At 59.5% G+C, this 224,818-nt stretch carries 212 protein-coding genes, 4 pseudogenes and 1 riboswitch (1 of these 217 cut by a window edge); of the genes and pseudogenes, 85 read left to right on the top strand and 131 right to left on the bottom strand.

The window, feature by feature from the left end:
- The 3 genes from ileS to murJ form a co-directional block, all read right to left on the bottom strand.
- Positions 1–1,697, bottom strand: the 5' portion of a protein-coding gene (gene ileS, locus AACQ95_RS15500) for an isoleucine--tRNA ligase (protein WP_241278969.1). It extends 1,165 nt beyond the left edge of the window; only the first 1,697 of its 2,862 coding nucleotides appear in the window; it begins with the start codon at positions 1,695–1,697; its stop codon lies beyond the left edge, outside the window.
- On the bottom strand, positions 1,697–2,671 hold the full coding sequence (gene ribF, locus AACQ95_RS15495) for a bifunctional riboflavin kinase/FAD synthetase (protein ID WP_241279020.1): 975 nt from the start codon (positions 2,669–2,671) through the stop codon (positions 1,697–1,699). The genes ileS and ribF overlap by 1 nt, the downstream gene beginning before the upstream one ends.
- 171 nt (positions 2,672–2,842) lie before the next feature.
- Positions 2,843–4,402, bottom strand: a complete 1,560-nt coding sequence (murJ, locus tag AACQ95_RS15490) for a murein biosynthesis integral membrane protein MurJ (RefSeq protein WP_241278968.1) — start codon at positions 4,400–4,402, stop codon at positions 2,843–2,845.
- A gap of 191 nt (positions 4,403–4,593) precedes the next feature.
- Here murJ and rpsT point away from each other — a divergent pair, with 191 nt between their 5' ends.
- Positions 4,594–4,857 carry a 30S ribosomal protein S20 gene (gene rpsT / locus AACQ95_RS15485; protein ID WP_005892298.1) on the top strand — a complete coding sequence of 88 codons (264 nt, stop codon included), beginning with the start codon at positions 4,594–4,596 and terminating at the stop codon, positions 4,855–4,857.
- A gap of 48 nt (positions 4,858–4,905) precedes the next feature.
- On the opposite strand, the gene AACQ95_RS15480 is transcribed toward rpsT, so the two are convergent.
- From AACQ95_RS15480 to thyA (AACQ95_RS15460), 5 genes and pseudogenes are all read right to left on the bottom strand, one after another.
- Positions 4,906–5,208 carry an ArsR/SmtB family transcription factor gene (locus AACQ95_RS15480; protein ID WP_042869139.1) on the bottom strand — a complete coding sequence of 101 codons (303 nt, stop codon included), beginning with the start codon at positions 5,206–5,208 and terminating at the stop codon, positions 4,906–4,908.
- A 49-nt stretch (positions 5,209–5,257) separates the two neighbouring features.
- Positions 5,258–6,190: a transcriptional activator NhaR gene (nhaR, locus tag AACQ95_RS15475; protein WP_241278967.1), complete on the bottom strand. Its 933-nt coding sequence runs from the start codon at positions 6,188–6,190 to the stop codon at positions 5,258–5,260.
- Positions 6,177–6,557 (bottom strand): hypothetical protein, encoded by a 381-nt coding sequence (locus AACQ95_RS15470; protein ID WP_172955414.1) that lies wholly within the window; start codon positions 6,555–6,557, stop codon positions 6,177–6,179. Before AACQ95_RS15470 ends, nhaR begins: the two co-directional genes overlap by 14 nt.
- Before the next feature lie 20 nt (positions 6,558–6,577).
- Positions 6,578–7,768, bottom strand: a complete 1,191-nt coding sequence (gene nhaA, locus AACQ95_RS15465) for a Na+/H+ antiporter NhaA (protein ID WP_241278966.1) — start codon at positions 7,766–7,768, stop codon at positions 6,578–6,580.
- Positions 7,769–7,993: 225 nt separating this feature from the next.
- A pseudogene (gene thyA / locus AACQ95_RS15460) lies at positions 7,994–8,287 on the bottom strand (thymidylate synthase); the annotation flags it as partial.
- Between the two features lie 682 nt (positions 8,288–8,969).
- On the opposite strand from thyA (AACQ95_RS15460), the pseudogene AACQ95_RS22620 reads away from it, so the two are divergent.
- Positions 8,970–9,137, top strand: a pseudogene (locus AACQ95_RS22620) (IS66 family transposase); the annotation flags it as partial.
- Between the two features lie 15 nt (positions 9,138–9,152).
- On the opposite strand, the gene AACQ95_RS15450 reads toward AACQ95_RS22620, so the two are convergent.
- Positions 9,153–9,725, bottom strand: coding sequence for a hypothetical protein (locus tag AACQ95_RS15450; RefSeq protein ID WP_223937816.1), 573 nt, complete (start codon positions 9,723–9,725; stop codon positions 9,153–9,155).
- A 118-nt stretch (positions 9,726–9,843) separates the two neighbouring features.
- Between AACQ95_RS15450 and AACQ95_RS15445 the strand changes: the two genes are divergently transcribed.
- From AACQ95_RS15445 to AACQ95_RS15435, 3 genes and pseudogenes are all read left to right on the top strand, one after another.
- Positions 9,844–10,050: a helix-turn-helix domain-containing protein gene (locus AACQ95_RS15445; protein WP_005895552.1), complete on the top strand. Its 207-nt coding sequence runs from the start codon at positions 9,844–9,846 to the stop codon at positions 10,048–10,050.
- A 401-nt stretch (positions 10,051–10,451) separates the two neighbouring features.
- Positions 10,452–10,685 (top strand): annotated as a pseudogene (locus tag AACQ95_RS15440) (DUF4172 domain-containing protein); the annotation flags it as partial.
- A gap of 66 nt (positions 10,686–10,751) precedes the next feature.
- Positions 10,752–11,579: a Fic family protein gene (locus AACQ95_RS15435; RefSeq protein WP_241279019.1), complete on the top strand. Its 828-nt coding sequence runs from the start codon at positions 10,752–10,754 to the stop codon at positions 11,577–11,579.
- A gap of 75 nt (positions 11,580–11,654) precedes the next feature.
- Here the strand turns inward: AACQ95_RS15435 and AACQ95_RS15430 are convergent, their stop codons facing one another.
- The 5 genes from AACQ95_RS15430 to AACQ95_RS15410 form a co-directional block, all read right to left on the bottom strand.
- Positions 11,655–11,915 (bottom strand): hypothetical protein, encoded by a 261-nt coding sequence (locus AACQ95_RS15430; RefSeq protein ID WP_241278965.1) that lies wholly within the window; start codon positions 11,913–11,915, stop codon positions 11,655–11,657.
- 49 nt (positions 11,916–11,964) lie between these two features.
- Positions 11,965–13,845: a hypothetical protein gene (locus tag AACQ95_RS15425; protein WP_241278964.1), complete on the bottom strand. Its 1,881-nt coding sequence runs from the start codon at positions 13,843–13,845 to the stop codon at positions 11,965–11,967.
- Positions 13,846–13,913: 68 nt separating this feature from the next.
- The gene (locus AACQ95_RS15420; RefSeq protein ID WP_241278963.1) at positions 13,914–14,324 is read right to left on the bottom strand and encodes an H-NS family histone-like protein; all 411 of its coding nucleotides are present in this window, start codon (positions 14,322–14,324) and stop codon (positions 13,914–13,916) included.
- Between the two features lie 353 nt (positions 14,325–14,677).
- Positions 14,678–14,977 carry a hypothetical protein gene (locus AACQ95_RS15415; RefSeq protein ID WP_241278962.1) on the bottom strand — a complete coding sequence of 100 codons (300 nt, stop codon included), beginning with the start codon at positions 14,975–14,977 and terminating at the stop codon, positions 14,678–14,680.
- A 113-nt stretch (positions 14,978–15,090) separates the two neighbouring features.
- Complete coding sequence (locus tag AACQ95_RS15410; protein ID WP_042010605.1) at positions 15,091–15,282, bottom strand: hypothetical protein; 192 nt, start codon at positions 15,280–15,282, stop codon at positions 15,091–15,093.
- 454 nt (positions 15,283–15,736) lie between these two features.
- Between AACQ95_RS15410 and AACQ95_RS15405 the strand changes: the two genes are divergently transcribed.
- A complete protein-coding gene (locus tag AACQ95_RS15405) occupies positions 15,737–16,201 on the top strand; it encodes an antitoxin Xre/MbcA/ParS toxin-binding domain-containing protein (protein ID WP_241278961.1) in 465 nt (154 codons plus the stop codon).
- 843 nt (positions 16,202–17,044) lie between these two features.
- On the opposite strand, the gene AACQ95_RS15400 is transcribed toward AACQ95_RS15405, so the two are convergent.
- The 3 genes from AACQ95_RS15400 to AACQ95_RS15390 all read right to left on the bottom strand — a co-directional run bounded on the left by AACQ95_RS15400 (position 17,045) and on the right by AACQ95_RS15390 (position 19,842).
- Positions 17,045–17,275 (bottom strand): thioredoxin family protein, encoded by a 231-nt coding sequence (locus tag AACQ95_RS15400; protein ID WP_052816441.1) that lies wholly within the window; start codon positions 17,273–17,275, stop codon positions 17,045–17,047.
- Positions 17,276–17,288: 13 nt separating this feature from the next.
- Entirely contained in the window at positions 17,289–18,290 is a 1,002-nt protein-coding gene (locus AACQ95_RS15395) for a permease (RefSeq protein ID WP_241278960.1), read from the bottom strand.
- A 115-nt stretch (positions 18,291–18,405) separates the two neighbouring features.
- On the bottom strand, positions 18,406–19,842 hold the full coding sequence (locus tag AACQ95_RS15390; RefSeq protein ID WP_241278959.1) for a glutathione synthetase: 1,437 nt from the start codon (positions 19,840–19,842) through the stop codon (positions 18,406–18,408).
- A 243-nt stretch (positions 19,843–20,085) separates the two neighbouring features.
- Here AACQ95_RS15390 and AACQ95_RS15385 point away from each other — a divergent pair, with 243 nt between their 5' ends.
- Positions 20,086–20,364 (top strand): hypothetical protein, encoded by a 279-nt coding sequence (locus AACQ95_RS15385; RefSeq protein ID WP_052816438.1) that lies wholly within the window; start codon positions 20,086–20,088, stop codon positions 20,362–20,364.
- 52 nt (positions 20,365–20,416) lie between these two features.
- Here AACQ95_RS15385 and AACQ95_RS15380 read toward each other — a convergent pair whose 3' ends face one another.
- The 12 genes from AACQ95_RS15380 to AACQ95_RS15325 all read right to left on the bottom strand — a co-directional run bounded on the left by AACQ95_RS15380 (position 20,417) and on the right by AACQ95_RS15325 (position 29,360).
- Positions 20,417–20,932 carry a sigma-70 family RNA polymerase sigma factor gene (locus tag AACQ95_RS15380; RefSeq protein WP_241278958.1) on the bottom strand — a complete coding sequence of 172 codons (516 nt, stop codon included), beginning with the start codon at positions 20,930–20,932 and terminating at the stop codon, positions 20,417–20,419.
- A 29-nt stretch (positions 20,933–20,961) separates the two neighbouring features.
- Positions 20,962–21,387, bottom strand: a complete 426-nt coding sequence (arsC, locus tag AACQ95_RS15375) for a glutaredoxin-dependent arsenate reductase (RefSeq protein WP_241278957.1) — start codon at positions 21,385–21,387, stop codon at positions 20,962–20,964.
- 33 nt (positions 21,388–21,420) lie between these two features.
- On the bottom strand, positions 21,421–22,482 hold the full coding sequence (arsB, locus tag AACQ95_RS15370; RefSeq protein ID WP_017788462.1) for an ACR3 family arsenite efflux transporter: 1,062 nt from the start codon (positions 22,480–22,482) through the stop codon (positions 21,421–21,423).
- 41 nt (positions 22,483–22,523) lie between these two features.
- Positions 22,524–23,756: an organoarsenical effux MFS transporter ArsJ gene (arsJ, locus tag AACQ95_RS15365; protein WP_241278956.1), complete on the bottom strand. Its 1,233-nt coding sequence runs from the start codon at positions 23,754–23,756 to the stop codon at positions 22,524–22,526.
- Positions 23,757–23,763: 7 nt separating this feature from the next.
- Positions 23,764–24,780 carry an ArsJ-associated glyceraldehyde-3-phosphate dehydrogenase gene (locus AACQ95_RS15360; RefSeq protein WP_241278955.1) on the bottom strand — a complete coding sequence of 339 codons (1,017 nt, stop codon included), beginning with the start codon at positions 24,778–24,780 and terminating at the stop codon, positions 23,764–23,766.
- A gap of 10 nt (positions 24,781–24,790) precedes the next feature.
- Complete coding sequence (locus AACQ95_RS15355; protein ID WP_241278954.1) at positions 24,791–25,288, bottom strand: phosphatase domain-containing protein; 498 nt, start codon at positions 25,286–25,288, stop codon at positions 24,791–24,793.
- 33 nt (positions 25,289–25,321) lie between these two features.
- Positions 25,322–25,822 (bottom strand): arsenate reductase ArsC, encoded by a 501-nt coding sequence (locus AACQ95_RS15350; RefSeq protein ID WP_043163174.1) that lies wholly within the window; start codon positions 25,820–25,822, stop codon positions 25,322–25,324.
- 1 nt (position 25,823) lies between these two features.
- Entirely contained in the window at positions 25,824–27,611 is a 1,788-nt protein-coding gene (gene arsA, locus AACQ95_RS15345) for an arsenical pump-driving ATPase (RefSeq protein WP_241278953.1), read from the bottom strand.
- A 68-nt stretch (positions 27,612–27,679) separates the two neighbouring features.
- The gene (gene arsD, locus AACQ95_RS15340) at positions 27,680–28,108 is read right to left on the bottom strand and encodes an arsenite efflux transporter metallochaperone ArsD (RefSeq protein WP_241278952.1); all 429 of its coding nucleotides are present in this window, start codon (positions 28,106–28,108) and stop codon (positions 27,680–27,682) included.
- A 10-nt stretch (positions 28,109–28,118) separates the two neighbouring features.
- Positions 28,119–28,598, bottom strand: a complete 480-nt coding sequence (locus AACQ95_RS15335; RefSeq protein WP_172729658.1) for an arsenate reductase ArsC — start codon at positions 28,596–28,598, stop codon at positions 28,119–28,121.
- Positions 28,595–28,978, bottom strand: a complete 384-nt coding sequence (locus AACQ95_RS15330) for an ArsR/SmtB family transcription factor (RefSeq protein ID WP_241278951.1) — start codon at positions 28,976–28,978, stop codon at positions 28,595–28,597. Before AACQ95_RS15330 ends, AACQ95_RS15335 begins: the two co-directional genes overlap by 4 nt.
- Before the next feature lie 85 nt (positions 28,979–29,063).
- On the bottom strand, positions 29,064–29,360 hold the full coding sequence (locus tag AACQ95_RS15325; RefSeq protein ID WP_241278950.1) for an ArsR/SmtB family transcription factor: 297 nt from the start codon (positions 29,358–29,360) through the stop codon (positions 29,064–29,066).
- 106 nt (positions 29,361–29,466) lie between these two features.
- Between AACQ95_RS15325 and AACQ95_RS15320 the strand changes: the two genes are divergently transcribed.
- Entirely contained in the window at positions 29,467–30,543 is a 1,077-nt protein-coding gene (locus AACQ95_RS15320) for a permease (protein WP_163154522.1), read from the top strand.
- A 48-nt stretch (positions 30,544–30,591) separates the two neighbouring features.
- Here AACQ95_RS15320 and AACQ95_RS15315 read toward each other — a convergent pair whose 3' ends face one another.
- The 14 genes and pseudogenes from AACQ95_RS15315 to rppH all read right to left on the bottom strand — a co-directional run bounded on the left by AACQ95_RS15315 (position 30,592) and on the right by rppH (position 48,998).
- A complete protein-coding gene (locus AACQ95_RS15315) occupies positions 30,592–31,620 on the bottom strand; it encodes a polysulfide reductase NrfD (RefSeq protein WP_087756500.1) in 1,029 nt (342 codons plus the stop codon).
- Positions 31,621–31,629: 9 nt separating this feature from the next.
- Positions 31,630–32,334, bottom strand: a complete 705-nt coding sequence (locus AACQ95_RS15310; RefSeq protein WP_005303823.1) for a 4Fe-4S dicluster domain-containing protein — start codon at positions 32,332–32,334, stop codon at positions 31,630–31,632.
- A 16-nt stretch (positions 32,335–32,350) separates the two neighbouring features.
- A complete protein-coding gene (locus AACQ95_RS15305) occupies positions 32,351–34,909 on the bottom strand; it encodes a molybdopterin-dependent oxidoreductase (protein WP_241278949.1) in 2,559 nt (852 codons plus the stop codon).
- 288 nt (positions 34,910–35,197) lie between these two features.
- Positions 35,198–36,157, bottom strand: a complete 960-nt coding sequence (locus AACQ95_RS15300; RefSeq protein WP_041999622.1) for a bacteriophage abortive infection AbiH family protein — start codon at positions 36,155–36,157, stop codon at positions 35,198–35,200.
- Between the two features lies 1 nt (position 36,158).
- The gene (locus tag AACQ95_RS15295; RefSeq protein ID WP_041999625.1) at positions 36,159–37,259 is read right to left on the bottom strand and encodes a PIN domain-containing protein; all 1,101 of its coding nucleotides are present in this window, start codon (positions 37,257–37,259) and stop codon (positions 36,159–36,161) included.
- A gap of 373 nt (positions 37,260–37,632) precedes the next feature.
- Positions 37,633–38,466, bottom strand: a complete 834-nt coding sequence (locus AACQ95_RS15290) for a thymidylate synthase (protein ID WP_241278948.1) — start codon at positions 38,464–38,466, stop codon at positions 37,633–37,635.
- Positions 38,463–38,945 carry a hypothetical protein gene (locus AACQ95_RS15285; RefSeq protein WP_241278947.1) on the bottom strand — a complete coding sequence of 161 codons (483 nt, stop codon included), beginning with the start codon at positions 38,943–38,945 and terminating at the stop codon, positions 38,463–38,465. The genes AACQ95_RS15290 and AACQ95_RS15285 overlap by 4 nt, the downstream gene beginning before the upstream one ends.
- Positions 38,942–40,957 (bottom strand): site-specific integrase, encoded by a 2,016-nt coding sequence (locus AACQ95_RS15280; protein WP_241278946.1) that lies wholly within the window; start codon positions 40,955–40,957, stop codon positions 38,942–38,944. The genes AACQ95_RS15285 and AACQ95_RS15280 overlap by 4 nt, the downstream gene beginning before the upstream one ends.
- Positions 40,954–43,422: a site-specific integrase gene (locus AACQ95_RS15275; protein WP_148611190.1), complete on the bottom strand. Its 2,469-nt coding sequence runs from the start codon at positions 43,420–43,422 to the stop codon at positions 40,954–40,956. The genes AACQ95_RS15280 and AACQ95_RS15275 overlap by 4 nt, the downstream gene beginning before the upstream one ends.
- Entirely contained in the window at positions 43,419–44,633 is a 1,215-nt protein-coding gene (locus AACQ95_RS15270; RefSeq protein WP_099368902.1) for a tyrosine-type recombinase/integrase, read from the bottom strand. Before AACQ95_RS15270 ends, AACQ95_RS15275 begins: the two co-directional genes overlap by 4 nt.
- A gap of 101 nt (positions 44,634–44,734) precedes the next feature.
- Positions 44,735–45,286: pseudogene (thyA, locus tag AACQ95_RS15265) on the bottom strand (thymidylate synthase); the annotation flags it as partial.
- The gene (lgt, locus tag AACQ95_RS15260) at positions 45,283–46,110 is read right to left on the bottom strand and encodes a prolipoprotein diacylglyceryl transferase (protein WP_043141870.1); all 828 of its coding nucleotides are present in this window, start codon (positions 46,108–46,110) and stop codon (positions 45,283–45,285) included. The pseudogene thyA (AACQ95_RS15265) and the gene lgt, both read right to left, overlap by 4 nt.
- Positions 46,111–46,177: 67 nt before the next feature.
- On the bottom strand, positions 46,178–48,457 hold the full coding sequence (ptsP, locus tag AACQ95_RS15255) for a phosphoenolpyruvate--protein phosphotransferase (RefSeq protein ID WP_241278945.1): 2,280 nt from the start codon (positions 48,455–48,457) through the stop codon (positions 46,178–46,180).
- Positions 48,458–48,470: 13 nt separating this feature from the next.
- On the bottom strand, positions 48,471–48,998 hold the full coding sequence (gene rppH, locus AACQ95_RS15250; RefSeq protein WP_043141866.1) for an RNA pyrophosphohydrolase: 528 nt from the start codon (positions 48,996–48,998) through the stop codon (positions 48,471–48,473).
- A 733-nt stretch (positions 48,999–49,731) separates the two neighbouring features.
- Between rppH and mutH the strand changes: the two genes are divergently transcribed.
- Together mutH and AACQ95_RS15240 are read left to right on the top strand one after the other, a co-directional pair.
- Positions 49,732–50,406, top strand: coding sequence for a DNA mismatch repair endonuclease MutH (gene mutH, locus AACQ95_RS15245; RefSeq protein ID WP_241278944.1), 675 nt, complete (start codon positions 49,732–49,734; stop codon positions 50,404–50,406).
- A gap of 83 nt (positions 50,407–50,489) precedes the next feature.
- On the top strand, positions 50,490–50,813 hold the full coding sequence (locus AACQ95_RS15240) for an isoamylase early set domain-containing protein (protein ID WP_043141863.1): 324 nt from the start codon (positions 50,490–50,492) through the stop codon (positions 50,811–50,813).
- Positions 50,814–50,942: 129 nt separating this feature from the next.
- Here AACQ95_RS15240 and rplS read toward each other — a convergent pair whose 3' ends face one another.
- The 5 genes from rplS to ffh all read right to left on the bottom strand — a co-directional run bounded on the left by rplS (position 50,943) and on the right by ffh (position 54,460).
- Positions 50,943–51,290 carry a 50S ribosomal protein L19 gene (rplS, locus tag AACQ95_RS15235; RefSeq protein WP_005313505.1) on the bottom strand — a complete coding sequence of 116 codons (348 nt, stop codon included), beginning with the start codon at positions 51,288–51,290 and terminating at the stop codon, positions 50,943–50,945.
- Between the two features lie 32 nt (positions 51,291–51,322).
- Entirely contained in the window at positions 51,323–52,072 is a 750-nt protein-coding gene (gene trmD, locus AACQ95_RS15230) for a tRNA (guanosine(37)-N1)-methyltransferase TrmD (RefSeq protein ID WP_042652118.1), read from the bottom strand.
- 34 nt (positions 52,073–52,106) lie between these two features.
- Positions 52,107–52,628, bottom strand: coding sequence for a ribosome maturation factor RimM (gene rimM / locus AACQ95_RS15225; RefSeq protein WP_043141859.1), 522 nt, complete (start codon positions 52,626–52,628; stop codon positions 52,107–52,109).
- A gap of 24 nt (positions 52,629–52,652) precedes the next feature.
- On the bottom strand, positions 52,653–52,901 hold the full coding sequence (gene rpsP / locus AACQ95_RS15220) for a 30S ribosomal protein S16 (protein WP_021141082.1): 249 nt from the start codon (positions 52,899–52,901) through the stop codon (positions 52,653–52,655).
- A gap of 182 nt (positions 52,902–53,083) precedes the next feature.
- A complete protein-coding gene (gene ffh, locus AACQ95_RS15215) occupies positions 53,084–54,460 on the bottom strand; it encodes a signal recognition particle protein (RefSeq protein WP_042038808.1) in 1,377 nt (458 codons plus the stop codon).
- A gap of 202 nt (positions 54,461–54,662) precedes the next feature.
- Between ffh and AACQ95_RS15210 the strand changes: the two genes are divergently transcribed.
- Together AACQ95_RS15210 and AACQ95_RS15205 are read left to right on the top strand one after the other, a co-directional pair.
- Positions 54,663–55,454: a cytochrome C assembly family protein gene (locus AACQ95_RS15210; RefSeq protein ID WP_065402074.1), complete on the top strand. Its 792-nt coding sequence runs from the start codon at positions 54,663–54,665 to the stop codon at positions 55,452–55,454.
- Positions 55,455–55,497: 43 nt separating this feature from the next.
- Positions 55,498–56,778 carry an HlyC/CorC family transporter gene (locus AACQ95_RS15205; protein ID WP_043140623.1) on the top strand — a complete coding sequence of 427 codons (1,281 nt, stop codon included), beginning with the start codon at positions 55,498–55,500 and terminating at the stop codon, positions 56,776–56,778.
- A 31-nt stretch (positions 56,779–56,809) separates the two neighbouring features.
- On the opposite strand, the gene AACQ95_RS15200 is transcribed toward AACQ95_RS15205, so the two are convergent.
- The gene (locus AACQ95_RS15200; RefSeq protein WP_042869116.1) at positions 56,810–57,277 is read right to left on the bottom strand and encodes an Rrf2 family transcriptional regulator; all 468 of its coding nucleotides are present in this window, start codon (positions 57,275–57,277) and stop codon (positions 56,810–56,812) included.
- A gap of 111 nt (positions 57,278–57,388) precedes the next feature.
- On the opposite strand from AACQ95_RS15200, the gene hmpA reads away from it, so the two are divergent.
- Positions 57,389–58,582: an NO-inducible flavohemoprotein gene (gene hmpA, locus AACQ95_RS15195; RefSeq protein ID WP_098980790.1), complete on the top strand. Its 1,194-nt coding sequence runs from the start codon at positions 57,389–57,391 to the stop codon at positions 58,580–58,582.
- 97 nt (positions 58,583–58,679) lie between these two features.
- Here hmpA and AACQ95_RS15190 read toward each other — a convergent pair whose 3' ends face one another.
- From AACQ95_RS15190 to AACQ95_RS15165, 6 genes are all read right to left on the bottom strand, one after another.
- The gene (locus AACQ95_RS15190; protein WP_043140619.1) at positions 58,680–59,279 is read right to left on the bottom strand and encodes a tetratricopeptide repeat protein; all 600 of its coding nucleotides are present in this window, start codon (positions 59,277–59,279) and stop codon (positions 58,680–58,682) included.
- Positions 59,280–59,809: 530 nt separating this feature from the next.
- Positions 59,810–60,745, bottom strand: coding sequence for a malate dehydrogenase (gene mdh / locus AACQ95_RS15185; protein ID WP_043140614.1), 936 nt, complete (start codon positions 60,743–60,745; stop codon positions 59,810–59,812).
- A 221-nt stretch (positions 60,746–60,966) separates the two neighbouring features.
- Positions 60,967–61,629 carry an arginine ABC transporter permease ArtM gene (gene artM, locus AACQ95_RS15180; RefSeq protein WP_043140611.1) on the bottom strand — a complete coding sequence of 221 codons (663 nt, stop codon included), beginning with the start codon at positions 61,627–61,629 and terminating at the stop codon, positions 60,967–60,969.
- Positions 61,630–61,735: 106 nt separating this feature from the next.
- Positions 61,736–62,386 carry an arginine ABC transporter permease ArtQ gene (gene artQ, locus AACQ95_RS15175; RefSeq protein WP_043140609.1) on the bottom strand — a complete coding sequence of 217 codons (651 nt, stop codon included), beginning with the start codon at positions 62,384–62,386 and terminating at the stop codon, positions 61,736–61,738.
- 3 nt (positions 62,387–62,389) lie between these two features.
- Positions 62,390–63,127 carry a transporter substrate-binding domain-containing protein gene (locus tag AACQ95_RS15170; protein ID WP_043140605.1) on the bottom strand — a complete coding sequence of 246 codons (738 nt, stop codon included), beginning with the start codon at positions 63,125–63,127 and terminating at the stop codon, positions 62,390–62,392.
- A gap of 25 nt (positions 63,128–63,152) precedes the next feature.
- The gene (locus AACQ95_RS15165) at positions 63,153–63,893 is read right to left on the bottom strand and encodes an ATP-binding cassette domain-containing protein (protein WP_241278943.1); all 741 of its coding nucleotides are present in this window, start codon (positions 63,891–63,893) and stop codon (positions 63,153–63,155) included.
- Positions 63,894–64,094: 201 nt separating this feature from the next.
- On the opposite strand from AACQ95_RS15165, the gene argR reads away from it, so the two are divergent.
- Entirely contained in the window at positions 64,095–64,565 is a 471-nt protein-coding gene (gene argR, locus AACQ95_RS15160; RefSeq protein ID WP_005308670.1) for a transcriptional regulator ArgR, read from the top strand.
- A gap of 88 nt (positions 64,566–64,653) precedes the next feature.
- On the opposite strand, the gene AACQ95_RS15155 is transcribed toward argR, so the two are convergent.
- From AACQ95_RS15155 to glnK, 5 genes are all read right to left on the bottom strand, one after another.
- Positions 64,654–65,559, bottom strand: coding sequence for a Dyp-type peroxidase (locus AACQ95_RS15155; RefSeq protein WP_241278942.1), 906 nt, complete (start codon positions 65,557–65,559; stop codon positions 64,654–64,656).
- 102 nt (positions 65,560–65,661) lie between these two features.
- The gene (locus tag AACQ95_RS15150; protein ID WP_241278941.1) at positions 65,662–66,696 is read right to left on the bottom strand and encodes an ABC transporter ATP-binding protein; all 1,035 of its coding nucleotides are present in this window, start codon (positions 66,694–66,696) and stop codon (positions 65,662–65,664) included.
- A 74-nt stretch (positions 66,697–66,770) separates the two neighbouring features.
- A complete protein-coding gene (locus AACQ95_RS15145) occupies positions 66,771–68,396 on the bottom strand; it encodes an ABC transporter permease (RefSeq protein WP_241278940.1) in 1,626 nt (541 codons plus the stop codon).
- Positions 68,397–68,435: 39 nt separating this feature from the next.
- A complete protein-coding gene (locus tag AACQ95_RS15140; RefSeq protein ID WP_241278939.1) occupies positions 68,436–69,443 on the bottom strand; it encodes a Fe(3+) ABC transporter substrate-binding protein in 1,008 nt (335 codons plus the stop codon).
- A 251-nt stretch (positions 69,444–69,694) separates the two neighbouring features.
- Positions 69,695–70,033 carry a P-II family nitrogen regulator gene (gene glnK / locus AACQ95_RS15135; protein WP_042869091.1) on the bottom strand — a complete coding sequence of 113 codons (339 nt, stop codon included), beginning with the start codon at positions 70,031–70,033 and terminating at the stop codon, positions 69,695–69,697.
- Positions 70,034–70,234: 201 nt separating this feature from the next.
- Between glnK and arfB the strand changes: the two genes are divergently transcribed.
- Both arfB and AACQ95_RS15125 read left to right on the top strand, forming a co-directional pair.
- The gene (arfB, locus tag AACQ95_RS15130) at positions 70,235–70,651 is read left to right on the top strand and encodes an alternative ribosome rescue aminoacyl-tRNA hydrolase ArfB (RefSeq protein ID WP_042038790.1); all 417 of its coding nucleotides are present in this window, start codon (positions 70,235–70,237) and stop codon (positions 70,649–70,651) included.
- Positions 70,652–70,694: 43 nt separating this feature from the next.
- The gene (locus AACQ95_RS15125) at positions 70,695–71,189 is read left to right on the top strand and encodes a methylated-DNA--[protein]-cysteine S-methyltransferase (RefSeq protein ID WP_241278938.1); all 495 of its coding nucleotides are present in this window, start codon (positions 70,695–70,697) and stop codon (positions 71,187–71,189) included.
- A 534-nt stretch (positions 71,190–71,723) separates the two neighbouring features.
- Here AACQ95_RS15125 and AACQ95_RS15120 read toward each other — a convergent pair.
- The 7 genes from AACQ95_RS15120 to AACQ95_RS15090 form a co-directional block, all read right to left on the bottom strand.
- On the bottom strand, positions 71,724–72,920 hold the full coding sequence (locus AACQ95_RS15120) for a NupC/NupG family nucleoside CNT transporter (protein ID WP_042869087.1): 1,197 nt from the start codon (positions 72,918–72,920) through the stop codon (positions 71,724–71,726).
- A gap of 182 nt (positions 72,921–73,102) precedes the next feature.
- Positions 73,103–74,038 (bottom strand): LysR family transcriptional regulator, encoded by a 936-nt coding sequence (locus tag AACQ95_RS15115; protein ID WP_181003630.1) that lies wholly within the window; start codon positions 74,036–74,038, stop codon positions 73,103–73,105.
- Between the two features lie 82 nt (positions 74,039–74,120).
- On the bottom strand, positions 74,121–74,654 hold the full coding sequence (locus AACQ95_RS15110) for a glutathione peroxidase (protein WP_098980798.1): 534 nt from the start codon (positions 74,652–74,654) through the stop codon (positions 74,121–74,123).
- Positions 74,655–74,719: 65 nt separating this feature from the next.
- Positions 74,720–75,283, bottom strand: coding sequence for an NnrU family protein (locus tag AACQ95_RS15105; protein ID WP_241278937.1), 564 nt, complete (start codon positions 75,281–75,283; stop codon positions 74,720–74,722).
- Positions 75,284–75,495: 212 nt separating this feature from the next.
- Positions 75,496–76,629: a glycerate kinase gene (locus AACQ95_RS15100; RefSeq protein WP_241278936.1), complete on the bottom strand. Its 1,134-nt coding sequence runs from the start codon at positions 76,627–76,629 to the stop codon at positions 75,496–75,498.
- Between the two features lie 9 nt (positions 76,630–76,638).
- Positions 76,639–77,901 (bottom strand): GntP family permease, encoded by a 1,263-nt coding sequence (locus AACQ95_RS15095; RefSeq protein WP_043557498.1) that lies wholly within the window; start codon positions 77,899–77,901, stop codon positions 76,639–76,641.
- A 119-nt stretch (positions 77,902–78,020) separates the two neighbouring features.
- Positions 78,021–79,136, bottom strand: coding sequence for a sugar diacid recognition domain-containing protein (locus AACQ95_RS15090; RefSeq protein ID WP_241278935.1), 1,116 nt, complete (start codon positions 79,134–79,136; stop codon positions 78,021–78,023).
- Between the two features lie 208 nt (positions 79,137–79,344).
- Here AACQ95_RS15090 and AACQ95_RS15085 point away from each other — a divergent pair, with 208 nt between their 5' ends.
- The 6 genes from AACQ95_RS15085 to AACQ95_RS15060 all read left to right on the top strand — a co-directional run bounded on the left by AACQ95_RS15085 (position 79,345) and on the right by AACQ95_RS15060 (position 85,214).
- Positions 79,345–79,719: a YacL family protein gene (locus AACQ95_RS15085; protein ID WP_043140571.1), complete on the top strand. Its 375-nt coding sequence runs from the start codon at positions 79,345–79,347 to the stop codon at positions 79,717–79,719.
- A 50-nt stretch (positions 79,720–79,769) separates the two neighbouring features.
- Complete coding sequence (locus tag AACQ95_RS15080; protein WP_005313598.1) at positions 79,770–80,069, top strand: hypothetical protein; 300 nt, start codon at positions 79,770–79,772, stop codon at positions 80,067–80,069.
- Positions 80,070–80,276: 207 nt separating this feature from the next.
- Complete coding sequence (locus AACQ95_RS15075; protein ID WP_241278934.1) at positions 80,277–81,107, top strand: CPBP family intramembrane glutamic endopeptidase; 831 nt, start codon at positions 80,277–80,279, stop codon at positions 81,105–81,107.
- Between the two features lie 226 nt (positions 81,108–81,333).
- Positions 81,334–82,893, top strand: coding sequence for a methyl-accepting chemotaxis protein (locus tag AACQ95_RS15070; RefSeq protein ID WP_241278933.1), 1,560 nt, complete (start codon positions 81,334–81,336; stop codon positions 82,891–82,893).
- Between the two features lie 216 nt (positions 82,894–83,109).
- Positions 83,110–84,426 carry a sphingomyelin phosphodiesterase gene (locus AACQ95_RS15065; RefSeq protein ID WP_241278932.1) on the top strand — a complete coding sequence of 439 codons (1,317 nt, stop codon included), beginning with the start codon at positions 83,110–83,112 and terminating at the stop codon, positions 84,424–84,426.
- On the top strand, positions 84,423–85,214 hold the full coding sequence (locus AACQ95_RS15060; RefSeq protein ID WP_241278931.1) for a hypothetical protein: 792 nt from the start codon (positions 84,423–84,425) through the stop codon (positions 85,212–85,214). Before AACQ95_RS15065 ends, AACQ95_RS15060 begins: the two co-directional genes overlap by 4 nt.
- 74 nt (positions 85,215–85,288) lie before the next feature.
- Here the strand turns inward: AACQ95_RS15060 and AACQ95_RS15055 are convergent, their stop codons facing one another.
- Complete coding sequence (locus tag AACQ95_RS15055; RefSeq protein WP_241278930.1) at positions 85,289–86,761, bottom strand: alkaline phosphatase D family protein; 1,473 nt, start codon at positions 86,759–86,761, stop codon at positions 85,289–85,291.
- Between the two features lie 85 nt (positions 86,762–86,846).
- Positions 86,847–88,067, bottom strand: a complete 1,221-nt coding sequence (locus AACQ95_RS15050) for a DEAD/DEAH box helicase (RefSeq protein WP_241278929.1) — start codon at positions 88,065–88,067, stop codon at positions 86,847–86,849.
- 171 nt (positions 88,068–88,238) lie between these two features.
- Here AACQ95_RS15050 and AACQ95_RS15045 point away from each other — a divergent pair, with 171 nt between their 5' ends.
- Positions 88,239–89,057, top strand: coding sequence for a transporter substrate-binding domain-containing protein (locus tag AACQ95_RS15045; protein ID WP_241278928.1), 819 nt, complete (start codon positions 88,239–88,241; stop codon positions 89,055–89,057).
- A gap of 67 nt (positions 89,058–89,124) precedes the next feature.
- Here the strand turns inward: AACQ95_RS15045 and tpx are convergent, their stop codons facing one another.
- The gene (gene tpx, locus AACQ95_RS15040; protein ID WP_043140547.1) at positions 89,125–89,625 is read right to left on the bottom strand and encodes a thiol peroxidase; all 501 of its coding nucleotides are present in this window, start codon (positions 89,623–89,625) and stop codon (positions 89,125–89,127) included.
- Between the two features lie 238 nt (positions 89,626–89,863).
- On the opposite strand from tpx, the gene AACQ95_RS15035 reads away from it, so the two are divergent.
- On the top strand, positions 89,864–92,287 hold the full coding sequence (locus AACQ95_RS15035; protein WP_241278927.1) for a zinc/cadmium/mercury/lead-transporting ATPase: 2,424 nt from the start codon (positions 89,864–89,866) through the stop codon (positions 92,285–92,287).
- Between the two features lie 195 nt (positions 92,288–92,482).
- Here the strand turns inward: AACQ95_RS15035 and pulA are convergent, their stop codons facing one another.
- Complete coding sequence (gene pulA / locus AACQ95_RS15030; RefSeq protein ID WP_241278926.1) at positions 92,483–96,136, bottom strand: pullulanase-type alpha-1,6-glucosidase; 3,654 nt, start codon at positions 96,134–96,136, stop codon at positions 92,483–92,485.
- Between the two features lie 265 nt (positions 96,137–96,401).
- Between pulA and AACQ95_RS15025 the strand changes: the two genes are divergently transcribed.
- Positions 96,402–96,812, top strand: a complete 411-nt coding sequence (locus AACQ95_RS15025) for a hypothetical protein (protein WP_043140700.1) — start codon at positions 96,402–96,404, stop codon at positions 96,810–96,812.
- Between the two features lie 62 nt (positions 96,813–96,874).
- On the opposite strand, the gene dmeF is transcribed toward AACQ95_RS15025, so the two are convergent.
- Positions 96,875–97,831, bottom strand: a complete 957-nt coding sequence (gene dmeF, locus AACQ95_RS15020) for a CDF family Co(II)/Ni(II) efflux transporter DmeF (protein WP_043140698.1) — start codon at positions 97,829–97,831, stop codon at positions 96,875–96,877.
- A gap of 71 nt (positions 97,832–97,902) precedes the next feature.
- Here dmeF and AACQ95_RS15015 point away from each other — a divergent pair, with 71 nt between their 5' ends.
- From AACQ95_RS15015 to AACQ95_RS15005, 3 genes are all read left to right on the top strand, one after another.
- The gene (locus AACQ95_RS15015; RefSeq protein WP_241278925.1) at positions 97,903–98,178 is read left to right on the top strand and encodes a metal/formaldehyde-sensitive transcriptional repressor; all 276 of its coding nucleotides are present in this window, start codon (positions 97,903–97,905) and stop codon (positions 98,176–98,178) included.
- Positions 98,179–98,378: 200 nt separating this feature from the next.
- Positions 98,379–99,575: an amino acid aminotransferase gene (locus tag AACQ95_RS15010; protein WP_241278924.1), complete on the top strand. Its 1,197-nt coding sequence runs from the start codon at positions 98,379–98,381 to the stop codon at positions 99,573–99,575.
- Between the two features lie 153 nt (positions 99,576–99,728).
- Positions 99,729–100,652 (top strand): LysR family transcriptional regulator, encoded by a 924-nt coding sequence (locus AACQ95_RS15005; protein ID WP_241278923.1) that lies wholly within the window; start codon positions 99,729–99,731, stop codon positions 100,650–100,652.
- A gap of 111 nt (positions 100,653–100,763) precedes the next feature.
- Here the strand turns inward: AACQ95_RS15005 and AACQ95_RS15000 are convergent, their stop codons facing one another.
- The 6 genes from AACQ95_RS15000 to AACQ95_RS14975 all read right to left on the bottom strand — a co-directional run bounded on the left by AACQ95_RS15000 (position 100,764) and on the right by AACQ95_RS14975 (position 105,517).
- Positions 100,764–101,087 carry a DUF1820 family protein gene (locus AACQ95_RS15000; protein ID WP_043140690.1) on the bottom strand — a complete coding sequence of 108 codons (324 nt, stop codon included), beginning with the start codon at positions 101,085–101,087 and terminating at the stop codon, positions 100,764–100,766.
- Positions 101,088–101,294: 207 nt separating this feature from the next.
- Complete coding sequence (locus AACQ95_RS14995; protein WP_241279018.1) at positions 101,295–102,146, bottom strand: YjjW family glycine radical enzyme activase; 852 nt, start codon at positions 102,144–102,146, stop codon at positions 101,295–101,297.
- 37 nt (positions 102,147–102,183) lie between these two features.
- The gene (locus AACQ95_RS14990) at positions 102,184–103,710 is read right to left on the bottom strand and encodes a YjjI family glycine radical enzyme (RefSeq protein WP_241278922.1); all 1,527 of its coding nucleotides are present in this window, start codon (positions 103,708–103,710) and stop codon (positions 102,184–102,186) included.
- Positions 103,711–103,826: 116 nt separating this feature from the next.
- Positions 103,827–104,168: an AzlD domain-containing protein gene (locus AACQ95_RS14985; RefSeq protein ID WP_043140686.1), complete on the bottom strand. Its 342-nt coding sequence runs from the start codon at positions 104,166–104,168 to the stop codon at positions 103,827–103,829.
- 2 nt (positions 104,169–104,170) lie between these two features.
- Positions 104,171–104,890 carry an AzlC family ABC transporter permease gene (locus tag AACQ95_RS14980; protein ID WP_241278921.1) on the bottom strand — a complete coding sequence of 240 codons (720 nt, stop codon included), beginning with the start codon at positions 104,888–104,890 and terminating at the stop codon, positions 104,171–104,173.
- Between the two features lie 150 nt (positions 104,891–105,040).
- Positions 105,041–105,517: a L,D-transpeptidase family protein gene (locus AACQ95_RS14975; RefSeq protein WP_042869032.1), complete on the bottom strand. Its 477-nt coding sequence runs from the start codon at positions 105,515–105,517 to the stop codon at positions 105,041–105,043.
- Between the two features lie 262 nt (positions 105,518–105,779).
- Here AACQ95_RS14975 and AACQ95_RS14970 point away from each other — a divergent pair, with 262 nt between their 5' ends.
- Positions 105,780–108,929, top strand: coding sequence for a S41 family peptidase (locus AACQ95_RS14970; protein WP_241278920.1), 3,150 nt, complete (start codon positions 105,780–105,782; stop codon positions 108,927–108,929).
- A gap of 125 nt (positions 108,930–109,054) precedes the next feature.
- On the opposite strand, the gene AACQ95_RS14965 is transcribed toward AACQ95_RS14970, so the two are convergent.
- Together AACQ95_RS14965 and AACQ95_RS14960 are read right to left on the bottom strand one after the other, a co-directional pair.
- On the bottom strand, positions 109,055–110,398 hold the full coding sequence (locus AACQ95_RS14965) for a M12 family metallo-peptidase (protein ID WP_241278919.1): 1,344 nt from the start codon (positions 110,396–110,398) through the stop codon (positions 109,055–109,057).
- 21 nt (positions 110,399–110,419) lie between these two features.
- Positions 110,420–111,082, bottom strand: coding sequence for a hypothetical protein (locus AACQ95_RS14960; protein ID WP_241278918.1), 663 nt, complete (start codon positions 111,080–111,082; stop codon positions 110,420–110,422).
- A gap of 331 nt (positions 111,083–111,413) precedes the next feature.
- On the opposite strand from AACQ95_RS14960, the gene AACQ95_RS14955 reads away from it, so the two are divergent.
- A complete protein-coding gene (locus tag AACQ95_RS14955; protein ID WP_241278917.1) occupies positions 111,414–113,603 on the top strand; it encodes a glycoside hydrolase in 2,190 nt (729 codons plus the stop codon).
- A gap of 67 nt (positions 113,604–113,670) precedes the next feature.
- Here the strand turns inward: AACQ95_RS14955 and AACQ95_RS14950 are convergent, their stop codons facing one another.
- Positions 113,671–115,521, bottom strand: a complete 1,851-nt coding sequence (locus AACQ95_RS14950; protein WP_241278916.1) for a M3 family metallopeptidase — start codon at positions 115,519–115,521, stop codon at positions 113,671–113,673.
- Between the two features lie 293 nt (positions 115,522–115,814).
- Between AACQ95_RS14950 and AACQ95_RS14945 the strand changes: the two genes are divergently transcribed.
- The 3 genes from AACQ95_RS14945 (at position 115,815) to AACQ95_RS14935 (ending at position 119,985) form a co-directional block, all read left to right on the top strand.
- On the top strand, positions 115,815–117,509 hold the full coding sequence (locus AACQ95_RS14945; protein ID WP_241278915.1) for a methyl-accepting chemotaxis protein: 1,695 nt from the start codon (positions 115,815–115,817) through the stop codon (positions 117,507–117,509).
- Positions 117,510–117,773: 264 nt separating this feature from the next.
- A riboswitch (cyclic di-GMP riboswitch) is annotated at positions 117,774–117,859 on the top strand.
- 66 nt (positions 117,860–117,925) lie between these two features.
- Positions 117,926–119,347, top strand: a complete 1,422-nt coding sequence (gbpA, locus tag AACQ95_RS14940; RefSeq protein WP_241278914.1) for an N-acetylglucosamine-binding protein GbpA — start codon at positions 117,926–117,928, stop codon at positions 119,345–119,347.
- Positions 119,348–119,454: 107 nt separating this feature from the next.
- On the top strand, positions 119,455–119,985 hold the full coding sequence (locus tag AACQ95_RS14935) for a cytochrome b (RefSeq protein WP_241278913.1): 531 nt from the start codon (positions 119,455–119,457) through the stop codon (positions 119,983–119,985).
- Between the two features lie 79 nt (positions 119,986–120,064).
- On the opposite strand, the gene cbl is transcribed toward AACQ95_RS14935, so the two are convergent.
- The 6 genes from cbl to AACQ95_RS14905 form a co-directional block, all read right to left on the bottom strand.
- Entirely contained in the window at positions 120,065–121,012 is a 948-nt protein-coding gene (cbl, locus tag AACQ95_RS14930; protein WP_043557468.1) for an HTH-type transcriptional regulator Cbl, read from the bottom strand.
- Positions 121,013–121,178: 166 nt separating this feature from the next.
- Entirely contained in the window at positions 121,179–122,249 is a 1,071-nt protein-coding gene (locus tag AACQ95_RS14925; RefSeq protein ID WP_043141048.1) for a sulfate/molybdate ABC transporter ATP-binding protein, read from the bottom strand.
- Between the two features lie 152 nt (positions 122,250–122,401).
- Complete coding sequence (gene cysW / locus AACQ95_RS14920) at positions 122,402–123,295, bottom strand: sulfate ABC transporter permease subunit CysW (protein WP_241278912.1); 894 nt, start codon at positions 123,293–123,295, stop codon at positions 122,402–122,404.
- 157 nt (positions 123,296–123,452) lie between these two features.
- On the bottom strand, positions 123,453–124,292 hold the full coding sequence (gene cysT, locus AACQ95_RS14915) for a sulfate ABC transporter permease subunit CysT (RefSeq protein ID WP_172955206.1): 840 nt from the start codon (positions 124,290–124,292) through the stop codon (positions 123,453–123,455).
- A gap of 278 nt (positions 124,293–124,570) precedes the next feature.
- On the bottom strand, positions 124,571–125,146 hold the full coding sequence (locus AACQ95_RS14910) for an RBBP9/YdeN family alpha/beta hydrolase (RefSeq protein ID WP_241278911.1): 576 nt from the start codon (positions 125,144–125,146) through the stop codon (positions 124,571–124,573).
- 68 nt (positions 125,147–125,214) lie between these two features.
- Positions 125,215–126,216 carry a sulfate ABC transporter substrate-binding protein gene (locus AACQ95_RS14905; protein WP_241278910.1) on the bottom strand — a complete coding sequence of 334 codons (1,002 nt, stop codon included), beginning with the start codon at positions 126,214–126,216 and terminating at the stop codon, positions 125,215–125,217.
- Between the two features lie 210 nt (positions 126,217–126,426).
- Between AACQ95_RS14905 and AACQ95_RS14900 the strand changes: the two genes are divergently transcribed.
- The 5 genes from AACQ95_RS14900 to AACQ95_RS14880 all read left to right on the top strand — a co-directional run bounded on the left by AACQ95_RS14900 (position 126,427) and on the right by AACQ95_RS14880 (position 129,758).
- Entirely contained in the window at positions 126,427–127,689 is a 1,263-nt protein-coding gene (locus AACQ95_RS14900) for an MgtC/SapB family protein (RefSeq protein WP_043557462.1), read from the top strand.
- Positions 127,690–127,768: 79 nt separating this feature from the next.
- Positions 127,769–128,359 (top strand): sugar O-acetyltransferase, encoded by a 591-nt coding sequence (locus AACQ95_RS14895; protein WP_241278909.1) that lies wholly within the window; start codon positions 127,769–127,771, stop codon positions 128,357–128,359.
- Complete coding sequence (locus AACQ95_RS14890; RefSeq protein ID WP_043142303.1) at positions 128,356–128,697, top strand: DUF1294 domain-containing protein; 342 nt, start codon at positions 128,356–128,358, stop codon at positions 128,695–128,697. The genes AACQ95_RS14895 and AACQ95_RS14890 overlap by 4 nt, the downstream gene beginning before the upstream one ends.
- 184 nt (positions 128,698–128,881) lie before the next feature.
- The gene (locus AACQ95_RS14885; RefSeq protein WP_098980830.1) at positions 128,882–129,094 is read left to right on the top strand and encodes a hypothetical protein; all 213 of its coding nucleotides are present in this window, start codon (positions 128,882–128,884) and stop codon (positions 129,092–129,094) included.
- A gap of 202 nt (positions 129,095–129,296) precedes the next feature.
- Entirely contained in the window at positions 129,297–129,758 is a 462-nt protein-coding gene (locus tag AACQ95_RS14880; protein WP_241278908.1) for a hypothetical protein, read from the top strand.
- Positions 129,759–129,831: 73 nt separating this feature from the next.
- On the opposite strand, the gene AACQ95_RS14875 is transcribed toward AACQ95_RS14880, so the two are convergent.
- Entirely contained in the window at positions 129,832–130,467 is a 636-nt protein-coding gene (locus AACQ95_RS14875; protein WP_241278907.1) for an FMN-binding negative transcriptional regulator, read from the bottom strand.
- 428 nt (positions 130,468–130,895) lie between these two features.
- Between AACQ95_RS14875 and AACQ95_RS14870 the strand changes: the two genes are divergently transcribed.
- From AACQ95_RS14870 to AACQ95_RS14860, 4 genes are all read left to right on the top strand, one after another.
- Positions 130,896–131,171, top strand: coding sequence for a tetratricopeptide repeat protein (locus tag AACQ95_RS14870; protein WP_241278906.1), 276 nt, complete (start codon positions 130,896–130,898; stop codon positions 131,169–131,171).
- Between the two features lies 1 nt (position 131,172).
- The gene (locus AACQ95_RS22615; protein WP_445290536.1) at positions 131,173–131,274 is read left to right on the top strand and encodes an SEL1-like repeat protein; all 102 of its coding nucleotides are present in this window, start codon (positions 131,173–131,175) and stop codon (positions 131,272–131,274) included.
- 575 nt (positions 131,275–131,849) lie between these two features.
- Positions 131,850–132,281: a hypothetical protein gene (locus AACQ95_RS14865; RefSeq protein ID WP_241278905.1), complete on the top strand. Its 432-nt coding sequence runs from the start codon at positions 131,850–131,852 to the stop codon at positions 132,279–132,281.
- Between the two features lie 18 nt (positions 132,282–132,299).
- Positions 132,300–133,022, top strand: coding sequence for a hypothetical protein (locus AACQ95_RS14860; RefSeq protein ID WP_241278904.1), 723 nt, complete (start codon positions 132,300–132,302; stop codon positions 133,020–133,022).
- Between the two features lie 117 nt (positions 133,023–133,139).
- Here AACQ95_RS14860 and argH read toward each other — a convergent pair whose 3' ends face one another.
- The 5 genes from argH to argC form a co-directional block, all read right to left on the bottom strand.
- The gene (gene argH / locus AACQ95_RS14855) at positions 133,140–134,525 is read right to left on the bottom strand and encodes an argininosuccinate lyase (RefSeq protein ID WP_241279017.1); all 1,386 of its coding nucleotides are present in this window, start codon (positions 134,523–134,525) and stop codon (positions 133,140–133,142) included.
- 441 nt (positions 134,526–134,966) lie between these two features.
- Positions 134,967–136,202 carry an argininosuccinate synthase gene (locus tag AACQ95_RS14850; RefSeq protein ID WP_042643720.1) on the bottom strand — a complete coding sequence of 412 codons (1,236 nt, stop codon included), beginning with the start codon at positions 136,200–136,202 and terminating at the stop codon, positions 134,967–134,969.
- A gap of 57 nt (positions 136,203–136,259) precedes the next feature.
- On the bottom strand, positions 136,260–137,177 hold the full coding sequence (locus tag AACQ95_RS14845; RefSeq protein ID WP_241278903.1) for an ornithine carbamoyltransferase: 918 nt from the start codon (positions 137,175–137,177) through the stop codon (positions 136,260–136,262).
- 25 nt (positions 137,178–137,202) lie between these two features.
- Entirely contained in the window at positions 137,203–137,982 is a 780-nt protein-coding gene (argB, locus tag AACQ95_RS14840; protein WP_043142293.1) for an acetylglutamate kinase, read from the bottom strand.
- A 23-nt stretch (positions 137,983–138,005) separates the two neighbouring features.
- Positions 138,006–139,013 carry an N-acetyl-gamma-glutamyl-phosphate reductase gene (gene argC, locus AACQ95_RS14835; protein ID WP_241278902.1) on the bottom strand — a complete coding sequence of 336 codons (1,008 nt, stop codon included), beginning with the start codon at positions 139,011–139,013 and terminating at the stop codon, positions 138,006–138,008.
- Positions 139,014–139,291: 278 nt separating this feature from the next.
- Here argC and argE point away from each other — a divergent pair, with 278 nt between their 5' ends.
- Both argE and ppc read left to right on the top strand, forming a co-directional pair.
- Entirely contained in the window at positions 139,292–140,437 is a 1,146-nt protein-coding gene (argE, locus tag AACQ95_RS14830; RefSeq protein ID WP_043557453.1) for an acetylornithine deacetylase, read from the top strand.
- A 214-nt stretch (positions 140,438–140,651) separates the two neighbouring features.
- Entirely contained in the window at positions 140,652–143,285 is a 2,634-nt protein-coding gene (gene ppc / locus AACQ95_RS14825; RefSeq protein WP_241278901.1) for a phosphoenolpyruvate carboxylase, read from the top strand.
- 119 nt (positions 143,286–143,404) lie between these two features.
- Here ppc and AACQ95_RS14820 read toward each other — a convergent pair whose 3' ends face one another.
- Positions 143,405–144,082 carry an ArsR/SmtB family transcription factor gene (locus tag AACQ95_RS14820; protein ID WP_241278900.1) on the bottom strand — a complete coding sequence of 226 codons (678 nt, stop codon included), beginning with the start codon at positions 144,080–144,082 and terminating at the stop codon, positions 143,405–143,407.
- 93 nt (positions 144,083–144,175) lie between these two features.
- Here AACQ95_RS14820 and AACQ95_RS14815 point away from each other — a divergent pair, with 93 nt between their 5' ends.
- Genes AACQ95_RS14815 through AACQ95_RS14805 form a run of 3 tightly spaced genes read left to right on the top strand, consistent with a single transcriptional unit; the run spans position 144,176 to position 145,484 of the window.
- Complete coding sequence (locus AACQ95_RS14815; protein WP_010635210.1) at positions 144,176–144,511, top strand: NIPSNAP family protein; 336 nt, start codon at positions 144,176–144,178, stop codon at positions 144,509–144,511.
- A complete protein-coding gene (locus AACQ95_RS14810; RefSeq protein ID WP_241278899.1) occupies positions 144,511–144,864 on the top strand; it encodes an antibiotic biosynthesis monooxygenase family protein in 354 nt (117 codons plus the stop codon). The genes AACQ95_RS14815 and AACQ95_RS14810 overlap by 1 nt, the downstream gene beginning before the upstream one ends.
- On the top strand, positions 144,861–145,484 hold the full coding sequence (locus AACQ95_RS14805; protein WP_241278898.1) for a LysE family translocator: 624 nt from the start codon (positions 144,861–144,863) through the stop codon (positions 145,482–145,484). Before AACQ95_RS14810 ends, AACQ95_RS14805 begins: the two co-directional genes overlap by 4 nt.
- Before the next feature lie 152 nt (positions 145,485–145,636).
- Here AACQ95_RS14805 and AACQ95_RS14800 read toward each other — a convergent pair whose 3' ends face one another.
- From AACQ95_RS14800 to metB, 3 genes are all read right to left on the bottom strand, one after another.
- Positions 145,637–146,230: a hypothetical protein gene (locus AACQ95_RS14800; RefSeq protein ID WP_241278897.1), complete on the bottom strand. Its 594-nt coding sequence runs from the start codon at positions 146,228–146,230 to the stop codon at positions 145,637–145,639.
- A 134-nt stretch (positions 146,231–146,364) separates the two neighbouring features.
- Positions 146,365–148,821, bottom strand: a complete 2,457-nt coding sequence (locus AACQ95_RS14795) for a bifunctional aspartate kinase/homoserine dehydrogenase II (RefSeq protein WP_241278896.1) — start codon at positions 148,819–148,821, stop codon at positions 146,365–146,367.
- The gene (gene metB, locus AACQ95_RS14790) at positions 148,821–149,993 is read right to left on the bottom strand and encodes a cystathionine gamma-synthase (RefSeq protein ID WP_098980839.1); all 1,173 of its coding nucleotides are present in this window, start codon (positions 149,991–149,993) and stop codon (positions 148,821–148,823) included. Before metB ends, AACQ95_RS14795 begins: the two co-directional genes overlap by 1 nt.
- 210 nt (positions 149,994–150,203) lie before the next feature.
- Between metB and metJ the strand changes: the two genes are divergently transcribed.
- From metJ to AACQ95_RS14775, 3 genes are all read left to right on the top strand, one after another.
- Positions 150,204–150,527, top strand: a complete 324-nt coding sequence (gene metJ / locus AACQ95_RS14785; protein WP_005315809.1) for a met regulon transcriptional regulator MetJ — start codon at positions 150,204–150,206, stop codon at positions 150,525–150,527.
- Positions 150,528–150,566: 39 nt separating this feature from the next.
- Positions 150,567–151,325, top strand: coding sequence for an AraC family transcriptional regulator (locus AACQ95_RS14780; protein WP_241279016.1), 759 nt, complete (start codon positions 150,567–150,569; stop codon positions 151,323–151,325).
- 84 nt (positions 151,326–151,409) lie between these two features.
- Positions 151,410–151,748 carry a tRNA-binding protein gene (locus tag AACQ95_RS14775; RefSeq protein WP_043140821.1) on the top strand — a complete coding sequence of 113 codons (339 nt, stop codon included), beginning with the start codon at positions 151,410–151,412 and terminating at the stop codon, positions 151,746–151,748.
- A 70-nt stretch (positions 151,749–151,818) separates the two neighbouring features.
- Here the strand turns inward: AACQ95_RS14775 and AACQ95_RS14770 are convergent, their stop codons facing one another.
- The 3 genes from AACQ95_RS14770 to nudE form a co-directional block, all read right to left on the bottom strand.
- A complete protein-coding gene (locus tag AACQ95_RS14770; RefSeq protein WP_241278895.1) occupies positions 151,819–153,090 on the bottom strand; it encodes an aromatic amino acid transport family protein in 1,272 nt (423 codons plus the stop codon).
- A gap of 496 nt (positions 153,091–153,586) precedes the next feature.
- Positions 153,587–154,408, bottom strand: coding sequence for a 3'(2'),5'-bisphosphate nucleotidase CysQ (gene cysQ / locus AACQ95_RS14765; protein WP_042868960.1), 822 nt, complete (start codon positions 154,406–154,408; stop codon positions 153,587–153,589).
- A 45-nt stretch (positions 154,409–154,453) separates the two neighbouring features.
- Positions 154,454–155,062 carry an ADP compounds hydrolase NudE gene (nudE, locus tag AACQ95_RS14760; protein WP_241278894.1) on the bottom strand — a complete coding sequence of 203 codons (609 nt, stop codon included), beginning with the start codon at positions 155,060–155,062 and terminating at the stop codon, positions 154,454–154,456.
- A gap of 148 nt (positions 155,063–155,210) precedes the next feature.
- On the opposite strand from nudE, the gene yrfG reads away from it, so the two are divergent.
- Positions 155,211–155,879 carry a GMP/IMP nucleotidase gene (gene yrfG, locus AACQ95_RS14755; protein WP_241278893.1) on the top strand — a complete coding sequence of 223 codons (669 nt, stop codon included), beginning with the start codon at positions 155,211–155,213 and terminating at the stop codon, positions 155,877–155,879.
- 118 nt (positions 155,880–155,997) lie between these two features.
- Here the strand turns inward: yrfG and tyrS are convergent, their stop codons facing one another.
- Positions 155,998–157,266: a tyrosine--tRNA ligase gene (gene tyrS / locus AACQ95_RS14750; RefSeq protein ID WP_241278892.1), complete on the bottom strand. Its 1,269-nt coding sequence runs from the start codon at positions 157,264–157,266 to the stop codon at positions 155,998–156,000.
- Between the two features lie 159 nt (positions 157,267–157,425).
- On the opposite strand from tyrS, the gene AACQ95_RS14745 reads away from it, so the two are divergent.
- Positions 157,426–158,247 carry a helix-turn-helix domain-containing protein gene (locus tag AACQ95_RS14745; protein WP_241278891.1) on the top strand — a complete coding sequence of 274 codons (822 nt, stop codon included), beginning with the start codon at positions 157,426–157,428 and terminating at the stop codon, positions 158,245–158,247.
- Positions 158,248–158,309: 62 nt separating this feature from the next.
- Here AACQ95_RS14745 and exeN read toward each other — a convergent pair whose 3' ends face one another.
- The 12 genes from exeN to exeC form a co-directional block, all read right to left on the bottom strand.
- Positions 158,310–159,068: a GspN family type II secretion system protein ExeN gene (exeN, locus tag AACQ95_RS14740; protein ID WP_043140799.1), complete on the bottom strand. Its 759-nt coding sequence runs from the start codon at positions 159,066–159,068 to the stop codon at positions 158,310–158,312.
- Between the two features lie 97 nt (positions 159,069–159,165).
- Positions 159,166–159,657, bottom strand: a complete 492-nt coding sequence (gene exeM, locus AACQ95_RS14735) for a GspM family type II secretion system protein ExeM (protein WP_043557439.1) — start codon at positions 159,655–159,657, stop codon at positions 159,166–159,168.
- A complete protein-coding gene (exeL, locus tag AACQ95_RS14730) occupies positions 159,654–160,838 on the bottom strand; it encodes a GspL family type II secretion system protein ExeL (RefSeq protein WP_241278890.1) in 1,185 nt (394 codons plus the stop codon). The genes exeM and exeL overlap by 4 nt, the downstream gene beginning before the upstream one ends.
- Positions 160,839–160,959: 121 nt before the next feature.
- Positions 160,960–161,985, bottom strand: a complete 1,026-nt coding sequence (gene exeK, locus AACQ95_RS14725) for a GspK family T2SS minor pseudopilin variant ExeK (RefSeq protein ID WP_241278889.1) — start codon at positions 161,983–161,985, stop codon at positions 160,960–160,962.
- A gap of 89 nt (positions 161,986–162,074) precedes the next feature.
- Positions 162,075–162,698, bottom strand: a complete 624-nt coding sequence (exeJ, locus tag AACQ95_RS14715; protein ID WP_241278888.1) for a GspJ family T2SS minor pseudopilin variant ExeJ — start codon at positions 162,696–162,698, stop codon at positions 162,075–162,077.
- A 20-nt stretch (positions 162,699–162,718) separates the two neighbouring features.
- On the bottom strand, positions 162,719–163,078 hold the full coding sequence (exeI, locus tag AACQ95_RS14710) for a GspI family T2SS minor pseudopilin variant ExeI (RefSeq protein ID WP_043140785.1): 360 nt from the start codon (positions 163,076–163,078) through the stop codon (positions 162,719–162,721).
- On the bottom strand, positions 163,075–163,626 hold the full coding sequence (gene exeH, locus AACQ95_RS14705) for a GspH family T2SS minor pseudopilin variant ExeH (protein WP_241278887.1): 552 nt from the start codon (positions 163,624–163,626) through the stop codon (positions 163,075–163,077). The genes exeI and exeH overlap by 4 nt, the downstream gene beginning before the upstream one ends.
- 163 nt (positions 163,627–163,789) lie before the next feature.
- Positions 163,790–164,221 (bottom strand): GspG family T2SS major pseudopilin variant ExeG, encoded by a 432-nt coding sequence (gene exeG / locus AACQ95_RS14700; RefSeq protein ID WP_042868940.1) that lies wholly within the window; start codon positions 164,219–164,221, stop codon positions 163,790–163,792.
- A gap of 151 nt (positions 164,222–164,372) precedes the next feature.
- On the bottom strand, positions 164,373–165,593 hold the full coding sequence (exeF, locus tag AACQ95_RS14695) for a GspF family T2SS innner membrane protein variant ExeF (protein WP_043140779.1): 1,221 nt from the start codon (positions 165,591–165,593) through the stop codon (positions 164,373–164,375).
- 71 nt (positions 165,594–165,664) lie between these two features.
- Positions 165,665–167,170 carry a GspE family T2SS ATPase variant ExeE gene (exeE, locus tag AACQ95_RS14690; protein ID WP_043557433.1) on the bottom strand — a complete coding sequence of 502 codons (1,506 nt, stop codon included), beginning with the start codon at positions 167,168–167,170 and terminating at the stop codon, positions 165,665–165,667.
- Positions 167,170–169,206: a GspD family T2SS secretin variant ExeD gene (exeD, locus tag AACQ95_RS14685; RefSeq protein ID WP_241278886.1), complete on the bottom strand. Its 2,037-nt coding sequence runs from the start codon at positions 169,204–169,206 to the stop codon at positions 167,170–167,172. Before exeD ends, exeE begins: the two co-directional genes overlap by 1 nt.
- Positions 169,207–169,227: 21 nt before the next feature.
- Positions 169,228–170,076, bottom strand: coding sequence for a GspC family type II secretion system variant ExeC (gene exeC, locus AACQ95_RS14680; protein WP_277604369.1), 849 nt, complete (start codon positions 170,074–170,076; stop codon positions 169,228–169,230).
- Between the two features lie 214 nt (positions 170,077–170,290).
- Between exeC and hslR the strand changes: the two genes are divergently transcribed.
- The 8 genes from hslR (at position 170,291) to AACQ95_RS14640 (ending at position 177,837) form a co-directional block, all read left to right on the top strand.
- Positions 170,291–170,689 carry a ribosome-associated heat shock protein Hsp15 gene (gene hslR / locus AACQ95_RS14675; RefSeq protein ID WP_043140769.1) on the top strand — a complete coding sequence of 133 codons (399 nt, stop codon included), beginning with the start codon at positions 170,291–170,293 and terminating at the stop codon, positions 170,687–170,689.
- A gap of 108 nt (positions 170,690–170,797) precedes the next feature.
- Positions 170,798–171,682 (top strand): Hsp33 family molecular chaperone HslO, encoded by an 885-nt coding sequence (gene hslO, locus AACQ95_RS14670; RefSeq protein ID WP_043140765.1) that lies wholly within the window; start codon positions 170,798–170,800, stop codon positions 171,680–171,682.
- A 149-nt stretch (positions 171,683–171,831) separates the two neighbouring features.
- Positions 171,832–173,457 carry a phosphoenolpyruvate carboxykinase (ATP) gene (gene pckA, locus AACQ95_RS14665; protein WP_241278885.1) on the top strand — a complete coding sequence of 542 codons (1,626 nt, stop codon included), beginning with the start codon at positions 171,832–171,834 and terminating at the stop codon, positions 173,455–173,457.
- Between the two features lie 178 nt (positions 173,458–173,635).
- Complete coding sequence (locus AACQ95_RS14660) at positions 173,636–174,301, top strand: GntR family transcriptional regulator (protein ID WP_043140759.1); 666 nt, start codon at positions 173,636–173,638, stop codon at positions 174,299–174,301.
- A gap of 33 nt (positions 174,302–174,334) precedes the next feature.
- Positions 174,335–176,137, top strand: a complete 1,803-nt coding sequence (locus tag AACQ95_RS14655) for an aminopeptidase P family protein (RefSeq protein WP_241278884.1) — start codon at positions 174,335–174,337, stop codon at positions 176,135–176,137.
- Positions 176,138–176,249: 112 nt separating this feature from the next.
- On the top strand, positions 176,250–176,645 hold the full coding sequence (locus AACQ95_RS14650) for a nitrous oxide-stimulated promoter family protein (RefSeq protein WP_172955208.1): 396 nt from the start codon (positions 176,250–176,252) through the stop codon (positions 176,643–176,645).
- Between the two features lie 124 nt (positions 176,646–176,769).
- Entirely contained in the window at positions 176,770–177,222 is a 453-nt protein-coding gene (locus AACQ95_RS14645) for a GNAT family N-acetyltransferase (protein WP_241278883.1), read from the top strand.
- Between the two features lie 138 nt (positions 177,223–177,360).
- Positions 177,361–177,837, top strand: coding sequence for an outer membrane lipoprotein (locus AACQ95_RS14640; protein WP_043140749.1), 477 nt, complete (start codon positions 177,361–177,363; stop codon positions 177,835–177,837).
- Between the two features lie 75 nt (positions 177,838–177,912).
- Here the strand turns inward: AACQ95_RS14640 and AACQ95_RS14635 are convergent, their stop codons facing one another.
- From AACQ95_RS14635 to AACQ95_RS14625, 3 genes are all read right to left on the bottom strand, one after another.
- Entirely contained in the window at positions 177,913–179,892 is a 1,980-nt protein-coding gene (locus AACQ95_RS14635) for a bifunctional 2',3'-cyclic-nucleotide 2'-phosphodiesterase/3'-nucleotidase (RefSeq protein WP_241279015.1), read from the bottom strand.
- Between the two features lie 127 nt (positions 179,893–180,019).
- Entirely contained in the window at positions 180,020–180,640 is a 621-nt protein-coding gene (gene lysE, locus AACQ95_RS14630; RefSeq protein ID WP_241278882.1) for an L-lysine exporter, read from the bottom strand.
- Between the two features lie 202 nt (positions 180,641–180,842).
- Positions 180,843–181,625: a LuxR family transcriptional regulator gene (locus tag AACQ95_RS14625; RefSeq protein ID WP_042868909.1), complete on the bottom strand. Its 783-nt coding sequence runs from the start codon at positions 181,623–181,625 to the stop codon at positions 180,843–180,845.
- Between the two features lie 62 nt (positions 181,626–181,687).
- Here AACQ95_RS14625 and AACQ95_RS14620 point away from each other — a divergent pair, with 62 nt between their 5' ends.
- From AACQ95_RS14620 to AACQ95_RS14570, 11 genes are all read left to right on the top strand, one after another.
- Positions 181,688–182,311: an acyl-homoserine-lactone synthase gene (locus tag AACQ95_RS14620; RefSeq protein WP_043557422.1), complete on the top strand. Its 624-nt coding sequence runs from the start codon at positions 181,688–181,690 to the stop codon at positions 182,309–182,311.
- A 266-nt stretch (positions 182,312–182,577) separates the two neighbouring features.
- Positions 182,578–183,477: a LysR family transcriptional regulator ArgP gene (locus AACQ95_RS14615; protein WP_241278881.1), complete on the top strand. Its 900-nt coding sequence runs from the start codon at positions 182,578–182,580 to the stop codon at positions 183,475–183,477.
- Between the two features lie 100 nt (positions 183,478–183,577).
- Positions 183,578–185,629, top strand: coding sequence for an exoribonuclease II (locus AACQ95_RS14610; protein ID WP_043140738.1), 2,052 nt, complete (start codon positions 183,578–183,580; stop codon positions 185,627–185,629).
- A 384-nt stretch (positions 185,630–186,013) separates the two neighbouring features.
- Positions 186,014–186,607, top strand: a complete 594-nt coding sequence (locus AACQ95_RS14605) for a TetR/AcrR family transcriptional regulator (RefSeq protein ID WP_241278880.1) — start codon at positions 186,014–186,016, stop codon at positions 186,605–186,607.
- 21 nt (positions 186,608–186,628) lie between these two features.
- Positions 186,629–187,675: a heparan-alpha-glucosaminide N-acetyltransferase domain-containing protein gene (locus tag AACQ95_RS14600; protein ID WP_241278879.1), complete on the top strand. Its 1,047-nt coding sequence runs from the start codon at positions 186,629–186,631 to the stop codon at positions 187,673–187,675.
- A 455-nt stretch (positions 187,676–188,130) separates the two neighbouring features.
- Positions 188,131–190,053 (top strand): PTS mannitol transporter subunit IICBA, encoded by a 1,923-nt coding sequence (locus tag AACQ95_RS14595; RefSeq protein ID WP_241278878.1) that lies wholly within the window; start codon positions 188,131–188,133, stop codon positions 190,051–190,053.
- 37 nt (positions 190,054–190,090) lie between these two features.
- Complete coding sequence (locus AACQ95_RS14590; protein WP_241278877.1) at positions 190,091–191,236, top strand: mannitol-1-phosphate 5-dehydrogenase; 1,146 nt, start codon at positions 190,091–190,093, stop codon at positions 191,234–191,236.
- Positions 191,237–191,363: 127 nt separating this feature from the next.
- On the top strand, positions 191,364–191,885 hold the full coding sequence (locus AACQ95_RS14585; protein ID WP_042868891.1) for an MltR family transcriptional regulator: 522 nt from the start codon (positions 191,364–191,366) through the stop codon (positions 191,883–191,885).
- A 176-nt stretch (positions 191,886–192,061) separates the two neighbouring features.
- Complete coding sequence (locus tag AACQ95_RS14580; RefSeq protein ID WP_241278876.1) at positions 192,062–193,849, top strand: cation:proton antiporter; 1,788 nt, start codon at positions 192,062–192,064, stop codon at positions 193,847–193,849.
- Positions 193,846–194,430: a DNA-J related domain-containing protein gene (locus AACQ95_RS14575; RefSeq protein ID WP_241278875.1), complete on the top strand. Its 585-nt coding sequence runs from the start codon at positions 193,846–193,848 to the stop codon at positions 194,428–194,430. The genes AACQ95_RS14580 and AACQ95_RS14575 overlap by 4 nt, the downstream gene beginning before the upstream one ends.
- Before the next feature lie 64 nt (positions 194,431–194,494).
- A complete protein-coding gene (locus AACQ95_RS14570) occupies positions 194,495–194,743 on the top strand; it encodes a hypothetical protein (RefSeq protein ID WP_241278874.1) in 249 nt (82 codons plus the stop codon).
- 42 nt (positions 194,744–194,785) lie between these two features.
- Here AACQ95_RS14570 and AACQ95_RS14565 read toward each other — a convergent pair whose 3' ends face one another.
- On the bottom strand, positions 194,786–195,304 hold the full coding sequence (locus tag AACQ95_RS14565) for a mechanosensitive ion channel domain-containing protein (RefSeq protein WP_042868883.1): 519 nt from the start codon (positions 195,302–195,304) through the stop codon (positions 194,786–194,788).
- A gap of 9 nt (positions 195,305–195,313) precedes the next feature.
- A complete protein-coding gene (gene zntB / locus AACQ95_RS14560) occupies positions 195,314–196,306 on the bottom strand; it encodes a zinc transporter ZntB (protein WP_241278873.1) in 993 nt (330 codons plus the stop codon).
- A gap of 104 nt (positions 196,307–196,410) precedes the next feature.
- Here zntB and AACQ95_RS14555 point away from each other — a divergent pair, with 104 nt between their 5' ends.
- The 4 genes from AACQ95_RS14555 to AACQ95_RS14540 all read left to right on the top strand — a co-directional run bounded on the left by AACQ95_RS14555 (position 196,411) and on the right by AACQ95_RS14540 (position 198,451).
- A complete protein-coding gene (locus AACQ95_RS14555) occupies positions 196,411–196,863 on the top strand; it encodes a YaiI/YqxD family protein (protein ID WP_042868879.1) in 453 nt (150 codons plus the stop codon).
- Between the two features lie 119 nt (positions 196,864–196,982).
- Positions 196,983–197,252 carry a PepSY domain-containing protein gene (locus AACQ95_RS14550; protein ID WP_241278872.1) on the top strand — a complete coding sequence of 90 codons (270 nt, stop codon included), beginning with the start codon at positions 196,983–196,985 and terminating at the stop codon, positions 197,250–197,252.
- 48 nt (positions 197,253–197,300) lie between these two features.
- Entirely contained in the window at positions 197,301–197,858 is a 558-nt protein-coding gene (locus AACQ95_RS14545; RefSeq protein WP_241278871.1) for a cytochrome b/b6 domain-containing protein, read from the top strand.
- A 92-nt stretch (positions 197,859–197,950) separates the two neighbouring features.
- Complete coding sequence (locus AACQ95_RS14540) at positions 197,951–198,451, top strand: metal-dependent hydrolase (RefSeq protein ID WP_241278870.1); 501 nt, start codon at positions 197,951–197,953, stop codon at positions 198,449–198,451.
- A gap of 114 nt (positions 198,452–198,565) precedes the next feature.
- On the opposite strand, the gene AACQ95_RS14535 is transcribed toward AACQ95_RS14540, so the two are convergent.
- Positions 198,566–199,771, bottom strand: coding sequence for a NupC/NupG family nucleoside CNT transporter (locus AACQ95_RS14535; protein WP_241278869.1), 1,206 nt, complete (start codon positions 199,769–199,771; stop codon positions 198,566–198,568).
- Between the two features lie 563 nt (positions 199,772–200,334).
- Here AACQ95_RS14535 and dbpA point away from each other — a divergent pair.
- Together dbpA and AACQ95_RS14525 are read left to right on the top strand one after the other, a co-directional pair.
- Positions 200,335–201,714 carry an ATP-dependent RNA helicase DbpA gene (gene dbpA, locus AACQ95_RS14530; RefSeq protein WP_042868868.1) on the top strand — a complete coding sequence of 460 codons (1,380 nt, stop codon included), beginning with the start codon at positions 200,335–200,337 and terminating at the stop codon, positions 201,712–201,714.
- Between the two features lie 114 nt (positions 201,715–201,828).
- A complete protein-coding gene (locus AACQ95_RS14525) occupies positions 201,829–202,119 on the top strand; it encodes a YkgJ family cysteine cluster protein (protein ID WP_139708554.1) in 291 nt (96 codons plus the stop codon).
- Here AACQ95_RS14525 and AACQ95_RS14520 read toward each other — a convergent pair.
- Positions 202,106–202,519 (bottom strand): hypothetical protein, encoded by a 414-nt coding sequence (locus AACQ95_RS14520; protein ID WP_042868865.1) that lies wholly within the window; start codon positions 202,517–202,519, stop codon positions 202,106–202,108. The genes AACQ95_RS14525 and AACQ95_RS14520 overlap by 14 nt on opposite strands.
- A 277-nt stretch (positions 202,520–202,796) precedes the next feature.
- On the opposite strand from AACQ95_RS14520, the gene AACQ95_RS14515 reads away from it, so the two are divergent.
- On the top strand, positions 202,797–204,242 hold the full coding sequence (locus tag AACQ95_RS14515) for a PepSY-associated TM helix domain-containing protein (protein ID WP_241278868.1): 1,446 nt from the start codon (positions 202,797–202,799) through the stop codon (positions 204,240–204,242).
- Between the two features lie 72 nt (positions 204,243–204,314).
- Here AACQ95_RS14515 and AACQ95_RS14510 read toward each other — a convergent pair whose 3' ends face one another.
- From AACQ95_RS14510 to AACQ95_RS14490, 5 genes are all read right to left on the bottom strand, one after another.
- On the bottom strand, positions 204,315–204,533 hold the full coding sequence (locus AACQ95_RS14510) for a DUF6500 family protein (protein WP_042868861.1): 219 nt from the start codon (positions 204,531–204,533) through the stop codon (positions 204,315–204,317).
- 13 nt (positions 204,534–204,546) lie between these two features.
- Complete coding sequence (locus AACQ95_RS14505) at positions 204,547–205,560, bottom strand: CobW family GTP-binding protein (protein ID WP_241278867.1); 1,014 nt, start codon at positions 205,558–205,560, stop codon at positions 204,547–204,549.
- Between the two features lie 126 nt (positions 205,561–205,686).
- Complete coding sequence (locus AACQ95_RS14500; RefSeq protein ID WP_025325546.1) at positions 205,687–205,884, bottom strand: YbdD/YjiX family protein; 198 nt, start codon at positions 205,882–205,884, stop codon at positions 205,687–205,689.
- Positions 205,885–205,943: 59 nt separating this feature from the next.
- Positions 205,944–208,079 (bottom strand): pyruvate/proton symporter CstA, encoded by a 2,136-nt coding sequence (gene cstA / locus AACQ95_RS14495; protein ID WP_241278866.1) that lies wholly within the window; start codon positions 208,077–208,079, stop codon positions 205,944–205,946.
- A gap of 251 nt (positions 208,080–208,330) precedes the next feature.
- A complete protein-coding gene (locus AACQ95_RS14490; protein WP_043557061.1) occupies positions 208,331–209,236 on the bottom strand; it encodes a 1,4-dihydroxy-2-naphthoate polyprenyltransferase in 906 nt (301 codons plus the stop codon).
- Between the two features lie 207 nt (positions 209,237–209,443).
- Here AACQ95_RS14490 and AACQ95_RS14485 point away from each other — a divergent pair, with 207 nt between their 5' ends.
- The 7 genes from AACQ95_RS14485 (at position 209,444) to AACQ95_RS14455 (ending at position 218,179) form a co-directional block, all read left to right on the top strand.
- Positions 209,444–210,763: an isochorismate synthase gene (locus tag AACQ95_RS14485; protein ID WP_241278865.1), complete on the top strand. Its 1,320-nt coding sequence runs from the start codon at positions 209,444–209,446 to the stop codon at positions 210,761–210,763.
- A 50-nt stretch (positions 210,764–210,813) separates the two neighbouring features.
- A complete protein-coding gene (gene menD / locus AACQ95_RS14480) occupies positions 210,814–212,532 on the top strand; it encodes a 2-succinyl-5-enolpyruvyl-6-hydroxy-3-cyclohexene-1-carboxylic-acid synthase (RefSeq protein ID WP_241279014.1) in 1,719 nt (572 codons plus the stop codon).
- Positions 212,522–213,289, top strand: a complete 768-nt coding sequence (menH, locus tag AACQ95_RS14475) for a 2-succinyl-6-hydroxy-2,4-cyclohexadiene-1-carboxylate synthase (RefSeq protein ID WP_241278864.1) — start codon at positions 212,522–212,524, stop codon at positions 213,287–213,289. The genes menD and menH overlap by 11 nt, the downstream gene beginning before the upstream one ends.
- Before the next feature lie 158 nt (positions 213,290–213,447).
- Positions 213,448–214,308 carry a 1,4-dihydroxy-2-naphthoyl-CoA synthase gene (gene menB / locus AACQ95_RS14470; RefSeq protein WP_043140492.1) on the top strand — a complete coding sequence of 287 codons (861 nt, stop codon included), beginning with the start codon at positions 213,448–213,450 and terminating at the stop codon, positions 214,306–214,308.
- Positions 214,308–215,237, top strand: coding sequence for an o-succinylbenzoate synthase (gene menC, locus AACQ95_RS14465; RefSeq protein WP_241278863.1), 930 nt, complete (start codon positions 214,308–214,310; stop codon positions 215,235–215,237). Before menB ends, menC begins: the two co-directional genes overlap by 1 nt.
- A gap of 10 nt (positions 215,238–215,247) precedes the next feature.
- Positions 215,248–216,654, top strand: a complete 1,407-nt coding sequence (locus AACQ95_RS14460; protein ID WP_241278862.1) for an AMP-binding protein — start codon at positions 215,248–215,250, stop codon at positions 216,652–216,654.
- A gap of 301 nt (positions 216,655–216,955) precedes the next feature.
- Positions 216,956–218,179, top strand: a complete 1,224-nt coding sequence (locus AACQ95_RS14455; RefSeq protein WP_241278861.1) for a winged helix-turn-helix domain-containing protein — start codon at positions 216,956–216,958, stop codon at positions 218,177–218,179.
- A 2-nt stretch (positions 218,180–218,181) separates the two neighbouring features.
- Here the strand turns inward: AACQ95_RS14455 and AACQ95_RS14450 are convergent, their stop codons facing one another.
- The 6 genes from AACQ95_RS14450 to AACQ95_RS14425 all read right to left on the bottom strand — a co-directional run bounded on the left by AACQ95_RS14450 (position 218,182) and on the right by AACQ95_RS14425 (position 224,139).
- On the bottom strand, positions 218,182–218,733 hold the full coding sequence (locus AACQ95_RS14450; RefSeq protein ID WP_241278860.1) for a fimbrial protein: 552 nt from the start codon (positions 218,731–218,733) through the stop codon (positions 218,182–218,184).
- A gap of 11 nt (positions 218,734–218,744) precedes the next feature.
- A complete protein-coding gene (locus tag AACQ95_RS14445) occupies positions 218,745–219,773 on the bottom strand; it encodes a fimbrial protein (protein ID WP_241278859.1) in 1,029 nt (342 codons plus the stop codon).
- 4 nt (positions 219,774–219,777) lie between these two features.
- Positions 219,778–220,509 carry a fimbrial biogenesis chaperone gene (locus AACQ95_RS14440; protein WP_241278858.1) on the bottom strand — a complete coding sequence of 244 codons (732 nt, stop codon included), beginning with the start codon at positions 220,507–220,509 and terminating at the stop codon, positions 219,778–219,780.
- 10 nt (positions 220,510–220,519) lie between these two features.
- Positions 220,520–223,054: a fimbria/pilus outer membrane usher protein gene (locus tag AACQ95_RS14435; protein ID WP_339357905.1), complete on the bottom strand. Its 2,535-nt coding sequence runs from the start codon at positions 223,052–223,054 to the stop codon at positions 220,520–220,522.
- A gap of 68 nt (positions 223,055–223,122) precedes the next feature.
- Entirely contained in the window at positions 223,123–223,503 is a 381-nt protein-coding gene (locus tag AACQ95_RS14430; RefSeq protein ID WP_339357906.1) for a hypothetical protein, read from the bottom strand.
- Positions 223,504–223,602: 99 nt separating this feature from the next.
- The gene (locus tag AACQ95_RS14425) at positions 223,603–224,139 is read right to left on the bottom strand and encodes a fimbrial protein (protein ID WP_065401982.1); all 537 of its coding nucleotides are present in this window, start codon (positions 224,137–224,139) and stop codon (positions 223,603–223,605) included.
- Positions 224,140–224,818: the final 679 nt, after the last annotated feature.

Raw genomic sequence — 224,818 nt, 5'->3', positions numbered from 1 at the left:
TCGGGACGGGCATCGACCACTGAGGAGTGAGTCGAGCCTGAGTCAAACCAGACGTCCAGGGTGTCGGGCACCTTGTCGTACATGTCGGCGTCGCTGCCCAGCAGCTCGGCCTTGTCCAGATCCCACCAGGCCTGGATGCCGGCCTGCTCGACCCGCTTGGCCACTTCATGCATCAGGCGCACGGATTCCGGGTGCAGTTGCTGAGTCTCCTTGTGAACGAACAGGGAGATGGGCACGCCCCAGGTACGCTGACGGGAGATGCACCAGTCAGGACGGTTCTCGACCATGGCCTGGATGCGGTTCTTGCCCCAGGCCGGTACCCAGCCGCTCTGGCCGTGCTGGGTGATCCCGTCTTTCTCGATGCGCTCGATCTCTTCCAGCGCGCGCTGCCGAAGGCCCTTCTGTTCCATGCTGATGAACCACTGGGGGGTGGCACGGAAGATGATCGGGGTCTTGTGACGCCAGCAGTGCGGGTAGGAGTGGTTGAACACCATGTGGTGCAGCAGGGCGCCACGCTCGTTCAGCACCTCGACCACGGCCGCATTGGCCTTGAACACGTGCTGGCCGGCAAACAGTTCGGTATCCGGCAGGTAAACGCCGTTGCTGCCAACCGGGTTGGCCACTTCCAGACCGTACTTCTGACCGACCACAAAGTCTTCCTGACCGTGGCCAGGGGCGGTGTGAACGGCGCCGGTACCGGCATCCAGGGTGACGTGATCACCCAGCACCACAGGCACATCGAAGCTGTAGAAGGGGTGGTTGAAGCGCAGCAGCTCGAGCGCCGCACCCTTGGCATAACCCAGGTTGTGGAACTGCTCGATGCCGGCGCGGTCCATCACGTCCTTGACCAGGTCGGCTGCCAGGATCAGGCGCTCCGGATGCTCGCCATCCACCTGCACCAGGGCATAGTCCAGATCGGCGTGCATGGCGACGCCACGGTTGGCCGGCAGGGTCCAGGGGGTGGTGGTCCAGATCACAACGGAGAGCGGGCCCTTGCCGGTGTGGCCTTCGGCGCAATCAAACTTGGCGGCGACGGCAGCCTCGTCGACGGCCTTGAAACGCACGTCGATGGAGGGGGAGTTCTTGTCGTAGTACTCAACCTCGGCTTCAGCCAGGGCGGAGCCACAGTCGGTACACCAGTGCACCGGCTTGGAACCTTTGTGCAGGTGGCCGTTTTCGACGATCTTGGCCATGGAGCGGATGATGTTGGCTTCGGTGCCAAAATCCATGGTCAGGTAGGGATGTTCCCAGTCACCCAGCACGCCCAGACGGATGAAGTCGGTCTTCTGCGCTTCGATCTGGGTCTTGGCATATTTGCGGCACTCGGCGCGGAACTCTGCGGCGGAAACCTTCTCGCCCGGCTTGCCGACCATGCCTTCCACTTTCAGCTCTATGGGCAGACCGTGGCAATCCCAGCCGGGCACATAGGGAGAATCGAAGCCGGAGAGGCCCTTGGACTTGATGATGACATCTTTCAGGATCTTGTTGACCGAGTGACCGATGTGAATGCTGCCGTTCGCGTAGGGAGGGCCATCATGCAGAATGAAGGAGGGCTTGCCCGCTTTGGCGCGGCGAATGGCGCCGTAAAGATCCTGATCGTACCAACGTTTCAGCATGTTGGGTTCGCGCTTGGCCAGATCGCCACGCATCGGAAACTCGGTTTCCGGAAGATTCAGGGTATGTTTATAGTCGCTCATCAGTCCTGGGTTCCCTTCTTTTCTAAAAGAGTGCTGGGTAAATTGAATGGTGGCAGCCCGAACCAGGCTCGGGCCGCCAGGGCATCTCGTTCGATCTGCTCTTTCAAGGCGGTGAAAGAGGCAAACTTCTGCTCTTCGCGCAGCTTGTGGCGAAGCAGCACCTTGACCTGTTGACCATATAGATCGCCAGAAAAATCAAATAGATGTACTTCCAATCTGGCTTGTGTACCGCTCAAGGTCGGCCGTACACCCACATTGGCGACACCGGGGAAGGTCTTGCCGGAACATACCACTTCCACCGCGAACACGCCACCGACCGGGATCACCTGGCGTTTGAGCGCCAGATTGGCGGTGGGAAAACCTATGGTGCGGCCCAGCTTGTCACCGTGGGCCACCCGGCCGCTGATGGTATAAGGGCGGCCGAGCATCAGCTCCACCTCCGCCATCCGGCCGGCTTTGAGGGCCTCGCGCACCAGCGTGCTGCTGACCCGCTGGCGTTCGAGCTGGAAGCTCTGGGTGCTGATCACCTCGAAACCGAAGCGCTGCCCCGCCGCCTCCAGCAGCTGGAAGTCCCCTTCCCGCCCCTTGCCGAAGCGAAAATCATCGCCGACCACCAGATAGTGCACGCCGAGCTTATTCACCAGCAGCTGCTCGATGAAGGTGGCGGCGGACTGTTCGGCGAAGCGATGGTTGAAGCGCACGCAGAGCATGCGATCGAGCTGCATGCCCCTGAGCGCCTCGTACTTCTCCCGCAGCCGACTGAGGCGGGCAGGCGCTTCGCTACCTGCAAACAGCTCAAGGGGCTGGGGTTCGAACAGCATGACGCAGGCGGGCAGGCCGAGTTGGACGGCTTTTTCCTGCAGGCGTGCCAGCACGGCATGGTGACCCTGATGGATCCCATCAAAGTTGCCTATGGTCAATACACACCCCCGGTGACGGGGCTTGATATTGTGAATACCGCGAATAAGCTCCATCAGTGCCTTGTGCGTTGCTGCCATGGAAATCGGCGGATTATATATCAGCCAGCAGGCAGGGTCAGCCCTCATGGCCCGATTTCAGGCATCCTGGTCAAATTCCGAATGCCGAGCGCCATCAGAGCCACCCCTTGCAAGTTTCACCCGCCCATGGCGGCAGTGTCACTGCGGCTACTGACCCGATCTCAGGTGTCTTGGCCGAATGCCCAGCGCCAGCAGTATGACGCCATACACGGCCCCGCCCAGACAGAGCAACATGGTCAGCTGCATGCTGGCCTTGCCCATGCCCCAGGCGCCCCATTGCGCGAGATCCGGCGACAGGTAGCCAAGCAGCCCCCCCATCAGCACGGTCGCCACCAGCAGCTTGAGGCAGAAGATCCCGGTATGGCGGGACGGACGGTAGACCGACTGCTGATACAAGCCCTTGAACAGCAAGGCCGCATTCAGGGTGCCCGAGCAGGCGGTCGACAGCGCCAGCCCCACATAGCCGAGCGGGAAGATGAAGATGAGGTTGCACACCATGTTGGCAACCATGGACATCACCCCGATCCGCACCGGGGTCTTGGTATCCTGGCGGGCGTAGTAGCCCGGCGCCAGCACCTTGATCAGCATCAGGGAGAGCAGGCCCGTGGTAGAAGCCAGCAGGCTGGCACTGGACATGCTCACCTCGTGCATGCCGAACTCGCCGCGCATGAAGAGCACTCGCAGTATGGGCTCGCGCAACACGGCTATGCCCACCATGGCCGGCAGGCCGAGCAGCATCACCATGCGTACCCCCCAGTCCATAGTGCGGGCGAAGTCGGCCGGATCCTCATCCACGTGCTTCTTGGCCAGCGCAGGCAGGATCACGGTACTGATGGCCACCGCAAACAGGCCGAGGGGAAACTCCAGCAGGCGATCCGAGTAATAGAGATAGCTGATGGCGCCGGTGGCGAGGAAAGAGGCAAGCATGGTGTTGATCAGCAAGTTGATCTGGCTGACCGAGACGCCAAACAGCGCCGGGATCATCAGGGTGCGGATCTTGATCACCCCGGGATGATGCCAACCCCACTTGGGCCACACCAGCATGTTGATCTGGCGCAGGAAGGGGTACTGGAACAGGAACTGCACCAGACCGCCGAGAAAGACACCGATGGCGAGGGCTATCTCTGGCCGCTCCATCAAGGGCGCTATCCACCAGGCCGCCGCTATCATGGTGAGGTTGAGAAACACGGGCGTAAACGAGGAGACGGCAAAGCGGCCAAAGGTGTTGAGTATGGCCCCCGCCATGGCGGTGAAGGTGATGAACCAGAGGTAGGGGAAGGTGATTTTGAGCATCAGGCTGGCCAGCTCGAACTTCTCGGCCGCCGGTCCGCCATGCAGCCAGTCCCAGAACCAGCCCCAACCGAACAGGGCCGTCAGCACGCCCGAGCCCAGCACCCCGAGCAGGGTAACGACGGTGACTATGCCACCGAGCGTACCCGCCACGGCGGCCAGCAATTCGCGCACCTCGCGCTCGTCGCCTTTCTTCTTGTACTCCGTCATCACGGGAACAAACGCCTGGTTGAAGGCTCCTTCGGCGAACAGCCGGCGCAGGAAGTTGGGAATGCGGTTGGCAAAGAAGAAGACGTCTGCGGCCACCCCGGCGCCGAGCAGATTGGCGATGACCACATCGCGAACCAAGCCCATCACACGGGACGCCAGCGTCATTGCGGACACTATCATGCCGGATTTGATCAATTTCTTACTCAAGACGAAGCCTCTGGAACTGTCAGAATGGAAAGAATGCTGGTAGAATCGGCCGACAGTTTAACCGCCTCCCAACAGACACACCACCGGGGGGCGGTGTTTATTTGCACAAATCATTTGACAATATGTGGTTGAGAAGGCATATTTCCGGGCCTTTTCAATACACTCGCTAAGACAGTTTTAGGAGTTTTACCTTGGCTAATATCAAATCTGCTAAGAAGCGCGCGATTCAGTCAGAGAAACGTCGTCAACACAACGCCAGCCGTCGTTCAATGACCCGTACCTATCTGAAGAAAGTAATTGCTGCCATCGCTTCTGGCGACAAAGCTGCTGCCGTTGCTGCTTTTGCTACCGCTCAGCCGATCATGGATCGCATGGCTACCAAAGGCCTGATCCACAAGAACAAAGCTGCTCGTCACAAGAGCCGCCTGTCTGCCCAGATCAAAGCTATGGCTTAATCAGCTTCGGCTGTATAAAGCTAAAAAAACCGGCCTCAGTGCCGGTTTTTATTTATCTGCGCTGCAGTAAAGCTTGTGCAGCAGGGCAATCATTTCGCGCACCTCGTGGCTGCGCAGCGAATAGTAGACCGTCTGGGCCTCTTTTCGCGTCTCCACCAACTCATCCCGCCGAAGCACGGCCAGGTGCTGCGACAGGGCTGACTGGCTAAGCCCTAGCACCTCGTTGAGTTCCCCCACCGACAGTTCCCGATCCTGCAGCTGGCACAGAATAAACAGTCGTCGTTCGTTGGCCAGTGCCTTGAGCAGCGCCACAGCCCGGCTCGCATTCGCCTCCATCTCTTCCAGTTGCATCTCATCCCCTCTCGTCCGAGGCAAGAATCATACTCTGTGACCCGCCGATTTAAAATGCCAGGGTTGCCGGTTGAATCGTGGTGAAGTCCTCCTGCCCCGCGAACAGGAAGGAGAAATCACTCTCGCATACCCGTTTTACCGCCGGATGCTGGATCATCCGCTCGGCGAAGATGACGTAATACTCCTCCATCAGATCCTGGGTCTCCCCGATCAGCATCACCTCCTCTCCTTCCAGGATCTCCTCCCGATAGATGGTGGGGGCCATGAAGATGCCCTGATTGAAGAAACCGAAGGCCTTCATCAGGGCCGCATCGTCGAACTCCCCGAGGATGCTGGGGGAGATGCCCTGCTGCTCGAACCACTGGGTCAGCTGGCGGCCCATGGCGGTACGACGTCCCGGGATCAGCAGCTTGCGCTCCTCCAGACAGGCGGGAAAGGGCTTCTCGGGCAGCGGCGCCTTGCAGAAGAAGCTGACGCCACAACCGCCGAGCCGCTTGGAGAGCAGGCCCGCATGCTGGCTGGAGTCCACCGGGCAGTCGGAGAGGATCATGTCGAGCTTGTGCTCGCTCAGCTGCTCCAGCAGCAGCTCGTGGGTCGATTCGAAGCAGCGCAGGTGGATGGAGCCATCGTTGGGAATGACCGAGAGCAGTACCCGGCTGGCGAGGCGTTTGGAGAGTGCATCGGCGATGCCGACGTCGAACAGTATCTGGCTCTCCTTGCGGTAGTTGACGATATCCAGCATCTCGTAGGAGAGGCTGAACATCTTGTCGGCATAGCGGAATACCAGCTGGCCCAGCTCGGTGGCCTCGAGGGAGCGTCCCTTGCGCATCAGCAGCTTGCCGCCCAGGCGCTGCTCCAGCAGCTTGATCTGGCCGGTGACTGTCTGCGGGGTCAAGAAGAGGGCTTCCGCCGCCTGGGTGACGGAGCCCTTCTTCTGAGTCATCCAAAAATAGTAGAGGTGATTGTAATTAAGGTGTGACATCCGATGGGGTTCCCGCGGTACGCGGACTCCGGTAGCAGCTGAGTTCAGCCGCCAGAATGTCATACATGTCGCTGATCGAGTCAACCTTGTTTGCGGTGAACTGCGCCTGCAAGTTGGCCTTGAGGCGCACCTTGTCAGGCATCCGCTCGCCGCAGTAGCGCTTGTTGGACTGCTTGACCCGCTCACCGGCCCGACTGCTCAGGGCCCGCTCGGCGAAGGTCTCACCGAATTGGGCCTTGGCCTGCTTGTCCCCCAGCATGACGGCGCTGTCGACCACCCCGTTGAGATAGGCGGAGCAGCTGCTTGATGCCGCATCCTGCTGACAATCTTCCAGACTGGCCGCCCAGAGCCCCGGGCTCGCCAGCATGACCAACCCTATCACTCTTCTCATAACCCCTCCGTGCTTTGATCCGCCTCCCGGTTGGGGAGCGACATCCGCAGGGCGAGATAACCGATCACTGCCGCCAGGGTGGATCCCACCAGGATCCCGAGGCGCGAATAGCTGCCGTAATCCAATCCGCCGTGCTCGAACGCCAGCGATGCGATGAACATCGACATGGTAAAGCCGATGCCACACAGTATGCTGACCGCAAAAATCTGCTTGAAGTTGACCCCGCCCGGCAACTGGGCGATGCCCAGCTTGACCGCCAGCCAGCTGATGGTGAACACCCCGAGCGGCTTGCCCACGAACAACCCCAGCATGATGCCAAGAGGGACAGGGCTCAGCAGGGACGACAGGCCTATCCCGTCCAGCGAAACCCCCGCATTGGCAAAGGCGAACAGCGGCAGTATCAGGTAGGCGCTCCAGGGGTGCAGCGAGTGCTCCAGATGCTTGAGCGGCGAGGCATAACGCTTGCCGTTGAGCGGTATCATGAAGCCCACTATGACGCCAGCCAGGGTCGCATGGACGCCGGACTTGAGCACAGCGACCCAGAGCACCAGGCCCACCAGCATGTAGAGGCCGATCCTGTCCTCTCCACGGCGATTCATCCACAGCAGGGTCAGGGTCGCCAGTATGCCGACCGCCAGCGCCGTCAGCGACAGCTGCTGGGTATAGAAGAGCGCTATGATGATGATGACACCCAGGTCGTCCATGATGGCCAGCGCCAGCAGGAACACCTTGAGGCTGACCGGTACCCGCTTGCCCAGCAGCGCCATCACCCCGAGGGCAAAGGCGATGTCGGTCGCGGCGGGGATAGCCCAGCCGGCGCGCGCCACTTCATCCGAGTAGTTGAAGAAGGCGTAGATGAGCGCGGGGGCCAGCATGCCGCCGACCGCGGCTATGGCCGGGAAGGTCGCCTGCACCCGAGAAGAGAGGGCCCCTTCCAGCATCTCGCGCTTGACCTCAAGCCCGACCAGCAGGAAGAAGATCGCCATGAAACCGTCGTTGATCCAGAGCAGCAGCGGCTTGTTGATGTCGAGCGCGGCGATGCGCACCTGCACCGGCGTATCGAGGAATGCCTGATAGCCATCGGCCAGACCCGTGTTGGCCAATACCATCGCCAGTATGGCTGCCATGATCAGAATTATTCCGGAGGCGGCCTCCAGCTGCAGAAACTTCTTTATTACGTTGCTCATGGTTAAATTATCCACAGTATTACTTTGATTTGAGTCTATATCCCATAACAATTAATGGAAAATCGTTTCTTACTGCTGAATACAACGAGAAAACCGAAGGCAAAACAGAAGGTGCCTGCTATAAGCAGGTTTTACTGCACTCAGGCCCCCTTGATGACGCAATCAATAAAATGAATTTTCAGTTGTTTTTATGCATAAAAAAGGCGCCTCAAGGCGCCTTTTACATTAGATGGCGACGGGCGCCTTGATGCCGGGATGGGGGTCGTACCTCAGGATCTCGAAATCCTCGAACCTGTAGTCGAAGAGGGAGTCCGGCTTGCGCTTGATCGCCAGCTGCGGCAAGGGCCGTGGCTCGCGGGAGAGCTGCAGCGCGGTCTGCTCCATGTGATTGGAGTAGAGGTGTACATCACCACCGGTCCAGACAAAATCGCCCACTTCCAGATCGCACTGCTGGGCCATCATGTGGGTCAGCAGGGCATAGCTGGCGATGTTGAACGGCAGGCCGAGGAAGTTTATGCAACACAAAAACTGCACAAAACATCACTAACACTGAACCTAGCACCACAAAACCTCTTGTGCAAAACAAAAACTGCACACTTCGGGGGCTATGATCCCCTTTTAAGAGGGGGTCATTGTGCAAAATCAGCTGGCACAGCTCCCAAGAGAAGGAAGGATAGAAGTCACGCACCTATACTGCGCGACCTGGAAACTATATGACCTGCAAATGCTGGACATCTGGGGTCATGTTGTTGAAATCGACTTATATAGAAGGGATGACATTAGCGGACTGACGCGGAACTCCCCAACGCCCTCATTACCTCCTCTACGGCTGCCAACCGTCCTCGTAAACTCCGAAACTCCTTACAGGTGTGCCTAAGCACATTATCAATGGTCGCCTCTAACGCGGGGAAATCTGTTCGTAGCTCACAATATTCGGCGAACGTAGCCTGGTATCCCTGGAGCTCAAACCGATAAGAGCGTGCTCTAGCCTCTAGCACCTTGCTCCCTTCATTCCTGACTTCCACGACAGGCTTTTGCTCGACCTGAGTCACTGGAACCTGTGGGCCAAGTAGATCCTCCCGAATGCCTGCTGGAGTAGGAGTTGGCTGGCGTATTGGTGGCGGGCCTGTATGCTGGCTACCGGTTTGTCTGCACGAGTCTGCGCCTGCTTTGCTGGGCCCATGTACTGCGCAACGTGGCTGTTATCGCCCAGAGTGGGGAGCGGTTTCGTCAACGCTTACTTTCGTTGGTTGAGACGACCAAACGCTTGGGACGTTGCCCCCAAGAGTGACTGCATACCATTGTCCGAGCCCGCATCGAGAAAACGGATTACCCCATTCCCTCCGAACTGTGTGCATCAAGCCCCTGACGCTGAACGGTTACATCAAGAGGCGCTTCTGAACGCAATCAACCCCCTCAAAAGCCTCTCCACGGCCTCCAGCCTGCCCCGCAAATCGCGTTTCTCTGCAACGGTATTGTTGATGGCCCTTTCAATCGCTGGATCCAATATGGAGAAGTCCACTCTTAATTGCTGGTACTCAGCGAGCATTGAATCATATTCCTGCAACCCCTTACGGTAGTGCTGTGCTCTCGCGATCAGTCCTTCCAGGACGGATTCATACGTTTCCGACTTACGCTCCTTACCCGATTCCGTTACAAGCGCGCAAGGCCCAATAAATTCCTCTTTGAAATGCACTTCATCGAACTTGGGAGTCCTGATGAAATGAGAACAGCGCTTCCCATCATCAACATGCTTCCTTTTTAGAAGTCCCTGATTTACGAGCTTGATCAGATGCCGATAAATGAAGGTATAACGATAACGCCGCTGACGTATCTGCGATTCTGCTTTGTCACCAAAAATGGCATTTACAAATCCTATCGCAGTGAAGTCATCCATCTGCCATCGAATGAGTGCGGTGTAGAGCGCGGTTGGTAACCACACGGTCTGGGAGCTCATAAGTAATCCTGGGCCTCGAACGAAAACATTTAGTGGAAATCTAAACTCGGTTGCGGATTATAATCCGTGGTCGTTAGCCAGACAACCAGAGATAGTGCTCGCCAGCGAGAGGCGAGACATGCAAGAGCTAGCAAAAAAATTTGGTGATGCTGTACGTGATAGACGGCTTCAATTGGGCGTATCGCAAGATGCACTCGCATATGCGGCCGAAATTGATAGAAGCTACGTAGGACGAATTGAGCGTGGTGAGGTCAATGTCACCCTGGAAAAGGCTTATCGTCTTGCCAGGGTTATGGGGTGTGACATTCGCGATCTGCTGCCATAGATATATTTGCCAAATAATTATCTCTTCACCCAGATAAAACTAAATTTCCCTATAATTATTCACAGTGATGGCATAGCGAGTACCATCAGGCATATGAATGAGCAGACCTAAGGGCATCTGCGTGTGCGTGGCTTCATGCAGCGCAAGCTGCAAGCTCCCAAAACGCATTCGAAACGAAAACGAGCTCCCGCCTTGTCTATCTACTGGTTGCTGTAGCGCCACACAGCATCAATAAATCCAGTTTTTCATTAGCTCCGGTCTGAGATTTTCAACCTAGATCTCCATCCTCATTACCAGCTCTGCTGGTCTGCTGCATGTGTTATATTCGGCTCAAACATTGAGCTGAATGATGGGCTGGGTCGGCTCATTATTGAGACCCTAGCACGTTGGATGAGGAAATAATGGAACCATTTTGGATTTGGCAACAAGCTGATTGGCCCCATTTTCGTTGGCGGGATAGCGAGATATTGCCCAGATTACGGCAGGTGCAACGCAGGTTGGGAATTCTAATCGGTAGTCATTCCAGGTTGGGGAACCCCGACCAAACGTTGGACACGTTATTGGCTAACATCATCGCCTCGTCCGCTATCGAAGGCGAACGTCTCAATGCCCAATCCGTGCGTTCTTCCCTGGCTAGGCGGTTAGGGGGATCAGAAACTCAGTCCTATCCCGTGTCAGATCGCTCAGAGGGGCTCGCGGCAATGATGCTGGATGCCATCGACAACCATGAACAACCACTGACAATTGAACGACTTTACCAATGGCATCGTTGGCTGTTCCCCGCCAACGAATGGTCGGTGCAGCGACTGAACGTAGGGCAGTTGCGAGGAGATGAGCCGATGCTGGTTGTCTCTGGGCGTGTTGATCGCCCTACCGTGCATTTTGAGGCTCCACCCAGAGCAGCTCTGGACGATCAACTGGCCGAGTTCATCCCATGGTTTAACCAGACTCAGCATGACCCCACGATGGATCCACTGCTTCGTGCGGCGATCTGTCATTTCTGGTTCGTGACCCTGCATCCCGTTGATGATGGCAATGGGCGGCTCACGCGGGCATTGACCGATCTCGCGCTGTCACAGGCTGACAGCCAGGGCATCCGTTTGTATGCCATGTCAGTCGCTATTCTAGAATGGCGGGCTGACTACTATCGGGCACTGGAGTCAACACAGAAGGGCACGCTGGATATTACCTCCTGGATTTGTTGGTTCCTCGACACACTGGATTACTCCATAGAGCTGGCATTACAGGTTATTGCTCGTTCTCTTGCCAAGGCTCATTTTTGGTTGCGGCACTGTCATGACAGTCTGAGTCCAGAGCAAACCAAAGTGCTGAATCGTTTACTGGATGGCGGCGAACAGGGTTTTGAAAATGGCATCAGTGCCAGTCAATATCAAAAAGTCGCCGGAGTCAGTAAGCCCACGGCCACACGCCATCTGGCTGCATTGGTGGAAAAGGGATGTATTGAGAAATTACCTGGTGGCGGACGCAATACACGCTATCAGATCCGCTTACACACCGAGGGAGTTTGAAAAAGCATCGCCATGGGGCGTTGATTTCATTTGGTAGATAAAATCTGCGATTAACGTACCAATGACGATCTTTAGTTAAATATTGACACCATGATGAGTGCCGTCAGGCATATGAACAAATAAACTCAACCGGCAGTCATGGCTCTCAACTGATTTTTTGAGCGACAACAAACTATCGAGAACATCGGGATCAATTTCAGGAACATCACCTGCACCGAGATTTGAAAGCAATTTGGTCAGAGCGATACGAACTCTCAGCACTTCGGCAAGCTCCTTTGTGCTCTGGGCTACCTCAAATGGTTGTGATTCGATTAAATCTTCCAATTTTTTACTCATAGGCATCAGATACCTTATAATAAATGGCTAGGCAATTTGGCAGAAAATGCTATCCATTAACAGTAGAAAAAGCATCTCTTGTACGTTTCACTATCACTGCATCTTGAGATACATGATGATTTATACTAGATAATTTAATATATACTGGATTGTTTATAAAGTGAGAATCTCGCACATATACTTCAAGTGCTTTGAGTGCCCATCCTCCCAGCGATACATAACCAGCACCAGAAATGTTAGAATATTCCATTACAGTACCAGCAACGGCAGGAATAGCTGCACTTGCAAAGTCCACTGATGCCACTCTTGCTTGATTCTTTTCAATTTGCCGTATCTCCTTGTTCAAATGATAGAGTTTTTCCGCTCTTTGTTCTTCACTAAGGTTAGCAAATTCACCTATTATCTTTGGTAGAGTTCTAATAAGACTTCTTGATAATGCGTCATCTAGCTCTAGTACGCCCATGTCATTATTAACTGCAAATACCTTATTCAATATTGTTGATATCTCAGACTCTCTTATTGTATTCGAGGTACTTACAACACCGTTGTATAAACCACTGATTACTCGGCACGCATTAACTTCGGAGTAACCGCTGGAGTCAAATGGAAAGTGATGAGCTCTTAACCCTTGGGCAAACTCATAGCTAGAACTAGCACTAGCTAATTCTATAGTATAGTCTCTACCCTTTTCTTTAAACCCATTAATGGCTATCTCAGATAACCCCAAAAAATGAGCACTCACTGCCCCCTCTTTATTTACAATATACTCTCCAAATTGCCACTGTCTCGAAAGCATATTTGCTAACCGTTGCAAGCCTATATTTCCAGAACGAGAACACTGATGAACGAATTCATATTGTTCATCGCTCGAAAAAGTAGTGCCTACAACACCACTTTTTTCTTGAATACCTTGAATGGTTGCTGCGGCTAAACGTCTAGAGAAGATAATGGCATTAGGGTCAACCGAAATAATGTCATGCAACAGTGACTGAGAGTATCTAGCGAGATTTTGGGGGGCGACGAATAATACACGCCCACGGCGAATTAACTCCTGCAACTCAAATTTATATATTTTGAACATCTCATAAAAATATTCAGATGGTTGTTCTAGCGGTAGTGCTATAATTAACTGTTCATATAAGGTTAAATACACCCTAATATTTAGACGCGAGAAAGCTGATGCATCAACAAAACAACGAGTTCCAATTTTATCAAAGCTAGGGGGTAAATAACTTGCTACTGAACTTGGATCAGCTCCACTGAAAATAAAATGCCGATTCTCAAGCCAAAAGTCTTCATCCTCTTCATAACATGCAAGTAATTCTTTTGAGAATTGTTTCTGGATTAATCCACTAGCCACCAATAGTAAGTTACCTTGTTCATTCGGTGTATAGTGAACCTCGCCAAGATAGTCAGGTATATTATCATTTTGTATAAATATGTAATCATATCCTTGATATCCGAGAGACTCGCATATCAACTGAATTTCTTCCGTATCACTTTCTGTGAAAGTACATTTTAAGGTAATCTGAAACTTGTTTGTTCCATATTTAAAATCAACATGAAATGGATGATATTTTTTTGGTATGTGCAAGTTCAGTTCATTAATTGTTTCATGCATATTCATGGGATGACCATGAAGATGACTTTTCTCAATTGAATTTCGCAGTGCTATAGGCTTATAGCTATCTAAGATCTCCCCAACAATTTTTGCAGCTGGAATTCCAGCTGTTTTAAAATGATGATACTGCTGACCTAGCTCCTCTAGAAGCTCCTTGTTACTGTTTACTTCTAGTATCACAGCAAATAATAAATTACCATCTGTAAACAATCCTTTATGTGTATATTTATGAGTGTCAAACCTAAATCTCTCATAGTCATGACGGATCACATCCATTATTGGAAGACTATAAGGAAAGCTATCGCTCATAATTAACCTCTACACATATCTATGGTAGCTAGAAAGAGCCCATGCCACACAGGCATAGGCTCTCAGCACTAGATCAAGAACTCTTCCAATGCTCGACCACTCGCAACAGCTTCTGCGATGGCCTTGGGCATACGACCTTGGCCAGTCCAGGTTTTCTCCTGACCGTCCTCGTTATACTTGTATTTGGCAGGACGAGGAGCGCGTTTGGCTTTGTTGGCTGAACCATCAGCTTTCGCTGGAGCCGCAGTGCCAACCAGCTCGCTCGGATCGATGCCTGCTTCTTTCAACATCTCGGTGAACTCAGCCAATTTTTGCAGGCGCTCGGCAGATTCCTCTCTCAATTTGGTTTCTTGCTGCTCACGCTCAGCAAAAACCTCATCCAATTTTTCTTTAACTTCGACCAGTTGCTCAAATGACAACTCACGCAATGCAGCTCGCAGACTACGGATATTCAACAAAGTTTTCAAAAAATCGTTCATTTTTATCCTCATGTATCACACTTTTATATCAGTGAAATTATCTCTCAACCCCAGCATTAGCACCACTGTTTTTGGCACCAAGACGATTGTAGAAGTAGCATTATTCAAAAAGACGTGAGCGAAATCGCGTTCGGATCTGTTTAGTGGCCTAGCTCCAACCTGCAATGAAACTATGTAACCAAAAATTAAATCTAGGTGGTAGTGAGCGTTGAGACCACCTCACCAGATGAGCCGATGAACGATCTTGATCGGCTCACGAAATGAGCCGATTGGAGAATATCATTGGCTCACAGAATGAGTCGATGATAAGAAACATTTCTCTCCACACAAACTAGAGTATGGGAGCATATCATTCATATTATTTCCCTATTAGAATAATCACGCCCAAATGTGTCTGGGTTTGCAGCCTCATAGTCATCGTCGAACATATGATCCCCACGATGCATCTCCCTCACTGTTGCAAGTATACCGAAAAAGCACATTTCACACAGATGCACCTGATAACGCTCACCATCGTGACAGGAACCATAGCCAAAATCCGCCGATAACGAGCCGTATTGATTGGTTCCAAAAGTTGTTTTTGTACTACGACCACAGACATCACAGAGGACATCGACAACTTGCTCTGTTGGCACAATTTCTTTTACGAGCATGCTGAACTCCTTATTTAAGGCTTTATGAAAACTATAATTTTTCTGCTTTTGATGTGGGAGTAACCTGGGCTGGCTATTTATCACTGGCATAACCAGCATTGAACTCTCATTTGTTATTTTTGGATGTCTTTGCACTCAAATTTTGGAGGTGTTTTCCAACCTGTAACGCGCCCGCTGCGTTTGTTGACCCTTCGGTATTCATTACCCAACAGGATTTCCCATTCAGAGCCGTTCTCCGATAGAACCTGAAAAGTAGTCCCAAGCTCAATACCTATGCCAGGCTCAGTACAGATCAGCTCAGTCATCGACTCTCCTCGGTGCTAGGACATATCACCATTTTTTTCCGATTGTTCAAGAACGGAAGCCATCGCGTCTAGTGACCGAGCAAGGGCACGACACTCATCTGCGGACATTAAAGCGGATGTGAATGCGGCAGCATTCTCATTATGAACATCCATTTCACTAACTCTGATGTAGCCACCATACGGACTGGAATAGACGCTCACCTCTACTGGATGGGGTGGTGTTCCAATTGGTTTATCCAACTTTAAAACACTTGTATAAATAGGCATAGCCCCTATTCCTAATCGAACTCTTCGAAACTATAGAATATTGCTCGGGTTGCTCATGATGTCCATCAATAAATCAAGACACCAACCTAGTTGGTTGGAAACCAAGTGTCGGCCCTGCAACATGTGCAAACTTTGTTGAGCACTGGGCACGACAGTGTGGGGTGAGATAGGGCATGATAAAGAGCACATGCAGACAGAGGTATGTAACATGACACCCGATGCAGTCCATAATCCGAACCTTAGAACGACACTCCTTGACCCCTTGGGTGTTCCTCGTGAAGCACTGAGTGCTCACCTGTGGATTGTGGCAGGGGTTCCGGCGGACATCATCCATAAGCTAGCTGCGCTGGTTGAAACTGATGTTGGTGTGATATGTAAGCTTGCTGGTATTAGCCATAGCACGGTGACTCGCAGGCTCAGAGCAGATACCCCTTTATCAATATCACAAGGTGTCAGGGTGTATGGAGTAGTGCTCGCCCTTTATGCCGCTCTGTCCCTTCAGGAAAACGATGTCGTCATGGCATTGTCGTGGTTACACCGTCCTGCATGGGGCCTTGGTGGCATAGCACCTGCCGATCTATTGACTACACCGATGGGTGTTCAGGCTGTTATCGATCTTGTGGGACGGATTGAGCATGGGGTTTTCCAATAATCAATAAATCGGGGGGCTGAGAGGATAAAACCATCTCAATTGGTTAAACTTCAACCAAACAGAATGATTTTTAAAATTTTTTCACATCCCCCACTTGAAAAATTCGGAAAACTGTCCATTTACTAATTATGAAAGCTATAAATAAATTTTTCCGTTTCAACATTCCGCTGCTGCGCAGCGAAGAGAAACCAGGTTTTACTTTCCCACCTTGTTTTCTCTTCCAAATTAAATATAAACATGGAATGTAGAAATTAAATCCATCTTCATAAAAATCAATACTCCTTGAGAAGACCATCAAGCAATGAATACACTCTAGAAAAGTAGAAATAGTACACGCTTGATGGAAACAATAAATGTCTGGTTGCATTCTCCGCCAAGGGCGGAATTATAAACATGCATTTTCAGAAATAAACTTTCTACCAAGAGCGGTTAGTTATACCTGACAGAACGATAATTATCGAGAACGCCATGCACACCCATAAGAATTCCATTGTGGTGGTACTGTTGGGCTTTCATGCACTATGCCGCCCGAAACTCAAGGGGCTGGAATGTGACTGGGTGATGGTCAGCAAGTGACGAGCCCAAACACCCGCAGGCACAAGCCAAACAGGTCTTGAGATGGTATCAGGGTTGAAGCAATACTGCTGCAAGGGGATGTGGTGCCGGTGATTTGCCAGTATGCCAGCGAGACAGTAAGCGACCTGATCATGATGGGGGCCTAGGGTCACTCACGGATCAAGTTGTTTATCGTGTGCAGCTCCACAACGGGAATACTGAAAACGACCCAAGCCTCTCTGTTGTTGCTGAGATAGTCAGGGGCGGGATAACCCGCCCCTGCGTGTATCAGAACCAGCTTTGCACCGCCTCTCTAGCCGGGATCCCGCCCGCATGAACTACCTTGTCATCAATGACGACTGCCGGTGTAGACATCACCTTGTACTTCATTATCTCGGGCAATGACTCCACCTTCTCAAGCTGAATTGAAACACCAAGTTCATCCACCACCTGCTGGATAAGTTGGACGGTGTTCTTGCAGTTGGCGCAGCCCATGCCCAGCACTTTTACATGTTTCATCTCATACTCCTCATCAAGAAATTAACGGCGATACGAAGTTAAACACCCACCCAACCAGCGTGAAGGAAACCAGTAGCACCAGCAGCAAGGTGCCCAGTAACTGCCACTGCATCACTTGTTTGAGCAGAATAAATTCAGGAAAACTGGCCGCCACGGTGCTCATACAAAATGCCAGTGTTGTCCCAATCGGCAGCCCATTGACAATCAAGCTCTCCATCACCGGGATCACTGCGGTGGCATTGGAGTAGAGGGGAATGCCGATGAGAACCGCCACAGGCACTGACCACCATTGACCGGCACCAAGGTGTGAGGCAATCCAGCCATCAGGCACAAAGCCATGAAGCGCGGCACCAAGCCCCACACCGACAATGACCCAGAGCCATACCCGTTTGAAAATGGTGATTGTTTCATCTTTAGCAAAGGCATGACGCTTGGCCAGCGAGAGGCTCGGGGCATCGGTATGCTGCTGGACGATATCACCTTGCTGATGCTGCCCCTGCTTGAGGGCCTCGGCGGCAAAATCGGCCAGCCAGCGCTCTGCCTTGATCTTGTCCAGAAACGCCCCACCCAGCATGCCAACCGCCATGCCGACCGCCACGTAAATCAGGGTAAACTTCCAGCCCAACAGACTGACCAGCAACAGGACGGCCACTTCGTTGATAAGCGGTGAGGTAATGAGAAAGGCCATGGTGATCCCGAGCGGGATACCGGCCGAGGTAAAGCCGAGGAACACAGGGATACTCGAACAGGAGCAGAAGGGAGTAATGGCACCAAAGCCGGAGCCAAGAAGATAGCCCAACCCTCTGTGCTTGCCCGCCAAATAGTCCCTCACCCGTTCAACATTCAGGGAGGCCCGCAACATGGCCACGATGTAAATCATGACCAGCAGCAGGGCAAAGATCTTGCTCACATCCTCCACGAAGAAATGCAGCGCATCCCCCAGCTTGGTTTGCGGGCTCAGGCCCAATTGCTCGTAGACCAGCCAGCTGGCTAGGTCGGTGAAAATCTGAAACATAATGACTCCATCAACATCGGTGTTATCCAGAAGACGTGGCATGTCCGCAAAAGATGCTCATATTTTTTGTTTTTTGCTAACGCCGCGATCTCATGGTTCGCCCCCAGCCCCTTCATCAATCACTGAATACCAATGAATCAAGGACGCCTTGCCCGCTATGAACGCCTCCTTCTGTCGATCCGGCTGATTTGCTACGAAGCAGGTATCCAGCAAAGCTCGGCTCGGCGCAACCAGGATTGCCATCTATCTGAACGGTGAACATGCCTAGTTCACTGATCAAGTCCGTCACCCGATGCAGCTCTCCTTTGCGTACTATCCAGGCTGCCATCGGTCTAGGAACAGGATGTAATCGGCCCATCAGTGACCAAGCCTGATATTGCCGGGGCTCCAGTGTTTCTAATTTTGCCAGGATGTCTGCCCCAAACAGACAATGCCCACCCCCTTCACCCTGATTTTTAAGCACCCAACTATCGGCGGGCGCAGCTTCTATAAAGTGTGCGCTGTCAGGGGTAACAGGGTGCATCTCCCCCAGAACACCTTTCACTGTGTCAGCCTCTTGCAGGGTCAAGCCAAATGCAGCGAATCCCTCTTCTCCCAAACGCGACAGCAGCATTTGTACTCGTTTGCTGGTCGCCAATTGCTGGGCAACCGTGGCATTGACGGCGACTCTGTGTTGCTCAATCAACACACGGGTCGCCATCAGCGACTGGCAACATCTCTGCTCTTTGAGATCAGCAGCCTCATAATCCGAATATTGGTATCCGGCCCGCAGGTAGACGGTATCGAGGGAGCCGACACCATCGAGGAGCAGCCTGTTGTTAGCGCCCGTGCTCAGTTGATTATGAAGTTCACGAAAGGTTCTGCGCTGTGTCTCAATCCCTTTCTGCTGGAGTGCCAGCTCAAGCAGGTGTTGATCAAACACATTGTTTTCATGCTCCTGCACAATCATCAGAAACCTTGCCGGGCTGGGGTCGCCAAACTCACGCTTGATCTTGAAGGTGGCCTCGGCAATACCTGCTGACAATCCTTCAATGGCATGATTACTGACAAGTTCACCCATTGCCTGATGCGGCTCTTGCATGTACGCAGCAGGCCATTGCCGTTGCAGATAGTGGTGCAGTTCATGTATTCGCTGACCAAATGGCCCCATACCAGCGGCGATGCCATTGAACTCGACCAGCTTGTGGCCATCTTGTTTGTCGTCCATAAAGTCGCTGCGCATGATGAGCAATGGCAGCCGGGGTGGCTTGGTGGCTGATGAGTGTATCTGTTGGTGCATGCTGAGCAGGGCTGAAAAGAAGGGATCGCCCGCCGTAATGGGATGAATGGCATCATGTAAAAAGCCATGATCCTCTGAGACGGCATAAATCAGTTTGCTTAAGGTCTGTGCCGCACTTTTCAAATGCTGGTAGTCCCGTTGGCTGATCGGTGTCGGCGCCAGGGTAAATGGGGTATGCACAGCAGAATACAGCGACTCTTTAAAGGCTACACCGTGGGTTAATGCCCACTCGACTGCATCATCTTTGGCTTTCTGGATGTCGAAAGAACTCATCATACGATCCTGATTATTGACTCACGAACCTCAAGGCGTGGTTGCCCAGCCCTCATATCGAACAGCGATCTTCATATCCTCATCAGACGAGCGCAGCACGTCACGAGGAAGACGCGCAAGCAGCGAAAAGGATGCACTTCAATTTTCTGAACCACGTCAACCTGACCCAGGCATTGTCATATTCTCGTCATACTCCCCGGCGATGATTAATAAGAATTAATCGATCAACATGGATAGATGAACATGAAAAAAATCGTCGCTTCCGCCGCTCTGCTGGGCTTTAGTCTGCTTAGCACCGCCGCCTTTGCGAGCGAATTCAACCTGCCCGGTTTTGTGACCGAAGTGGAAGATGGGCGGCTATGGGTCTTTAAAGAAGGTTCGCCAGAGCTGGAAGAGTTCAAGCAACATGGCGAACCGGCAAAACAGTTCAGTAATATCGGGGCGGGCCCCAATGGCATGACCATTAAAGCAGCCAACCAAGAAACCTTGGATGAGTACCTGGCCGAAGCCAAGAAAAAATAAAGAAAAGGCCAAGGTGAAAACCTTGGCCTTTTTGCTGAGTATGGGTCATAGCTTACTTTGCAGCCGGGGTGAAGCAACACACCCGACCCGTCTCATCCAGCCTGACCTGACAGTCCAGAGAGAGCTGCTGACGCAAGCGTTGCCTAGCTCGCAATAAACGCGACTTGGTGGCGGTGAGGGTCAGACCGTATTGGGCGGCATAATCCGCCTGCTTCATGCCATCCAAATCACAGTGTCTGAGAATATCCCGGTCAGCTTGAGCTAGCTTCTCCAGCACTCTGGGCAAACAGCCCGCCAAGGAGTCGACCGCATCGAGCTCACCCTGCTGCATGGCCAACTCGTCAGATAGTGGCAGCAACGGGCGTTGCCTGCGGCTTTTATCAATCACCAGATGTCTGGCGACTTCAAACAGCCAAGCCCTGGTATTCTCAATGGCACAGAACTTACCCTGCTGACGGATCGCCCGTAAGAAGGTCTCTTGTAGCAGATCATCTGCATCCATCGGGTTGCCAGACTGCTTGATTAGCCACCCATAGACCTCATGTTCATGCTGCTGCCATGCAGTCATCAAGCAAGGTGGCGCCCCCGTGGATTCGGTCACTTGATGCGTTTTCCTTGTGCATCCACCACATGTTCCCCATCTTCCTTGGTGAAGGCGCCTTGCTGAGGATCCGGCAGAATATCCAACACCACTTCTGACGGACGGCACAGCTTGGTGCCAAGCGGGGTTACCACGATGGGACGGTTGATCAGGATGGGATGAGCCAGCATGGCGTCAATCAACTCATCATCGCTGAATCTATCCTCGGCCAGCCCAAGATCCTCAAAAGGCGGCACGTTTTTACGCAGCAAGTCACGTACCGGCATCGCCATAGCCTCAATCAAGGCAACGAGAGTTTCGCGGCTCGGCGGTGTCTCCAGATAGTGGATAACGGTAGGCTCAACGCCTGAGTTACGGATAAGCTCCAGCGTATTGCGGGAAGTGCCACAGGCCGGGTTGTGGTAAATGGTTATTACGGTCATATCGTTACCTTTATTGCCTATGTAGTCCAAGGATTACGCGGATTTACCTTCGTACCATGGCTTGGTGGCGTTCACGACTTTCACGACCAGCAGCATGATAGGCACCTCGATCAATACCCCGACCACGGTTGCCAGTGCAGCACCGGAATGGAAACCGAACAAGCTGATGGCGGCTGCAACGGCGAGTTCAAAGAAGTTGGATGCACCGATAAGGGCTGACGGACAGGCCACCGAATGCTTTTCTCCCACTTTTTTGTTGAGCCAGTAGGCCAGGCTAGAATTGAAGATAACCTGGATCAGGATGGGCACGGCCAGCAGGGCAATCACCAAGGGTTGCTCAATGATGGCATTGCCCTGGAAGGCAAACAGCAGTACCAGTGTCAGCAGCAGCGCCGCAACAGACCAAGGCTGGATCTTGTGCATTGCCTCATCAAAACTGGCTTGACCGTGGCGCAACAAGGCTTTGCGGATGAGCTGAGCAATGATGACCGGAATAACGATGTAGAGCACCACAGAGATAAGCAGGGTGTCCCACGGTACGGTAATACTGGAAACACCCAGCAAGAGACCGACTACGGGGGCAAACGCAAACACCATGATGAGGTCGTTTAAGGCCACCTGAGACAGCGTGAAGTAGGGGTCTCCATTCGTCAGTCTGCTCCAGACAAACACCATGGCGGTACAAGGTGCGGCAGCAAGCAAAATGAGTCCGGCGATATAGCTATCAAGCTGATCGCTAGGAAGCATGTCGGCGAACAACACACGAATGAACAACCACCCAAGGAAGGCCATGGAGAAGGGCTTGACCAACCAGTTTATAAACAGGGTCACACCAATCCCTTTTACATGCCCCTTCACTTGATGTAGCGCTGAGAAGTCGATTTTGAGCAGCATGGGGATGATCATGACCCAGATCAGCAGACCAACCGGCAAGTTGACCTGAGCAATCTCCATTGCTCCAATCGCTTTAAAAATGCTAGGGAATACCTGCCCCAAGGTAATCCCGACCAGAATGCAGATTGCCACCCATGCGGTCAGATAACGTTCAAAAAAACCGATAGCAGGCGCTTCGGCTGCATTGCATTGTGCTGACATAAAAACTCCAAAGGGTCACAGACCCATCAAAAAGACGAGGATCAGCGACCCTCGTTACCAACATTCAACTGATGGCGTGGCAAACCGACAGAGATCAACGCCGCCAACAGAATAAAGAGGGTGGAGATCCAGAGGCAGGCCTCCAGACCATAGAGCTGGAAAACCAGCCCGGAGAGCAGGGTGCCGAGCAGGCGGCCCAAGGCATTGGCCATGTAGTAAAAGCCCACATCGAGCGACACGCCATCAGCTCCTGCATAACTGACGATGAGGTAGCTGTGCAGAGAAGAGTTGATGGCAAACAGGGCGCCAAACACCATCAGACCGCCCACCAGGCTGATGGCCGGATGCACCTCATAGTGGAGTGCAAGGGCAATCAGGGCCGGGGTCAGTGCCAACACTAGCGCCCAGCGCATCGCAGCCTTGCCATCGGGTACACGACCCTCTCGCTTGCCGGTAAAGCGGGGCGCCTGGGTCTGAACCACGCCATAAGCAATGATCCAGAGCGCTAGGAAGCCCCCCACATACCAGTGATCCCAGCCAAAGCTGGAGGCGAGGTAGACAGGCAACGCCACCACAAACCAGACATCACGGGCACCAAACAGGAACAGACGGGCCGCCGACAGGTAATTGATGGCGCGGCTCTTGGAGAAGATTTCGCTGAACTTGGGCTTGTTCTTGGCTTTGCCGAGATCCCGTTTCAGGGTCAGCATGCTGACGCACCACACCAGCGCCAACGCCAGGGCCATAACCAGCACGGCCCCCTGAAACCCGAGCAGGGTCAACAGGGCGCCACCGAGGAAAAAGCCCATCCCTTTCAGGGCATTCTTCGAGCCGGTGAGGAGTGCCACCCACTTGTAGAGCTGACCCTGCGCCTCTCCCGGCACCAGCAACTTGATGGAGCTTTTGGCGCTCATCTTGTTGAGGTCTTTGGCTATCCCCGAAAGCGCCTGCGCCCCCATCACCCAGGGCACCGTCAGCCAGAGCGGCGGCACCAGCAGCATGCCCAATGCCAGCACCTGGAGGGCCAGCCCTATGTTCATGGTGCGGTTGAGCCCAAGGCGAGCCCCGAGCCAGCCCCCCACCAGATTGGTCACCACCCCGAAGATCTCGTAGAAGAGAAACAGGGAGGCGATGGCCAGCGGGCTGTAACCGAGCCCATGGAAGTAGAGCACCACCAACATGCGCAACGCGCCATCGGTCAGGGTAAAAGCCCAGTAGTTACCGGTTACCAGTAGATACTGGCGGATCTCGGGGGAGAGGCGGGTCAGTTCCATGGCGGGGTTATCCTTGCGCCTTGTCCATTTGACCGACCATGCGCATCAGCTCGGCGGTGCGGTTGGCATAGCCCCACTCGTTGTCATACCAAGCGTAAATCTTCACCTGGGTGTCGTTGACCACTATGGTGGAGAGTGCATCTATGGTGCAGGAGCGCGGATCCGTCTTGTAATCCACCGACACCAAGGGGCGCTCTTCATAGCCCATGATCCCCTTGAGCTCACTCATAGCGGCAGCCTTGAGCAAGTCATTGACTTCGGCTTCGGTAGTAGGGCGGTTCACCTCGAACACGCAGTCGGTGAGGGAGGCGTTGGCGAGCGGCACCCGCACCGCATGACCGTTCAGCTTGCCCTTGAGCTCGGGGAAGATATGGGTGATGGCGGTGGCAGAACCCGTGGTGGTGGGGATCAGGCTCAGGCCGCAGGCGCGGGCACGGCGCAGGTCAGCATGGGGGGCATCCAGAATGGTCTGGGTGTTGGTGATGTCATGAATGGTGGTCATGGAACCGTGCTTGATGCCCAGTTGTTCGTGGATCACCTTCACCACTGGCGCCAGACAGTTGGTGGTACAGGAGGCCGCCGTCACGATAGGGTGCTGCGCCTTGTCGTAGAGGTGGTGGTTGACCCCCATCACGACGTTCAGGACACCTTCTTCCTTGACCGGAGCGGTCACCACAACACGCTTCACCCCTTGCGTCAGATAGGCACCCAGCAGGGCCTTGGTTTTCATCTTGCCAGAGGCCTCGATCACCACATCACAACCAGACCAGTCTGTCTGACCGATCTCTTTGTTGCGAGTGCAGAGGATGCGATGGTTACCGATCACCATCTCGTCTCCCTCGGCGCTGGCTTCATGATGCCAGCGGCCATGGACTGAATCGAAGGTGATGAGGTGTGCCAGAGAGGCGGCATCGCCAGCCGGGTCATTGATGCGCACAAACTCCACATCCGCCCAGTCGAAGGCGGCGCGAAATGAGAGACGGCCCATGCGGCCAAAACCGTTGATACCAACTTTGATAGTCATGCTGTCTTCCTTAACCGGCGAATGAGTAGTGGGTATTGAGGTAGTCAACGTGGGGCGCTAGGGTCAGCGCCTTGGGGCGCAGCCCTTGCACAAGCGACTTGACCTGTGTGGGGGCGTAGCCCGCCTCCAGGAGCAAGATGGCTGCCATCAGTCCGGTACGACCCGAGCCGCCACGGCAATGAATGGCCAGGGTCTGACCCGCCGCCAGACGCGCCAGCAGATCTGCCTTGTGGTTGGCAAAGGCAGCGGCAAAGGGCGCTTCGGGGGCACAATCGTCCTCTACCGGCAGCTGGAACCAGGCCAGCCCCAACGCGGCGCACTCTGCGGGCAAGCTATCGGCCTTGAATTCGCTAAGCTCGGCATCGGGCATCATGGTGACCACCGCATCTGCCCCTGCGGCTTGCAGGGTCTTGAGGGAGGCTTGCAAGGAAGCCTCCTTGGTGCCAGGGCAGGGGGTGAAGATAAGGCGGGCGCCATTATCCAGGTTCAGGATGTCAAACGGGTGCATGATAAACAGCGACTCCATGTCTCATTGAGAACGTTAGGTGGGTGAAGATAGGTTGATGGTACGCATCGCTTGTTGCAGCGAGATGCGATCCAGTTTGTTCAGTGGCAGGCTCAGAAAGATCCGCAGCCGGTTGCCGATTTCGTGATAAGCCTTGTTGAACGCCGCCCATTGCGCCGCATCACTCTCTGTCACGGCAGCCGGGTCACTAAAGCCCCAATGGCCGGTGATGGGCTGCCCCGGCCATGCCGGGCACTGCTCGCCTGCCGCCTGGTCACATACCGTCAGGATAAAATCCATCTTGGGGGCATCTGGGTGGGCAAATTCTTCCCAGCCTTTACTGCGCAGGGTGCTGGTGTCCAGATTGTGTTGCGCCAGCAATTCAAGGGTCAGTGGGTGTATCTCCCCTTTCGGGGAGACGCCAGCACTAAACGCCTTGAAGTTGCCCTGACCGAGCCGGTTGAGTAGCGCCTCCGCCATGATGCTGCGGGCCGAATTGCCGGTGCAAAGGAAGAGCACATTGAACGGACGTTGCATCTCACATCTCCTTGTAGATGGGGTGACATAAATCTTGCAGCGCTTTCACGCCCACCGGTTCGACAGCTTGCAAGGGCACCACGGCATAACGCTTGGCATGCTCCTGCTTGACCGCTTCGATATGGGGCTGCTGGCGATACGCTCGCTGGGCCAGCAGCGGTGAGGTGACGCTGGCCGGGGCCAACATGTGATTGACTACCCAGGCCCAGGGCTCGATACCGGCGCGGCGCAGGTCGGCTTGCAGGTTGGCCGCCTCCTGTACCGGAGTGGGCTCGGGCAGGGTGACGATCATTACCTTGGTCTGTTTCGGGTCTTGCAGCTGCATCATGGGGGTGGTGAAGTGCAGCCCTTTGCCACCCATCTGACGGGCGATCTCTCGGTGATAGGCACCAGTCGCATCGAGCAGCAGCAGGGTATGACCAGTGGGCGCCGTATCCATCACCACGAAGCGCTTGCCCGCCTCGCGAATGATCCTTGAGAAGGCCTGAAACACGGCGATCTCTTCGGTACAGGGGGAGCGTAAATCTTCCTCCAGCAGGGCGCGGCCCTGGGCATCCAGACTCGCCCCCTTGGTAGCCAGCACCTGAGCACGGTAACGCTCGGTCTCGGCGTGGGGATCGATACGGCTGACCTCCAGGCTGGGCAGTGCCCCTGCCAGTGTCTCCCCCAAATGGGCGGCGGGATCTGAGGTGGTCAGGTGAACCGGCAGGCCTCGACTAGCAAGCTCCACCGCCACTGCCGCAGCCAGGGTAGTTTTACCCACACCGCCCTTGCCCATCAGCATGATGAGCCCGTGGCCATCGCTGGCCAGCTCATCGACCAGTTGTTTCAATCCGGGGTGTGGTTCAGTGGTTGCGCTCTCAACCTCATCAGTCCCAGTGACCGATGCTGCACCCAGTAACTGGCGCAGGCTGTCCACGCCCACCAGATTGGTCGCTAACAGCGGCACTCTGTCTTGTGGCAAACTTGCCAGCAGCGCTGGCATATCAGCCATAGCCCGCTGCTCACGTTGCCATACGGCTGTTGCCAAGGGATCATCAACCAGCTCGCTTTGCGGGAAGATGCCATTGATAACCAGTTGCTGATTGGCAAGACCGATGGTCGCCAGTTCGTCATGGGTACGTGCCACTTCCCGCAGGGTCGAGGCTTGCGCACGGGCGACCAGGATCAGCCGTGTTTTCCCGGCATCAGAGAGTGCTGCAACGGCCTCAGCATATTGGCTGCGCTGCTTTTCCAGTCCAGCCAATGGCCCCAGACAGGAAGCATCGCCTTTGCCCTGCTCCAGAAACTCGCTCCATGCCCCCGGCAATTGCAACAGACGGATGGTGTGACCGGTCGGTGCCGTATCGAACACGATGTGGTCGTATTCCCCCACCAGGCTGCTGTCGGTCAAGAGCGCAGTGAACTCGTCAAAGGCGGCGATCTCTGTGGTGCAGGCACCGGAGAGCTGTTCTTCAATACTGCGTACCACGCTTTCGGGCAGCTTGCCGCGCACTGGGCCAACGATACGTTTGCGATAGGCTTGCGCGGCGGCTTGCGGGTCAATCTCCAGTGCTGATAACCCATCGACTTGCGGGATCCTGGTGATCTGGTTCCCTATCTGGGTGTCGAACACTTGGCCTACGTTTGAAGCCGGATCTGTGCTGACCAGCAGTACCCGTTTGCCACTGTCACACAAGGCAACCGCACTGGCACAGGCCAGCGATGTTTTACCCACTCCACCTTTACCGGTGAAGAAGAGAAATGGGGGCGCATCATTGAGAAACGAGTAGTTCAGAAACGGGGACATGAGAGACTCCTATCAGGAAGAACGAGGCAATAAAGCAAACAGAGATCTTTCCAACCACACGATGGTGCTTAGCAGCAACCACTGCTACCGGAGCAGCATCCACTCTTGACGATCCCTTTGATGGCACCGGCTTTATTGGACTCAGCTTCTGGCTGTTCAACTTCGGCACCATCGCTTTCTGGTGCTTTCGGCAACTCCAGTCCTGCATAGCGGATCAGTTCAGCGCGGCTGGGATAGCGACCGGTGAGTACCACCTGACCATCAACCAGCGTCACCGGTAATCCTTCTTCCCCAGTCAGTTCCAGGAAGGAAGCTACTGCCGGGGTTTCAGCGAAGACCAGGGGCTGTTGTGCCAGGTTGAATCGGTATAGAGAGCCGCCCTGTTGCTTGAGCCACTCGGCATCACCAGCAAAGATCACCAGATTTTGGTCAACATCTGCGCCACATACACCGCTGGAGCAGCACAGGGCCGGGTCGAATACCTGTATCAGTCTCATGATTTCTTCCTCACTTAATCTCGGTGGCAATCGCATCCAGAGCTGCTTTTAGCCCCTCGCGATCATTGGAAAAACGGGATACATCCTGCGACAAGAGGGCTTCGATACGCTTTCTCAGCGTCGAGTATGCACAGTGGAAGGCGAGCGCTATCTGCTCCTCGCTGCCGGTCACATGGGCGGGATCATCTACGCCCCAGTGGGCTCGCAACACAGGCCCCAAATAGACAGGACAGGTTTCATTGGCCGCGTTACCACACACACTGATCACAACATCGGGCGTCACCGGCAGCTCATGCCAGGATTTGCTGTGCAATCCGCTGATGTCGATACCTTCGCGGGTCAATAACGCCAGTGAACGGGGATGCACCTCACCGGTTGGCTGACTACCGGCACTCATGGCATGCCAACCGGCTGGAGCCAGGTGGTTAAAGGTCGCCTCTGCCAGAATGGAACGGCAAGAGTTGCCTGTGCATAGGAACAAGATATTCATGATGAGCAACTTTCCTTGTTGGTGCAGGTATGAACGGGGGGGAGCACCTCAGGGGTACAATTGGCCGCGCTGCGCATATCCGAGCACTGCTCTGGATTGCCATAGCAGCACTCTTCGGTGAGGTAACCGATCAAGTTCAGCATCAGGGGAATATTGGCGCGGTAACGCAAAAAACGCCCCTCTTGCTCCACCGAGACAAGGCCTGCATACAGCATGGCTTTCAGATGGAATGAAAGAGTGTTCGGGGCGATATCCAGTTCACTGGCAAGCTGGCCAGCAACCATTCCCTCCAGTCCTGCCTTGACCAGCAGACGCCATACATCGAGGCGGATCCCGGATGCGAGAGACTCGAAGACTTTAGTGGCTGTATCTTTGTTCATTTGAACCTCTTCATTCACTTCATGAGTACAACTATACAAGGATAGTTGAAATGATCAACCCACCCAAACCTTGTTATTGATTTATTTAGGTACAGTTACTGTTTACACAACACTCTTCGCGGAAAAACGCGATGATCTCTTCCAGCACTTCGTATTGAGAGACGCACAGCAGGGTACGGCTCTCCCGGTTCTGCGTGACCAAGCCAACCGAGACCAGCGCGGCAATGTGGTGGCTCAGGGTCGATGCGGGAATGGCGAGCTGTTTTTGCAAATCCCCAACAGGAAGGCCTTGCTCTCCCGCTTTGACCAAATGCTTGAAAATGAACAAACGAGTCGGGTGACCCAGCTCTTTCAATGCCTTGGCAACTTCTTCCAATTGCATAGCTCACTCTCCTTGATGGAACATATTTCGATAATACCAGAAATATCTTGACCACCTCAATGATTCCATTATTTTAGAAATATAGTAAACCAAAGAGGACATGAAGATGAATGACTGGTTAACCATGTTGACAGATGCATCTCAGATGTTTTTGTTCCTGGCTTTCGAGCTTTCTGTGCTGTTTCTGGTGATCAGTGCTGGGGTCAGCTTGATCCGCCAGAAGATCCCCGATGCCAAAATCCAAGCCATGCTGGGAGCACGAAAAGGCAGAGGCTATTTGATTTCTGCCGTACTGGGGGCATTGACCCCATTTTGCAGTTGCTCAACCATCCCCATGCTGCGCGGACTCTTGTCTGCCAAAGCTGGTTTTGGGCCAACCCTGACTTTCCTGTTTGTCTCGCCGCTGCTCAACCCGATCATCGTCGGCCTGATGTGGGCCACCTTCGGCTGGAAGGTGACGATGTTGTATGCCGTGATTGCAGCGGGAGTTTCTGTACTGGCGAGTATGTTGCTGGACATGCTGGGGTTTGAGCGTCATGTCATTGACCCCAAAGAGGCCAAGCAAAGCAGCTGTGGCACCGGTTGTGGCACCACTACACAAGAACCTGCAAGTGTGAGTGCAACAGCCTGCTGCTCAAGCAATGCTATCAAGTCCGTCAAACCGCTAAAAGCTCAGGCATCTTGCTGTACTGCGCAACCCGATGAGGCCGCGCCAACTGTCTCTTGCTGCGCAGATGGCACTGCGGCACTGACCCAGGCCCCAGTCATTCCCACTGCCTTCGCCAAAGCGCGTATCGATGCCTGGCAACAATTCAAAGAAGTGCTGCCTTACTTGTTGCTGGGGGTGCTGATAGGGTCATTTATCTATGGTTTCATCCCCGCCGAGTGGATAGCGGCCCACGCCGGGGTAGACAACCCGCTGGCGATCCCATTCAGCGCAGTTGTGGGTATTCCACTCTATATCCGGGCAGAAGCCGTTATCCCTCTGGCATCGGTATTGCTGGGCAAAGGAATGGGTATGGGGGCGGTGATGGCACTGATTATCGGTAGTGCGGGGGCCAGCCTGACCGAGGTGATCCTGCTCAAGTCGATGTTCAGAACACCTATGATTGTGGCGTTCCTGACCGTAATACTGGGGATGGCCGTCATGATGGGCTACCTGACCCAACTGCTGTTTGCATAAATGACAAAGGGCCCTCTGAAACAGAAGGCCCTTTTTTACACGGGAAAATTACTTGGCTATTGATGAGCGGGTGTTGATGAACAACCCCATCAGCTGGAACAACAACGCAGCCATTGAAATCCCCAAGACCAGAATACCGATCTCGGCCAGGTTAGGAACATAGTGTTGTACAGCACCAAACCAGGTCGATTTTGGCCCAAGAGACACCAACTGTCCGCTGGTCACAAAGGCAACCTCAGCCAGGAAAGACCAGAGCAAGGTCACCAGCATGGCCACTTTCACATTCATGAATGACAGCGCCAAGGCAATGATAAAACCGAGTGGCAGCCAGCCCTGTACCCACATACCGTTTCCCACTCCGCTGTTTCTGATGCTGTAAACCCAGAGTACAGAGAGCAGGATAATCTGGGCTATCACTGCTAGCCGCCAAATACCCCATAAGCGTGGATTGAATGCGCGGGTTACTTGCAGCAAGCCGATAATGGAGACCCCACTGACCATGGCGCAGACAAGGGTAAACAGCGCTGACTGTGCCCCTGAAAAAGCCGCTCTAGCAACGACAGTACCAAATACCGATCCCAATGTGAGGGAGGCCAGACAAGCAATGATCAAGGTGCTCCAAGCCAGCACACTACCTTTTGCAAGGTGTATCCCCTTCCATTCAGCCAAGAACTTGAGCAACAACAACACCAGCTCAATGGAATAGAGTGTTCCCATCCACCAGATCGGGGACATCACGTTCGGGGACAAGACCAACCAGATAATGCTAAAGGGTGACCCCATCTCCGTCGCCAGTGCGGTGAAGGCTCCCAGCAACAGTGCTATGGCGGTGAGCAGCAACTGCCTCTTGTTCTGTTTCAGCCAGTCATCATCCAATATCTCAGCCAACGCGAGCAAGATGGATGCCCCCGTGCTCATCAATGCCAGAAAAATGTAGGTGATCAGCGGCAGCGTCCAGATCATGCTGTCGTTGGTTTTGAATGAAGAGTGGAAAAACCACTCTTCAATAGCGAAAAAACCACCGAAAAGACAGCCAGCCACCGCCAGTAACAGGGTCATCCTGGATGTATTAGTCATAGCGCCTCCCTATACCCGGCGGGTTGGTGTGTATTGTCTGATATAGAAAACCTTGGCCTGAGTGCCTAACTCAGCTCTCAACGGTTTGCCATCAAATTGGCGGATCAGGACAGATACCTCACTGTTAGGGTCATCCAAATCGCCCACAACCCGAGCATGTGACGGACAGGCATCGACACAAGCAGGATTGAGCCCCACTTTCAAACGGTGGTCACAGAAGGTGCATTTCTCCACCTTGCCGCGATGCCGCAATACTGGATAGGTGTTGCCACGCTCGGGGTTACTGTTGGGGCATCCCTCACCTCCAGATGCTTCCAGCATGGTCTTGGGGGTGTAGGTGCCAGCAGGCAACACCCCATCTAGCCGCTGCCACTCTTCGTGGGGCTTGTTCCAGTTGAAGCTGATGACACCGTATGGGCAATTCACCATACAGGCCTTGCAGCCAATACACTTGTCGGGGTCGTGGAGTGTCAGTCCCCCTTCGCCCTTATGCATGGCTTTGGTAGGGCAGCCGTTGACGCAGGGCGCATTGTCACAGTGGTTGCACATGGTGGAGATGTACTCAAATCTCACATCAGGGAAGACCCCTTCGGACTTGATGATCTTGTCGCACCAGTTAATATCGGGTGTGGTGTTGTTTTCCGCTTTGCAAGCGAAGACACAGCCACTGCAACCAACACATTTCTGTTGGTCAATTACCATTCCATAACGCATTGACTTGTCTCCTTACCTACACCTTCTCAACCCGGACACCAATCGCCCCGTAGTATGCAGCAGACCCCGACAAATGCTCGTGAGCTGGCGGTAGGATGTCGTTGTTATTGCCACCTCGTGGCAGCTTGCCAAATTCCAATGCGGCAGTTCGTCCATAGGCCCAGTGCCCTTGACCAAAGGCCTTGGCAACCGTGCCTGGCCGGACACCCTCAAACAATGTCGCTTCACAGGTAATGCTGCCCTGTACGGTGGTGAGTTTGACGAGATCTCCCTCGCTCAGCCCCAATGACTTGGCATCAAGCGGGTTGATCTTCACTACGTCTTTATTTTTCTTCTCCCCTGGATCCAAATCCCGGTTGCGCTGATACCAGGTGGTATTTGCCGAACGGCCTTCCCGGTTCAGGCGCGACTTGTGATCGACAAACAACATGGGATAGGTCTCGACATCGCCGAATCGGAATGGCGGCTCGTAGTGGGGAACATAGGCAAGTTCACCTTCGGCGGTGTAGTGACACGCATTCATCACGTCATTGACCGACTTGCCATGCTTACTGGCATGAGCTTCCAGTGCGACTTTTAGGGTTTCGCTGTAGAACTCGAACTTGTGAGTTGCTGTTTTCATCTTGCCCCAGCGAGACTCGAAAGAGTATGGCGATGAGTTCCAGACACCGATCTTCTTGAAGTGCTCCCAGCCGTCAAAGCGATCACCATTGGTATATTGCGCAGGATCCCACAGCGGTTGCGTCATCAACTTGGTGGCAAACAACCCCAGCTCTGCGTGATTGGCGGGGCTCTTTCCGGTTTCAGGGTCTTTGAATTGCTCTTGGAAATAGCGCAGCGGGGCATCATAGCCACGCTTGGCCAGAGCCTCTGCTAACAGCCAGGGGAGGCCAGTCTCATCCCCAATGTCATTGCCGAGCGAAGTAACTAGCGGTGTTGTGATTGAAACCTGAGAGTGGCGGTTACCCGAGGTGCTCTGAATGCCCCATCGTTCAAACATGAAATGGGGAGCGGGTAACAGCAGGTCGGAGAACCAGCTGAATTCGCTGACGTGGGTCGAAACGTGAGCCACAAAGGGGACTTTCGCCAGCGCCTTTTCCCAACGACCGGCACCGGGGGCCGAGAAGGCAAAGTTATTGAAATAGCCCAGTAATACCTTGGGAAGGTAGGGGTCTTCTTCTAGAATGCTGTCTGCCACCACGTTGGTCATGACACCGGCACCACTCTCCCCTTTTTTCAATGCGGGCCATTCCAAGCGACCCACTCTGTCGATCTTCTCCTTCTTGAGGCCATGCTTGGCGATCTCATCCGCATACTCTTTGCCAGACGCAAAATCAGTCAGGAAGGTCTTGTTGTATTGCAGGACTCCGCCTTTGCTATCAACGGCGCCGAGCAAGCCATTCAATGCGTGGCAGGCAAGCCCAATGTAAGCACCGCGTTGTTGCATCTGGATGCCTCTGGAGCGCCAAATCTGGACTCTGGGAGCCGCATCCCCAAGCTTGTGCGCCAACCGCCGAATCTTCTCAACGGGGATACCGCATATGGGGGCAGCCCACTCGGGAGTCCGATCTTTAAGTTCCAGATTCCACCATTGCACCAGACCATGGGTATGACGCTCGGCGAAGAGCTCTGCGCTCACCGGCTGCCCGGTGACAAAGCGCTGCTCAGGGTCAGTGAAGTCACCGACGAATGGCTTATGCCAGAGGCCTTCGGTCAAGATCACATGGGCCAGTGCCAATGCAAGGGCGCCATCTTGTCCTGGAATAACGGGCAGCCACTCATCCGCTTTGGCAGCAGAGGATGAATAGCGAGGGTCTACAATGGCAACCTGAGCCTTGTCCAACATGTCTCCCCAGGCAGAGCTGTAGTATGAGACCTGACGATTGGCGCTGAGCGGATCGACACCGAAGGAAAGGATATAGCGGGTGTCTTGGATGTCGTATTGGCGATATCCCCAGTCCCCTTCGGTAAAGAAACTGGAGAACTTGTCGGCTTCTGCGCAGAGGGAGCTATGGGTGATCGCGTTGGGTGATCCCAGCACTGCGGTAAAGTTCTTGATCAAGACATCGCTCAATTCCGAGTATCGGCCCCGCAATGCAACATAGCGATGGGTTTCATCATTGGCCCTTAACTCCATCAACTTGTCAGCGATGAGGTTGATCGCCTCTGGCCAAGAGATGGGCTTGAAGCCAGGGTCTATGCCCCGACCTTTCTGGGGGTTAGTACGTAGTAGCGGAGTCTTGAGCCTGTCGGCATCATAGAGTTCTTGCAGGGCGAGGTATTGTCTTGGGCAGCTGGATTTACCATGCACCTTGGAGTGCTCGTTGCCCCTGATATGCAGTGCTCTGCCATCGAGCATATAAACCTGCTTGGCACAAAATGAGGTGCAGCCATTACAGGTTGACGGCAGCCATTCCCCCTCACCGGGTCGATACACCATGCCAGCCTTGGCCATCGCCATGGTAATGGCATTGGGAGTGAAAATTGACGAAGCAGCTAAAGCGCTAGCGCCGAGCAAAAAGCCCCGTCTGGAAATTAAAAATTCATGTTTGTGAGCCGACATAGCATCAACCATCCATTGTGTCCCTAGATGATTAGCTTTGCAGGCATTCAAGAAATACGCATTTGACCAATATCAAGCAATGTTAACAATCCTTTATTCGTTGTTTAATTCTTGCTGCGTATCAAATAAATCCAGTTAGGGCTGTGATCTACATCACCTTCAACACTAACGAAAAGGCACTGGGATCACAAAAGTAAGTAAATAAGAACCATTTCTAGTTATATGGCTGACTTTATGTCAACGATCTCTGTATGGTGATGGAATTCACCGCAATCGTTAATAATTTTACAGGTTTTTTTCTTATATCTGTTCCATTCTGACAACTACAACGTTAGCTATCCCAAATCCTTTTAGAGTGTCACCGTGTTTTTTCTCATCATCAGGATCATAAAAAGTCACAACCCATTTAGCATCAGGTCTGACTGATTGAACCAACTTCTTGAAGTAAGGTAAATCTACGTCAGCTAATGAGTGACCGAGAACATATACTTCATCAATGTTGCCGAGTTTTGCAAAGAAGTCTTCATTGTTTTTTATGACCTGACCTGTGCCCTTGAAAGTGGCTGAGAAATACTGATTAATAGCATTTTTACCAAGATCGAATGAGTAGTCATATTGATCAGATTGATAATCCATCCAACGTTCTAAGTCTTCATCACTCAATCCTGATGGTGGTTCAGCAGGTTTCTCTTTGAAATTATCAGGGTTAACACCATGACCGAGAAATAACTCATCAACATGTGTATTGGCTTTTCCGTGAATAAATAATATGTTCTCATCGGGGACAGCGTAGTATTGAGAAAGTGTATCTGTGTAGTTGAATGTGAGGTAGACAGCGTCCCTATCAATATTTACTGAACGGCCATTATCAAACATAGGAAACTGCACAGCCAAAATGAACTCTTTGAATGCTTTATACAATTCAGTGGTTAGAAGGCCAAGTATTCTCTCCATTTCAATTAAAAGTGTGTATCTGTCTCGGTCTCTAAAGTCATCTGAGGAATAGTTTGGCATTGCATCCATGTTTGCTTCCAAAACAGAATCTTTATCAAGTAGTGACATACTTGTTTCAAATTCAGACCATAAAGGGTCTGACATTATTGTTGGATAATCTGGGTCTAAGTCAGCAAACCCGTAATAGTCGAGAAGTAGTTCATAAGTTTCCCTGTAGTTTTTTTTGAGATAAAGTCCAAAAGATGTATACCTAGTATCAAGGCCATGATGAACATCAAATCCATTACCTATTACATATAGCTTCATGTTATTCACCATTAATATCTAGTTCTTTGAAGCTAATGACTTTCGAGTCACCATCAGTCAGCTCAAAATATGTGTCTTGGAAGTAAAGCTCTTCAATGTGCGCGTTGGCTTTCAATCCATCTGGATAGGCAAGTGTTAGGTGAGCAGTATATGTTTCTTTGTGTTTTACGATTGACTCATTACTCAAGATTAATACATATTTCTTGTCTTCAGGATCCCAAGGCGAACGGTCATAATCTGAAAATTGGTACTCTGCCGTAACAACCACCTCAAACTCTACTTCGTATTCAGCACGCTCGGCATCGACATTCTGCAAGTTTTTCTTTTCAACATTCAGTGAGTTGATTTCTATAGAATTAATAATATCATCGAAAGGGTCTGCATGTTCATAGTTGAACTCGCCATCTTTTATAGCTTGCAGGGCATCCGCTTTGATTTTTTCTAGGAGTTGTTCGAAAACTTCGTCAGCAAATTCGGCTGGCTCTTTGTACGCTTTGTCGCTTCGAACAATTAAGTCAATTAGGTCATCTACTTTTTCAAGATGAATGAAGTTATCCTCTTTCTCACAGAAGGATTTCATATCGCCGTCGTCACTAACGATATAGACTGCATTCCCTCTAGCCAAGCTCACCTGTTTAATAGCCTCTAGCGCAAATGCATCAGGAAACTCGTGTTTTTTTGACTCTTTACCAAAAGGTGGGCGGTTGTTGAAGTAAGCATCAAATACAAGTTGAGGGTTAACAATGCTTACATTTATTGTTTCAACGTAGCCACTTTCAACAAAATCATCAAATTTCTTACTGACAACAGTATAAATATCCTCGCCTTTAACCTTGGTAAAGATTCCATGACAGTCAAGGTTGGGAGTGTTTCTTAGGAACATCCCATCTCTTTGCATCTTACTTATCATAGAAGCTGCTTCTTCAGATTTTCGTTTAAGATGAGAGTCGATCTCTTTCCTTGTCACATCAGTAATGAGCAAGTGAATTTTCTCATCCTCAATTAGTTCTTGAAGACGACCAAGGGCATATTGCCCAAATTGATAGTTTTTCTTTTCAAAAGCACTTGTATCTATAAAAGCTAGCCTTGTCTGTAATTCCATAGTCAATACCTTGAATACATGCTGTAAATTGCCAAAAAATAAATTAACAAAACAATCAATTTACTAAAAACCAAATGCATATTAATTCATTGCCAAATTTTGGACAAGTAACAAATTAGCAAGGTGTGATGAGGAATTACTTTAAATTATTATGGTTATTTCCGATGTTGCAAACGGCTTCAACTTGATACCAAAGGAAGGGCGCACAAAAGTAATCTAAACAACAAGACACCGGTTTGAGGCCGGTGTCTAGTGATAACTAGCTCTGTACATATAAACTTACTCATCGTTACTTGGCGCTCTACTGAAAAGCATAAAAAACAGCCCGTATATTGCAGGCTGTCCTTTAATTAATATTGGTATAGAAGCCCTGTTATATTGCTACAGGAGCCTTAATATGAGGATGCGGGTCATACCCAACAATCTCAAAGTCCTCAAACTTATAGTCGTATATTGAATCGGGTTTACGCAGAATTTTCAGCTCCGGCAACCCTCTCGGCTCACGAGACAGCTGTTCTTTAATCTGCTCAAAATGATTCGAGTAAGCATGAACATCACCGAAAGAGATAATTATTTCATGTGGTGTAAGATCACACTGCTGTGCCAGCATATGTGTTAATAATGCGAGGGAGCTTTGGTTGTAGGCATACCCCAAAAATATATCGCTACTGCGTAAAAATAATTGTGCAGACAATTTTCCATCGGCTACATAGAATTGATATAGCAGGTGGCAAGGAGGTAAAGCCATTTTACCATTACGAACGTTATCTTGCGGGCTTACTGACTCGTCTGGCAGATACTCAACATTCCAGCCATGGAATAGGATCCGCCTGCTATTAGGATTGTTTTTGAGGGCATTAACGACATAATCGATTTGGTTAATTACACCACCATCTTTAGTCGGCCAAGCAGTCCATTGATTTCCATAAATTGGCCCCAGATCACCAGTTTCTGTTGCCCATTCATCCCAAATTTTTACGCCATTCTCTTTTAGCCAACGAGTATTGGTGTCGCCACTTAAGAACCAAATTAACTCATTGGCAATGCTCTTAAAATGGAGCTTTTTGGTTGTCAGCAGAGGGAAACCATCAGCAAGGTTATGCCGAATTTGACGCCCAAATACCGATTTTACACCTGTACCAGTCCGGTCACCTTTAACCGTCCCGCTATCCATAATATCTTGCAAAAGCTCCAAATATGCTTTCATTTCTCATTCACCATATTTAATAAGTCTGTAATTCTTGCAATTTCAGCATTGGCTTTTTCTAGCTCGACTTGCAATTTATCAGCTTGATTCATATAGAAATCCCTTGATTTCGACATGGTAACAAACTGAACAGTCATAGACTCATATAACGACTTGAAATCGTTAGATTTACCATACCAATACTGAATTTCTTTTAAACACTTGCTAATATTTTCCTTGAGTTCAACCGTTGGGTCAACCTCTATGATATTGTTTCTTTTTTCCTCAAGCTCAGCCTTCCTAGCAGCTTTGATTGCAGCCACTCGCTCAAGAGGCCAGACCCGATTACGGATGGTGTTTCTGTGAACTGATGCAAGGATTGCAAGGGATGATATTGAACATTTTATAGAGCGGTCGTTCTGCATCTTGATTAGCGCTTCATTGATGCTCTCAGTTACATCATTGAACTCTTTATTATTCCTCTCATCATAGGCGGTCATTTAAACACCCCGAGATATTCCAGAACACCTTTAGCTTCATTAGCAGCTTCTACAGCCTGGCGATAATTAGTCTCTGACTCTCCAAGATTGACTACTTTCATATTCTGCTCATAAACCTCACGCCACTTGGGGATATGTGCTTTTGTAATCACAGCTTGATGACATCGATTAGGGTTACAGCGCAGGCTACCAATGCATGGGAGGCTTTGATCAAACTCTTCTACACGACCTCCATAGCACATACCAGTGCCTACATTTATAACTGCCATTCCCTGTTGGGCCATCGCCTCAAAGACCTCATCATTTGAATAGCCAGCAGCTTGATAGCCTTCAAAAAGCTTCTTTAGTCGTTTCTTATGAGCCTCTGCATTCACACCCGCAAACGTACCATTGGGGTCGTACATTTCTTTTACGAGATGCACTTCTGCCTGGTGCCGAAGGTTGTTTTTTTCTGCTTTAATACCAGATAACATATCTCCGATATCACCATAACACATTGTGTCACTAGAAAAGCCCTTATTAGAGGCGGCACCGACTGACTGAACAAGATTTCCGAAATGCTTCAGTTGATGCGAAATAAATGGGAGTCCTAGTTCCACTTTGTACATTTGATATGCCAAAGTGTGGCGCATCATATATGGGAAGAAATCAATGGAATTTAGTTCATCGCTAGTTAGAATTTCAGAAAAATAATTCTTAATTACGATGCACACACCGTTCTTGAGTGTTTTGGGTTCCTGACTAAATTTTAGCGTTTCACTTTTACTAAAAACAAACGGGTTATTTCTAATTCTAGTCAATATAACTAGAGTTGCCATTGCATCTTCTACAGCAGGAATTGCAACCCAAAGGTCATCAAACAGCCTTCGTGAAGTTGAACGATGTTTATGAACAGTAGAGCAAATGCATGGAATATCAAATGAACTTGTAAGTGGTTTATCTACACGAATTTCTGTGAATTCACTTGGACGCATACCAGTGAACTGGGCAATAATGTAAATTGCTGCATCATGTACAAGCTTAGTGTAATTAAATATGTCTTCTGTGCCCCGCTCTGGACGCTGAAGATCTGCGGCCCTGACATCACCAACCAGCTCCGTATTGAGCCTGCTTCTAACAAGAGCTATGTCTGGATTTTTTTTGTAAAGACGCACACCAATATAATACTCGACATCTGAATCACTTATATCCATTACTGATGGTGGCAAGTCATTTCGAAATAATTCAAGCTTTTTTTCAGCAGTTTTATCTTTTATTGGCAACCCCATCTTATGGAGGAAATCGCTGATGAGGCAGCTTGATATTGTCACAACTTTATCAAAGATTTCGTCAGGGATTATCTTTTCCCTATCATCTTCTTTTTTCTCAATTTGTGTAATGGATAGATGTTCTATTTTAGGTAAGAATGGGGGGTGAAAGTAAAGAGTATTTACAATTCGGTCGAGTGAAAACCACTCAAAAACCAGCTCAATGTGACTGACCGTTGACTCTGCTTTTTGATAGCCAACACTGAACATTTTATAGTCTTGGTAGGTAATATCAATTAAAGAGCTATACTTCTCTCTACAGAATGCATTACCATATTCCTCACCTGCTTTATTATAAAAGTAATCCATAAAATCTAACCATGACTTTACCATTGGTGTTATCGATTGCGTGGAGAGTGTTCGCCCACTTTTACCGCGTCTATTTTGAGACCGTTTAGGGATAATACCAATATATACTATAGCAATCTTGAGCTCTGCCACTATGGATTTTGGAATGTTCTCATATGCTGAAAAGTCGATTATTAGCCTATTTCTCCCCATTGTTTTGGCTATTTCAACATCTTCTGTGTAGTCCCAAACGTCATCTCTGAATAGGGATTTTGAGGTCACAGGAAAAGCCAGTAAGTTGAGAATGTTTATATCGTCATTTTTACTGGCTTCATTTTTATTGTCTGTGTATATTTTAGCAAGTAGCTGCTGCAAGTTACTTTTAAAAAAAACATTATCAACATGCTCAATATTCATAGAGATACACCATCAATCAAGATTGTAGATTCAATATTTAATGATAGCCGTTTAGCAACCTCTAATTCTTTAGCTGAAAATTCAGATCGCTCACCTAATATAGATTCAAGGATATCTATATTATCCTGAATAACTTTTCCATGAGGTGTCAGCATCAACCTTGTATTACGGGCAACCTGAGTATAATCTCGATACAATGCAAATAAATCAGGAAGATGAGATCTTGTAATAATTACATTATTACAAGATAAGCACTTGTTGAAGTTCGCACAAGCACTTCCACTCTTGTAGCTATTTAGGGACTTAATGAAATCAGGCGGATCAAAAATATTCTTGCACCCACCTAATGGGGTTTTGTAAATCACTTCTTGTAAATTTTTTACGCTAACATCATCACCATTAGGTCTATTTTTTAATTCGTAGCTGTTTTCATATATTTTGGTAAGTGCCGCATAAATTTTACTCCGAGACTGCTTATTAAAATCCATTCTGTCTAAATAAGCGAGAGTAACACCAATATTAGCATGACCCATAATCATTTGTATTTCACGAAGCGGCACACCATTATCAATCAGCTCAGAAATAAATGAGGAACGAAAGCGAGTAGCGATGACCTCTACCTCCTCTCCATTTTCATTTATCAAATCATTGGAAAAATCCTTTAAACAATTCCACATTTGCCCCATTGTTGGAACTATAGGAGCATGCCACTCAGCATCATTGGATTTATTTCTAGCTGTACTGTTACAAATAAAAAGCTTGTTCTTAACGTCATCGCCAGCATTAACTCTAACGTGTTTAGTTATTGCTATAATCGTCTCAAAAATATCTTCAACAACTTTAGCTTGCCCCATGGACAACCAAGTAATATCACAATTGAATATATCAAGGTGATATTCTTTCGCTCCCGTACTACGTTCTTTCCAATATCTAAGACACGGACGGTTTGTTGCATCATGTGAAACCACAAAATCATCAATTTCGAGGTCTATAATTGATGATGGGTTCATACCTGTCACTTGAATCAGCTTAAGATAGAGAGGGATAAGTGCCTTCGCAGTTACTATACGCCCAGGCACATTCCATAGATCCCATAATTCACTAATGTTTCCATCAAATATATTACGATTCTTTAGGCAAGTAAGAGCTCGTTTAAAAATACTTCTTGGATCATCACCATGTGCATCCTTATAGCCATCAAAATAAAATGGTATTGAGTCACACTCATGATCGAACCAACTTTTTAATGATTCTAAAGTAATATTAGCACTGACAATAATACTCCTTTTTCCGCTAGCATTGATAAAATCATGACACTTGAATGATTTCACATACGGTGTAAGCCAAGAGTTTTTTAACTCTACAATCTGTCTATCTAATTTCACTTGGATTAAATTACGTTCTTCTGGAGTATATGGCGTATAAGCCATTGCTTTATTTGAAGATGAGCCAATATCAAAGCCAGATGCATATATAAAAGACCGCCCTTTAAACTCTTCAAAGGCTACGAGCCGCTGCAAAGTCAAGTTTAAACAGCTGATGTATGTGTTTGCTTGTGCAGGAGATAGCGTCTTTCCAAGTAAAATATCTTCAATATACGATTTATAACGTAATGATATATAATCATTGACGCATTCAGCCAGTGATGATGCATGATTTATATTATTCGCTTCCAGATACTTAACAAAACTAGAATAAGTTGCCAAATAATTATTTATGGATGACTTTGCCGTTACTCGTTTAGATGCCAAAGCAAAAAGAGCCATCAGCGGGTTCGTGTTCGCTATGTGACTTAAGGAATAGATACTCTCTGTAAATCCTTCATATTTTCTAGCAACATTGAATATAGCCCAAGCACTTTCATCCTTAACAACCTTTTTCCTTTGCTTGGCTTTATCTGTATATGAGACGAATGATTCTTTATCAAAAAAGCCCTCAACGCTCATTTTTTCAAGAATCCAATCTAAAAAATCACTATATGCATTTGCTATTTCAGGATGCATATTAAGCTTTACTGCTAATGCTTTTGAACCATTTATTCTAAACTGTCTGGCTAGACTAGAACGTTCGAATGCAGAAACTGATATCCTGCCATTAATTATAGGGACTTGCTGTATCACATCAATATTCGATGATATGTATCGCCTTGCTTGTTCTAATCGTATTAAGAAATTACAAGCCAGCCCACTAAAACCATCTTTAATCACGCCAAGCTTTTCATACTCTTCATATATAGGTTTAAAATAACCCAAGGAATCCAATTTCCGGATATTTGTTGAATGGATTCCTGTTAACTTAGATAGCACAGTATCTGATAGGTTAAGAATGCTTCCTTTATTAACAAAGGAGATACTCAAAAGATAATCAATATCTGACGTAGCTCTTAATACCACAGGTTGTAAATGTGCGACTTGCTCGTCTAAGCTCATCCTTTTTTTTACATTCGTCTCAACTGATGAATTCATTTCTTATCTGCCAGTTTTATTTTTAATTTTGTCATATCCACAAGCAACTGCATTTTTTCAATGCGAGATTGTATTTCCCCATCCTTGTTAACAATAGAGTCATAAATATCATGTGGAATATTGGTATAACGCTCTGTGGTTTTAATAGATGTATGACCTAGAGATTTCTGGACGAATACAAGGCGATCTAAGAAGTCATGACCACGACCAGTATCCTGTAGAGTCAGATAGGCAAAGCTATGACGGAAAAGATGCGCATGGGCCTTTTTGGATAATGTTCCATTTTTTTCTGCACGTTTAGATATGCGAGTAATGAGAGCGGCGATGGACGCCTTAGTAAATGGGCGGCCTTCCGTGTTAAAGAAAATTGGAGCAGTGTTTTGATCTGCGTATAGACGCTGGTATCGCTTGTATAAGGGGCTTGAGTGATAGGCTTTCAGGCGATCAAGTGTTGGTTTGGTGATGACTGTGTGACGCTCCTTAACAGAGTCCTGCCGACCCTTCGAGCCATGTATGAGTAATGCTGCATAGCCTGCTTCTACAGCAGGTTTGTCAATGCCGTCAGTGATGTAAGAGCCACTCACAAAGTTCTGGGCCTCTTGTACATCGCCATACGTCACGCGAGGGAGTTCACTGATCCGGACACCAGAATCCAGAAGGAATTGCAGGAGGGTGCGTTCACGCTCGTATGGCGTACAGAACATGAGGTTCTGTACATCACGTACAGATACGGCCTGGACTTGCTTGTTGTTGGGCTTGCTAGTGATGGGGTCACTGGGGAAGGGGTTGTTTTCTATAGGATTCTTATGACGCGTCTTGTCTGTGAAGTAGTCATAAAACGCCCTAATCGTCATCTCTCGATTGGTTACTGTCGATGCCTCCAATTTAAGATCATCAATTTGGTAACGAACCCAGCTTTCAAGTAATGAGAGATGAACATTGAGTAACTTTTCATCTAACGACCACTCATCACTCATGCGGTCATCAATGTACTCAAGAAAGTACCTCATGTTACGGGAGTACGTAACAACGGTTTGCTCGGAGATGCGGCGGTGATTGGCTTCGTGAGACAACCACTCACTTGGATACTCAACCACTTTGAACTGCTTATCCAAGAACAAAACGCCATCAGCCTTCTGACCAGCCTCAATCTCTATTGAGTCGATCTGAGAGCTAACTATCGGTTCATTCTTCTGTATGACCACATGCATGACTCTGCTCCTAACATCGCTAGGAGCAGTCTAGACCTGCATTGTGCAAACAGCAAATGTTGACAATAAAATGTCTTTGTATTGACTCTTTACTATGCTGCTAGTTCGTATTGTGCAGAATTTGCTGTGTTGTCTAAAAGGAACACATCACAGCTGCGCTGGTAGAGCTGGCAGGAAAGCTTGCCGTCCGCCACATAGAACTGGAAGAAGGCGTGGCAGGGAGCCAGCGCCATCTTGTCCAGTTCGCCCACGTTCCAGGCGGAAACTATGATGCGGCGAGAATCCGGATTGTGCTTGATGTCATCCACAGCCCGCTGGATCTGATCGATGACGGTGCCATCGGCCGCCGGCCAGGAGCGCCACTGGGCGCCATAGACAGGCCCCAGATCGCCGTGCTCGTCGGCCCACTCATCCCAGATGCTGACGCCGTGCTCTTTCAGATAGGCGGTGTTGGTATCGCCGTTGAGGAACCACAGCAGCTCATGAATGATGGAGCGCAGGTGGCACTTCTTGGTGGTGACCAGCGGAAAGCCGTCCGCCAAGTTGAAGCGCATCTGGTGGCCGAACAGGGAGACGGTACCTGTGCCGGTGCGGTCGGATTTGACCGTGCCCTCATCCAGGATCTTCTGCATCAGGTCAAGATAGGCTCTCATTGCTTTGCCTCCTTTGCGGCGTTGCCGAACAGCTGAGGACGCTTGTAGGCGACCCAGATCATGATGGCACCGACGATGATCATCGGCATGGAGAGGATCTGGCCCATGCTGATCTCCTGGAAGTAGAGACCCAGCTGGCTGTCCGGCTGGCGCACAAACTCCACCAGGAAGCGGAACAGACCGTAGAACAACAGGAACATGCCTGAGATGGCGCCACGGGGCGGGTTCTTGCGCCAGAACAGATTGAGGATGATGAACAGCACCACACCTTCCAGCGCGAACTGATAGAGCTGGGAAGGGTGACGCGGCTCAGGGCCAGCCTCGGGGAATATGATGGCCCAGGGCACATCGGTGACCCGGCCCCACAGCTCGCCGTTCAGGAAGTTGCCGATGCGACCCACGCCGAGGCCAAACGGGATCAGCGGTGCCACGAAGTCGGCCACGGTGAAGAAGTGGCGCTTGGTCTTGTGAGCGAACCAGATCATGGCGGTGATGACGCCGATCAGGCCACCGTGGAACGACATGCCGCCGGTCCAGATCTTGAACAGGTAGAGGGGATCGGCCAGGAACATGTCGAAGTTGTAGAACAGCACGTAACCGACCCGACCACCCAGGATCACCCCGAGGAAGCCGTAAAACAGCAGATCGGAGACCTCGTTGCGGGTCCAGCCGCTGTTCGGTGTATCGGCGCGACGCCCCGCCAGCCACATGGCGAAGGCGAAACCAAACAGATACATGAGACCGTACCAGCGTACCGATAGTGGCCCCAAACTGAATGCTACAGGATCAACCTGCGAGAAAACCCAATATCCATCGTGCTGCATATGCGGCCCCAGTCATAAGAAAAGCCGCATTTTCCGATCATTCGTCAGCAGGGACAAGGCATGATTATCAATCAGTCTGTTTCGTTTTGTGACCGGCCCGCAGCAAACCGCCCAGACCGTGCTCTTCCAGGTAACGGGCGAACAGGCCGCGCAGCACGTGAGGATTGTCGTGCTTGAGGCCGTCGGCCATCAGCGCGGTCAGCTCGCTCAGGGTGGATTGACGCAGCACGTATTTGATCCTGGCAATGTTGTGGGTGTTCATGCTGAAGCGCCGATAGCCCATGGCCAGCAGCAAGAGCACGCCGACCGGATCACCGGCCAGCTCGCCGCACACGGAGACAGGTTTCTGGTAGCGATGGGAGGCATCGACCAGCAGTTGCAGGGCGCGGATCACCGCGGGATGGAAGGCATCGTAGATGTTGGCGACGCGGGCATTGTTGCGATCCACCGCCAGCAGGTATTGCGTCAGGTCATTGCTGCCCACCGACCAGAAGTCGATGAGCGGCGCCATCTCGGGCAGTATATAGAGAGCGGACGGCACCTCTATCATCACTCCCAGGCTGGGGTAGCGGATCACCGCATCGCGGCTGGCCGCCTCTTCCGACACCTCTCGCCAGGCCTGGTCCAGCAGCCGGCGGGAGGCCCTGATTTCGCTGACGCTGCTGATCATCGGCAGCATGATGGCCAGGTTGTCCAGCCCCTCGCTGGCCCGCAGCATGGCCTTGAGCTGGACCAGGAACAGTTCGGGGTGATCCAGGGTGAGCCGGATCCCCCGCCAGCCAAGGAAGGGATTTTCCTCGACGATGGGGAAATAGGGCAGCTGCTTGTCGCCCCCCACGTCCAGCGTGCGCATGCAGACAGGACGATTGCGATAGGTTTCCAGGATGCCGCGATAGCGCGCCGTCTGCTCCCACTCTGAGGGGAAGCTGTCCTGCAGCATGAAGGGGATCTCGGTGCGATAGAGCCCGACCCCGTCCGCCAGATGATTGAGGGAGATCTCGGTGTCGGCGCTCAGGCCCGCGTTGAGCAGCAAGGAGACAGGAGTGCCGTCGGCGGTTTCCGATGGCTGGTTGTCGACGCTGCGCACCAGGGTATCGAGCGCCCGCTCCTCGTTGAGCAGTTGCCGATACTCGGTCAGGATCACCTGATTGGGCTCGATGAAGAGATCGCCGCTGTAGCCGTCGACGACCAGCATGCGACCACCTATGTCGCCGAGTGGCAGATCCACCCCCATGATGGCCGCCACCCCCATGGCACGGGCCAAAATGGCGGCGTGGGAGTTGGTGCCCCCCTTGAGGGAGACAACCCCGGTCAGGAATTCCCGCGGCACCTCGGCGAGTATGGTGGCCGTCACCTCGTCGGCGACCAGCACCACGGGCTCGCCGACCGTGATGTGCTCCGGTTCATTCTGCACCAGCCGGCTGATGAGCCGCTGGGCTATGTCCTTCACATCGGTGGAGCGCTCCTGCAGGTAGGGATCCTTCATCCCCTTGAACTGCTCGATCAGCCGGTCGCTGATGAGCTTGACCGCCGACACGGCCGTCCAGTGCTCCTTGCTCACCTTGTTGCGGATGGGCTTGATGTAACCGGGATCGTTCAGCAGATGCAGATAGATGTCGAAGATGGCGACCGAATCCTGGCTGTAGCTCTCGCGAAACCGCAGCGCCAGACTCTCCAGATCGTGGCGTACCTCTTCCACCGCCACATTCAGCCGCTCCAGCTGCTTGGCGTGCTCCTCGTCCTTGCGCGGTGTGATGGAGCTGAGCTCCTTGCGGGGCCGCCACACCCAGGCCTTGGCCATGGCAATGCCGCTGGCCCCGGCGATGCCGCGCAGCGGCTTGCTCCAGTCGGTCTTCTGCAACCAGCCCTTGGCCTGCGCCTGGGCGATGCGGGCCGCCAGCTGGGCCGCCAGCGTGACCATGAAGGACTCCTCCCCCTCATCGAAGAGGCGACTGTCCTTCTGCTGCACCACCAGAATGCCCACCACCTGGCGCTGATGCATGATGGGAGCGCCGAGGAAGGAGCGAAACGCCTCTTCGGCCACATCGGGCAGGAATTTGAAACTGGGATGGGAGGGGGCATCGGCCAGGTTGATCAGCTCTTCGCGCTGACCCACCAGACCGACTATGCCCTGCTCGAATGGCAGGGTCGCCTTGCCCACCGCCGACTCGGCCAGACCATCGGTCGCGGCAAGCCGGTAGCGGCGCATGTCAGGTTCAGAAACATAGACGGAACAACAGTCCACCATCATGGCCAGCCGGGTCTGGCTGACCAATGCCTGCAGGGCCAGCTCCAGGGTGTTGGCTTCGGCCATGCTTTCGACGATGCGTCTGAGTTCCGTCAGCAACTAGGTGTGCTCCTTAGCGAGAGCGGTTGCGCCGCCCATCTTTCCGATTAACTTGCACCACAGGCACTGGCATCGCCAGCGGAGCAAACTCCTTCATCACCCGTCGATAGACTTCTCGTTTGAAGGAGACAACCTGGCGTACCGGATACCAGAAGCTGACCCAACGCCAATCATCAAACTCGGGGTGACCATGACAGCCGAACTGGATCCTGGACTCCCTGCCCGGATCCAGCTGTAGCAAGAACCATTTTTGTTTTTGGCCAATACAGACCGGTGAACTGTCCCAACGAACAAGGCGTTTTGGCAAGCGGTACTTCAGCCAGTTGCGACTGGTGGCCATGATGGTCACATCCTCGGGCTTGAGGCCTATCTCCTCATACAGCTCACGATACATGGCCTGCTCAGGCGTCTCACCGTCATCAACCCCCCCCTGCGGAAACTGCCAGGAGTGCTGCCCATAGCGCTTAGCCCACAATACTTGCCCGTCACGGTTACAGATCACGATTCCGACATTGGGACGAAACCCGTCGCCATCTATCACGTGATCACCTTATAAAGGCTGAATCTATAAGGAGATTGTTCCACATTCACCCCGTGGCAGCAAACAAGGACTGCAATCCCCCACTCATGAATAACTTTCAATTTCAAGCCGACTTATAAACAAACCCGAGGATCAAGCCCCGCAAGTTGCCCACCCAGACTGTGCATAAGCCTGTGAGCAAGCGGGTATATACAGTAGTTTTATTTATCTGCTCTACCCCGGGCATCAGCATACAGCATGGCAATAAAAACTAAATATGTATTTAAATACATAGCGTTAAATGCAGAGTGCTGGATCAAGATCCATGTCTTTCCCGGCCGGAGATCCGGGATCCCGATTGTGAACAAGTTCGGCTGCTCAAAGATCCACCACGGCTAATTTATCCACAGGAGTGGCACACTATCTGCCCTGTCATCACAGCAAAAATCGGTGCAGTTTCACATTTTTTTGTAACAACACCCCGACTATCACCACTTTGAGCCAGTTATCCAAGATTTCTGTGGATAACTGTGTGCAACAGCATGAGCAAACCCTTGGACAACTATTTCAAGTCGGGATCCTGCGTGGAAAAGATCGGCGCAACAAAGACAAATCCGTTAAAAATCATTATGATAAGTGCTTACACACAAAACCGCCCCCCCTGTGCAACCCCTCGGCAGGATCGGTTATAAAAACAGCGATCCTCACCAGGGATCAGACTTGCTAGAATAATCCCCCTTTGCAGGAGTCATTCATGCCTACCCAGCCCCAGTCCGAGCAGGAGTTATTGAGCCGAGCCCATGCCATGGCGGGCTTCACGCTGGCACAGCTGGCGGCCGATGCCGGCCTCGCCGTCCCGCGGGATCTGAGGCGGGACAAGGGCTGGGTCGGCCAGCTGATCGAATGGCAACTGGGCGCCAGCGCCGGCAGCAAGCCGGAGCAGGACTTTCCCGAACTCGGCATAGAGCTCAAGACGATCCCCATAGATCCTCAGGGCAAACCGCTGGAGACCACCTTCGTCTGCGTGGCACCGCTGATCGGCGTCAGCGGCCAGCGCTGGGAGCAGTCGAACGTGCGCAACAAGCTCTCCCGGGTGCTCTGGATCCCGGTGGAGGGCAGCCGCGACATTCCCATAGGCGAGCGCCGGATCGGCATGCCGCTGATGTGGAGTCCGAGTGAGGAGGAGGATCGGCTGCTGCGCCAGGACTGGGAGGAGCTGATGGACATGATAGTGCTGGGCGAGGTGGAGCAGATCAGCGCTCGCCACGGCCAGGTGATGCAACTGCGTCCCAAGGCCGCCAACAACCAGGCGCTGACCCGTGCCATCGGTCGCAATGGCCAGCCGATCCTGACCCTGCCACGGGGCTTTTACCTCAAGACAGGTTTCACCCACGGCCTGCTGCAACGCCACTTTGCCCTGCCCCTTTGATCTCCGTTATAAACATCCTTGTCATAAAGTGATATAAAAATAGCCAGAAACCATTTCTTCGCAATCAATGACAAGGAGGCGTCATGCCGATCAACAAGCAATTCCTCAAGTCCCGTCCCGAGGTCAAGGTGACCTTCGCAGTGGAAAAAGTGGCCGCAGGTGAGGCTGAACAGGTACTGCTGCTGGGGGAATTCAGCCAGTGGCAACCCATAGAGCTCAAACGGATGAAGAGCGGGGAGTTCAGAACCACCCTCAACCTGCCCACCGATGGCCCCAGCCATTTCGAATACTGCTACCAGCTGGTGCAACCGAACGGGGAGACTCACTATGACAACGACTGGGAGGCGGACGACTATGTGCCCGGCCCCTTCGGACGTGACAACTCAGTGGTGCGGGTCAGTCAGTAGGCGACGAGCAGAACACTGGCGCGTCTGGCCGGCATCCGAATTGCAGACACAAAAAAGGCTCGCCATTGGCGAGCCTTTTCACTACCTGTCGAGCTTTTCGCCGACATACCGACACCAATTCGAATCGAATTAGTTGAGCTTCTCTTTGATACGAGCAGCTTTGCCGGACAGGTTGCGCAGGTAGTACAGTTTGGCGCGGCGAACATCACCACGACGCTTCAGTTCTACACTGTGGATCAGCGGAGAGTGAGTCTGGAATACACGCTCAACACCTTCGCCGTTGGAGATCTTGCGAACGGTGAAAGCAGAGTGCAGACCGCGGTTACGCTTGGCAATAACAATGCCTTCGAAAGCCTGCAGACGCTCTTTACCACCTTCTTTAACACGAACTTGAACACGTACGGTGTCGCCCTGGGCAAATGCCGGGATGTCGGTACGCAGTTGCTCTTGTTCAAGCTGCTGAATAATCTTGCTCATTGTCTTTCCTTACCTAGGATAAACTGAAAACTCTACTTAACGCTGTCACGCACTTCGCGGACATACTCGGCAAGAAGTGATTCTTGCTCGTCAGTCAGAGCTAGGTTGTTAATAAGTTCCGGCCTTCTTTGCCAGGTTCGTCCGAGCGACTGTTTGAGACGCCAGCGTCGAATCACTTCGTGATTGCCGCTTGTCAGCGCCTCTGGCACCGCCAATCCATCCAACAACTCCGGCCGAGTGTAGTGGGGATGATCCAGCAAGCCATCCGTGAAGGAGTCCTGCTCGGCACTGGCCTGATCACCCAAAACCCCTGGGACCAGACGCGAAACCGCATCGATCAGGGTCATGGCAGGCAACTCGCCACCACTTAACACGTAATCCCCGATAGACCACTCTTCGTCGACTTCGGTTTGTATCACGCGTTCATCGATACCTTCGTATCGACCGGCTACCAGAATCAGTTTCTGACTCGTCGCCAACTCGGTTACGCCAGCTTGAGTCAGCTTGCGTCCCTGAGGAGAGAGATAGATGACTTTCGCCCCGTCTCCCGCCGCTTGCTTGGCTGCATGAATCGCGTCACGCAGCGGCTGAACCATCATCAACATGCCGGGCCCACCACCATAAGGACGATCGTCGACCGTACGGTGTTTGTCGTGGGTAAAGTCCCGGGGGTTCCAGCACTCAATCTGCAGCAGGCCACTCTTGACGGCCCGACCCGTTACCCCGTGCTCGGTAATGGCTCGGAACATTTCCGGGAAGAGGCTAATCACCCCAATCCACATAAGAAACCTCCGGCACTCGTGTTACCGCGGGAAACTAGAAACCAGGATCCCAATCAACTTCGATTGTTCGAGCAGTCAGATCAATATGCTTGATCACCTGCTCTTCCAGGAACGGAATCAACCGCTCCTTTGCACCAAAGGCATCTTTTACATTGGCCTCAACCACCAACACATCGTTGGAGCCGGTTTCCATCAATTCGGTCACCTTGCCCAGGTCGTATCCCTTGGTGGTCGATACCGAGCAACCAATCAGGTCACGCCAGTAGAACTCACCTTCAGGCAACGCAGGCAACAGATCGGCGGGAACGCCAATCTCGACATTGGTCAATGCCAGGGCATCTTCACGCAGATCGATACCATCGATCTTGCAAATCAGACCCTTGTTGTGACGCTTCCAGGCCGAAACCTTGAGTTCACGCCACGCCCCGTTCTGATTGATCAGCCAGGGGTTGTAATCGAAAATCGCTTCGGCAACATCGGTGAAGGAGTTCACTTTAAGCCAGCCCTTGATGCCATAAACGGTACCCAGGGTGCCCAGAACTATAGGTTTTTCCACCTTAACTCCTTACCGTTTGGCTGATTAAGCAGCTTTGGCAGCGTCTTTGATCAGCTTGGCAACGCGGTCAGAAACAGCGGCACCAGTAGCAACCCAATGCTCGATACGAGCCAGGTCCAGGTTCAGCTTTTCGGCAGAACCAGAAGCAACCGGGTTGAAGAAACCAACGCGCTCGATGAAGCGACCGTCACGGGCGCAACGGCTGTCAGAAACTACTACCTGGTAAAACGGACGCTTTTTCGCGCCACCACGTTGTAAACGAATGGTTACCATATCGTCCTCATTAACATCTAATGAACAAGGCCCGCAAACACGCGGACCCTAGCTTAAAATAAGCCGCGTAATTCTACTTGGATTCGTAATAATTGCAACCAAGCCAGCCATTTTTTGCACAAGGCTCACAATGAAAAGGGCCCACCTCTGGTGAGCCCCTGGCCTGGCTGAAACGGTCGGGATCAGAAGGGACCGCGACCGCCACCGAATCCTGGCGGCAACATGTTCTTCATCTGCCCCATCATCTTGCGCATGCCGCCCTTGCCGGACATCTTCTTCATCATGCGCTGCATCTCGGTGAACTGCTTGAGCAGCTTGTTCACGTCCTGCACCTGCATGCCGGACCCGGCGGCGATACGGCGCTTGCGAGATCCCTTGATGAGATCGGGATGGGCACGCTCCCTGGGCGTCATGGAGCTGATGATGGCCTCCATCCGCACGGTCAGCTTGTCATCCATCTGATCCTTGACGTTGTCCGGCAGACCGGACATGCCCGGCAGCTTGTCGAGCATGCCCATCATGCCGCCCATGTTGCGCATCTGGGCCAGCTGTTCGCGGAAATCTTCCAGATCGAAGCCCTTGCCACTCTTGACCTTGTTGGCCAGCTTGGCGGCTTTTTCCTTGTCGACATTGCGCTCCACTTCCTCGATAAGCGACAGCACGTCGCCCATGCCGAGGATGCGGGAGGCGAGACGATCCGGATGGAACGGCTCCAGCGCATCTGTCTTCTCGCCCATACCGATGAACTTGACCGGCTTGCCGGTGATGTGGCGCACGGAAAGGGCGGCACCACCGCGAGCGTCACCGTCCGCCTTGGTGAGGATCACGCCGGTGAGCGGCAGCGCCTCGTTGAACGCCTTGGCGGTGTTGGCGGCATCCTGGCCCGTCATGGCGTCCACCACGAACAGGGTCTCGATCGGCTTGATGGTGGCGTGGAGATGGATGATCTCGTCCATCATGTCGCTGTCGACGTGCAGACGACCGGCGGTATCCACTATCACAACGTCATAGAACTTCTTGCGCGCCTGATCGATGGCGGCTGTGGCGATGTCGACCGGTTTCTGGCTGGCATCGCTCGGGAAGAAATCGACGCCTATGTCGCTCGCCAGCGTCTCCAGCTGTTTGATCGCCGCGGGGCGATAGACGTCGGCACTGACCACCAGCACCTTCTTCTTGCTGCGCTCTTTGAGCAGCTTGGCCAGTTTGCCTACGGTCGTGGTCTTACCGGCACCCTGCAGACCCGCCATCAGTATGATGGCCGGCGGCTGGGCGGCCAGGTTGAGCTGCTCGTTGGCCTCGCCCATCACCGAGACCAGTTCACCGTGCACTATCTTGATGAAGGCCTGGCCCGGACTCAGGGACTTGGCCACTTCCTGGCCGACCGCCCGCTCCTTGACGCGAGCGACGAAGTCACGCACCACCGGCAGGGCGACGTCCGCCTCGAGCAGCGCCATGCGCACTTCGCGCAAGGTATCCTTGATGTTCTCTTCGGTCAGGCGACCGCGCCCACTGACATTGCGCAAGGTGCGCGAGAGTCGTTCAGTCAAATTCTCAAACATGACGGATTCCGGTTCTTGGCGTAATAAATTGGGGGCATTATAACCCAGAGCGGACGCGAGGACGATTATTCACCGCACGGCAGCAATGGGGACCTGCTCCCTATATATGGGCAGATCGGCGGTAGCACAACTGGCGAGCACATCTTGTGCAAGGTATACTGCCTCTCCTATTCCCAACTGCCTGTTCAACAACGACCTGGTTATGATCGTGATCTCTGTTCTGGCCCTGGCGTTCTATCTGCTGGCCATCATCGCCTCGCTGCACCTGCTGCTCAGTGCCAAACCTGTGGGGCAAGCTCCCCTGTTTGCCTGTATCGGACTGGCCCTGATCGGGCACGGCGCCGCCGTGGCCGGCGAAGTGCTGGTGACCCATTCAGGCCAGAATCTGAGCATGCTCAACGTCGCGTCCCTGGTCAGCCTCATCATCAGCTGCTTCATGACCTGCGTCACCCGCCGCTTCAACGGCTGGATCCTGCTGCCCGTGGTCTACAGTTTCTCCGCCCTGCTGCTGGCCGCCAGCGCCCTGATCCCGGGTCGCTATATCACCCATCTGGAGGCCCATCCCCAGTTGCTGCTGCACATAGGGCTCGCGCTGATGGCCTATTCGGTGCTGATGATCGCCTGCCTGTTCGCACTGCAGCTCGCCTGTCTGGACAGACAGCTGAAGTCCCGCAAGATCAGCCAGCTGCCAGCCATGCCGCCCTTGATGACGGTGGAGAAACGGCTGTTCCAGCTCATTTCGGCGGGCCTGTTCCTGTTGACCCTCTCCATCGCCTCCGGCCTCTTCTTCCTGGAAGACATGTTCGCCCAGGGCAAATCCCACAAGGCGATCCTCTCGATCCTGGCCTGGTGCGTCTACGTGCTGCTGCTGTGGGGTCATCACACCCGTGGCTGGCGCGGTCGCAAGGTCATCACCCTGAGCCTGATCGGCAGCTTCATCCTGACCCTGGCCTACTTTGGCAGCCGCTTCGTCAAAGAAGTCCTGCTGAGCTGATACTCACCCCCCCTTACTCATCCAGCCCCCACAGGAGCCCTTCTTGGACAGCATATCAACGAGCACATTATTGATTGTTCTCGTTATTTTGATCCTCTTGTCTGCTTTTTTCTCAAGTTCTGAAACCGGCATGATGTCGCTCAACCGCTACAAGCTGCGGCATCTGGCTCAAACCAAGCACAAGGCTGCCCGTCGGGTAGAGAAGCTGCTGTCCCGCCCGGATCGTCTGCTGGGGCTGATCCTGATCGGCAACAACCTGGTCAACATCCTCGCCTCGGCCATCGCCACCATAGTCTGCATCAGGCTGTTTGGCGCCTTCGGGGTGGCCATCGCCACCTTCGGCCTGACCCTGATAGTGCTGGTGTTTGGCGAGGTGACTCCCAAGACGCTGGCGGCCATGTACCCGGAGAAGATCGCCTATCCCGCCTCCTGGATCCTCAAGGGGCTGATGGTGCCGCTCTACCCCTTTGTCTGGCTGATCAACGGCATCACCAGCGGTCTGCTCAAGCTGCTCAGGCTCCATCCCAACAAGGATGACTCCCTCAACACCGAGGAGCTGCGCACCATAGTCAACGAGGCGGGCAGCCTGATCCCCCAGCGCCATCAGGAGATGCTGCTCAGCATTCTGGATCTGGACAAGATGACGGTGGAACACATCATGGTGCCGCGCAGCGATATCTACGCCATCGACATCAACGATGACTGGAAGACCATACTGCGTCAGCTGGCCCACTGTGCCCACACCAAGATCCTGCTCTACCGCGACAACATCGACGATGTGGTGGGCTTCCTGCACGCGCGCGATGCGCTGCGGCTGATGGCCAGGGATCAGTTCAACAAGTCGAGCCTGCTGCGGGAAGTGGACGAGATCTACTTCATCCCGGAAGGCACGCCGCTCAACGTGCAACTGGCCAAATTCCAGCGCAACAAGGAGCGGATCGGCCTCATAGTGGATGAGTACGGGGATATTCAGGGGTTGATCACCCTGGATGACATACTGGAAGAGATAGTGGGCGACTTCACCACCTCCATGACACCGGCGCCCAGCGACGAGATCCACCCCCAGCCGGATGGCTCGTTTCTGGTGGAGGGCTCGGCCAGCATTCGCGAGTTGAACAAGGAGATGAGCTGGCGGTTGCCCATCGACGGGCCCAGAACCCTGAACGGTGTCATCCTGGAATACCTGGAGGAGATCCCCCAGCCCAACATCAGCCTGCGGCTGGCCGGCTATCCCATCGAGATCCTGGAAGTGGAGAACAACATGGTGAAGATGGCGCGGATCATGCCTGATTTATACCGCAACGAGTCGGGATTCGAAGATTGAAAAAAGGCTGCCGATGGCAGCCTTTTTTATCTCACTCGCTCTCCTCGTCCGGCTCCAGCACCAGGGTCGGGATCAAGTCGCCGAACACCTTCTGCAGCTCCTCGCGATTGGCCAGCAGGTCTTGCAGCGTGTAGCTGTCCATCACCGCCAAAAAGGCGTTCATCGCCTCCTTCAGGGCATTCTTCAGCAAGCAGACAGAGACTATGTGGCAGGCGGGCGAGTTGCAGTCGATGCCGTCCAGATTGCCCTCCAGCGCCCGGATCACCTGGCCGATATTGACTGTCTCCGGCGCGCAGGCCATGCGGATCCCGCCATTCTTGCCGCGCTGGGATTGCAGATAGCCCAGCTTCACCAGTTGATTTACCACCTTGACCATGTGGTTGCGGGAGACGCCATACAAGGCGGAGACCTTGGCCACGCTCGACAGTTCGCCCTGTGGCAGGGTCGCCAGATAGAGCAGGGCTCTCAATCCAAAATCGGTATAGCTAGTTAGTCTCATAGTGCCTGTGTCGCATAACGCGGAAAATTGATTATTGATTCAGATCAAATAAACATCTAGGATGCAGCTTATTAAGTGACATTTTAGATGTTCAATTAGCAAGGACCTCCTATGTTAGACCAAGCCACCATCGCCGTCATCAAAAGCACCATCCCTTTGCTCGAATCGGCGGGGCCTGCCCTCACCCAGCATTTCTACCAGCGCATGTTCAGTCACAACCCGGAACTGAAGGATATTTTCAACCTGGCGCACCAGCGCAGCGGCGGTCAACCGCTGGCGCTGTTCAATGCGGTGGCGGCTTACGCCAGGAATATCGACAACCTGGGAGCCCTGGCCGGCGCGGTGGAACGCATCGCCCACAAACACACGGGTTTCATGATCCAGCCGGAACAATATCACATTGTAGGTAGTCATCTCTTGGCCACGCTCAAAGAATTGGGTGGAAGTGCGGTCACCGAAGAGGTGCTGGATGCCTGGGGCAAGGCTTACGGTGTACTGGCCAGCATCTTCATCGGCCGGGAGAGCGAGATCTATCAGGAGAAGGCGAGCGAGATCGGTGGCTGGCAGGGTCCCCGCCCCTTCATCATCAAGGAGAAACGGGTCGAGAGCGAGCTCATCACCTCCTTCGTACTGGCGCCGCTCGATGGCAAACCCGTGCTGCACTTCAAGCCGGGCCAGTACCTCAGCATCAAGCTGGCCCACCCCGAGCTCGAATATCAGGAGATCCGCCAATACTCCCTCTCCGATGCGCCGAACGGTCGCGATTACCGCATCAGCGTCAAGCGCGAGCCCCAGGGCCAGGTCTCCAACCTGCTGCACGACCATCTGCATGCTGGCGATCAGGTGGAACTGATGCCACCGACCGGCGACTTCTTCCTGCAGGCCGATGCCAGCACTCCCGTGGTACTGCTCTCTGCCGGCGTGGGCCTCACCCCCATGCTGAGCATGCTCAACCAGCTGCTGGCCAAGGGCCATGCGGCCGACATCTGCTGGCTGCATGCCTGTGAACAGGGTGCACTGCACGCCTTCAAGGAGGATATCCGGCACAAGCACGAGCAGCACGACCAGCTGCAGAGCCGGGTCTGGTATCGGGAGCCGGAGGCTCAGGATGAGCAAGGGAAGGACTACGACTTCCACGGCACCATGGACTTGAGCCAGGTGGCCGAGTTGCTGGCGCCGCAGGCCCACTACTACTTCTGCGGTCCGCTTGGCTTCATGCAGGCGATCAAGGCGCAGTTGAGCGCGGCGGGCATACCGGCCGATCAGCTGCACTACGAAGTTTTTGGTCCCCATCAGGATCTTTAAACGAGGCTGCCCCCTATAAAGCAAGGAGGATCCAGCCTGTCATGGCACGGCGGCCGGATCCGGACCCACAGATGCAGATCTGTGGGTCATTTTTTATTCAGTGCATCGCCTTGGCACGGGCGATGGCATTGGCCGGCATGCGGTTGGCCAGGCGGCTCAGCAGGCTGGTCGCCTTCTGATGCAGCGCCTTGTCACCGATCACAGTGCTGTGCAGCCAGTGGTAGGCCTCTTCATAATCCAGCGGGCTGCCCATCCCCTGCAGCAGCATCTCGACCCACTCGACCTGTGCCCGTTGAAACCCCAGACTGGCGGCTTCACGCATCAGGGTCTCGGCCTTGACCAGATCCTTCTGCACCAGAGTGCCCTTCCAGTAGTAGCGGCCCAGCTGTTCCAGCGCCGGCGCCAGCCCCTGATTGGCAGCCTCCCACATGAATTTGACCCCGAGCTCGGCATCGGGCTTGATGCAGACCCCCCAGGCCAGCATGTCGCCCCACAGGAACTGATAGGCCGGCACCTTCATCACCTCGGCCCGCACCTCTATGTCCTGAGTGAGCTGGCACCTGTCCTGCTTCACCTGCTGCAAGTGACGACCCTGTTCAATCCAGTTGAGCAGCTCGTCCTGGCGATAGAGGGGGACCGCCTGCAAATTGCTGCTGTCGATACCCAGACCGCCGCCACCCGATGGCGTGCTGGTCATGGGCCGGCTGGTCGGAGAGAGTCCGCTCTCCGCTGTGGCGGCGGGGGATGGGGTCGCGGGCGCAGATCCCGTCGCGACGGGAGCGGGCTCAGCTGCGGGTGTCGACTCGGACGCCACAGGCAAGGGTGCGGCAGCGGGAACAGCGCCGGATCCGGCAGGCTGGGGAGCGGCGGCAGACTCAGCGCTCTGGACTGCAACCGCTGGCGACTCGGCGGCAGACACTGCGCTCTGGACTGCAACCGCTGGCGACTCGGCGGCAGACACTGCGCTCTGGGATGCCATCGCCTGCTCGGCAGCGGAAACCGCACTGCTCGCTGTGGGGGTGGCGGCGGATGCCTGAGGCTCAGCGCCCTGTACCTGGGTGGTCAGCAAACAGACAAGGCCGACAAGGGTAAATGGTTTCATCATAAGGTTCTCCTGCTGCTCTCTGTTATCGGCAGCCGGCCCCATCCCCTTAGCCCGTCGCCATCTGCATCTGTCACCCATGACAAAGGGGAGCCTAAGCTCCCCTTGTTTGCCAGCCATACGGCTTACTTGACGAAGTCGACACCCAGCTGAATATCGGCTTTCAGGGTGGCCAGCATGCCATCCATAGCCGCTTGCTCGAAGGCACTCAGCTTGCCGTAGTCCAGTACGGTTTCGACGCCGTTCTTGCCCAGCAGTATGGGTTGCGCGAAGAAGGTCGCATGTTTGCCGTCGCCTTCCACATAGGCGCACTCGATGACGTTGGCTTCGCCCTGCAGACCCTTGATCAGCGACAGACCGAAACGGCAGGCCGCCTGGCCCATGGAGAGGGTGGCAGATCCGCCACCGGCCTTGGCTTCCACCACTTCGGTACCGGCGTTCTGGATACGCTTGGTCATGGCAGCCACTTCTTCAGCAGTGAAGGAAGCGCCTTCGATCTGGGACAGCAGCGGCAAAATGGTCACGCCACTGTGGCCACCGATCACGTTGACACGCACCTTGTCGACGTTCAGACCCTTGGCCTCGGCCACGAAGGTCTCGGCACGGATCACGTCCAGGGTGGTGACACCGAACAGGCGGCGCTTGTCATAGACACCGGCTTTCTTCAACACTTCGGCGGCGATGGCGACCGTGGTGTTGACCGGGTTGGTAATGATGCCGATCAGCGCTTTCGGGCAGGTAGCGGCACATTTTTCCACCAGATTCTTGACGATACCGGCGTTGATATTGAACAGATCGGAACGATCCATGCCGGGCTTGCGTGCCACACCGGCGGAGATCAGCACCACATCGGCGCCGACCAGAGCCGGGCTCGGATCTTCACCGCAGAAACCTTTTACTTTCACGTCAGTCGGGATATGGCTCAGATCGACCGCCACACCCGGAGTAACCGGGGCTATGTCATACAGGCTCAGTTCGGAACCAGCAGGAAGGCGATTTTTCAACAGCAGAGCGAGGGCTTGGCCTATGCCACCGGCGGCACCCAGAACGGCAACTTTCATGATCAACTCCATGTTTAAGCGTAGGTTTAAGGTTGTTTCTTGTTGTGGGCCCAACCTTAATGGATCCCCCCCTAAAAAACAATCTGATAACAGTTGCAATCACGGGTTCTGTGAGCCAAGAAACAGGCGGCGAATAAAAATGGGGGGAAATGCAGAAAATCAGAGGGGAAGCACAGATTTCCTGCACTTCCCCTTACCATAAATAGGTAGATCTACCGAGCTCAGGCCTGGAATGCCAGGGCTCGCCGTTCACACCAGCGAAACCCAATTGTTAACAATCCGTTCATGGTCAGATAGAGGCCACCGGCCACGGTGAACACCGCCAGAGTGTCATAAGTCTGGGCGTTGAGGCGCTGGGCCAGACCCATCACATCCATGATGGTGATGGTGCTGGCGAGCGAACTCCCCTTGAGCACCAGGATCACCTCGTTGGAATAGGCGGGTACCAGCCGCCGTGCGGCGTGGCGCACCTTCATCCACAGGGTCTGCCCGGCCGAGAAGCCGAGTGCACGGCACGCCTCCACCTCGCCGGAGGGGATGGCATCCAGCGCCCCCTTGAACAACCGGGTGGAGTAAGCCGCCGTGTTGAAGCCAAGGGCCAGCACGGCGCAGAACCAGGGCTGCTTGAGCAGCGGCCAGAGCGGCCCGGACTTGAGCCACTCGAACTGGCCTGGCCCGTAGTAGATGAGGAAGATCTGGATGAGCAGCGGCGTGCCGGTGAAGATCAGCACCCACAGCTGTACCAGCTGGGTCGCCACCGGAATCCGTCGTTCCAGCACCCAGGTCATGGCGGCGGCCAGCAGCACGCCGAGCAGCAAGCTCAGTGCCGTCAGTTGAAGGGTGATCGCCAGACCACCCAGCAGCGTCATAAGATAGTCCTGCATGATCAGCCTCCATAACGACGGGTGTAACGGGCCGCCAGTGTGAGATTGAGGCCAAACTCGCTCACCAAGTTCACCAACGAGGTCATGAGATAGTTCTTCATTGTCCTTAACCTCCGTAGCGACGGGTATAGCGGGCTGCCTGCTTGAGCCCGAACTCGCTCACCAGACTGATGGCCAGATAGATGAGGGCCGCGGCGGCATACCAGGTAAAGGGTTCATAGGTGCTGGCCGAGGCCATCTGGGCCTGACGCATCATCTCGTTCACCCCTATGAGGGAGACCAGCGCCGTGTCCTTGAGCAGCACCAGCCACTGGTTGCCGAGCCCCGGCAGGGCATGACGCCAGGCCTGGGGCAGCACGATGCGAAAGAAGATGTGTCCCTTGCCGAGACCGAGCGCCAGCGCCGCCAGCCTCTGCCCGGCGGGCACCGCATTGAGCGCGGCCCGCAGGGTCTGGGTGGCATAGCTGGCAAACAGCAGGGAGAGCGCCAGCACGCCGCAGGCGAACGGGCTGAACTCCACATACTCGCCAGTGATGAGGAACAGCACCTGGGTCGAGCCGAAGTAGATGAACAGCACCACCAGCAACTCGGGCAGGCCACGAATGAGCGTGGTGAGTGTGGCCACCGGCCACACCAGCGCGCGCTGCTTGCTCAGTTCGGCGGCGCTGAACGCCAGCGCCAGCACCATGCCCCCGACCAGTGATGCCAAGGCCAGCCCCAGGGTCATCCAGGCTGCATCCAACAACAGGCTCAACATGGCTTAGTGCGCGAAGTATTTGTCGAAGATTTTCTGATAGGTGCCGTTGGCCTTGATCTCGGCCAGCCCCTTGTTCAGCTGAGTCAGCAGCTCCTGATTGCCCTTGGCCACGGCGATGCCAAAGCCGGTACCGAAATACTTGGCGTCGGTCACAGGGGTGCCGATCACGGCATATTCCTTGTGCTGCTTGAGCCAGTCGGCGGCGACTGCGGTATCGGCAAACACGCCGTCGGTACGACCGTTCATCATGTCGAGGAAAGCACTCTGGTAACTGGCGTAGGGCACGGTCAGCAGGCCCTTGCTGATCCAGTTGTCCACCAGATAGGACTGGTGGGAGGTGCCGTTCTGCACGCCGACCGTCTTGTCCACCAGCTCTTCCGGCCCCTTGAAGGCCCCTTTCTTGGCCACGAACACGGCGGAGTTCTCGTAATAGATGTCGGAGAAGTCGACCTGGGCGGCCCGTTCCGGGGTCACGTCCATGGCCGCGATGGCGGCGTCATAGCGACGGAACTTGAGGCTGGGGATCAGGCTGTCGAAGGCCTGGTTGTGGAAGCTGCACTCCAGCTTGGCCTGGGTGCAGATGGCACGGGCCAGATCGATGTCGAAGCCCTGGAACTCGTTCTTGTCATCCAGGTATTCGAACGGAGCATAAGTGGCCTCGGTGGCGAACTTGATCTCCTTGGCCAGCACAGAGGTGCTCAACAGGCCCATGGCAGCAACCAGCAACAGACTCTTTTTCATGACAGCTTCCTTATCGATTTGAATATCAATGCATCAAGAACTCGGCAAACCGGCTGGTTTGCGGGGATGTGAAAACGGCGGCGGAGCCGGATTCGATGATCCGTCCCTTCTCCAGATAGATCACCTGACTGGCCACCTTGCGGGCGAACTCCACCTCGTGGGTCACCACCACCTGGGTGATGCCGGTCTGGCCCAGATTGCGGATGATCTCCGCCACCTCTTTGGTGATCTCGGGATCGAGGGCCGCCGTCGGCTCGTCAAACAGCAGCACCTGGGGATCCATCATCAGGGTACGGGCGATGGCCACCCGCTGCTGCTGGCCGCCGGAGAGCCGGGCAGGCCAGGCATCGCGCTTGTCCGCCAGTTGCAGCTGGGTCAGCAGGTAGGCGCCCTTCTCGATGGCCGCCGCCTTGCTCATGCCGAGCAGCTTGACGGGGGCCTCGATCAGGTTCTCCATCACGGTCAGATGTGGCCACAGATTGTACTGCTGGAACACCATGCCCACCTTGCGGCGCAGCGCCTGTGCCTGACGGTTGAATTCGGCGGCAGAGAGGCTGGACGGGAAAGAAAATTCACTTTCACCTATGCGCAATACACCGGCATCCGGGGTGTCCAGCAGGTTCATCATGCGCAGCAGCGAACTCTTGCCGGCACCGCTCGGGCCCAGCAGCACCAAGGTCTCACCGGGTGCAGTCCGAAAGCTGACATCTTGCAGTACCGGCACCTTGTGCCAGGATTTTTCGATACCGATTAATTCAATACCCATACAGCCCAATTGAATAAGTTTTCAAAATTTCGTCCCGATTTTAGCCCCAACATGGGTGGATGCAAGCTAATTTTGAATCAATATGCAGAACAAGCGCCGCTTCCTTGCAAAAATAGGCACATGAATGCAAAATGGGCACGCTGTTCATATCTGCCGCCTGAGCGTGACAGGCAGCCACACCTCCTCATTCGTGAGTCCAAGATGAAGCATAACGACAAGCAAGAAAAACTGGCCAAGGCCTTTAAAGCCTTGCTGAAAGAAGAACGATTTGGCTCCCAGGCAGAGATAGTGACTGCCCTGCAAGAGATGGGCTTCGAAAACATCAACCAGTCCAAGGTATCGCGCATGCTGAGCCGCTTCGGCGCCGTTCGCACCCGCAATGCCAAGATGGAGATGGTCTACTGCCTGCCGGTGGAACTGGGCGTGCCCACCACCTCCAGCCCGCTCAAGAACCTGGTACTGGACGTCGACCACAACGGCGCCCTGGTGGTGATCCACACCAGCCCGGGTGCGGCCCAGCTCATCGCCCGCCTGCTCGACTCCCTCGGCAAGGCCGAAGGGATCCTCGGCACCATAGCCGGTGATGACACCATCTTCATCACCCCGACCAGCGACACCGACATCGAAGAGCTCTACCTCTCCGCCCTCGAGCTGTTCGAACAGACCCCTTAATCAGGTTTGGCCGTCCCGCTCTGGTGACGCCCCCTGAACGAAAAATCCCGGCCAAGGCCGGGATTTTTGTTGGTTATCTCAACCGCGCTTATTTACCCTGCGACACCAGATAATCCTCGGACGGCGCAAAGAAGGCGGCACCGGTCACGGCGCTGGTGAAGCGCAGCAGCTGGTCGAAGTGACTGCCCTCCCCCTTGTACATGCTGGCCAGCATGGCGTTGAAGTGCTGCGGCGTGCGGCAGCAGGAGATGAAGTAGAGCCCCTGCTCTGTCATTGTGCCCCAGGGCATGCTCTGGCGCAGTATCTCCATGGACTCGCCTTTCGGGGTCTTGAGGTTGACCCGCTTGATGTGGGCGGTCAGCGGCTTGTCTGCCGACTCATACTCTATGTTGTCGGCCTTGGTGCGACCTATGATGTCTTCCTGCTCTTTCAGGGCCAGCCTCTCCCAGTCGCTCATGGCGTGCACCCAGCGCTGGACGTGGATATAGGAGCCACCGGCAAATTCGCCTCCCTCGAGCAGCGCCACTTCGGCCCTGTGCTCATCCTGCGGGTTTTCGGTACCGTCGACGAAGCCGGTCAGGTCCCGGCAATCCAGATTGCGGAAACCGCGCACCTCTTCCGCCAGCGCCACCAGCCCCGCCAGCAGGGCCATCACGCGCTGACCGGCGTGGTGCAGCACATCGACCCGATCGGCGCGCAGTTGCACGAAGAGATCAAACGGGGTATTCGGCGCCTTATGACCATTGGCTTCCTGAGCCATAAAACCACGGAACTGGGGCGGACGGGCGGCAGGGTAGAGACCATCCCAGGCATCGGCGCCGACGGCGACCAGACCGCTGAAACCGGCATCGGGGAAATCGGCGGCAACTGCTTCCCACAGGGCAGGCAAGCTGGCCAGACGGGCCACCAGTTCGGCGCCGTCACCGGTGCGATTGAACATCAGATAGAGGGCGTGCAGATTCGGCTCTGCACAGATCCCGGCTTGGGCTTTCATATATCTCTCCCCTGAACAGGCATTAGCTATGTTGGCGTTGCGTTGCGCGATTATAAACCAGAGTGAATCCAGTTCCTTGATTTCACAACGATATCAGGTCTGTCACGGCAATGGATCAAACAGCACCAGCACATGCGGGGCAAGGTTGACCCTGGCCCGCGTCCCGCCAAGCGGCTCGCCAATGCTGGCCTCGAGCCGCTGGCCGCCACACTCGAACAACACCCGGCAGTGATGGCCGAGGAACTGCTGCTCCAGCACCGCCAGCTCACCGCCGTCGACGGCCTCCAGCAACAGCTGCTGGGGTCTGAGCATCAATTGCAGCAACTCGCCCACGGCACGGCCGTGAGGCTCGGTGCCGCACACCACCCCCAGCGACGTCTGCACGCAGTGGCTGTCCACAACCTCGGCCGCCAGGTAGTTGACCCCGCCGAGAAACTCCGCCACGAAGCGGTTCTGCGGGCGACGATAGAGCTGCTCCGGCTGGCCCACCTGCTCGATGTGACCCGCCCGAAACAACGCCAGCCGGTCGGCGAAGGCGAACGCCTCCTCCTTGCTGTGGCTGACGAAGATGGCGCCTATTCCCTGCTGCTTGAGCAGGGCGCGGATCTCGAGAATAAGCTTCATCCGCACCTGGGTATCTATGTTGGAGAAAGGCTCGTCCAGCAGCATCAACTTCGGCTTGCACACCAGGGCGCGGGCGATGGCGACCCTCTGCTGCTGGCCGCCGGAGAGCTCATGCGGATAGCGCGCCCCCAGCCCCTGCAGATTGACCAGCGTCAGCGCCTCATCCACCTGCTGTTGGCGAGCGCAGCGATCGAGCCGGGTCAGGCCGAAGCCGACGTTGTCGGCCACCGTCAGGTGCGGAAAGAGGGCGTAATCCTGAAAGATCATGCCGATGTTGCGCGCCTCGGGGGGCACGCAGCCACCGGGCCCATCCAGCAGGGTATCGCCAAGGCGAATAGCGCCCCCGGCCAGCGGCAGCAGACCGGCGATGGCCTTGAGCAGCGTGGTCTTGCCGCAACCGCTCGCCCCCAGCAGGCAGACGATCTCGTTGTCAGCCACCGTCAGGGATAGCTGCTCCAGCACATTGCGGCCGTTATAACGGCAACTGACATTTTCAACCTGCAAGCAAGACACGGCTGGCTTCCTCATATTCTTTTGGTTCGGACCGACCTGCGGCCGGACAAGATTGCAGAGATTCATCTGCCCGTTCAGTGGCCCGGACTGTCCAGGCTGCGGTTGACCCAGATCAGCGGCAGCAAGCCCACCAGCACTATGACGATGGCGCCGAGCGCCCCCCGCTCCAGCATCTCGTCCGAGACGAATTGATAGACGTGGGTCGCCAGGGTATCGAAGTTGAAGGGCCGCAGCAGCAGGGCGGCGGGCAGCTCCTTCATGGATTCGATGAACACCAGCATGGCGCCGGCAAACAGGCCGCGCCGCACCAGCGGCAGATGAACCCGCCGCAGCATGCCGCCATCCCCCTGCCCCAGGGAGCGGGCCGCCATGTCGAGGCTGGGGGAGATCTTGCCCATGCTGCTCTCTACCGAGCCGATGGCGATGGCCACGAAGCGCACCAGGTAGCCGAACACGATGGCGGTGATGGTGCCGGTCAGCAGCAGGCCGGGGCCCTGGCGGCCGAGCCACTCGGCCAGATCGTTGATGGCAAAATCGAGGGCCGTCAGCGGCACCAGCACGCCGATGGCCAGCACAGTGCCCGGCATGGCGTACCCCATGGCAGAGATGCGCAGGGGCAACAGGCTCCTGACTCCGCCATCGAGGCGGCGGAAGAAGCCGAGCAGCAGGGCTATGCCCATGGCGAGCAGGGCGGTCAGCGTCGAGATGAGCAGACTGTTGCCGGCGAAGCGGACAAACTCCGGCGTCCAGGAGAGTTCGAAATAGCGCACCCCGTAGTCCAGCAGGATGACGAACGGCAGGCCGAAACCGGCCAGTACCAGTCCCCAGCACCAGAGACCGGCCAGCCAACGACTCATCCCCTTGAGCGGGTAGCGCAGCGGCGGCTCATGGCCCATGGATTTCTGGAACACCTGCTGCCGGCGACGGGAGCGACGCTCGACGGCGATCAGCAGCACCACCGCCAGCAGCATCAGGCAGGAGAGCTTGGCGGCGGTGGCCAGACTGCCGTAGCCGAGCCAGGTGTCGTAGACCGCCGTGGTCAGGGTGTTGATGGCAAAGAAGTGGACTGTGGCGAAGTCGGCCAGGGTCTCCATCGCCACCAGGGAGATGGCCACCATGATGGCAGGACGTGCCAGCGGCAGGCTGAGGCGACGAAAACTCTGCCAGGGGGTACAGCCGAGCAAGCGGCTGGAGTGGATCAGGCTGACCGACTGCTCCAGAAACGAGGCGCGGGCCAGCAGATAGACGTAGGGGAAGAGCACCAGCGCCAGCACCCAGGCGGCGCCGCCGAGGGATCGAATGGCCGGGAACCAGTAATCCGTCGGTCTGCTCCACTCAAACAGGGCTCGCAGTCCCGCCTGCAGCGGCCCCGAGTAGTCGAGCAGGTCGGTATAGACGTAGGCAACGATATAGGAGGGCATGGCCATGGGCAGCATCAGCGCCCACTGCAGGGCGCGGCGCCCCGGCACCTGGCACATGGCGACCAGCCAGGCGGTGGGCACCCCGAACAGCAGACTGAGCAGCACCACACCCGCCACCAGCCCCAGCGTATTGCCGAGGTAGTCGAGCAGCACTGTATCGGCGAGGTGGCGAAACAGGTCTTCCTCTGCCGAGAAGGCGGAGAAGATCAGGGCGAGCACCGGCAAACCCAGCAGCAGGGCGGTGGCCCAGCTGCCGACAATCCATCCACAATTTTTCATGAGACCACAGAAGTTGATGGGGCCCTTGGCCCCATCTGATTACAAGTCGAATTTCACTTCATCCAGCAGCTGCAAGGCGTCTTTGCGGTGCTTGGCATAATCGCTGACCGGCATGGGGTCAGACTTGAAACTGCCCCAGGACTTGACCATGGCGGACGGCTCCACCCCGGCCTTGACCGGATACTCGGCATTCACGTCCGCATACATGTGCTGGGCCGTGTCGCCAGCCAGAAACTCCATCAGCTTGCGGGCTTCATCCTTGTTCTTGGCGTACCTGGTCATGGCCACGCCGCTCACGTTGACGTGGGCACCGCGGTCGGCCTGGTTCGGGAAGTTGATGTAGACCGCATCGGCCCAGGACTTCTGCGCCGGATCTTTCAGCATGGCGCCCAGATAGTAGCTGTTGCCGAGCGACAGGTCACAGATGCCATCCTTGATCGCCTTGACCTGATCCCGGTCGTTGCCCTGCGGTTTGCGCGCCAGGTTGGCCTTGACCCCTTCCAGCCAGGTCTTGGCATCCGCCATGCCGTGATGGGCGATCATGGAGGAAACCAGCGCCACATTGTACTCGTGCTTGCCGCTGCGGGTACAAATTTTCCCTTTGAATTCAGGCTTCACCAGATCTTCATAGCTGATGGTGTCGAGCTTGCCGAGGCGATCCTTGCTCGAATAGATGGCGCGCACCCGGGTGGTCAGGGCAAACCACTTGTTGTCCGGATCGCGATAGATGGAAGGGATATTCTCCTGCAGTATCTTGCTGTCCACCGGCTGCACCAGATCCTTGTCCACCAGATCGGTCAACCGGCTGATGTCGACGGTCAGCATGAGATCGGCCGGGGAGAGCTTGCCTTCCCGCTCCAGACGCTCGTTCAACCCCTCTTTGGCGAACACCACGTTGACCTTGATACCCGATTCCTTCTCGAACTGCTGGATGATGGGCTTGATCAGCTCATCCTGCCGGTTGGAGTAGACGTTCACCTCCCCTGCCGCCAACGCTCCCTGAGCAGCCAGAGTCGAGAAAACCAGAGCCAGCATCTTCATTTTCATCATCCATTCCTTGAGTTGCTATATCGAGTGATAACCATTGCTGTTTGTATTTTGCATTGGCCGCGACAGCGGGATCAAGAAAACATCGAGTGCGGGATCACATATTTAAACGCCGTGCAAACAAAAGGGCCGGATAGAATCCTATCCAGCCCCACCATGGAGTCCATCCGCGACTTCACCTCGGCAATCTGCCCGATCCGGCCAAGCCGCAACAGAGTGCCCTTGCTCGAACCGGCATCAGGCGCGAGGGATCAGAGCGCCTCGTCGTCGCTCTCGCCGGTGCGAATGCGCACCGCCTGCAGCAGGTCGTAGACGAAGATCTTGCCGTCACCGATCTTGCCGGTGTAGGCCGCCTTGCAGATCGCCTCTATCACACCTTCGACGTTGTCATCGGCCGTCGCTATTTCCAGCTTCACCTTGGGTAAGAAGTCGACCTGGTACTCGGCTCCCCGGTATAATTCGGTGTGCCCCTTCTGGCGGCCAAACCCTTTGACCTCGGACACAGTCAGACCCTCGACCCCCAGGTTGGCGACGGCTTCGCGCACATCGTCCAACTTGAAGGGTTTGATAATCGCAGTAATCAGCTTCATCTGGTTGCTCCCAATCCATGGTATGTCATGAATTGGGAATCAATTCTTGTGCCAAGTATTTTTATTGTTTAATTTCAAAAGGATAGTGCTTGTGTCCGGGATAGATACCCCCCAACATCACCAAGGGAGCGCATCTCGCCCCATAATGAGGCACCAAGCTGAACCAGCCTCTCCTGATGCACCAAACAAGAGCACAGCAGTATGTTAGTCATCTCCAACAGCGTGACCCTGCCCTGGCATGAGCTGCAGTTTCAAGCCATGCGGGCTCAGGGTGCCGGCGGCCAGCACGTCAACAAGACCGACTCCGCCGTCTGGTTGCGCTTCGATTACCGCAGCTCCCCCAGCCTGCCGGATCTCTACAAGGAGGGACTCGACAAGCTGAGCGACAGCCGGGTACACGACGGCTTTATCCAGATCCGCGTCGAGACCCATCGCAGCCAGGACATGAACCGCAAGGAGGCCATGAGCCGCCTGGTGGAGCTGCTGAAGAAGGCCGCCTGGCGCCCCAAGGCCCGTCATGCCACCAAGCCGACCCGCAGCTCCCAGCGCAAGCGGGTCGACGCCAAGAAGCGCAAGGGCGACATCAAGTCGGCCCGCGGCAAACCCGTGCTGGAGTAATATCGCCAGCCTTACGACTTGCCCACGCCAAGGATGAGAGAAGATGAGATACAGTTTTTGCGACAGCGCCCACGGCCCCCTGCTCATCGCCATCGATAAGGATGGCCTGCGCCACGTGGAGTTCATGCAGGGTGAGCGCCCCATAATACCGACCCAGCAGTGGCGTCAGGATGATCTGGCGCTGGCGCCCTATGTCGAGCAGTTCGCCGCCTATTTCGCCGGCCGGCTGCAGCGCTTCGAGCTGCCGCTCGCCGCCAAAGGCACCCCGTTCCAGCAATCGGTATGGCGCGCCCTGTGCGACATTCCCTACGGCGAGACCGTCAGCTATCTCGAAATAGCCCAGTCCATCGGCAACCACAAGGCGGTGCGGGCGGTGGGCGCCGCCAATGGCCGCAACCCCCTCAGCATCATAGTGCCCTGCCACAGGGTAATAGGGCGCAGTGGCGAGCTGACCGGTTATGCCGGCGGCATACCCATCAAACGCTGGTTGCTGGCACTGGAGCAGCAGACTGCCGGTTCATTTGAATTGACTCCCTGATAACAGCGGCATCCCTGTAAAACACTGGCTGCCGGCTCCGGAACAACAGACTGCCGGTTCATTTGAATTGACTCCCTGATAACAGCGGCATCCCTGTAAAACTCTGGCTGTTGGCGCTGGAGCAGTAGACCACCGGTTTATTTGAATTGACTCCCTGACAACAGCGGCATCCCTGTAAAACACTGGCTGCTGGCACTGGAGCAGCAGACCGTCGGTTCATTTGAATTGACTCCCTGATAACAGCGGCATCCCTGTAAAACGTGGGCTTCAGCCACTGGATTGGCCCCGTTTCGCGTTTAGCAAAATGAACACAGTATGAAGAATCGCCTCAGAAGGGCTTCAGACAGGGTCAGGCATCATGGCTTCACACTTGGATGGCATGGCTCATCCCTCATTCAAGTGGCACCCATGTGACGCTTCCAATCTGTCTTTTTTCCCCGCGCCTCCTCTGAGGCGCTTTTTTTTGCCCGAACGCGGCCACAAAAAAGCCCGCCGAAGCGGGCTCTGACCGGAAGGTGCTAACTTCAGGGTCAATCAGAGTGCGAGGAAGAGCCCCGCCAGCGAGGCACTCATCAGGTTCGCCAGCACACCCGCCAGTATGGCGCGCATGCCGTAACGGGCGATGAAGGACTTGCGCTCCGGCACCATGGCACCCAGACCACCGATGAGGATCGCCATGGAAGAGATGTTGGCGAAACCGCACAGGGCGAAGGTGACTATGGCCTTGCTCGATTCGTTCAGGGTCTGATCCTGCACCAGGGCGATGAAGGCGACGAATTCATTGATGACTATCTTGGTCCCTATCAGGGCGCCAGCGGCCTGGGCCTGATCCCAGGGCACGCCGATCAGCCAGGAGACGGGGGCGAACAGCCAGCCCAGGATGATCTGGAAGCTCAGCTCCAGCCCCACCAGATCACCGGCCCAGCCCAGCAGGCCGTTGAGCATGGCGATCACCCCGACGAAGGCCAGCAGAGTCGCACCGACCGCGACCGCTATGTTGAGGCCAGCCATGGCACCGTCGGCCGCCGCTTCGATCACATTGGTCGCACGGGGGATCTCCACGTCCTGATGGTGATCCACCTCGCCGATTCCGGGCGGTACCAGGATCTTGGCCATCGCCAGACCGGCCGGGGCCGACATGAAGGCAGCCGCTATCAGGTATTTCAGCTCGACCCCGATGCTGGCGTAGCCCACCAGGGTACCGCCGGCCACGGAGGCGAGGCCGCAGCTCATCACCGCAAAGAACTGGGAGTCGGACATCTTGGAGAGATAGGGTTTGACCACCAGCGGCGCCTCCACCATGCCGACGAAGATGTTGGCGGTGGCGGAGAGGCTCTCGGCACGGCCGGTACCCAGCAGCTTCTGCAGGCCGCCGCCCAGTAGGGCTATGACCCGCGGCATCAGGCCTATGTGGTAGAGGATGGCGATCACCGCGGAGAAGAAGATGATGACCGGCAGCACGTTGAACGCAAAGATGAAGCCCAGCTTGAACTTGGCCAGATCGCCGAACAGGAAGGCGATCCCCTCCTGACCGTAACCGATCACACTGCTGACGCTCTCGCTGACCCCGTTCAGCACGTGCTGACCGGCAGGCAGCCAGAGCACCAGGCCGGCGAAGAGAACTTGCAAGCAGAGGGCAAGACCCACTGTTCGCAACGGGATACGACGACGATTATCAGAGCAGAGCACGGCCAGGGCCAGGATACTCAGTATGCCGAGCAGGGCTATCATAGGGATTCCATCAGGTGGGGCAAAAGATGGGCGCGGATTCTGCGCTCCATGCTCCGCCACTGCAAGTCCGCTTGGTTACAGCCCTGTTAGCAAAAACGTTTGCACGATACCGGTTGCGCCAACCCGCTGATTTGGTTCAATTTTGGTATCACGCGAAAGCCAGTGTTCTTATATGGAAACGATTATTCCTCTGTGCCGGACAATTTGCCGCCGAGCCAGGGGGCCAGCCGCTGTTCCCAATAGGGATTGGGACCGAAGCTCTCCTTGAGGAAATCGATGAACAGCCGGATCTTGGGATCCAGATGTTCGCGCCTGGCGTAGACGGCGTGCACCGCCATCTTCTGGTTCGGCCGCCACTGGGGCAGCAGGGGGATCAACTGGCCGGACTGCAACTCCTTGTCCAGCAAGTAGTTGGCGACATAGGCGATGCCGAGCCCGGCCAGGGCGGCATCGCGCACCGCCTCCGCCAGATCCACCCGGTAGTTGCCGGCCACCTGCACCGTCTGGCGCTCCTTGCCCTGGCGAAACGACCACTCGTGGTAGCGCCGCTCCCGACTCTGGTAGGTAATGCAGTTGTGCTGGGCCAGATCTTTGGGGTGCAGCGGGGTGCCGTGGCTCAGCAGATAGTCCGGCGAGGCCACCAGCACGAAGTGAATGTCCGCCAGCCGCTGCCCCACCAGCGCCTCTGGCTTGTCTTCATAGGTGGTGATCCAGAGATCCAGCCCCTCATCCACCAGGTTGGTTCTGTGATCGAACAGGGAGACTTCCAGCTCCAGCTCTGGGTAGCGATCCTGAAACGCCTTGAGGCGCGGGATCACGTGCAACCTGCCAAATGACTGACCGACCCCCAGATGCAGGATGCCGCTTACCTTGCCACGGCGCTCCGCGACCATGGAGTCCGCCTCCAGCGCCACCGCCACCAGGGCGCGGCAGTGACGGGCATACTCCTGGCCGAGTTCGGTCAGGGAGAAGCGGCGAGTGGTGCGCTGCACCAGCTGGGCACCGAGCTCGGTCTCGAGCTGGGCCAGCTGCTTGCTGATGTGGGACTTGGAGACGCCGAGCCGTCGCGCGGCCGCCGATATGCCCTGTTCACGGACCAGGGCATCGAAGATCACCATTTGGGGCAGACGTTGCAGCACGGGATTACCAGATAGGAAAGCGGGCCTCCATTATTCCAGAGCCGCCCGCAGCGGGGTAGGCCTAAAGACCGAGCGCCCGTTTGACCTCTTTTTGCAGGGGATCGTCGGCCGGATTCTGGTTCGCACCATAACTCGCGACCAGCTTGCCGTCGCGCCCGATCAGGTACTTGTGGAAGTTCCAGCCCGGCGCCTCGCCCGCCGCCGCGGCCAGCCCCTTGTAGAGCGGGCTGGCATCGTCACCGCGCACCGCCAGCCGGTTGAACATGGGGAAGGTCACCCCGTAGTCACGGCGACAGACGGCGGCTGTCTTGCCCTCATCCCCCGCCTCCTGCCAGAAGTCGTTGGACGGAAAGCCCAGCACTATCAATCCCTTGTCCTTGTAGGTCTGATAGAGCTGCTCCAGATCCCGAAACTGGCCGCGATAGCCGCAATAGGAGGCGGTATTGACCACCAGTACCACCTTGCCCTCGGTCAGCTGGCAGAGGTTGTGGCGCTGGGTGTTGTTGAGCTCTCGCATCTCCACATTGAAGTAGTCGGGACAGGCGGCAGATACGGCTCCCGCACCGAGCAGCAATAACAAAGTGAACCATTTCATCGGGCAACTCCTTTTGAACAGATGAGCGTCATACGCACAAACGGCGCAGTCGGTTCAACCCTGCCTCAGCGCAGCGGTATGCCGGTCAGCCAGCCATGGCCCCAGAAGATCAGCAGCGCCGTGACCGCGAGCCCGGCCCCCACGCTTATCCCTGTGCCAACCCAGTTCGCTGCGGGACGGGGATGGCGCTGCCAGTCACGCACCGAAATCCAGATGATGCTGATCAGCGCCCATAGACCTATGCCACCGAACAGCACCAGGGAGCGGGCCTCGCTGTTGACCGCCAGATGGGCGCCGGCCCAGATCAGGGTGCCGAGCAGCTGGGGATGCACCAGCCAGCGCCGCAGGTGATTGGGCCCTTGGCCGGAGAAGAACAGGATCAGCGCGATCGGCATGGCGGCCATCATCAGGGTCGGGCCCCAGGCGGGCAGCAAGTAGAGCGGCATGAGGCTGGCACTGCGCCAGCCGGCAAGAATGAAGCCGATGGCGACAAATACCAGCAGCGAGAAGAGCCCCTTGTAACGATTCTCCCCCAGCCGGTCGCGCAGGCGGTCCCTGTGGGCAGCGGCGAAGCAGGGGTAGAGGTGAATAAGGGTAAACAGCAGTACCCCCAGGGTCAGCAAGATCATGGGTTGCTCCTTGTACTATGGGGGATCACTATGCCGCAAAGTGCGCAACCGGAACACAGAAACCGCAGAAAAGTGGTGGGGATACAGCAGGATAATGAAAAAAGCCGATCGACAGATCGGCAAGGTGTTTCGGGCAGACCGGCAGAGGATGCCGGTCATCACCGCGACACGGGGCAGGGTTTGGCCGGTGCCTGGCACCAGCCAGAAGAGGGTCAGCGTCGCAGCATATAGAGCGCGGCCACGTTGCGGGCCGTGAGCTGCAGGTTGGTGGTGGCGGTGGCCAGCGCCTCCGGCAGCGACATGGCGCGGTTGACCACGGCGAACACCGCATCCAGTCCGTGCTCATGCACCACACCGTAATCGTCGGTGAGGCAGCCCGAAATACCTATCACCGGCTTGCCGAACTGCTTGGCACAGCGTGCGACACCGATTGGCGTCTTGCCGTAAATGGTCTGGCTGTCGATGCGCCCCTCTCCCGTGATGACGAGATCCGCATCGGCCACCGCCTCGGCCAGTTTCAACGCCGCTATGACGATCTGGATGCCGGGTTTCAGCTCGGCACCGAGCAGGCCCACCAGGGCCGCGCCCATGCCACCGGCGGCGCCGGCACCCGGGATCGCCTTCACCTGGCAACCGAGTGCGTGCTCGATGCAATCGGCGTAGTGGGAGAGGTTGGCATCCAGCTGGGCCACCATCTCTGCGTTGGCCCCCTTCTGCGGGCCAAATACGGCGGAGGCGCCTGTCGGGCCGCACAGCGGATTGTCCACGTCACAGGCCACCTCTATGGTGGTCCTGGCCAACCGGGAGTCCAGCCCACTCAGATCTATGGTGGCCAGCTCCGCCAGCCCGGCGCCGCCCGGCGCTATGGGGGTGCCATCGCTTTTGAGCAGTTTGCCGCCGAGCGCCTGTATCATGCCGGCACCGCCATCGTTGGTGGCGCTGCCGCCTATGCCGAGGATCAGGTGCTTCACCCCCATGTCGAGGGCCGCCAGGATCAGCTCACCTGTGCCGACGCTGGAGGTGTGCAGCGGATTGCGCAGCTCGGGGGGGACAAGGTGCAGGCCGGAGGCCGCCGCCATCTCGATGACGGCGCGTTCGCCATCCCCCAGCAGGCCGACGAAGCCCTGCACCTGGTTGCCGAGCGGCGCTGTCACATAAAACGGCAGTATGCTGCCACCCGTGGCATCCACCAGGGATTGCACAGTGCCCTCGCCGCCATCGGCCATGGGCAGCTTGATGTAGGTGGCATCTGGCAACACCTGCTTGAAACCCGCCTCGATGGCATCGGCCACCGCCATGGCGCTCAGGCTCTCCTTGAATGAATCCGGTGCGATAACAATTTTCATATCAATTCCTCAGGCGAGACCAAACACGCCAAACATCAGGGTGGAGACGGCTGCTATGGTCAGGCCGACGGCAGTTTCATAAGGGATGAGCTTGAGGCGCTCCCCCACGCCCATGTGGACGCTGCCACCGGTGGCATGGAAGAAGGAGCCGTGGGGCATGTGGTCAAACACGGTAGCACCGGCATGGATCATGGCGGCTCCCGCCAGGCTGCTGATGCCGAGCTCGATCAGGGTGGAGCTGAACACGTTGGAAGCCACTACAGTCCCGGCCGTGGTCGAGGCGGTCGCCAGCGACATCAGGGCGCCCGAGATGGGGGCCAGCAGGTAGGAGGGCAGACCTGAGGCGGTCAGGCCGCTGATCAGCACATCCTTCAGACCCGAGTTGGCTATGATGCCCGCCAGGGTACCTGTACCCAGCAACATGATGGCCACCGGCGCCATGCGGGCCAGGCCCGAGACCGCAAACTGGTTCACCTTGCTGAACTTGCCCATCATAAGGGCGCCGACCAGGCCGCCGAGGGGCAGGGCGATGAGTGGATCCACGACGATACCGGCCAGCGGACGCAGGGCCAGCAGCAGTATGGCGACCAAGGGGGCACTGATGGCGGCGGCAAAGCCGGGCAGCTTGCTGCCACTGAAGCTCACCACCTCGTCGGCGGCGACCTTGCTGCCCTTGTTGTTCAGCCGTTTGGCCAGCCAGTAGGCCATCACCAGCCCGAACAGGCCGGGAATGATACCCGCCGCCATGACGGAGGTGAGCGGCAGGTGGAAGGCATCGGCCGCGGCTATGGCGTTCGGGTTGGGGGACATGACGTTGCCCGCCTTGCCGCCACCTATCATGGCCAGCAGTATGGCCGCCTTGGAGAGGTCGGCACGGCGCGCTATGGCCAGCGCTATGGGGGCGACCGTGATGACGGCCACGTCCACGAAGACGCCGACCGCGGTCAGGATCAGGGTGGCCAGCGCCAGCGCCAGCAGGGCGCGGGTCTCGCCCAGCTTCTTGACTATGGTCTCGGCGATTGTGGTGGCCGCGCCCGATTCGATCAGCACGCCCGCCAGCACACCGGCCGCCAGGATCCGCATCACCGCCGTGGTGATCCCCTGGGCGCCACCTATCATCAGGGCGACCGTCTGGGTCAGATCGGCCCCGCCGATCAGGCCACCGGCCAGGGCGCCGACTATCATGCCGTAGGCAGGCGGCACCTTCTTCAGGATGAGGAAGATGGCGATGGAGAGCGCGGCGAGAGCGCCGAGCGCGGATACAGGGATCATGACGGGCACCTTTCAAATGAGTGAGTGGTGGCCATTATGGTGATCCGGGATCGGAATGCTTTGGCTGAAAAGCCAAATAAGGTCTCTTTAAAGAGATACTTCTTGTTCATTACAACAAATCAGCTATCGAGATTGAGCCCGAGGTAGAGCAGGAACTTGTCATCTAACTTGTTGAAATTCAACCCGGTTATCTGCTCGATCCGGGTCAGCCGGTAGCGCAGTGTATTGGGGTGGATGAACAGGGCTTCGGCACAGGGATGCAGATCACAATCCTGCAAGAAATATTGGCGTAGCGTCTTTTGCAGCGTTCCCTTTCTGTCCTCCTGCGCCAGCTTGAGCAAGGGGGCCCGCAGCTGATCCGCCTGCCAGGAGTCCGCCAGACTGCCGAGCAGCACAGGCAGCCGGTAATCCTCGAAGAAGTAGACCTGCTTGCGCGGCGCCTGCCGCATGCCCCGGCGCAAGGTATCCCGCGCCGTCTGGTAGGAGCGTGCCAGCCCGTCTATGCCGCCGAAGTAATCACCCACCCCGATCCGCACCTTGAAGTGGGGAATGCGGGCCAGCAACTGCTTGATGCGGCTGCGCTCCTGCTCCGATTGCCAGACGCCCTCGCTCAGTTGGGCCGGTTTGAGCACCACTATCTCGTCGAGGCCATTGATGGCCACCAGATTGTCCCGCTCCGGATTTTCCAGCAGATGCACCAGCTCCCGCAGGCGGGCCGGATCCGCCTCCTCCAACGCCAGCACGGCCACCACCCGAGGCTGGTCCAGATCCAGCTCGAGGAAACGGGCCGCCTGCTGCAGCTGATCGACCCGCCCCTCGCCGCGAATGAGCTGCAGCACCAGCTCCTCCTTGTGGCGCTTGTCCCACTGCAACTGCTCGGTGAGCGCCGCCTGCTCCAGAATGAGCTCGGCCGTCATGCGCACCAGCTCGGCGTAAGCACGAACGATGTCCGGATCGCCCGAGATGCCGATGACCCCGAGCAGTTCCCCCTGATAGGCGATGGGCAGGTTGATGCCGGGACGCACCCCCTTGAGCTGCCGGGCGGTCGCCTCGCTTATCTCCACCACCCGGTTCTCGGTCAGCGCCAGCACGGCCCCTTCGTGGCGCTGATGCAGGCGCTCGGGATTGCCGGAGGCGATGATCAAACCGTGTTCATCCATCACGTTGACCGAGAACGACAATATCTTCATCGCCCGACTGACAATCTGACGGGCCAGGGTATCGTTTAGCTGCATAACATCTCCGGACAACAAGCTGGCATGACGCCTGGGGGCCGACAATCGCACGGGCCGACGCGCAAAGATCCCACATCATCAAGACAAGCGCGGGGGGGATCGCTAGAATAGGCCACTTTACGCTATGTGTGCCCCACCATGGATCATGGATCTGGCGTTATGCCGCTGTGTGGCGTGGTGGCTTCATCCTTCCGATATGGACTCCGCTATGGACTATGAATTTCGCCGCGACCCGTTCGGTGGCTATCGCGCCCGGTTCTCCATGGGCCATGAGGCCATCGGTCAGTGGTTGATCGATGAAGTTGGCAAGGATGAGGAGAAGCTCGACGAGCTCTTCTCCATCATCGACCAGCTGTCCAATCGCACCCGCACTGAATACCTGCTGCACGGCGGTGACTATTCACTGCTGCTCACCCCTGAGGAGGCCGAAGTGAAGGCCAACGTCCTCAATATCGAACTGGATGAGGATCTCGACGATCTCGCCTACTACGATGATGAGCAGCTGGCCATGTGCGGACTGGAAGACTTTGCCCAGGTGCTCGGCTCCTGGCGCGCCTTTATCCGCAACGAGGATATGGGCTGAATACCCACATTTCGGGCGAGCATGCCCCTTGCAACCCAACAGGATTGACTATGTCTATTTACGATTTTGACGGCGAACAACCAGAACAGCCGGAAGACGAGCAGGACCAGACCAAACAGGCCGTGCCTGCCAAGAAGAAAGGCAAGCAGGTGATGAACACTCAGGTCAACCTGAGCCCGCGCGATGCCAGCCGTCTGAACGGCCTGCACGTCGAAGCCATCACCACTCTGGACGACGTCAGCCTGCCGAAGAACGTCATCTTCAAGGCCGGCCTCATCGCCCTGGGCGAGCTGGAAGCCACCAAGCGTGCCGACATCATAGCTCGCGTCATCGCCGAATCCGGTCGATAAATCCCGGGTGATTGCCGGGGCGGGCCGCGAAAACGCCCCATACCTGGCAATGCCGTATCAGAAAAGCCGGAGCCCAAGCTCCGGCTTTTTCATGGCTGCGCCCCGCCGCGGACTCGCCCTTGCAGGGATCCGACCAGCCTATTAAGCCTTGTGTCATGATGTGACGACTTGTTAAGGTGCGGGACTTTTATCGGCCTTGGAGACTCAATGTTACCTCTACCTGATTCGCTCATCTGGGGAGCACTGGCGCTGGCCGTCTTGCTCTGTCTGGCCCGGCAACGCCTGCCCGGCCTGATCCTGCTGGGGGTCGCCCTGCTGGCCGCCCTCTACCTCGACCATCTCAGCCCATTCGCCCTGCTGATCACGCTGGCGGGCCTGTTGCTGGCCTGGCGCACCCCCAGCCTGCCCCAGCCCTGGCGTGGCGCCGCCCTGACCCTGATGCTGCTGTGGGCCATAGCGTTGATGCTGCACCTCATCCCCGGCTTCAGCAATCTGAAGGTGCTGGATCAGGTGCAGGCCGGCCCCGCCAGCGTGCCCTTCAACATGTACCTCAATCTGGACAAGCCGCTGGTCTTCTTCGGCCTGCTGCTGGCCTGGCCCGCCTTGCTCGGCCAGGGCGGTGCGATCCGCTGGCGAGCGCTGGCCCTGCTGCTGTTGCCGCTGGCGGCCCTGCTGATCACCGCCTGGCAGCTGGGGGCGCTCAAGCCCGAAGCTGGCCTGCCCCACTGGTGGTGGCTGTTTGCCCTCAACAACCTGCTGTTCACCTGCGTGGCGGAAGAGGCGCTGTTTCGCGGCTTCATCCAGCAGGGGGTGGCCGCCCGCAGCCGGCTCTGGCTCGGCATCCTGGTGGCCAGCCTGCTGTTCGGCGCCGCCCACCTGGCCGGCGGCCCGCTGCTGATGCTGTTTGCCGCCCTGGCGGGCGCCTGCTACGGCCTGGCGTTCCAGTTCAGTGGTCGCCTGAGCGTCGCCATCGCGATCCACTTCCTGTTCAACTTCGCCCATCTGGCCCTGTTTACCTACCCCCTGGCCAGCCGCTGATCCCGGGCGCCCCGCCCGGGGCGCCCTTGTTTCCCCTCCTCTGCCCCCTGCCTGCGGCCTGTCCGTTCGATATAGACTTTCTATTTGTACTTTTTTGCCAGGCCCGCGTGTCGATTAATTGACCCAAGCCAAGTTAGCGTCATCTTTGCCCCATAAAATGGGCCGGTAACCATCACAAAAAATAAAAACAAAACTATCAGTTACTTGGCTCACTCAGGATGCTCACATGACAACAACCCAACGGGAGGGGGAGATACGCTTCCCCGACCATCTATCACTGATCTCAACCACGGATCCCGCCAGCCACATCACCTATGCCAACCAGCACTTCTGCGAGGTGGCCGGTTACAACGCCGACGAGATGGAGGGGGTCCCCCACAATCTGGTGCGTCACCCCGACATGCCCAAGGCCGCCTTTGCCGACATGTGGCAACGACTGCGAGAGGGCAAGAGCTGGATGGGACTGGTAAAGAACCGCGCCAAGAGCGGCAAGTTTTACTGGGTCAACGCCTACGTCACCCCCATTCTCAACGAACAGCGGCAGATCATAGAGTACCAGTCGGTGCGTACCCGCCCGAGCGAGCAGGACATCGCCTGGGCTGAGCAGCTCTACGCCCGCATCCGGGCGGGCAAGGCGCTGCCCTGGCTCAGCCGGCTCACCCTGGAGCCGGGCCAGCTCACCCTGCTCCTCTCCGGCACGGCCCTGCTCGCCCTGCTGGCGGCCCTCGCCACCGGCAACCCCCTGTGGGGAGCACCCGGCGCGGCGGCGCTGCTGGCCCAGATGATCCACGGCGGGCGGCTGCAACAGCGGCTCAACCGGCTGGCCGTCACGGCCGGCGAGGAGATGGGCACCCCGCTCTGTCAGGTGCTCTACACCAAACGGCGGGATACCCTGGCTGCTCTCGAGCTGGCCCTGCGCATGAAGCGGGCCGAGCTCAAGGCGGTGGTGGGGCGCAGCGCCGACACCAACCAGCAGATACTGCAGGCCGCCGAGGATGACAGGGGCAATATCCAGACCATAGACATCCATCTGCAACAGCAGCGGGCCCAGAGCGAGCAGCTGGCCGCCGCCATCACACAACTGAGCCACTCCATTCGCGACGTGGCGAGCAACGCCCATCAGGCCAATGCCCTGGTGGGCGAGGTGCAGCAGGTGTCGGCCGAGGGGCTGCAGGCGCTGACGACCACCCAGGCATCGGTCAACCAGCTCCATCAGGAGCTTGACGCCAACCATAGGGTACTGGCGCAGCTGACCGGCGACAGCCAGAAGATCAGCGGGATCCTGGCGGTGATCAGCCAGATCGCCGATCAGACCAACCTGCTCTCCCTCAATGCGGCCATCGAGGCGGCGCGGGCCGGTGAGCAGGGGCGCGGCTTTGCTGTGGTGGCCGACGAGATACGGGCGCTGGCCCAGAAGACCCGCAGCTCCACCGGCGAGATCAACGAGATGATCCAGGCGCTGCAGCAGACCACCCGCCAGCTGGCCGATGGCATGACCCAGGGGGCCCAGACCTCGGAGCGCTGCCAGCAGCATGTGAGCACCACAGCCGAGGTGCTCAATCAGATCAACCGCATGCTGGCTCAGGTCACCCACACCAGCGACGAGATAGCCCAGGCCGTCAGCCAGCAGGCGGATGTCACCAGCACCCTGGATCATGGCATCCACCAGATCCACCAGCTGGCCAGCCACACAGCCGACAACAGCAGACAGGCCCTGGACGGCATCACGCTGCTGGTGGAGCGGCTGCACGCCCTCTCCCGCCTGATCAACCAGTTCCGCCACTGACCCGTCACAGGGGCGCGCATGCCGGCCGGCACGCGCGCCCCTGATTGCCGAGCCTGCTCTGCCCTCCACGTGGGCAGGGCACAGATCCCTCCCCTCAATGCCCCCTCTCCCCATATGGGGCCTTTCATTTATTTGTAACAAAAATGTAAATGAAATGACCTCTGTGCCCGCCATAACAGTCACTTTCCATCGTGCCTCAACCAAAAGGACTTAATGATGCACAAGCCTCTCAGTTATGCCGCCCTGCTGCTGGCCAGCCAGTTTCCGTTGCAGGCGCTGGCCGATACCGATGTCTACCTCACCAACAACGGCCCCGAGCCCTTGCTGCTGGAGATCCGCCAGAGCGGCTCCGGCCAGCTGCAGGCGGGCAGCCAGTGGATCCAGCACAGGACTGAGCTGGGTCCCTGGGAGAGCGCCATGGTGCTCAGCTTCAACCGCTACGAGGGGGTGAAGGCGGGCAAAAGCTATCTGTTTGAAACCCGGGTCACCACGGCCGGGGGCGACACCTATCGCCTCAACCAGCTGATGGAGGGCACCTGGTGGAACACCACATTGCAGCACGGTGGCGACACCCCGATCGCCAGCTCGGGCTGGCAGAGCGATCGCGCCCTGCATCGTACCCAGGGGCCGCAGGAGCTGGCCTTCGCCGCCAAGTTCACCGGCCGTTACGACGATCTGCACTATATGCTCACGCCGCCACAAAAGCGGGAGCAGCCAGAACCGGCGGAAAGCAAGCTCAAGGTCGCCAGCTACAACGTCTGGGCCCTGCCGGTGATCGCCGCCAGCATAGGCGAACGGCTGGCCTTGCTGCCCGAGCACCTCAAGGGCTATGACGCCCTGTTGCTGCAGGAGGTGTTCGACGGCCGCCGCGAGGGCTTCCTGCAGGCGCTGGCCAAAGAGTATCCCTATCAGACCAAGGTGCTCGACAAGCCGGGGGTCAACATCCACGACGGCGGCGTGGTGATCGTCAGCCGCTACCCAATCGTGCGCGAGGCCCAGCTGGTCTATCCCCAGTGCACAGGCACCGACTGCTTCGCCGACAAGGGGGTCATGTACGCCGAGGTGATCAAGGGGGGCAAAGCCTGGCACCTGTTCGCCACCCACACCGCCAGCTTCGACACCGACGAGGCGAGACGGCTGCGCCAGATCCAGTTCGGCCAGATGCGCACCCTGGCCGCCAGCCTCAAGATCCCGACCGGTGACACCGTCATCTACGGCGGTGACTTCAACGTCAACAAGCGCAAGTTTGCCGACGACTACGCCAACATGCTGAGCAACCTCAATGCCCATGAGCCCGCCTATGGCGGCTACACAGAGGCCACCTTCGACCCCAGGCTCAACCCCTATGCCGGCGGGCCCCTTTCCGGTGGTGCCAACGTCGAGTACCTGGACTATCTGGTGGTGAGCCGGGAGTACGGCGCCGCCAGCCACAATCTCAACAGCGTCTGGATCCCGCGCAGCAGCGATGGCAGCCTCTGGCCCGCCAGCAACCTCTCCGATCACTTCCCGGTCAAGGGAGAGATCAGCCGATGAAGCGCCGCTACGGGATCCTAGCCCTGGCGGTCCTCTCACTCTTGCTGCTCAACCTCGGCTGGCAATATGAACCACCGCAGACGCCGGCCGACGCACAGGCCAGCCTGCGCGGGGTACGTCAGCCACAGCAGGCGCCAGCCCCCCCTATGACGGCCCTCATGACCCGGCTCACCCCTGCTGCCAGCGGGAGCCAGCCCACAGCTCCGCACCCCAGCTGGCGGGAGATGCCGCAGGAGATGAGCCAGCTGCTCGCCAGCGAGGTAGGCGACAGCGAGCAGCCGCTCGCCGAGCGCCTCGCCAACCTGAGTGAGCTGGAGTCGCAGTGGATGAGCGAGGGGGAGAGCCTGACCCGGTTGCAGGGGCGCTATGCCGAGGCGCTGGCACAGCTGGCCAGCGAGGGTGAGCAGCTGACCCTGGCGGAGCGGCTGGCCGCCCTGACCCGGCTGCAGGATGAGTGGGCAGCGGATCATCCGGATCTGGCGGCGGATCTGTTCAACCCGGACGCCCGCCTGCAGCAGGCGCGCCAGCTGTGGGGGGACGAGGAGCTGGAGACATTGGCCCGCCACTTCCTGCCTGCCGATCGGGCCGAGGCCAGCCTGGCCTTTGCCGCCACCCGCCAGCAGCAGCTGGATCAGCGCGGCCACTACCAGCAGCAATTGGCCGAGCTGGAGCAGCAGCTGGCGGCCAGTCAGGGGAACATGGATCCCGAACGCTGGCAGCAGCACAGGGAGGAGGTGCTCGGCCAGTTTAGGCGCGACTTCTTCGCCCAGGCACAGGGCAAGCCCTGAGCGGGAGACGGCCCGGGGAGCCTGACGTTGAAAAGAAAAAGGGCCCGCCAGGGCCCTTTGCGTTTGCCAGCCCTTCAGGCCAGCGGGTAGCTGGCGGCCAGCCCGTTCTCGCAATGCCAGTTGGCCCACAGCTTGTTGTCGCTGCCCATCAGAAGGGTGGCAAAGTTGCGGGTGCGCAGGTAGACGGGGGCGCCGAACGGCTTGATCAGCTCGGCGCGGATCGCGCGGTTCTCGTCGAGGTACTCGGGATTGTCGTTGGTCATGGCGAGGATCCCCATCCACTGGAACTGGGTGGGACAGGGATGGACTATGCCGGAGGAGACCAGCTGGTGCACATTGGTGACCCCTTCACGCTTGTCCTGAATGACGCCAAGGCAGCCCACGTGCACGTCGCCGGAGAGGATCAGGGTCTTGTGCTGGCGCCGTACTCGGGCGTTGTCCAGCAGCCGCATGATGAGCCGGGCCCGCTCCCCCTGATGGGCCTTGGCCCGCCAGTGATCCTTGAGATCGTCGGTCAGCTCCTCCTCCCAGGGGGTGGCATCCAGCGCCGCCTCGGTGAAGGAGAAGTCCCGATAAACCACGGGCACGCCCGCCATCACCAGCAGGTGGCCCGCGTCGCAGCCGGCCAGCGCGCCGTTGACCTGATCCCACTGGGACTGGCTCATCACCTGGGCCGGGGTGCGGTTCGCCCGGTTGTCCAGCGCCAGGATCCGGTAGCCCCGAAAACTGAGCAGCCAGGAGTGGTGGGCCAAGTTGACCGGGTCCAGCAGGGAGGCATTGGCGCCGCTGCGCAGCTGGAACAGCCGGAAATAGCGGGACGCGGCGGCATAGATGACCCGATAGACATCGCAGCCCTGCAGATCCTCGGGATAGCTGCCCCAGCCATCGAAGATGTCGTGGTCATCCCACATCATGGCGCTTGGCACCCGGGACAGCAGGCGCGCCACCTCGGGCCGTCCCCACTGCTTGCAGTAGAGATCGCAGTAGAAGCGATCGAGCTGCTCCTCCATGGTGCGGGTCGCCTTGCGCTTGACCTTCTCGGTCCTGTCCAGCTCGTTCCAGGCCTTGAGGCTGGGCACTGTGGTCCAGAGGGAGTCGGCATAGACCTGATCACCCCCCATCAGCAGCAGCGAGAAGGGATGCACGGCATGCTCGGCAGCAAGCCGATCCCACATCACATAGGGCTGAGGCGTGGAGGTGAGCAGCTTGAAGTCGGAAAAACCGTTGCAGGAGGCATAACCGATGCGCACCTGCTCCGCCGACCCCGGCAGATGAAACTGCCAGTGGTCGTCCCCGGTCAGATCCCGGGCGGGCTCCCCGTCCAGCAGGATCTGGTACTCCACAGTCGCTCCCCCGGCGGCCGGGTTGGCCGTCCAGCTGGCCCGCCAGAAGCCGCCCTTTGGGGTATCCGCCTGCTTGCCAGCAGGCAGCAAGGTGCCGTTGATCCTGATGCTGGCGCCCTTGCAGCCGGGCCCCGCCAGAAAACAGATGCTGTATTGCGTCTCAGCTTCGAGCCCCAGCAGGGGCCCCATTACCAGACTCGCCATTGCCTATCCCTCCGTGGTTGAACCCATGGAGCATAGTGAAACCGGCGTCCTTTGGTACTGCCCAATCGGGCAGATCATCCTTGAATCAGGCCTTGCCCTTGAACTGCTTGACGCTGCGCTTGTTGGCGGTACGGCGGTTCGCCTGCTTGTCGCGCGGGGGGCGCTTGCCCTCCCCGCTGGCGGGCAGATCGGTCACCGGGAAACCGGCGAGTTCCCACAGCGGCAGCTCGCGGCCGGTGAGGGTGCGGATCGCCGCCAGGGTATCGCTCTCGCCGTGGCACACCAGCGAAATGGCCAGCCCCTCGCGCCCGGCGCGGGCGGTGCGGCCGATACGGTGAACATAAACGGGGGCGCTGGCGGGCAAGTCCAGGTTGATCACCACAGGCAATGCCTCCACATGTATGCCCCGCGCCATCAGGTCGGTGGCCACCAGCACCCGCACCTTGCCAGCCTTGAAATCGTCGAGCGCCTGATCCCGCACCGCCTGTTCCTTCTCGCCATGCAGGGCGGCAACCGGGATCCCCGTCCTGGCCAGCTTCCTGGCCACGCCGTCGGCATCGTCCCGCGCACTGATGAACACCAGCACCTGCGGCCAGGCCTGCTCCTTGAGCAAGCTGATCAGCGCCGGCACCTTGCTGCTCTTGTTGACCAGATAGAGCCGCTCCTCGATCTCGTTCACCAGGCTGTTGAGGGGATTGGCCTCGATGCGGGTCGGCTCTGTCAGCAGGCCGGTCGCCAGCTCATCCAGCTCGGCAGGCAGGGTGGCGGAGAAGAGCAGGGTCTGACGCTCGGCGGGCATCTCATTCATCAGCCACTGGATATCGGGCCAGAAGCCCATCTCCAGCAGGCGATCCGCCTCATCCAGCACCAGCTGTTGCAGGCCATCCAGCCCCAGCACTTGCTGAGTGAGCAGATCCCGCAGCCGCCCCGGCGTCGCCACCAGCAGCTGCGGCCCCAGCGCAAGTTCGGCCTGTTGCCGCTCCTGCGCCACGCCGCCGCACAGGGTCAAAACGCGCAGCCCCAGCGCCTCGGCAGCCCCTTGCAAGGCGGCGCTCACCTGGGTGGCCAGCTCGCGGGTCGGCACCAGCACCAGCCCCTGCACCAGACTTGAGGCGGGATCCAGCCGTTGCAGCAGCGGCAGCCCGAACGCCAGCGTCTTGCCGCTGCCGGTCTGGGCCAGCGCCAGCAGATCCTGCCCCGCCAATACCACGGGTATCGCAAGCTGCTGGATGCGGGTCGGGGTGTGCAGGCTGGCAGGCAGGGCCGCCAGCAGGGCGGGATTGAGGTCGAGTTCGCTAAAGGTCATGGGGCTACGCAGATATCGGCTGAATAAAGAAGTGGGAGGCGAAGTCTAGTGAGCAGGGAGCTATAAGTAAAATCTCATCCATCGCGGGCTCTGCAATCGAGCCCGGTTCGATATGACCGGAGCACCTCAGACTACACTTCTGGAACCATCACCCAAGGGTGTGACCAGATCATGACCAGATATACCTATATCTTGCTGTTTACCCTGCTCGGCCTGCTGGGGTTGACCACCCTGAGCCTCTCCCTGGCAGGCACGCCGGCCACGCCTTCGGACAAACCGGTTCGCATCCTCAATGCCCATCTTGGCGAGCTGCCAGGTCTTATCAACGCCGACAAGACGGGTCCCTTCGTCGATCTGGTGCAGGCGATTGATGAACAGTCTCCCGAGGTCAGCATCCGTATCACCATATACCCCATTGCCCGTGCCATGGCCGGTGTCATCGCAGGTAAAGCCGACTTCAGCCTGCCCGCGATCCGCAATCTGCACGATGCGGACATGCTGCCCTATCGCTTCAGTACCCGCAGCTTTGGCAAAGTCACCCATGTCATCTACAGCAACACGGCTCACCCCGTCACCACCGATATGGCCTATGGGGTTGAGCCTACCCAACGGGATCTGCTGATCGAAGCCACTCCGGGCTTTCTGCCCATTCCGCTGCAAAGGTCCATGAGCATAGAGCAGTCGCTGCGCAAGCTCTCACGCGGTCGCATCGATGCCTTCATCTGGGCCCAGGAGGAAGCCGACCTGGTGCTGCGCCAGCTGGGGCTGACCAACATCCACCGGGAACACTTCGGCGATTTCGAGGATGTCTTCATCATCGCCAAGGGGGCGGCGGGTGATGATATGGATCACTTCCTCAGCACGGCCATCGACCGGCTGGCCGCGTCCGGCAAGTTGGCCGAGATCTACTCCAGGCTGCATCGCCCTTATGAGGTGTGGCAGCCCCATCCCGAGCCATTGGCCCCGCCGGCGTCATCCAGCACGCCCTGATGACCAGACGCCATCCATAAAAAATCCCGCCACGGCGTGCCGTGGCGGGATTTTTGAACTCACAAACTTACAGCGCGGCCAGGGCAGCGGCGTAGTTCGGCTCGTCGGCCACTTCGGCCACCAGCTCGCTGTGCAGCACCTTGTTGTCTGCATCCAGCACCACTATGGCGCGGGCGGCCAGGCCAACCAGCGGACCGGAGGAGAAGGCCACGCCGTAGTCCTGCAGGAAGGCAGCACCACGCAGGGTGGAGAGAGTCACCACCTTGTCCAGACCCTCGGCGCCGCAGAAGCGGGACTGGGCGAACGGCAGATCGGCGGAGATGCAGAGCACGACTGTGTTCTCCAGCGCGCTGGCCTGTTCGTTGAATTTGCGCACTGAGGTGGCACAAGTCGGGGTATCGACGCTCGGGAATATGTTCAGGATCTTGCGCTGACCGGCGTAGGCCGCCAGGGTCAGGTCGGACAGATCCTTGGCAACCAGGGAGAAGGGCTTGGCCTGCTCACCGGCAACGGGGAAGTGACCGGCGACGGAGACGGGGTTGCCTTGCAGGGTAACGGAATTGCTCATGTTATGTCCTTGATTATCGAGGGAGGATAGGGCTCCCCAGTATAGGCGCGCCGGGCGGTGACAAACACCCGCCAACCACAAGGATATAAGGGCGTTTTATCCTGACCCGGACAGCTAGCCCCTGCCGGCTCAGTCAGCAAGATAAAGGAGCTTGACCTTGGACTTAACACCAAGGTTTACACTCGGCTCAGTTATCGAAGATCTCGCACCGGCGGGATCCATCCAAGAGGGACTCATCATGAGCAAATCCTGCTGCAGCCATCAAGCTGCCGCCGCCCCCATCAAGGCCGTCAGCAAGTCTGCCACCAGTCAGAACGAGCATCAGCACGACAGCCATTGCTGTGACAGTGCCACGCCGGTCAGCAGCTGTGCCAGCAAGGCCCCCCATGATCATCAGGATCAGGGGGTAAGTGAATCGCCGGGGGACGAAGAGCCCCCCAGAGCAGGCTGTCACAGCCAGGGCTGCTGCAGCCCGCAGCCGCCCCATGACCATGAGCATCATGGGCATGATCACCATGAGCAAACCGCCGACACCGCCGAGCCGTTAATCGCGCCGGAGCAGGACAGTCGCCGCCACAGCTGGCAGGTGCTGGGGATGGATTGCCCCAGCTGTGCCCGCAAGATCGAGACAGCCGTCAGCCGGGTCGCGGGCGTGCAGCAGGCCCGGGTACTGTTTGCCACCGAGAAGCTGGTGGTGGATCTCGCCCCCGGCCTCTCCCCCGATCCCGTCACCGCCGCCGTGCTGGCCGCGGGTTTCCGGCTCAAGGGCGCAACTCAGCCCGGGGACGACAACGCCAGGCGGCGCAGCCCGCAGATGAGCCTGCTCGCCAAATATTGGCAGCCGCTGTCGCTGGCCGGCCTGATGCTGGTAGCGGCCCTGCTGCCGAAAGAGTTCGGTCAGCCGCTGTTTACCCTGGCCACCCTCTGGGGCCTGTGGCCCATCTCCCGCAAGGCCTGGGCCCTGACCAAGAGCGGCTCCCCCTTCGCCATCGAGACCCTGATGACGGTGGCGGCGCTGGGCGCCCTCTTCCTCGGTGAAACCGCCGAGGCGGCCATGGTGCTGCTGCTCTTCATGCTGGGGGAACATCTGGAGGCCTACGCCGCCGGCCGTGCCCGCGCCGGGGTCACGGCCCTGATGGCGCTGGTGCCCGACAAGGCGCTGCGGATCCGCACCACGATTGACGGTGACGTGCGGGAAGAGGTGGCGGCCGACCAGCTGCGTCCCGGCGACATCATAGAGATAGCCCCTGGCGCCCGCCTGCCGGCGGATGCCCGTCTGCTCGACGCCCTCGGCGCCTTTGATGAGAGCGCCCTGACCGGGGAATCCATTCCGGTGGAGCGTCGCCAGGGTGACAAGGTGCCCGCCGGCAGTCTGGCGGCGGATCGGGTGCTGCGCCTCGAGGTGGTGTCCGAGCCCGGCAACAACGCCATCGACCGCATACTGCACCTGATCGAGGAGGCCGAGACCCAGCGCGCCCCCATAGAGCGTTTCATCGACCGCTTCAGTCGCTGGTATACCCCGGCCATGATGCTGGTCGCCCTACTGGTGGTGATAGTGCCGCCGCTGGCCTTCGGCCAGAGCTGGGACGAGTGGGTCTATCGCGGACTGGCGCTGCTGCTCATCGGCTGCCCCTGCGCCCTGGTGATCTCCACTCCGGCGGCTGTCACCTCCGCCCTGGCGGCGGCGACCCGACAGGGGGCCCTGATCAAGGGCGGCGCCGCGCTGGAGCGACTGGCCCACATAGATACAGTGGCGTTTGACAAGACAGGCACCCTGACCCTGGGCAAGCCGCAGCTGACCGAGCTGGTCAGCCTCAGTGGCCGGCCTGAAGCCGAACTGCTGGCACTGGCCGCCGCCATAGAGCAGGGCTCCCACCACCCGCTGGCCCGGGCCGTGGTAGCCAAAGCGACCGAGCAGGGACTGACTCTGGCCGCGGCTCAGGATCTGCGCGCCCTGCCGGGCATGGGGGTGGAGGGGCGCATCGACGGCACCCTCTGGCAACTGCTGGCGCCGAGCCGGATTGACTCGCTGAGCCATGCCCTCAACGCCCAGATAGCCACCCTTGAGCAGCAGGGCAAAACGGTAGTCGTGCTCGGCCAACCGGGCGCAGCACCGGCGGCCCTGCTGGCCCTGCGGGATCAGCTCCGGCCCGAGGCGGCAGCGGCCTTGGCGGAGCTCAAGGGGCTGGGACTGCGCAGCATAATGCTGACCGGCGACAACCCGCGCGCCGCCGAGGCGATTGCCAACGAACTCGGCATGGGCTGGCGCGCCAGCCTGCTGCCGGAGGGCAAGGTGGAGGAGATAGCCAAGCTGGCCACCAGCCAGAAGGTCGCCATGATAGGGGACGGCATCAACGACGCCCCCGCCATGAAGCGCGCCAGCATCGGCATCGCCATGGGTGGCGGCACAGACGTGGCGCTGGAGACGGCCGATGCCGCCCTGACCCACAACCAGCTCGGCGGCATCGCCGCCATGATCCGCTTGTCGCGGGCGGCGCTGGCCAACATCCACCAGAACATAGCGCTGGCGCTGGGGCTCAAGGCCATCTTCCTGGTCACCAGTCTGCTCGGCATCACGGGTCTGTGGATTGCCGTGCTGGCGGATACCGGCGCCACCGCCCTGGTGACGGCCAACGCCCTGCGCCTGCTGCGCAAGCGCTAAACCAGCCGTTAACGGCACAGCCAACAGCCGCCCCAGTGGGGCGGCTTTTTTATTGCCTCGCCCACGACGACAAAGAAAAAGCGCGGCTGCCGGTTGGCAGTCGCGCTTTGCTTACGCTCTCGGCGTTATCCCACCCTTGGCAAGGTGGAATTCAACCCTGGGCTGCCGAGCCAGCCCCGGGCTCGATGGGGCTGCTTACTTGGTCGCAGTGGGTGCGGTAAAGCTGACACTCAAGCTTGGTTTCTCCTTGTTCATGGCGGTAAAGACGAACTTGTAGCTGCCCGCCTTGTCAGCATTGAACGGCAAATCACCGCCATTGGCACAGAGCACACTGACCTGGCCTGTCGCCAGCTGGTCGGTGTTGCTGCACTTGCCGTAGTTGATCGAGCCGCCCCAGTCACTACCGGCAATCTTCACCTGGGTCATCCCCAGCTTGTCGACCGTCACTTCTGTGGTGAACTCGTAGGTGAAGTTGCCGCCAAAGATCATCTTGTTGACCGGATCCCATTGGTTCAGGAAACCACGCACGAAGACATCTGTGTCACCAAACGGCGGAACCGTGCTCAGATCTGTCTTCTTGCTCACCGGCAGACCCGCGCCCTGGGCACCGGCCTGCGGCTTGACGAACACGGCAGCGGACCAGGCCCCCAGGGTCAGGGTACCGCCATTGACGGCGGCATCGCGGGCTATGCTGCTACCGGCATGGTGGGCCGGGCTCAGTTGCAGCGTGCTCAGATCGATGGGCTGATCATTGCCGTCACGGAAGTCGCCGATGCTCTGGGGGGCATTGGTGGCGTTGATCATCACCACCAGACCGTCGATGGCCGGATCCAGATCCGCACCCGCATTGATGCCGTCATCCACCGTCATCACTATGAGGCCGGGCTCCTGATCCGGGCCAGTGTTGCGGAAGTCGACCCGCTTGATCACCTCGGCGCCGCTGCCAAGACGCAGCAGGCGGGAGGATTGACGCAGCTCGGCCAGCTCCTGGTAGAAGCCCACCATGGTCGCCATGTCGGCCCCGCTCGGCTTGACGTGCTTGCCGAGCACCTGCTCGATCAGCGGATAGTTGTCGCCATCCTTGTCCTTGCGCGGCAACCCCTTGTTGAAGTTGTTGTCGGCAAGGGTGTAGTCGACTCTGTTGTACCAGTCACCCGAGTCGTAGCTGTCCCGCTCCATGGATTTGGAGCGCAGCAGCTCGACACCGGCGTGGGTAAACGGAATGCCCTGCCCCAGCATGGCGGTGGCCAGCGACACCCCCTGCATCCGCACCAGATCGGCTCCTTCCGGCGCCTTGTAGATCAGGTTGTCGAACAGGGTCTGGTTGTCGTGCTTGTCGACATAGTTCTGGATCTCGGTCGGATCCTGGGCATAACCCGCAGCTTGACCGTTGTAGTCGATGTCGGAGCCCTTCTTCGGCATGCCATCCTTGTCGGTCAGCACGAAATCCTTGAGGTTGCCGGCCATGCCGAGGCGAACCAGGTCGGATTGATGCAGCGCCGTGGCCAGCTCGACGCCGTCCATCTCGTTGGCATCCACCAGGGCACCGTTGCCGAAGCCCTGGGTCTTGCGAATGGTATCGCCACCGTCAAACGGACTGCCGCCGCGCACCGCATCCCGCAGCCGGTCGGAGAAGGAACCTATGCCGGTGCCGCCCAGGTGCTTCTGGGTCGCCTGCACGAAGCGCTTGTCATCCTGCACCTCGCCGAAGTTCCAGCCCTCGCCGTAGAAGTACATCTCGGGGTTGACCTTCTTCACCGCGGCCAGCGCCTGCACCATCTGATCTTTCGGGTGGTGGCCCATCAGGTCGAAGCGGAAGGCGTCGATCTTGTAGTCGCGGGCCCAGGTGACCAGGGAGTCATCCATCAGCTTGGCGAACATGGCGTGTTCCGGCGCCGTGTTGGAGCAGCAGGTGGAGTTCTCCACCGAGCCGGTCTCCGGATTGAGGCGCTGATAGTACCAGGGCACTATTTTGTCGAGCACCGACTTGGGACCCAGGCCTGCCTCGTTGGTGTGGTTGTAGACCACGTCCATCACCACGTTCATGCCGATGTTCTGCTTGATGGCCTTGACCATCTCGCGGAACTCCAGGATGCGCTGGCTGCCCTCGGCATTGGTGGCGTAAGAGCCTTCCGGCGCCGTGTAGTGGTAAGGGTCATAGCCCCAGTTGAAGGAGTCCACCCCGCGCAGATAGCCGTAAAGCTCCTGTACCTGCGGGTTCTCCTTGCTGTCGGCCCCCTGCAGATCGGTGAGCACGGCTTCTATGGTCTGACCGCCACCGCAATGGCTGGCGAACTTGGAGTTCTGCACCTCGGGGTTGACCTGACACAGCTTGCTGAAGTCATCGGCAAGGTTGGCCACCTTGGCCGGATCCTCGTTGACGGTGGCGATGTCGAACACCGGCAACAAATGCAGGTGGCTGACGCCGCTCTTGGCCAGCGCCTGCAGGTGCTTGACCGGCACGCTGTCGCTGTCGGTCAGCCCCAGGAACTTGCCGCGGTGCGCAGGCAAGGTGGAGTCGTCGTTGCCGGTCAGATCGCGGACATGGGCCTCATAGATGGTGATGTCGGCAGGGTTCTGCTGGCTGTGGGGCGCCTTCAGGCTGTCCCACCCTTCCGGCTTGAGGGCCGGATCATCGAGATCCACCACCTGGCTGAACTCTGAGTTCATCGCCAGGCTCAGGGAGTAGGGGTCTGTCACCTGATAGGATTCCAGCTTGCGGCTGACCGGGTGATAGACTTGGATGTCGTAGCGGTAGAACTTGCCTACCAGCTCGCTGCCACCCTGCACGCTCCAGCTGCCGCTGGCCTCGTCCCGAGTCATGGTGCGCTCGCCCAGCGCCCTGTGCTTGTCATCAAACAGTGCCAGCTTGACCGACTTAGCGGTCGGCGCCCACAGCCGGAAGGTGACATTGCCCCCCTCGACGATGGCGCCATAGGCCAGCTTGGCGGCGGCGTCGGCATAGAGGGCATCGAGGGCACCGGCGCTCTGCACCAGGGTTGCCCCCTGCAGTATGCCGTCGGCATCTGTGCCTATGGCCACCAGCTCGCCCTTGAGCAGGGGCTTGAGGTCCTTGCCAGCCGGCAGGGCGAAGGCGGCGGCATCCTTGAGGTGCGGATACTTGGCCTGCTGCTCGGCAGTGAGACTGGTAGCCGTTAGAGTGATGTAGGGGAAGTCGAATACCCCTTCCGCATTGGCCTTGATGGTGCCCGACTCAGTGTAATAGAGGCGCACATGGGGCTTGTCCTTGCCCCCTTGCCAGATCAGGGTGTTGCCATCGATCAGATGGGCGCTGGCCCCCGCCACGCCAAAGGCGGCAGTGAAGGCGTCGGCACGACTGCCGAAGACCTCGCTCTTGCCCGCGACGATTGCCACTGTGCGATCCGGGTGATCGCTGAAGACCACCTTCATGTCGCTGCCGGTCAGGTTCGCCAGATCGCCGTTGCGGGCGATAAAGTTGATACAGCCTTCCAGCTTGGCCAGCGGTACCACCCAACTGGGACCGAAGCCGTCGGCCGCCGCCGGGGTATTGACCTTGTCATCCCAGCCCGCGTTGAGGCCGCTCTCGGCGGTGGCGCTGCAGGCGTCGTTGTTCCACAGGTGCAGGCTGTAGTTGGCAAAGGGACCATCCACCCCGCGCGCCGCGCTGGTCTGGGTATCCACCAGGGCGATCACCGCCTGATCGGGCCCGGCCACCAGTTGCTCGGCAGGGGGTTGCACATTGGGCAGACGGGCGACGGGGCCGTCAGTAGGGTCAGGGGTGGGGGAGGAGCTGTTGTCATTGCAGCCGGACAAAAGCGCGAGCAGTGAGGCTGTTACCAGCGCCACTTTGGTCTTTTTCATATCCATTTTTTTATAATTCCCGCTGTAGTTAGTCTCGATAGTCGAGTACCCGGTCATTGCCGAGCGGTGCCATATTAATCAGCGGCAATCGTTTCAAATGTGAGCAGCAGGGCAAAAAAACCAACCCTTTTCAACAAGATAACGTTTTCATAACGAAAGTTGGATCGGGCTCACAGACCCGGCCTCACTTTCGGCCCATACCAGCAGACAGACGAGTCCATACCGGAAAAATCAATTTCCGATCAAGTGGATAGAGAAGGAGTCACGGCATATGAAGCGAATTGAGGAACAGGCCAAACGGCTGGATCAGGAGTATCAGGCGATCGCGCAGTTGTTTGACCAATTTTGCCAGCAGGCGGGCGTACTCGCCGAGCAGTACCACTTCTTCAACTGGCCCGACTATGAAGACACACCGCCCCTCTGCCGGGCCTTCACCCTGCTGGGGGAGCCGCGCGAGCTGCGCCTGCGCTGCCAGCCGGGGGAGCGTGGCACCTTGAGCGGTCTCATCCAGGTGGGCAGCGAAGATGGCACAGTCCACGCCAGCCTGGGCTTTCGGGCCGATGGCCACCTGCAGCTGGAGTCGGGATCCTTGCTGGACAACCCGCCCCAGCTGCTGCTCAAGCTGCTGCTGGGGGCCATCTGGCAGCACAAGCCGGACGATGATCACGGCCAGCACCACTGATTAAAACCACAAGAAGGGGCCTGGGCCCCTTCTTCATGTCTTGTGTGGCCGGCCGGGCATGATCAGGGCTGGGCAATCTCTATGGTGACGTGCACCAGCTCCTCGTGGATGGCGAGTCGCTCGCGGATCTCCCGGGCAGGCATGGGGGCCGCCATCAGCAGGGAGAGCACGCAGGCATACTGCTCCTGCCCCACCCGCCAGACGTGCAGATCGCGGATCTCGGCCTCCGGCAACTCAGCTATCACCTCGCGGATCTCCGCCACCAGCGGGGTATCCATCTCGGCATCCAGCAGCACCCGGCCCGAGTCGCGCAGCAGACCCCAGGCCCACACAGCCACCAGTACGGCGCCCGCTATGCCCATCAGGGGATCCAGCCAGTCGGCCCCCCACCACATGCCACCCACCAGCGCCAGTATGGCCAGTACCGAGGTGGCCGCATCCGCCAGCACATGGATGTAGGCGGCACGCAGGTTCAGATCCTGATGGCCCTGGTGGTCAGCATGGTCATGATGATCGTGGCCGTGATGATCATGATGGTGGCCATGGTCATGACCGTGGTGATGACCATGATCGTCCTTCAGCAGCCAGGCACAGGCCAGATTCACCAGCAGGCCGACTATGGCGATGACGATGGCCTGCTGATAGTGGATCGGGCTGGGATCCAGCAGCCGGAACACAGATTCGAACAGCATAAGAGCCGCCACTCCCACCAGCAGCAGGGCGCTGGTGAAGCCGCCAAGCACCTCTATCTTCCAGGTGCCGAAGCTGAATCTGTGGTCACGGGCGAAGTGGCGGGCTGCGCGGTAGGCCAGCACCGAGAGGCCGAGCGCCAGCGCGTGGGAGCTCATGTGCCAGCCGTCGGCCAGCAGCGCCATTGAGTTGTAGAACCAGCCGCCGCTGATCTCCGCCACCATCATGATGACGGTGAGCAGCACGGCCCAGCGGGTCTTCTGTTCGGCCAGCGGATTGCCCTGGTGTACGACGGGTTGATGGCAATGGGATGAGACGAGGGATGACATGAATTTCTCCTGAGGGCGACAATGCAATATACTATACCCCAGTATAGTTTTATTGATCGAGAGGATCCTGCATGTCACACACCATTCACGGCAAAAAGAAGCTGCTGGCGCGGGTGCGCCGCATCAAGGGCCAGACAGGCGCACTGGAAAGCGCGCTGGAGCAGGAGGGTGACTGCGCCGCCATTTTGCAGCAGATAGCCGCCATCCGCGGCGCCGTCAACGGCCTGATGCTGGAGGTGCTTGAGGGGCATATGCGCGAACATCTGGGCGCCGAGGAGGCCACCCCGACCGAGCGGCTGGAAGATCTGGATCAGGTGGTGCGGGTGCTGAGATCCTATCTGAAGTAAGGGAGCCCCCGCCTGCCCGCTGGCGGCCAGCCTGCATGCCTGCGCTGAAATGCCTCGGCAGCGCGGGCCGCTTGACAGCCGGGCTGGGTCGACCGGGCATCCCAGGTCCGTTTCAGACTTGAGCCCTCGCCCGCTTTACGCCATCATGACCGCCGATCGTTGATCGCCTTACCCTGGATTCCACTTCGCAAGGACCCCCCATGTTTGAACACGTCGATGCCTACGCTGGCGACCCCATACTGACCCTGGTCGAGACCTTCCACAAAGACACCCGCGAGCAGAAGGTGAACCTGGGGATCGGCCTCTATTACGACGAGCAGGGCCGCATTCCGCTGCTGGCCTCGGTGCAGCAGGCAGAAGCCCGCCGCGCCGCCGCGCCGGCACCGCGCCCCTATCAGCCGATGGAGGGTGCCGCCAACTACCGCACCGCGGTGCAGCACCTGCTGTTTGGCGCCGACCATGAGGCGGTCAAGGCCGGCCGCATCGCCACCATCCAGACCATAGGCGGCTCGGGCGCGCTCAAGATCGGCGCCGACCTGCTCAAGCGCTACTTCCCGACCTCGGAGGTGTGGGTCAGCAATCCGACCTGGGACAACCACAAGGCCATGTTCGAGGGGGCCGGCATCAAGGTGCACGACTACCCCTACTACGATGAAGCCAGCGGCGGCGTCCAGTTCGATGCCATGCTCGACTGCCTGAGCAGCCTGCCGGCGAAAAGCATAGTGCTGCTGCACCCCTGCTGTCACAACCCGACCGGTGTGGATCTCTCCTCTGCCCAGTGGGACAGGGTCATTGCGCTGGTGGTCGAGAAGAATCTCATTCCTTTCATGGACATCGCCTATCAGGGCTTCGGTGACGGGCTGGAAGAGGATGCCTACGCCATTCGCGCCATGGTGGCCGCCGGTGTCAGCTTCTTCGTCAGCAACTCGTTTTCCAAGAACCTCTCCTTCTACGGCGAACGTTGCGGCGGCCTGTCGGTCATCTGCAAGGATGCCGAAGAGGCGAGCCGGGTGCTGGGCCAGATGAAGGCGACCGTGCGTCGCAACTACTCAAGCCCCCCCACCCACGGCGGCCAGATCACCGCGGCCGTGATGAACGATGCCAGTCTGCACGCCCTCTGGGTCGACGAGGTGGGCGAGATGCGCACCCGCATCAAGGCCATGCGCCAGAAGCTGTTCGAGGTGCTGAGCGCCAAAGTGCCTGGCCGCGATTTTGGCTACTTCATCAGCCAGCGCGGCATGTTCAGCTACACCGGCTTCACCCCGGAGCAGGTTGACAGACTGCGCGAAGAGTTCGCCGTCTATCTGGTGCGATCCGGTCGCATGTGCGTGGCGGGTCTCAACAGCCGCAACGTCGACTACGTGGCCGACGCCATGGCGGCCGTGCTCAAGGGCTAATCCGCTCAAGCCCCGCCTCGGCGGGGCTTTTTGTTTGTCCCGATTTTATGGAGCCGCTATGAACCTGATTGCACTGTCATGTTTGACTGTGAGGGGTCGCCACCGGGTCAATCGACCGCCCCTGCCCGCACTTGTCTCGCTTGTGGAGTCTCTATGGATCTGATTGCCCTGTCCCGGCTGGGCGGCCGCCATCTGGTCACCCTGCACCTGCTGCTCGACAGCCAGAGCGTCACCCGCACAGCCGAGCGGCTCTGTACCACCCCCTCCACCGTCAGCAAGACCCTCAACCAGTTGCGGGATCTGCTCGGCGATCAGCTGCTCTACCGCCAGGGCAACCAGCTGTTGCTGACCCCGTTTGCCGAGCGACTCGGCCCCACCCTGCACCGGCTGCTGAGCGAGCTGAACAGCCTCACCAGCCAGGGCGGTTTCGACCCCGCCACCTGGCAGGGACAACTGAAATTCGCCCTGCGCGAAAGCGGCATGGTCTGGCCCATGGGCCCCATTCTCGGCCAGCTGATGCGGGAGGTGCCCGGTCTGGTGCCCGACATCTGGAACAAGGATGAACAGGGGCTGGCGGCATTGGCGGCGGGCAAGCTCGACTTCGTGATCCTGCCCCACGATCAGAGCCAGCCCCTGCCCCGCCAACCGGGTCTGGTATGGGAGACGCTGCGGGAAGACAAGCTGGTCTGCCTGTTGCGGGCAGGCCACCCGGCGCTGGACAAGCCCTGGGATCTGGATGCCTACCTGAGCTGGCGCCATATCGCCATTCGCGATCAGGAGCTGGCCAACCCCTTCTTCGAGCAGAGCCTGGCCCAGTTGCAGGTACGCCGCCAGATCAGCGCCACCCTGCCGGATTTTGGCAGCGCGGCGGCCCTGCTGCGCCAGAGCGATCTCATCCTCACCGCCGTCGAAGGCTGGGCCGAGCAGGCCATGAGCCGGGATCTGGTGATCCGCCCGGTCCCGTTCGACTATGGCGCCGTCACCCACAGCCTGGTGTGGTACGGCCCGGCCGGTGAAGAGCCCGCGCGGCGCTGGTTCCGCCAGCGGATCCTGCAACTGGCCCGGGAACTGGGTTAGCGAACCCAGGCGGCACCCATTGCAGATCCTGCGGGCGCCAATACAGATCCGAAGAGAAGAGAGCCTCGCCAGCGGGATCCCCATGGCAAGGCTCGCAGAGAGGAGAAAGCCTCAGGGCTTCTTGGTATAGATGGGGCTGGGAAAGGAAGCGACGTTGTTGCCCAGCTCTGTGATGCGGGCAGCCCCCTGCTTGCGTACCTGATCGACCCGCAGCACATGGTGCATGGGGATCATGGTGCGGTTGACGTCGGCAAATTCACTCTTCAATTTCTCGTGACTGGGATCGACGATGAGCGCCGTGTGGGTGTCCCACACGAAGTTCGCGATCTCGATGAAGCCAAACAGCTGACCCTGGCTCACTTCCCTGACATAGACTTCGTAACGCTCGTTGTGACAAATGAACTGCACTCGGTATAAGGCGTTGGATTCACTCATGTTCGTCTGTTGATGGTGGGCGAATGCCCCATTCTAGCCGCCCCTTCCCAGAGCTCAAATAGACAGCAATCACAGTTACGTCATCTTGAGACTCACAGAGCCCAAAACCCGGAGCCAGGCCACAAACTTGCCGTCTGCTCGCCGGACATCGACCAGGAAATCACACAAAATACCTTTGCGATCAATTGATTAGCATCGAGTAGCCATTCAGCAGATCGCCGGCAGGGACACAGGCCCCAGCCCCCTTTCGCTCAGCGCGGCGGCAAGCCGGGTCAAGGCCTCCCTGTCCGCCTCCTGCCAGCTCGTCGCCACCCCGCGCACCCCGTGATGGCGAAAACCATTGAGGCGAATGGGGACTGGCCCCAGGCTCTGCAGAAAGCTGGCCAGGCCCGCCTCCAGCTTGCCATCGGCATCCAGAAAATCGCTGCGTCCCGGCACATGGAGCAGCCGCAGCTCGGCCAGCTTGCCGTGGCTTGCCAGCAGTTGCAGCGAGGCCAGCACCCGCTCGCGGCCATGGCCGGTCAGCATGTGATGCACAGAGTCGCGCCACCCCTTGAGATCGAGCATGGCGCCGTCGAGCACCGGCAGCAGCCGCTGCCAGCCGGTCGCGGCGAGGGAGCCGTTGCTGTCGAGCAGGCAGCTGAGGTGAGCCAGATCCGGCGCTGCCTTGATGGCCGTGAACAGGGCAATCACGAACGGCAGCTGGGTGGTGGCCTCGCCGCCGGAGACGGTAATGCCGGTCAGCAGCGGGCCGTAGCGGCGCAGCAGAGCCAGCACCTCGGCCACCGACATCTGGCTGGTCTTGGGGCTGGCATGGCGCGGGCAGTCGTCGATGCAGCGATCGCAATCTGTGCAGAGCGCCGCCTGCCAACGTACCCTGCCCTCGACGAGCGTCAGGGCCCCGCTCGGACAGGCCGGCACGCAGTCACCGCAGTGATCGCACATGCCGATAGTGTGCGGGTTGTGGCAGCCGGGGCAGCGAAAGTTGCACCCCTGCAGGAAGAGCACCAGCCGGTTGCCCGGCCCGTCCACGCAGGAGAAGGGCAGCCAGCGGCTCACCGTCGCGGTGCGCGCCGCCCCTGCCCGACTGCCGCACTCAGTAGTCACACAGGGTCGCCTCGCGCCCTACTACCCGCGGCGCCCGCTGGCGGATCCCGGTCAGCTCGCTCGCCTCGGCGCCGAGGCAGGTGGTCTGCAGCCGCGAGCCCTCGGTCGCGAAACGGGCCACGTCGCTCTTGCGGATCATGTAGCCGGTCACCCGCACCAGGTCGCTGTCCGCCACGTTGGCGGTGAACTCGCGCATGCCGATGGCGAGCGCCCCCTTGCAGAGCTGCAACAACGCCTGCGGGTTCTGGCGTATGGTGGGGTCCAGGGTCAGGATTTCGCTGATCCCGGAGTGATAAAAACCGTGGTGCGGCGCCAGCGCCAGCACATGGCTGGCCGGATCCGGCTCCTGGCCGTAAGGGATGCGCACCCCGGGGGTCACGCCGCGATCCACGCTGAGCCCGCCCTGGGAGTGGAGCAGGGCGCGACCGCCCCAGGCGTGTACCTGTGGCGTCTCGGTCACATGGCGGGAGAGCTGGGCCGAGATGCGATAACCAAGCTGGTTGGCCTCCTCGTCACGGCCGTAGCGCTCGGGCAGATTCTCCTTGTCCATCAGCAAATTGACCGCCTCCGCCATGCCATAGATGCCGAACATGGGGACGAAGCGCTCCTCCTCGAGCAAGCCCTCCTTGACCAGGAAGCTGTCGAAGAAGCCGGACTCCTGATGGAGGAAGGCGGCGCGCGCCTCGATCAATTGGGAGGCAAGGCGGCAGTAGTGGGGCAGCAGACAGCCCATGAAGTCATCTATGCCGTGGGCCTGCTCGGCCACCCGCTTGAGGGAGAGCCGCACCAGGGTATTGGCGCCGCCCGCCTGGGGCAGGGCGTTGTAGCAGCTGACGATGCCAAAGCCGCGCTGATCGAAGGTGTTGCTATGGAGCGGGTAGTTGGCGATGTGCGGCTTGCTGCAGCTGGCTATGTTCTGCACCGCCAGCATCAGCAGGCTGTCCGGGGTCTGCACCGGATCGTGGAACAGGGTCAGGTTCGGCGCCACCTGCTTGAGCTCGCCGTCGATGCGCAGGATCAGGCGGCAGAGACGGTTGTCGTCGGGGCCTATGTTGACGTGCATGAAGGCATCCGGCAGCACCCGATCCAGGTAGATCCAGAACCCCTTCAGCTTGCGATGGAGAGTCTCGTCATCCAGATCCCTGACAAAGGGCAGCAGCAGATGATCGAGTCGCCCCAGCCAGACCGGCATGCCGGTGACGGAGGGCACATGGTGATAGAGGATGCGCAGGGCATCGAGCGCCTCGTCGAAATCCTTGGGCGGTGCCAGCTCCAGCCAGGCGGAGCCCTGACTCAGGAACTTTTCATAGTCCGGCAGCACGTAGCGCGGCTTGTAGGGGGCATGCCCCTCGAACATGTCACAGAGAAAACCCTGCACCCTAGCCTCGGCGACCGCCGGGGGCAGCTCGGGATAAGGCAGCGCGTTTTCGGCGGCCAGCGCCAGGGCATGACTCTTCTGGACGGCAGAGAGGTGGTGATCACGCACTATGCGCTGACAGGTTTCGGTGAAAGACATGGGGGAGCTCCTCGGCGGATGGTCCCTAAATCCTCACATTTTGGAGGTGTTTTTTGAAGTGACATTCACAACATGGCGGATATCCATAAAAGACATCCACCATGCGGGATCACGGCTCAGCCGAACCAGGGCAGCAGCGCCGCCAGTCCCCCCTGCCAGCGCAGCAGGAAGAAGCCCCCCATGCCCACCACAACCACCAGCAGAGTCGGCAGCCGCAACAGGGTCAGCGCCGTCACCAGCAGGGTGGCGGCCAGGTAGTCCGGATCCCACGTCAGTCCCTTGCCCGGCTCATAGCTGAAGACGATGGGCAGCCAGATGGCGGTCAACACCGACTGGGCCGAGAAGCTAAGGAAGGCCCCCATCTCGGCGCCCGGCTGATAGCGGGTCAGCCGCGAGAAGAAGGCAAAGCGGTTGAAGAAGGTAATAAGGGCCAGCAGGCCTATCATCAGCCAGCTCATGGTCATCTCCTCATCCGGTGCAGCACGTAGCCCACAACCATGCCGGCCAGTGCCGATATGATGATATGGATCTCCGCCAGCAGCGGCTTGGTGAGCAGCGCAGTGCCGCCGCTCACCAGGGTCGCCGCCACCATGGGCAGGTTCTTCATGGCGGGTATGGTCATGGCGATGAAGGTGGCGGCGATGGCAAAGTCCAGCCCCATCTTGTCCAGCCCGTCTATGTACTGACCGGCGGCGATGCCGAGCAGGGTCGCCAGATTCCAGAACAGATAGAAGACGAAGCCCGCAATCAGGGCGTAGGCGGGATTGAAGGCACCGCTGCGCTCCCTGTCTTTCAGCGCCACCGCGAACATCTCGTCGGTCAGGAAAAACGCCAGGCTGGCACGCCAGCGCAGGGCGAGCGGCAGCACATCGCGGCGGAAGGTGAAGCCATAGAGCAGATGCTGGGAGGTGATGACGAAGGTGGAGCCCATGATGGGCAGCAGGGGCGTACCGGCTCCGAACAGGGTGGTGGCCGAGAGCTGGGCGGCGCCGGCATAGACCAGCAGCGACATCAGCTGGGCCTGCAGCGGGCTCAGCCCCACCTGCAGCGCCAGGGCGCCACACAGGATCCCCCAGGGAATGACGGAGATGGAGAGCGGCAGAATATCGATGGAAGCGCGCCACCAGAGCGCGCGGCGACTCTCGGCCCCGACGGGCTGGGAGCTTGTTGCTGACGGCATGGGATCATCCTTGTTGCATCCACGGCGAGCCGGAAAAACTAGCACAGCAGGGGGACAGATACCAAGGGGCTGCGGATAAAGAGAGGATGGAGACAGAACAGGGGGAGCCGAAAAACAGAACGCCACCCGGAGGTGGCGCGCTGCAGAGGGTCAGGGCTGAATGACGATGGGGGTGCCGGGTTCGATGGCGTTCCACACTTCGTCCAGATCCTTGTTGAGCATGGCGATGCAGCCATTGGTCCAGTTGGACGGCTGCAAGCGGGTGTTGCCTATGCTGTTGCGCTGACCATGGATCATGATCATGCCACCCGGTCGCACACCCAGCTCGTTGGCCGTCTTGATGTCGTCCAGGTTCGGGTAGTTGATGTGGATGGCCTTGTAATAGTTGGAGTTGGTCTTCTTGTAGTCGAGGATGTAGCGCCCTTCCGGCGTACGCTGATCCCCTTCCCGCTGTTTGTGACCCTTGGGGGCCGGCCCCAGGGCGATCCAGTAGCGTTTGACCTCCTTGCCATCCTTCATCAGGGTCAGGCTATAGGAAGACTTCTTCACCACTATCATGTCGGCCGACAAGGTGGCAAAACTCAGTGCGGGCCACAGCCCCAGCAAACACAGTAATACGGCTCTCATTCCATCCCTCGACAAGCCTCTGGTAAGGGCTTTTCTTGTTACCAAATCATCTGAACTGCACCGCCCCGAGTGGCGGGCGAGCGCCATCATATTGGATCGCCATCAATACTCAATATATCCAGAGAAACATATCCCGCGCCATCTTTTATAGATTGTTACAATTAACTGCCAAAACAACGGGATACCCCCCCTATCTCGGGATAGTCCCCCGCGGGGGATTGGGGGAAGATAAGGCGCTTTTCACCCCTCAGGAACCTCCACGATGCGATACCGACTCTCCTTGCTGATCCTGCTGTTCTGCGCCCCCCTGCAGGCCGCCGAGCCGCGCTGGTTGCGCGAGCCTGCGCTCTCCCCCGATGGCAAGCAGCTTGCGTTCACCTGGCAGGGCCGCATCTACCTGAGTGCGGGAGACGGCGGCCTCGCCACGCCGCTCACCGGCAGCGACTACCTGAGCCAGCGCCCGCTCTGGTCACCGGACGGCAAGCAGATTGCTTTCGCCGCCAACCTCTATGGCAATGAAGACGTGTTCGTGGTGCCGAGCGAGGGGGGCGAAATGGTGCGGCTGACCCGGGATTCGCGCCCCGACCTGCCCCAGGCATTCAGCGCCGATGGCAAACAGCTGCTGCTGAGCAGCCAGCGCCTGACCAGTCCGGAGGCGGATCACTTCGTGGCTGAGGGGCTGCAGGCCAGCGCCCTCTACTGGACCCCCATAGATGGCGGTACCCTGACCCCGGCCCAGCCCCTGCCCGCGACCCTGGCCCGCCCCCACGGCAACCAGCTGGCTTATCAGATGCCGGGCATGGATCAGCCGTTTCGCAAGCACCAGCGCTCCTTTGCCGTCTCCCGCCTCTGGCTGTTCGATGGCGAACAGCATCGCCAGCTGACCGAAGACAGGATCGCCGCCAGCGATCCCGTCTGGGATGACAAGGGCGAGGCGCTCTATTACCTGAGCGAGCGCAGCGGCGATTTCAACGTCTGGCAACGGGATCTGGCCAGCGGTCAGGATCGCCAGCTCACCCACTATCAGGGCCATCCGGTGCGCGGTCTCAGCGCCTCCCACCACGGCGATCTGGTCTGGTCCTGGCAGGGTGAGCTCTACCGGCTCGATGCCGGCAGCGAGACGCCGCGCAAGCTGACGATCCGGCCGCTCTCGGCCCAGGCTCCCGACGAGCAGAGCGACACCCCGGTCGTCATCGACGAAGCCCTAGCCCGCCAGGATGGGGAGGAGGTGATCCTGGTGAGCCAGGGGGATCTGTTTGCGGTCGACACCCGCCGCGAGCGGGTACGCCAGCTCACCCGCCACCCCAGCGAGCAGTCCTCGCCACGCTACGTGGACAAGGAGCAGGGGCTCATTTATCTCTCCGAGCAGCATGGGCCGGCCGCCCTCTATCGCCTGAAGAAGGCGCAGCCGGACCGGCTGTTCAGCGAGCCCGGCCCCCTCATCGAGGAGAAGCTGCTGGCCATGCCGGACGTCGCCATCAGCAAGCCGACCCTCTCCCCCGACGGCAAGCAGCTCGCCTTCGTGGTGGACGGTCAGGCCGTGCACCTGCTGGATCTGGCCAGCGGCAAGCAGCGACCGCTGGTCGCCGCCGAGTTCAACCCCTCCCGCCATGCGGTGGAGCTGGCCTTCGCCCCCGATTCGCGCCACCTGGCGCTGACCCTACAGCCCGACTCGGCCCAGCAGGAGATCGCCGTCATCGACACCCGGGACGCCAAGGCCAAACCGGTCAACGTCAGTCTTAACGGTTATCAGGATGGCAGCCCGGCCTGGAGTCAGGATGGCGGCATCCTCTACTGGCAATCCGCCAAGTACGGCAAGCTCGGCGCCGACGGCGAGCCGCTGGATGGCAGCCTGCTCGGCCTCTACAGCAGCCGCGCCGCCAAGAGCGACTTCCTCGCCGAACAGGCGCCCCCCAAGGGGGGTTACGGCTTCGAGAGCGACAAGCTGGCACACAGGGAAGCGCTGCAGTTGCAACCACGCGGCCCCGTCCTCGCCAGCCGCATCGTCGATGATCACCTGATCTATCTGGTGGAGGAGACGGATGCCAATGGCGAAAGCGAGATCAAGGGCTACGCCCAGGAGCTGCGCAAGGGGGAGACCAAGCTGCTGTTCGCCGAACAGCCTGGCCCGGCGCTGGCCAGCCTCAATGACGACGCCAGCCTCGCCACCCTGGTGCGGGAGGGGGAAGTGACCCTGATAGACATGGCCTCCGGCGAGGCGACCCCTCACCCCTTCGCCCTGTTGCAGAGCGGGCGCTGGCAGGCTCGGATGACGGCCGCCTTTGACCAGATCACCCGGCTCACCCGGGACGAATTCTATCGGGCCGACATGAACGGCGTGGACTGGGATGGCTATGTGGCCGCCTATCGTCGCCAGCTGCCCGGCATCGGCAATGGTCGGGACTTCGGCAACCTGCTGGCGGAGCTGGCCGGCGAGCTGAACGTCTCCCACACCTGGGGCTATGGCCCGGCGCCCTTCCCGCGGCTGCCCGATGACACAGCCAGCCTCGGCGGCTACTGGCGCGAAGACAAACACGGGGTCGAACTGACGGCCCTGCTGGCCGGCGGCCCGCTGGATCAGGAGACGGATCTGGTGCCGGGCGCCCGCCTGCTGGCCATCAACGGCGCAGAGCTGCACAGCCTGAACGAGCTGGATGCCCTGCTCAATCACCAGGCCGGCCAGCGACTGGCCCTCACCCTACTGCCCAAGGGGAGCAAGGATCCGGTGCAGCTCGATGTCACCGCCATGGACTTGCCGCAGGAGTACCGCCTGCAACTGGATGGCTGGGTCGCCAAGCGCCGCGCCCAGGTGGCGCAACTGAGTCAGGGTCGGGTCGGCTACGTCTATCTGCCGGAGATGAGCAGCGCCGTCTATGAGGAGATGGTTGCCGATGCCCTCGGCCGTCAGCGCAATCGCGAGGCACTGATAGTGGACGTGCGCTTCAACAAGGGCGGCTACCTGGCCAATACCCTGGTGGAGTTTCTGACCGGCAACGGCAGCGCCAAGGGGATGGCCCGCAGCTGGCCACGGCTCGGCAAGGGGGAGACGGACGCCGCCACCCGCCAGTGGACCAAGCCCTCGGTGGTGCTGGTCAACGCGGGCAGCTACTCGGAAGGCTCGGCCTTCCCCCAGTACTACCGAACCCTCAAGGTGGGCCCCATCATCGGCGAGCCTGTGCCGGGCACGGGCACCATGGTCTATGGCCACGAATCCAGACTGATCCCGGGGCTTGCCTACGGCATCCCGACCCTGGGACTGCGCAACCCCGACGGCACGCTTTACGAAAATCAGGAGCTGATCCCGGACGTGCAGGTGGCGCTGACCCCGGCCGACATGCTGGCGGGGCGCGATCCCCAGCTGGAAGCCGCTGTACAGGCCGCCCTCGCCCAGTTGTCAGCGAAAGCGAAATAAGCAGGAAAGAGGCGTGATTGAAGCCTGCTGGAAAACGGATGGACCAATCCGGCTACGAACCAGATGGGCTCATCCTGCCGCGTGAAACAGAGCACGCCCCGCCATTGGCGGGGCGTACTTTTTCATCAGGCCGGCAGCGTCTCGGCCGGTTGGCGGGCCAGCGCCAGCTGATACCTGTGTTCGGCCAGCTCCAGCTCGCGGCGCGCCTCGTTCACCTTGCCTTCGGCGCCCTTCACCGCCGCCGTCAGCTGGTTGTAGCGATCCCAGCTGCCGTTGTACTCGGCCACCTCAGCGTTAAAGCGCTGGCTGATCTCGTTGGACTGACGGATCAGGGCATTGTTTTCATCGTGCAGCTGATCGATGCGGGTGCTCAGGCTCGCCTGGATGGCGCGGATCCGGCGATACTCGTCCGGGCTGTAGCTGCCGTTGTAGCTGTTGTGTTCCTGCACCAGCCGGTTGATCTCCTGCACCGTCTGCCTGTTGCGCTGGTTCAGGACTCTCAACTCGCGATCGTAGCGATCAAAGTTGGCCTTGAGCGCCTGCTGCCGATCCTGCAGCGCGGTACTGGCTGTCACTTGCTGGCGGTAGTGGGCCTGGGCCGTCGCCAGATCCTGACGACGCGCCTCGAGCGAGTGTTCCAGCTCGCCCAGATCCGGCATCGCCTCCGTCACCATGGTGGGGTAGAAGCTGGCGATCTGGGGCGTGGTGACCCGCAGCGCCCGCACCGCATCGGCACCGTTGGCCTGATCCCTGTGATCCACGCCGCAGGGCTGCCCCTTGCAGACCAGATCCGGGCTGGAGAACTTGTACTCATGGCTGTAGACCCCGAAGCTGGAGGGATAGGCCATCACGGTGGCGAAGGAGCCCTGCACCCCGTGCCCCAGCGCATAGTGGTAGGTGCCGCCCGTACCATCCTGCAGCCGGGAGTGGTTGAGCCCCATGTTGTGGCCCAGCTCGTGTGCCAGCACGACGTCGCCACAGCCGGTGGCGGTGACATGGCTGAACATGTTGCCGGCTTCCTTGGAAACATCCCCGTCGGCATACGCCTTGCGACCATCGGCATAGGTGGCTGAACCGCCCACCCAGGCCAGCCCGCAACTGCCGTGGTCACCCGTGTTGGGCCGCATCAGCACCACCATGTCGGCGCCATAGCGGGTACGCAGGGTCGGCACCGCCTTGAAGGCCTGGTCGCTCTGATGGGTCACCGCATTAAGCGCGGATTCGTCCGTGCCGCCATCCGGATAGTTCACCTGCTGGCTGTGCACGGCCCGCACCGTCAGATCCAGGCCGCTGGCGGCATAGATCTGGTTGGTGACGTTGATCATGTGCTGGATCCGGGTCTGGGCATCCCCCTGATAACGGGCCGCCAGCCCGGGGCTGTGCAGCACCATCAGATCTATGGTTTCCGCCAGCACGGGCGTGGCGCCGAGCAGACCCGCGATCATGATCCCCAAGGTTGTTTTCTGCATGTGATTTTCCTTCTTCTGTTGTTATTGATGAGTCGGGATCAGGGCGTCGCTGCCGCCATGACCCAGATCCAGTGGCGGGTTCTTGTAAACCCAGCCCTTGCCCCCCAGGGTCTCGACGGAGTAACTGCCTTGCGGCGTGCCGATGAACCCGAAGATGGCTTGCTTGCCGACGGTGAAATTGACCGGATAGCTGTCACCGTCGACCCGTATCTCGCCCTGCCAGTTGCGCTCCCCGCCCCGCTGCAGCTCCACCCTGGTCACTCTGGCCTCCAGCGTGCTGCCGTCCGGCAGCGGCAGGGTCACGCTGTCGCCGACCTGAGCCTGTCCAAGCTCGCCGCCCTGCAGGGCGATCGGCTGGGGCTGTTCGACCCCCTCGCCGGGCTCCGCCAGCGGAAAGTCGGCATCCACCTCGGCCGCCTGCCAGGGAGCATCCAGCAGCTGGCTGCCGTCCTCACGCAGCCGGCCCGGCTTGGCGGCTGCTTCTGCCGGCGCAGGCTTGATCTCGGGTGTCGGCATCACGGCAAGCTGAGCCGGCTCTATCTGCCCGGGGGAGTCCGCCAACGGCTCGCCGCTGTGGCCGGCTTCCAGGTCCGGCGCCGCCGGCTGCGGCCACAGGTACCCGCCGATCACCCCGGCCAAGAGGGCGAGCAATCCCAGCCCAAGCCCCCACTTCGCTCTCTTCATACTGATACTCCAGTCAAAAACAATCCTTATAAAACAATGAATTGCATTCAAAGTGAGCGGGCATGCTAGAAACCGGCGGGCAGGCTGACACCCCCCTATATGGGGCGTCGAAAAATGGGAGGTAGACGTTCACACCCTCTGGGCGAGTCGCTGAAACCAGTGCTGGCGGGGGCTGAGAAAGGGTTCGAATGATGCTTTTTTGGCACATGAAAATGGCCCCAAAAAGGACTGGCATGATGCCATTCACCCCATATGGGTTAAGCAGATTTGGCTGTACCGGGGGGCGGACGACGGCGTACCCTGATGGCATCAATCAGGTCAAGGATGTTGAATGAAGGCTTCACAGACAAAGGCGCCAGCACTGGGCTGGCTGCTGATTTCACTGCTGGCGGCGCCGCTGGCCGCCGCCCCCCTGACGCTGCAGGGTGAGACGCAAAGTTACCGCATAGATCCCGACACCCTGGCCATTTCGGTCAACAAGATCCCGGTCAGCACCGGCCAGCCAGCCCGCCAGGTCGACCAGTTGCAGCAGGGCGAGCAGCAGGCAAGCTGGCACTGGCCCGCCCAGGACGCCAGGGTGGAGGTCAAGCTGGACGGCAATGACTTGCTGCTGACACTGGTCAGCGACAGTCCCCGTCAGCTGGCCTGGTACAGCCTGCCGAAAAACCAGACCCACCTGTCGCTGGCCTTTGGTGAGGGCAGCCGCTTCTCTGTACGCGACAGCGACTGGCTCGGCTATGTCGGCGATGAGCTGGCCGAGCTCAACACCCACTACGACCTCAAGCTGCCGCTCTGGAGCCAGGACGCGGGCAAGCAGACCTACAGCTGGATCCTGCAGACGCCTTATGACAACCAGCTCAGCTTCACCCGCAAGGGGGGCCGGCTGCAGCTGAGTGCCCGCCACGAATTCAGCAGCTTCAACCAGCAGGCCCCCATGGTGGTGCGACTGAGCGTGGGGGATGACTGGCTGGCCGGCGCCCGCCGCTACCGGGAGTGGCTGCAGGGCGAAGGCGCCTGGCAGTCCCTGGCCGACAAGTTTGCCCGCATTCCGGCCGGTCGGCGGCTGATCGGCGCCAGCCATGTCTATCTGTGGGGCGATGCCCTGCTCGATCGGCAGGATGTGACGGATTGGCCCGGCCTGCAGGCCAAACTCCGGCAAAAGCCTGAGTGGCTGCAAGACTTTCACGCCGAGGAGCGGGAGGCGCTGGCCGCCAAGGCGCCCGAGCCCTGGCAGCAGGCCCTGATCATGGCCGGCCTAAACCGGCTGATTGCCAGCCAGCTGCCGCTGCCCGCCCAGCAGGGCCCCCTGGCCCAGAGCAAGGTGCTGGCCCTGCGCCAGCAGTGGGTCAAGGGCCGATTCGGCGAGCAGCTGGTGGCGCAGGAGCGCTGGGGCCAGGGGCTGTCGCTGCCTGTGGTCGAGGCGTTGCAACAGGCGGGGCTGCGCAAGCTCTGGCTCGGCACACCGCAATGGACGGCAGCCCTGCAGCAGGGTTATGCCCTCACCGACGCCCAGCGCCAGGGCTATCTGGTGGGCAGCTATGACGCCTACGATACCGCCATCCCCCCCGGCAGCAACGACAGCTGGCTCACCGCCCAGCTGCCGATCGAGATCGGCAAGCGCTGCGCCATCGTCGAGGCCAATGGCAAGCCCAAGCCGGGCTTCGGCGGCGAGGGGGTCTACCTCAACCCGGGCTGCACCCTGCCGTTTGCCAAGAGCCGCATGAGCGAGCTGGCCAAGGCCAGCGGCATCAACAGCCTGTTCCTCGACGTGGACGGCACCGCCATGGCCTCCAACGATTACAACCCGGCCCACCAGCAGGGCAGTCAGGCCATGATCGCCGACCGCAACGCCCGCATGAGCTGGGTGGGGGAGCGGCTCGGGCTGGTGCTGGGTTCGGAGGATGGCAACGCCCTCACCAGCAAGCCGCTGATGTTTGCCCACGGCATCCAGAGCTGGGGCTTCGGCTGGGAGGATGCCGCCATGCGCAAGCAGGCCAAGTCTCCCTACTACCTCGGCAAGTGGTGGCCGGACGAGGCGCCGCAGGTCTTCTTCCAGCCAGCCCGGCTCAAGCCGCGCTACCTGAAGACGGTGTTCAACCCGGCGGATCGGCTGCCTCTCTACCAGGCGGTGTTCCACGACTCTGTGCTCAACAGCCACCACTGGCTGCTGGACAACCTCAAGTTCCCGGGCATCAAGGAGGATCGCGCCCTGCTCGGCCTGCTCTACAACACGCCGCCCCTGGTCAACCTGAGCCGCAGCACCCTGGACAGTCGCCTGCCGGAGCTGGTGAGGCTCAACAGCCAGTTTGCCCCGCTGCACGAGGCGCTGTGGGACAAGGCGCTGGTGGGGTTTCGCTGGCGGGACGGGGTGGGCCGGGTGCAGGAGACCCGCTTCTCGGACGGCAGCCGGCTGGTGGCCAACTTCAGCCACAGCAGCATGATGATCGATGGCCACAAGCTGCCGGGCAGGCAGCTGCTGGTCGCCCTCAAGGGCAAGCCGGTGACCCTGCTGAAGATGTAACGAACCCGCTCGTCATATAAAGAGAGAGCCCTGCCAATTGGCAGGGCTCTCTTGCAGGCGGGGTTTCCTAACCCAGGGTGGCGGGCTCGGCCTCGCCATGGCGCCGGATCCAGGCCTCGAAATCGGCCAGCATGGCCGCCTCCGACTGGCTGTTGTCGGCAACCAGCAGATCCCCGTGCACCACCCGGATGCGGGCATTGAGCGGCGTGCCCTCGCCTGCCGGCGGCCGCTGCTGCGCCGCTGTCATGCAGGCTTCGGCTTGCGCCCAGGCGTCAGCCACGCTCAGGTTGCATGCCCGTGCTAGCGGCGCGGCACTGAAGCCCTCGCCGGTGAGGCTCTGCAGCGTCTGGTCGTGGGTCATGCCGTTGCCCGGACCCCAGTAGTGGGCGGCCAGATCCGGCCCGATGCGCGGGTTGTCGGTGAGATAGCCATCACGTCTGAGGAAGTAGGCGCGGGTCTGCTCCACCGCCATCAGCGCCAGCAGATAGCCGTGGTAGGCACAGGCCGACTCCTGATTGAGGAGGTGCGGGATGGCCAGCAGCGGGCGCGGGCTCTCTGTCCCCAGGATCTTGCGCTCCCACTGGCGGGCCAGCGCCAGCACGGCGGCCGGGGTGCGATCGCCATCGGCCATGGCGTAGAGATCCCGCTCGAAGTAGGAGACCAGGGCAATTTGGCGCTCGTTGAAGGCACGAAACGGCTGGCGCGCCTCTATCATGGCCTTGATGAGCGAATCGGGGATCGCCTCCCCCGCGGCGTTTCTGGCATAGCGCTTGAGCCAGTCGGCATCGTCCAGCAGGCTGTCGCAGAACATGGACTGGGTTTCGGCATAGGCCATGGAGGTAGGCGGAAACTCCTGGGAGAAGCAGGGGGCGTTGCCGGTCACGTTGGCAAAGTGGGCGGCGTGGCCCCCCTCGTGGAACAGGGTGTTGAGGCCGCTCCAGCCGCTGCCGACCTGAGCCGGATCCGCCAGGCTGGTGAAGTTGACCACGGCGGGCACCCACTGGCCCTCCTGCCAGAAGCTCGGCACCGGACCGTGGCAGAAGCCGTTCTCGTATTTCCCCTCCCGGGTCAGCAGATCCAGGGTGAGGGTCGCGTCCCGGTACTGGATGCCGAGCCGGCGGAAGCTCTCGACCCAGTCCTTCAGCGCCCGTGAAAACGGCACATAAGGGTCGAGCTGGCGGGTCACGTCGCCGCTCACGCTGTAGCGCAGGTTGTGGGGCAGCAGGGCCGTCTCCCCCTTGGCCACCTTGAGTTCCGCCAGGCTCTGGTGCACCCGCTGTTCGGTACGGGCGATGAAGTCATCGAGCACGGCGAACAGCTGCGCCGGGCTCATCTGCTCGTTCTTGCGCACCTTGTAATCGAAGTAGTCCCGATAGCCCATGGCGCGGGCGAAGCGGTTGCGAAGCCGAACTATCTCCAGATAGCCGTTGTCGACCACCCACTGCTCCAGGGTATGGAACATGGCGAGCGCGCTCTGGCGCACCGCTTCATCGGCGCTGGCGGCCAGTGCCGTGCTGGCGGCGGGCAGGCTGCCAGCCACCTGGCGGCCCTGCTCGTCCAGTAACGTCAGCTTCAGCTCCCGGCGACGGGCGAACAGCGCCGCCTCGGCGGCCACCAGCTCGTCCATCAAGGCCGCGGCCTGAGGATCCTCGATGACGTTGCATTCGAAGAAGGCGATCCAGCCCCCCAGACCCCGCTTGAGCTCAGTCTCCTCGGCCAGGGCCTGCATCTCCCGCAGTACCGGCAGGCGCGCAGGATCGGCACAGAAGGCCTTGTAGGCCTGCTCGGCGGCGGTGAAGCCGGCCTGATCGTCGCTGGTGCCCATGTAGGTGGACCAGAACAGGTCCTCCTTGCGCCTGTGTACCTGCAGGTAGTCGGCGTTGAGCTGGTTCAAGTAATTCCTGGCAATGGAACTCATAAATTCCCTCTTGTTATGGGGCTGCCCCTGGGGCGCCCACTCCTTTTTTGGTGAAATGCCAACTCATTCACATTTTCTGCAAATTGTACGGCAAATGGTGCGCCGGGATGCGCACGACCACGCTACCAAAAGCGAGGGTTTCTGTCTGCTGGCTATACTGGTTGTCAAAATACTCAATTAGCGTTTAGTGACCACAAGTTATTGAAAGTTAATTAAATGTTAATAATGAAATAATCAGGGCCATCGTCATGACTGGCCACCACCAGACCCGCACGGGAAAGAAGGAAGAGATTATGTTCAAGCTCGGTGATATCGCCGTGAGCCGCAAATTGATGCTGCTGCTCTCACTGGCACTGGTCGGATTCATCGCACTGCTGCTCATCTCGGCCAGTGCCTTGAATCGCAATCTGATGAGTGAGCGGGAGGCACGGCTGCAGGCCGTGCTGGATCTCGCCATGAGCCGGATCCAGGCCCTCGCTACCACACTGCCCGCCCCCCAGGCCCAGGCCGAAGCCAAGGCCATGCTCAACAGCATGCGCTTCGATGGTGACAACTATTTGTTCGTGATCGATGAGACCCGCCACGTGGTGGTGCACCCCACCAAGCCTGAGCTCGTCGGTCAGCAGATGGGAGAGAGTGGCGCAACCGCCGGGGCGCACTGGCAACGCATGGTGGATCTTGGCAAGGGGGGCCAGCATGGCCGGCTGGAATATCAATGGATTACCCCCACGGGTGAGGCGGCCCAGAAGATGTCGCTGGTGGCGGGCTACCAGCCCTGGGGCTGGATCCTGGGCTCCGGCGTGCTGCTGCAGGACATAGAGGCCACCATCTGGTCCCAGTACCAGCTGATGGGGGGCGCCACCCTGCTGGTGATCCTGCTGATGGGGCTGCTGGGGTTTGCCATCAGCCGCTCCATCGTCAATCCGCTGGCCGAGATCAAGCGCGCCATGCAGCAGGTGGCGGCCGGGGATCTGGTGGTCAGCATACCGATACACGGCAAGGATGAGCTGGGGGTCGTCGCCACCTGCACCAACCAGGGGCTAGATGCCATTCGCCATGCCCTGCTGGAGGCCAGCCAGGGTGCCCGCAACGTGGCGGATGCCGCCCTGCGCATCGCCGCCTCCGCCGAACAGACCAATCAGGCGGTCAACAGCCAGCGGGATCAGCTGGCTCAGCTCGCCACCGCCATGAACGAGATGAGCGCGACCATCTCGGATGTGGCGGGCCACGCGGAAAATACCGCCCGCGATACCCAGGATGCCACCAGCGAGGCCGGGCTCGGCAACCGGGACGTGCATGCCAGCGTGCACGGCATACAGGCGCTGGCCACCGAGGTGGAGCAGGCCACGCTGCAGGTCAATCAGCTCAAGGAGGGGGTGATGCAGATCAGCGAGGTGACCGCCGTCATCAGCGCCATCTCGGAGCAGACCAACCTGCTGGCCCTCAACGCCGCCATAGAGGCGGCCCGCGCCGGAGAGCAGGGACGCGGGTTTGCCGTGGTGGCCGACGAGGTGCGCCAGCTGGCCAGTCGCACCCGCCAGTCCACCGAGGAGATCCAGAGCACCATAGCCCAGCTGCAACAGCGGGCCGTCACCGCCGCCAGCGCCATGGATGCCAGCCGCAAGCTGGCGGAGAGCAGCGTCAGCCAGTCGGAGAAGGCGGGGCAGGATCTCTCCCTCATCGCCAACCACATCCAGCACGTGAGTGACATGGCGACCCAGATAGCCACAGCCGCCGAACAGCAGAGCATGGTGGCCGAGGACATGAACCGCAACGTCAGCGGCATCAACGACTCGGCGCTGGAGATGTCTCAATCCGCCTCGCAACTGGCCCGGGAGAGCGAGCTGCTGGCCGGCTTATCCCGCAGCCTGGACGAGCGGCTGGCGGTGTTCAAGCTCGGCAGCGCCATCGACCAGCAGCTGGAACAGCGGCTGGCACCGCTGCATCGGCAGAACCATCAGGCCGAACGCCCCCGTGCTCGCCACTGATCCGTCCCGCCCTGTCGCAACGACCATTCCTGCCAGCCAAGCTGGCAGGAATTTTTTATTGATAAAAAATGTCATATTTTTGCATTTTATCGACGTAATTAACGATATTAGGCAAGGGGCGCAGATTAAATATACATTTAAAAACATTAAGTTAAGTGTTTGCTCTACTCCGATGAGGTCAGGCTGCAAACATTTACACTTAATTATTTAATCAAAACTAGTCATGATGGTGTCGTCGTCAAACGCGACACCATGACCCTTTATGTAGTCATTTGGCAAACTGGTTGAAAGGCCAGGACGCAAAGCCTCCGGTCTAAAGACACGTCGTCCAGGATAGCGGGGTTGCCACACGCAAGTGTGTATCGGGGAACTCCCCTGCCAACTTGACTGCCCACATCTATCGAACAGAGGAATGTATGGCAGCAAAAATCCAACTCAATCACGTCGCGGCGGCGCTCGCGCTGCTGGCCAGCGGCGGCGTGCTCGCCCACGGCTACATCAGTCAGCCCGAGAGTCGCAACTACCTGTGCAAGACCGGCGGCAACAGCCAGTGTGGCGCTGTGCAGTATGAGCCCCAGAGTCTGGAGGCGCCGTCCGGCTTCCCCAAAGACGGCCCCGCCGACGGTCAGATAGCCTCGGCCGGTCACCCGCAGTTCGGTGAGCTCGACGTTCAGACCAGCGATCGCTGGACCAAGCGCCAGGTGCAGGCCGGGCCCTTTGCTATCAGCTGGAACTTCACCGCCAACCACGTGACCCGCAACTGGCGTTACTACCTCACCAAGCAGGATTGGAACCCGAACCAGCCGCTGACCCGCGCCGCCTTCGATCTGAACCCCTTCTGCGTCATCGACGGGGGCATGGTACAACCGCCCAAACAGGTCACCCATAACTGCACCCTGCCGGCACGCACCGGTTATCAGCTGATCCTCGGCGTGTGGGAAGTGGGCGATACCAGCAACAGCTTCTACAACCTGATCGATGCCAAGTTCGATGGTGGCACCCAGCCGCCGCTGAACTGGAGCCAGGGCGGGACCATCTACCCCTCCACCGATCTGGTGGCCGGCGACAAGGCCAAGACCCGGGTGTTCGACGCCAACGGCGAGCGCACCGATCTGCAGACCGAGCTGACCATCACCACCACGGAGCAGGGCCAGAAGAATAACTGGGCCCACGATCTGGCGGCCAAGATCAACGCCGAGCAGAGCCAGATCCGCGCCGGCCAGCAGGGCACCGACGGCCAGTTCAACCTCGTCTACGGCCAGAACCCCGTTTACCTGAAGGCAGGCAGCAACCTGCAACGGGTCGAGGTCCAGCTCGAGCAGCAGCAACCTCCGGTGAGCGACAGCATCAGCGTGAGCGGCCTGGAGAGTGAATACCTGCTCGACAACGGCAAGGTCACCCTGAACTTCAGCGTCACCGCCCAGGGGGATCTCGCCGTCACCAACACCCTGTATGACCATGGCGGCGCCGCCAAGGGCCAGACCAGTGCCGACATCAAAGACAGCAGCCAGAGCTTCACCATGCCGCTGACCGGGCTCAGCGCCGGTCATCATCAGCTGGTGATCGAAGGCAAGCCGAAGGCGGGTGGTGCCTCCCTGCAGCAAACGCTGGATCTGATGCTCAAGGATCCGTCCGGTGGCGACTACCAGTTCAGCTTCCCGGAGGGACTCAAGTCCTACACCAACGGCACCAAGGTGCTGCAGCCCAAGAACGGCAAGATCTACCAGTGCAAGCCCTTCCCCTACAGTGGCTGGTGCACCATCTGGTCGAGCACCGCCACCCAGTATGAGCCCGGCGTGGGTTCCAACTGGCAGGATGCCTGGACCCAAGTGAACTGAACCCGCAACACCTGAGCAGAAGAGGCCCGAGCGGCCTCTTTTTTTGCGCCTGTTATCCAGGATCCCGCTGCCCTGGGCACCGCGAGATCCCCCATCGGACCAACACTATGACGAAAAACTACTATGACCCTCTGAGTCGCCTGCTGCACTGGCTGATGGCTGTCGTCATTCTCTACGCCACCCTGGCCGGTTACCTGATGCACCTGGTGATCGACAGCCACCCTCGGCTGTTTCAGTTTCTGTCGGTGCTGAACATGTCGATGGCCACCCTGATCACCCCGCTCTTCCTGCTGCGCTGGGGCTGGCAACATCTGAGGCATCCGCTGCCCGAGAACGGCGCCGACCATCATAATGGGTGGGTCAAGCTGGCCCATGCCCTGCTCTACGGGCTGATGTTCGCCGTGCTGCTGAGCGGTTTCCTGATGCTGGAGCGGGGTTATCCCCTGTTCTGGCTCTACCCGATAACCAACCCCATCAACACTCCCGAGATCAACCGCTTCTTCTTCGACGTTCATCGCCTCGCTTGCCTGTCGCTGGCCACCCTGGTCATGCTGCACGTAGTCGCGGCCCTGTATCACCACAGGATCAAGGGCGATCGCACCCTCTACCGCATGCTGGGGCCCCACACCGGCAAATAGGCAGAGGCGGCTTTCCATCGATAGGCAGATAAAAAACAGGGAGCCCATGGGCTCCCTGTTTTTTATCTCGCAGCAGGACTCAGATCTGGAAGTCGAGGGCCGGCTCGCCGCCCATGGCGCGAGCCTGGATGTCTGCCAGCGCCAGCTCGGGGTTGCAGAGCTGAATGAACTGCCAGGCGAAGTTGTGCTGGAACTGCCCCTGCTTGAGGCCGATCCAGGCGGTGTGCGGCGCAAACAGCCGGCTGCCGTCGAGCTGCACCAGCCCCTTGTCGCGCTGGGTGTCGAACGCCATGTCCGCCAGTATGCCGACCCCCATCTCCAGTTCGACATAGGTCTTGATGACGTCGGAATCCTGGGCGGTCAGCAGGATCTGCGGCGCTATTCCCGCCTCGGCAAACGCCTCATCCACCCGTGCCCGTCCGGTTAGTCCGGCCTGATAGGTGATGATGGGCCAGTTCGCCAGCGCAGCCAGGGTCAGCTCCCGTTCGGCGGTGAGGGGATGCTGCTCGGGCACCACTATGTTGTGGTGCCAGCGGTAGTAGGGAAACGCCACCACGCCTTCGCTCTTGTCGAGCTGCTCGCTGCTGATGCCGATATCCACCTCGCCGGTCTGCACCAGCCGCACTATCTCCTCCGGGCTGCCCTGGCGCAGCTCCAGCTGCACCTGCGGGAACTGCTCGCGAAACGCCTTCACCACCCTCGGCAGGGCGTAACGGGCCTGGGTGTGAGTGGTCGCCACCAGCAGCCGGCCCGACTCGCGGTTGGCAAAGGTGCTGGCCAGCTTGCGGATGTTGTTGGCGTCGTTGAGGATGCGCTCGGCGATCACCAGCAACTCCTTGCCCGGCTCCGTCATGCCGAGCAGCCGTTTGCCGTAGCGGATGAACAGCTCTATCCCCAGCTCCTCTTCCAGCTCGCGGATATGGCGGCTGACCCCGGACTGGGAAGTGAACAGGGCATTGGCGACCTCGGTCAGGTTGTAATCCCGCCGAGCCGCCTCCCGAATAATACGTAACTGCTGAAAATTCACGTCATCGCCTCCTGCGCTGACTGGCCGGTCGGGGGTTACCCGCCGCCGTTTTCTTGTTATCTGCCTGGCCGGACTCCTCATCGAGTCCGGCAACGGCCTGACACCCTTGTATCCCAGGCGGGCTCACTCCGCCATCCTATCTGTTCATTTCAAGCGGCGATGGCCGTCAGATCTGGTAGTCCGGATAGAGTTGAGCCTGTTTGGCGACCAGTCGCACCCCCTGCCCCGGCGTGAAGGCTTTGGCCGCCTCCTTGCTCAGTTCGGCCTCGAAGTGTGCACCGTTTGTATCCCCATTGCCACGCAGTTCCACCCGGATGCGCGGCCCCATGGGCAACAGACGGGTGATGGTGGCGCTGATCCCGCCGGGCGCATCCGCCGGCAGTATCTCCAGCTCGTGGGGGCGCACATAGGCGATGGCCGCACTGCCCTGAGCCAGCTGATGGGAGCTGATGGGACCGCCCAGCAGCTGCTCGCCGATGCCAAAGCCCTGCTCCGCCACCCGGCCGCGAAACAGGTTCACGCTGCCGAGGAAACTGTGGACGAAGGAGCTGGCGGGATGGTCATAGACCTCGGCCGGGGTGCCTATCTGCTCGACCCGGCCGGCGTTCATCAGCACCACCCGATCCGCCACCTCCAGCGCCTCCTCCTGATCGTGGGTCACGAACAGGCTGGTGACGTGCAGCTCGTCGTGCAATTCGCGCAGCCAGCGGCGCAGCTCCTTGCGCACCTGGGCATCGAGGGCGCCGAAAGGCTCGTCCAGCAGCAGCACCTTGGGCTGCACCGCCAGGGCACGGGCCAGGGCGACCCGCTGGCGCTGGCCACCGGAGAGCTGGGTCGGATAGCGCTCGGCCACGTGGCTGAGCTGCACCAGATCCAGCAGCTCCTTGACCCGGGCGCGGATGGTCGCCTCGGCCGGACGCTCGCTGCGCGGCTTGACCCGCAGGCCGAACGCCACGTTCTCGAACACCGTCATGTGGCGAAACAGGGCGTAGTGCTGGAACACGAAGCCGACGTTGCGCTCGCGCACGTGCAGATCCGAGGCATCTTCCCCGCGGATGATGACGCTACCGCTGTCGGCCTGCTCCAGCCCGGCGATGATCCGCAGCAAGGTGGTCTTGCCGCAGCCGGAGGGGCCGAGCAGGGCCACCAGCTCGCCGTCGTGAAAGTCGAGGTTGATGTCGGCCAGGGCCGCGTACTGATTGAAATGCTTGTTGAGTTGTTGAACCTGAATGCTCATGGCTGCCTCTCTGAACCGTTAAATCGGGATGGATGGAGTCTCCGAGCTGGCCAGTCCGTACGGCCGGTCCTGCTCGCCATCACCCCCCAATCCATATCAATGGGGTATCCGGATCGGGCTGACCGCGCAGCCAGATCCGTGTCGCAATAACATCAATGGGACTTGGTGGGCTGCCCACGCAGCCGGGCCAGCAAGGTTTCTCCCAGCAGGGTGAAGATCCCGAACAGCGCCAGGAGGCTGGCCACCGCGAAGGCGGCGCCGGTCTGGTACTCGTTGTAGAGGATCTCTATGTGCAGCGGCAGGGTGTTGGTCTGACCGCGAATATGGCCGGAGACCACGGAGACGGCACCAAACTCCCCAACGGCCCGGGCGGTACAGAGCAGCAGGCCATACATCAGACTCCAGCGGATGCCTGGCAAGGTGACCCGCCAGAACATCTGCAAACCGCTCGCCCCCAGCATGATGGCGGCTTCTTCCTCTTCCGGGCCGCGCGCCTCCATCTGGGGCAGCAGCTCGCGCACCACGAAGGGCACGGTAATGAAGGTGGTCGCCAAAATGATGCCGGGTGTGGCGAAGATGACCTTGATGTCGTGCTCGCTCAGCCAGTCGCCAAACCAGCCGCGGCTGCCGAACATCAGCACGAACATCAGGCCCGCGATCACCGGCGAGACCGAGAACGGCAGATCTATGATGGTGATGAGCAGTTGCCGGCCGGGGAAGCGGAAGCGGGCTATGGCCCAGGCCGCCGCTATCCCGAACAGCAGGTTGAGGGGCACAGCGCAGAGCGTGACCAGGGCGGTCAGCCCGAGCGCACTCAGGGCATCCGGCTCGCTGATGGCGTGCCAGAAGAAGGCCAGCCCGGGTCTCAGCGCCTGAATGAAGACGGTGGCCAGCGGCAGCAGCAGCAGGGCGGCAAACCAGCCCAGCCCGAGGGAGATCAGCAGCCACTTGACCCAGACGGGTTCACGGGTCACCGGGGGATGGCGAACCGGGGTGGCCTGTGCCACGTCGAGGGCAAGGTCCAGGCTTGAATGTGAGGCGTTCATATGCGGCTCCCTCCGATACGGGCCCAGCTCCAGGCCTGCAGCACTTGGCTGATCGGCAATAACATCATGCTCCTGCACCGTTCAGAGATATCCGACCGGTGTTTGTCTGCGGCTTCCCCGGTATGAGGGACAGCATTCAAGCTGATGGCAAATACGTTCATATCCGGCTCCCTCCTATGCGCGCCCAACTCCAGGCCTGCAGCTTGTTGATCAGCAATAACAGAATGAAAGAGATGAGCAGCATGACCACGGCGATGGCGGAGGCACCGGCATAGTCGTACTCCTCCAGGTGACTCATGATCATCAGCGGCGCAATTTCCGACACCATGGGCAGGTTGCCGGCAATGAAGATGACGGAGCCGTACTCACCCACGGCGCGGGCAAACGCCAGCGCAAAGCCGGTGATCAGCGCAGGGACCAGGGTCGGCCACAGCACCCGCAGGAAGGTCTGCCAGCGGTCAGCCCCCAGGCTGGCGGCGGCCTCTTCCTGCTCCGTCTCGGCTTCCCGCAGCACGGGCTGCAGGGTGCGCACCACGAAGGGCAGACCGATGAAGGTGAGGGCAATCACCACCCCGATGGGGTTGTAGGCGAGCTCTATGCCAAACGGAGCGACCCACTGCCCGATCCAGCCGTTGGGGGCGAAGATGGCACACAGGGCGATGCCGGAGACGGCGGTGGGCATGGCGAACGGCAGATCGATCAGCGCATCCACCAGCCGGCGACCGGGGAAGGTGTAACGCACCAGCACCCAGGCCAGGATCAGGCCGAACAGGCTGTTGAGCAGCGCCGCGATAAAGGCTGCCCCGAAACTCAGGCGAAAGGAGGCGAGCACCCGCGGGGAACCTATCACCTGCCAGAACTCGGCGAGGGTGAGGTTGTTCACCGCGAACAGCACCAGCGCCGAGATCGGCAGCAGCACCAGCACGCCCAGGTAGAGCAGGCTGAAGCCGAGGGTCGGGCCAAAGCCCGGCAGGACTGAGTAAGAACCAAATCGCATAACGCTTCCGTTTGTTATGAAAAACATTCGATAGAGCGATTCTGCGCATTCCAGTTAGGGGCAACAAACACCAATAATGCCTTTGCTAAGCACTTTTTTATCTAACAACGGCGGATCAGGCTTTTAGAGCCATAAAATGAAAAAAAGGTCTTTTATATAAATAAAAGACCTAAAAAATGGAGCGTCGTGCAATGTACCAAGCCATCAAAAATCAACTGTTGTGGGGTCGGGTGCTATCTCTCTCCTTGTCGGCGTATTGAACTGGATCAGCGAAAACATCAACGGAAACTGAGGGCAGCGCGCCGCTCCCACACGGCCGGCGCCGGTTCGACCACCATCTCGGCCCGCCGATAGAGGGTGCCGAGCAGGTTGAGCCCCTGGCTCCACTCCCCATGGCCGGACTGGGCATTGATGTGGCCCACCTCGCCGGCATCGAACAGCGGCACCTGCCACTGGCGGCTCCAGTACTCGGCCCGCTCAAAACTCATCCAGGGATCGTTGCGGCTGGCCACCAGTTGGGCCGACACCTTGAGGGAACCCGCCAGCAGCTCGTCTGGCAAGCCGAAGCGGGCCGGATCCGCCGGGGCCACGATGAACAGCGAAGCCACCTTGTCGGGCTGCTGGCGCGCCGCCGTGATGGCCGCCAGGGCGCCGAAGGAGTGAGCCACCAGATGGGCCCGGCCGCGCCGGCTGCGCAGCTTGCTCGCCAGCTTGGCGCTCCAGACCGTCAGGTCCGGCTTGTCCCACGGCAGGCCAACCATGCGCTGCCAGTGGGGGAAATATTGATGCCAGCGACTCTGCCAATGATCCGGCCCACTGTTGTGCAGACCGGGAACCAGGAGGATCTTGTTCATCTTGGTGCTCCTATCAGCTGGCACAGGGGCCAGTGCGGGGTGAACATGCCACAAGGAAGCGGGGCGCCTTAGCCGCCCGGCTGGTAAATCTGGTCAAACAGACCACCCTGGGCGAAGTGTTTCTTCTGGGCCTTGTCCCAATCGCCTTCCAGATCCTTGACGGTGAACAGCGCCAGTTGCGGGAACTGGGCCGCCGTCTCCTTCAGGATCGCCGGATTGCTGGGGCGGTAGTGATACTTGGCGATGATGCGCTGTCCCTCGTCGGAGTAGAGGTACTCGAGGTAGGCCTTGGCGACCGCTTCCGTGCCGTGCTTCTTGGCCACCTTGTCCACCACGGCCACCGGCGGCTCTGCCAGGATGGAGACCGACGGCACCACCAGCTCGAACTTGTCGCGGTTGCCGGGCTGATTGAGCACCAGCAGGGCTTCGTTTTCCCACGCCAGCAGCACGTCGCCGAGGCCGCGCTCGATGAAGCTGGTGGTGGCGCCACGGGCGCCGGAATCCAGCACCTTCACGTTCTTGTAGAGATCGCCGACGAACTGTTTGGCGCCCTCCTCACTGCCGCTCTTCTTCAGGGCATAGCCCCAGGCCGCCAGGTAGTTCCAGCGCGCCCCGCCGGAGGTCTTGGGGTTCGGTGTCACTATGGCGATATCCTTGCGCACCAGATCGCCCCAATCCTTGATCTGCTTGGGATTGTCCTTGCGCACCAGGAAGACGATGGTGGAGGTATAGGGAGATGCGTTGTTGGCCAGCCGGCTCTGCCAGTCGGCGGCGATCAAGCCCTGCTTGGCGACGGCGTCGACGTCATAGGCCAGCGCCAGCGACACCAGGTCCGCTTCCAGCCCGTCCACCACGGCACGAGCCTGCTTGCCGGAACCACCGTGAGACTGGCTCACCACCACATCGTCACCCGTCTTGGCTTTCCACTCCTTGGCGAAGGCGCCGTTGTACTCCTGGAACAGCTCGCGAGTCGGATCGTAGGAAACGTTGAGCAGGCGGATCTCGGCGGCGTTGGCCTGGCCGAGGGCCAGCAGAGAGAGCAGGGTGAGGGCGGTCATTCGCAGTTTCATGGTGATACTCCATATCTCGTTGGGTTGAATGCAGCATGCCGTGGGCTTGTTATGCCGAGAACCAAGAAATAACGCTTTGCTTATCTCTTTTGCTCATATCAACCCGCCGACCGGCGCCACTCGCACACTCTGTGAGCCATGCCTCCCTGCCCCCCTGTTGGCTGTGCCATCATGGGATCAAGGCCATGACACAGCGAAAAGGAAGTCGTTATGTGGATCAATGCAGACCCCGTCAATGGTGCCCTGGTGTCGCTGGCCATCGGCCTCATCATAGGACTGGAGCGCGGCTGGCAGGTGCGCCAGCTGGGGGACAACCAGCGCATCGCCGGGATGCGGACCTATGGTCTCATCGGCCTGCTCGGCGGTGTCTGCGCCCTGCTGCTGCCGACCCTGGGGCCCTGGCTGCCGCTGCTCGGCCTGCTGGCGGTGGTGACGGGCTGCGGCCTCTCGGTCTGGCTGGCCCAGCGCTGGCAGGGGGAGTTCGGCCTCACCAGCTCGGTGGCCATGCTGCTCACCTACCTGCTGGGGCTGATGTCGGTGCTGCTGAGCCCGAGCGAGGCGGTAGCCTGCGCCGTGCTGGCGGCCCTCTTGATGGGGCTCAAGGGCAAGATCCAGCAGGGGATGCTGTTTCTGAGCGAGACAGAATTCCACGCCACTCTGCGCTTCCTGCTCATCTCCCTGGTGCTGCTGCCGGTGCTGCCCAACGAGGAGATGGGACCCCTCGATGCCTTCAACCCCTTCAAGATCTGGCTGATGGTGGTGGTGATCGCCGGCATCTCGTTCTCGGGCCACTTCGCGGTACGCCTGCTCGGCACCCGCTCGGGACTGGTGCTCACCAGCATACTGGCGGGGCTCGCCTCCTCCACCGCCCTCACCCTGCAGTTTGCCCGCCTCAACAGGGAACAGGGCGGTCTGGAGCGGCTGCTGGCCACCGGCATACTGATGGCGGGAGCCACCATGTGGCTGCGGCTGCTGGTGCTGGTGCTGCTCATTCACAGCGAGCTGGCGATGCGCCTGGCGGCGCCCCTGCTGCTGCTGGCGGCCACCGTCTACGGCTTCGCCTTCTGGTTCTGGCGCCAGCGCGAGGAGCTGACCGATGGCCCTGTGCAGCCCCAGACCAGCAACCCGCTCGATCTCGCCACCGCCATCAAGTTCGGCCTGCTGCTGGCACTGATCGGCTTCATGGCCACCCTGCTGCAGAGCAAGGTGGGCAACTCAGGTGTCTATCTGCTGTCGCTGGTCTCGGGGATCACGGACGTGGACGCCATTACCCTGTCGCTCTCCCAACTCTCCCACAAGGAGCTGGCGCTGGAGGTGGCAGCGCGCGGCATCCTGCTCGCCGGGCTGGTCAACTCGCTGGTGAAGGGGCTGCTGGCCTTGGGGATAGGCGGCCGCCGACTGGGGCTGCGGGTGCTGCTGCCCTACTTCGTTTCTGCCCTGCTGATCCTGCCGCTCATCTGGCCGGGTGCCTGAGGTTGCAGCAAGTGACAGCCTGACGCCGCCGGGTCGCTGGCGTATACTGGCTCCTCTTGGCACATGAGGAGAGGTGAGCATGGCAAGCGATTGGGACAAGGTACTGGCGGGCGGCGCCCTGGACAGCCAGAGCGAGGAGATAGCGAACGACCGGATCCGCGGCCAGGCGCTGCTGGCACGACTCAACGCCTCCCCGGCCGGGGATCAGCCACTGCGCCAGCGCCTGTGCGGCGAGCTGTTCGGCCACTGCCCCGACTCCTGCTGGATCAGTACCCCCTTCACCTGCGAATTCGGCCGCAACATCCACATCGGCGAGAAGACCTTCTTCAACTTCAACATCACCATTCTCGACGTGGGCGAGGTGCACATCGGCAGCCATGTGCTGCTGGCCCCCAACGTGCAGATCTACACAGCCACCCACAGCACGGATTATCTGGAGCGGCGCAACTGGACCGCCTACAACAAGCCGGTTCGCATAGGCGATGACTGCTGGATCGGCGGCGGCGCCATCATCTGCCCCGGCGTCACGATCGGGGCGCGCTCCATCATAGGCGCCGGCGCCGTGGTGACCCGCGACATACCGGCGGACTCGGTGGCAGTGGGCAACCCCGCTCGCGTGATCCGCACCCTGACCCCGGATGCCCCCCGCGGCTGGGAGCTGGCGCTGTGATCTGGCTGGCCCTGTTTCCCCTGCTCTGGACCGCCTGGCTTGGCCTGGCTGACGCCAACTGGTGGCCGCTGGCCATAGTCACCACCATGAGCCTGCTGACGGCGCTGGCCTACGCCCACGACAAGCGGCAGGCCATTCGCGGTGGCTGGCGCATCCCCGAATCCCGCCTCCATCTGCTGGAGCTGTGCGGCGGCTGGCCCGGGGCCCTGGTGGCTCGCCACTGGCTGCGTCACAAGACCCAGAAGGGCAGCTACCGGCTGGTGTTCTGGTTTATCGTGCTGCTGCACCTCACCCTGTGGGGACTCTGGCTCGGCCGGCCGCTCTGGCAAGGGGTCTGAGGATCGCCAAGGCGCCAGCACGACGCACCGATCAACGGAGTGACGCGGCTTGCACATAGGCACGGGCCTGAGCCGAGGGCTCATACTCCTCACCAGCGCGGGCATTGCGACCCCTTTTTGGGTATGAGACAACAGAGGGCCTGCAAGGCGGTTTTCTCGCGTATTTATCGACAAGGAGTCACTCATGACAATGTGGACAGGCATAGTCCTGATCGTCTTTATCAGCATGCTGTTCGGCTATCTCAGCAAACGCGCCCGCTACCAGCTGGGAGATATCCGCATCACGGATCGCCTCGGCAAACAGGATGTGCTTATCCAGGAACTGCGGGAGCGGATCGCCACTCTGGAAGCCATCGTCATCGAAGAGGAGAAGCGCCGCCCGTTCAAGAATCTGTGAACCGGCAGCCACGGCGGCAAACCGGCCAGCTTCCGGGCTGCAAGGGGTTGCCGCTTTCCCCCACACTTGCCCCTCCCCCCTACGGCCTGCAAAACTAAATTCACAACAGGATCAGCGGCCTGCCCACGACTGCTGCATTTTTCACCAAACTGGCCCAATCCCTGCTCTGTCACTGTCATCAGCCGTACCGGAGAGTGACATCATGATCGCCATCAGCACCCTGCTTCCCCTCGCCTCCCTTGCCCTCAAGCTCGGCAGCAAGCTGCTCGGCGACGGCACGCCACAGGCCAAGGCCGAGCCCCCCGTGCAGGAAGATCGCCTGGCACCCACGGTGCAGAGCCTGTTCCAGCGGCTCGGAGTCAAGGATGCCAACAGCGAGCAGAACCGCCCCGCCATCAACCATTTCATGAGCGAGTTGCTGCAGACACTGGGTCAGGAGAACAATGGCCAGTCCCTGCCCGAGGCCATAGACACGGCCCGCAGTCAGCTGGCCAACGGCTCCCAGAGCACCCGTCTCGACGCCCTGCAGAGTGAACTCGATACCCTCAAGGGTACCCTTGGCAACAGCGATCTGAACCTGGATCAGCTGCTCGGCGCCTTCAAGCAGACCCTGCCCAATGGCAAGGGGGAAGGGGTTGGCAAACTGCTCAATGCCAGCGTCTGAGCAAGGGCGGATACATTAAAAACGGCAACCTCGGGGGTTGCCGTTTTTTCGGGCCGGATCGCAGGATGCAACGCTAGGGTAGTAAAGGTGGTGGACTCAGCATCGCCTCTGCCAGCGCGGTCTGCCCGCGAGCCTGCAAGGTGTTGGCCGCCCCCTGTCGGTCCGCCTCTTCCTTGTTTTGGCTCAGCTTGAACTTGCCCACCAGCCCGGTTATCTCGACTTCGATGCCAACCACGGCCTGTACCATGGCCTCGAGATAGTCTCGCGGCGCGTCCGCCATCTTCCAGGGTTTGGGCTCCGCCGCCTCATGAACCCTCGTCAGACTTGCCAGCAGGCGGCGCACGAAGCGGGCATCGTCGCGCACCCGGATGCGACCATGGGCATGGACCACAGCGTAGTTCCAGGTCGGCACCTGCTGGTGATGCGCCTGCTTGCTCGGATACCAGTTGGGGGAGACGTAGCCGTCGACAGCCTTGAAGATCACCAGCACCTCGTCGCCATCCCTGACCTCCTGCCAGAGCGGGTTGTTGCGGGCAACATGAGCGCGCAGGACGCCCTGCTCGCCACTGCCGGCGTCCAGCTCAAACGGCAAATGGTTCGCATCCAGCCCCCGCTCACCGTGGGTGATCAGAGCCCCCAGCGGGTGGGCCAGGATCAACTGGTGCAGCGTCTCGGGATCGGTAACGGCGAAATGGGGTGGCTGATACATAGGGCTCCTTGAGCGAGGCATTGGCGTCCATGCAGAAGCCCATTCTTGCGCAATCGGGAGCAGCAGGCGATGGCACAGACATAAAAAGAGGGCCTAAGCCCTCTTCGGTTCATCCAGCTCGGCGACTAGCCGCGCTTGGCCAGCCACTGTTCGGCAGCAGTGAGCGCCGACTCGATCTGCTCGCGGACGACGCCCACACTAGCAATTAAGAACATAAAAACAATATTAATCAATATTTTAGGTTGATTTCATCGTGGACGAAAATTGGACTAGGTTGATAGATTTCCATTTGATATCCTTTGCTTATTGAGAGCAGACAATCTCATTCTCTCTTCCATTCTTTTATACCTATATTCTCTCGACCCCGCCCTTGGCTAGGCTAAGGACATCCTCTACCCAGTCAAGTCGTCCAGATATAGGAGCTTGCTATGTTCCTTACAGATAAAACAGCCAAAAAGCTATCATATGCACACTATTCCCTGAGTCAAAAATACGCATCTAACCAAGGTATAGAACAGAACTATCGTCTGGCATGTCATCACAACCATAAAGCTGCCGCCGCAGGGCATCTCGGTGCTCAATACGAATTAGGAATGCTACATTTCTCTGGCCTAGGCGTCACAAAAAACACGACCAACGCAGCAGCTTGTCACAAAAAAATCCGCCATGTAAGGGTATGGCAAAGCACAATTAGCCTTAGGTAAAATGTACCTCTCTGGCAGTAGTGTGTCTCAGGACAACGAACTGGCACATTACTGGCTGAGCAAGGCCGTACCGCAAGGTAAAAGGGAAGTATTATTGCAATAATGGAAAATAATCGAGAAGGTATACCTCCTCCATAATTTGATCTAGATAACATGATTTAATATTACGAGCTGGATGGCCTAGATCATCCCGACATTCAATTTTGATTGGGCCTTCTAACATCTTGTTTTATATAAAGTCAGAGCACTATCTTACAACTAGAAACTTGGTTTAGTAAAGCAGATAAACAAGGGAACCGAGCTGCAAAATATCGACTTTCTATTTATTGCGCCCTTGATATTAGTGTTTCACAAAGCTCTACCAAGGCAAATTTCTGGTATCATCAAGCTGCCACTTATGGCAGTAGTTCGACATAGCAGCAGCTTTAATAGATATATAGGCCAAATCACAACAAGAACAATAATCGATATCCAAAAAATCTAGCCCACCAACAGCAGAGAAGTACAACAATTAATCTCAACACGCTCACTCAACTACCTTTGTCAAAAACACTTCCGAGTATAAATTTATTTTTGTGGGTAAAGTCTCATTTTTACACTAAAAATAAAATACAAGTTGCTAAGATATATATATTGATTCGGCTTAAGATTATAACCCCCCCAGCAAAAGGACTTTTTATGACTAAAGTAATCAGTAATCCGACAGTTATCATTAAACGAGGGACGCTTACTCCTGCCATTGAGATCGATCTCGACAGGATTACAGGACAGCATGCCAATGGGGGCTGGAATCAGCTCATTCAGTCATTCACTATAAAATGGATAAAGCAAAATAATGTTACCGGTCCCGCCACCATATGGAAGTTTGACACCTTTAGCATCTCATTTGGCCACCCGGGATACTCTGTTTTTATCGCACAGTTTGGTCTTCCTGATTCATATTTTGAGGCATTACTGGATTATCTATCTGAAGAGTTGGGTGCCAACGTTCGTCTATCTGATTTTGTGCAACCAAGTTTACGGGAGGGGTGGGAGCCAAGAATACATATTCAGGACAATGAAGTATGGCAACAGGAAGACGAAATAGAGTGGTCAATGATTAACAGCTAATAAAACAATGGATAAAAAATGAATGACATTGCTCTTCTTATCGCTGAGGCACCATGGTTTTCCCCGAAAGAAAATCATTCTCAAGCAAGCTGCACATCATATTTTCATGGTGTAAAAAGTATTGTTAATGGAAGACTAAATGAAGGAAAACTAAATATTTATGACTGCTCATTCTATGATGCAAAGTCTCTTGAGTATGCTGTTCAGCATTTAGTAAACACTAGTGAAAATAGGCAAATAATGTATTTAGGAGCACATGGCGATGGTAATAAAATAGCAAAAGCCTCCCTAAAAAAAGTAAGTGAAACAATAAAAGAAAATGGAAAAAACATTAAGGGGTTGATAATTAGCTCTTGCTGGGCAGCAAAAAGCAACACTCTTGAAGAGTCAATGGGATGGTCTTATAACATTGGCGAGCGTGCAGCTGTAAATGAAAATTATGGTCCAAACTGGGTCTTTAGCTACAAAGTTCCCGTCTCTTGGTTTTTCTCTGCGATGATTGAAACATCAATTGTAAAAGTATTCTCTGAGATTTACATACGAAACCCTCAGCAATTAAATTCTAAAGCAGGGATTTTAAGTGCATTCTCCGAAGCACTCGGCATATTTGATCATTCTGCCATGTTCGGTTTTGACGATAACTTTAACTATATTATTCCATTGAAAGACAGTATTAGAATTTGGGTGAGGGCTCAGGGGGCTCGAAACCCTCAGGATGCAACAATGGAGTTTTTTCGCTAAAATATTATGATGCATGTTAAATATATATATTTTCTAGCTCGTCACTAATAACGCTAGCACCATTAAAAATGGCAACCATTGGTTGCCATTTTTTACACACAGATCCCCAACCAGCGATTAACCCGCCCGCTTGGCCAGCCAGGCTTCGACGGCGACCAGTGCGCCTTCGATCTGCTCGCGGGCGACGCCGCCTTTGGCAACCCGCTTGGCCAGGGTCGCTTCTAGCTCCAGGTTGGGATAGACATCCTCACCGATGACAGGGCTGAAACGCTGGAACTCAGGCAAAGAGAGATCTTCCAGCGGCTTCTTCACGCCGATCGCATAGACCACAGTCTCGCCGACGATATGGTGCGCCTCACGGAATGGGATCCCCTTGGCCACCAGATAGTCCGCCAGCTCAGTGGCGTTGGCGTAGCCGCCCTGGGCCGCCGCCTTGGTGCGCTCTACGTTCACTTTCAGATCGATCAGCACCAGCGCCGCCATGTCGAGGCAGTCGTGCCAGGTGTCGAGGGCATCGAACAGCCCTTCCTTATCTTCCTGCATGTCCTTGTTGTAGGCCAGCGGCAGCGCCTTGAGGCTCATCAGCATGCCCATCTGGGCGCCCACTACCCGGCCTGTCTTGCCACGAATGAGCTCAAGCGCATCCGGGTTCTTCTTCTGCGGCATCAGGGAAGAGCCGGAAGTGACCGCATCGGACAACTCCACGAAACCCGCCTCGCCCGTGTTGTAGAAGATCAGGTCTTCGGCAAAGCGCGACAGGTGAGTCATGGAGAGCGACGCCACGTGCATCAGCTCCACCACGTGATCCCGATCAGAGACCGAATCCAGACTGTTGCGGGTGGCACCGCCAAAGCCCATGTCCAGCGCCAAGGCTTCGCGGTCGATGGCATAGGCGGTACCGGCTAGGGCGCCGCAGCCGAGCGGGCTGGTGTCTAGGCGCTTGAGCGCATCCTGCAGCCGGGAGTGATCCCGCTCCAGCATCTCCACATAGGCCAGCGCCCAGTGGGCGAAGGTGACCGGCTGGGCGCGCTGCAGGTGGGTGTAGCCGGGCAACACGGCGGCCTGATTGGCACGGGCGGAGGCCACCAGCCCCTGTTGCAGCCCGGTGATGGAGGCAAGCAGCAGCTCCCCTTGGGCCTTGCACCAGAGTTTCAGATCGGTTGCGACCTGATCGTTGCGCGAGCGGCCTGTGTGCAGCTTCTTGCCGAGATCGCCGACGGCGGCGATAAGCGCGCTCTCGACCCAGGAGTGGATGTCTTCGGCATCCGAGCTGAGGATCTGCTGAGGATCCTGCTGCACCGAGGCGAGCAGCACCTCCATCGCCTGTTGCAGCTTGCCCTGCTCATCGGCGGTCAAGACGCCGACCTTGACCAGGGCGCGGGCCCAGGCCATGGAGCCCTGGATATCCTGCTCCGCCAGCCGGTAATCAAACCGCAGCGAATCGTTGAACTGCTTGAACCGGCTATCGGCTCCCTGACTGAAGCGTCCACCCCAAAGTGCCATACTGCTCTCCTTGAATGCGTTGTCGGCAGGCGCCTTGCGCCTGCCGTACTGGCGCGACCCCTTGGCCTGCGCGCTGAAATCTTGCCCTGTATTTTTCTGCATAACAGTGCGGTGGTGATCGATGCTGTTGCCGTTGGTCACGTCACATCCAGCAACTGCGCACCGGTTCCCTCTCCCTCTGGGAGAGGGAACCGGTGCGGGGAATGGCCAATGACCTCCCCCTCATCCCCAACCCTTCTCCCGCAAGGGGAGAAGGGAGTCAAAGAAGCCACCAACATCATTCGGAAACTGGCCCTGTTATCTCACAGAAGCAGCCGAGGTGCTGCCGCTCTTGTCACAGCTCACCGGTTATCCCTGTGAGAACCAGGTCGCCGCTTAGCCGCTTATAAGTGAGGGGGCCAAGCCCCCTCACCGATTTTCTGCGGCTTGAAACCTCAAGGCTTAGCCGTGGGTGTGATCACCGCCGATGGCCTGATGCTGCTCCTTCATGGCGCGGATCCGGCTGGCCAGGGTGTAGAGACGGATAAAGCCTTCGGCATGGCTCTGGTCGTACACCTCGTCGGCGCCGAAGGTGGCGAAGTCTTCGGAGTAGAGGCTGTTCGGCGACTTCTTCTGCACCGCTGTGACCTGACCCTTGTACATCTTCAGGATCACCTCGCCGTCGAGATCTTCGGCGATAGCGTTGGCGGAGGCGACAATGGCCTTGCACAGCGGGGTGAACCAGCGACCGTCATAGACCAGATGGGAGAACTCGGCACCCAGCTTCTCGCGCCAGGCGCGGGTCGGTCTGTCCAGTACCAGCTCTTCCACGGCGCGCAGTGCCGCCACCATGACGGTGCCACCCGGGGTCTCGTAGCAGCCACGGGACTTCATGCCCACCATCCGGTTTTCGGTGATGTCGATGCGACCGACGCCGTGCTTGCCGGCACGCTCGTTCAGGGTCATCAGGATCTGGTGCGGGGTCAGCGGCTGGTCGTCGACCGCTACCACTTCACCCTGAGCCACGGTCAGCTTGACGTATTCCGGCTCGTTTGGTGCCTGCTCGGCAGAGACAGTCCACTGCCAGACCGCTTCGGACGGCTCGTTCCAGGTGCTCTCCAGCTCGCCACCCTCGGTGGAGATGTGCCAGGCGTTGGCATCGCGGCTGTAGATCTTCTTCAGGGTCGCCTTGCAGGGGATGTCGCGGGCTTCCAGATAGGCCAGCAGATCTTCACGGGAGCGCATGTCCCACAGACGCCAGGGGGCGATCACCTTCAGTTGCGGGGCCAGAGCAGCCACGGCGCCTTCGAAACGCACCTGATCGTTGCCCTTGCCGGTGCAGCCGTGGGAGATGGCGTCGGCGCCTTCCGCCAGCGCAGCTTCCACCATGGCCTTGGCGATGATGGGACGCGCCATTGAGGTGCCGAGCAGGTAGGTGCCTTCATAGACGGCCCCTGTCTTCAGGGTCGGATAGACGTACTCCTTGACGAACTCTTCGCGCAGGTCTTTGACGATGCATTTGGTCGCGCCGGAGGCGATGGCTTTTTGCTCTATCCCTTCCAGATCGTCGCGCTCCTGACCCACGTCGGCGACGAAGGCGATGATTTCCGCATCATAGTTCTCTTTCAGCCAGGGAATGATGGCCGAGGTATCCAGTCCGCCCGAGTAAGCTAGTACTATCTTGTTGATTCCGCTCATTTTACTTCTCTCCATGATGATTCGATAAAAGGTTGTGCTTCAGGTTCGGTTGCCGCGTTACTTGTGCCCCTGTCCAAACAGGGTCAGCAGCACGGCGTTCTGGATATGCATACGGTTCTCGGCCTCGTCCATGATGAGGGAGGCTGGGCCATCCATGACCTGGGAGGTGATCTCCAGCTCCCGGTGCGCCGGCTGGCAGTGCAGCACATGCTGGATGCCGGTGCGGTCGAGCAGGGCCTGGTTGATTTGATAAGGCATAAAGATATCTTTTACCTGCTCCATTGGCGTGTTGTCACCCATGGAGACCCAGGTATCGGTGTAAACCACGTCAAACCCTTCGATATCCCCCACGTCATCGCTGATGTGAATGGTGGCGCCGGAATCGGCCGCCAGCGCCTGGGCCTGCAGGAAGATCTGGGTATCCGGGCCATGGCCCTTGGGGCAGATCAGGGTCACGTCGGTACCGAGCGTCGCCCCCAGCAGCAACAGAGAGTGGCTGACGTTGTTGCCATCGCCGAGATACGCCAGCTTCACCTTGGACAGATCCGCGTAGTGCTCGGCAATGGTCATAAAGTCGGCCAGCCCCTGGCAGGGGTGGTAGAGGTTGCACAGGCTGTTCACCACGGGCACGGTGCCGTGCTCTGCTAATCCAACAAGCGTCTGGTGGTCGAATACCCGCGCGACTATGGCGTCACACCAGCGTGACAGGTTGGCGGCAAAGTCCTGCACCGATTCGCGCTTGCCCAGTGCACCGTTCTGTTGATCCAGATAGACGCTGTGGCCACCGAGTCTGGCGATGCCGATGTCGAAGGTGACCCGGGTACGCAGGGAGGGCTTCTCGAACAAGGTGACCACGCTCTTGCCCGCCAGCGCCTGGCTGTACTTTTTAGGGGCGGCCTTGACCGCTTTGCCCAGGGCGATCAGCGCCAGGATCTGGGATTTGTTCAAGTCGCTGTCTTTCAGAAGATGTTGCATCGGATGTTCCTTTTTCCGGCCAGGGTTAGAGGGTGACCTGGGTGCCGACGGCACCACCGGCCAGCAGCTTGAGCAGTTGATCCGGGTAACGCCAGCTGGCCACACAGACCGGTTTGCCGAGGGTCTCGGCAGCATGCAGCGCGGCTTTCACCTTGACCGCCATGCCATCGCTGATCACCCCCTTCTCCATCAGGTCCAGTGCGGTCGCCTTGTTCAGCTGGGGCACCAGCTTGCCCTTGCCATCCAGGATGCCGCTCACGTCCGACAGCATCACCAGATCGGCGCCGAGCGCCTCGGCAATGGCGGTGGCCGCCTGATCCGCGTTGACGTTCATCAGCTGGCCATCGGCCGTGATGCCGATGGAGCTCACCACCGGCAGGAAGCCCTGCCCCAGTATGCCGGTCACCAGCGCCGGGTTGCCCGGTTTGCAGTCGCCGACCGCACCGAGATCCGGGTCGAGCTGGGTCACCTGGCACAGGCCGCCATCGGCGAGGCAGAGCCCCACGGCCGGAATGCCGGTGGCGATGGCCTTGGCCATCATCTGCTTGTTCGCCGTGCCAGCTAACGCCCCGGCGATAAAGGGGATCTGCTCGAACGGGGTCACCCGCAGGCCGTTCTTCTTGGTGGAAGTCAGACCCAGCCCCTTGAGCAGGTCATCCACCAGACAGCCGCCACCGTGCACCAGCACCAGGGGTCTGTGTTGCTCATCCAGAAAGGTTTTGAGGGTGGCGAACAGGGCGGTCAGCGCCTCGTCGTTCTCGATCAGGGCACCACCCAACTTGATTACCAGCGTCTGTTTGTCCATCGTTGCAATCCTTCCTTAAGTCCTTAAATCAGGCCGGTGGCCGGTTCAAACCCGAATTTGATATTTATGCATTGCACAGCCTGGGAGGCGGCGCCCTTGAGCAGATTGTCGATGGCGGAAACCACCACCAGCATGTTGCCCTGCTGTTGCCAGGCAATATCGCAGTAAGGGGTGCTTGCCACACCACGGATGGAGGGCATCTGGCCGGTGAGGCGCACCAGCGGCTTGCCTTCGTAAGCCTTGAGGAAGGCCTGATCCACCTGGGTCGGCGTCACGCCGTCCGCCAGCTGCACATAGATGGTGGCCAGGATGCCGCGCACATAGTTGCCGAGGTGGGGCTGGAACAGCACCTCGCAGCCCAGGTGGTGGCTGATCTCAGGCTGGTGTCTGTGGTTGAAGGTGCCGTAGGGATTCAGGCTCACTTCGCAGAAGCTGGTGTTGATGGCAGCCTTGCGACCGGCGCCGGAGACACCGGACACGGCGTTGATAATTGGCTGCCACCCCTTGGCGATCAGGCCGGCCTGCTGCAGCGGCTTGAGGGCGCACAAGGAAGCGGTTGGGTAACAACCCGGCACCGCAATCAGCTGGGCGGCGGCAATGGCATCGCTGTTCCATTCCGCCAGACCGTAGGCTGCCTGATCCAGCCACTGCTCGCTGTCGTGGGTGAAGCCGTAGAAGTGGTCATAGAAGCCTTGATCCTTGACCCGGAAGGCGCCGGAGAGATCGAACACCGGCAGACCCTTGGCCAGGAACTTGGGTGCAAGCTCGGCACTCACCTCGTGGGCGGTAGCCAGCAGCACCAGATCGGCCTGGGTCAGGATCCGGGTCATGCCATCCTCGTCCAGCGGCAGCAGCGGCTGATCCAGCGCGCCGACCCATTGGGGATGCAGGGAAGAGAAACGCTTGTGGGCATCCTGGCTGCCGGCCGACACATAGAGGCCGAACAGCTTGAGTTGAGGGTGGTTCTGGACCAGTGCGGCCAGTTCGGCTCCCGCGTAGCCACTGGCACCGACGATAACGGTGTTAAGCATTATTGAGTATTCCAAGTCAGGGTTCGAAATTCACAGCATGGTGCTGCAGATGGTGCAAGGGGTGAGGAACCTCCCCTTTGACGCAACGCGTGCGGAGGGGCAATTCAGGCGGGTGTGTGTCGTCGGTTATAGATCAGGTGACAGAACATTAACTTTCCCTTACAACTAGAAGCCTTGTCGATGAGCCAGATATTCAGGCAAACTTACAGAATATTCATGCACTCACTTTGCATTTGTATTTTCTAACAGAAACATTCCGGGGACGCAAGGAGGAGCTGATGGCCAATCTGGATTTTTTTGCACTTTATAAGAATATTATTGCGATTCCCTCCATCAGCAGCACGGATCCCCGCTGGGATCAGAGCAACGAGGCGGTGATCCGGCTGCTGGCCGACTGGTTCGGCCAGCTGGGTTTTCAGTGCGAGGTGACCGCCCTGCCGGATCTGCCGGGCAAGTTCAATCTGGTGGCGACGATCGGCCAGGGCGAGGGCGGCCTGCTGCTGGCGGGCCATACAGATACAGTCCCGTTCGACGAGGGCGCCTGGAGCAAAGATCCCTTCAAGGTGACCGAAGAGGGCAACCGCCTGTACGGCCTCGGCACCATAGACATGAAGGGCTTCTTCGCCTTTATCGTGGAGGCGCTCAAAGAGATAGATCTCACCACCCTCAGCAAGCCCCTGCGCATCCTGGCCACCGCCGATGAGGAGACCACAATGGCGGGCGCCCGCGCCATCGCAGCGGCGGCCGAGCTGAAACCCGACTACGCGGTGATCGGCGAGCCCACCGGACTGGTGCCCGTAGTGGCCCACAAGGGGCACATGTCGGAGGCGATCCGCATCACGGGCAAGAGCGGTCACAGCTCGGATCCCGCCAACGGCGTCAATGCGCTGGAGATAATGCACCAGGCCATGGGGCGGGTGCTGCGCCTGCAGCTGCGCCTGGAAGAAACCTATGCCGACTACCGGTTCGCGGTGCCGCAACCCACGCTGAATCTGGGATACATCCAGGGCGGCGACAGTCCGAACCGCATCTGCGGTTGCTGCGAGCTGCACATAGACATGCGCCCCACACCGCAGGTGGGGCCGGACGAGCTGATGGGCATGCTGAAGGAGGCACTTGCCCCCATCGAAATCCACCAGCCGGGCTGCCTGCACCTGCAACACCTGCACGAGCCCATCCCCGCCTATGCCTGCGCGGACGACTCAGTGCTGGTGCGCGAGGCCGAGAAGGCGAGCGGGCACAAGGCGGAGTCGGTGAACTATTGCACCGAGGCGCCCTTTATCCAGCAGCTGGGATGCCAGACAATCGTGCTGGGCCCGGGCCATATCACCCAGGCCCATCAGCCGGACGAATACCTGGATCTCTCCTTCGTCAAGCCGACCACGGCTGTGCTGCAACACCTGATCCGCCGGTTTTGCCTCTGAATTGACGGGAATGTAAGTAAGTTACATAACATGCCGCCTCGGGACAGGTGAGGGAAATACATGTTCTGAATCGGCCTGTTATTTGACCTTGCGCAGACAATCTGGGTAGATTGTCACCCTAAGATGACGGAGCATATGTTGTAATCACACAACAATAAGTGAGGCTGTCTCTCACCTCGGATGGAGAGAGACACCAACCAGATAAGGATGTGGAATGAACGAAAAGTACGCCGCGCTACGCGCCAACGTAGGCATGCTGGGTCAACTGCTGGGCAAGTCCATCAAGGATCATCAGGGACAGGCCTTCCTCGACAAGATCGAAACCATTCGCCAGTTGGCCAAATCCTCCCGCAAAGGCAATGAGGCAGACCGGGAACGTCTGCTCGATACCCTGCGCACCCTGAGCGATGACGAGCTGCTGCCGGTGGCCCGCGCCTTCAGCCAGTTCCTCAACCTGGCCAACGTGGCCGAACAGTTCCACACCATCTCCCGCCGCTGCGAAGAACAGGTCTGCACCCCGGATCCGCTGGAGCAGATGTTCGCCAAGCTCAAGGCCTCCAACCTGTCACAGGAAGCCATCATCCAGGCCGTGCGCGAGCTGGATATCGACCTGGTGCTGACCGCTCACCCGACCGAGGTGACCCGTCGCACCCTGATCCACAAGCACGTGCAGCTCAACGACTGCCTGGAAGCGCTGGAGCTCTCCGATCTGCTGCCTCGCGAGCGGGACAAGATCCTCAATCGCATCGAGCAGCTGGTCAATCAGGCCTGGCACACCAACGAGATCCGCGAGCAGCGTCCGACCCCGGTGGACGAAGCCAAGTGGGGCTTCGCCGTGGTGGAAAACAGCCTCTGGCCGGCCATTCCCGAATTCATGCGCAATCTGGACGAGCGGCTGCAACAGCACCTGGGTGTGCGGCTGCCGCTGGATGCCGCGCCGGTCAAGTTCACCTCCTGGATGGGCGGTGACCGTGACGGCAACCCCTTCGTCACCGCCAAGGTGACCGCAGAAGTGCTGGAGCTGGGCCGCTGGATGGCGGTCAACCTGTTCTACAAGGACATCAAGGAGCTCACCTCCGAACTCTCCATGTCCGACTGCACAGACGCAGTGCGCGAGCGGGTGGGCGATCACCCCGAGCCCTACCGCGCCCTGGTGCGCGAGCTGCGTGAACAGCTGCGCGAGACCCAGGAGTTTCTCACCGCCAAGGTGCAGGGTCAGGCGAGCGAGAGCCGGGATCTGGTCAAGACCACGGCCCAGCTGCGCGAGCCGCTGGAGCTCTGCTACCACTCGCTGCACGCCTGCGGCATGGGCAACATAGCCGACGGCATGCTGCTGGACGTGCTGCGCAAACTGGCCTGCTTCGGCATCCATCTGGTCAAGCTGGACATACGTCAGGATGGCGAGCGTCACGGTCAGGTCTTCTCCGAGCTGACCCGTTACCTTGGCATGGGTGACTACGCCGAGTGGAGCGAGGACGACAAGCAGGCCTTCCTGCTGAACGAACTGAACTCCCGCCGCCCGCTGATCCCGACCGACTGGGAACCGAGCGACGAGACCCGCGAGACCATAGACACCTGCCGGGTGATCGCCGGTCACGATCCCGATGCCTTCGGCATCTACATCATCTCCATGGCTGGCGCACCGTCCGACGTGCTGGCGGTGCAGCTGCTGCTGAAAGAGGCCGGCTGCAAGTTCCGCATGCCGGTTGCTCCCCTGTTCGAGACTCAGGAAGACCTGATGGCAGGCACCGCCGTGATGGAGCGCCTGCTGTCTGTGGACTGGTATCGCGGCTACATCCAAGGTCGTCAGTACGTGATGATCGGCTACTCGGATTCCGCCAAGGATGCGGGCATGATGGCCGCCGGCTGGGCCCAGTACGCCGCCATGGAATCCCTGGTAGCACTGGCCGAGGCCAACAAGCTGCGCCTCACCTTGTTCCACGGCCGTGGCGGCACCGTCGGCCGTGGCGGTGCCCCCGCCCATCAGGCGATCCTGTCACAACCGCCGGGCTCCCTGCGCGGCGGCCTGCGGGTGACCGAACAGGGCGAGATGATCCGCTTCAAGTTCGGCCTGCCGAAAGTGGCCATCCACAGCCTGAACCTCTACACCAGCGCCGTGCTGGAAGGGAACCTGCTGCCGCCACCCAAGCCCAAAGAGTGCTGGCGCGCCGTGATGGAGCAGCTGGCCACCGTCTCCTGCGACCACTACCGCAGCATAGTGCGCGGCCATCCGGACTTCGTCCCCTACTTCCGTGCCGCCACCCCCGAGATGGAACTCGGCAAGCTGCCGCTCGGTTCGCGCCCCTCCAAGCGCAAACCCAACGGCGGCGTCGAGAGCCTGCGTGCCATCCCCTGGATCTTCGCCTGGACCCAGAACCGGCTGATGCTGCCGGCCTGGCTCGGTGCCCACAAGGGGCTGCAGCAGGCCATCACTGACGGTCAGAAGGGCGTGCTGGAAGAGATGAGCCGCCAGTGGCCCTTCTTCCGCACCCGCCTCGAGATGCTGGAGATGGTGTTCCTCAAGGCCGACGTCTGGCTCGCCGAGTACTACGACACCCGGCTGGTACCCAAGGAGCTGTGGGGTCTGGGCAAACAGCTGCGTCAGGAGCTTGCCGACTCCATCCAGGTGGTGCTGGAGCTGCGCCCCCAGGGCGACTTGCTCGACGACCAGCCCTGGATCAAAGAATCCATCAAGCTGCGCAACCCCTACACGGATCCGCTCAACGTGCTGCAGGTCGAGCTGCTGGGCCGCTCGCGCAACCATGCCGAGATCCTGCACCCCGAGCTGGATCAGGCGCTGATGGTCACCATCGCCGGTATTGCCGCAGGCATGCGCAACACGGGTTGATGGCTGACAGGTCGCAACGCACATAGAACAAAGGGCGTCCATAAGGCGCCCTTTGGTTTCTTCTGAGCGCCAAGGTTCAGGGATCCTGTTTCATCTCGAACCGGACACCCACACCGGCCTCAGCTTGCGCCATAGCGCTTGGCAAACTGCTTGGCCCCGATGTCGCTCACGTCTATCACACGCGAATCCGGGCGGCGCACAAACCAGCGCTGGGCCAGGGCATCGTCCAGAATCCACTGCCCCAGGGTACCGGCAAGATGGCTGCGGCGCTCGCTCCAGTCCAGACAGGCCTTGCACATTGGTCGCTTGCGCTGACGCAGCAGGCTGAGGTTGACCCCCAGGCCTGTAAAGAATATTTCGCCGGACTGGCTCAGTCTGGCGTCATCCCCATGTATCTCCAGCAGCCCCTGTTGCTGCAACGCATCAAACAACCGAACCCCCAGCTCGCCAGCAAGATGGTCATAGCAGATCCGGGCTTGACGCAGGTGGGGATCCCTGGGACCCGTCCTGACCTTGGCGGGGGAGCTGGTCACGGACAGCGTCAGCATTCGCTCGATAACTTCAGCCACCGCAGGGTCGCTCAGTTGAAAGTACCTGTGACGGCCCTGCTTGCGCATGCTCAGCAAGCCTCCCTCTACCAGCTTGCCGAGGTGACTGCTGGCAGTCTGGGCCGTGATCTCCCCTTCCAGCGCCAGTTCAGTGGCTGTCAGCGCCTTGCCACCCATGAGTGCCGTCAGCATGCGCGAACGGGCTTTGTCACCTATCAGGCTCGCCACATAGGCAATATCGGGTTCCATACCATATTCCTTTGATAGTTCGGCCACCCTCGAAGCATGACCCTGATGACCAGGCTAAGTTGGCAACCTGTTCACCTCTGTTGAGACGCTAGGATGACAATTACCTGTTTTATTGAGTACCAGATCGACCCCCTCAAAGCAGATCTCTTTGAGCAATACGCCAACCAGTGGGCAGACATTATCCCCGCATGTGGTGGGGACCTCATCGGCTATTTTGCTCCTCACGAAGGCACCAACTATCGGGCATTCGGCTTGATCGCCTTCGAATCCTTGGCTGACTACGAGCACTATCGCCAACGACTGCGGGAATCCGAGCTCGGGAGGGCCAACTTTGCGTTTGCCCAAGAGGGGCGCTTTATTCTGCAAGAGTCCCGCTCCTTTTTGCGCCTGATCCCTGCAACAGATCGCCACCATGGGAGGTCCTTCTGATGTATGCCGTTATCTTCGAGGTCACCCCCTTTCCGCAAGGGGTTGAGGCTTATCTTGATGCCGCTGCCGTCTTGAAAGAAGAGCTGGAAAAGGTCGAGGGCTTTATCAGCGTCGAGCGCTTCCAGAATTTGAATGCCCCGCAAACCTATCTCTCCTTGTCGTACTGGGAGAGTGAAGCAGCCATTCAAGCATGGCGTGCGCACCATGACCATCAGGTGGCCCAGGCTCGGGGGAAAAATGAGCTATTTCATGATTACCGTATTCGAGTCTGTCACGTGATACGAGAATATGGTCTTGCTGCAAGCTGCAGCGATCCGCTGTCAGGCCCAACGACATGGAGGCATAGGTCATGACGCTAACGAGCTTTCTGGCCTTCCTGGCTGTTATCACCACCCTGCTGCTGTCACCTGGACCATCCGTCTGGCTGGCGATCCACAATGGCCTGACTCATGGCGTTCGTGCTGCCGTTATCGGTGTCTTGGGCAATGTGGTGGCTTTTCAGGGATTGATGGCTTTCAGTGCAGTGAGTTTGTCCGCTGCCATGCAAACTGCGACGCCCATTGTGTTGGTAATGAAGTATGCGGGAGGTGCCTACTTGGGCTATCTCGGCATACGGTTACTGATCACTCCTGTCGACACGGTCACCAAGGGACCAGCAGAGCACGCCGGGCCAACGCAGGTTTGGCAACTGTTTCGCCAAGCATTTCTGGTCACGCTTTCTAACCCCAAGGCCCTGATGTTTGTGGTAGCGCTATTACCCCAGTTTGTCGACGCTGAACGTGCGCTCATGCCTCAGTGGGGTCTGATGGCACTGACCACCGCCCTCATCCACCTCTGCGTTTACTGGGGATATGCAGTAGTGGGGCACAAGGCGAGCCGTTACTTGCTGGACACGCGTATTCGCCGTTTTTACAACGGTGCCAGCGGTGTCCTGTTTCTGGGGTTTGCAGCAGGCTGGATGTTGAGTTCCTGATAGCGAAGGGAGAATGTCTGACAGACTGCAACACACATAAAAAAAGGGCGCCAGATTGGCGCCCTTTTTTTGGAACGGATGGCAAAGAGCCGTCAATGACGAGAAGATTGAGATAACAGCGCGTGTGCACATTCCTTCAATATTATCTTCGACTACCTATCAGATGACTCCGATAGCTCTTCACCAAACAATAGGGACATACCGGCATCGGAGCTCAAAAGCTGATATAGATAAGTACGCCCCTCCTCAAATTCTTTCAACATGGCTCTAAACGCTAGGCGGTTTTCTTCGATCCTCATGGATATATGAGCCAAGTGGATTAATGCACTCTCACAATTCTCGTCTGAATTAAGCGGAAACGTTTCAAGAAAATGGTGCACCAATTCATTACGCATCTCAAGCAGATTCTGTAAACGTAAACAATGCTCTTCAATATTACCTAATTCAAACTTAAAGTGTATATAAGGCTTATCAATTTTAGCATCCAGCTCAGGTTCATTTTTTCTTTCACCCATGCGATTTACAAATTCGCCAATCAGCTGCCCCAGCATTCTTCGGCTAAGCGCCTGTGCATCCAGCTTTCGATTACCTTCCAGCGTATCTATATTGCCTTCCATCTTCAGCGACGGAAGCACCCGCTTAAGCAAAAGCTCAAACTGCTGAAGATTGAGCAGACATCTCCCATAGAGCAATATCACTTGCTCTTTCTTCTCCTTATTTACATCTGTATTTACATTACCGTCCATGGAAAAGATCCTTCCTTATGTCAGCAGATTAAGATACGGATAACGCATTATTACGGTATGTATAAGAAAAAAGGCGCCACTATGGCGCCTTTTTATTCGGTTAGATAGGTGGGTCACACTCCCCACCATGTGCCTTAGAGGGAGGCACAGATCTGCCAGAGATCGTACTGGATGGCGGCGGCCGTCACTTCCCGGCCTGCGCCCGGCCCCTGAATGACCAGCGGGTTGGTGCGGTAGCTGTCGCTCTCGATGGCGAAGATGTTGTCGCACGGCAGCAGGTTGGCGAACGGGTGGTGGGGCTCCAGTGCCTCCAGCCCGACCCGCGCCTTGCCATCGTGCTCGAAGCGGGCGACGTAACGCAGCACCTTGCCGAGGCGCTTGGCTCCCTCGAAGGCGCTCTGGATCGGGCCGTCCAACTCTTTCAGCCTGTCCATGAACTGATCCGTACTCACCTTGCGCAGGGGCACGGGCACCAGGTTCTCCAGCTCGATGTCGGCAGAGTCGAGTTCAAAGCCTGCCTCTCGCGCCAGGATCAGCAGCTTGCGGCGCACATCCTGGCCGGAGAGATCCTCGCGGGGATCCGGCTCGGTCAGGCCGTGCTGCCACGCCTCGTCCACCAGCTCGGAGAAGGGGCGGCTGCCGTCATACTGCTGGAACAGCCAGGAGAGGGTGCCGGAGAAGATGCCGGAGACCCCCTGAATGCGGTCGCCGCTCTGACGCAGCATCTGGATGCTGGACTGGATCGGCAGCCCGGCGCCCACGGTGGCGTTGTAGCGCCACTGCACCTGATGGTCGCGGCAGCTCTGCTTGATGCGCTGGTAGAACTCGCTGTCGGCGGCACCGGCAAACTTGTTGGCCGCTATGATGTGGATGCCGAGCTGGGCGAAGTCCGGGTAGTAGCGGCTCACCGTCTCGCTGGCGGTCATGTCCAGCGCAATCAGGGTATCGAAACTGTGCTGCTCAAGCTGGGCCAGCAGCTCGGGCCAGATCAGCGGTTTGGGGTTGAACTTGTCCTGCACCTTGAGGGGATCCAGCCCCTCTTCGTCCAACAGGCCCCCTTCCGAGCTGAACACCCCGTAGAGAGTCAGCGCCAGATTGAGTTCATGTTCGAGGCGCGCCTTCTCGCGGCCATAGAGGCTCAGCCAGTGGCCGCCTATATTGCCCTTGCCAAATACCACCAGCCCGACCCGGGTCGGGCGGCTGAACAGGGCGCTGTGCAGGGCGATAAGCAGCGGCTCCAGCACCACCTGGCGCACGACGGCCACCAGACTCAGGCCGTCTCTGGCTACCTGCACGAACTCCAGCGGCTGATCCGCCAGCAACTGATAGAAACGGTGACATTGCTCGGCGTTGTCGGTCACCCCGGCACCCACCAGGGCCACCAGACTGAACCCCTCTTTCTGGATCAGGCCGGTGAAGCTGCCCTGCAGCTGGAAGTCGCGCAGCAGCTCGAACGCCCCTTCCGCCACTTCCAGGGTGTAGGCCAGCCGCAGTACCCGCCGATCCGGTTGGCGCTGCAGGGTGAGCGGGTTGAGGCGGTGGCGGGCCAGATGGGCCTCGATGGCCGCCACCGTCTGCTCATAATGGGTCTGCGGCAGCACCTTCAACTCTATGAGGGCGATCTGGTCCACCGAAGAGACGATGCGGGCGCCACCGGAGCGCGGCGCCCGGCGCAGTATGTGAGTGCAACCCTCATCCGGGTTGTAGCTGCAGCGCAGGGTGAGGCGCTGGCGACTGTCGGCCACCGGCTGCAGGGTGCGCGAATGGAGCACCGAGGAGCCGAGACGGGCCAGCTCGTTCGCTTCGGCCAGACTCAGGCGCTCCAGCAGGCGAGCTTCCTTGACCCGACGCGGGTCGGCGCTGTAGACACCGGCCACGTCGCTCCAGATGGTGGTGGATTCGCCGTCCGCCAGCAGGGCCAGCAGGCTGGCGCTGTAGTCGGAGCCGTTGCGACCGAGCAGCAGGGAGCGTCCCTCCATGTCGGCGGCGATAAAACCTGTCACCACGATACGACCGGCATGTTCGGCCAGCCGTGCCTTGAGCAGTTCGCTGGAAAGCGCAGTATCCACCTTCACCAGGGCGCCGTCCTCGGCGCGCAGGAAGCTGCGGGCATCGAGCCAGATGGCCTTGTCGCCGCGGCTGGTGAGCAGGGCCGCCAACAGGCGCGCCGACCACACCTCGCCAAAGGCGAGCAGGCCGTTGCGGGCGAAGCGGTCAAACTGCCCCTCCAGGGTTTTGGCGATCAGCTGCATGTCGTCGGCAAGCTGCTTGCTCAAATCGAGCTGCAGTTCCCCTTCCAGCAGGCCGTCGATCAGACTCTGCTGATAGGCGTGCAGGGCGGTGATGGCCTCGCCGGCGGCCTCGTCGCCGGCCTCGGCCAGCTCCACCAGCTGGATCAACCGGTTGGTGGTCTTGCCGGCGGCAGAGACCACGATCAATTCATCTCCGCCAACCTGCTGCTCGACGATAGCCGCGACCCGGCGATAGCAGACCGGATCCGCCAGACTGCTGCCACCAAACTTGTGCACATGGCGCCGCTTCAATCCTGCTTCTGTTGCCACCGCGATCTCTCCTTGTTGCTGCTGTTCCATTACTTCGCTACCTGCTCTGCCTGCTGCGCCTGTTCAAAAGCCTGAGCCAGATCGGCCACCAGGTCTTCACCGTGTTCAATGCCGACCGACAGCCGCAGCAGCTGGGCGCTGATGCCCGCCGCCTGCTGCGCCGCCGGTGTCATGGCCCTGTGGGTCATGCTGGCCGGATGGGCCACCAGACTCTCCACCCCGCCGAGGGACTCTGCCACCGAGAAGAGGGTGAGGGCCGCGAGGAAGGTGCGCAATCCGGCCTCGCTGCAGTCGAGTTCAAAACTTAGCATGGCGCCGAAGCCGGACTGTTGACGGCGCGCAATATCGTGGCCCGGATGGGTCGGCAGGCTGGGGTGATAGATTTTTTTGACCAGCGGCTGTTGCTGCAGGAAGGCGAGGATGCGATCCGTGTTCTCCTGATGGGCACGCAATCTGGGAGCCAGGGTGCGCAGGCCGCGCAGGGTGAGGTAGGAGTCGAACGCCCCGGAGGTGAGCCCCAGACAGTTGGCCCACCACACCAGCGACTCGGCCAGTGGCTGCTCCTTGGCTATCGCTACCCCGCCCACCACGTCTGAGTGGCCGTTGATGTACTTGGTGGTGGAGTGCACCACCAGGTCGGCACCGAGAGCCAGCGGCTGTTGCAGCAGCGGTGAGAGGAAGGTGTTGTCCACCACCACCTGGGCCCCCACTTCATGGGAGGCGGCGGCGATGGCGGCTATGTCCACCACCCGCAGCAGGGGGTTGGAGGGGGTCTCCACCCACACCAGTGCCGGCTTCTGCGCCAGGGCCTCGGCCAGCGCGGCTTCATCCCCCTGATCGACGAACTGCACCCGGTAGTGCCCCTTGGCCGCCAGATACTCGAACAGGCGCCAGGTGCCGCCGTAACAGTCGTGGGGGGCGATCAGCAGATCCCCCGCCTTGAGCAGGGCGGTCGTCACCAGATGGATGGCGCCCATGCCGGTACCGGTCACCACGGCACCGGCGCCCCCTTCCAGCGCCGCCAGCGCGTCCGCCAGATTGGTGCGGGTCGGGTTGCCGGATCGGGCATAATCGTATTGACGGGGCTCGCCAAAGTCGGCAAAGGTGTAGTTGCTGGAGAGGTAGATGGGCGGCACCACGGCACCGTGCTGTGTGTCTGTCTCAATCCCGGTGCGTACCGCCTGGGTGGCCTTGTGGGTCATGTCACTCTCTCCTTGAACTGTCGCTGGGCGATGGCCGCTCTGCCTCTGCCACGGCTATCCTGCCATTGCTGGCCTATGGTGAACCACCTTACGCCAGCATAAAAAAGCCGTCAACACTTCTAGACGTCCAAATGGCTTTGCTGTTGGATTGCCATTAATTTCCACAAGGGTTAAAATCCGCGCTCACGGCCAAACGAGAACAGGTGGATCATGGGTACAGAGTGGAACGGCGACTACGTCAGCCCCTACGCGGAACACGGTAAGAAGAGCGAACAGGTCAAGAAGATTACCGTCTCGATCCCGCTCAAGGTGTTGAAGGTGTTGACCGACGAGCGCACCCGTCGCCAGGTGAACAACCTGCGTCATGCGACCAACAGTGAGCTGCTCTGTGAAGCCTTCCTGCACGCGTTCACCGGCCAGCCGCTACCCTGCGACGACGATCTGCGCAAGGATCATCCGGACAGCGTCCCCGCCGAGGTGCGCGCCATCATGGAAGCGCTGGGCAAAGAGATCGAAGATTTCGACGCAGAGTAATACCTGCGACCTATGCCAAACAGCAATCCCTCTTTGAAGATGACGCGGCCCAGTGCCGCGTCATTGCTATCCGCAACCTCCCCCTTCAGCCTGCGCCGCTACCAGAACGACATCTGCAGCCACAGCCACGACTTCGCCCAGCTGGTGATCCCTCTCGGCGGTCCCATTGAGATCGAGGTGCAGGGCCAGGGGCGTCGCCTTGCCCCCGGTTTCGTCTGCGTGATAGCCCCCGGCGAGCGGCACGACTACGCCGCCGATCCGGCCCTCTCGTTTCTGGTGCAGGAGAGCGACTGGCTGCCCGGCGATCTGGCGGCCCACCCCTTCATCGAGCTGGACGAGCCCCAGCGCCACTACCTCGCCTTCCTGCACCGCATGGTGGCAGCGGGGCGCCAGGTGGCGGGCATGGAGCAGGTGTGGCTCTCCCTGCTGGCACAAGGGCAAGGAGTGCACTCCTCTGCTCCCCCTCGTCTTGCCGCCCGAATCCTCAAGGTGCAGCGCCATATCGAGGCCCACCTCGCCGAGCCCCTCAACAATGAGCGGCTCGCCGCCATCGCCTGCCTCGGTCAGAGCCAGTTCAAGCACGCCTTTCGCCAGCAGCTGGGGATGAGCATCTCCCACTACATACGGGAACGGCGCATGACGCTGGCACGCACCCTGCTTGCCCACACCCAACTGCCCATAGGCGAGATCGCCAGTCGCTGCGGCTACCAGAATCAGGGGGCCTTCGCCGAGCGCTTCCTGACCGAGAGCGGGCTTCCCCCTTCCCTCTGGCGCCAGCAAAACGGCCTTCTGCCGTAACAGGGCGGCCAGTCACCGAAGACAGCCAGCGCCGTTTCGAGGCATGCTGAGGCCAATGCAAGGTGTGTGAAACGAGGAGCCAAGATGCAGACCATTAGCTGGCAGGATTTCGAGATGGTGGAGCTGAGAGTGGGCACCCTGGTGCGGGTCGAGCCCTTCCCCGAGGCGCGCCGGCCCGCCTACAAGGTGTGGGCGGATTTCGGCCCCGAGCTCGGGGTGCGCAAGAGCAGCGCCCAGATAACGGATCTCTATCGCCCGGAGGATCTGGTGGGACGCCAAATCGTCGCCGTGGTGAACTTTCCCCCCAAACAGATAGGCCCCATCCAGTCGGAGTTTCTGCTGACCGGTTTCTACCGGGCCGATGGCGCCGTTGTGATGGCCATTCCGGAGCAGGCGGTGGAGAACGGCGCCAAGCTGGGCTGATGCCCTTGGCCCCATGAAAAAAGAGAGGCGACCCCGGGGTCGCCTCTCTCATTTTTGCCGCAGCGCGCTGTTACTTCAACAAGCTGAAGATCAGCGCCGAGACCGCCAGCGACCCGGTCAGCAGGATGAAGCCGTTGGTCCAGCCCTGACGGAAGCGGGCCAGCGCCTCCACCTTGTAGATGGCCACCACCGGCATGATGAAGAGGATCATGGCGATGACGGGGCCGGAGAGGGTCTCCATCAGCCCCAGGATGCCCGGGTTGATGACGGCGGCGCCCCAGATGGCAAAGAACATCAGGACTATGCCGAGCCGGTCCGCCTTCGCCAGCGGCAGGCCGGTGGGCTTGGCGATCAGGCTTTTCAGGCTCTCGCGGGCACCGAGGAAGTGGCCGAGGAAAGAGGTGCTGATGGCGATGAAGGCGATGAGCGGCCCCAGCGTCACTATCACGGGGTTGTCTGTGATGTTGGCGAGATAGGAAAGCACGGAGACGTTCTGCGCCTTGGCCTCGGCCAGCTGGGCCGGGGAGAGGCTCAGCACGCAGGAGAAGACGAAGAAGAGCACGAAACCCACCAGCATGATGGTGGTATTGCGCAGGATCAGGCCGCTCTTGGCCTCGGCCTGCTCGCCATATTCCCGCCGCTGCACGTTGGCAAAGCCCGAGATGGCGGCGGCATGGCTGAAGGCGAACACCGTGACCGGCAGCGCCAGCCAGACGGTGTTGAGGAAGCTGCCGCCCTCAAAGGCAGTCATTTGTGGCCACTGCCACTGGGGAATGAGATAGCAGGAAAGCGCCGCCAGAATGGCCGCCAGCGGATAGACCATGAAGGCAAACGCCCGCAACATCGCCTTCTCCCCCGCCATCATCACGGCGATCATGGCGAACACCAGCAGGCCGGAGAGCATCACCCGGTTCGGGGTGGCCATGCCGAGCTGGTTGACTATGAAGCTCTCCACCGTGTTGGTCAGCCCCACCCCGTAGATCAGCAGGATCGGGAAGATGGAGAGGAAGTAGAGCGCCGAGATGAGGCGACCGGCCATCTTGCCGAAGTGCTCCTCGGCTACCTCGGTGAAATCGGCGTGAGGGCGGGAGGAGGAAAGCACGAAGCGCGCCAGCCCGCGGTGAGCCAGAAAAGTCATGGGACCGGCCAGCACGGCCACTATGACCAGGGGCCAGATCCCGCCCAGACCCAGGTTGATGGGCAAAAACAGTATGCCGGCGCCGACGGCGGTACCAAACAGGCTGATCGCCCAGTGGGTGTCATGGCGACGCCAGCGGCTGGTGCTGGCAACTGCGGGCTGGGAACCGGACAAATCCTTTACGACGTCTACAGATAAACTCATTACTAATCCAAACTTTGTCAGTATTTTAATCTGAGCTTATTGTGGTTTATCAGGATTTAATTCTCAAAAAGCGGGACTGAAACATATCACTACCATAACGGGCCTCAACCAGTGAGATTGGGAATCCAATCGGGATCACATAATCGAGTAAAACTAAAAAACTCAATTTAAATGAAATATAAAACCAAATTTTTATTCATACTCACTTTTTTATTTTGCCCAATGGATCGTTTGCAGAATTACCTGAAAAATCATGCCAACTACCCAAGAAGGATTGTGATCATCCACTGTCATTCTCGTGCTTTGCCAGCGGATATCCCTGCTCATCTGCGATAAAACCAGCGGATCACACCAAGCAAACAGGCGGCCCTGAGGCCGCCTGTTTGTGTCGTCTGGCGACAGAGCATCAGCCCGCCAGGTGGACCAGGAGTGTGTGTGTCGGCGACAGAGCATCAGCCCGTCTGGTGGACCAGGAGTGTGTGTCGGCGACAGAGGCTCAACCTGCCTGATGGGCCAGGATCTTGCCCCAGGCGAGATCCGGATCCCCCATGACGATGAAGTCCGGGTTCTCCAGAGACTCGGTTTCGTTGTAACTGAGCGGCTGCAGCGCCAGGCTGAGGATGCGGCCACCCGCCGCCTCGACGATGCACTGGGCAGCGGCGGTATCCCACTCGCCGGTAGGACCGAGCCGCACGTAGCAGTCGGCCGCCCCTTCCGCCACCAGACAGGATTTGAGGGAGCTGGAGCCGAGCGGGATCAGCTCGTAGTTGATGGCCGGATTGAGACGGCGGGTCAGGTTCTCCAGCTTCTGGCGACGGCTGATGGCCACCACCAGCGAATCGGGCTGATCGTGTTCGTGGTGCATGGCGCTGATGGGCAAGGTCTCGCCGTTCACCTCCTTGAAGGCACCGTGACCGCGCACCGCCCAGTAGAGCACGTCGGACTCGGGGGCGTAGATGACTCCGAGCACGGGCACATTGTCCCGCACCAGGGCGATCAGGGTGGCGAAGTCGCCGCTGCCGGCGATGAACTCACCGGTGCCGTCGAGGGGGTCCACCAGCCAGTACTGCCGCCAGTTGGCTCGCAGACTGAAGGGCACATCGGCCGCCTCTTCGGTCAACACGGGTACATGGGGGGTGAGCGCCGACAGCGCCTGTTTGAGGTAGGCATCGGCAGCAAGATCGGCACTGGTGACCGGGGTCGCATCCTCCTTCAGCTGACGCTCGAACTGACCGCCGTGATAGATTTCGTGAAGGATACGCCCCGCTTCGCGGGCTATCTCCTTGACCCCAGGAACCCAGGCCAACAACTCCTGCATCTTGTTATCCTCTGTTTTTATTTATTGCCTTTGCCCAGGCTTGGGCTAGTTTTCCTGCTCCGCCAGCCACTTCTGGGCCAGCAGCAGAGCACTGATGCTGCGCGACTCGCTGAAGTCGGGTCGTGCCAGCAATTCGTCGATACGGTTGAGGGGCCAGGGGATCACCTCGAGGGGCTCGGGCTCATCGCCGATCCGTTGCTCCGGGAAGAGATCCCGCGCCAGCAGTATGTCCATCCGGCTGGAGAAGTAACCGGGCGCCAGCGACACCTGCTTGAGGGGGATCAGGCTGTTGGCGCCAAAGCCCGCCTCCTCCATCAGCTCCCGGTTGCCCGCCTCGAAGGCATTCTCGCCCGGGTCGATCAGCCCTTTGGGGAAGCCCAGCTCGTAAGAGTGGGTGCCCGCCGCGTACTCGCGTACCAGCAGCAGGGTGTGGGCATCGAACAGGGGCACCACCATGACGGCGCCCCGGTTGCCACCGCGCATCCGTTCGTAGACCCGCTCCTCCCCATTGCTGAATTTCAGATGCAGGGATTCCACCTTGAACAGCCGGCTCTCGGCCACTATTTCGGCCTTGAGGATCTCCGGTTTGCTCTTGTCATGCGCCATTTTCTCGACACTGAGGTATTCGGGCTTGCTCTTGTGGTGGTCACTCATCGGGCGCTGGCTGCTCGTTAAAAAATCGTGCTTCAAGAGTAAACGACTCCCCGAGCGAACACCACGGGGCAAAGCGGCGAAAGCGGACGGAAAAATCCGTTATAATGCCGCCCCGTTTCCCTCCCCCTCATTGACCGCGAGAAGCCCCATGCCGACCCCCTTGCCCTGGCACCAGATAGACACAGTCCTGCTCGATATGGATGGCACCCTGATCGATCTCCATTTTGACAACCACCTCTGGCAGCAGCTGGTGCCGGCGCGTTACGCCGAGCGCCTCGGCTTGCCACTGGTGGAGGCCAAGGCACGGATCGAGGTGCACTATCACGCCGTCAGCGGCACCCTCGACTGGTACTGCGTGGATTACTGGAGCCAGACCCTGGGGCTGGACATACGCGCCCTCAAGCAGGAACTGCTGGAGAAGATCCGGTGGCGGCCCAACGCCATCCCTTTTCTGGCCGAGCTGCGGGCGGCAGGCAAGCGGCTGGTACTCTTCACCAACGCCCACCCCACCAGCCTGTCGGTGAAGGATGCGCAGCTGGGGCTGTCTGATCATCTGGATCTGATGGTGAGCACCCACGAGCTGGGCTGGTCGAAGGAGAGCCAGCACTGCTGGCAGGCGCTGGCGGAACGGCTGGCGTTCGAGCCGGCCCGCACCCTGTTTGTGGATGACAGCGAGCGGATCCTGCGCGCCGCCGCCGACTACGGCATCGGCTATCAGCTCGCCATCCAGAACCCTGACAGCCGCCAGCCAGAGCAGCACATCACCGCCTTCCCGGCGATCCGTGACTATGCCGAACTGCTGCCGCTGACTATTTAATATTGATACGGGGACAGAATTCACCGCCTCCCCCAGCATACCGAGCGGCTGACAGGCGGGGACGCACAATGGAAAGGGCTGCCCGGGCAGCCCTTTCTCGTTGCTATGGCGCGGCAGGCTACTCTGCCCACGCCACCAGCTGGTACTGCTTCTTGCCCCGGCGCAGCAGCAGGTAGCGGCCAAACAGCCGATCCTCTGCACTCAGCTGCTCATCCTGCCTGATGGCGCCATTGAGACTGATGGCCCCCGCCGCCAGCAGTTCGCGGGCGATGCGCTTCGAGTTCGCCAGACCGCTCTCGACCAGCAGGCTGACCAGATCCGTCTCGCCACCGACGGTGCAGCTCGGCATGCCGTCTTGCGCCAGCTGGGCAAGATCGCTCTCGCCAAGGCGCGCCACCTCGCCGCTGAACAGCAGCTCGCTGATGCGCCGTACCGCCGCCAACGCCGCCTTGCCGTGCACCAGTTCGGTCAGCTCGTCCGCCAGCACCTGCTGGGCCTGCTTGCGCCCCTGCCGCTGGGCATCTTCCGCTTCCAGCTCGGCAATCTCGGCCAGCGACATAAAGCTGTAGTAGCGCAGGAAGCGGTAGACATCTTCATCCGCGGTGCCGAGCCAGAACTGGTAGAAGGCGTAGGGCGAGGTGAGCGCAGGATCCAGCCAGACCGCCCCCCCCTCTGTCTTGCCGAACTTGGTGCCGTCCGCCTTGGTGATGAGCGGCAACGTCATGCCGTACACCTGGGCCTGATTGAGGCGGCGGGTGAGATCCATGCCGCTGGTGATATTGCCCCACTGATCGTTGCCACCGATCTGCAGGGTGCAGCCGAGGCGTTGGTTGAGCACCGCAAAATCCTGGGATTGCAGCAGGGCGTAGGAGAACTCGGTAAAGGAGATGCCCTGATCCGGGCGGACCAGCCGCTGGCGCACAGATTCCCGCGCCAGCATGGCATTGACCGAGAAGTGCTTGCCGATGTCGCGCAGAAAATCGAGGGCCGACATCTGCCCCATCCAGTCGCCGTTGTTGACCAGCACAGGGGCCGACAGGCCGTCGTCGGCGGGCAGCAGCGCCTTGATCTGGGCCGACAGGCTGGCGACCCAGCCCTGCAAGGTTTCGCTGCTGTTGAGGCTGCGCTCGGTCGCCTTGAAGCTGGGATCGCCGATAAGACCTGTGGCCCCGCCCACCAGGGCCACCGGGGTGTGGCCCGCCAGCTGGAAGCGCCGCAGCATCAAGAGCGGCACCAGGTGACCTATGTGCAGGCTGCCGGCGGTGGGATCGAACCCGCAGTAGAGGGTACGCGGCGTGGCGAGATGATCGGCCAGTGCCGCCGGGTCGGAATTCTGGGCCACAAGGCCGCGCTCGGTCAGCTCATCGAGCAGGTGGGGGTTGATCATGGGTGCTCCAGCAGCAGGGGAAAAGTGGCCATACTCGCCGCTCTGGTGCGCTGCGGATATGTCCCTTAGGGGACAGTTTTGCCACTCTCGTGCTAGCATCCTGTCATAGTGGGGAGCGGCTCCCCACCCCCGGGAGCCCACCACCATGATTCAACGACCATGACCCAGCCATTCGCCACAGATGCCCTGACCCGCAGCATGACCGAGGTGGTCGATGCCCTGCACGGCAGCGCCTTTCCGGCGGCCCTGGTGCGGCTTATCCAGCAGCAGGTGGCGTTCGATTGCGCCCTGCTGCTCGGGGTCGGGCAGCGCCCCGTCTACCTCTACGACAACCTGAGCCACCAGCGGGCCCTGCTGTTTGACCGCTACCTCACCAGCCACTTCAGTCAGGATCCCTTTATGCTGGCGCTGGAACAGGGCTTGCCTGCCGGGGTCTGGACCCTGGCACAGGTCTCCCAAGGGCGGCTCGATCCCGAGTATCGCCACCACTTCTATCAGGCCACCGGCTGGCAGGAGGAGGTGGGGCTTATTCTGCCGGTGCGGGATGGACTGACGCTGATGCTGTTTCTCGGCCGCCTCGACAAGCGCAGCTCCCTGAGCCAGAACGAGCTGGCGAGGCTGGAGCAGCTGTTTCCACTGGTGCATTCGCTGTGTCGCCAGCAGTGGCAGCAGAGCCAGCCGCTGCTGGCGGAAAGCCCGGCGCTGCCTGACAGTGCCAGCCTGAAGACGGCGGTGGCGCAGGCCATCGCCAGCGTGGGCGGAGATAGGCTCACCCGCCGGGAGCGGCAGGTGGCGGGGTTGCTGCTGCAGGGGCTGGATACCGAGGCCATTGCCGCTGCGCTCGGGATTGGCAGCGGCACTGTGAAGAATCACCGCAAGCACCTCTATGCCAAGCTGCGGCTCGGCTCACGCGCCGAGCTGTTCAGCTTCTTTCTGAACCATCTCATCACGGCGCCGAGCGGCGAGACTGGAGCCCCATAACAACAGGACCCCGCCGAAGCGGGGTCCTGTTCATCCTTTTTCCAGACAGTCAGACGATATCGTCAGATGCGGCCCTGATAGCGCAGCGGGAAGCGCCCCTGACCGTCGGGCTGACCGAGGAAGGGCAGCCCCTGCTTCATCTGATCCGGCAGTTCCGGGCCCGGTTTGAGGGTGCCCTGGAACAGGTACTGGCGATTGGGCTGCAGCTCCAGCTTGCCCAGCACCTGCACCGCCTCCGAGCCCTGCTTGAGCTCGGCCACCAGCCGGGAGTCGATGCAGGTCAGCTTGAGCTCGGGATCTCCCAGCGGCAGCTTGCCGGCCGGGGTATCGGCATCGGCACCATACCAATGGAGGTTGCCGTAGAGGTTGTCACACCAGGGATTGCCCTGGGCAAACTGATCGACCTTGAGCTGCAGCTGGCCCGCCACCGTCAGCGGGAACGGCAACCGCATGGGCACCCGATCCAGCACCCAGGGCGCGGGCACGTTGAGGGTGATGTCGCGACCAAAGGCGGCGCCGTTCCAGCCGACCACGCCCTGGCCGTTGAGGCCGCTGCGATCACCGAAACGCAGGGAGACCTCGGGGGCGAAGCGCAGCAGCGACCAGCCGTTGAGCTCCCAGCGCAGCTGGGTCAGCGACTCGCTGGCGTATTGCAGCCGGGCGACCTGGCCGCTCCAGAGGGTGCCGCTCACCCCTTCCAGCTGCACCAGGTTGGGCGGCAGCGGCAGATGGCGCACCACCAGGGTGGCTGGCAGTTTCACCAGCAGAAAACCGAGATAGGCCACCAGGAACAGGGCGGCGATCAGTACTTTTTGCTTCATAGAAAACGACTCGATTGCAAATATCTGGCCTTGGCCAGGCCCGGCACCATACCGGGACGAGATGCCGGAAACCGGACTGCGCTAGGCACGCCTGGCGTCATTGGGGACGGCTCAACTGCAGGCGCCTGACCTTGACCAGACCCGGTGCCAGATTCTCGCGGGCCACCTCGATCACCTGCACCTGGACGCCGTGCTGATCGGCCAGGCTCGCCAGCCAGATCAGCAGATCATCGAACTGGACCGTATCGATCCACACCTGCAGCTCCTGACCCTGGGGTTGCAGACGGGCAATCTTGATCTTCTGGTTGAAGGCGGTGCGGTTCACCACCCCTTCCAGGGTACCGCTGGTGTCGATCTGACGGCCCTGACCGCCCTGCATCGCCAGCACCTCTTCCCCCTTCTCTTTCAGCCAGGCGAGCGTCTGTTGCTGGCTCAGCACCTGCCGCTCGCGCTCGGCGATGCGGTTGGCGATGGGTTGCCAGACGATCCAGTAGCAGAACCCGATCAGCAGGCAGCTGCCCCCCACGGCCACCAGCCGCTGCTCGCGGGCGCTGATGCTGCGCCACCAGCCTTGTAGTTTGTCCATCATGATGATTTACCCTTCAGCACCAGTGCCCCTTCAACCTTGCCCTCTGTGCTGCGCACCTCGCCCTGCTGCACCTCGAAGCGCTTGCCCGCCAGTTCGCGAAAGCGCTCTATCTCGGCGAAACCGGGCGCCGTCACCTGCAATCTCAGCTCGCCCCGAGCGGCGTCGAAACGCAACACCTGCGGCTTGAGGCCCGGCACCTCGGCAAAGGTCGGTGCCAATTCGGTCAGCAGCAAGAGCACGCCATCCTGCGGGGTCTGCCCCAGCAACTTGAGGTGCTGTGCCATCTGGCTGCGCACGTTGACGATGCGGTTCTCCCCCGGGAAGATGCGGGTGTAGACCTGCCGGATCTCGGCCTTGAGGGCCTTGTCCTGCTCCGCCAGCTGATAAAGATGCATACCGCGCTGGGTCAGCGCCACCAGCAGCAAGAGCCCGGCCACCACGGCCACCTTGCGCCACTGCAGCCAGTAGCGGGAGTATTCGGTCTGCGGCCGGTAGGGGCCCTGCAACAGGTTGGCCTGGCAGTTCAGCGCCCCTTTGGCCAGCAACAGCATGGGCAGTTCGGGATCCGCCGCCAGCCAGTTGGCCGCCGGGATCGCCGGCAAGGGGGTATGGCTGTGGATGGTGACGGGGTCGGCCTCGGCCACCAGCAACATGGCCAGCAGCGACTCGTCGGCCACTATGCCCTGACAGGGGCCCTGACGCAGCAGCCACTCCTTGCCAAGTTGCAGGGCAGACCAGCCGTCGGCAACGGGCGGCAGGGCCAGCACGTCCGGCAACAGCTGCTGGCTCTTGAGGCCCGCCTGCTGCAGCCAGCCCAGCCAGATCTGCATCTTCTCCTTGTCGACCGCCATCAGGTCCACCTCGTGGCCCTCGTGGCCCAGCACCACCAGATGCAGCTCATCCACGTCGGATGCGATCTGCTCCTCCAGCAGGTAGGGCAAGGCGGCCGCGGCCTGGCGACTGTATTTTCCCGGCAGGCTCACCCGCCGGAAGATAAGATCGCTGCCCGGTACCAGGGTCACCACGGGGCGGCCGCCGGCACGCTCCCGCAACTCGCCGAGGGCATGGGCCGAGGCCAGGGTGCCGGAGGCAATGATCTCCTCCTCCTTGGCCGACCACACCAGCCACTCGACCGGTTGCTGCGCATTGGTCCCCAGACGGATGACCAGACTCTCGCTCACAAATATCTCTCCTGCCATTCCCGTCCGCATCCCTCTGGATGGGCGGGAGCGCAGCCCTCGGCTGCTGTCCAATACGGGGTCAGGGCGGGTACAGCCAGCGGCCGCCACCCACACCTGTCTGTCATTCGGCGCCGCCGTTGAGGCGGCGCAGCATCACCAGCTTGTTGTCCTTGCCACGCACGAAGACGCTTTCCAGCCTGGCCCGGGTATCACCCACCTCGGCGATCAGCCTGGCCTCGAAGTAGCTGCTCTTGACGTCCAGCACGGCATCCAGCCCGGGGATGGTGCTCAGCGGTACCGGCATCTGATCCGTCATCGCCTTCTTCTCCTTCCACCCCTTCTGGGGGCGGCTGGTCAGCACCCGCTTGGCGTCATCGAGCCCCACCTTGTCCAGATAGAGGGCCACCAGCAGCGCCGCCTGTTCCGGCTTGATGGTGTTGATGTTCACCAGCAGCTTGTCGCTCGGCAGGGCGCAGACATAAGGCGCCAGCCGGGCATACAGCCTGGCGCTCACACCGCGCACCGCCCTCAGCTCGTCCGTGCTGAGCATCCACTGGTTCGCGGTCAGATAAGGGGGCGTCAGCCCCTCGTAATAGGCATCCTCGGCGCCGTAGCTGGAGACCAGTGCCGTGTCCTTGTCGGTCCAGTCGCGGATGGCATCGGTCAGCTGCACCGCCTCATAATCCTCGACCTCGAGCTGCTTGAGCAGGGCGCGAAACACCTTGACCGGATAAGGCTGCTTCTCGAGGTCGTCGCCGCTGATCCCGTCTTTCAGGGGCACGCTAAGGCTGTTGAGATTGAAGCAGGATTGCAGATCCCGCACCCGGCCGGTCAGCTTGCCGTCATCCACCGGGAAGACAGCATCCTGCCTGGCCCAGTTCTGCCCCAGGTTCACCACATTGGGGTCATCCTTGAAATCCTGAACCAGCACCTTGCTCACCAGGGCTTCCGCCGACATGGCATACCACCAGGCCTGCTTGCCGGCGGTGAGGTTGCCGGTACGGCGCAACTCCAGCTGCAGGCGGCCACTCATGTTGCTGGCGATGATCACCATCACCGACAAGATGAGCAGCACCACCAGCAGGGCCATGCCCCCCTGGCGACCCGGAGAGGACATGGGTTTGGCCCTTGTTTGCTTAATTCCCATTGTCTGCTCGCTGGCCACCGGCCCCGATCAGGCACTGATAACGACGAATGGTGCCGTCATCTTCAATGACGGTCAGAGGAAAACGACGATCAATTACCATTATCAGCCCTCTGGCCACCGGCCCCGATAAGGAACTGGCGGCGAAGGGTACCGTAATCTTCCAGATCCAGCTCCACCGCCAGGCCGTAAGGCAGCACGTTGCGCTGGGTCCACTCCTCCTTCCAGGCCCCCTTGTCGTAAAAATAGAGCCGCAGCGCCGTCACCCGATCCAGCATGGGCTGGATGCGCGGCTCAGTACCTATCACGGGATCCGGGTAGAGATAGCTCAGCCGCTCCAGCTTGTGATCCTTGAGCCGCCAGCCGACCCGCTGCAAACCGGAACGTGGCAGCATGCCATCCGGATTGAGCCAGCCGCCGCGGATGAAGGCCATGCCCCAGTCATCGCTCTGCTGGCCGAAGCGGGATGCCGCCAGCAGCACCTTGTTGTTCTCGCCGTCGATACGGCCGCTGCGGGGCACCATCTGGGTGATGTCCCGCTCCATCAAGGTGAAGGCCAGCTGCAACTCGGAGAGGCGGGCCTCCTTCTTCTTGGCCACCTCGTCGCTGGTGAGCACCCCTTGCAGCACCTGATAGGCGCCCATGCTGAGGCTGGCGAAGATGGCGATGGCTACCAGCATCTCCAGCAGGGTGAAGCCGCCCTGACGGGACTTCATTTGGGTGTCGTTGGCTGTTGTCATCGGCTGATATAGGTCCGGATGAAGGCCACTGGGCTCTCGGCCTTGGGCGCGGTACGCACTTCCATATCCAGCGCCTTGAAGTTGTTGTCGGCGGTGGCGACGCCGCGATAGCGCCAGTACCAGGTCTGGCCCGCCATCTGCTCGTCCCCCTCCACCCAACTGTCACCAGGCCACTTGGCCTCCAGCTTCTGCTGCACCAGCTGATTCTCCACCACCCAGGTCGCCAGCGTCTTCTCTTCCAGATAATTGAGCGCAGAGAGGTGCTCGCTGGCGGTTTTCATCACGGCGAGACCCGCGATGGCAAACACCGCCAGTGCGACCATGACTTCCAGCAATGTCATGCCACGGGCGTTCATTCCTCTTCCTCCTCGTCCTGCAGCAGTCGCAAGCGGCCGAATTCATCCGCCTTGACCGTACGCAGGTAGCGCACATCCTCATCCTGCTGGGTCAGCGTCAGCACGAAGGGGCTGAGCTCGCCACCGGGGAAGATCAGCACCTGGGGCGTGCGCTCCTTCTCGTCCCGACCCCGCTCGGTTTTCTCGTCGGACTCGGTTCGCCAGCTGAACCCTTCGAGTTCGATGGCCAGCAGCATGGTGTCGGGCAGTTGTACCTGTCCCAGGATCTTGTCGCCGGTCAGCGCCTGCCACTTGCGATCCTTGGCCTGACGCTGCATGAACTGCCAGCCGTGATCCTCGATGCGAAGCCCCACCAGCCGGCCATCCATCACCGAATACTCCTGCGCCTGTTGCAGGGTCGCCATGAAGCGGCGCGCCTGCTTGTCGAGCTCGCGATCGCCTCTGGCGCCCCCCATGCTGAGGGTAACGGCGGTGGCCACCAGCCCCATCAGCATGGCGACCAGCAATACCTCCAGCAGGGTGAAACCCGACTGGCGATGACGCCTCATTGGTCCCACCCCACCAAGGTGACGACAGCAGGCTCCAGCCTCATCAGCATGGCGCCACTCAACATCACCTCCAGCAGGGGGAAATCGGCTTGGCGATGGCGAGACGACAAGCCCCTCACGGCAGCCTCATCCACAGCAGCTTGATGGCAGCGCAATCAATCACTTATTGGAAATCCTTCAGATTCCAGTTGCCGATATCGTCATCGGTACCGGCTTCGCCATCCAGCCCCATGGAGAAGATGTCGATCTTGCCAAACTGGCCCGGGCTCAGCATCTGGTACGGGTTGCCCCAGGGATCCTGCGGCAGGCGCTTGATGTAGCCGCCGTCACGGTAGCTGCGCGGCTCGGGGGCGGCGGTCGGCTTGTTGACCAGTGCGTCCAGGCCTTGCTCCGTGGTCGGGTAACGGTTGTTGTCCAGCTTGTACATGTCGAGGGCATTTTCCAGCGCCACTATATCGGAGACGGCTTTCTGCTGGTCAGCCTTCTCCTTGTTGCCCATCAGGTTGGGCACCACCAGGCTGGCCAGGATCCCGAGGATCACTATGACCACCATGACTTCCAGCAGGGTAAAACCGGATTGACGACGCTTTTGCATGACTTACTCCCTAACGAAATGAGATGGCATGAACCATCAACGATTAACTGTTAAACCGCGATCGTTCGATTACGCCTGCCGGCTAATCGAACCTGCGAGTTCGATTGGATTTGTAGGTTCGAATAGCGAAGCGTATTCGGACACCCGAACCTTACAAATTCACCATGTTGTTGAGCTCGAGGATCGGCTGCAGGATCGACATCACGATAAACAGCACGACCCCGGCCATGGAGACCACCAGCAGGGGCTCGAACACGCCGAGGGCGATATTCACCTGGGTTTCAAATTCCCTGTCCTGGTTGTCAGCCGCCCGCTCCAGCATGCTGTCGAGCTCGCCGCTCTGCTCGCCGGAGGCGATCATGTGCAGCATCATGGGCGGGAAAATTTTGGTTTCATCCAGTGCCTTGCGCAGGCTGGTCCCCTCCCGCACCCGTTCGGTGGCCTCACCGATGCGAGTACGGGCGAAGTCATTGGAGAGCACCTCGCCGGCGATCTTCATCCCCTCCAGCAGGGGCACTGCGCTGGCGTTGAGTATGCTCAGGGTGCGGGCGAAGCGGGCCGTGTTGAGACCACGGCTGACCCGGCCTATGACCGGCAGGCGCAGCACCACCTGATGCCAGTGACGGCGACGCTTCTCGTCGGTCAGCCACCAGCGCCAGACAAAACCACCGATAAACAGCAGCAGCAGGAACCAGAGGCCGTAGTGCTGCATCAGCTCGCTGGTGCCGATGAGGAAACGGGTCGTCGCAGGCAGTTGCTGGCCCATGTGTTCAAACTGGGCCACCACCTTGGGCACGACTGCGGTGAGCAGGATAGAGATGACCCCGACCGCCACCAGAGTGAGGACTATGGGGTAGATCATCGCCTGCAGCAGCTTGGTGCGCATGTGCTGGCGCTGCTCCGTGTAGTCGGCGAGCCGGTTCAGCACCTTCTCCAGATGGCCCGATTTTTCACCGGCCGCCACCATGGAGCGAAACAGCTGATCGAACACGTGAGGGAAGGCCCCCAGCGAATCGGCCAGGGAGTAACCCTCTACCACCTTGCTGCGTACCGTCGCCACCAGGCTGCGCAGGTGGGCCTTCTCGCACTGCTCGGCCACCGCCCGCAGCGCCTCTTCGATGGTCAGCCCTGCGCCCACCAGGGTCGCCAGCTGACGGGTGATGAGGGCCAGCTCCGAGGTGGAGGCGCCACGGCGAAACAGCACGAAGCGATTCGCTTCCCGCTTTGCCTTCTCTGTGGTCTCGTTCACCTCGAGCGGGGTCAGCCCCTGCTCACGCAGTTGCTGGCGTACCTGACGGGCCGAGTCACCCTCGGTCACCCCCTGCTTCTGGCGCCCCTTGCTGTCGAGGGCTTTGTATTCAAATGCAGACAATACTCTTGCTCCTCTGCCCTAGCACTGTGACGTCTCGTTATCCCGATTCAAATCGCTTGCCTGACCAAACATCAATCTTCCCGGGTCACGCGCAGCACTTCTTCGAGGCTGGTCTGGCCCTTGAGCACCTTGTCGATGCCGTCGCGGCGTATGCTGGGGGTATGGTCCCGGATCAGCCGCTCGATGGCGAGTTCGCCGCTGGCGCTGTGGATCGCCTCGCGCACCGCCTCGTCGATCACCACCAGCTCGTGAATGCCGGTCCGGCCGCGATAGCCGGTGTGGTTGCACTGCTCGCAGCCCACCGGCCGCCACACCTGCTGATCCGGCGCCAGTTCCATGCCCATGGCCAGACGCTCCTGCTCGGTGATGGGGCGCGGGGCGCGGCAATCCGGGCAGAGGGTCCGCACCAGCCGCTGGGCCAGCACAGCCAACAGGGACGAGGAGAGCAGGAAAGGCTCTATCCCCATGTCCCGCATCCGGGTGATGGCACCTATGGCGGTGTTGGTGTGCAGGGTCGACATCACCAGGTGACCGGTCAGAGAGGCCTGCACCGCTATCTGGGCGGTCTCGAGGTCGCGAATTTCCCCCACCATCACCACATCCGGATCCTGACGCAGAATGGCGCGCAGGCCGCGGGCGAAGGTCATGTCCACCTTGGTGTTGACCTGAGTCTGACCCACACCCTCCAGGTCATATTCGATAGGATCTTCCACCGTGAGAATGTTGCGATCCCGCGAGTTGATCTCGGAGAGCGCCGCATACAGGGTGGTGGACTTGCCCGAACCGGTCGGGCCCGTCACCAGAATGATGCCGTGGGGCTTGCGAATGAGTTCGCTGATGATATTGCGGTTGGCCAGCGTCATGCCGAGCTGTTTGAGCTCGAGGCGCACGTTGTTCTTGTCGAGCAGACGCAATACCACCCGCTCGCCGTAGCTGGACGGCATGGTCGACACCCGCACGTCCACCGCCCGGCCACCGATACGCAGCGAGATGCGGCCATCCTGGGGCACCCGCTTCTCGGCTATGTCCATCCGCGACATGACCTTGATGCGCGACACCAGCAGGGAAGCCAGCTTGCGATGAGGCCGCAGTATCTCCCGCAACACGCCATCGATGCGGAAGCGAATGACCAGCACCCGCTCGAAGGTCTCGATATGGATGTCAGACGCCTCCTCTTTTATCGCCTCGCTCAACATGGCGTTGATGAGGCGAATGATGGGGGCGTCGTCATCGGCGTCCAGCAGATCCTCGCTTTGCGGCAGCTCCTCGGCCAGGGCGAAGAAGTCCATCTCGTTGCCGAGATCTTCCATCAGCTGGCGCGCCTCGGAAGAGTCGCGCTGGTAGTGCGCCATCAGCAGCTCTTCAAACTCGTCACTGCCGAGCTGCTCCACCTCGAAGGCGCAGCCCGCCACTCGCCGCACCTCCAGCAGGGTTTGCGGCGCCACCCCCGGACGGCACAGCAGCAGGGGGGTCCCCTGCCGCTCGGTCAGGACGACACCGAAGTTGCGGGCAAAGGCGAACGGCAGCTCGGGCAGGGCCGCAGGCAGACTCGTGTCATCGAGCTGGTACGCTGCCATTACTTGTTACCCACGAATGGCTGAGCTCCGTCGGCCGTCGCCTGCTGGCGCGCCTTCATCAGCTCGATCTGCTTCTGCGCCTCGGGCGACTGGGTCACATCCTGGCCATATTCCGGCAGCACCTGGCGTTTGGGCGAGGTGAGGTAGTTCTCCTGAGCCGCAGCCTCGATCTGTTCGGCCCGGAACATGGTGTACTTGTTGCTGGAAATGCCGGAGTAGACGTTGGCATCCCGCAATATGGTCGGCCGGATAAAGACCATCAGGTTGCGTTTGGAGGTGGTGTTGTTGGTGGCGCGGAACAGATAGCCGAGCACGGGTATGTCGCCCAGCAAAGGTACCTTGGAAACCTTCTCCTGAGTCTGCTCATCCATCAGGCCACCCAGCACCACAGTCTCGCCGCTTTTCACCAGCACGGCGTTCTTGATGGTACGGGTATCGAAGGTGGGGCCCAGATCGGCAGTACCGGTCGCCTGTTTCTGCGCCACGCTGGAGACCTCCTGCTCGATATTGAGCAGCACGGAATCCCCTTCGTTGATCTGCGGCGTCACCACCAGCTTGGTGCCCACCGTCTTGCGCTCTATGGTGTTGAACACCTGATCGCTGGTGGTCGAGCTCTGGGAGCCGCTCTGCACCGGCACTTCCTGACCGACGTTGAAGGAGGCTTCCTTGTTGTCCATGGTGACGATACTCGGGGTGGAGAGAATATCGCTCTTGGTGTTAGTGGAGAGCGCCGTTACCAGCGCGGCCCAGTTGCCCTTGTAGAAACCGGCCGCCATGCCGTTGAAGTCTTTCGCCAAGGCAGCCAGACCCGTGGTAGTGCCGTTATCCTGGTAATCCTTGGCGGCGATGGCCACCGAGCCGATGGGCAGACCGGTATCGGAAAACTGGGTGCCGCCGCCGTTGGTATTGGCCCACTGCACGCCGAGGTTGAGGCCGTCGCCGTCGGCGATCTCAACTATGATCGCCTCAACCAGTACCTGGGCGCGGCGGATATCCAGCTTGGCGACCACCTGCTCCAGCTCGGCCATCACATCCGGCTGGGCCGTGATGACCAGGGCATTGGTGGTCTCGTCGGCAGAGATGGCCAGCTTGCCACCCCCTATGCTGGCGCCGCCACCCGCTGTCGTGGCGGTGCCGCCGCCCTTCTTGTCCGCTTCTATGCTGGAGCTGACGCCCTTGAGCACCTCCACCATGTCCTTGGCCTTGCCATATTTCAGGTAGAAGACCCGGGTGTTGCCCTGGCTCTGCAGATCCCGGTCGAGCTGGCGCACCATCTGTATGATGCGGGCCCGCGCCTTGGGTTCGCCACTGACCACCACAGAGTTGGTACGCTCGTCGGCCACTACCTTGGGGGCCAGCAGCAGGGAGGTGTTGCCGCCCTGACTGTTGCCATCCTTGTTGAGGTTGGTCACCAGCCGCACCATCTCGCCGGCGGAGGCATATTTCAGCTTGATGATGTCCACTTCCTGATCGCCCGCCTTGTCGACCCGGCGTACCACTTCCACCAGACGGTTGACCACGGCGGCACGGCCCGTGATGAGCAGCACGTTGGAGGGATCGTAATGGACCACGTTGCCGCCACCGGCGTTGTCATTGAGCTGACGCAGCAGGGGCGCCAGTTCGCGCACCGAGACGTTGCGCACAGGCACTACCCGGGTCACCATCTCGTCGCCTATGCCCGGGTTGGTCTCATCCACCACCGGGATGGCCGAGGTCTTGGCGTCCTTGGAGCGCACCACCTTGAGCACACCGTTATCCATGGGCACCACGGCGAAGCCATAGACGTCGAGCACGCTCAGGAAGAACTGGTAGTACTGCTCCTCGTTGAGCAGGTCGTAACTGCGGACGTTGATCTTGCCGCGCACCGAAGGCTCTATGATGATGGTCTTGCTCAGGTTCTTGCCGACCGTGTTGATGAACTCTTCGATGTCGGCATTCTTGAAGCTGGCAGAATACTCGGTGGCCCAGGCGGAGCCCGCCATCATCAGCGCCGCCGCAACCGTGGCCAGACGCCAGCCCTTCCCTTTATTTATCATTCTTGGTGCTACTCCAAATCATTATTCTGACAAGCCGACATAAACGTCGTAGAGCTGTCCTTGCCGCTCGACGGTGACGGTCATTTCCGTGGCGCCAGCCACCTGCTGCATTGCCTGCATGGCCTGAGCGTTATCCCGCAAATCCAGGCCATTGATGCTGACCGCCATGTCGTTGGCGACCAGACCGAGTTGATTGAACAGCTCTGGATTGCTGCCCGGATTGAGGCGATAGCCAACCATGCGGCCATCTACCCGCACCGGGGAAATATTGAGGTAATCGGTGATCTTGCCGGGGTTGCCCAGCAGTTCGCTGCGCACCGAGGAGAGCTTGTCATCCTGATTGCCCGGTTTGGGCAACGGCTTGCCGTACTCTTCCCCGTCCAGCATCAGGGTCTCGTCCCGCCCGTCCCGCTCTATGATGACGCGATCGGCGAATACCTGACGGATCTTGGCCTGGGTGCCATCGATGAAATCACCGATGCCATAGGAGTTCTGCACGCCGTTGTGGGCGATGATGGCGATGGATTTGGCCGGATCTGAACTCGCCAGCACACCGTTGAGCTGGGCGTTGAGCTGAGTCTTGGGGGCATCGGCTGCGACAGCATCGGCCGCCTGGGCCTGTTGCTTCGCCTTGCCGAACAGCGACAGCCGGCTGATGCCGCTGAGATCGAGCCGGGCCGAACCTTGGCCCTGACTGGCGACCATGGCCGGCTGCCAGGGTTGGCTGGCCTGCTGGCTGCCGAGATCCAGCAGACGCCAGGTGAGACCGGCGCACTGGTGGGCCAGCAACAGCAGCAGAAGCCAGAACAGGGGCTGGCTGAAACGGGAGAGCGGCACGGTTTTGCAACGGGCCAGAAGGGAGCTCAACAAGTCATCCCTGAACGGTAGCGTCATGTTTATCAATATATTCTGGCATCCAAATCGGTTGGCTATTGTGTACGGCAATGGACCCAGAGACAACCGACCGGATGGGATGAAGCTGCGAAAATTGACATTCCGTCACACCATAAGCCCCCCCGTTTCTATCCCGAGGCCTGCCTCTGGTATAATCAGGCTCCCCTTTCAGCCATCCCGGAGTCGATTCATGCCGAATCCCGCAGAAACCACAACCCAGGTCCGCCTCGACAAATGGTTGTGGGCGGCGCGTTTTTACAAGACCCGCAGCCTGGCCCGCGAGCAGATTGAAGGGGGCAAGGTGCACTACAACGGCCAGCGCAGCAAGCCGGGCAAGGCCGTCGAAGCCGGTGCCCTCATCCGTGTCTGGCAAGGCCAGGACGAACGGGAGGTGCGGGTGCTGCAAGTGAGCGAACAGCGCAAGTCCGCCCCGCTGGCCCAGCTGCTCTATGAAGAGACGGAGGCCAGCCTGAAAAAACGGGCCGAGAACAGCGAGGCGCGCCGCTTCAACAGCCAGTTTGCCCCGAGCCCCGAGCGTCGTCCCGACAAGCAGGAGCGGCGCCAGCTGATCAAGGTCAAGCAATACTGACTCGCCAACGTGGCTCTTTTATGACGACAGGAAATGGGATTAGTTCCTAACCACCTGTTTAATAATGTTTTTATCTATTTACCTCACCTAAGAACCCAGGAATGCATGATGAGTAACCAAGATCTCCTGTATCGCTATCTGTTTGAAGAGTACGAAGTCCGGGGTGAGCTGGTCCAGCTGGACCATACCTATCGCCACGTGGTGGAAGCCCAGAACTACCCGGTGCAGGTGCAAAAACTCCTGGGTGAGCTGCTGGTCGCCACCAGCCTGCTGACCGCCACCCTCAAGTTTGAAGGCTCCATCACAGTGCAGTTGCAGGGCGATGGCCCGGTGCGCCTCGCCGTCATCAACGGTGACAACAACCAGCAACTGCGCGGCGTGGCCCGTTTTGAGGGCGAGCTGCCGAGCGATGGCAAGCTGCAGAGCCTGATCGGCGAAGGTCAGCTGATCATCACCATCACCCCGGAACAGGGCGAGCGCTACCAGGGCATCATAGCGCTGGACGCCGACACCCTGGCAGGCTGCCTGGAGCACTACTTCGCCCAGTCTGAACAGCTGGCCACCAAGCTGTGGATCCGTACCGGCTACCACCAGGGTGAGCCCCGCGCCGCCGGTATCCTGCTGCAGGCGCTGCCCGCCCAGAGCGAGGATCACAGCGCAGATTTCGATCACCTGACCCAGCTCACCGCCACCATCAAGGATGAAGAGCTGTTCGGCCTGGAAGCGGAAGAGATCCTCTACCGCCTCTATCACCAGGACAAGGTGCGGGTGTTCGATCCGCAGGCGGTCGAGTTCCGCTGCACCTGCTCCCGCGCACGCTGCGAAGGGGCCCTGCTGCAGATAGAAAAGGAAGAAGTCATGGAGATGGTGCAGGAGCTCGGCAAGATCGACATGCATTGTGATTATTGCGGCGCCCAGTACCAATTCGACGGGATCGACGTCGAAACCCTGTTCAGCAGGGCTCCCGATAATGATGCAAACAAGTTACACTAATTGAAGGCGGGCAAAACCCGCCTTTAACTTAAATAACAAAAAAATACCCTATTTTATAAAGTTTGATGGCGATCGCTAAACTCTACCACCTAAGTGATAGGATGAACGCCAGATAGAACCCTACAAACCTCTGAACCCAGGAGAATACAATGACAATCGTGGCAGAACCCACCCTGGCCCAACAATTAGGACTGGACCAGTACGGTATCAAAAACAGCCAAGAAATCGTTCGCAACCCCTCTTACGATCAGCTTTTCGCGGAAGAGACACGTTCTGACCTGGAAGGGTTCGAGCGCGGCGTGGTGACCGAGCTGGGCGCCGTCAACGTAAACACCGGCATCTTCACCGGCCGCTCCCCGAAAGATAAATATATCGTCAAAGACGCTACTACCCAGAATACTGTGTGGTGGTCTGACCAGGGTAAAAACGATAACAAAGCTATTACCCCGGAAGTGTGGTCACATCTGAAATCCCTGGTGACCAAACAGCTCTCCGGCAAGCGCCTGTTTGTGGTCGATGGCTTCTGCGGTGCCAACCCGGATACCCGCCTGGCGGTGCGCGTCATCACAGAGGTGGCCTGGCAGGCTCACTTCGTCAAGAACATGTTCATTCGCCCGAGCGATGAAGAGCTGAAAGCCTTCAAACCTGACTTCGTGGTGATGAACGGTGCCAAGTGCACCAACCCGAACTGGAAGGAGCAGGGTCTCAACTCCGAGAACTTCGTCGCCTTCAACCTGACCGAGAAGATCCAGCTCATCGGCGGCACCTGGTACGGTGGCGAGATGAAGAAGGGCATGTTCTCCATGATGAACTACTTCCTGCCCCTGCGCGGCATTGCCTCCATGCACTGCTCCGCCAACGTGGGTCAGGACGGCGACGTGGCCATCTTCTTCGGCCTCTCCGGCACCGGCAAGACCACCCTCTCCACCGATCCCAAGCGTCAGCTGATCGGCGATGACGAGCACGGCTGGGACGACGACGGCGTGTTCAACTTCGAAGGGGGTTGCTACGCCAAGACCATCAAGCTCTCCAAGGAAGCCGAGCCGGACATCTTCAACGCTATCCGTCGCGATGCGCTGCTGGAGAACGTGACCGTTGCCGCCGATGGCACCATCGACTTCGATGATGGCTCCAAGACCGAGAATACCCGTGTCTCCTACCCCATCTATCACATCGAAAACATCGTCAAGCCGGTCTCCAAGGCGGGTCATGCCAACAAGGTGATCTTCCTGACCGCCGATGCCTTCGGCGTGCTGCCCCCTGTCTCCAAGCTGACCAAGGAGCAGACCAAGTACCACTTCCTGTCCGGCTTCACCGCCAAACTGGCCGGTACCGAGCGTGGCATCACAGAACCGACCCCGACCTTCTCCTCCTGCTTCGGTGCTGCCTTCCTCAGCCTGCACCCGACCAAGTACGGTCAGGAGCTGGTGAAACGGATGGAAGCGGCCGGCGCAGAAGCCTACCTGGTCAACACCGGCTGGAACGGCACCGGCAAGCGCATCTCCATCAAGGATACCCGCGCCATCATAGACGCCATCCTGGACGGTTCCATCGAGAAGGCCGAGACCAAGGTGCTGCCGACCTTCAATCTGGAAGTGCCGACCGCGCTGCACGACGTGAACCCGGCGATCCTCGACCCGCGCGACACTTACGCCAACAAGGCCGAGTGGGATGCCAAGGCCCAGGATCTGGCCCAGCGCTTTATCAAGAACTTCGAGCGCTTCACCGACAACGAAGAGGGCAAGCGCCTGGTTGCTGCGGGTCCGCAGCTGTAACACCAGCCTTCCTTCTCTTGCCGACATCCATACCGGTCAGCCCTGCTGACCGGTATTTTTTTAACCAGAGGACGGCGTTTGATCCCCGCCAAACCTTGCCTTGTGGGCGGTTGCGCGTTAGATTCAGCCCAACTTTATACAATATACAATTTTGTAACGAATCCCCTGTGACCCGACCATGACCCCACCCTACAAGACCCGAACCCAGATGGTGATGGAAAATCTCCGTGGCCGGATCCTGCGTGGCGAATTCCCCGCCGGCGCCCCCCTGCGTCAGGATGCCATCGCCAAGGAGCTGGCGGTGAGCCGCATTCCGGTGCGCGAAGCCCTGATGCAGCTGGAGGCCCAGGGGCTGGTGAAGTTCGAGGCCCACCGCGGCGCCGTGGTCACCATGCTGGACGCCTCGGCCATCGAGGAGCTCTTTTATTTGCGAGCCCTGCTGGAAGCCGATACCCTGTTTCACGCCGTGGATATGATGACGGAGGAGACCTTCGTCAAGGCACAGGCCATCCTCGCCCAGTTTGATCAGGCGCTCGAGTCAGGCACCCAGATCGAACACTGGGCCGAATTGAACCACAGTTTTCACGCCACCCTCTATCAGGCTGCCGGCCGCCCCCAGGCGCTGGAGCTGATCGCCCAGATCAATCTGAGCTGTGACCGCTATGTGCGCTTCGAGCTGCTGTTTGCCAGCGACGGAGTGGACAAGGCCGAGCGTGAACACGCCCAATTGCTGGAACTGTGCCGCGCCCGTCGCAAACACGAGGCCGTGGTGCTGCTCAAGCAACATATCGAGGCGGCTGGCCAGTCAGTCAAGCGGATCCTGGACAGCGGCCACCACCAATGAACACTCACATCACAACAATCTGGCATTAACGACATGAATCATTTCGAGATTATTGAAACCCGCGTCGCCCAGGTCAGGGCCACACTGGCCACACAAGAGCTGGACGCCTTCATAGTCCCCCACGATGACGAGCACCTGGGCGAGTACATCCCCGCCTACGCCGAGCGTCTGGACTGGATCACGGGTTTCAACGGCTCCGCCGGGCTCGCCATCATAATGGCGCAGCGGGCGGCCCTGTTCATCGACGGTCGTTACACGGTGCAAGCCCGCATGCAGGCACCGGCCGAGCTGTTTGAGTTTCTCCATCTGAACGAAGATCCCCACGTCCAGTGGCTGGCGGATCAGCTGCCGTCCGGCTCCCGGGTCGGCTTCGATGCCCGCCTGCACAGCCTGGCCTGGTATCAAAACGCCAGGGCCGTGCTGACCGAGCGCGGTATCGAGCTGGTACGCGTGGAGCAGAACCCCATAGACCTGCACTGGAGCGATCGCCCCGCCCCCACCAAAACCCCGGTCATCCTCTACAGCGAGGAACTGGCGGGCCAGTCAAGCCAGGCCAAGCGTGAACTGCTGGCCAGCGATCTGCGCAAACGCGGGCTGGATGCGGTACTGCTGACCCAGGCCGAGCCCATCAACTGGCTGCTCAACCTGCGTGGTCGCGACGTGGATCGGCTGCCGGTGGTATTGGGCTTTGCCGTGCTCTACGCCAACACCAGCATGGATTTCTTCGTCGACACCGACAAGATCGACTGCTTCGCCTTCAGCCAGCACGTGGGGCAGGATGTCTCCGTCTACCCCATCGACAAGCTGGGTGACGTGCTGCAACGCATAGGGGAAGACCAGCAAAAAGTGCTGGCTGACCCCAACACGGCCAACGCCTGGACCCAGCTCATCATGGAAGAGGCAGGCGCCATCCTGGTGGCGGGTCAGGATCCGACCATGCTGCCGAAGGCGTGCAAGAACGCCGTTGAGCTGGCCGGCATGCAGCGCGCCCATCTGCGCGATGGCGTCGCCGTCACCCGCTTCCTCGCCTGGCTGGATCGGCTGATCGCCGCCGGCGAGTTTGAAGGGGTGGACGAAGGCACACTGGCGGACCAGCTGGAAGCCTTCCGCCACGAGCAGGAGCACTACGTCGAGCCGAGCTTCGATACCATCTCGGCACTGGGCCCCAACGCCGCCATGTGCCACTACCGTCACACCAACGGCACACCGCGCGCCTTCGGTCAGGACAGCATCTATCTGGTGGACTCCGGCGCCCAGTATCTGGACGGCACCACCGACATCACCCGCACCGTCAAGGTGGGTGAGGTCACCGATGAACACAAGGCCATGTTTACCCGGGTGCTGCAGGGTCATATCGCGCTGGACCAGGCCCGCTTCCCGCGCGGCACCGCCGGCATCCAGCTCGACGTGCTGGCCCGCATGCCGCTGTGGCAGGCCGGTTACAACTATGACCACGGCACAGGCCACGGGGTCGGCCACTTCCTGAGCGTGCACGAAGGCCCGCAGCGCATCGCCCCCAAGGGCAGCCTGGTGGCCCTGCAGCCGGGCATGGTGCTCTCCAACGAGCCGGGTTACTACCGGGAAGATGCGTTCGGCATCCGCTGCGAGAACCTGGTGGTGGTGACCGAGCAGGAGCAGATCGGCGAGCTGTCGATGCTGGGCTTCGAGCGGCTGACTTACGTGCCGTTCGATACCCGCCTCATCGAGCGCAGCCTGCTGAGCCCGGCCGAGTTCCGCTGGATCAACGAATACCATGTCGAGGTATTCCGCCGTCTGAGCCCGCTGCTGGAGGGTGAGGATCTCGCCTGGCTGGAACAGGCAACCAGCCTCATCTAAGCGCAGACAAGCAGAGTTGTCTGATGAAACAGGGCCCGCGGGCCCTGTTTTTTTGCCCGCCGGCTTGACCTGTATCAAGACCCCGCCGGGGCAGGTCAGGACAATGACCCCCATGAAAACCCATCACCCCGATCCCGTGCGCCAGCCCCGTGCCCGCAAGGCACCCGAGCACCCCAGGCTCAAGCGGGAGCAGCAGACGGTCAGCGCCATGATCCGCCTCTACTGCGACCACCATCATCAGGATCCCGCCTGCCGCCACTGCCAGCAGTTGCAAGCCTTCGCCCACCAGCGCCTGCGGCGCTGCCGCTATGGCCACGGCCACAAACCCACCTGTGCCAACTGCAACATCCACTGCTACGCCCCGGCCATGCGCAAACAGATACAGCTGATCATGAAGTGGAGCGGCCCGCGCATGCTGTGGCATCACCCCTGGCTCGCCCTGCGCCACCTGCTGGACAGCCGCCGCAAGGCCCCCAGATTGCCCAGCAACCGGCCCCTGCCGCCCTGAACCGGGCAAGCTGCGACGCCCGCCCCCATCACCAGACCCGCTTGCATCAGCCCGGATGGCCCACTAACCTGTCACTCCTTTTTGACTGCCGCACGGCAGCACGCACGCAATGACAGGAGCCCGGATGCATCAGCCCCCCGTTTTGAGAGTGGCCCGCCACGCCGACATGCACGCCATCTGGCAGATAGACGTCGACGTCTTCGGGGAAGATGTCTACCCCGGTTTCTTCTTCCGTCAGGCCATGGATCTCTGGCCCGAGCTGCTGCTGGTGGCCGAGCTGGACGGCAAACTGCTGGGCTATGCCCTGGGCGGGCTGGGACAGGATCGGTCGCAGGGCTGGCTGCTCTCCCTGGCTGTGTTGCCCGAGGCGCGCGGCTTCGGCCTGGCCGAACGCATGATGCTGCAGGTGGAGCAGGGACTGCTGAAACTGGAGATCGATCGGATCAAACTGACGGTGGATCCCGCCAATCCGGCCCAGCGCCTCTACTGTCGACTCGGTTATCAGCAACTGGCCGAGGAGCGCGACTATTTCGGCCCGGGCGAGGATCGCCTGCTGCTGGAAAAACGGCTCGGCTGAGCCACTGCTGACGGGATTTGCAGCGCCCGGGTCTTATAATTGGTTACACTTTGCTGGTTTCATGCCCAATCCGGTTGGCGTAAAGTTGAACTCACTGACCGAATTAACCAGATCAGATGCCAGCCCAGGAGGCCCATCATGTTGAAACGTATCACCCTTATCGCCTTGTTGGCCGCCACCACAGCCACCACCCTCAGCGGCTGTGCCAACAGCGACGTCTACTCCGGTGATGTCTACACCAAGGATCGTGCCAAGCAGGTCCAGACCGTCAGCTACGGCACCATACTCTCCACCCGCCCGGTCAAGATCCAGGCCGATGAGAACTCCCTGGTCGGCACCATAGGCGGCGCCGTGGTCGGCGGCCTGCTCGGCAGCACCATAGGGGGCGGTCGCGGCAGCGACATCGCCGCCGCCGGTGGCGCCATCGCCGGGGCCGCCGCCGGCAAGGCCGCCGGTGACAAGTTCAATCAGGTCGATGGCGTCGAGCTCGAGATCAAGAAAGAGAACGGCGAATCCATCGTAGTGGTGCAAAAAGCCAGCCCCACCTTCGTGCCGGGCGCCCGGGTACGCATGACCCAGGGCAACGGCAGCATCAACGTGGCCGTGGTCAACTAAGCACAGGCCAGCAGCCGCCCACGAAAAAGCCCTCGCACTGCGAGGGCTTTTTTTATCGCCGGTGTCAGTCAGGCATTACTGACGGATCAGGCGGAAGATGGCGTAGCCGGGGTGCTTGGCATCGTCCATCGGCAGGGTGGACTTGTACTCCAGATCCGCGCCGGCCAGCTGCCTGGCCTCTTCGCGGGGAGAGGAGTAGAGCCGCACGTCCACGTTGGCCGGCAGTGCCTTCATGTGCCAGTTGTTGTTGGCCGCCGGGCTGAAACCACCCGGATTGTCAGCAGACTGGGCCTTCAGGTACTGGGCTATGATCTCCCGCGTCTCGGAGGGATCTTCATGCACTATGTTGCTACCGTCTATGCCCGGGAAGTGGCCGCCACCGCTGGCGCGGTAGTTGTTGGTCACCACGTAGAACTTCTGGGCCGGATCCATGGGCTGACCGTTGAAGGTGAGCCCGCTGATGCGCTGGCCATCGCTGACCTTGGCCCCTTCCTTGCTGTAACGTGCCGGCTGGGTGATATCCACCTCGTAGTTCACCCCGTCGATCACGTCGAAGTTGTAGGTGGGGAACTTCTCGTTCACCAGCCACTGCACCTCTGTCTTGCCGGTATCTATCTGGTTGAACTGACCGGCGCTCATCTCCAGCCACTCCTTGACGGTGGCCCCATTCACCTCGACCACCTGCAGGGTGTTCGGGTAGATGTAGAGGTCGGAGACGTTGCGCAGGGAGATGTCGCCCTGGGCCACATAGGTGAAGTCGTTGATGCCGTTGCGACCGCCGCGGAAGGGCGCCGCCACCGACAGGATCGGGTAGGGTTCCTTGAGCAGACCGTCCTGTTGCAGCTGTTCGGCGTAGCGGCGCTGGGCATCGCTCACCAGTTGCACCGAAGGGTCGTCCTGCACCAGCGCGAAGAAGCTGTGGATGGAGGAGGTGATCTTGCCGAGCGGCTCGTCCAGCCACTGGTTGGTGGCGTCGTGATCGGCCTGCACCAGGTCCACCACCCGCTGATCCACGGCGCTGCCCTCGCTGGAGTCGATCTTGCGCAGGCTGGCCTGGCTCTGTTTCACCTGCCACTTGCCGTCTACCTGCTGCAGGGTGAGGTCTATGATACCGAGGTGGTTGCCCCAGTAGCCGGGCATCACGGTCGGCACGCCGCTCAGGGTACCGGCCTGGTTGTCCACCTCCGGCAGATCCGGGAAATCGCCCGGGAAGTTCTTGTGGGCGTGGCCCAGCATCAGGGCATCCACCCCTTTCACCTTGGCCAGATGCCAGGCGGAGTTCTCCATCATGGCCTCGTAGCTGCTGGCGTTGATGCCGGTATGGGCCACCACCACGACTATATCGGCGCCCTTGGCGCGCAGCTCGGGCACATAGTGGTTGGCGGTCTCGACCATGTCGGCCACCACCACCTTGCCCTCCAGATGACGCTTGTCCCACTGCAGCACCTGCGGCGGGGTCAGTCCCAGTATGCCCACCTTGACGGTCTGCAACTGGCCCTTGTCATCCTTCACCTTGCGCTCAAGCAGCAGGTAAGGCTTGAACTTGTTGCCGCTCCAGTCTACTTGCCCCTTCGCATCGCGCTTGAAGGCACCCGCCTCGAACACGTTGGCGTTCACATAGGGGAACTTGGCGCCCTGCAGTGTCTTGGTGAGGTAATCCAGCCCGTAGTTGAACTCGTGGTTGCCCAGGTTGCCGGCGTCATAGCCGATCTCGTTCATCGCCTTGAACACAGGATGGGCCTGCTTGTCGAGGTAGCCGGCACCGGATTGCTCGAAGATGTAATCCGCCAGCGGCGTGCCCTGGATCAGGTCACCGTTGTCGAGCAGCAGGTTGTTGGGGTTTTCGGCGCGGGCCGCGCGGATCAGCAGCGCGGTGCGGGAGAAGCCAAACTTGCGATCCTCCTTGTTCTGGTAGTAGTCATACCCCAGCACGTTGGAGTGGATATCGGAGGTCTGGATCAGACGCAGGGCAACCGCTCCCGGTTGCGCCTTGCTGTCGTTTTCGTTGCTACAGGCAGACAACAGCACGATGGCTGCAATAGCACCCAGCTTCATGGTTTTATTCACTGTCTTGTCCCTTTTATTATGAGTGTCGCTTTACCAGCGACGGGAATTTAACAGACGAATATGTCAGGGCATGAAGCCGGGATTAATTTTTATGAGGTACGGCACAAAAATAGCCTTATGAGGCCAGCAAAGCCCCGCTCGCCAGTTGCAACGCCAACCCCAGCATGATGAAACCAACAACAGTATCAATCGCTTGCTGAACCCTTCCGCGGGCAAGCCAGGGCGAGAGCGCAGCCGCGCCAAACGCCAGGCTGTAGAACCAGACCAGAGAGGCCAGCATGGCCCCGGCCGCAAAGGCCGGTCGCAACTCCTCGGCAAACTGGCTGCCGAAGGAGCCGAGCAGCATCAGGGTATCCAGATAGACGTGAGGATTGAGCAGGGTCACCCCGAGCGTCATGGCCAGCACGCTCTTGACCCCCATCAACTGCGGCGAGTCCGCAAGCGCAGCCCCCTGCCCGCGCCAGGCGCTGCGCAGGGAACGGATGCCGAACCAGCCGAGAAACAGCACGCCGCCCCAGGTCAGCAGCGCCAGTCCGATAGGGCTGGCCGCCAGCAGGTTGGCCCCGCCGAACACCCCGATCCCGATCAGCACGAGATCGCACAGGCAGCAGAGCGTCGCCGCCAGCAGATGGTGGTTGCGGTGTATGCCCCGGCTCAGCACGAAGGCGTTCTGGGCACCGATGGGAATGATCATGGCAAGGCCGAGGGTGAAGCCTTGCAGGCTAGTTGCGAACATGGATTGAACGTCCAGAAGAGGGATTGGACGGCACTATAAAGGGCGGCGGGGTGTTCAGAGAAATTCATAAATCTGCTGATGGATTCATTTTCCTAATCAGCAGGATTCCTGAGGGCAGGGATGAATTCCATCCGGCACCAACTGTCAATTGCATGATCTGACAATTGTGAGCCTGTCGCTCTGCCCCGAGAATCATTGGGTTTTATTGCATCAGCTTGGGGAAGTTGGTGACAACGACCTGCTCCAGATTGGGCAGCAAAATGCCACTGCTCACCCCCTTGGCGATGGCCTGGTAGCGATTCATCGACCCCGTTTTACGGGTGACCTGATTGAGGTGGTAGTTCACGGTTCGTTCCGTGATCCCCAGGATGCAGGCAATTTCACCCGACGTTTTCCCTTCACTGGCCCAGAACAGGCATTCCGTCTCCCGGTCAGTCAGGGCCTCCTGAGGGTCATCTTCCCGCAGACTGACCCGCACAATCCGGATCGCCGCCTCGAAGATGTAGTTGGACATCCAGGAGAGGATGGGCGAGGACTCCAGCAGCAGATCGCTCGACGCCCGCTCGGCGGTGATGAACGACAGTATGCCGTTTTCCCCCGCCGCACCGTGCAGCGGAAACGAAATGCCGTTGCGCAGCCCGAACTCCGCCGCCAACCCCATCACATCCAGACTGCCCTCTTGCAGAAAACGCGCCCGTCCTTCCAGCCGGTTCCAATAAATGGGCAAGGTCTGCTTGCGGGCCAGCTGAATGATGGGATCACAGGCCAGCATATGGTTGGCCGTATAGGCCTGCACCCAGGAGTCGGGGCACTGATTGAACAGCACCACCTTGGGCCTTTGCATCGACATGGGAATGATCAGCGCGAACCGGTAGTAGTCATAGCCCATACCGAGCGTGAACCGACCGATCAACTCGGCCAAACGATCCCCGTCCGTTACCGAAGTGAAATGTTCGAGGTACTCAAGCAGTTGGTCTTGTTTCATATGCTAGCCCCCCTGGCCAGGGCCTCGATTATAGCGCCGAACACTGAAATGGAGACATCTGAATGCTTGTTTTCAAAGGAAAATTAAAAGAACACCCCAGATGGGAGGTAGAAAACGAGCTTTATCGCTTCCGTAATCGCGTCTTCTCCGATCGCCTCGGCTGGGATGTGGAGTCCCACCGTGGTCTGGAGCAGGACAGCTTCGATACCCCGGACACCCATTGGGTGCTGATCGAGGATGAAGAGGGCCTGTGTGGCTGCATCCGGCTGCTCAGTTGCGCCCAGGATTACATGCTGCCCAGCATATTCCCCAGCGCCCTCGCCGGTGAGGCGCCGCCGCGCAGCAACGACGTCTGGGAACTGACCCGCCTCGCCATCGATGCCGAACGGGCTCCCCGGCTCGGCAACGGCATCAGCGAGCTGACCTGCATCATCTTCCGCGAGGTCTATGCCTTCGCCAGGGCGAAGGGGATCCGGGAACTGGTCGCCGTGGTCAGCCTGCCGGTGGAGCGCATCTTCCGCCGTCTCGGCCTGCCCATCGAGCGGCTCGGCCACCGTCAGGCGGTGGATCTGGGCGCCGTGCGCGGGGTCGGTATCCGCTTCCACCTGGATGAGCGCTTCGCCCGTGCCGTCGGCCAGCCCATGCAGGGCGAGTATGCCGATGCCCGCGAGCTGGTCACTGAGTGAGAGTCGCCATAAAAAAATCCCGGGATAAGACCCGGGATTAAAAGTTCTCGCTATGGCCCGTTTCCACCCCATGCAAAAACGGACGCAAAAGAGTATCCCCTGAATATCTTTTGACCACCACTGTCACATCTCACAGTGACAAACCCGCTTTCACCCCGCACACCACGCCAGCCGGGCCTGTCGGCGATCCGGCCAGCGCAGCGTTGTCCTGCGGTCGCCACTCCAGTAGCATCCCTTCTCAATACCTGTACGGATAAGGAATGCTGATGAAGGCCCTGGACTACAAGCTGCTGCTGGCGCTGGATGCCGTGATGCAGGAACAAAACTTCGAGCGGGCCGCCCAGCGCCTGCACATCACCCAGTCCGCCATCTCCCAGCGCATCAAGCAGCTGGAGCAGCAATTCGCCGAGCCGCTGCTCATTCGCAGCCAGCCGCTGCAGGCGACCCCCCTCGGCCAGAAGCTGCTGGCCCACTACCGCCAGGTGCGCCAGCTGGAACTGGAGCTGGCCGGCGAGATAGCACCCGACGAACCCCAGGCCCCGATCCGGGTCAGCATAGCGGTTAACGCCGACAGTCTGGCGACCTGGTTCCTGCCAGCCCTCGCACCTCTGCTGGAGCAGCACCCCATAGAGCTGAACCTGCTGGTGGATGACGAGTGCCGCACCCTGGACCGGGTGCGCGAGGGGCAGGCCTTCGGCGCCGTCAGCCTGCACGGCCAGCCGCTGGCGGGTTGCTGCGTCGACGAGCTCGGCGAGATGCACTACCTGCTCACCGCCAGTCCCGCCTTCGTCGCCCGCCATTTTCCAAATGGCATGACCCGGGCAGCGCTGGCCAAGGCGCCGGCGGTGGCGTTTGATCAGCGTGACGACATGCACGTCAGCTTCATGGCACGCCACTTCGGGCTGGAGCCCGGCGGCTATCCCTGCCACACGGTGCGCTCGTCGGAGGCCTTCGTCGCCATGGCCGAGCAGGGGCTCGCCTACTGCCTCATCCCCGAACTGCAGATCCGCCAGCAGCTGACCCAGGGCAGCCTGCTCGATCTCAGCCTGCAGCATCACCTGGTCGAGCGCCTCTACTGGCACCGCTGGGTGCTGGAGCGGGGGCTGCACAAACAGATCTCCCAGCGCCTGATCGATCAGGGGCGCCACGCACTGCACAGGGGCTGACGGGGCCATTCACCTTGGCTTTGGAGGGGTAAAAACGTATAGTGCTGGGCGATCCTTCATCAGGTCTCCACCCAGGTTTTCCACTTCAGGTTCCTCACTTATGTTCCAAGACAATCCGCTGCTGGCCCAGCTCAAGCAACAAATCCGCGAAAACATCCCCAAGAAAGAGGGTGTGATCCGCGCCTCGGACCGGGGCTTCGGCTTTCTGGAAGTCGATGAGAAGACCAGCTATTTCGTGCCGCCTCCCTACATGAAGAAGGTGATGCACGGTGACCGGGTGAGCGCCCTGATCCGTACCGAAAAAGAGAAGGAAGTGGCCGAGCCGGATGCCCTGCTGGAGCAGGCCGTGACCCGCTTCGTCGGTCGCGTGAAGATGTTCCGCGATCGCCTCAACGTGGTGCCGGACCATCCGCTGATCAAGGACGCCATCAAGGCCCGCGCCAAGAAGGGTCTGGATGAGAAGTCCTTCAAGGAAGGGGACTGGGTGGTGGCGACCCTCAAGCGCCACGCCCTGAGTGATGGCAACTTCTCCGCCGAGATCAGCCACAAGATCGCCGATCAGGAAGACCACAACGTACCCTGGTGGGTGGTGCTGGCGCGCCACAACCTGGCCCAGATTGAACCGGCCGACCTGCCCGAGTGGAACGTCATCGAAGAGGAAGAGCTGCCGCGCACCGACCTGACCGCGACCCCCTTCTTCACCATAGATGGCGCCAAGACCAAGGACATGGATGACGCCCTGGCCATCCGCAAGCTGGACAACGGCTGGGAACTGCTGGTCGCCATCGCCGATCCGACCGCCTATGTGGCCGAAGGCAGCGAGCTGGACAAGGAAGCCGCCCAGCGCGCCTTCACCGTCTACATGCCGGGCCGCAACGTGCCCATGATCCCGCGCACCCTCTCGGACGAGCTCTGCTCCCTGAAAGAGGGCGAGGAGCGCAACACCCTGTGCGCCCGCCTGCTGATCGCCGAAGACGGCCTGCTGCTGGAAGAGACCGAATTCTTCGCCGCCCGCATCTGCTCCCACGCCCGCCTCAACTATGACGAGGTCTCCGACTGGGCCGAGCATGGCAAGGCGCTGGACATAGACGCAGACGTCATGGCCCAGCTGCCGCTGATGAAGGCGATGACGGAGGCACGCATCGCATGGCGCACCGAGCACGCCCTGGTGTTCCCGGACAGACCCGACTACGACTTCGAGCTGGGTGAGAACGGCGCCGTGCTGGCCATCCACGTGGAGCCGCGCCGCATCGCCAACCGCATGATCGAAGAGTCGATGATCGCCGCCAACATCTGCGCCGGTCGCGTGCTGGGCAAGAGCGTCGGCTACGGCATCTTCAACGTCCACACAGGGTTCGATGAAGAGTCCCTCGACGGCGCCATCGACCTGCTGAAAAGCGCCGAGGCCCCGTTCGAGAAGGAAGAGATCGCCAGCCTGTCCGGCTTCTGCGCCCTGCGCCGCTGGATCGACAGCCTGGATACCCGCTGGCTGGACGGCAAGATCCGCCGCTTCCAGAGCTATGCGCTGATGTCCGCCGAGCCGGGTGCCCATTACGGCCTTGGACTGGATGCCTACGCTACCTGGACCTCCCCCATCCGCAAGTACGGCGACATGGTCAACCATCGCCTGCTCAAGGCCGTCATCGCTGGCAAGACCCCGGGTGAGCGCCCAAGCCAGGAGCTGACCGAGCACCTGACCGAGTGCCGCCGCCTGCACCGCAGGGTGGAGCGCGACATCGGCGACTGGCTCTATGTCCGTTACCTCAAGGCCGATGCCGGCACCGACAAGGTGTTCAACGCCGAGATCATCGACGTGATGCGTGCTGGTCTCAAACTGCGTCTGCAGGAAAACGGCGCCGTGGTCTTCATGCCCGCCCGCCACATCCTGGACAACAAGGAGCGGCTGGAGTGCAACTGGGATAACGGCCGCGTCTACCTGGACAAGACCGAAGTGGTCTATGAGCTGGGCCAGATCATCGAGGTCAAGCTGACCGAGGCGGTAGAAGATACCCGCTCCCTCATCGCCAAACCGGCGGTGGATCTGGTGCCGGGTCCGGCACCGGAAGCCCCTGTGGCCGACAGCGCAGTGACCGAGAGCACTGCAGCCGAGAGCACTGACGCTCCTGCAGAGGCCGCCCCCAAGGCGGAATAAGCCCGGCGTCAGCAACTGGATAGCCATAAAGCCCGCAACCCTGCGGGCTTTTTTATGGCCGTTGTTCACGGCCAGCAGAAAGAGGATGCCCCCGCCCGCAACCAGCCCTCTCCATGGCCCCCTTGAGCCAACAGGCGAGTGCTGAGCAGGCGGCCCCTATGAGGCGATGGTCAGGGGAGCGCTCACCCTCTCAGTCACCGGCGTGAAGGCTGGGTTAAGGGCTGCTCGGCGGACGCATGGCTTGCTCCTGAGCCTGCCGACCGAGGAGGTGCGTCCTCTTGGCCAGCTGTGGCTTGCTTATTTTTCACACCGGGGATAAGGTGAACATCATAAATGAACGAACGTTCGCTCATTAAACTTGAACCAGCAGAGGGGAAACCGGCCATGTCCGTCAATCACAACCGCCTGGAGCTGCGGCGGGAGCAGATCATCCAGGCCGCCCTCGACTGCTTCATCGAGCGGGGCTTCCACCAGACCGGAATGCGTGACATAGCCGCCGCCGCCGGGGTGAGTCTGGGCAACCTCTACAACCACTTCGCCCGCAAGGAGGAGCTGATCGCCCTGATCGCCTCGCTGGAAGCGGCCGAGCTGCAACCTTTGCTGGATGAGCTGACCCGGGGGCCGGCCCGCGCGGCGCTGGCCCGCTTCGCCGCCGGCTACCTCGCCTGGTCGCTGACCCCGGAGAACCTGCTGCTCGGCACCGAGATCCTGGCCGAGCTGACCCGCCACCCCGAGATGGCCGCCACCTTTGCCAGCAACCAGCGCCAGCTGTGTGATGCCCTGGCTGCTGCGGTGCGCCGTGGCCAGCAGGCGGGGGAGCTGGCTGCCCGCCTGGTGCCGGATCTCACGGCCCAGCTGCTGCTGGATGCACTGGAGGGGCAGGCCCTGCGCCACGCCCTGGCCCTGCACCCGGAGCAGGCGCCGGTCGTACAACGACTGCCCCAGTTGCTGGACTTGCTGCTGGGCCCGGCCAGCTGATCACCCCAAGGAGTCGCCATCATGAGCACCTCGCTCAATCGACTGGAAGGACTGGATCTGGCCCGCGCCCTGGCCCTGCTCGGCATGGTGCTGGTGAACTTTCGCATCGCCATGGGGGTGCTGACGGGCGGGCCTGACTGGCTCAAAGCCCTGCTGGATGCGTTGGAGGGGCGCTCCGCCGCCAGCTTCGTGGTGCTGGCAGGCATAGGCCTGGGTCTGTCGACCCGCAAGCTGAGCTGGCCGGCAGCCATGCACCACACCGCCAGGCGGGCTCTGTTCCTGCTGATCCTGGGGCTGCTCAACTACCTGGTGTTTCCGGCCGACATCATTCACTACTACGCCGTCTACTTCCTGCTGGGGGCCTGCTGTCTGCGGCTTCCCTCCCTCTGGCTGCTCGCCCTGATCCCCCTGCTGGCGGCAGGTTTCGTCAGCCTGCTGTTTCACTTCAATTACGATCAGGGCTGGCAGTGGCACAGCTTCAGCTATCCCGAGTTCTGGACCCTGCACGGCTTCGTCCGCAATCTGCTGTTCAATGGCTGGCACCCCGTGGTGCCCTGGCTGGGCTTTCTGCTCTACGGCCTCTGGTTGAGCCGCCAGGCCCTCGCGAGTGCAACCGTACAGCGCAGGCTGCTGGTCGGCGGGCTGAGTGCCATGGGGCTGGCCAAGGGGCTGTCGCTCTGGTTGCTGACACTGTTTCCCCAGCCTGAGCTGGCGCCTCTGCTGGCGACCCAACCCATACCTCCGGCCCCGCTCTACCTGCTGTTCGGCATGGGAGCGGCCAGCACCCTGATCGCGCTCTGTCTCTGGCTCGGCCGCGCCCTGCCCCATGCGCGCTGGTGGCGGGTCTGGCTGCCGGTCGGACGGCAGACGCTGACCCTCTATATTGCCCACATCATGATCGGCATGGGCGTGCTGGAAGCGCTGGGCTGGCTGCAGGGGCAGGATCTGCCCGAGGTGGTGCTGGCTGCCGCCCTCTTCGCCCTGGCGGCACTGCTGTTTGCCACTCTATGGAGTCAGCGCTTCGAGCGAGACCCGCTGGAGGGGGTGATGCGCCGGCTGTGCGGCTGAAGGAGCTGAGTGGAAAGCTGAAAGTGGGTTACAAAATAACTGATTCATTGGTGATTAATGACATAAAGTGAAGGATTCATCGTCCTGACTCGCTGATTGGGGGTCACTGCGATCGCCCCATTTGAATACAAATAATGCATTTGTGATTCACATCACATTGACAGCCAGTTTGCGCAAACCACATAAGGTGATCTTTATCACATTAAATCTGCGTGATCGGCAGAAAAGATCGAAATGTAGCCAAACTACAGCGTCTGAATGTGATCGGCGTCACCATGAAGGGAGGGGGGTGGTCTGGGTATTTGAGAGGTATGTCACAAGACACCCCGTTTTCAGCCTAATTTGATCACAAGCTGGTAGATTGAAGTTGCTTAGACGACTGGGATGGGGGTTCGGCAAAACCCGTCATCCCGACTACCACTTTTAATCAAACAGGCTTAAAACGGGGTCCCGACATGTTATCACCGGATACCAAAGTCAAGATACAGAATTTTGGACGCTTCCTGTCCAATATGGTCATGCCCAACATAGGCGCCTTCATCGCCTGGGGCTTCATTACCGCACTCTTCATCCCCACCGGCTGGCTGCCAAGCGAAACCTTGGCCAAGCTGGTCGGCCCCATGATCACCTACCTGCTGCCGCTGCTGATTGGCTATACCGGCGGCAAGCTGATGGGTGGTGAACGGGGCGGCGTGGTCGGTGCCATCACCACCATGGGCGTCATAGTGGGGACCGACATCCCCATGTTCATGGGTGCCATGATGGTCGGCCCGCTGGGTGGCTGGGCCATCAAGCGCTTCGACAAGGTGATGGAAGGCCACGTCAAGAGCGGCTTCGAGATGCTGGTCAACAACTTCTCCGCCGGCCTCATCGGCATGTTGCTGGCGATCCTCGCCTTCTTCGTGATAGGTCCCTTCGTCAAGGTGCTCTCCGGCGTGCTGGCCGGTGGCGTCGGCTTCCTGGTGGACAACAACCTGCTGCCGCTCACCTCCATCTTCGTCGAGCCGGCCAAGATCCTGTTCCTCAACAACGCCATCAACCACGGCATCTTCTCGCCGCTGGGGATCCAGCAGGCGACCGAGCATGGCCGCTCCATCTTCTTCCTGATCGAAGCGAACCCGGGCCCGGGCATGGGCGTGCTGCTGGCCTACATGGTGTTCGGTCGCGGTGCCGCCAAGCAGTCCGCTGCCGGTGCCTCCATCATTCACTTCTTCGGTGGCATCCACGAGATCTACTTCCCGTATGTGCTGATGAACCCGCGCCTCATACTGGCGGTGATCGCCGGCGGCATGACAGGGGTCTTCACCCTGACCCTGTTCAACGCGGGTCTGGTCTCCCCCGCCTCGCCGGGCTCCATCTTCGCCGTGCTCTTGATGACGCCGAAAGCCTCCCTGATCGGGGTTGCTCTCTCCATCATCTGCTCGACCCTGGTCTCCTTCCTGGTCGCCGCCGTGTTCGTGCGCGCCCAGCAGCCGGAAGCCGACGAGGCCGATGCCCTGGGTGAAGCCACTCGCAAGATGAAAGCCATGAAGGGTGCCAAACCCGAAACCGCGGCGGCCAAGAAGCCGGGCGGTGAACTGATGGCGGTGCGCAATATCGTGGTTGCCTGCGATGCGGGCATGGGTTCCAGCGCCATGGGCGCCGGCATGCTGCGCAAGCGGGTGCAGGCCGCCGGGCTCGACATCAGCGTCACCAACCGCGCCATCGATCAGCTCGACGATCAGGTGGACTGGGTCATCACCCACAAGGACTTGACCGAGCGGGCCCGTCGCCATGCGCCGCACGCCCACCACATCTCGCTCACCAACTTCCTCGACAACGGCCTCTATCAGGAGCTGGTGCAGAGCCTGACCCAGGCTGCCAACGATGACGTCGCCCACCCCCAGCTGCTGGTGGCTGCCAACGACGACCACTACGAGCCGCAAGCCAGCGAGGTGTTCACCCTGAGCCGTCAGGACGTGCACCTGGGGCTCAAGGCCGACAACAAGGAGGCCGCCATCCGGGCTGCCGGCAAGCTGCTGGCGGATCGGGGCTACGTGGCGCCCGACTACGTCAACGCCATGCTGGAGCGCGAGCAGCTGGTCTCCACCTACCTCGGCGAATCCATCGCCGTGCCCCACGGCACCATAGCCGCCAAGGAGTTCGTGAAGCGTACCGGCATCGTCATCTGCCAGTATCCGGCCGGGGTCGCCTTCGGCGAGGCGGCCGATGAAGTGGCGCGCTTGGTGATCGGCATCGCCGCCCGCAACGACGAGCACATGCAGGTGATAACCCGCCTGACCAATGCACTGGATGAACCCGGTCTCATCGACCGGCTGGCCAGCACCCAGGATCCCCAGGAGTTTCTGGATCTGCTGGGTGCCGAACAGGCTGCGTAATCGTCCTTCATCGTCTTTGGTTGTAGAGGTTAATATCATGAAAACATTGCATTTTGGTGCCGGCAATATAGGTCGTGGCTTCATTGGAAAACTGCTGGCGGACGCCAGCCACCAGGTCACCTTCGCCGACGTCAACGAGACCCTGATCGATCAGCTCAACCACCGCCAGGAGTACAAGGTGCACGTGGTGGGGGCGGATCAGAAGCTGGACGTGGTGCGCAACGTGGCGGCGGTCAGCTCCGCCGGTCACGAGGTGATCGCCCGCATCATCACTGCCGATCTGGTCACCACAGCGGTCGGCCCCAATATCCTGGACAAGATTGCCAGCACCCTGGCCAAGGGGCTGCAGGCCCGCTTCGATGCTGGCAACCTGACGCCGCTCAACGTCATCGCCTGCGAGAACATGGTGCGTGGCACCAGCCATCTCAAGCAGGAGGTACTCAAGTTCCTGCCGGTCGCGTATCATGCCACGCTCGAATCTTGCATCGGCTTCGTCGACTCGGCGGTGGATCGCATAGTGCCACCGGCGGCGGCCAACGACGATCCGCTGGAAGTGACGGTGGAGAGCTTCAGCGAGTGGATCGTCGATCAGACCCAGTTCAAGGGCGAACTGCCGCAGGTGGCGGGCATGGAGCCCACCGACAACCTGATGGCCTTCGTCGAGCGCAAGCTGTTCACCCTCAACACGGGCCACATAGTCACCGCCTACCTCGGCAAGTTGCGGGGCTATCGCACCGTGCGCGAGGCGATTGAAGATCCTGTGATCCGCAGCAAGGTGCGCCGCGCCATGGAGGAGAGCGGAGCCGTGCTGGTGAAGCGTTACGGCTTCGATCCCCGTCTGCACGCCGCCTATATCGAGAAGATCCTGGCCCGCTTCGCCAACCCCTATCTGGTGGACGAGATTGATCGGGTCGGCCGTCAGCCGCTGCGCAAGCTGGCGGCGGGGGATCGGCTGGTGAAGCCGCTGCTCGGCACCCTGGAGTACGGCCTGCCGAGCGATCACCTGCAGGAGGGGATAGCCGCGGCGCTGCACTATCGCAACGCCGATGACCCCCAGGCGGTGGAGCTGCAGAGCCTGCTGGCAGAGCTTGGCCCGGCCCAGGCCCTGGCCCGGGTGACAGGCCTTGCCGCCGACAGCGAGATAGTGCGTGCCATCGTCGCCCGTTACGACACCTTGAAGTGACCCTGATGGGGCGCACTCATCGCCGGACCGCCGCATCAACCGGTTGAATGGCATGGGAATTCGCCCCATATGATAAAAACCGGGAGAGAGGCACTCTCTCTCCCTGTCAGCTGGACCCTAAGCACCTATGACCACACACCAGGAAGATGAAGTACTGGAACGACTGAACGAGCAGGATGGCCCCCGCGGCTTCTTTCTCGAAGTCGTGACCATCCTGGAAGAGGCGGTCGACTCCCTGATGCGGCGCGCGTTCCGCCAGGAGGAGTATGCCGTCAAATACGCCATCGAACCCCTGCTCAACCAGAGCGGCCCCCTCGGCCAGCTGGAGGTGCGCCTCAAGCTCATCTTCGCCCTCGGTCTCATCTCCCTCGAGCGCTATCAGGATCTGGAAGCCTACCTGAAGATCCGCGACTTTCTGGTGCGCGATCCCAAGGATTACCGCTTCAGCGACAAGCCGATCCGCGATCTGCTGAATCGTCTGCACGGTCTCAACCAGGGCAGCATGATGCCGCAGGATCCCCCGGCCAACGAGGAAGACTGGCCCTTCTACCAGATGCAGCTCAACCGGCTCGATCAGGTGGTGCGCTCGGCGCTGGTGCTGGCGGTGGCCGACTGCGTCACCGATCTCCACAAAGAGAGCCCCATCTAATCCGGCTGGAGGCGTCAGCTCGGCAGCCTCCCCTTGCCCACCCCTTCTTCCCAACGGCCATGACGCCGGCTGTCGCGCCCATCCCCGCAGCCCTTGCTCGCGCCGCCACCGGGTGTCAATCTGACCAGCTTCCCCGCTACACTTCCCCCTAGTCCATTAGCTGAGTCGAGGTCTGCATGATTGCTCTCTCCCTGGCCGGGATCGCCCTGGTCTCAGTGCTGGCCCAGTGGCTCGCCTGGTCGCTGCGGGTGCCCGCCATCCTGTTTCTGCTGCTCACAGGCCTGACCCTGGGCCCGGTCAGCGGTCTGCTCGACCCCGATGCCCTGCTCGGCGACCTGCTGTTTCCGCTGGTTTCCCTCTCGGTGGCCATCATTCTGTTTGAAGGGGCCCTGACCCTGCATCTGGCCGAGCTCAAGGGGATAGGCAAGGTGGTGCGCAACCTCTGCTCGGTGGGCATGCTGGCCAGCTTCGCCGTCATCGGCAGCGCCAGCTACTTCCTGCTGGGGCTGGACTGGCGGGTCGCCATGCTGCTCGGCGCCGTGCTGGTGGTGACGGGGCCGACCGTGGTCGCCCCCATGCTCAACGTGATCCGCCCCACCCGGGAAGTAGACCGCATCCTGCGCTGGGAAGGGATAGTCATAGACCCCATCGGTGCCCTGTTCGCCGTGCTGGTGTTCGAGGCGGTGCGCCTCGGCAGTCAGGGGGATCTCATCGGCCACACCCTGCTGGCACTGGCAAAAACGGTGGGGGTCGGCTCCTTCATCGGGGTGGCCGCCGGCTGGCTCACCACACTGCTGATCCGCAAGGACTGGCTGCCGGTCAGCCTGCACAAGTTCGGGGTGCTGGCGCTGGTGCTGGTCACCTTCAGCCTCTCCAACTGGCTCAGCCACGAATCCGGCCTGCTGGCGGTCACAGTATTCGGCATCTGGCTCGCCAACCAGGAGGGGCTGGATCTGGAGGAGGTGCTGGCCTTCAAGGAGGATCTCGCCGTCATCCTCATCTCCTCCCTGTTCATCCTGCTGGCGGCCCGCCTCGATCTGGCCCAGCTCTGGCAACTCGGCCCCATGGTGCTGGCGCTGTTGTGCGTGGTGCAGTTCGTGGCGCGCCCGCTCTGCATCCTGGTCTCGACCTGGGGCTCGGATCTCTCCTGGCGAGCCCGCGCCCTGCTCAGCTGGATAGCGCCGCGGGGCATAGTGGCGGCGGCGGTCAGCGCCTCCTTCGCCATCAGCCTGCATCAGGCCGATATTCCTGATGCGGACAAGCTGGTGCCCCTGGTGTTTGCAGTGATCATCTCCACAGTGGTGCTACAGAGCCTCACCTCTGCGCCGCTGGCGGGCCTGCTCAAGATGCGCCAGAGCGCCCCCAGCACCTGGCTCATCATAGGGGCCAACTCGGTGGCGCGGGCCATAGGCCGGGCGCTGGCTGAGCAGGGGGTGCCAGTGCAGCTCTGCGACCCGGCCTGGGAATTTTGCAGGCAGGCGCGCATGAGCAATCTGCCCTGCTACTTCGGCAATCCGCAGTCCGAACATGCCGAGCTGCACCTGCCGCTCACCAGCATCAGCACTGTGCTGGCGCTCTCCCCCAACCGTCACAACAACGCCCTCGGCGTGCTGCACTTCGCTCATCTCTATGGCGAGGAGAAGGTCTACTCCCTGCGCTCCAGCGAACAGCACGGCAAGGCGAACCGGGAGAGCGCCACCTTCCGCGCCCGCCAGAACCTGTTCGGCCCCGAGGTCAACTATGCCCGCCTGAGCGGCCTGCTGAGCCGGGGCGGCCAGATCAAGGCGACCCGCCTGAGCGAGGCGTTTGACTGGGCGCAATACCAGGTGGCCAATCCCGGTGCCATCCCGCTGTTCGTGCTGGATGGCAAGGCCAGGCCCCGCATAGTCACAGGCCCTGTCACGCCGCTGGCGGGGGAGCTGCTGATCGCCCTGCAACCGCCGAAGGAGGCAGCCAGCTCATGAGCGAGACGTCGCACCACCACAATCCGCTGCTCGCCCCCCTGCTGGCCCTGCTGCAACAGGCCAGGGGCGGCTACAAGGTACACGAGCTGCTGGCCGCCCTGCGCCGGCAGGGGGCGGTTCCGACGTTGGCGGAGGATGAGCAGTTGCAGCTGTTTCGGGTCAATTTCCTCATCATGAACGCCCTCTACCAGCTGCAGGCCGAGCTTCATGACGAGGGCTGGTGGCTGGTGATCAGCACCCTGGATATCCGGCTCGAACCCCTTGCCGGGGCAACAGATACTCGCCAGAGGCTGGCCCTCGGCCAGCCGCTGCGCAGTTACTACCTGGACTGGCGGGTGTTCTGGCAGACCGACAGGGAGGAGGTGGAGGCCCTGCTCACCCGCTTCTGGCTCGCTTATGACGGAACGGGGCGCAGGGCGGAGGCGCTGGCCCTGTTCGAGCTGACCGCAGATGCCAGCCAGGAGACAGTGCGCCGCCGCTGGCGGGAGCTGGCGCTGCAACACCACCCGGATCGGGGTGGCGATGCCGAGACCTTCATCCGCATTCGCTGGGCCTGGGAGTGCCTGAACACAGCCAAATGAGCCGGGCCGCCCCCTGCCCCAGCCACTAGACTTGAAGAGGCGCCAAGAGTCACAGGAGGACATCATGACAGTCAGTGAACTTCGCCTGCTCTACCAACAGCAAGCCTTCGAGGAAGCCGAGATCCTGCAGGATGCCATACTGCCGGGCTGGATCGTGGAGTTCAGGGGTCAGGATGGCAGGTTGTACGAGCTGACAGACACCCTGGGTTGCCCCCGCTATTTCGGCTCGATCGAGGAGGCCCGCCAGCACGTGCATCTGGTGGCGGACTGCCCGATCCAGGTCGAGCATCTCTACCGCTTCTTCGAACGCTGAGCGGCATTCAGGATCAAGAAAGGCTCCCGAGGGAGCCTTTTCTCATTCAGGTTGCAAGGGTTCCGCCCCCTTGCCCTCCAGCCGTCTGACCGGTTTTTGCAGGATCAGGTTGGCCGGATAGGTGACCAGATCGCCGTTGTCATCGCGCACCCTCAGGTAGAACAGACCTATCTCGGTAATGACGCCGGTGACGGAATCGTCCTTGTCGAGGATGCGGATCCGGTCGCCAATCTTGTAGGGGAAGGCGAAGAAGATGGTGATGCTGGCGGTGATGTTGGAGAGGATCGACCACTGCGCCACCATGGCGACGCCAAGCACGGCGAAGAAGGAGGAGGCGAGCACCACCAGCCGGGAGAAGTCGAGCCCCCACACCCCGGCCAGGATCAGCAGGGTGGCGCAGCCGAGCAGGAAGTGGAACACGTGCTCCACGTAGAGCACCCGGTTCTCGCTCACCTGCCGGCTCTGGGCCAGCGCCAGCAGACTCTTGTGAATGAGGCTGCGGATCAGGGTGTGGCCCAGCAACAGCAGCAGGGTCACGCCAAAAGATTGCCACATGGTCATGACGGCTCCTTACCACCAGCGTCTGTGTTTGAGCCAGACGGCCAGTCCGGTGGCCAGTGCCACCAGGGAGCCGCAGAAGACCCAGAAGGCGGTCGGGCTCTCGGCCCCCGGGATCCCCCCCAGGTTGATGCCAAACAGGCCGGTCAGGAAGCTGGCGGGCAGAAACAGCAGCGCCATCACCGACATCTGGTAGGCCCGGCGATTGGTCGCCTCCGCCATCAGGTTGTTGATCTCGTCCGCCAGCACGGCGGTGCGCGCCACCCCGGCATCCAGATCATCCAGCCAGCGCCGCAGCCGGTCGGCGATATCGAGCAGGCGGCGCCTGTCATCCTCGTCCAGCCAGCTGATCTTCTCGTTGGCGAGGCGCGCCACCAGATCCCGCTGGGGGGAGAGGTAGCGGCGGATCATGATGAGCTGCTTGCGGATCAGCGCCAGCCTGCCGTTGGCGGGCAGGTCGCGCATCAGCACCATCTCCTCCAGATCCAGGATCTTATCGTGCAGCTCCTCGACAAACTCCCCCGCTCTGTCGGTCAGGGCGTCACAGATCTCCACCAGCCAGTCGGCCGGGGTATCGGCACCGCCCCCCAGTTTCAGCTGGCCATACACGTCCTGCTCCGACAACAAGGCGCGACGACGGCTGCTGATGATGAGATCCGGGGTGATATAGATGCGCAGCGCCACCATCTCTTCGGGCCTGTGATCCTTGTTGTGGTTGATGCCGCGCAGGATCAGCAGCACGGTTTCCCCCATCCGCACCAGCTTGGGCCTGTTGCTCTGGCCGAGCAGGGACTCGCGCGCCGCGTCATTGAGCAGCGGGGTCTGCAGCAGCCAGCGGGCCGCTTCCGGATTGCCGTAATCCAGATGCAACCAGCCGGGTTTATCCCCCGGTATCTCACTCCCCGCCGCCAGCGGCTGCATGCCGCCCTTGCCATCCAGGGTCAGGCCATAAATCACGTCACTGGGCACCCGATCCATCTGCTCGTCCTTCTTGTTCCGATTCATCGGCCCAGCTTACACGAAAGCCGGGCCTGACTCAGCCCCGGGGCAGCCGCCCCGCGCCGGCCATGTTAAGATGCGGCCTAATTTCAGACACAGGAAGCCATGCCATGCCCATCTGGGTCGATGCCGATGCCTGCCCCCTCCCGGTCAAGGAGATCCTCTACCGCGCCGCCCACCGCGCCCAGGTCGTCACCACGCTGGTGGCCAATCAGGGGCTGCGCGTTCCCCCCTCCCCCTTCATCAAGACCCAGCAGGTGGAGAAGGGATTCGATGTGGCGGATCATGTGATCGCCCAGCAGGTCACGCCGGGGGATCTGGTGATCACGGGCGACATACCGCTCGCCTCCTGGGTGATAGATGCCGGTGGCGAGGCGCTCAACCCCCGCGGCGAGATCTACACCCGCGAGACCATCCAGGCGCGGCTCGGCATGCGCAACTTCATGGAGGAGCTGCGCTCGGCCGGGGTGCAGACCGGCGGCCCGGCACCCTTCAACGCCGCCGACAAGCAGCGCTTCGCCAACGCCCTCGACAAGTGGCTGCTCAAGGGCAAGCTGAGCTGATTGCGGCCTCCCCGGCATCCAGCCGGGGATATTCATTCCTACCTCCTTGTGCTTAATTTTTCCTTAAGTTTGGTGCCCTAACCTTGTGGCTGTTTCACACCCACCCGCAAGGAGCACACATGAAACTAACCCCTCTGTTGTTACTGATCCCCCTGTTCAGCGGCGCCGTTCTGGCCGATCCCCAGTGTACCCAGACCGACAAGAGCCAGTGGCTGAGCGAGGCGGATGCCCAGCAGAAGATCAAGGCGATGGGCTACGACATCAAGAAGTTCAAGGTGACCAAGACCCACTGCTACGAGATCTACGGTTGGGACAAGGAGAAGCGCAAGGTCGAGATCTACTTCGACCCGACCGACCTGAAGAAAGTGAAAGAAGAGATAGACGAATAACCGAGCCATGGGCCGGTCTGTCGCCGGCCCCCTTGATGGAGCCTTGCCATGACAACCCCGTCTGAAGTGAAAGTCTGGGATCCCCTCATCCGGGTGTTTCACTGGGCGACCGTGATCCTCTGCCTGCTCAACTTCTTCGTACTGGAAGAGGGCAGCAAGAACCACAGATACGTCGGCTATACCCTGGCAGCCCTGCTGCTGATCCGGCTGCTGTGGGGACTGGTCGGCCCCCATTACGCCCGCTTCGGCCAGTGGTGGCCGACGCCGGCCCGCATTCGTTACTACCTGCGCCAGCTGGCGCAGGGCCGTCACCCCTATTATCTCGGCCACAATCCGCTCGGCGCCCTGATGATCTGGCTGTTGCTGCTGTCGCTGGTCGGCACCCTGGCCACCGGCTGGTTCACCACCTGGGATGCCTTCTGGGGTGAAGACTGGATGGAAGAGCTGCACGAGGTCGTCGCCAACACCCTGATGGCCGCCGTCGGTGTCCATGCCGCCGTGGTGATCCTGACCGACCGCCTCACCCGCAGCGATCTGCTGCGCGCCATGGTGCTGGGCAAAAAACGGGTGCCCGCCGATGCCAAGGTGGAAGATCCGCGCAGTTAATGACCGGGCCGGTCCGCCGGCCCCGGTTTTTTGCTGCAATGGCCCGCGACACTGGTAAGATGCGCCGCCATTTCTCCATGCCGTAAGCCACCATGACAGCCCAAGGGCACCTGCTGTTTTCCGTCACCTGCACCCTGCTCGCCCACAAGTTCCAGCTCACGCCGGCCCTGGCCGATGCCAGCCTGTGGCAGACCATACCCGCCGCACTGGCCAGCGCCCTGCTGCCGGATCTCGACCACCCCAAGTCCGTGCTGGGTCAGCGGCTGCCCTGGATCTCCAAGCCATTGTCGCGGCTGTTCGGTCATCGCGGCTTCACCCACAGCCTGCTGGCGGTGGCCGCCGCCATCTGGGGGCTGGATCAGAGCCTGGCTCCCGCCCTGCTGCCCACCGGCGTCAAGGATGCCCTCATTATCGGCTACCTCAGCCACCTGCTGGGGGACTGGCTCACCCCCGCCGGCATACCGCTGTTCTGGCCCCTCAAGCGGCGCTACCGGCTGCCGGGCTGGCCGCTCAAGAGCGGCGGTGCCGTCGAGACCGGCTTTTGCACCCTCACCCTGCTGGCCGCCGGTTACTGGGCCCACTGGGCCGGTTGAGCGGGCTCAGACCCGACGCGACTGTGGATTGGCCGGAAGCTCTTTTGATCCCCCCTGAAAAAAACAAACCCCTGCCGAGGCAGGGGTTTGTCATGGTGAGAGCGGATGGATGAGTTACAGCATCACACCGGCAATCACGGCGGAGAGCAGGCTCACCAGGGTAGAACCGTACACCAGCTTCAGACCGAAGCGGGAGACCATGTTGCCCTTCTCTTCGTTCAGTGCTTTTACCGCACCGGCGATGATGCCGATGGAGCTGAAGTTGGCGAACGACACCATGAAGATGGAGAGGATGCCGACGGTGCGCGGGGAGAGCTCGGCAGCGACCTTGCCCAAGTCCATCATGGCCACGAACTCGTTGGTCACCAGCTTGGTCGCCATGATGGAACCGGCTTGCAGGGCTTCACCACCCGGGATACCCAGGATCCAGGCGATCGGGTAGAAGAGGTAGCCCATGACGTACTGGAAGTTGACGCCAAACGCCAGCTCGAACAGGTAGTTGACCAGGGCGATCAGGGCGATGAAGCCCACCAGCATGGCAGCCACGATAACGGCCACGGAGAAACCGGCCATGATGTACTCGCCCAGCATCTCGAAGAAGTTCTCTTTCTTCGGGGTGTGGTGCTCGTCGCCCTCGGCGATGGCTTTCAGGTCGGTGACAGAGTTGTCCGGCTCATACGGGTTGATCAGTGACAGCACAATGAAGGTGCTGAACATGTTGAGCACCAGCGCGGCCACCACGTAACGCGGCTCGATCAGCTGCATGTAGGCACCGACGATGGACATGGAGACGGTGGACATGGCGGTCGCCGCCAGGGTGTACATCTGCTTCTCGTTCAGGTGTGGCAGTGTGTTCTTGAGCGCGATGAAGTTCTCGGACTGGCCGACGATCATGGAGCTGATGGCGTTGAAGGACTCCAGCTTGCCCATGCCATTGATCTTGGCCAGCACGGTACCGATGCCACGGATGACGATGGGCAGCAGACGGATGTACTGCAGGATCCCGATCAGCACAGAGATGAAGACGATGGGCATCAGCACCATCAGGAAGAAGGAGAAGGCCCCTTCGTTGACCAGGCCACCGAACACGAAGTCGGTACCCTGTTTGGCAAACTCCATCAACTTGGTGAAGCCGGCAGCGAAGCCACCCACCACAGCCAGACCCACTTCGGAGTTCAGCATGAACCAGGCCAGTGCCAGTTCGACCACCAGCAGTTGGCCGATATAGCGCAGTTTGATCTGTTTCCAGTTGTGGCGGTTAGCCAGCAAAGCGAGAGCGAGGACCATCACGAGTCCGAGCACAAAGTGAACGTATTCCATACCAGTAGCACCTGAGTGAATTGTTATTTTTGACCGGCGCCATCATAGACATTTGCATATTTAAAAATCAGATAGCCATCACAATCTGCGGTAAAAATATGCATGTTGGATAATACAAACGTTTTTAAATTAATTAAACACTCCGCACGACATCTAATCACTGTTCAATAAATATAAAAATAGATAATAAACAGCCAGTTACAAATAAACATCTCAACCAGCAAGAGCCACAACAACACAATATTAACATTCACTTAAAACGCTGACCGCCCCGTCGTAGCGGTCAGGTTAAATTTGAGACAAAAATATTTAATCAAACCAGAGTGACAAACGTTTATCTTATTTGCGATGAACGACGCCGGCTTAGTCGCACTATTTTTGACGCTGTTTTGCATTCTGTTCCGTGCACACAAGCAGGAAAGGCCCCGCTTTTTCCTGCACGCACCTCACCAGGTCCCTTTGCTCAGGCGTTCAAAAATCCGCCACACCCGAGGCCGCATTCTGGTACAATGCGCGGCCTTAGCGTTAGCGCATCCCCGTTTTCTCCGAAATAGAGTCCTTTTGTGAACAACAGCGAATTTAGCAGCCTCAACCTCTCCCCCGCCCTGCTCGAAAACCTCGCCAGTCTGGGTTATCTGCAGATGACCCCGATCCAGGCCCAGAGCCTGCCCCTGGTGCTCGATGGCAAAGATCTGATCGCCAAGGCAAAAACCGGCAGCGGCAAGACGGCCGCCTTCGCCCTGGGTCTGCTCTCCCGGCTCAACGTCAACCGCGTCGACGTGCAGGCGCTGGTGCTCTGCCCGACTCGCGAACTGGCGGATCAGGTCGCTCAGGAGATCCGTCGTCTGGCCCGCGCCCTGCCGAACGTCAAGCTGGTGACCCTGTGTGGCGGTACCCCGACCGCGCCGCAATCGGCCACTCTGGGCTTCGGTGCCCACATCGCCGTCGGCACCCCGGGCCGCATTCTCAAGCACCTGGAACAGGGCACCCTGGAGCTGTCCAGCCTGGAGACGCTGGTGCTGGACGAGGCGGATCGCATGCTGGACATGGGCTTTGGCGAAGACATCAACAAGGTCATCAGTTATGCGCCCGAGCGCCGCCAGACCCTGCTGTTCTCCGCCACCTACCCGGAAGGGATAGCCCAGATGAGCCGCGGCGTGCAGCGCAACCCGGTCGAGGTGAGCGTGGAGTCACTGCACGAAGGCAGCGCCATCGAACAGAAGCTGTATGAAGTGCCGGCCGGCCAGCGCCTCGACGCCCTGACCTGGCTGCTGAGCCACTACCAGCCGAGCTCCTGCGTGGTGTTCTGCAACACCAAGCGGGCCTGCAACGACGTGGCCGACCACCTGGCTGCCAAGGGCTTCTCGGCGCTGGCGCTGAACGGCGACCTGGAGCAACGCGAGCGGGATCAGGTGCTGGTGCGTTTTGCCAACGGCAGCGCCACCATACTGGTCGCCACCGACGTGGCCGCCCGTGGTCTGGACATCAAGGAGCTGGGCGCCGTCATCAACTTCGAGCTGACCTATGACCCCGAGGTGCACGTGCATCGCATCGGTCGTACCGGTCGCGCCGGCCAGCAGGGTCTGGCCCTGAGCCTGTATCAGCCGAACGAGGCCCAGCGCGTCAACTTTATCGAGGAGTACCAGCAGGCTCCCATCCCGCAAGGGGATCTGGCCGAGATTGGCCGCGAGATCAAACCGATCGCGCCGCTGATGGCCACCCTCTCCATCGATGCGGGCCGCAAGACCAAGGTGCGCGCCGGTGACATCCTGGGCGCCCTGACTGGCGAAGGCGGTATTGCCGGGGCCGATGTTGGCAAGATCCAGATCTCCGAGCAGTACTCCTACGTGGCGGTGAAGCGCAGCGTGGCGAGCGCCGCCCTCAAGCGGTTGCAGGAAGGCAAGATCAAGGGGCGCACCTACCGCGCCCGCAAACTGGGTTAACGATGCAGTCGGGCATGACACCTGCCCGACTCGTCACGAACCACAGCACGGGCGCCTCTGCAGGCGCCTGTTTTTTATCGCACATGTGCCATTCCCATGGCATGGACAACACAGATGAACAGAGAACCCCAAGCCGACGTCAGCTGCCAGAACTGCGAAGCCTGTTGCTGCCGCCTCGAAGTCATGCTGTTTACCGATACCGGCGTACCGGATCGCTACGTGGACGAGATAGAGGGACAGGTGCCCGTGATGCACCGGCTGGAAGATGGCTGGTGTGCGGCGCTGGACCGAAATACCATGATGTGCCGCATCTATGAGGTTCGCCCCCTCATCTGCCGCGAGTTCGAGATGGGTGAGCCCGACTGCGTCGACGAGCGCGACAAATGGTTTATCAAGCTGGAGTGAGCGGAGCCGGATCGGCGGCCAGCCGCTGCTCCAGCCAGCACAGCGCCTCGTCGGCCTGCTCGAAGTAGCGGATCGCCTGGAATGGCAGCTCGCTGAAGACCTGGTCGGCCAGGTATTGCTTGAAGCTTCCCGCCAGCACCACCGCCAGAAAAGCGCAGCCATTGGCGGCGCACCAGCCGAACTGCCGACGAAAGCGGGCAAGCACCTCGGGCCCTGCCGCCTCAAACTCGGTCGCCACCTCGACGATCCCCCAGGGCGCATCGCGCAATTCCGCTATCTGTCGGCTGAAGGCGGCCTCATAGGCTATGGCCCCCGCCAGGTTGAAGGGGCCGCTCGGCTGACAGATCAGCACCTGTCCACGCCGCTGCATCTCAAAATGGCCGTGTGGTTGCAACTTCACGCCAGTCTCCTTCCTTGGATCCTTTCCCACTGCACCAAAACGGTGACATGTTGCAACAAGGTAAGGATTTATCTACCAAAAGTCCACGCCACCACGCATGGCCAAGCCCAGGTTCCATCGCCTGGCAGCCCCTGACCGGCACAGCTACCCAGGCAATTTTGATCCGCCGCCCCTCCCATCATGTTCTGTTGCAGTTAACAAAACGTTGCTGTTATCATTCGCGCCGCCATAAACATTCCACCAGCTGAAACGTTGGTCATCAACGCAAGGATCAGAGATGAAAAACCGGGACTCGAGTCACTACCAGCGGATCTGGCGCTGGCACTTCTACGCCGGCCTCTTCGTCGCCCCCTTCCTGATCCTGCTCTCGCTCACCGGCATTGTGTACCTGTTCAAGCCCCAGCTCGACAATCTCATGTATCCCGAGCTGATGAAGGTGACGCCAGCCAGCCAGACCCTGAGCGCAGATCAGTTGCTGGTCAAGGCGATGGTGGCCATGTCGGACGCCAGCCTGAGCAAGTACCTGCCGCCAGTCAGCCAGGATGCCAGCGCCCAGTTCATCGTCCGTCAGGGCGGCCGCGAGCTGACCCTGTTCCTCGATCCCGCCAGCGGCGCCCTGCTCGGCACCCTGGACAACCAATGGAATCTGCAGGCGGTGGCCCGTGCCCTGCACGCCGAGCTGCTGCTCGGCACCACGGGGGATAGATTGATCGAGCTGGCGGCCGGCTGGGGAATCGTGCTGCTCATCAGCGGCCTCTATCTGTGGTGGCCACGCAAGGGGCCGGGGGTGGGCGGTATCCTCTGGCCCAGAATGAACCAGCGCGGACGCCTCTGGTGGCGTGATCTGCACGCCGTAGTCGGCTTCTGGGGTGCGGGCTTCCTGCTGCTGTTGCTGCTGAGCGGCATGACCTGGACCGGTTTCTGGGGGGATCAGTTCGCCAACGTCTGGAACCGCTTCCCGGCCGCCATGTGGAACCAGGTGCCCGCATCCACGCCGCTTGCCCGCAGCCTGAACCAGGCCCACGACCAAACTGTGCCCTGGGCGATGGAGAACACCCCCATGCCGAGCTCGACACAGCCCGATGAGATGGCCTCCATGGCGATGGCTGACACGGCCATACCGCAGAGTGCGGAAGGTCACGATCACAGCGACATGAACCATGGCGGGGAACACGAGGGGATGGTGATGGCCGAACACCGCATCCCGCTGCAACAGGTGGTGAACATTGCCAACGAACGCCAGGTCACCCCGGGCTACAGCATCACGCCGCCGGCCGGCAAGAGCGGCGTCTACACCATAGCCCTGTTCGCCGATGATCCGCGCAACGATGCCACCCTGCACATAGATCAGTACAGCGGCAAGGTACTGGCCGACGTGCGCTGGCAGGATTACGGCCTGGTCGCCAAGACGGTGGAAACCGGCGTCATGCTGCACACCGGCAAGCTCTACGGCTGGCCCCATCAGCTCGCCATGCTGCTCATCTGCCTGATGGTGTTGCTGAGCGCCGTGAGCGGCCTCTGGATCTGGTGGAGCCGCCGCCCGCAGGGCCGTCTCGCCGCCCCGCCGCTGCCGGCCAAGCTGCCCCCCATGCGCGGCGCCATCGCCGTGCTGGTGCTGCTCGGCATCTGCTTCCCGCTGGTGGGCGCCTCCATGGTCATCATCTGGCTGCTGGACAGCCTGATCTTCTCCCGCCGCGCCACCCGCCTGGCACGGGCCAGCTGAGGGCACTCGCCGACGATGGCGGCAAACAAGAAGGGCTCCTCATCAGGAGCCCTTCTTGTTTCATCCCCCCTATTATTCCATCGCCTCGACCAGCGCGATAATCTTCCGCGCCTTCTCGAAATGGTCGAGTCTCTGGGTCTGGATCCACCAGGTCGCCGCCTCCATCAACAACTCGGGGTCGTCATTGCGGTTGGCAAAAAACGCATAGAAGGAGACGCCCACCGCCTCCCCCTTCTGCGCAATCTTCTGGTGGCAGACCTGGATGATTTTCTTTTTCAATGATCCGCGCATGTGCTTTTTCCCCTCATGCTTGCGTGCGGGCAAACCCCGCCCGCAGTGCCTCGACGGGCAGGTAGCGGCCGATGATCACCAGCCGAGATTGAGGAGGCGTCTCCTCCCAGGGAGAGCCGTAATCGAACCCCGCTACCCTGTGTACTCCCTGCACTATCAGGCGGCGCGATTCACCCGCGATGGCCAGCACCCCCTTGTAGCGCAGCATGTCATTGCCATGCAACTCGATGCACTGCTCCATGAAGGCGCCGATTTGCTTCAAATCCAGCTCGCCCCCCTCGAACAGCTGGGCCGAGATGGCATCCTGCCAGGAGCGCGGCCGCGCCGAAAGCGGGCGAAACGCCTCGAAGCCCTGCTGCCCTGCCCGCACAATGCGAAGGCCTGAACTCAGCGCCAGCTCGTCGCTCAGGCTGAAGGCATCCAGATCCAGCCAGCACTCGGCCGGGCACTCACCCTGCACTATGTCGAGGATCTGCGCCCTGGGGTTGATCCCGTGGACTCGCGCTATGGCCGCCTCCCGCGTCGCCCCGTCCACCCTGTCGGTCTTGGTGAGCAGGATGCGATCGGCAAAACCTATCTGGGCCGCCGCCACCGGATGCTCGTCCAGCTGGCGGCCTATGTGTTCACAATCGACCAGGGTGATGACGGCATCCAGGCACAAGGCATCGCGCAACTCTTCTTCGACAAAGAAGGTCTGGATGATGGGGGCAGGATCGGCGAGCCCCGTGGTCTCGACGATCAGCCGCTCGAACCTCAGCTCCCCCGCCGCCCGTCGGGCCAGCAGGTCGCTCAGCGCTGCCCGAAACTCGCCGCGCACGCTGCAGCAGACGCAGCCGTTGCTGAGCTCCACCACGCTTATCCCCTCACCTCCCTCCAGCAGGGCGCCGTCTATGTTGGCGGCGCCGAACTCGTTCTCCAGGATGGCCACGGAGGCGTCGGCGTGGTGGCGCAGGAAGTGGTTGAGCAAGGTAGTCTTGCCGGCGCCGAGAAAACCGGTCAGCAGGGTGACCGCTACAGCATTCGTCATGATGGGAGTCCTGTGGTGAGGGGGCTAGTCGCAGTGTCCGCTATATCCGGCCAGAGCCGAGAAAACCGTTCAATCAAGGGCGACCGCGACAGCATGTCGTCATGATGGGATCCTGCGATATGAAACCTAACAGCAGCGCCCGCCATTCTTGCCGCCGTAGCGGGCATCCTGGCGTTCGCGAAAGAACTCGTCGTGGCTCATGGGGGTCTGCTCGGGATGAGTCAGCCGCATGTGCTGCACGTAGTTGTCGTAATCGGGCACACCCACCATGAGTCTGGCGGTCTGCCCCAGATACTTGCCCGCCTTGGCCAGGGTATCGAACATGCAAACTCCTTAAAGGCCGTCGATGAGGCGCCGGCACCCGCGGGTGCCGGCCTGCTGACTTACTTGAGGCTGGGTGCCAGCTCGCCGTCGTCAGCATCGTCGTCAGACTTGGGCCGGGTTGCACCCGGTTGTTTCGGCATAGCCTGATACGGCGTCTCGTTGGCGGTCGGCTGCGGATTTTTCAGCGCCTTGAGGGCCGTCTTCAGGGAGAAGCCGGCCAGCACCACCACCACCAGCATGAAGAACACCGTCAGCCCCGCATCCAGCCGGTTGTTGAACACCAGTTGGGCCAGTTGGGATTCGGTGTACTGGGCCGGGATGGTGCCGCTGTCGATCATGGCCTGGAACTTGTTGGCTATGGCCAGGAAGCCGAGCTTGGGATTGTCGCTGAAGGTCTTCTCCCAACCCGCAGACAGGGTGCAGATCAGCAGCCAGCTGGTGGGCAGCAGGGCCACCCAGGCATAGGCCTGACGCTTCATCTTGAACAGCACCACGGCGCACAGCATCAGCGCCATGCCCGCCAGCATCTGGTTGGCTATGCCAAACAGCGGCCACAGGGTGTTGATGCCACCGAGGGGATCCACCACCCCCTGATGCAGGAAGTAACCCCAGGCCAGCACGCACAGGGCGGTGGCGAGCAGGTTGGCCGGCAGGGAGTCGGTGCGCTTGAGGGAGGGGGAGATGACCCCCAGCAGATCTTGCAGCATGAAGCGCGCCGCCCGGGTCCCCGCATCCACGGCAGTGAGGATGAACAGGGCCTCGAACAGGATGGCGAAGTGATACCAGAAGGCGACGTTCATCAGGCCACCGAGGGCACCGTGCAGTATGTAGGCCATGCCGACCGCCAGGGTCGGGGCACCGCCGGCACGGGAGATGATGCTCTGCTCACCCACCTCGCTGGCGATGCGGGTCAGGGTCTCGGGGGTGATCTGGAAGCCCCAGTTGCTCACCACGGCAGCGGCGGAGACCACCACGTCTGTTGTGCCCGCCGGCGCCAGCACAGCCATGGGGCTGTTCATGGCGAAGTAGACACCCGGATCTATGACGCAGGCGGCCACCAGCGCCATGATGGCGACGAAGGACTCCATCAGCATGCCGCCGTAACCGATGAAGCAGGCCTGATTCTCGTTGGCCAGCATCTTGGGGGTGGTGCCGGACGAGATGAGCGCGTGGAAGCCTGAGACGGCACCACAGGCGATGGTGATGAACAGGAAGGGGAAGAGATCCCCGGCCCAGACCGGGCCTGTGCCGTCGATGAACTGGGTCAGCGCCGGCATCTGCAGGGTCGGCTGGGTCACCAGTATGCCGATGGCGAGGCCCACTATGGTGCCGATCTTGAGGAAGGTGGAGAGGTAATCACGGGGTGCCAGCAGCAGCCAGACCGGCAGCACGGAGGCGACGAAGCCATAGCCCACCAGCATCCAGGTCAGCTGCACGCCGTCGAAGTCGAAATAGGGTGCCCAGGTCTCGCTCTCGGCCACCCAGCCACCGGAGACGATGGCGAAGATAAGACACACCAAACCGATCACAGACACCTCGCCGATGCGGCCCGGCCTCAGGTAGCGGATATAGATCCCCATGAAGATGGCGAGCGGTATGGTGAAGGCCACAGTGTAGGTGCCCCATGGGCTGTGGGCGAGCGCCTTGACCACTATCATCGCCAGCACCGCCAGTATGATCACCATGATCATGAAGGTGGCGACCAGGGCGATGACACCCGCCGTGGGCCCCATCTCAGCCCTGACCAACTCACCGAGGGAGCGACCATCCCGGCGGGTGGAGACGAACAGCACCATGAAGTCCTGTACCGCCCCCGCCAGCACCACCCCGGCCAGCAGCCAGAGCATGCCGGGCAGATAGCCCATCTGGGCCGCCAGCACGGGACCGACCAGGGGGCCGGCGCCGGCGATGGCGGCAAAGTGGTGGCCAAACAAGACCTTCTTGTCGGTCGGCACATAGTCCAGACCGTCGTTGTGACGCACCGCCGGGGTCATGCGCGTGCTGTCGACCGCCAGCACGCGCTTGGCGATGAACAGGCCGTAATAGCGATAGGCGATCAGATAGACGCACACAGCCGCGACCACGATCCAGAGTGCGTTTATCTGTTCGCCCCGGTTGAGGGCGATATAGCCGAGCGAACTGGCGCCCACCAGCGCCATCAGCCCCCATCCCAGGTGTTTCCCTAACTTGTCCATCAGTCTGCTCCCGCCATCGATTTTTACATGTGCAACCAGATACGGTTACATCTCTATAGCAATCGCTCTGGCGCCACAATCGGGGCCCGTCACAACTCAACTCGCTGGCCGGAGAATTTCTCAATATTGCCGACCGGATCACGGCAGTTTGGGGAATGGCGATCTTGATGAGACTGAAATGATTGGAAAAACCGGCGGGGATGCCCACAAAAAAGGCCCCTGTTCGGAGCCTTTCATGCATCATCACCCCATCAGGAGAGCGCCAGCCCGATGGAGAGCAGCAGGCTGAACAGGAAGGCGCTGATGGCGGTCTTCTTGAGGGCACCGGTCAGCACCTCGCCATCGAAACTCGTGCGCAATGTCTTGGCGGCGTCCGTGAGCGGCTTCATGGCGGGCAGGAAGATCCAGGGCCAGAAGCTGGCGGGCTGGGTCAGCAGGAAGGCGATGGTACTGATCAGCGCCGCCCCCAGCAACAGCCAGTGATAGGCGATGGCGCGGTTGCGACCGAGCCGCACCGCCAGGGTGATCTTGCCGCTGACCGCGTCCGTCTCTATGTCCCGCACATTGTTGATGTTGAGCACGGCGGTGGCCAGCAGGCCGCAGGCGGTGGCCGGCAGCAGCAGATCCCACTGCAGCGTCTTGGTGAACAGGTAGTAAGAGCCGAGCACCCCCAGCAGGCCGAAGAACAGGAACACAGAGATATCGCCGAAACCGCGGTAGCCGTAAGGGGTCTTGCCCACCGTGTAGGTGATGGCCGCGACTATGGCCGCGCCGCCCAGCACCACGAAGGTGAGGATCTGCAGCCACTGATCGCCGAAGGCGCAGCCCAGCAGGGCGAGGCCGCTCACCACGGCGGCCAGGGCGGTCAACGCCATGGCCATGCACATCTGCTTTTGGGTGATGAGACCCGAGACCACAGCGCGCTGGGGACCGATCCGTTCGCCATTGTCGGCACCGGAGACAGCATCCCCGTAATCGTTGGCCAGGTTGGAGAGGATCTGCAGCAGTATGGCGGTCAGCAGGGAGAGCACCATGATAGTGCCATCGAAGGCGCCACGGCTGGCCGCCAGCCCGGATCCCAGCAAGATGGAGGAGCACGCGAGCGGCAGTGTTCGCAAACGCGCCGCCAGCAACCAGATAGAGAAGGTATTTGTCATATTGTGATGGCCAAACAATCAGATATTGATCGTGTTAAGGGTTATCGAACCGGATTTCGGTATACTTGGCCCCTCGGGAGTCAGCTCCCCGGGCGATTTACATGGACGAATGGGCAGATAATATATAGGAATAATCGCTCCTTTGGCATAAACCAACGGCATCCTTCTGCAGGATTGACCGTCACTATCGGCTCATAGACGAAATCCATGTTGGCTCAGACCCATATCAAGCAACAACTGGACGCCCTGCGTCACGGCAACGCCAGCGGCTTCGTGCGGCTGCGCGTGGCGATCGAGGTCGACTCCTTTTTGGGCTGGCTCGCGGCGCAGACCCTCTATCCCCGTATCTATTGGCATGCCAGAGGGCACGACAAGCCCGAATACGTGGCGCTGGGCTGCATTCGCGAGTTGACCCGGCCGCAGGACATACAACAGGTCTGCGCGCACACGGGCCAGCCCCACGACGACAGTCCGCGCTACTACGGCGGACTGGCGTTCGATCCCGCTCAGCCCGGCTGGCAGGGTTTTGGCCCCTGCCGCTTCGTGCTGCCCCGCATCGAGCTGGTGCGCCGGGGCGAGTGTGTCAGCCTCTGCCTCAATCTCTGGCTGACCGACGGCAATCTGGATGCCGAGCTGCAGGCGGCCGAGGAGGCCCTCGCGGCCCTGCAACCGGAAGCGCCCCTGCCTGCGTTGCAACCCCACGTCTGGCAGCGCCAGGATTGCCCGGGCCCAGCCCAGTGGCAGACGCTGGTCGAGCGGGTGACGGCGCCCGATTTTCAGGCGCACACCCCCAAGGTGGTGCTGTCGCGGGAGAGCCTGCTCTCCCGCCAGCGGCACGACGATGACCTCTGCCCCTGGTCCCTGCTGGCGCAGTGGGCGCAGCACGCCCAGGACTGCTTCCACTTCGGCTTTCAGTTCTCCCCCGAGCAGAGCTTCATCTCCTGCTCCCCCGAGCGGCTCTACCGCCGGGAAGGGAGCCACCTCTTCACCGAGGCGCTGGCGGGCACCATACGCCGCTCCGGCGACGAGGCGACCGACGCGGCCCTGGCCGCCGAGTTGCTGGCCGACAGCAAGAACCGGCTGGAGAACCGGCTGGTGCACGCCGACATCCTCAGCCGGCTGGCACCGCTCACCACGGGCGCCAGCCTGACCGAGCCGCGCATTCTGAAACTGCGGCTGCTGCAACATCTCAAGTGCGACATAGAGGCCGAACTCAAAACCGGGGTCTGTGACTGGCAACTGCTGGACGCCCTGCACCCCACCCCCGCGGTAGGCGGCGCCCCGCGCGAAGCCGCACTGGCCTTTATCCGCGAATGTGAACCCTACCAGCGCGGCTGGTATGCGGGCGCCTGCGGCATGCTGAGCCGGGAGACCTCGGAATTCTCGGTCGCCATCCGCAGCGCCCGCGTCACGGCGCAGACCATCACACTGTTCGCCGGGGCTGGCATAGTGGCGGGATCCGAGCCCGCCGCCGAGTGGGCCGAACTCGACAACAAGATCGCCAACGTGCTCTCCCTGCTGGGATAGCGTTTTCCCATCGACCCTCATTCAGCGAGAGCCCCATGTTTGCGAGCCCCGTGTTTGCCAGTCAACATGCCACCTTCAATCACGTCTGGTCTTCCCTCTTGCTGGAAGAGCTCCATCGCCTCGGCGTGCGAGACATAGCGCTGGCCTCCGGCTCACGTTCGGCGCCGCTCACCATGGCCGCCGCCGCCCACCCCGGTTTTCGTCGTCACCTCCATTTTGACGAGCGGGGCTTGGGGTTCATGGCGCTGGGGCTGGCCAAGGGCAGCGGCCGACCGGTGGCGGTGATCATGACCTCGGGCACGGCGGTCGCCAACCTCTGGCCGGCGGTGGCGGAGGCGCAACTCACTGGCGTGCCGCTGATTATCCTCTCGGCCGATCGCCCGCCTGAGCTTATCGACAACGGCGCCAACCAGGCTATCGATCAGCAGGGGATCTTCGGGCGCTACCCCGTCTATCAGCAGAACCTGCCGAGCCCCACCCCGACCATACCGGCGGCCTTCGTGCTGAGTTCGGTGGATCAGGCGCTGGCCCAGCAGGCGCTGACGCCGGGGCCTGTGCACTTCAACTGCATGTACCCGGAACCGCTCTACCCCGGCGACGCATATCAAGACTTCAGCGACTACCTGGCCCCCCTCGGTGACTGGCTCCATTCCAGCGAGCCCTGGAGCCCCTGGCAGCAGAACGAGCAAATCTGCCCTCGCCAGCCGGATTGGGCGGCCTTGCAGGGCAAACGTGGCGTCATAGTCGCGGGCCGCATTCAGGATCCCGCCCAGGCGCAGCTGGTGGCCGAGCTGGCCGAGCGCCTCGGCTGGCCGCTGCTGGCGGATCTGCAGAGCCAGATCCGCTTCGATGCCCGCAACCTCATCCACATGGATCTCGCCCTGCAAAACAGCTGCTTCGTGGCCGAGCTGGCTCGCGCCGAAGTGCTGCTGCAATTCGGTGCCCGCCTCATCTCCAAGCGGCTAGGCCAGTTCATCAAGCAGCACCCCTGGCAGGATTACTGGCTGGTGGATCCGCAGCCGGCGCGGCTCGACCCCGATTACCGGCTGCGCCGCCGTCTGGTGTGCGAGCCCGCCGCCTTCGCCGCGACCCACAAGGTGAGCACTCGCCACCTGCCCTGGCACCGGCTGGCGGAGCGCCAGCAGAGCGCCACCCGCCAGATCCGCAGCGCCTGCGATCGCTTCTCCGAGCTCGGTGTCTGCCATCGGCTGGGCGCCCTGATCCAAGGCCAGCTGTTCGTCGGCAACAGCATGCCGGCCCGGCTGATGGACATGCTCGGCGAAGCGGGCAAGGGACCGAGCCGGGTGATGACCAACCGCGGCGCCTCCGGCATCGACGGCCTGATCGCCAGCGCCTATGGCTTCGCCCAGTCGAGCGAGCAGCCGACGACCCTGCTGATCGGCGATCTCAGCGCCCTGCACGATCTCAACAGCCTGGCCCTGCTCGGCAAGTCGAGCCGGCCGCTGGTGGTGATCCTGCTCAACAACGACGGCGGCAGCATCTTTCGCATGTTGCCTGTGCCCACCGGCGATCGGCTGCTGGAGACCTACTACTGCCTGCCCCACGGCCTGCACTTCGAGCAGGCCGCCGCCATGTTCGGCCTTCACTATCGGGCACCGACCACGCTGGCTGAATTCGAGCAGGCCTACGGCGCAGCCCTGACAAACCCGGCGTTGGAAAAGAAAGTAACCCTGATTGAAATCAAGGTACCGAGCAGCGAGGTGGCCGAAGATCTGAAAGCCTTGGGAACCCTTATCCGTGGCATCTAGCACTGACCAGCCAACCCTGGTGCTGCTGCACGGTCTGCTCGGCGATGCCAACGACTGGCAGCCGGTGATCGAAGCCTTGCCTGGAATGGATTGCCACGCGCTGGATCTGCCAGGCCACGGCCACAACCAGCATCTGCGGGTGAGCGGCTTCGAAGAAGCCCATGAGTGGCTCTGTGGCGAGCTTGAGGCGCGCAACATCACGCGCTACCGACTGGCCGGCTATTCGCTGGGCGGACGGCTCGCCCTCTATCACGCCAGCCGATCCCCCGCCGGATTGCAGGCCCTGCTGCTGGAAAACTGCCATCCCGGCCTGCCGCTGGCCGAGCGGGCCGCTCGCATCGAACACGACGAGCGCTGGGCCCGGCGCTTCGAGCGCGAACCGCTGACAGAAGTGCTGGCCGACTGGTATCGGCAGGGAGTGTTCGCCGATCTCGACGAGGCGGCCCGCGCCCGCCAGGCAGCTCGCCGCCTTGGCAACGAGGGCACAGCCGTCGCTAGCATGCTGCGCGCCACCTCGCTGGGCCAGCAGCCGGATCTCGCCCCCTGGCTAAGAGCAGAACCGCTGGCCGGTACTCGCTTGCCGGTGACCTGGCTCTCCGGCAGCCAGGATCACAAATTCCATCAGCTGGCTTGCCAGTTGGTGAAGCAGGGCTGCAATATCAATCACTTGACCCTGGATGGCGGCCACAATCTGCACGCCAGCCAGCCCGAGACCTTTGCCCAACTCCTGCGGGGGTGGGTTGTGAGTACGCCATAAAACGGCATGACACCCTTTACCTGAGCCGGCGTTGCGGGCTTATCACCAACAAGAAAAAGAGAGTGCACATGATTGAAGCAATGACGGAAGCGGAGCTGTACGCACCTGTTTCGGATGACGCGATTGCTCACTGTGCACTACAACAGAAGGAAAAATAGATGATTGAGGCAATGACGGAAGCAGAACTGTATGCACCGATAGAGTGGCGCGATTGCTCCACCGGTTACGAGGACATCCTCTATCACAAGTCCGGCGATGGCATTGCCAAGATCACCATCAATCGTCCCCAGGTGCGCAACGCCTTCCGTCCCCGCACCGTCAAAGAGATGCTGCAGGCGCTGGCCGATGCCCGCTACGACGACCATATCGGCACCATCATACTCACCGGCTTCGGCGAGAAGGCGTTCTGCGCCGGTGGCGACCAGAAGATCCGGGGCGACTACGGCGGATACCGGGATGACGAAGGCACCCATCACCTCAACGTGCTCGACTTCCAGCGCGACATCCGCACCTGCCCGAAACCCGTGGTCGCCATGGTGGCCGGCTACGCGGTCGGTGGCGGCCACGTGCTGCACATGATGTGCGATCTGACCATAGCGGCGGACAACGCCCAGTTCGGCCAGACGGGTCCGAAAGTCGGCTCCTTCGACGGCGGCTGGGGCGCCTCCTACATGGCGCGCATCGTCGGCCAGAAGAAGGCCCGCGAGATCTGGTTCCTGTGTCGCATGTACGATGCCCAGCAAGCGCTCGACATGGGGCTGGTCAACACAGTCGTGCCGCTGGCCGAGCTGGAGCGCGAAACCGTGCGCTGGTGCCGCGAGATGCTGCAGAACAGCCCGATGGCGCTGCGTTGCCTGAAAGCGGCCCTCAACGCCGACTGCGACGGCCAGGCCGGCTTGCAGGAGCTGGCGGGGAATGCCACCATGCTGTTCTACATGACCGAAGAAGGTCAGGAAGGGCGCAACGCGTTCAACGAGAAACGTCGTCCCGACTTCTCCAAATACAAGCGGAATCCCTGATGAAACTCGCTCTCTATCGCTACCAACTGCCTTTTACCCAGCCCCTGACCTTTCACGGCAAGGTGGAGGTGGCGCGAGAGGGCCTGCTGGTGCGCATCGACAAGGGCTGGGGGGAGATAGCCCCCCTGCCCGGTTTCTCCAGAGAGACCCTGGCCGAGGCGCAAGCCGAAGCGCTCGGCTGTCTGGAGCAGCTGGCTCAGGGGCAGCCCATAGCGCCCCTGTTGCCCTCGGTGCAATTTGGTCTGGACTGTGCGCGGCGGGTCTGGCCCGAACAGACGGCCACCCTGCCCGAGCCCTATCCACTCATTCAAGGCTCCCCCCAGGAGCTGCTCAAACACTGGAAGGACTGGCTGCATCAGACGCCCACCAAGGCCAAGCTGAAGGTGGCCCGTTATCCCATGCGCGACGAGCTGGCGCTGATCCGCCTGCTGTGCGATCGCATCCCCACCCTCAAGCTGGTGCTGGACGCCAACCAGGGCTGGACCCGTGAGGAGGCCTGGGCCTTCTGCGGTCACCTGGACTCGAACCGGATCGAGTATCTGGAAGACCCTTGCGCCAACTTTGACGACATCGCCTTCGTGGCAAACCGCACCGGCATGCCGGTGGCCATCGACGAGCTGCTGGCACAGGGCAAACCCTGGGAGCCCATCCCGCAGCTGAGAGCCCTGGTGCTCAAACCCATGCTGCTCGGCTCGCTGGCCAACAGCGAGGCGCTGGTGGCCCGCGCCCGCGAGCTGCGCCTGAAAGTGATCGTCTCCTCCTGCTTCGAGTCCGGGGTCGGCCTCGGCCAGCTCGCCCGTCTTGCGGGTGAGTGGGCGCCGGATCAGGCGCCGGGCCTGGACACCAAACGCTGGCTGGCAAGCGATCTGCTGGACAAGCAAGGCAAACCCGATCCTGGCCTGCTGGAGCCCCTGTTTCACCGTGACTGAAGGGGCCTTAATGCTGCCGACATCTGATCATCACTCTCCCCTGGAACTCTGCCCGGTGCGTCACTGGGCACATATATCTCCCCAGCGCATCGCCATCCACACAGACAAGCCCCTCAGCTATCAGCAGCTGGATGCAAAGCTCAACAACCTGTGCCGGCAGCTGGCGCTGGCTGGCCTGAAAGCCGGCGACCGGCTGGCTGCCGTGGTACGCGGCGCCCTGCCGGACGTCCTGCTGGCCTGGGCCTGCGTGCGCAGCGGCATCGTCTTCTGCCCGCTCAATCCCGCCTTTCCTGCGGCCAGACAGGCCGAACTGGCGCAGCAGCTGGACGTGGCCGCCTGCTGGTCGGCCGACGAAATTCCGGCAGCAAGTGGGTGCCCACTGCGGCTGGATTTCGACACTGAACTGGCGGCAGCCGATCAGCCCTGGCCGCTCGCGCCTGCCCAGCTCAACAACATGATCCTCACCTCGGGCTCCAGCGGCACGCCGAAAGCCGTGGTGCATCGCCTTGCCAACCACCTGGCCTCGGCGCGGGGCTCGGCGTCTTTGATCCCGCTCGATGAAGAGTGCGGCTGGCTGCTCTCCCTGCCACTGTTTCACGTCGGCGGCTACGCCATCCTGTTTAGGGTCTTTCTGGCAGGCGCCAGCCTGGTGCTGGACGATCGCAGTCAGCCCCTCAAGGCGCGTCTCGAACGCCAGCCCATCACCCACCTCTCGCTGGTGCCGACCCAGCTCTGGCGGCTGCTGGCGGAGGGTTTCGACCCAGCCCGCACCCGCTTGCGCGAGCTGCTGCTCGGCGGCGCCGCCATCCCCGAACCGCTGGTGAGCCGCCTCAAGGCCATGGGGCTCACCCCCAAGGTGAGTTACGGCCTCTCCGAGATGGGCAGCCAGGTCTGCACCGGCCAGCCGTCCGCCGCCGGCGTGGTTGGCAAACCGCTGCCAGGGCGGGAAGTCTGCATCCAGCAAGATGAGATCTGCGTGCGCGGTGACACCCTGTTTGCCGGTTATTTCAAGGCGGGCGTACTGGATCGGCCGCTCGACGAGGCTGGCTGGTTTCACACCCGCGACAAGGGGCATGTCACCGCCGACGGCGAGCTGGTGGTGGAGGGGCGACTCGACAATCTGTTCATCTCGGGGGGCGAGAACATACAGCCCGAAACCATAGAGCAGCGGCTGGTGGATCATCCCGCCGTGGCGCAGGCACTGGTGGTGCCCATGCCGAGCGACGAGTGGGGGCAACGCCCCGCCGCCTTCATCGACTGGCACGGCGAGCCTGTGCCCTATCCGGAGCTGGCCGCCTGGATCCGCGCCACCCTACCCGGCTTCATGGTGCCCGACCTCTGGCAACCCTGGCCCGATATGGGCGGGGCGCTCAAGCCACAGCGAAAGCTGCATCAGCCATCTATCTTCAAGCAATAAGGCGTCATACGACAGTTTCCGACACGGCAGGAGCCGTCTGTATGCACCTTATTCAAGAGAAACCCCGCTCAAGGCCAATATTATCCCTCCATCGTCATCCTGAGTGAGAACGATTACATCATTGGTCATCTTTTTGAGCATTTTTTGAACCAAATTAATCGACTGTAGTACCATGTCCCTCGCCCAGTATCTCGATGGAAATATAATCGATTGATAGTAAAGGAAATTGTTAATTTGGCGTTATTTGAACAACTGCGACATGGTGGTAAAATGCACTCCTTGGCAGTAAGGCGAGTCACACATGAGTAACAAAATTTATAAAATTGCAGAGGAGATATTTTTCTCCGCGGCAATATTCCGACTCTCTAAGGGAGAAAAGGACATCAAGCTCAGCAACAAAGAAGCCGAGCTGCTCGAAATGCTGTGTGATGAGGCAGGCAGTGTCATTCCCAGAAACATACTGCAGGAAGCCTTGTGGCCAAATCAGGATAATACCGACACCAACCTTAATCGACAGATCCTCTCCCTGAGGAGAAAACTGGAATCATTTGGCTTGCTGAACTCAATTGATACCATCCCCAGGGTAGGTTATATCTTCTGTGCACCCATTGAGGTCACCGGGGAGGCTGAAAATACGGAGGCAAGGGCAGAAACACCCGCAGCCTCACCGCGAGCCAGACGCCAATACTCTCGCAGAAAATACGATCGCTATTTCAACCCAAAGCGCATCATGCTGTTTGCACTGCTGATTGTGGTGGTCTCCTCGCTGGCCGCATTTATTTATCATTACAGCAATGAAAATACCCTTAGAACGATTCACCTTGGCCATGTTTCTCTGTATACGACCAGCGAAACAGAAAATGCATTGAAATTGAAGATTGATACGCTGGCACCGCTTGTCAAAAGAGTGCCGCATTATGAAGACGAACGTGTTTCCATTCTCATCGGAAAGGAAGCTATCAGCTACTTTTCCATTGATAATAAAAACAAAGAGTTGTCAGAAAATATCTTCCTGCTGAGAGCCGGCCATTCCATCGCGGAGGAACTGCAATGCGTCATGACGACCATAGCATTGCAGGGCAAGAACGTTTCCCATAATTACTATAACTATCCGAATGCCACCGTCAGATATCACAGCAATTGTCAGGCACCGGATAACTGGGTCGAAATCACCAACAAAAGCAAGATTATAGTGACCATGAACAGAGAAATTGTCGTGGCCACAGTGATAGCAACAGACCATCAGGGGCAAACCCTGTTCAATCTGGATTCCGTTGGTGATATAGAGCGGGATCAGGATGATATTGCGGTCGAAATGAAGAATACCATAGTCAACTTTATCGACCAGAAGGCACTGATCAGCAATAGCATGGTCGCCACCCTGGTGGCTGCCCTGACCCCACCCAAACAGAAGTCGCTGTTTATTCAGCTGCCAGGCGGGATATATCTCTCCAGCTATATGGGCGGTGTTATCTCCTGGCCCAGCCGAGAGAATTTAAAGGTCATCCAGCGTAATGACCTTTGAGGTTATTCATAGGAGACGATGAAGTTGGCCACGGCGGTATAATCCCCGGGTGTGATACTCTTGGCGGCGATCGCATCCGGGTGGCCCTCAACCCGAGCGGAAAACAGCAGTTCATTTTCCGTTGAACCACCCAGGACATAGCCGCGAGAAGCTGTGCCCAAATCCAGCTGGGTCTGAGTGGCATCATAGAGCCGGATCCCGGCCCCCTTGGCTGAACCGGCAGAAAAGGCCAGGGCACCGCTCATCTGCTGGTCCGCAGCACCGCTGAAGGTCACCTTGGCCATGCGGAAGATACCGGGTTTGCAGTTGGTCAGGCGGATGACGAATGGCACCTGAGCCCCGGTACCGGCCGAGTAGAGCTCCCTGACGTCAACCACCCCCATGTCGACCGACTGATCGGCCGATTCGGGAGATATCACGCACGGTTGATCTATGATCCGGCCATGCAGGTGCACAGTGTTGCCCAGCAGCTCCAGGTCATCGCCGGCACGGGGAGCCGCCGTCACCGCCAACACCGGGCACAGCGCCAAGCCTATCCACAATGTCCGCAACATATAACAGCTCCTCACTGGAATTCGGCAACAATGGTGGCGGTGGCGTAGAAGTCGCCCGCAGGGATATCAGCACCTACCGGCGTTATCGGCGCCGCAATAAAGCCCCAATCACCGATATTGCCCTGCATGGAAACAGGATAGAATTCATTCAGCCTCAATGGGGAACCATCCAGCTGTTTGAACTTGATCCCCAGATCAGGGATAACTGTTCCCCCCTGATAGCCATCTTTGGTGGTTCGCAAATACTCTTGGTTAAATGAGGTAGGTCTTCCTGAAATTCCAAGATTAATCTTCAATGCGTCCCCCTCAAAAACCCCCCCTTTACATTGGAAGGTAAGTGGTATCGTTTTTTCAAAATTATTCCCATCAAGTCCACTACCGGGTAGGTCACCAAATTCAACTTCTATAGTCTGACCACCATTTATAACACACTCCTCAGGTACAATCAGGATCGATGATCTAATAGTAATACGTGACATAGGGATATTATTAAAATCACTTACCGTATTTCCCATACGTCCAAACATCTCGACAACTTGATGGTCAGCAATCTGCACTCCATTGATAATTTGTTTTCTAACCCTGAATACAATTTTTCCTTTGCTACCACTTCTGAAGTTATCTTTATGTACTTGTTGACCTTGATTACAACTATTGGATGTATTAAAGTTGCTCTCGTTGTCAAATGGAGCAGTAATGTATTTTTGGCGCTTGCCATCAATCCATATTTCAACTTTCATATCTAGAAAGTCGTTTAACTTGACAAAGCCATTTCCAGCTGGCGGCAAGCCACTACTCATGATCGCCTTGTAATATATAGGTGCGTTACGAATACTTTGAGAAGGACATGTCACTGTCCCATCATAGTTTTGTCCTAAATTCCAAGTAAATTCATTAGTCACATATCCGACTTGGTTTTTTATATCTGTCTTCTGAAGGTCAACAAAATAGTCATGTGTAGAAGATGGCACAACATAGCCGTTTGCTAGCGCTACGCTGGCAAACAACATCAAGCTACTACAGGTAATGATCCGCAACATAGGCTTACTTTTCCTTTGCAGCTTTACAGGCATTGCCTGCGCACTGGTATTTGATATCCATATATCCGCCGTAGTCATTGACGTAGCTGATCACAAATTGGTTGCCCAACGCTTCCGGGATCGTGACCGTCTGCTCTGATTTGGGTTCAACCATAAAGGCGGAGAAACCCTTGATCACGGTCCGCTCCTTGCCCTGCGGATGGCCGAGGCCAACGTAGGTGATGTAGTAAGGGGTCGGGTTGTTGACCTTCAGGGTCGTGCCCTGCTTGGTGATCAACACCTGATCCTGCCAGACGGCGCCGCGCTCCGGGATGATGGCCTCGGGGCGGTAGAACAACTTGATCTTGGACTGCACCGCAATCTGCATCACGTTGCTCTTCTCGCTCTTGGGCGGGATCTCGCGCAGGTTGAAGTAGTAGATCGACTCGCGATCCTTGGGCAGGCTGTCGATGGCTGGCACGCTGGCGATGCGCACGATGGACTTCTGGTTGGCATCCACCCTTTGTACCGGCGGCAATATCACGAAGGGAGAAGATATCTTCTGGCCCTGGGTGTCTTCAATCCAGGCCTGCGCCAGGTAGGGCAGCTTCTGGTTCTCGTTCTTGATGTTGAGGCTGATGGATTTGGCACCGCCAGGATACACGACCCGGGTACGATCCAGCACTATGGCAGCACTGACGTTGAGCGAGGTCATGCCCAGCACGGCCAGACAGGTATAAGAGAGCAGCTTTTTCATCGGTATCCCATTACTTGCAAGTGAGAGTCTTCATCGACAGATCGGTTACTTCTTGCGGCGCCACTATCTGGCACTGGCGAGCCCCGCCCCAGGAGAGTTCAAACGCTTCATTCGGTTTCACCCCGGTCAGATAGACCAGGCCATCCTCATCCACCACCGAGAGCACCCGGCCGGAATCCTTGACGACTGTGGCGCCAAACGGCGGTACTGAGCCATCGGGCAGTTTGACATTGGCCAGCAACTTAAATCCTTCGGCCATTTCGAAGGCATTATATCCAATTGCACCTTCGGTCAGGGTCCCCTGCTTGATGGCATTCATGACATCTATGTCATCGCCCAGCTGATCCACGTCTATCCGGGTGTCGCTCTTGCGATAGTCGGTCATGTCGCTGATCACAGCGACGCCAAAGCGGTTGGTCACGGCGCGGCCGTTGTTGAAAGAGACGCCGGAGGTCTTGTCGGTGTCCACCATCATGCGGGTACCGCCGCGGCGAGTAGCCTGGTGCAGCGCCGCCCCATGCTCGGTCGCCGTCAGACCGCCGCGCAGGCTGGCTCCGACCGAGGTGTACTCGCTCTGCACGCTGTAGGCGTTGAGGCTGACGGCACCTACATCGCCGTTGTGGTTGTAGTAGCCGCGCGCCACGGCGTGGCCGTTGCTCTGTACCCCGGCCCCCAGCTGATAGGTATCATCCGGTCGGCTGTAATCCTGATAGGTGGCCAGATGGGTAACCTTGCCGTTGGAGGACTGCACGCTGTATCCCGCGCTCTTCCTGTCCCCGATCGGCATGCTCAGGGTCAGCATGACGCTCTTGTCATCCTCGTAGTTCTCGGTCTTGGTCTTGTAGGCCGATACATAGACGGAGACATCCTTGAAGCTGCCGATGCTCACGTTCTTGTTGATGGAGAGGCCGTAGCGATCCTCGGCATCGTGAGCCCAGTAAGTTCTGTGGGTGTAGTCCAGATAGATTGTCAGAGCCTTGGCCGCATCATCCGCCCAGAAGGTCTTGTTGGCAGTGATGGTATATAGCTCCTTGTCACCCCAGGTGTTGTAGTCATCGCTCGAGGTCGTATTGTTGTTCTCCAGCCGATCCTTGTTGCTCAAGAATTGCGACATGGTCATGAAGTTATGCTGGGAGAAGCGATAACCCGCGAAGGTGATGGCGCTGTTGTATTCATCGAACTGCTTGGCGTAGTTCACGCGCACCGACTGGCCAATCTTGGTGGACAGGCCCGGCAGCTTCGCAATGGACTGGGTCAGGTCGGCGGAGATGGCGCCGAAGGCATACAGGTCGCGACCTATACCCAGCCCCATGGAGTTGTACTCACCGGCGATCAGGCTGCCGCCGTAAAGTGACCAGGAGTTCGCCACCCCCCAGGAGAAATCGCCGGTGACAAACGCCGGGCCATGCACGTCGTGGGCGGAATCCCCCAGCTCGGAGGGGGCACCGACGGCCAGATTGTATCTGACATAGCCGGGACGGGTCAGGTAGGGGACTGTCGCTGTGTCTACCTGGAACGAGCTGACGCTGCCATCCTGCTCTTCTACCCGCACATCGAGCCGACCGCGCACCGAGCTGTCCAGCCCCTGAATACGAAACGGGCCGGCTGGCACGTTGGTCTCATAAATGATGCGGCCGGACTGGGAAATGGTGACCTTGGCGTTGGTCTTGGCGATGCCGCTCACCTCGGGCGCATAACCCTGCAGGCTCGGCGGCAGCATGCGCTCGTCATTGGCCAGATTCACGCCCGTGTAGCGAAAGCCGTCGATCAGCTGGGAGTTGAGCTGCTGCTCGCCCACCGTCAGCTTGGCCGCCATGTCGGTCAAGGGGCGATAGGCATAGATACGATTCAGCTCGGCTGACGACCGCTCATCATCACCCCAATAAGAGCTGGCCTGATAGTCACCACGCAGGCGCCAGGCGCCATAGTTGGCCCCCAGGGTGCCATAGCTGCTGATATTGCTATTGGAGTAGTCACTCCCTTCATTGACTTGGGCGTTGATGTTGTAATCCAGCATCAGACCGGTAATACCCACGTCCCACTGCTCAGGTGGAATCCAGTTGGGGTCGCTGTATTTCATCCACGCCTGGGGCACGGCAATCCTGAGCAGGCCATTGCCGATGTCGTTCGAGATCACGACCCCGTCCAGCGCCAGCAGGTTGGCACACTGGCCATCGTGCCAGGTATCGATCTTGGCAATGGCCTCATCGGTCAGCGCCAGTTTGGGGATCACCTCTTGCGGCAGACAGGCAACCCCGCCTTTGCCCTTGCCGGCATTGGTCTCGTAGAAAGGGATCTTCTGCAGAGGCAGCTTGTTCTTGTTGACCTCGATCTCGAGGTAGTAGTCACCGGGCAGGATGTAGCCTTCGTCGGCAAACTGGGAGAGGTCGATCTTGGTCCGTTCGTCCAGATCGAGCGCATCAATATTAAACTCCGTTTCTGCCCATGCGTGGTTTGCCACCGCCATCAGGCCGGGCACGCATAGCATAAAAGCCATTTTTGAATAATGTTTTCTTCTTGAAGAGTTTGATGTTGAAACGCTCATAAATTTACTCTAGGGATGGCATAACGGTCTCACATTAATGAGGTATCTACACTAAGCAATGGACTTGCTTACATATAATCGAGCTCAAACAGCGTCGTTCTATCTGAAACAAACAGCTGGTTTCCGTTTATTTTCAAATTGAATTCCAGATCGCTGTTGACAATATCCGAGACAATAAAGCGTTCGCCGGATACCTTGTAATATTGGCCATTGCTGATGATGCTCAATTCATCGCTCATGGCACTGCGCACGGACATGGCAATAAAAGGCAGTGATGTGCCTTCAGCCTGACACCCGCTGATTTTCAGCGTGCCCTGGTGTTGTTCTTGCTGGGGGATGCTGTGCAAAATATCCAGAGTACACCCAGATTCAGCCAGGCCATCCGTGATCTCATTGGCAAGAACAGGCCCCGCCATCATCACCATCTGCAGCACTACCGGCACCATCATTGAAGTTTTCATGATCAAGGTTCGATACGAGGAAACAGAATGTGTGAGGTTGTGGTGGTTCGCACCACCACAACCCTTGTCACACGTTAAGGCAGCCAATTACTCGTAGGAGAGAGTAAAGTTGGTCACTGCAGTGAAAGCACCGGCCTGCAGCGGGTTGGCGGTCTGATCGGAATAACCTTTCAGCACGGCGCTGAAGGGCAGCTCGTTGTCACCGTTTACCAGGTTGAAGGCTGCGGTCGGGGTACCCAGCACGATGGCAGAACCACCCGGCGCACTCATCTTGATACCAGCACCGGCAGCTTGACCACCACCGATCACCAGCAGGCCATCATGCTCGGAGGCACCGCTGAAGGTCACCTTGACGGCATCTTCCTTGTCGGAGATTTCGCAGTTCAGCAGCTTGATGCTGAACGGCTTGGAGTTGGACTCACCACCATTGACCAGCTCTTTGGTGCTGACCTGGCCCATCTCTACAACCTGATCAACAGACTCGGGAGCAACGGAGCAAGGAGCGTTGATGATTTCACCGTTGAAGGTGACTTTGCCTGAACCAGCACCACCGGCAGCAACGGCGGAGCCGCACAGCAGAATGGAACCAACACCCATAGCAACCAAGATTTTATTAGCGTTCATTCGTATATACCTACATTAACGTGTGTTGTTATGCGGCATCATCTGGATCAAGCTGGAGTCATGATTTTCGATGATGCCGCGATATTATTGCTCAGCAACTGTCAGCAGACCGACGCCTCATTCATGAGATATGGCTACTGGTGCAATTATCTGTGCATATCAAACAAGCAAAGGTGTTTGCAGTATTAGAGGCAGTTCCCGCCACCTCCCATTTGCACGACTACATACATCCATGTCATCTGCACAAAAACCGAATTCAACTTTTGCTTGGTGGATAAATTAACGACACGTTTGATGCACATCAAATACATTTTGATTTTTATAAATTCCTTTATAAACACTTTAAAATCATAAACTTACAATCTCTTATGACATTTCAAAACAATGAGGGACAATTAACCACTATATATATCACTCGACCGACAATAGTGAGTTTCACAACCCACTCACATCACAAACCAAATTAACAAAAAACCAACATAAACCACTAAAAACGAACACCACTGACCAAGCAAATTGCCTCCCTCATCTTTGCCAAGTAATCAATCAGGTAATCAGGTAATCAGGTAATCAGGTAATCAGGTAATCAGGTAATCAGGTAATCAGGTAATCAGGTAATCAGGTAATCAGGTAATCAGGTAATCAGGTAATCAGGTAATCAGGTAATCAGGTAATCAGG

This window comes from Aeromonas sp. MR19, assembly GCF_963899305.1.
Lineage (GTDB): Bacteria > Pseudomonadota > Gammaproteobacteria > Enterobacterales > Aeromonadaceae > Aeromonas > Aeromonas bestiarum.
Note: the sequence above shows the minus strand (reverse complement) of the source record. Positions and strands in the feature narration are given on the sequence as shown.

What these genes read in the sequence shown, in the direction of transcription:
- ribF (WP_241279020.1), bottom strand. Translation starts at nt 2,671, where the DNA reads ATGGAGCTTATTCGCGGTATTCACAATATCAAGCCCCGTCACCGGGGG.
- AACQ95_RS15480 (WP_042869139.1), bottom strand. Translation starts at nt 5,208, where the DNA reads ATGCAACTGGAAGAGATGGAGGCGAATGCGAGCCGGGCTGTGGCGCTG.
- nhaR (WP_241278967.1), bottom strand. Translation starts at nt 6,190, where the DNA reads ATGTCACACCTTAATTACAATCACCTCTACTATTTTTGGATGACTCAG.
- AACQ95_RS15470 (WP_172955414.1), bottom strand. Translation starts at nt 6,557, where the DNA reads ATGCTGGCGAGCCCGGGGCTCTGGGCGGCCAGTCTGGAAGATTGTCAG.
- nhaA (WP_241278966.1), bottom strand. Translation starts at nt 7,768, where the DNA reads ATGAGCAACGTAATAAAGAAGTTTCTGCAGCTGGAGGCCGCCTCCGGA.
- AACQ95_RS15450 (WP_223937816.1), bottom strand. Translation starts at nt 9,725, where the DNA reads ATGAGCTCCCAGACCGTGTGGTTACCAACCGCGCTCTACACCGCACTC.
- AACQ95_RS15445 (WP_005895552.1), top strand. Translation starts at nt 9,844, where the DNA reads ATGCAAGAGCTAGCAAAAAAATTTGGTGATGCTGTACGTGATAGACGG.
- AACQ95_RS15435 (WP_241279019.1), top strand. Translation starts at nt 10,752, where the DNA reads ATGATGCTGGATGCCATCGACAACCATGAACAACCACTGACAATTGAA.
- AACQ95_RS15430 (WP_241278965.1), bottom strand. Translation starts at nt 11,915, where the DNA reads ATGAGTAAAAAATTGGAAGATTTAATCGAATCACAACCATTTGAGGTA.
- AACQ95_RS15425 (WP_241278964.1), bottom strand. Translation starts at nt 13,845, where the DNA reads ATGAGCGATAGCTTTCCTTATAGTCTTCCAATAATGGATGTGATCCGT.
- AACQ95_RS15420 (WP_241278963.1), bottom strand. Translation starts at nt 14,324, where the DNA reads ATGAACGATTTTTTGAAAACTTTGTTGAATATCCGTAGTCTGCGAGCT.
- AACQ95_RS15415 (WP_241278962.1), bottom strand. Translation starts at nt 14,977, where the DNA reads ATGCTCGTAAAAGAAATTGTGCCAACAGAGCAAGTTGTCGATGTCCTC.
- AACQ95_RS15410 (WP_042010605.1), bottom strand. Translation starts at nt 15,282, where the DNA reads ATGACTGAGCTGATCTGTACTGAGCCTGGCATAGGTATTGAGCTTGGG.
- AACQ95_RS15405 (WP_241278961.1), top strand. Translation starts at nt 15,737, where the DNA reads ATGCAGACAGAGGTATGTAACATGACACCCGATGCAGTCCATAATCCG.
- AACQ95_RS15400 (WP_052816441.1), bottom strand. Translation starts at nt 17,275, where the DNA reads ATGAAACATGTAAAAGTGCTGGGCATGGGCTGCGCCAACTGCAAGAAC.
- AACQ95_RS15395 (WP_241278960.1), bottom strand. Translation starts at nt 18,290, where the DNA reads ATGTTTCAGATTTTCACCGACCTAGCCAGCTGGCTGGTCTACGAGCAA.
- AACQ95_RS15390 (WP_241278959.1), bottom strand. Translation starts at nt 19,842, where the DNA reads ATGAGTTCTTTCGACATCCAGAAAGCCAAAGATGATGCAGTCGAGTGG.
- AACQ95_RS15385 (WP_052816438.1), top strand. Translation starts at nt 20,086, where the DNA reads ATGAAAAAAATCGTCGCTTCCGCCGCTCTGCTGGGCTTTAGTCTGCTT.
- AACQ95_RS15380 (WP_241278958.1), bottom strand. Translation starts at nt 20,932, where the DNA reads ATGACTGCATGGCAGCAGCATGAACATGAGGTCTATGGGTGGCTAATC.
- arsC (WP_241278957.1), bottom strand. Translation starts at nt 21,387, where the DNA reads ATGACCGTAATAACCATTTACCACAACCCGGCCTGTGGCACTTCCCGC.
- arsB (WP_017788462.1), bottom strand. Translation starts at nt 22,482, where the DNA reads ATGTCAGCACAATGCAATGCAGCCGAAGCGCCTGCTATCGGTTTTTTT.
- arsJ (WP_241278956.1), bottom strand. Translation starts at nt 23,756, where the DNA reads ATGGAACTGACCCGCCTCTCCCCCGAGATCCGCCAGTATCTACTGGTA.
- AACQ95_RS15360 (WP_241278955.1), bottom strand. Translation starts at nt 24,780, where the DNA reads ATGACTATCAAAGTTGGTATCAACGGTTTTGGCCGCATGGGCCGTCTC.
- AACQ95_RS15355 (WP_241278954.1), bottom strand. Translation starts at nt 25,288, where the DNA reads ATGCACCCGTTTGACATCCTGAACCTGGATAATGGCGCCCGCCTTATC.
- AACQ95_RS15350 (WP_043163174.1), bottom strand. Translation starts at nt 25,822, where the DNA reads ATGCAACGTCCGTTCAATGTGCTCTTCCTTTGCACCGGCAATTCGGCC.
- arsA (WP_241278953.1), bottom strand. Translation starts at nt 27,611, where the DNA reads ATGTCCCCGTTTCTGAACTACTCGTTTCTCAATGATGCGCCCCCATTT.
- arsD (WP_241278952.1), bottom strand. Translation starts at nt 28,108, where the DNA reads ATGAGACTGATACAGGTATTCGACCCGGCCCTGTGCTGCTCCAGCGGT.
- AACQ95_RS15335 (WP_172729658.1), bottom strand. Translation starts at nt 28,598, where the DNA reads ATGAATATCTTGTTCCTATGCACAGGCAACTCTTGCCGTTCCATTCTG.
- AACQ95_RS15330 (WP_241278951.1), bottom strand. Translation starts at nt 28,978, where the DNA reads ATGAACAAAGATACAGCCACTAAAGTCTTCGAGTCTCTCGCATCCGGG.
- AACQ95_RS15325 (WP_241278950.1), bottom strand. Translation starts at nt 29,360, where the DNA reads ATGCAATTGGAAGAAGTTGCCAAGGCATTGAAAGAGCTGGGTCACCCG.
- AACQ95_RS15320 (WP_163154522.1), top strand. Translation starts at nt 29,467, where the DNA reads ATGAATGACTGGTTAACCATGTTGACAGATGCATCTCAGATGTTTTTG.
- AACQ95_RS15315 (WP_087756500.1), bottom strand. Translation starts at nt 31,620, where the DNA reads ATGACTAATACATCCAGGATGACCCTGTTACTGGCGGTGGCTGGCTGT.
- AACQ95_RS15310 (WP_005303823.1), bottom strand. Translation starts at nt 32,334, where the DNA reads ATGCGTTATGGAATGGTAATTGACCAACAGAAATGTGTTGGTTGCAGT.
- AACQ95_RS15305 (WP_241278949.1), bottom strand. Translation starts at nt 34,909, where the DNA reads ATGGTTGATGCTATGTCGGCTCACAAACATGAATTTTTAATTTCCAGA.
- AACQ95_RS15300 (WP_041999622.1), bottom strand. Translation starts at nt 36,157, where the DNA reads ATGAAGCTATATGTAATAGGTAATGGATTTGATGTTCATCATGGCCTT.
- AACQ95_RS15295 (WP_041999625.1), bottom strand. Translation starts at nt 37,259, where the DNA reads ATGGAATTACAGACAAGGCTAGCTTTTATAGATACAAGTGCTTTTGAA.
- AACQ95_RS15290 (WP_241278948.1), bottom strand. Translation starts at nt 38,466, where the DNA reads ATGAAAGCATATTTGGAGCTTTTGCAAGATATTATGGATAGCGGGACG.
- AACQ95_RS15285 (WP_241278947.1), bottom strand. Translation starts at nt 38,945, where the DNA reads ATGACCGCCTATGATGAGAGGAATAATAAAGAGTTCAATGATGTAACT.
- AACQ95_RS15280 (WP_241278946.1), bottom strand. Translation starts at nt 40,957, where the DNA reads ATGAATATTGAGCATGTTGATAATGTTTTTTTTAAAAGTAACTTGCAG.
- AACQ95_RS15275 (WP_148611190.1), bottom strand. Translation starts at nt 43,422, where the DNA reads ATGAATTCATCAGTTGAGACGAATGTAAAAAAAAGGATGAGCTTAGAC.
- AACQ95_RS15270 (WP_099368902.1), bottom strand. Translation starts at nt 44,633, where the DNA reads ATGCATGTGGTCATACAGAAGAATGAACCGATAGTTAGCTCTCAGATC.
- lgt (WP_043141870.1), bottom strand. Translation starts at nt 46,110, where the DNA reads ATGCAGCACGATGGATATTGGGTTTTCTCGCAGGTTGATCCTGTAGCA.
- mutH (WP_241278944.1), top strand. Translation starts at nt 49,732, where the DNA reads ATGCCTACCCAGCCCCAGTCCGAGCAGGAGTTATTGAGCCGAGCCCAT.
- AACQ95_RS15240 (WP_043141863.1), top strand. Translation starts at nt 50,490, where the DNA reads ATGCCGATCAACAAGCAATTCCTCAAGTCCCGTCCCGAGGTCAAGGTG.
- rplS (WP_005313505.1), bottom strand. Translation starts at nt 51,290, where the DNA reads ATGAGCAAGATTATTCAGCAGCTTGAACAAGAGCAACTGCGTACCGAC.
- trmD (WP_042652118.1), bottom strand. Translation starts at nt 52,072, where the DNA reads ATGTGGATTGGGGTGATTAGCCTCTTCCCGGAAATGTTCCGAGCCATT.
- rpsP (WP_021141082.1), bottom strand. Translation starts at nt 52,901, where the DNA reads ATGGTAACCATTCGTTTACAACGTGGTGGCGCGAAAAAGCGTCCGTTT.
- ffh (WP_042038808.1), bottom strand. Translation starts at nt 54,460, where the DNA reads ATGTTTGAGAATTTGACTGAACGACTCTCGCGCACCTTGCGCAATGTC.
- AACQ95_RS15210 (WP_065402074.1), top strand. Translation starts at nt 54,663, where the DNA reads ATGATCGTGATCTCTGTTCTGGCCCTGGCGTTCTATCTGCTGGCCATC.
- AACQ95_RS15200 (WP_042869116.1), bottom strand. Translation starts at nt 57,277, where the DNA reads ATGAGACTAACTAGCTATACCGATTTTGGATTGAGAGCCCTGCTCTAT.
- hmpA (WP_098980790.1), top strand. Translation starts at nt 57,389, where the DNA reads ATGTTAGACCAAGCCACCATCGCCGTCATCAAAAGCACCATCCCTTTG.
- AACQ95_RS15190 (WP_043140619.1), bottom strand. Translation starts at nt 59,279, where the DNA reads ATGACCAGCACGCCATCGGGTGGCGGCGGTCTGGGTATCGACAGCAGC.
- mdh (WP_043140614.1), bottom strand. Translation starts at nt 60,745, where the DNA reads ATGAAAGTTGCCGTTCTGGGTGCCGCCGGTGGCATAGGCCAAGCCCTC.
- artM (WP_043140611.1), bottom strand. Translation starts at nt 61,629, where the DNA reads ATGCAGGACTATCTTATGACGCTGCTGGGTGGTCTGGCGATCACCCTT.
- artQ (WP_043140609.1), bottom strand. Translation starts at nt 62,386, where the DNA reads ATGTTGAGCCTGTTGTTGGATGCAGCCTGGATGACCCTGGGGCTGGCC.
- AACQ95_RS15170 (WP_043140605.1), bottom strand. Translation starts at nt 63,127, where the DNA reads ATGAAAAAGAGTCTGTTGCTGGTTGCTGCCATGGGCCTGTTGAGCACC.
- AACQ95_RS15165 (WP_241278943.1), bottom strand. Translation starts at nt 63,893, where the DNA reads ATGGGTATTGAATTAATCGGTATCGAAAAATCCTGGCACAAGGTGCCG.
- argR (WP_005308670.1), top strand. Translation starts at nt 64,095, where the DNA reads ATGAAGCATAACGACAAGCAAGAAAAACTGGCCAAGGCCTTTAAAGCC.
- AACQ95_RS15155 (WP_241278942.1), bottom strand. Translation starts at nt 65,559, where the DNA reads ATGAAAGCCCAAGCCGGGATCTGTGCAGAGCCGAATCTGCACGCCCTC.
- AACQ95_RS15145 (WP_241278940.1), bottom strand. Translation starts at nt 68,396, where the DNA reads ATGAAAAATTGTGGATGGATTGTCGGCAGCTGGGCCACCGCCCTGCTG.
- AACQ95_RS15140 (WP_241278939.1), bottom strand. Translation starts at nt 69,443, where the DNA reads ATGAAAATGAAGATGCTGGCTCTGGTTTTCTCGACTCTGGCTGCTCAG.
- glnK (WP_042869091.1), bottom strand. Translation starts at nt 70,033, where the DNA reads ATGAAGCTGATTACTGCGATTATCAAACCCTTCAAGTTGGACGATGTG.
- arfB (WP_042038790.1), top strand. Translation starts at nt 70,235, where the DNA reads ATGTTAGTCATCTCCAACAGCGTGACCCTGCCCTGGCATGAGCTGCAG.
- AACQ95_RS15125 (WP_241278938.1), top strand. Translation starts at nt 70,695, where the DNA reads ATGAGATACAGTTTTTGCGACAGCGCCCACGGCCCCCTGCTCATCGCC.
- AACQ95_RS15120 (WP_042869087.1), bottom strand. Translation starts at nt 72,920, where the DNA reads ATGATAGCCCTGCTCGGCATACTGAGTATCCTGGCCCTGGCCGTGCTC.
- AACQ95_RS15115 (WP_181003630.1), bottom strand. Translation starts at nt 74,038, where the DNA reads ATGGTGATCTTCGATGCCCTGGTCCGTGAACAGGGCATATCGGCGGCC.
- AACQ95_RS15110 (WP_098980798.1), bottom strand. Translation starts at nt 74,654, where the DNA reads ATGAAATGGTTCACTTTGTTATTGCTGCTCGGTGCGGGAGCCGTATCT.
- AACQ95_RS15105 (WP_241278937.1), bottom strand. Translation starts at nt 75,283, where the DNA reads ATGATCTTGCTGACCCTGGGGGTACTGCTGTTTACCCTTATTCACCTC.
- AACQ95_RS15100 (WP_241278936.1), bottom strand. Translation starts at nt 76,629, where the DNA reads ATGAAAATTGTTATCGCACCGGATTCATTCAAGGAGAGCCTGAGCGCC.
- AACQ95_RS15095 (WP_043557498.1), bottom strand. Translation starts at nt 77,901, where the DNA reads ATGATCCCTGTATCCGCGCTCGGCGCTCTCGCCGCGCTCTCCATCGCC.
- AACQ95_RS15090 (WP_241278935.1), bottom strand. Translation starts at nt 79,136, where the DNA reads ATGCAGCTAAACGATACCCTGGCCCGTCAGATTGTCAGTCGGGCGATG.
- AACQ95_RS15085 (WP_043140571.1), top strand. Translation starts at nt 79,345, where the DNA reads ATGGACTATGAATTTCGCCGCGACCCGTTCGGTGGCTATCGCGCCCGG.
- AACQ95_RS15080 (WP_005313598.1), top strand. Translation starts at nt 79,770, where the DNA reads ATGTCTATTTACGATTTTGACGGCGAACAACCAGAACAGCCGGAAGAC.
- AACQ95_RS15075 (WP_241278934.1), top strand. Translation starts at nt 80,277, where the DNA reads ATGTTACCTCTACCTGATTCGCTCATCTGGGGAGCACTGGCGCTGGCC.
- AACQ95_RS15070 (WP_241278933.1), top strand. Translation starts at nt 81,334, where the DNA reads ATGACAACAACCCAACGGGAGGGGGAGATACGCTTCCCCGACCATCTA.
- AACQ95_RS15065 (WP_241278932.1), top strand. Translation starts at nt 83,110, where the DNA reads ATGCACAAGCCTCTCAGTTATGCCGCCCTGCTGCTGGCCAGCCAGTTT.
- AACQ95_RS15060 (WP_241278931.1), top strand. Translation starts at nt 84,423, where the DNA reads ATGAAGCGCCGCTACGGGATCCTAGCCCTGGCGGTCCTCTCACTCTTG.
- AACQ95_RS15055 (WP_241278930.1), bottom strand. Translation starts at nt 86,761, where the DNA reads ATGGCGAGTCTGGTAATGGGGCCCCTGCTGGGGCTCGAAGCTGAGACG.
- AACQ95_RS15050 (WP_241278929.1), bottom strand. Translation starts at nt 88,067, where the DNA reads ATGACCTTTAGCGAACTCGACCTCAATCCCGCCCTGCTGGCGGCCCTG.
- AACQ95_RS15045 (WP_241278928.1), top strand. Translation starts at nt 88,239, where the DNA reads ATGACCAGATATACCTATATCTTGCTGTTTACCCTGCTCGGCCTGCTG.
- tpx (WP_043140547.1), bottom strand. Translation starts at nt 89,625, where the DNA reads ATGAGCAATTCCGTTACCCTGCAAGGCAACCCCGTCTCCGTCGCCGGT.
- AACQ95_RS15035 (WP_241278927.1), top strand. Translation starts at nt 89,864, where the DNA reads ATGAGCAAATCCTGCTGCAGCCATCAAGCTGCCGCCGCCCCCATCAAG.
- pulA (WP_241278926.1), bottom strand. Translation starts at nt 96,136, where the DNA reads ATGGATATGAAAAAGACCAAAGTGGCGCTGGTAACAGCCTCACTGCTC.
- AACQ95_RS15025 (WP_043140700.1), top strand. Translation starts at nt 96,402, where the DNA reads ATGAAGCGAATTGAGGAACAGGCCAAACGGCTGGATCAGGAGTATCAG.
- dmeF (WP_043140698.1), bottom strand. Translation starts at nt 97,831, where the DNA reads ATGTCATCCCTCGTCTCATCCCATTGCCATCAACCCGTCGTACACCAG.
- AACQ95_RS15015 (WP_241278925.1), top strand. Translation starts at nt 97,903, where the DNA reads ATGTCACACACCATTCACGGCAAAAAGAAGCTGCTGGCGCGGGTGCGC.
- AACQ95_RS15010 (WP_241278924.1), top strand. Translation starts at nt 98,379, where the DNA reads ATGTTTGAACACGTCGATGCCTACGCTGGCGACCCCATACTGACCCTG.
- AACQ95_RS15005 (WP_241278923.1), top strand. Translation starts at nt 99,729, where the DNA reads ATGGATCTGATTGCCCTGTCCCGGCTGGGCGGCCGCCATCTGGTCACC.
- AACQ95_RS15000 (WP_043140690.1), bottom strand. Translation starts at nt 101,087, where the DNA reads ATGAGTGAATCCAACGCCTTATACCGAGTGCAGTTCATTTGTCACAAC.
- AACQ95_RS14990 (WP_241278922.1), bottom strand. Translation starts at nt 103,710, where the DNA reads ATGTCTTTCACCGAAACCTGTCAGCGCATAGTGCGTGATCACCACCTC.
- AACQ95_RS14985 (WP_043140686.1), bottom strand. Translation starts at nt 104,168, where the DNA reads ATGAGCTGGCTGATGATAGGCCTGCTGGCCCTTATTACCTTCTTCAAC.
- AACQ95_RS14980 (WP_241278921.1), bottom strand. Translation starts at nt 104,890, where the DNA reads ATGCCGTCAGCAACAAGCTCCCAGCCCGTCGGGGCCGAGAGTCGCCGC.
- AACQ95_RS14975 (WP_042869032.1), bottom strand. Translation starts at nt 105,517, where the DNA reads ATGAGAGCCGTATTACTGTGTTTGCTGGGGCTGTGGCCCGCACTGAGT.
- AACQ95_RS14970 (WP_241278920.1), top strand. Translation starts at nt 105,780, where the DNA reads ATGCGATACCGACTCTCCTTGCTGATCCTGCTGTTCTGCGCCCCCCTG.
- AACQ95_RS14965 (WP_241278919.1), bottom strand. Translation starts at nt 110,398, where the DNA reads ATGCAGAAAACAACCTTGGGGATCATGATCGCGGGTCTGCTCGGCGCC.
- AACQ95_RS14960 (WP_241278918.1), bottom strand. Translation starts at nt 111,082, where the DNA reads ATGAAGAGAGCGAAGTGGGGGCTTGGGCTGGGATTGCTCGCCCTCTTG.
- AACQ95_RS14955 (WP_241278917.1), top strand. Translation starts at nt 111,414, where the DNA reads ATGAAGGCTTCACAGACAAAGGCGCCAGCACTGGGCTGGCTGCTGATT.
- AACQ95_RS14950 (WP_241278916.1), bottom strand. Translation starts at nt 115,521, where the DNA reads ATGAGTTCCATTGCCAGGAATTACTTGAACCAGCTCAACGCCGACTAC.
- AACQ95_RS14945 (WP_241278915.1), top strand. Translation starts at nt 115,815, where the DNA reads ATGTTCAAGCTCGGTGATATCGCCGTGAGCCGCAAATTGATGCTGCTG.
- gbpA (WP_241278914.1), top strand. Translation starts at nt 117,926, where the DNA reads ATGGCAGCAAAAATCCAACTCAATCACGTCGCGGCGGCGCTCGCGCTG.
- AACQ95_RS14935 (WP_241278913.1), top strand. Translation starts at nt 119,455, where the DNA reads ATGACGAAAAACTACTATGACCCTCTGAGTCGCCTGCTGCACTGGCTG.
- AACQ95_RS14925 (WP_043141048.1), bottom strand. Translation starts at nt 122,249, where the DNA reads ATGAGCATTCAGGTTCAACAACTCAACAAGCATTTCAATCAGTACGCG.
- cysW (WP_241278912.1), bottom strand. Translation starts at nt 123,295, where the DNA reads ATGAACGCCTCACATTCAAGCCTGGACCTTGCCCTCGACGTGGCACAG.
- cysT (WP_172955206.1), bottom strand. Translation starts at nt 124,292, where the DNA reads ATGCGATTTGGTTCTTACTCAGTCCTGCCGGGCTTTGGCCCGACCCTC.
- AACQ95_RS14910 (WP_241278911.1), bottom strand. Translation starts at nt 125,146, where the DNA reads ATGAACAAGATCCTCCTGGTTCCCGGTCTGCACAACAGTGGGCCGGAT.
- AACQ95_RS14905 (WP_241278910.1), bottom strand. Translation starts at nt 126,216, where the DNA reads ATGAAACTGCGAATGACCGCCCTCACCCTGCTCTCTCTGCTGGCCCTC.
- AACQ95_RS14900 (WP_043557462.1), top strand. Translation starts at nt 126,427, where the DNA reads ATGTGGATCAATGCAGACCCCGTCAATGGTGCCCTGGTGTCGCTGGCC.
- AACQ95_RS14895 (WP_241278909.1), top strand. Translation starts at nt 127,769, where the DNA reads ATGGCAAGCGATTGGGACAAGGTACTGGCGGGCGGCGCCCTGGACAGC.
- AACQ95_RS14885 (WP_098980830.1), top strand. Translation starts at nt 128,882, where the DNA reads ATGACAATGTGGACAGGCATAGTCCTGATCGTCTTTATCAGCATGCTG.
- AACQ95_RS14880 (WP_241278908.1), top strand. Translation starts at nt 129,297, where the DNA reads ATGATCGCCATCAGCACCCTGCTTCCCCTCGCCTCCCTTGCCCTCAAG.
- AACQ95_RS14875 (WP_241278907.1), bottom strand. Translation starts at nt 130,467, where the DNA reads ATGTATCAGCCACCCCATTTCGCCGTTACCGATCCCGAGACGCTGCAC.
- AACQ95_RS14870 (WP_241278906.1), top strand. Translation starts at nt 130,896, where the DNA reads ATGTTCCTTACAGATAAAACAGCCAAAAAGCTATCATATGCACACTAT.
- AACQ95_RS22615 (WP_445290536.1), top strand. Translation starts at nt 131,173, where the DNA reads ATGTACCTCTCTGGCAGTAGTGTGTCTCAGGACAACGAACTGGCACAT.
- AACQ95_RS14865 (WP_241278905.1), top strand. Translation starts at nt 131,850, where the DNA reads ATGACTAAAGTAATCAGTAATCCGACAGTTATCATTAAACGAGGGACG.
- AACQ95_RS14860 (WP_241278904.1), top strand. Translation starts at nt 132,300, where the DNA reads ATGAATGACATTGCTCTTCTTATCGCTGAGGCACCATGGTTTTCCCCG.
- argH (WP_241279017.1), bottom strand. Translation starts at nt 134,525, where the DNA reads ATGGCACTTTGGGGTGGACGCTTCAGTCAGGGAGCCGATAGCCGGTTC.
- AACQ95_RS14850 (WP_042643720.1), bottom strand. Translation starts at nt 136,202, where the DNA reads ATGAGCGGAATCAACAAGATAGTACTAGCTTACTCGGGCGGACTGGAT.
- AACQ95_RS14845 (WP_241278903.1), bottom strand. Translation starts at nt 137,177, where the DNA reads ATGCAACATCTTCTGAAAGACAGCGACTTGAACAAATCCCAGATCCTG.
- argB (WP_043142293.1), bottom strand. Translation starts at nt 137,982, where the DNA reads ATGGACAAACAGACGCTGGTAATCAAGTTGGGTGGTGCCCTGATCGAG.
- argC (WP_241278902.1), bottom strand. Translation starts at nt 139,013, where the DNA reads ATGCTTAACACCGTTATCGTCGGTGCCAGTGGCTACGCGGGAGCCGAA.
- argE (WP_043557453.1), top strand. Translation starts at nt 139,292, where the DNA reads ATGGCCAATCTGGATTTTTTTGCACTTTATAAGAATATTATTGCGATT.
- ppc (WP_241278901.1), top strand. Translation starts at nt 140,652, where the DNA reads ATGAACGAAAAGTACGCCGCGCTACGCGCCAACGTAGGCATGCTGGGT.
- AACQ95_RS14820 (WP_241278900.1), bottom strand. Translation starts at nt 144,082, where the DNA reads ATGGAACCCGATATTGCCTATGTGGCGAGCCTGATAGGTGACAAAGCC.
- AACQ95_RS14815 (WP_010635210.1), top strand. Translation starts at nt 144,176, where the DNA reads ATGACAATTACCTGTTTTATTGAGTACCAGATCGACCCCCTCAAAGCA.
- AACQ95_RS14810 (WP_241278899.1), top strand. Translation starts at nt 144,511, where the DNA reads ATGTATGCCGTTATCTTCGAGGTCACCCCCTTTCCGCAAGGGGTTGAG.
- AACQ95_RS14805 (WP_241278898.1), top strand. Translation starts at nt 144,861, where the DNA reads ATGACGCTAACGAGCTTTCTGGCCTTCCTGGCTGTTATCACCACCCTG.
- AACQ95_RS14800 (WP_241278897.1), bottom strand. Translation starts at nt 146,230, where the DNA reads ATGGACGGTAATGTAAATACAGATGTAAATAAGGAGAAGAAAGAGCAA.
- AACQ95_RS14795 (WP_241278896.1), bottom strand. Translation starts at nt 148,821, where the DNA reads ATGGAACAGCAGCAACAAGGAGAGATCGCGGTGGCAACAGAAGCAGGA.
- metB (WP_098980839.1), bottom strand. Translation starts at nt 149,993, where the DNA reads ATGACCCACAAGGCCACCCAGGCGGTACGCACCGGGATTGAGACAGAC.
- metJ (WP_005315809.1), top strand. Translation starts at nt 150,204, where the DNA reads ATGGGTACAGAGTGGAACGGCGACTACGTCAGCCCCTACGCGGAACAC.
- AACQ95_RS14780 (WP_241279016.1), top strand. Translation starts at nt 150,567, where the DNA reads ATGACGCGGCCCAGTGCCGCGTCATTGCTATCCGCAACCTCCCCCTTC.
- AACQ95_RS14775 (WP_043140821.1), top strand. Translation starts at nt 151,410, where the DNA reads ATGCAGACCATTAGCTGGCAGGATTTCGAGATGGTGGAGCTGAGAGTG.
- AACQ95_RS14770 (WP_241278895.1), bottom strand. Translation starts at nt 153,090, where the DNA reads ATGAGTTTATCTGTAGACGTCGTAAAGGATTTGTCCGGTTCCCAGCCC.
- cysQ (WP_042868960.1), bottom strand. Translation starts at nt 154,408, where the DNA reads ATGCAGGAGTTGTTGGCCTGGGTTCCTGGGGTCAAGGAGATAGCCCGC.
- nudE (WP_241278894.1), bottom strand. Translation starts at nt 155,062, where the DNA reads ATGAGTGACCACCACAAGAGCAAGCCCGAATACCTCAGTGTCGAGAAA.
- yrfG (WP_241278893.1), top strand. Translation starts at nt 155,211, where the DNA reads ATGCCGACCCCCTTGCCCTGGCACCAGATAGACACAGTCCTGCTCGAT.
- tyrS (WP_241278892.1), bottom strand. Translation starts at nt 157,266, where the DNA reads ATGATCAACCCCCACCTGCTCGATGAGCTGACCGAGCGCGGCCTTGTG.
- AACQ95_RS14745 (WP_241278891.1), top strand. Translation starts at nt 157,426, where the DNA reads ATGACCCAGCCATTCGCCACAGATGCCCTGACCCGCAGCATGACCGAG.
- exeN (WP_043140799.1), bottom strand. Translation starts at nt 159,068, where the DNA reads ATGAAGCAAAAAGTACTGATCGCCGCCCTGTTCCTGGTGGCCTATCTC.
- exeM (WP_043557439.1), bottom strand. Translation starts at nt 159,657, where the DNA reads ATGATGGACAAACTACAAGGCTGGTGGCGCAGCATCAGCGCCCGCGAG.
- exeK (WP_241278889.1), bottom strand. Translation starts at nt 161,985, where the DNA reads ATGGGAATTAAGCAAACAAGGGCCAAACCCATGTCCTCTCCGGGTCGC.
- exeJ (WP_241278888.1), bottom strand. Translation starts at nt 162,698, where the DNA reads ATGAAGTCCCGTCAGGGCGGCTTCACCCTGCTGGAGATGCTGGTAGCC.
- exeI (WP_043140785.1), bottom strand. Translation starts at nt 163,078, where the DNA reads ATGAACGCCCGTGGCATGACATTGCTGGAAGTCATGGTCGCACTGGCG.
- exeH (WP_241278887.1), bottom strand. Translation starts at nt 163,626, where the DNA reads ATGAGGCGTCATCGCCAGTCGGGTTTCACCCTGCTGGAGGTATTGCTG.
- exeG (WP_042868940.1), bottom strand. Translation starts at nt 164,221, where the DNA reads ATGCAAAAGCGTCGTCAATCCGGTTTTACCCTGCTGGAAGTCATGGTG.
- exeE (WP_043557433.1), bottom strand. Translation starts at nt 167,170, where the DNA reads ATGGCAGCGTACCAGCTCGATGACACGAGTCTGCCTGCGGCCCTGCCC.
- exeD (WP_241278886.1), bottom strand. Translation starts at nt 169,206, where the DNA reads ATGATAAATAAAGGGAAGGGCTGGCGTCTGGCCACGGTTGCGGCGGCG.
- hslR (WP_043140769.1), top strand. Translation starts at nt 170,291, where the DNA reads ATGCCGAATCCCGCAGAAACCACAACCCAGGTCCGCCTCGACAAATGG.
- hslO (WP_043140765.1), top strand. Translation starts at nt 170,798, where the DNA reads ATGAGTAACCAAGATCTCCTGTATCGCTATCTGTTTGAAGAGTACGAA.
- pckA (WP_241278885.1), top strand. Translation starts at nt 171,832, where the DNA reads ATGACAATCGTGGCAGAACCCACCCTGGCCCAACAATTAGGACTGGAC.
- AACQ95_RS14660 (WP_043140759.1), top strand. Translation starts at nt 173,636, where the DNA reads ATGACCCCACCCTACAAGACCCGAACCCAGATGGTGATGGAAAATCTC.
- AACQ95_RS14655 (WP_241278884.1), top strand. Translation starts at nt 174,335, where the DNA reads ATGAATCATTTCGAGATTATTGAAACCCGCGTCGCCCAGGTCAGGGCC.
- AACQ95_RS14650 (WP_172955208.1), top strand. Translation starts at nt 176,250, where the DNA reads ATGAAAACCCATCACCCCGATCCCGTGCGCCAGCCCCGTGCCCGCAAG.
- AACQ95_RS14645 (WP_241278883.1), top strand. Translation starts at nt 176,770, where the DNA reads ATGCATCAGCCCCCCGTTTTGAGAGTGGCCCGCCACGCCGACATGCAC.
- AACQ95_RS14640 (WP_043140749.1), top strand. Translation starts at nt 177,361, where the DNA reads ATGTTGAAACGTATCACCCTTATCGCCTTGTTGGCCGCCACCACAGCC.
- AACQ95_RS14635 (WP_241279015.1), bottom strand. Translation starts at nt 179,892, where the DNA reads ATGAAGCTGGGTGCTATTGCAGCCATCGTGCTGTTGTCTGCCTGTAGC.
- lysE (WP_241278882.1), bottom strand. Translation starts at nt 180,640, where the DNA reads ATGTTCGCAACTAGCCTGCAAGGCTTCACCCTCGGCCTTGCCATGATC.
- AACQ95_RS14625 (WP_042868909.1), bottom strand. Translation starts at nt 181,625, where the DNA reads ATGAAACAAGACCAACTGCTTGAGTACCTCGAACATTTCACTTCGGTA.
- AACQ95_RS14620 (WP_043557422.1), top strand. Translation starts at nt 181,688, where the DNA reads ATGCTTGTTTTCAAAGGAAAATTAAAAGAACACCCCAGATGGGAGGTA.
- AACQ95_RS14615 (WP_241278881.1), top strand. Translation starts at nt 182,578, where the DNA reads ATGAAGGCCCTGGACTACAAGCTGCTGCTGGCGCTGGATGCCGTGATG.
- AACQ95_RS14610 (WP_043140738.1), top strand. Translation starts at nt 183,578, where the DNA reads ATGTTCCAAGACAATCCGCTGCTGGCCCAGCTCAAGCAACAAATCCGC.
- AACQ95_RS14605 (WP_241278880.1), top strand. Translation starts at nt 186,014, where the DNA reads ATGTCCGTCAATCACAACCGCCTGGAGCTGCGGCGGGAGCAGATCATC.
- AACQ95_RS14600 (WP_241278879.1), top strand. Translation starts at nt 186,629, where the DNA reads ATGAGCACCTCGCTCAATCGACTGGAAGGACTGGATCTGGCCCGCGCC.
- AACQ95_RS14595 (WP_241278878.1), top strand. Translation starts at nt 188,131, where the DNA reads ATGTTATCACCGGATACCAAAGTCAAGATACAGAATTTTGGACGCTTC.
- AACQ95_RS14590 (WP_241278877.1), top strand. Translation starts at nt 190,091, where the DNA reads ATGAAAACATTGCATTTTGGTGCCGGCAATATAGGTCGTGGCTTCATT.
- AACQ95_RS14585 (WP_042868891.1), top strand. Translation starts at nt 191,364, where the DNA reads ATGACCACACACCAGGAAGATGAAGTACTGGAACGACTGAACGAGCAG.
- AACQ95_RS14580 (WP_241278876.1), top strand. Translation starts at nt 192,062, where the DNA reads ATGATTGCTCTCTCCCTGGCCGGGATCGCCCTGGTCTCAGTGCTGGCC.
- AACQ95_RS14575 (WP_241278875.1), top strand. Translation starts at nt 193,846, where the DNA reads ATGAGCGAGACGTCGCACCACCACAATCCGCTGCTCGCCCCCCTGCTG.
- AACQ95_RS14570 (WP_241278874.1), top strand. Translation starts at nt 194,495, where the DNA reads ATGACAGTCAGTGAACTTCGCCTGCTCTACCAACAGCAAGCCTTCGAG.
- AACQ95_RS14565 (WP_042868883.1), bottom strand. Translation starts at nt 195,304, where the DNA reads ATGACCATGTGGCAATCTTTTGGCGTGACCCTGCTGCTGTTGCTGGGC.
- zntB (WP_241278873.1), bottom strand. Translation starts at nt 196,306, where the DNA reads ATGAATCGGAACAAGAAGGACGAGCAGATGGATCGGGTGCCCAGTGAC.
- AACQ95_RS14555 (WP_042868879.1), top strand. Translation starts at nt 196,411, where the DNA reads ATGCCCATCTGGGTCGATGCCGATGCCTGCCCCCTCCCGGTCAAGGAG.
- AACQ95_RS14550 (WP_241278872.1), top strand. Translation starts at nt 196,983, where the DNA reads ATGAAACTAACCCCTCTGTTGTTACTGATCCCCCTGTTCAGCGGCGCC.
- AACQ95_RS14545 (WP_241278871.1), top strand. Translation starts at nt 197,301, where the DNA reads ATGACAACCCCGTCTGAAGTGAAAGTCTGGGATCCCCTCATCCGGGTG.
- AACQ95_RS14540 (WP_241278870.1), top strand. Translation starts at nt 197,951, where the DNA reads ATGACAGCCCAAGGGCACCTGCTGTTTTCCGTCACCTGCACCCTGCTC.
- AACQ95_RS14535 (WP_241278869.1), bottom strand. Translation starts at nt 199,771, where the DNA reads ATGGAATACGTTCACTTTGTGCTCGGACTCGTGATGGTCCTCGCTCTC.
- AACQ95_RS14525 (WP_139708554.1), top strand. Translation starts at nt 201,829, where the DNA reads ATGAACAGAGAACCCCAAGCCGACGTCAGCTGCCAGAACTGCGAAGCC.
- AACQ95_RS14515 (WP_241278868.1), top strand. Translation starts at nt 202,797, where the DNA reads ATGAAAAACCGGGACTCGAGTCACTACCAGCGGATCTGGCGCTGGCAC.
- AACQ95_RS14510 (WP_042868861.1), bottom strand. Translation starts at nt 204,533, where the DNA reads ATGCGCGGATCATTGAAAAAGAAAATCATCCAGGTCTGCCACCAGAAG.
- AACQ95_RS14505 (WP_241278867.1), bottom strand. Translation starts at nt 205,560, where the DNA reads ATGACGAATGCTGTAGCGGTCACCCTGCTGACCGGTTTTCTCGGCGCC.
- AACQ95_RS14500 (WP_025325546.1), bottom strand. Translation starts at nt 205,884, where the DNA reads ATGTTCGATACCCTGGCCAAGGCGGGCAAGTATCTGGGGCAGACCGCC.
- cstA (WP_241278866.1), bottom strand. Translation starts at nt 208,079, where the DNA reads ATGGACAAGTTAGGGAAACACCTGGGATGGGGGCTGATGGCGCTGGTG.
- AACQ95_RS14490 (WP_043557061.1), bottom strand. Translation starts at nt 209,236, where the DNA reads ATGACAAATACCTTCTCTATCTGGTTGCTGGCGGCGCGTTTGCGAACA.
- AACQ95_RS14485 (WP_241278865.1), top strand. Translation starts at nt 209,444, where the DNA reads ATGTTGGCTCAGACCCATATCAAGCAACAACTGGACGCCCTGCGTCAC.
- menB (WP_043140492.1), top strand. Translation starts at nt 213,448, where the DNA reads ATGATTGAGGCAATGACGGAAGCAGAACTGTATGCACCGATAGAGTGG.
- menC (WP_241278863.1), top strand. Translation starts at nt 214,308, where the DNA reads ATGAAACTCGCTCTCTATCGCTACCAACTGCCTTTTACCCAGCCCCTG.
- AACQ95_RS14460 (WP_241278862.1), top strand. Translation starts at nt 215,248, where the DNA reads ATGCTGCCGACATCTGATCATCACTCTCCCCTGGAACTCTGCCCGGTG.
- AACQ95_RS14455 (WP_241278861.1), top strand. Translation starts at nt 216,956, where the DNA reads ATGAGTAACAAAATTTATAAAATTGCAGAGGAGATATTTTTCTCCGCG.
- AACQ95_RS14450 (WP_241278860.1), bottom strand. Translation starts at nt 218,733, where the DNA reads ATGTTGCGGACATTGTGGATAGGCTTGGCGCTGTGCCCGGTGTTGGCG.
- AACQ95_RS14445 (WP_241278859.1), bottom strand. Translation starts at nt 219,773, where the DNA reads ATGTTGCGGATCATTACCTGTAGTAGCTTGATGTTGTTTGCCAGCGTA.
- AACQ95_RS14440 (WP_241278858.1), bottom strand. Translation starts at nt 220,509, where the DNA reads ATGAAAAAGCTGCTCTCTTATACCTGTCTGGCCGTGCTGGGCATGACC.
- AACQ95_RS14435 (WP_339357905.1), bottom strand. Translation starts at nt 223,054, where the DNA reads ATGAGCGTTTCAACATCAAACTCTTCAAGAAGAAAACATTATTCAAAA.
- AACQ95_RS14430 (WP_339357906.1), bottom strand. Translation starts at nt 223,503, where the DNA reads ATGATGGTGCCGGTAGTGCTGCAGATGGTGATGATGGCGGGGCCTGTT.
- AACQ95_RS14425 (WP_065401982.1), bottom strand. Translation starts at nt 224,139, where the DNA reads ATGAACGCTAATAAAATCTTGGTTGCTATGGGTGTTGGTTCCATTCTG.